220 protein-coding genes, 5 tRNA genes, 2 other RNA genes, 1 pseudogene and 1 other annotated feature (1 of these 229 cut by a window edge) are annotated in these 230,686 nt (G+C 53.4%); of the genes and pseudogenes, 155 read left to right on the top strand and 73 right to left on the bottom strand.

All coding sequences use genetic code 11. The annotated features are described in order from the left end of the window. Positions 1 to 178: 178 nt before the first annotated feature. The 20 genes from ruvC (at position 179) to B5F54_RS03125 (ending at position 16,037) form a co-directional block, all read left to right on the top strand. Positions 179 to 685 (top strand): crossover junction endodeoxyribonuclease RuvC, encoded by a 507-nt coding sequence (gene ruvC / locus B5F54_RS03030; protein ID WP_087230357.1) that lies wholly within the window; start codon positions 179 to 181, stop codon positions 683 to 685. A 17-nt stretch (positions 686 to 702) separates the two neighbouring features. After that, positions 703 to 1,308, top strand: coding sequence for a Holliday junction branch migration protein RuvA (gene ruvA, locus B5F54_RS03035; protein ID WP_087230360.1), 606 nt, complete (start codon positions 703 to 705; stop codon positions 1,306 to 1,308). A 56-nt stretch (positions 1,309 to 1,364) separates the two neighbouring features. Continuing rightward, entirely contained in the window at positions 1,365 to 2,438 is a 1,074-nt protein-coding gene (gene ruvB / locus B5F54_RS03040; protein WP_442856103.1) for a Holliday junction branch migration DNA helicase RuvB, read from the top strand. Between the two features lie 318 nt (positions 2,439 to 2,756). After that, positions 2,757 to 3,080 carry a cytochrome C biogenesis protein gene (locus tag B5F54_RS03045; protein ID WP_087230367.1) on the top strand — a complete coding sequence of 108 codons (324 nt, stop codon included), beginning with the start codon at positions 2,757 to 2,759 and terminating at the stop codon, positions 3,078 to 3,080. A 216-nt stretch (positions 3,081 to 3,296) separates the two neighbouring features. Further along, complete coding sequence (gene glmM / locus B5F54_RS03050) at positions 3,297 to 4,646, top strand: phosphoglucosamine mutase (RefSeq protein WP_087230370.1); 1,350 nt, start codon at positions 3,297 to 3,299, stop codon at positions 4,644 to 4,646. Between the two features lie 79 nt (positions 4,647 to 4,725). Continuing rightward, positions 4,726 to 5,586 (top strand): class I SAM-dependent methyltransferase, encoded by an 861-nt coding sequence (locus tag B5F54_RS03055; protein ID WP_087230373.1) that lies wholly within the window; start codon positions 4,726 to 4,728, stop codon positions 5,584 to 5,586. Positions 5,587 to 5,826: 240 nt separating this feature from the next. Then, a complete protein-coding gene (locus tag B5F54_RS03060; protein WP_087230375.1) occupies positions 5,827 to 6,693 on the top strand; it encodes an energy-coupling factor transporter ATPase in 867 nt (288 codons plus the stop codon). 76 nt (positions 6,694 to 6,769) lie between these two features. After that, entirely contained in the window at positions 6,770 to 7,636 is an 867-nt protein-coding gene (locus B5F54_RS03065; RefSeq protein ID WP_087230378.1) for an energy-coupling factor transporter ATPase, read from the top strand. Beyond that, complete coding sequence (locus tag B5F54_RS03070) at positions 7,629 to 8,444, top strand: energy-coupling factor transporter transmembrane component T family protein (protein ID WP_087230380.1); 816 nt, start codon at positions 7,629 to 7,631, stop codon at positions 8,442 to 8,444. The genes B5F54_RS03065 and B5F54_RS03070 overlap by 8 nt, the downstream gene beginning before the upstream one ends. 31 nt (positions 8,445 to 8,475) lie before the next feature. After that, positions 8,476 to 9,228, top strand: coding sequence for a tRNA pseudouridine(38-40) synthase TruA (gene truA, locus B5F54_RS03075; RefSeq protein WP_087230383.1), 753 nt, complete (start codon positions 8,476 to 8,478; stop codon positions 9,226 to 9,228). Then, on the top strand, positions 9,225 to 10,481 hold the full coding sequence (locus B5F54_RS03080; RefSeq protein ID WP_087230385.1) for a DUF5711 family protein: 1,257 nt from the start codon (positions 9,225 to 9,227) through the stop codon (positions 10,479 to 10,481). Before truA ends, B5F54_RS03080 begins: the two co-directional genes overlap by 4 nt. A 158-nt stretch (positions 10,482 to 10,639) precedes the next feature. Then, positions 10,640 to 11,188, top strand: coding sequence for a CvpA family protein (locus B5F54_RS03085; RefSeq protein ID WP_087230388.1), 549 nt, complete (start codon positions 10,640 to 10,642; stop codon positions 11,186 to 11,188). Between the two features lie 80 nt (positions 11,189 to 11,268). Beyond that, positions 11,269 to 11,889, top strand: coding sequence for a CDP-alcohol phosphatidyltransferase family protein (locus tag B5F54_RS03090; RefSeq protein ID WP_087230391.1), 621 nt, complete (start codon positions 11,269 to 11,271; stop codon positions 11,887 to 11,889). Between the two features lie 180 nt (positions 11,890 to 12,069). Beyond that, positions 12,070 to 14,349 (top strand): ATP-dependent Clp protease ATP-binding subunit, encoded by a 2,280-nt coding sequence (locus B5F54_RS03095; protein ID WP_087230997.1) that lies wholly within the window; start codon positions 12,070 to 12,072, stop codon positions 14,347 to 14,349. Positions 14,350 to 14,559: 210 nt separating this feature from the next. Then, a tRNA-Gly gene (locus B5F54_RS03100) sits at positions 14,560 to 14,633 on the top strand. Between the two features lie 7 nt (positions 14,634 to 14,640). After that, a tRNA-Arg gene (locus B5F54_RS03105) sits at positions 14,641 to 14,717 on the top strand. Positions 14,718 to 14,723: 6 nt separating this feature from the next. Then, positions 14,724 to 14,800 (top strand) — tRNA-His (locus tag B5F54_RS03110). Between the two features lie 73 nt (positions 14,801 to 14,873). Then, a tRNA-Gln gene (locus B5F54_RS03115) sits at positions 14,874 to 14,949 on the top strand. 309 nt (positions 14,950 to 15,258) lie between these two features. Further along, complete coding sequence (locus tag B5F54_RS03120; RefSeq protein WP_087230394.1) at positions 15,259 to 15,783, top strand: nitroreductase family protein; 525 nt, start codon at positions 15,259 to 15,261, stop codon at positions 15,781 to 15,783. Positions 15,784 to 15,961: 178 nt separating this feature from the next. Beyond that, a tRNA-Lys gene (locus B5F54_RS03125) sits at positions 15,962 to 16,037 on the top strand. A gap of 183 nt (positions 16,038 to 16,220) precedes the next feature. On the opposite strand, the gene B5F54_RS03130 is transcribed toward B5F54_RS03125, so the two are convergent. The 4 genes from B5F54_RS03130 to B5F54_RS03145 all read right to left on the bottom strand — a co-directional run bounded on the left by B5F54_RS03130 (position 16,221) and on the right by B5F54_RS03145 (position 20,440). After that, positions 16,221 to 16,661: a PH domain-containing protein gene (locus tag B5F54_RS03130; protein WP_087230397.1), complete on the bottom strand. Its 441-nt coding sequence runs from the start codon at positions 16,659 to 16,661 to the stop codon at positions 16,221 to 16,223. Positions 16,662 to 16,840: 179 nt separating this feature from the next. Continuing rightward, positions 16,841 to 17,824, bottom strand: coding sequence for a Gfo/Idh/MocA family protein (locus tag B5F54_RS03135; RefSeq protein ID WP_087230400.1), 984 nt, complete (start codon positions 17,822 to 17,824; stop codon positions 16,841 to 16,843). 11 nt (positions 17,825 to 17,835) lie between these two features. Continuing rightward, positions 17,836 to 19,071, bottom strand: a complete 1,236-nt coding sequence (locus B5F54_RS03140) for an ROK family protein (protein WP_087230403.1) — start codon at positions 19,069 to 19,071, stop codon at positions 17,836 to 17,838. A gap of 142 nt (positions 19,072 to 19,213) precedes the next feature. Then, a complete protein-coding gene (locus B5F54_RS03145) occupies positions 19,214 to 20,440 on the bottom strand; it encodes an AI-2E family transporter (RefSeq protein WP_172749529.1) in 1,227 nt (408 codons plus the stop codon). Positions 20,441 to 20,666: 226 nt separating this feature from the next. Here B5F54_RS03145 and B5F54_RS03150 point away from each other — a divergent pair, with 226 nt between their 5' ends. The 4 genes from B5F54_RS03150 to B5F54_RS03165 are packed head-to-tail and all read left to right on the top strand — an operon-like array spanning position 20,667 to position 22,157. Beyond that, positions 20,667 to 21,197 carry a nitroreductase family protein gene (locus B5F54_RS03150; protein ID WP_087230409.1) on the top strand — a complete coding sequence of 177 codons (531 nt, stop codon included), beginning with the start codon at positions 20,667 to 20,669 and terminating at the stop codon, positions 21,195 to 21,197. A 24-nt stretch (positions 21,198 to 21,221) separates the two neighbouring features. After that, positions 21,222 to 21,449 (top strand): hypothetical protein, encoded by a 228-nt coding sequence (locus B5F54_RS03155; protein ID WP_087230411.1) that lies wholly within the window; start codon positions 21,222 to 21,224, stop codon positions 21,447 to 21,449. A gap of 37 nt (positions 21,450 to 21,486) precedes the next feature. Further along, a complete protein-coding gene (locus B5F54_RS03160) occupies positions 21,487 to 21,987 on the top strand; it encodes a GNAT family N-acetyltransferase (protein ID WP_087230414.1) in 501 nt (166 codons plus the stop codon). Continuing rightward, the gene (locus tag B5F54_RS03165; RefSeq protein ID WP_087230417.1) at positions 21,969 to 22,157 is read left to right on the top strand and encodes a hypothetical protein; all 189 of its coding nucleotides are present in this window, start codon (positions 21,969 to 21,971) and stop codon (positions 22,155 to 22,157) included. Before B5F54_RS03160 ends, B5F54_RS03165 begins: the two co-directional genes overlap by 19 nt. A gap of 266 nt (positions 22,158 to 22,423) precedes the next feature. Here B5F54_RS03165 and B5F54_RS03170 read toward each other — a convergent pair whose 3' ends face one another. After that, positions 22,424 to 22,783, bottom strand: a complete 360-nt coding sequence (locus B5F54_RS03170; RefSeq protein WP_087230420.1) for a molecular chaperone Hsp90 — start codon at positions 22,781 to 22,783, stop codon at positions 22,424 to 22,426. A gap of 217 nt (positions 22,784 to 23,000) precedes the next feature. Continuing rightward, positions 23,001 to 23,241: a binding site (T-box leader), on the top strand. A gap of 107 nt (positions 23,242 to 23,348) precedes the next feature. Between B5F54_RS03170 and ilvB the strand changes: the two genes are divergently transcribed. From ilvB to B5F54_RS03195, 5 genes are all read left to right on the top strand, one after another. Continuing rightward, positions 23,349 to 25,022, top strand: a complete 1,674-nt coding sequence (ilvB, locus tag B5F54_RS03175; protein WP_087230422.1) for a biosynthetic-type acetolactate synthase large subunit — start codon at positions 23,349 to 23,351, stop codon at positions 25,020 to 25,022. Between the two features lie 16 nt (positions 25,023 to 25,038). After that, positions 25,039 to 25,527 (top strand): acetolactate synthase small subunit, encoded by a 489-nt coding sequence (ilvN, locus tag B5F54_RS03180; RefSeq protein WP_087230424.1) that lies wholly within the window; start codon positions 25,039 to 25,041, stop codon positions 25,525 to 25,527. 124 nt (positions 25,528 to 25,651) lie between these two features. Continuing rightward, positions 25,652 to 26,863, top strand: a complete 1,212-nt coding sequence (ilvA, locus tag B5F54_RS03185; RefSeq protein WP_087230426.1) for a threonine ammonia-lyase — start codon at positions 25,652 to 25,654, stop codon at positions 26,861 to 26,863. Positions 26,864 to 26,947: 84 nt separating this feature from the next. Beyond that, on the top strand, positions 26,948 to 27,325 hold the full coding sequence (locus tag B5F54_RS03190) for a RidA family protein (protein ID WP_419761392.1): 378 nt from the start codon (positions 26,948 to 26,950) through the stop codon (positions 27,323 to 27,325). A gap of 259 nt (positions 27,326 to 27,584) precedes the next feature. Further along, the gene (locus B5F54_RS03195; RefSeq protein WP_140400318.1) at positions 27,585 to 28,187 is read left to right on the top strand and encodes a DUF3426 domain-containing protein; all 603 of its coding nucleotides are present in this window, start codon (positions 27,585 to 27,587) and stop codon (positions 28,185 to 28,187) included. Positions 28,188 to 28,250: 63 nt separating this feature from the next. Here B5F54_RS03195 and B5F54_RS03200 read toward each other — a convergent pair whose 3' ends face one another. Beyond that, positions 28,251 to 28,982, bottom strand: coding sequence for a class I SAM-dependent methyltransferase (locus B5F54_RS03200; protein WP_087230433.1), 732 nt, complete (start codon positions 28,980 to 28,982; stop codon positions 28,251 to 28,253). Positions 28,983 to 29,111: 129 nt separating this feature from the next. Here B5F54_RS03200 and B5F54_RS03205 point away from each other — a divergent pair, with 129 nt between their 5' ends. Both B5F54_RS03205 and B5F54_RS03210 read left to right on the top strand, forming a co-directional pair. Next, a complete protein-coding gene (locus tag B5F54_RS03205; protein WP_087230436.1) occupies positions 29,112 to 29,663 on the top strand; it encodes a dihydrofolate reductase family protein in 552 nt (183 codons plus the stop codon). 1 nt (position 29,664) lies between these two features. Further along, complete coding sequence (locus B5F54_RS03210) at positions 29,665 to 30,189, top strand: adenylate kinase (protein WP_087230439.1); 525 nt, start codon at positions 29,665 to 29,667, stop codon at positions 30,187 to 30,189. A gap of 72 nt (positions 30,190 to 30,261) precedes the next feature. Here B5F54_RS03210 and B5F54_RS03215 read toward each other — a convergent pair whose 3' ends face one another. After that, entirely contained in the window at positions 30,262 to 30,543 is a 282-nt protein-coding gene (locus B5F54_RS03215; protein WP_087230442.1) for a hypothetical protein, read from the bottom strand. 336 nt (positions 30,544 to 30,879) lie between these two features. Between B5F54_RS03215 and B5F54_RS03220 the strand changes: the two genes are divergently transcribed. Continuing rightward, positions 30,880 to 31,743 (top strand): nuclease-related domain-containing protein, encoded by an 864-nt coding sequence (locus B5F54_RS03220; RefSeq protein WP_087230445.1) that lies wholly within the window; start codon positions 30,880 to 30,882, stop codon positions 31,741 to 31,743. 198 nt (positions 31,744 to 31,941) lie between these two features. Here the strand turns inward: B5F54_RS03220 and B5F54_RS03225 are convergent, their stop codons facing one another. Next, positions 31,942 to 32,763 (bottom strand): putative ABC transporter permease, encoded by an 822-nt coding sequence (locus B5F54_RS03225; RefSeq protein WP_087230448.1) that lies wholly within the window; start codon positions 32,761 to 32,763, stop codon positions 31,942 to 31,944. A gap of 56 nt (positions 32,764 to 32,819) precedes the next feature. Further along, positions 32,820 to 34,178, bottom strand: coding sequence for an MATE family efflux transporter (locus B5F54_RS03230; RefSeq protein ID WP_172749531.1), 1,359 nt, complete (start codon positions 34,176 to 34,178; stop codon positions 32,820 to 32,822). Positions 34,179 to 34,271: 93 nt separating this feature from the next. Between B5F54_RS03230 and prmA the strand changes: the two genes are divergently transcribed. The 3 genes from prmA to B5F54_RS03245 all read left to right on the top strand — a co-directional run bounded on the left by prmA (position 34,272) and on the right by B5F54_RS03245 (position 38,409). Then, positions 34,272 to 35,195, top strand: coding sequence for a 50S ribosomal protein L11 methyltransferase (prmA, locus tag B5F54_RS03235; RefSeq protein WP_087230454.1), 924 nt, complete (start codon positions 34,272 to 34,274; stop codon positions 35,193 to 35,195). 131 nt (positions 35,196 to 35,326) lie between these two features. Next, positions 35,327 to 36,193: a hypothetical protein gene (locus B5F54_RS03240; protein ID WP_087230458.1), complete on the top strand. Its 867-nt coding sequence runs from the start codon at positions 35,327 to 35,329 to the stop codon at positions 36,191 to 36,193. A 50-nt stretch (positions 36,194 to 36,243) separates the two neighbouring features. Next, a complete protein-coding gene (locus B5F54_RS03245) occupies positions 36,244 to 38,409 on the top strand; it encodes a glycosyltransferase (protein WP_087230461.1) in 2,166 nt (721 codons plus the stop codon). A gap of 151 nt (positions 38,410 to 38,560) precedes the next feature. On the opposite strand, the gene B5F54_RS03250 is transcribed toward B5F54_RS03245, so the two are convergent. The 8 genes from B5F54_RS03250 to aroE all read right to left on the bottom strand — a co-directional run bounded on the left by B5F54_RS03250 (position 38,561) and on the right by aroE (position 47,001). After that, positions 38,561 to 39,685: a bifunctional chorismate mutase/prephenate dehydratase gene (locus B5F54_RS03250; protein ID WP_087230464.1), complete on the bottom strand. Its 1,125-nt coding sequence runs from the start codon at positions 39,683 to 39,685 to the stop codon at positions 38,561 to 38,563. Beyond that, on the bottom strand, positions 39,682 to 40,797 hold the full coding sequence (gene aroC, locus B5F54_RS03255) for a chorismate synthase (protein WP_087230467.1): 1,116 nt from the start codon (positions 40,795 to 40,797) through the stop codon (positions 39,682 to 39,684). The genes B5F54_RS03250 and aroC overlap by 4 nt, the downstream gene beginning before the upstream one ends. Further along, positions 40,778 to 42,046 carry a 3-phosphoshikimate 1-carboxyvinyltransferase gene (gene aroA / locus B5F54_RS03260; protein ID WP_087230470.1) on the bottom strand — a complete coding sequence of 423 codons (1,269 nt, stop codon included), beginning with the start codon at positions 42,044 to 42,046 and terminating at the stop codon, positions 40,778 to 40,780. The genes aroC and aroA overlap by 20 nt, the downstream gene beginning before the upstream one ends. Further along, a complete protein-coding gene (gene aroB / locus B5F54_RS03265) occupies positions 42,039 to 43,100 on the bottom strand; it encodes a 3-dehydroquinate synthase (RefSeq protein ID WP_087230473.1) in 1,062 nt (353 codons plus the stop codon). The genes aroA and aroB overlap by 8 nt, the downstream gene beginning before the upstream one ends. Then, entirely contained in the window at positions 43,101 to 43,937 is an 837-nt protein-coding gene (locus B5F54_RS03270) for a prephenate dehydrogenase (protein ID WP_087230476.1), read from the bottom strand. Between the two features lie 232 nt (positions 43,938 to 44,169). Continuing rightward, positions 44,170 to 45,195 carry a 3-deoxy-7-phosphoheptulonate synthase gene (gene aroF, locus B5F54_RS03275; RefSeq protein WP_087230479.1) on the bottom strand — a complete coding sequence of 342 codons (1,026 nt, stop codon included), beginning with the start codon at positions 45,193 to 45,195 and terminating at the stop codon, positions 44,170 to 44,172. 385 nt (positions 45,196 to 45,580) lie between these two features. Continuing rightward, entirely contained in the window at positions 45,581 to 46,102 is a 522-nt protein-coding gene (locus B5F54_RS03280) for a shikimate kinase (protein WP_087230482.1), read from the bottom strand. Then, positions 46,099 to 47,001: a shikimate dehydrogenase gene (gene aroE, locus B5F54_RS03285; RefSeq protein ID WP_087230485.1), complete on the bottom strand. Its 903-nt coding sequence runs from the start codon at positions 46,999 to 47,001 to the stop codon at positions 46,099 to 46,101. The genes B5F54_RS03280 and aroE overlap by 4 nt, the downstream gene beginning before the upstream one ends. Before the next feature lie 246 nt (positions 47,002 to 47,247). Here aroE and acpP point away from each other — a divergent pair, with 246 nt between their 5' ends. The 39 genes from acpP (at position 47,248) to nagA (ending at position 69,733) form a co-directional block, all read left to right on the top strand. Beyond that, complete coding sequence (gene acpP, locus B5F54_RS03290) at positions 47,248 to 47,481, top strand: acyl carrier protein (protein WP_087230487.1); 234 nt, start codon at positions 47,248 to 47,250, stop codon at positions 47,479 to 47,481. 139 nt (positions 47,482 to 47,620) lie between these two features. Then, on the top strand, positions 47,621 to 47,839 hold the full coding sequence (locus B5F54_RS03295; protein ID WP_087230490.1) for a hypothetical protein: 219 nt from the start codon (positions 47,621 to 47,623) through the stop codon (positions 47,837 to 47,839). Positions 47,840 to 47,846: 7 nt separating this feature from the next. Continuing rightward, complete coding sequence (gene proS, locus B5F54_RS03300; RefSeq protein WP_087230493.1) at positions 47,847 to 49,283, top strand: proline--tRNA ligase; 1,437 nt, start codon at positions 47,847 to 47,849, stop codon at positions 49,281 to 49,283. Between the two features lie 61 nt (positions 49,284 to 49,344). Continuing rightward, positions 49,345 to 49,887, top strand: a complete 543-nt coding sequence (locus B5F54_RS03305) for a PH domain-containing protein (protein WP_172749533.1) — start codon at positions 49,345 to 49,347, stop codon at positions 49,885 to 49,887. Between the two features lie 132 nt (positions 49,888 to 50,019). After that, positions 50,020 to 50,289: a hypothetical protein gene (locus B5F54_RS03310; RefSeq protein WP_087230500.1), complete on the top strand. Its 270-nt coding sequence runs from the start codon at positions 50,020 to 50,022 to the stop codon at positions 50,287 to 50,289. Between the two features lie 443 nt (positions 50,290 to 50,732). Beyond that, the gene (gene rpsJ / locus B5F54_RS03315; RefSeq protein WP_038325938.1) at positions 50,733 to 51,044 is read left to right on the top strand and encodes a 30S ribosomal protein S10; all 312 of its coding nucleotides are present in this window, start codon (positions 50,733 to 50,735) and stop codon (positions 51,042 to 51,044) included. A gap of 69 nt (positions 51,045 to 51,113) precedes the next feature. Beyond that, complete coding sequence (gene rplC / locus B5F54_RS03320) at positions 51,114 to 51,746, top strand: 50S ribosomal protein L3 (RefSeq protein WP_054324015.1); 633 nt, start codon at positions 51,114 to 51,116, stop codon at positions 51,744 to 51,746. Between the two features lie 17 nt (positions 51,747 to 51,763). Beyond that, complete coding sequence (rplD, locus tag B5F54_RS03325) at positions 51,764 to 52,387, top strand: 50S ribosomal protein L4 (RefSeq protein WP_087230503.1); 624 nt, start codon at positions 51,764 to 51,766, stop codon at positions 52,385 to 52,387. Beyond that, positions 52,387 to 52,677: a 50S ribosomal protein L23 gene (gene rplW / locus B5F54_RS03330; protein WP_087230506.1), complete on the top strand. Its 291-nt coding sequence runs from the start codon at positions 52,387 to 52,389 to the stop codon at positions 52,675 to 52,677. The genes rplD and rplW overlap by 1 nt, the downstream gene beginning before the upstream one ends. Before the next feature lie 99 nt (positions 52,678 to 52,776). Next, positions 52,777 to 53,610: a 50S ribosomal protein L2 gene (gene rplB, locus B5F54_RS03335; RefSeq protein WP_087230509.1), complete on the top strand. Its 834-nt coding sequence runs from the start codon at positions 52,777 to 52,779 to the stop codon at positions 53,608 to 53,610. A 26-nt stretch (positions 53,611 to 53,636) separates the two neighbouring features. After that, the gene (gene rpsS, locus B5F54_RS03340; protein WP_054324019.1) at positions 53,637 to 53,912 is read left to right on the top strand and encodes a 30S ribosomal protein S19; all 276 of its coding nucleotides are present in this window, start codon (positions 53,637 to 53,639) and stop codon (positions 53,910 to 53,912) included. 20 nt (positions 53,913 to 53,932) lie between these two features. After that, positions 53,933 to 54,274, top strand: coding sequence for a 50S ribosomal protein L22 (gene rplV, locus B5F54_RS03345; RefSeq protein ID WP_087230512.1), 342 nt, complete (start codon positions 53,933 to 53,935; stop codon positions 54,272 to 54,274). Between the two features lie 19 nt (positions 54,275 to 54,293). Then, positions 54,294 to 54,959 carry a 30S ribosomal protein S3 gene (gene rpsC / locus B5F54_RS03350; protein WP_087230515.1) on the top strand — a complete coding sequence of 222 codons (666 nt, stop codon included), beginning with the start codon at positions 54,294 to 54,296 and terminating at the stop codon, positions 54,957 to 54,959. Further along, positions 54,959 to 55,384, top strand: a complete 426-nt coding sequence (gene rplP, locus B5F54_RS03355; protein WP_054324022.1) for a 50S ribosomal protein L16 — start codon at positions 54,959 to 54,961, stop codon at positions 55,382 to 55,384. The genes rpsC and rplP overlap by 1 nt, the downstream gene beginning before the upstream one ends. Continuing rightward, complete coding sequence (gene rpmC, locus B5F54_RS03360; protein ID WP_054324023.1) at positions 55,384 to 55,590, top strand: 50S ribosomal protein L29; 207 nt, start codon at positions 55,384 to 55,386, stop codon at positions 55,588 to 55,590. The genes rplP and rpmC overlap by 1 nt, the downstream gene beginning before the upstream one ends. An 18-nt stretch (positions 55,591 to 55,608) precedes the next feature. Next, a complete protein-coding gene (rpsQ, locus tag B5F54_RS03365) occupies positions 55,609 to 55,866 on the top strand; it encodes a 30S ribosomal protein S17 (protein ID WP_054324024.1) in 258 nt (85 codons plus the stop codon). Between the two features lie 33 nt (positions 55,867 to 55,899). Further along, positions 55,900 to 56,268 carry a 50S ribosomal protein L14 gene (rplN, locus tag B5F54_RS03370; protein WP_087230518.1) on the top strand — a complete coding sequence of 123 codons (369 nt, stop codon included), beginning with the start codon at positions 55,900 to 55,902 and terminating at the stop codon, positions 56,266 to 56,268. A gap of 16 nt (positions 56,269 to 56,284) precedes the next feature. Next, the gene (gene rplX / locus B5F54_RS03375; protein WP_087230522.1) at positions 56,285 to 56,605 is read left to right on the top strand and encodes a 50S ribosomal protein L24; all 321 of its coding nucleotides are present in this window, start codon (positions 56,285 to 56,287) and stop codon (positions 56,603 to 56,605) included. A 13-nt stretch (positions 56,606 to 56,618) separates the two neighbouring features. Next, the gene (rplE, locus tag B5F54_RS03380; RefSeq protein WP_087230525.1) at positions 56,619 to 57,158 is read left to right on the top strand and encodes a 50S ribosomal protein L5; all 540 of its coding nucleotides are present in this window, start codon (positions 56,619 to 56,621) and stop codon (positions 57,156 to 57,158) included. Between the two features lie 12 nt (positions 57,159 to 57,170). Then, positions 57,171 to 57,356: a type Z 30S ribosomal protein S14 gene (locus tag B5F54_RS03385; protein ID WP_054324028.1), complete on the top strand. Its 186-nt coding sequence runs from the start codon at positions 57,171 to 57,173 to the stop codon at positions 57,354 to 57,356. Positions 57,357 to 57,379: 23 nt separating this feature from the next. Further along, entirely contained in the window at positions 57,380 to 57,778 is a 399-nt protein-coding gene (rpsH, locus tag B5F54_RS03390; protein ID WP_087230528.1) for a 30S ribosomal protein S8, read from the top strand. 16 nt (positions 57,779 to 57,794) lie between these two features. After that, a complete protein-coding gene (gene rplF, locus B5F54_RS03395) occupies positions 57,795 to 58,343 on the top strand; it encodes a 50S ribosomal protein L6 (RefSeq protein WP_087230531.1) in 549 nt (182 codons plus the stop codon). 14 nt (positions 58,344 to 58,357) lie between these two features. Next, entirely contained in the window at positions 58,358 to 58,717 is a 360-nt protein-coding gene (rplR, locus tag B5F54_RS03400; RefSeq protein WP_087230534.1) for a 50S ribosomal protein L18, read from the top strand. A gap of 57 nt (positions 58,718 to 58,774) precedes the next feature. Continuing rightward, entirely contained in the window at positions 58,775 to 59,242 is a 468-nt protein-coding gene (gene rpsE, locus B5F54_RS03405; protein ID WP_087231000.1) for a 30S ribosomal protein S5, read from the top strand. 15 nt (positions 59,243 to 59,257) lie between these two features. Further along, complete coding sequence (rpmD, locus tag B5F54_RS03410) at positions 59,258 to 59,437, top strand: 50S ribosomal protein L30 (RefSeq protein WP_087230537.1); 180 nt, start codon at positions 59,258 to 59,260, stop codon at positions 59,435 to 59,437. 28 nt (positions 59,438 to 59,465) lie between these two features. Continuing rightward, positions 59,466 to 59,906: a 50S ribosomal protein L15 gene (gene rplO / locus B5F54_RS03415; protein ID WP_087230540.1), complete on the top strand. Its 441-nt coding sequence runs from the start codon at positions 59,466 to 59,468 to the stop codon at positions 59,904 to 59,906. Between the two features lies 1 nt (position 59,907). Then, positions 59,908 to 61,239 carry a preprotein translocase subunit SecY gene (gene secY / locus B5F54_RS03420; protein WP_087230543.1) on the top strand — a complete coding sequence of 444 codons (1,332 nt, stop codon included), beginning with the start codon at positions 59,908 to 59,910 and terminating at the stop codon, positions 61,237 to 61,239. Positions 61,240 to 61,254: 15 nt separating this feature from the next. Continuing rightward, positions 61,255 to 61,887: an adenylate kinase gene (locus tag B5F54_RS03425; RefSeq protein ID WP_087230546.1), complete on the top strand. Its 633-nt coding sequence runs from the start codon at positions 61,255 to 61,257 to the stop codon at positions 61,885 to 61,887. 2 nt (positions 61,888 to 61,889) lie between these two features. After that, positions 61,890 to 62,642 carry a type I methionyl aminopeptidase gene (map, locus tag B5F54_RS03430; RefSeq protein ID WP_087230551.1) on the top strand — a complete coding sequence of 251 codons (753 nt, stop codon included), beginning with the start codon at positions 61,890 to 61,892 and terminating at the stop codon, positions 62,640 to 62,642. 12 nt (positions 62,643 to 62,654) lie between these two features. Then, a complete protein-coding gene (locus tag B5F54_RS03435; RefSeq protein WP_237966303.1) occupies positions 62,655 to 62,942 on the top strand; it encodes a KOW domain-containing RNA-binding protein in 288 nt (95 codons plus the stop codon). Continuing rightward, positions 62,924 to 63,142, top strand: coding sequence for a translation initiation factor IF-1 (gene infA, locus B5F54_RS03440; protein ID WP_054324038.1), 219 nt, complete (start codon positions 62,924 to 62,926; stop codon positions 63,140 to 63,142). The genes B5F54_RS03435 and infA overlap by 19 nt, the downstream gene beginning before the upstream one ends. Before the next feature lie 69 nt (positions 63,143 to 63,211). Further along, positions 63,212 to 63,325, top strand: a complete 114-nt coding sequence (rpmJ, locus tag B5F54_RS03445) for a 50S ribosomal protein L36 (RefSeq protein ID WP_054324039.1) — start codon at positions 63,212 to 63,214, stop codon at positions 63,323 to 63,325. A gap of 129 nt (positions 63,326 to 63,454) precedes the next feature. Next, positions 63,455 to 63,823, top strand: a complete 369-nt coding sequence (gene rpsM / locus B5F54_RS03450; protein ID WP_054324040.1) for a 30S ribosomal protein S13 — start codon at positions 63,455 to 63,457, stop codon at positions 63,821 to 63,823. Between the two features lie 19 nt (positions 63,824 to 63,842). Further along, positions 63,843 to 64,250 (top strand): 30S ribosomal protein S11, encoded by a 408-nt coding sequence (gene rpsK, locus B5F54_RS03455; protein ID WP_054324041.1) that lies wholly within the window; start codon positions 63,843 to 63,845, stop codon positions 64,248 to 64,250. Between the two features lie 24 nt (positions 64,251 to 64,274). Next, a complete protein-coding gene (gene rpsD, locus B5F54_RS03460) occupies positions 64,275 to 64,868 on the top strand; it encodes a 30S ribosomal protein S4 (protein ID WP_087230554.1) in 594 nt (197 codons plus the stop codon). A 72-nt stretch (positions 64,869 to 64,940) separates the two neighbouring features. Next, entirely contained in the window at positions 64,941 to 65,894 is a 954-nt protein-coding gene (locus tag B5F54_RS03465) for a DNA-directed RNA polymerase subunit alpha (RefSeq protein ID WP_087230557.1), read from the top strand. Between the two features lie 35 nt (positions 65,895 to 65,929). Next, on the top strand, positions 65,930 to 66,271 hold the full coding sequence (gene rplQ, locus B5F54_RS03470; protein WP_054324043.1) for a 50S ribosomal protein L17: 342 nt from the start codon (positions 65,930 to 65,932) through the stop codon (positions 66,269 to 66,271). 276 nt (positions 66,272 to 66,547) lie between these two features. Further along, positions 66,548 to 68,125 carry a leucine-rich repeat protein gene (locus tag B5F54_RS03475; protein WP_087230560.1) on the top strand — a complete coding sequence of 526 codons (1,578 nt, stop codon included), beginning with the start codon at positions 66,548 to 66,550 and terminating at the stop codon, positions 68,123 to 68,125. Positions 68,126 to 68,596: 471 nt separating this feature from the next. Continuing rightward, complete coding sequence (gene nagA / locus B5F54_RS03480; protein WP_087230563.1) at positions 68,597 to 69,733, top strand: N-acetylglucosamine-6-phosphate deacetylase; 1,137 nt, start codon at positions 68,597 to 68,599, stop codon at positions 69,731 to 69,733. A 163-nt stretch (positions 69,734 to 69,896) separates the two neighbouring features. Here nagA and B5F54_RS03485 read toward each other — a convergent pair whose 3' ends face one another. From B5F54_RS03485 to serC, 3 genes are all read right to left on the bottom strand, one after another. Further along, on the bottom strand, positions 69,897 to 70,124 hold the full coding sequence (locus B5F54_RS03485) for a helix-turn-helix domain-containing protein (protein WP_087230566.1): 228 nt from the start codon (positions 70,122 to 70,124) through the stop codon (positions 69,897 to 69,899). Between the two features lie 107 nt (positions 70,125 to 70,231). Beyond that, entirely contained in the window at positions 70,232 to 71,395 is a 1,164-nt protein-coding gene (locus tag B5F54_RS03490; protein ID WP_087230569.1) for a 3-phosphoglycerate dehydrogenase family protein, read from the bottom strand. A gap of 67 nt (positions 71,396 to 71,462) precedes the next feature. After that, the gene (gene serC / locus B5F54_RS03495) at positions 71,463 to 72,548 is read right to left on the bottom strand and encodes a 3-phosphoserine/phosphohydroxythreonine transaminase (protein ID WP_087230572.1); all 1,086 of its coding nucleotides are present in this window, start codon (positions 72,546 to 72,548) and stop codon (positions 71,463 to 71,465) included. Between the two features lie 364 nt (positions 72,549 to 72,912). On the opposite strand from serC, the gene B5F54_RS03500 reads away from it, so the two are divergent. The 9 genes from B5F54_RS03500 to B5F54_RS03540 all read left to right on the top strand — a co-directional run bounded on the left by B5F54_RS03500 (position 72,913) and on the right by B5F54_RS03540 (position 81,666). Then, positions 72,913 to 73,224: a hypothetical protein gene (locus tag B5F54_RS03500; protein ID WP_087230575.1), complete on the top strand. Its 312-nt coding sequence runs from the start codon at positions 72,913 to 72,915 to the stop codon at positions 73,222 to 73,224. Between the two features lie 42 nt (positions 73,225 to 73,266). Next, positions 73,267 to 75,279 carry a V-type ATP synthase subunit I gene (locus B5F54_RS03505; protein ID WP_087230580.1) on the top strand — a complete coding sequence of 671 codons (2,013 nt, stop codon included), beginning with the start codon at positions 73,267 to 73,269 and terminating at the stop codon, positions 75,277 to 75,279. Between the two features lie 2 nt (positions 75,280 to 75,281). Next, positions 75,282 to 75,764: a V-type ATP synthase subunit K gene (locus B5F54_RS03510; protein ID WP_087230583.1), complete on the top strand. Its 483-nt coding sequence runs from the start codon at positions 75,282 to 75,284 to the stop codon at positions 75,762 to 75,764. 43 nt (positions 75,765 to 75,807) lie between these two features. Beyond that, positions 75,808 to 76,410: a V-type ATP synthase subunit E gene (locus B5F54_RS03515; RefSeq protein WP_087230586.1), complete on the top strand. Its 603-nt coding sequence runs from the start codon at positions 75,808 to 75,810 to the stop codon at positions 76,408 to 76,410. Further along, positions 76,407 to 77,384 carry a V0D/AC39 family V-type ATPase subunit gene (locus B5F54_RS03520; protein ID WP_442856101.1) on the top strand — a complete coding sequence of 326 codons (978 nt, stop codon included), beginning with the start codon at positions 76,407 to 76,409 and terminating at the stop codon, positions 77,382 to 77,384. Before B5F54_RS03515 ends, B5F54_RS03520 begins: the two co-directional genes overlap by 4 nt. A gap of 11 nt (positions 77,385 to 77,395) precedes the next feature. Then, positions 77,396 to 77,713, top strand: coding sequence for a V-type ATP synthase subunit F (locus B5F54_RS03525; RefSeq protein ID WP_087230589.1), 318 nt, complete (start codon positions 77,396 to 77,398; stop codon positions 77,711 to 77,713). 77 nt (positions 77,714 to 77,790) lie between these two features. Further along, the gene (locus B5F54_RS03530; protein WP_087230592.1) at positions 77,791 to 79,560 is read left to right on the top strand and encodes a V-type ATP synthase subunit A; all 1,770 of its coding nucleotides are present in this window, start codon (positions 77,791 to 77,793) and stop codon (positions 79,558 to 79,560) included. Next, positions 79,561 to 80,958: a V-type ATP synthase subunit B gene (locus B5F54_RS03535; protein ID WP_087230596.1), complete on the top strand. Its 1,398-nt coding sequence runs from the start codon at positions 79,561 to 79,563 to the stop codon at positions 80,956 to 80,958. A gap of 36 nt (positions 80,959 to 80,994) precedes the next feature. After that, complete coding sequence (locus tag B5F54_RS03540; protein ID WP_087230598.1) at positions 80,995 to 81,666, top strand: V-type ATP synthase subunit D; 672 nt, start codon at positions 80,995 to 80,997, stop codon at positions 81,664 to 81,666. A 525-nt stretch (positions 81,667 to 82,191) separates the two neighbouring features. Here B5F54_RS03540 and B5F54_RS03545 read toward each other — a convergent pair. From B5F54_RS03545 to B5F54_RS03555, 3 genes are all read right to left on the bottom strand, one after another. After that, a complete protein-coding gene (locus tag B5F54_RS03545) occupies positions 82,192 to 84,132 on the bottom strand; it encodes a fructose-1,6-bisphosphatase (RefSeq protein WP_087230601.1) in 1,941 nt (646 codons plus the stop codon). Positions 84,133 to 84,216: 84 nt separating this feature from the next. Further along, entirely contained in the window at positions 84,217 to 85,020 is an 804-nt protein-coding gene (locus B5F54_RS03550) for a TIGR03915 family putative DNA repair protein (protein ID WP_087230602.1), read from the bottom strand. Positions 85,021 to 85,022: 2 nt separating this feature from the next. Further along, positions 85,023 to 86,342: a putative DNA modification/repair radical SAM protein gene (locus B5F54_RS03555; RefSeq protein WP_087230605.1), complete on the bottom strand. Its 1,320-nt coding sequence runs from the start codon at positions 86,340 to 86,342 to the stop codon at positions 85,023 to 85,025. Between the two features lie 198 nt (positions 86,343 to 86,540). Here B5F54_RS03555 and B5F54_RS03560 point away from each other — a divergent pair, with 198 nt between their 5' ends. Continuing rightward, positions 86,541 to 86,993: a C-GCAxxG-C-C family protein gene (locus B5F54_RS03560; protein WP_087230608.1), complete on the top strand. Its 453-nt coding sequence runs from the start codon at positions 86,541 to 86,543 to the stop codon at positions 86,991 to 86,993. Beyond that, complete coding sequence (locus tag B5F54_RS03565) at positions 86,981 to 87,445, top strand: helix-turn-helix domain-containing protein (protein WP_172749535.1); 465 nt, start codon at positions 86,981 to 86,983, stop codon at positions 87,443 to 87,445. The genes B5F54_RS03560 and B5F54_RS03565 overlap by 13 nt, the downstream gene beginning before the upstream one ends. A 78-nt stretch (positions 87,446 to 87,523) precedes the next feature. Here B5F54_RS03565 and B5F54_RS03570 read toward each other — a convergent pair whose 3' ends face one another. Beyond that, positions 87,524 to 87,916 (bottom strand): hypothetical protein, encoded by a 393-nt coding sequence (locus B5F54_RS03570; RefSeq protein ID WP_087230614.1) that lies wholly within the window; start codon positions 87,914 to 87,916, stop codon positions 87,524 to 87,526. A gap of 130 nt (positions 87,917 to 88,046) precedes the next feature. Between B5F54_RS03570 and B5F54_RS03575 the strand changes: the two genes are divergently transcribed. The 8 genes from B5F54_RS03575 (at position 88,047) to B5F54_RS03610 (ending at position 108,653) form a co-directional block, all read left to right on the top strand. Continuing rightward, positions 88,047 to 88,832: a hypothetical protein gene (locus tag B5F54_RS03575; RefSeq protein ID WP_275532222.1), complete on the top strand. Its 786-nt coding sequence runs from the start codon at positions 88,047 to 88,049 to the stop codon at positions 88,830 to 88,832. A gap of 440 nt (positions 88,833 to 89,272) precedes the next feature. Next, positions 89,273 to 90,271: a sugar ABC transporter substrate-binding protein gene (locus B5F54_RS03580; RefSeq protein ID WP_087230618.1), complete on the top strand. Its 999-nt coding sequence runs from the start codon at positions 89,273 to 89,275 to the stop codon at positions 90,269 to 90,271. Positions 90,272 to 90,286: 15 nt separating this feature from the next. Continuing rightward, positions 90,287 to 91,789 carry a sensor histidine kinase gene (locus B5F54_RS03585; protein WP_087230621.1) on the top strand — a complete coding sequence of 501 codons (1,503 nt, stop codon included), beginning with the start codon at positions 90,287 to 90,289 and terminating at the stop codon, positions 91,787 to 91,789. 106 nt (positions 91,790 to 91,895) lie between these two features. Next, positions 91,896 to 93,503 (top strand): response regulator, encoded by a 1,608-nt coding sequence (locus B5F54_RS03590; protein WP_087230623.1) that lies wholly within the window; start codon positions 91,896 to 91,898, stop codon positions 93,501 to 93,503. Next, entirely contained in the window at positions 93,503 to 94,549 is a 1,047-nt protein-coding gene (locus tag B5F54_RS03595) for a sugar ABC transporter substrate-binding protein (protein WP_087230626.1), read from the top strand. Before B5F54_RS03590 ends, B5F54_RS03595 begins: the two co-directional genes overlap by 1 nt. Before the next feature lie 271 nt (positions 94,550 to 94,820). Continuing rightward, positions 94,821 to 100,706 (top strand): carbohydrate-binding protein, encoded by a 5,886-nt coding sequence (locus B5F54_RS03600; RefSeq protein WP_087230628.1) that lies wholly within the window; start codon positions 94,821 to 94,823, stop codon positions 100,704 to 100,706. Between the two features lie 675 nt (positions 100,707 to 101,381). Then, positions 101,382 to 101,726 (top strand): helix-turn-helix domain-containing protein, encoded by a 345-nt coding sequence (locus B5F54_RS03605; RefSeq protein WP_087230631.1) that lies wholly within the window; start codon positions 101,382 to 101,384, stop codon positions 101,724 to 101,726. 405 nt (positions 101,727 to 102,131) lie between these two features. After that, on the top strand, positions 102,132 to 108,653 hold the full coding sequence (locus B5F54_RS03610) for an Ig-like domain-containing protein (RefSeq protein WP_172749537.1): 6,522 nt from the start codon (positions 102,132 to 102,134) through the stop codon (positions 108,651 to 108,653). A 604-nt stretch (positions 108,654 to 109,257) separates the two neighbouring features. On the opposite strand, the gene B5F54_RS03615 is transcribed toward B5F54_RS03610, so the two are convergent. The 13 genes from B5F54_RS03615 to sigK form a co-directional block, all read right to left on the bottom strand. Beyond that, positions 109,258 to 110,643 carry a VWA domain-containing protein gene (locus tag B5F54_RS03615; RefSeq protein WP_087230637.1) on the bottom strand — a complete coding sequence of 462 codons (1,386 nt, stop codon included), beginning with the start codon at positions 110,641 to 110,643 and terminating at the stop codon, positions 109,258 to 109,260. Between the two features lie 19 nt (positions 110,644 to 110,662). After that, a complete protein-coding gene (locus tag B5F54_RS03620; protein WP_087230640.1) occupies positions 110,663 to 113,374 on the bottom strand; it encodes a calcium-translocating P-type ATPase, PMCA-type in 2,712 nt (903 codons plus the stop codon). Next, on the bottom strand, positions 113,358 to 114,155 hold the full coding sequence (locus B5F54_RS03625) for a hypothetical protein (RefSeq protein WP_087230644.1): 798 nt from the start codon (positions 114,153 to 114,155) through the stop codon (positions 113,358 to 113,360). Before B5F54_RS03625 ends, B5F54_RS03620 begins: the two co-directional genes overlap by 17 nt. Then, positions 114,152 to 115,273: a cysteine protease StiP family protein gene (locus B5F54_RS03630; RefSeq protein ID WP_087230647.1), complete on the bottom strand. Its 1,122-nt coding sequence runs from the start codon at positions 115,271 to 115,273 to the stop codon at positions 114,152 to 114,154. Before B5F54_RS03630 ends, B5F54_RS03625 begins: the two co-directional genes overlap by 4 nt. Then, positions 115,270 to 116,523 carry a phosphoribosyltransferase domain-containing protein gene (locus tag B5F54_RS03635; protein ID WP_087230649.1) on the bottom strand — a complete coding sequence of 418 codons (1,254 nt, stop codon included), beginning with the start codon at positions 116,521 to 116,523 and terminating at the stop codon, positions 115,270 to 115,272. The genes B5F54_RS03630 and B5F54_RS03635 overlap by 4 nt, the downstream gene beginning before the upstream one ends. Then, the gene (locus tag B5F54_RS03640; RefSeq protein WP_087230652.1) at positions 116,520 to 117,656 is read right to left on the bottom strand and encodes an HpcH/HpaI aldolase/citrate lyase family protein; all 1,137 of its coding nucleotides are present in this window, start codon (positions 117,654 to 117,656) and stop codon (positions 116,520 to 116,522) included. Before B5F54_RS03640 ends, B5F54_RS03635 begins: the two co-directional genes overlap by 4 nt. Before the next feature lie 63 nt (positions 117,657 to 117,719). Next, positions 117,720 to 118,292: a TerD family protein gene (locus B5F54_RS03645; RefSeq protein WP_087230655.1), complete on the bottom strand. Its 573-nt coding sequence runs from the start codon at positions 118,290 to 118,292 to the stop codon at positions 117,720 to 117,722. 33 nt (positions 118,293 to 118,325) lie between these two features. Next, complete coding sequence (locus B5F54_RS03650) at positions 118,326 to 118,934, bottom strand: TerD family protein (protein WP_087230658.1); 609 nt, start codon at positions 118,932 to 118,934, stop codon at positions 118,326 to 118,328. Positions 118,935 to 118,979: 45 nt separating this feature from the next. Beyond that, positions 118,980 to 119,558 carry a TerD family protein gene (locus B5F54_RS03655; RefSeq protein WP_087230661.1) on the bottom strand — a complete coding sequence of 193 codons (579 nt, stop codon included), beginning with the start codon at positions 119,556 to 119,558 and terminating at the stop codon, positions 118,980 to 118,982. Between the two features lie 73 nt (positions 119,559 to 119,631). After that, positions 119,632 to 120,768 (bottom strand): toxic anion resistance protein, encoded by a 1,137-nt coding sequence (locus B5F54_RS03660; protein WP_087230663.1) that lies wholly within the window; start codon positions 120,766 to 120,768, stop codon positions 119,632 to 119,634. A 38-nt stretch (positions 120,769 to 120,806) separates the two neighbouring features. Further along, on the bottom strand, positions 120,807 to 123,125 hold the full coding sequence (locus B5F54_RS03665) for a YceG family protein (RefSeq protein ID WP_087230666.1): 2,319 nt from the start codon (positions 123,123 to 123,125) through the stop codon (positions 120,807 to 120,809). Between the two features lie 71 nt (positions 123,126 to 123,196). Further along, positions 123,197 to 124,039 carry an AIM24 family protein gene (locus B5F54_RS03670; RefSeq protein WP_087230669.1) on the bottom strand — a complete coding sequence of 281 codons (843 nt, stop codon included), beginning with the start codon at positions 124,037 to 124,039 and terminating at the stop codon, positions 123,197 to 123,199. A gap of 359 nt (positions 124,040 to 124,398) precedes the next feature. Then, positions 124,399 to 125,094, bottom strand: coding sequence for an RNA polymerase sporulation sigma factor SigK (gene sigK / locus B5F54_RS03675; protein WP_087230671.1), 696 nt, complete (start codon positions 125,092 to 125,094; stop codon positions 124,399 to 124,401). Positions 125,095 to 125,529: 435 nt separating this feature from the next. Between sigK and B5F54_RS03680 the strand changes: the two genes are divergently transcribed. Next, complete coding sequence (locus B5F54_RS03680) at positions 125,530 to 126,354, top strand: Cof-type HAD-IIB family hydrolase (RefSeq protein ID WP_172749539.1); 825 nt, start codon at positions 125,530 to 125,532, stop codon at positions 126,352 to 126,354. A gap of 122 nt (positions 126,355 to 126,476) precedes the next feature. Here B5F54_RS03680 and B5F54_RS03685 read toward each other — a convergent pair whose 3' ends face one another. After that, complete coding sequence (locus B5F54_RS03685; protein ID WP_087230677.1) at positions 126,477 to 128,069, bottom strand: ABC-F family ATP-binding cassette domain-containing protein; 1,593 nt, start codon at positions 128,067 to 128,069, stop codon at positions 126,477 to 126,479. A gap of 236 nt (positions 128,070 to 128,305) precedes the next feature. On the opposite strand from B5F54_RS03685, the gene B5F54_RS03690 reads away from it, so the two are divergent. From B5F54_RS03690 to B5F54_RS03700, 3 genes are read left to right on the top strand one after another with little or no spacing between them, the layout of a single operon-like run. Further along, positions 128,306 to 128,686 (top strand): metal-dependent transcriptional regulator, encoded by a 381-nt coding sequence (locus tag B5F54_RS03690; RefSeq protein ID WP_087230680.1) that lies wholly within the window; start codon positions 128,306 to 128,308, stop codon positions 128,684 to 128,686. Positions 128,687 to 128,713: 27 nt separating this feature from the next. Beyond that, a complete protein-coding gene (locus B5F54_RS03695; RefSeq protein ID WP_087230683.1) occupies positions 128,714 to 129,619 on the top strand; it encodes a CFI-box-CTERM domain-containing protein in 906 nt (301 codons plus the stop codon). 19 nt (positions 129,620 to 129,638) lie between these two features. Further along, the gene (locus tag B5F54_RS03700) at positions 129,639 to 130,235 is read left to right on the top strand and encodes an HD domain-containing protein (protein ID WP_087230686.1); all 597 of its coding nucleotides are present in this window, start codon (positions 129,639 to 129,641) and stop codon (positions 130,233 to 130,235) included. A gap of 266 nt (positions 130,236 to 130,501) precedes the next feature. Here B5F54_RS03700 and B5F54_RS03705 read toward each other — a convergent pair whose 3' ends face one another. Beyond that, the gene (locus B5F54_RS03705; RefSeq protein ID WP_087230688.1) at positions 130,502 to 130,690 is read right to left on the bottom strand and encodes a hypothetical protein; all 189 of its coding nucleotides are present in this window, start codon (positions 130,688 to 130,690) and stop codon (positions 130,502 to 130,504) included. Positions 130,691 to 130,785: 95 nt separating this feature from the next. Here B5F54_RS03705 and B5F54_RS03710 point away from each other — a divergent pair, with 95 nt between their 5' ends. The 6 genes from B5F54_RS03710 (at position 130,786) to asnB (ending at position 138,037) form a co-directional block, all read left to right on the top strand. Then, entirely contained in the window at positions 130,786 to 131,262 is a 477-nt protein-coding gene (locus tag B5F54_RS03710) for an SLOG family protein (RefSeq protein ID WP_087230692.1), read from the top strand. Positions 131,263 to 131,416: 154 nt separating this feature from the next. Continuing rightward, complete coding sequence (locus B5F54_RS03715) at positions 131,417 to 132,934, top strand: sodium:solute symporter family protein (protein ID WP_087230695.1); 1,518 nt, start codon at positions 131,417 to 131,419, stop codon at positions 132,932 to 132,934. 194 nt (positions 132,935 to 133,128) lie between these two features. Further along, positions 133,129 to 133,887, top strand: coding sequence for a 2,3-diphosphoglycerate-dependent phosphoglycerate mutase (gene gpmA, locus B5F54_RS03720; RefSeq protein WP_087230698.1), 759 nt, complete (start codon positions 133,129 to 133,131; stop codon positions 133,885 to 133,887). 288 nt (positions 133,888 to 134,175) lie between these two features. Next, complete coding sequence (locus tag B5F54_RS03725; protein ID WP_087230701.1) at positions 134,176 to 135,402, top strand: carboxylate--amine ligase; 1,227 nt, start codon at positions 134,176 to 134,178, stop codon at positions 135,400 to 135,402. Then, positions 135,399 to 136,121 carry an aspartate/glutamate racemase family protein gene (locus B5F54_RS03730; RefSeq protein ID WP_087230704.1) on the top strand — a complete coding sequence of 241 codons (723 nt, stop codon included), beginning with the start codon at positions 135,399 to 135,401 and terminating at the stop codon, positions 136,119 to 136,121. The genes B5F54_RS03725 and B5F54_RS03730 overlap by 4 nt, the downstream gene beginning before the upstream one ends. 56 nt (positions 136,122 to 136,177) lie before the next feature. Continuing rightward, positions 136,178 to 138,037, top strand: coding sequence for an asparagine synthase (glutamine-hydrolyzing) (asnB, locus tag B5F54_RS03735; RefSeq protein ID WP_087230707.1), 1,860 nt, complete (start codon positions 136,178 to 136,180; stop codon positions 138,035 to 138,037). Between the two features lie 684 nt (positions 138,038 to 138,721). Here the strand turns inward: asnB and B5F54_RS03740 are convergent. Then, positions 138,722 to 144,544, bottom strand: coding sequence for a discoidin domain-containing protein (locus B5F54_RS03740; RefSeq protein WP_087230710.1), 5,823 nt, complete (start codon positions 144,542 to 144,544; stop codon positions 138,722 to 138,724). 266 nt (positions 144,545 to 144,810) lie between these two features. On the opposite strand from B5F54_RS03740, the gene B5F54_RS03745 reads away from it, so the two are divergent. Continuing rightward, a complete protein-coding gene (locus B5F54_RS03745) occupies positions 144,811 to 145,506 on the top strand; it encodes a Crp/Fnr family transcriptional regulator (protein WP_087230713.1) in 696 nt (231 codons plus the stop codon). A 61-nt stretch (positions 145,507 to 145,567) separates the two neighbouring features. Here B5F54_RS03745 and B5F54_RS03750 read toward each other — a convergent pair whose 3' ends face one another. Continuing rightward, positions 145,568 to 146,944, bottom strand: coding sequence for a citrate/2-methylcitrate synthase (locus B5F54_RS03750; protein WP_087230716.1), 1,377 nt, complete (start codon positions 146,942 to 146,944; stop codon positions 145,568 to 145,570). Positions 146,945 to 147,342: 398 nt separating this feature from the next. On the opposite strand from B5F54_RS03750, the gene B5F54_RS03755 reads away from it, so the two are divergent. The 3 genes from B5F54_RS03755 (at position 147,343) to B5F54_RS03765 (ending at position 149,962) form a co-directional block, all read left to right on the top strand. Next, positions 147,343 to 147,918, top strand: coding sequence for a nitroreductase family protein (locus tag B5F54_RS03755; RefSeq protein WP_087230719.1), 576 nt, complete (start codon positions 147,343 to 147,345; stop codon positions 147,916 to 147,918). Positions 147,919 to 147,932: 14 nt separating this feature from the next. After that, positions 147,933 to 148,574 (top strand): uridine kinase, encoded by a 642-nt coding sequence (udk, locus tag B5F54_RS03760; protein ID WP_087230722.1) that lies wholly within the window; start codon positions 147,933 to 147,935, stop codon positions 148,572 to 148,574. 254 nt (positions 148,575 to 148,828) lie between these two features. Continuing rightward, on the top strand, positions 148,829 to 149,962 hold the full coding sequence (locus B5F54_RS03765) for an aldo/keto reductase (RefSeq protein ID WP_087230725.1): 1,134 nt from the start codon (positions 148,829 to 148,831) through the stop codon (positions 149,960 to 149,962). A 194-nt stretch (positions 149,963 to 150,156) separates the two neighbouring features. On the opposite strand, the gene B5F54_RS03770 is transcribed toward B5F54_RS03765, so the two are convergent. Continuing rightward, on the bottom strand, positions 150,157 to 151,179 hold the full coding sequence (locus tag B5F54_RS03770; RefSeq protein WP_087230728.1) for an alpha-hydroxy-acid oxidizing protein: 1,023 nt from the start codon (positions 151,177 to 151,179) through the stop codon (positions 150,157 to 150,159). Positions 151,180 to 151,306: 127 nt separating this feature from the next. Beyond that, positions 151,307 to 152,254, bottom strand: a complete 948-nt coding sequence (locus B5F54_RS03775; RefSeq protein ID WP_087230732.1) for a S1 RNA-binding domain-containing protein — start codon at positions 152,252 to 152,254, stop codon at positions 151,307 to 151,309. Between the two features lie 241 nt (positions 152,255 to 152,495). On the opposite strand from B5F54_RS03775, the gene B5F54_RS03780 reads away from it, so the two are divergent. The 4 genes from B5F54_RS03780 (at position 152,496) to B5F54_RS03795 (ending at position 157,306) form a co-directional block, all read left to right on the top strand. Beyond that, on the top strand, positions 152,496 to 153,464 hold the full coding sequence (locus B5F54_RS03780) for a peptidylprolyl isomerase (RefSeq protein WP_087230735.1): 969 nt from the start codon (positions 152,496 to 152,498) through the stop codon (positions 153,462 to 153,464). A gap of 37 nt (positions 153,465 to 153,501) precedes the next feature. Then, on the top strand, positions 153,502 to 154,095 hold the full coding sequence (locus B5F54_RS03785; protein ID WP_087230738.1) for a hypothetical protein: 594 nt from the start codon (positions 153,502 to 153,504) through the stop codon (positions 154,093 to 154,095). A gap of 217 nt (positions 154,096 to 154,312) precedes the next feature. Beyond that, the gene (locus B5F54_RS03790) at positions 154,313 to 155,917 is read left to right on the top strand and encodes a CTP synthase (RefSeq protein WP_087230741.1); all 1,605 of its coding nucleotides are present in this window, start codon (positions 154,313 to 154,315) and stop codon (positions 155,915 to 155,917) included. A gap of 285 nt (positions 155,918 to 156,202) precedes the next feature. Beyond that, positions 156,203 to 157,306, top strand: coding sequence for a TasA family protein (locus B5F54_RS03795; RefSeq protein ID WP_172749541.1), 1,104 nt, complete (start codon positions 156,203 to 156,205; stop codon positions 157,304 to 157,306). Positions 157,307 to 157,501: 195 nt separating this feature from the next. On the opposite strand, the gene B5F54_RS03800 is transcribed toward B5F54_RS03795, so the two are convergent. The 5 genes from B5F54_RS03800 to B5F54_RS03820 form a co-directional block, all read right to left on the bottom strand. Then, entirely contained in the window at positions 157,502 to 158,356 is an 855-nt protein-coding gene (locus B5F54_RS03800) for a DegV family protein (RefSeq protein ID WP_087230745.1), read from the bottom strand. Between the two features lie 91 nt (positions 158,357 to 158,447). Continuing rightward, positions 158,448 to 161,162, bottom strand: a complete 2,715-nt coding sequence (gene adhE / locus B5F54_RS03805) for a bifunctional acetaldehyde-CoA/alcohol dehydrogenase (protein WP_087230747.1) — start codon at positions 161,160 to 161,162, stop codon at positions 158,448 to 158,450. Between the two features lie 264 nt (positions 161,163 to 161,426). Next, positions 161,427 to 162,077, bottom strand: coding sequence for a redox-sensing transcriptional repressor Rex (locus tag B5F54_RS03810; protein ID WP_087230750.1), 651 nt, complete (start codon positions 162,075 to 162,077; stop codon positions 161,427 to 161,429). A 67-nt stretch (positions 162,078 to 162,144) separates the two neighbouring features. Next, complete coding sequence (locus B5F54_RS03815; protein WP_087230752.1) at positions 162,145 to 163,359, bottom strand: NADP-dependent isocitrate dehydrogenase; 1,215 nt, start codon at positions 163,357 to 163,359, stop codon at positions 162,145 to 162,147. 34 nt (positions 163,360 to 163,393) lie between these two features. Further along, the gene (locus B5F54_RS03820; protein WP_087230754.1) at positions 163,394 to 165,328 is read right to left on the bottom strand and encodes an aconitate hydratase; all 1,935 of its coding nucleotides are present in this window, start codon (positions 165,326 to 165,328) and stop codon (positions 163,394 to 163,396) included. A gap of 347 nt (positions 165,329 to 165,675) precedes the next feature. Between B5F54_RS03820 and B5F54_RS03825 the strand changes: the two genes are divergently transcribed. The 34 genes from B5F54_RS03825 (at position 165,676) to B5F54_RS03990 (ending at position 199,641) form a co-directional block, all read left to right on the top strand. Beyond that, positions 165,676 to 166,491: a ClpP family protease gene (locus tag B5F54_RS03825; RefSeq protein WP_273700992.1), complete on the top strand. Its 816-nt coding sequence runs from the start codon at positions 165,676 to 165,678 to the stop codon at positions 166,489 to 166,491. A gap of 143 nt (positions 166,492 to 166,634) precedes the next feature. After that, complete coding sequence (locus tag B5F54_RS03830) at positions 166,635 to 169,241, top strand: DNA translocase FtsK 4TM domain-containing protein (RefSeq protein ID WP_242969622.1); 2,607 nt, start codon at positions 166,635 to 166,637, stop codon at positions 169,239 to 169,241. 62 nt (positions 169,242 to 169,303) lie between these two features. Beyond that, positions 169,304 to 171,187, top strand: a complete 1,884-nt coding sequence (locus B5F54_RS03835; protein WP_087230756.1) for a YgiQ family radical SAM protein — start codon at positions 169,304 to 169,306, stop codon at positions 171,185 to 171,187. Between the two features lie 12 nt (positions 171,188 to 171,199). After that, positions 171,200 to 172,117 (top strand): ComEC/Rec2 family competence protein, encoded by a 918-nt coding sequence (locus B5F54_RS03840; protein ID WP_087230759.1) that lies wholly within the window; start codon positions 171,200 to 171,202, stop codon positions 172,115 to 172,117. A 50-nt stretch (positions 172,118 to 172,167) separates the two neighbouring features. Continuing rightward, on the top strand, positions 172,168 to 172,389 hold the full coding sequence (locus tag B5F54_RS03845; protein WP_087230761.1) for a DUF3006 domain-containing protein: 222 nt from the start codon (positions 172,168 to 172,170) through the stop codon (positions 172,387 to 172,389). Between the two features lie 185 nt (positions 172,390 to 172,574). Continuing rightward, a complete protein-coding gene (locus tag B5F54_RS03850; protein ID WP_172749543.1) occupies positions 172,575 to 173,297 on the top strand; it encodes a YveK family protein in 723 nt (240 codons plus the stop codon). Beyond that, a complete protein-coding gene (locus B5F54_RS03855) occupies positions 173,246 to 173,932 on the top strand; it encodes a CpsD/CapB family tyrosine-protein kinase (protein WP_172749545.1) in 687 nt (228 codons plus the stop codon). Before B5F54_RS03850 ends, B5F54_RS03855 begins: the two co-directional genes overlap by 52 nt. An 80-nt stretch (positions 173,933 to 174,012) precedes the next feature. Next, positions 174,013 to 175,476 carry an NADP-dependent glyceraldehyde-3-phosphate dehydrogenase gene (locus B5F54_RS03860; RefSeq protein WP_087230769.1) on the top strand — a complete coding sequence of 488 codons (1,464 nt, stop codon included), beginning with the start codon at positions 174,013 to 174,015 and terminating at the stop codon, positions 175,474 to 175,476. A gap of 104 nt (positions 175,477 to 175,580) precedes the next feature. Beyond that, positions 175,581 to 175,823, top strand: a complete 243-nt coding sequence (locus B5F54_RS03865) for a helix-turn-helix domain-containing protein (protein ID WP_087230772.1) — start codon at positions 175,581 to 175,583, stop codon at positions 175,821 to 175,823. 209 nt (positions 175,824 to 176,032) lie between these two features. Next, positions 176,033 to 176,713 (top strand): response regulator transcription factor, encoded by a 681-nt coding sequence (locus tag B5F54_RS03870; RefSeq protein WP_087230775.1) that lies wholly within the window; start codon positions 176,033 to 176,035, stop codon positions 176,711 to 176,713. After that, a complete protein-coding gene (locus B5F54_RS03875) occupies positions 176,703 to 178,229 on the top strand; it encodes a sensor histidine kinase (protein WP_330396768.1) in 1,527 nt (508 codons plus the stop codon). Before B5F54_RS03870 ends, B5F54_RS03875 begins: the two co-directional genes overlap by 11 nt. 201 nt (positions 178,230 to 178,430) lie before the next feature. Beyond that, a complete protein-coding gene (locus B5F54_RS03880; protein WP_087231017.1) occupies positions 178,431 to 179,390 on the top strand; it encodes an NAD(P)H-dependent glycerol-3-phosphate dehydrogenase in 960 nt (319 codons plus the stop codon). Positions 179,391 to 179,502: 112 nt separating this feature from the next. Continuing rightward, a complete protein-coding gene (locus tag B5F54_RS03885; protein ID WP_087230778.1) occupies positions 179,503 to 180,333 on the top strand; it encodes an Mrp/NBP35 family ATP-binding protein in 831 nt (276 codons plus the stop codon). Positions 180,334 to 180,687: 354 nt separating this feature from the next. Further along, a complete protein-coding gene (locus B5F54_RS03890; RefSeq protein WP_172749547.1) occupies positions 180,688 to 181,224 on the top strand; it encodes an HdeD family acid-resistance protein in 537 nt (178 codons plus the stop codon). 260 nt (positions 181,225 to 181,484) lie between these two features. After that, on the top strand, positions 181,485 to 181,982 hold the full coding sequence (locus B5F54_RS03895; RefSeq protein ID WP_087230784.1) for a MarR family winged helix-turn-helix transcriptional regulator: 498 nt from the start codon (positions 181,485 to 181,487) through the stop codon (positions 181,980 to 181,982). Between the two features lie 267 nt (positions 181,983 to 182,249). Next, the gene (locus B5F54_RS03900) at positions 182,250 to 184,142 is read left to right on the top strand and encodes a TasA family protein (RefSeq protein WP_172749548.1); all 1,893 of its coding nucleotides are present in this window, start codon (positions 182,250 to 182,252) and stop codon (positions 184,140 to 184,142) included. Positions 184,143 to 184,165: 23 nt separating this feature from the next. Beyond that, the gene (locus B5F54_RS03905; RefSeq protein WP_087230789.1) at positions 184,166 to 185,152 is read left to right on the top strand and encodes a hypothetical protein; all 987 of its coding nucleotides are present in this window, start codon (positions 184,166 to 184,168) and stop codon (positions 185,150 to 185,152) included. A 193-nt stretch (positions 185,153 to 185,345) separates the two neighbouring features. After that, positions 185,346 to 185,696, top strand: coding sequence for a DRTGG domain-containing protein (locus tag B5F54_RS03910; protein ID WP_087230791.1), 351 nt, complete (start codon positions 185,346 to 185,348; stop codon positions 185,694 to 185,696). Next, positions 185,693 to 186,136 (top strand): ATP-binding protein, encoded by a 444-nt coding sequence (locus tag B5F54_RS03915; RefSeq protein ID WP_087230793.1) that lies wholly within the window; start codon positions 185,693 to 185,695, stop codon positions 186,134 to 186,136. Before B5F54_RS03910 ends, B5F54_RS03915 begins: the two co-directional genes overlap by 4 nt. Positions 186,137 to 186,139: 3 nt before the next feature. Beyond that, entirely contained in the window at positions 186,140 to 187,456 is a 1,317-nt protein-coding gene (locus B5F54_RS03920) for a [Fe-Fe] hydrogenase large subunit C-terminal domain-containing protein (RefSeq protein ID WP_087230795.1), read from the top strand. Beyond that, positions 187,446 to 187,778: a hypothetical protein gene (locus B5F54_RS03925; RefSeq protein WP_087230797.1), complete on the top strand. Its 333-nt coding sequence runs from the start codon at positions 187,446 to 187,448 to the stop codon at positions 187,776 to 187,778. Before B5F54_RS03920 ends, B5F54_RS03925 begins: the two co-directional genes overlap by 11 nt. Continuing rightward, complete coding sequence (locus tag B5F54_RS03930; RefSeq protein ID WP_087230800.1) at positions 187,775 to 188,494, top strand: PHP domain-containing protein; 720 nt, start codon at positions 187,775 to 187,777, stop codon at positions 188,492 to 188,494. The genes B5F54_RS03925 and B5F54_RS03930 overlap by 4 nt, the downstream gene beginning before the upstream one ends. Positions 188,495 to 188,681: 187 nt before the next feature. Further along, positions 188,682 to 189,179, top strand: a complete 498-nt coding sequence (locus tag B5F54_RS03935) for an NADH-quinone oxidoreductase subunit NuoE family protein (protein ID WP_087230803.1) — start codon at positions 188,682 to 188,684, stop codon at positions 189,177 to 189,179. Between the two features lie 25 nt (positions 189,180 to 189,204). Beyond that, positions 189,205 to 189,735, top strand: coding sequence for an ATP-binding protein (locus B5F54_RS03940; RefSeq protein ID WP_242969629.1), 531 nt, complete (start codon positions 189,205 to 189,207; stop codon positions 189,733 to 189,735). 1 nt (position 189,736) lies between these two features. Next, a complete protein-coding gene (locus B5F54_RS03945) occupies positions 189,737 to 190,108 on the top strand; it encodes a (2Fe-2S) ferredoxin domain-containing protein (RefSeq protein ID WP_087230809.1) in 372 nt (123 codons plus the stop codon). Between the two features lie 12 nt (positions 190,109 to 190,120). Then, positions 190,121 to 191,914, top strand: coding sequence for an NADH-quinone oxidoreductase subunit NuoF (nuoF, locus tag B5F54_RS03950; protein ID WP_087230810.1), 1,794 nt, complete (start codon positions 190,121 to 190,123; stop codon positions 191,912 to 191,914). Between the two features lie 18 nt (positions 191,915 to 191,932). Then, entirely contained in the window at positions 191,933 to 193,678 is a 1,746-nt protein-coding gene (locus tag B5F54_RS03955; protein WP_087230812.1) for an NADH-dependent [FeFe] hydrogenase, group A6, read from the top strand. Between the two features lie 248 nt (positions 193,679 to 193,926). Next, positions 193,927 to 195,204 (top strand): dihydroorotase, encoded by a 1,278-nt coding sequence (locus B5F54_RS03960; RefSeq protein ID WP_087230815.1) that lies wholly within the window; start codon positions 193,927 to 193,929, stop codon positions 195,202 to 195,204. 42 nt (positions 195,205 to 195,246) lie between these two features. Further along, positions 195,247 to 196,176 (top strand): orotidine-5'-phosphate decarboxylase, encoded by a 930-nt coding sequence (pyrF, locus tag B5F54_RS03965; protein WP_087230818.1) that lies wholly within the window; start codon positions 195,247 to 195,249, stop codon positions 196,174 to 196,176. Beyond that, positions 196,173 to 196,937, top strand: a complete 765-nt coding sequence (locus tag B5F54_RS03970; protein ID WP_330396769.1) for a dihydroorotate dehydrogenase electron transfer subunit — start codon at positions 196,173 to 196,175, stop codon at positions 196,935 to 196,937. Before pyrF ends, B5F54_RS03970 begins: the two co-directional genes overlap by 4 nt. Positions 196,938 to 196,949: 12 nt before the next feature. Further along, complete coding sequence (locus B5F54_RS03975) at positions 196,950 to 197,861, top strand: dihydroorotate dehydrogenase (protein WP_087230820.1); 912 nt, start codon at positions 196,950 to 196,952, stop codon at positions 197,859 to 197,861. A 29-nt stretch (positions 197,862 to 197,890) separates the two neighbouring features. Then, positions 197,891 to 198,619: a histidine phosphatase family protein gene (locus tag B5F54_RS03980; RefSeq protein ID WP_087230823.1), complete on the top strand. Its 729-nt coding sequence runs from the start codon at positions 197,891 to 197,893 to the stop codon at positions 198,617 to 198,619. Then, entirely contained in the window at positions 198,616 to 199,050 is a 435-nt protein-coding gene (ruvX, locus tag B5F54_RS03985; protein ID WP_087230826.1) for a Holliday junction resolvase RuvX, read from the top strand. The genes B5F54_RS03980 and ruvX overlap by 4 nt, the downstream gene beginning before the upstream one ends. A 174-nt stretch (positions 199,051 to 199,224) precedes the next feature. Then, positions 199,225 to 199,641: an RrF2 family transcriptional regulator gene (locus tag B5F54_RS03990; protein WP_237966408.1), complete on the top strand. Its 417-nt coding sequence runs from the start codon at positions 199,225 to 199,227 to the stop codon at positions 199,639 to 199,641. A gap of 211 nt (positions 199,642 to 199,852) precedes the next feature. Here the strand turns inward: B5F54_RS03990 and B5F54_RS03995 are convergent, their stop codons facing one another. The 4 genes from B5F54_RS03995 to B5F54_RS04010 form a co-directional block, all read right to left on the bottom strand. Further along, the gene (locus tag B5F54_RS03995; RefSeq protein WP_087230829.1) at positions 199,853 to 200,728 is read right to left on the bottom strand and encodes a DegV family protein; all 876 of its coding nucleotides are present in this window, start codon (positions 200,726 to 200,728) and stop codon (positions 199,853 to 199,855) included. 27 nt (positions 200,729 to 200,755) lie between these two features. Continuing rightward, positions 200,756 to 201,631, bottom strand: coding sequence for a DegV family protein (locus B5F54_RS04000; protein WP_087230831.1), 876 nt, complete (start codon positions 201,629 to 201,631; stop codon positions 200,756 to 200,758). A gap of 125 nt (positions 201,632 to 201,756) precedes the next feature. Next, a non-coding RNA gene (gene ssrS / locus B5F54_RS04005) (6S RNA) lies at positions 201,757 to 201,945 on the bottom strand. Position 201,946: 1 nt separating this feature from the next. Beyond that, entirely contained in the window at positions 201,947 to 202,258 is a 312-nt protein-coding gene (locus B5F54_RS04010) for a DUF1292 domain-containing protein (RefSeq protein ID WP_419761394.1), read from the bottom strand. 667 nt (positions 202,259 to 202,925) lie between these two features. Here B5F54_RS04010 and B5F54_RS18235 point away from each other — a divergent pair. From B5F54_RS18235 to amrS, 4 genes are all read left to right on the top strand, one after another. Continuing rightward, positions 202,926 to 203,060 carry a hypothetical protein gene (locus B5F54_RS18235; protein ID WP_275532221.1) on the top strand — a complete coding sequence of 45 codons (135 nt, stop codon included), beginning with the start codon at positions 202,926 to 202,928 and terminating at the stop codon, positions 203,058 to 203,060. A gap of 965 nt (positions 203,061 to 204,025) precedes the next feature. Beyond that, positions 204,026 to 204,946: a thioredoxin-disulfide reductase gene (gene trxB, locus B5F54_RS04015; protein ID WP_207738185.1), complete on the top strand. Its 921-nt coding sequence runs from the start codon at positions 204,026 to 204,028 to the stop codon at positions 204,944 to 204,946. Between the two features lie 47 nt (positions 204,947 to 204,993). Further along, on the top strand, positions 204,994 to 206,379 hold the full coding sequence (amrA, locus tag B5F54_RS04020) for an AmmeMemoRadiSam system protein A (RefSeq protein WP_087230837.1): 1,386 nt from the start codon (positions 204,994 to 204,996) through the stop codon (positions 206,377 to 206,379). Then, on the top strand, positions 206,376 to 207,203 hold the full coding sequence (amrS, locus tag B5F54_RS04025) for an AmmeMemoRadiSam system radical SAM enzyme (RefSeq protein ID WP_087230840.1): 828 nt from the start codon (positions 206,376 to 206,378) through the stop codon (positions 207,201 to 207,203). Before amrA ends, amrS begins: the two co-directional genes overlap by 4 nt. Positions 207,204 to 207,536: 333 nt before the next feature. Here amrS and B5F54_RS04030 read toward each other — a convergent pair whose 3' ends face one another. Continuing rightward, entirely contained in the window at positions 207,537 to 208,001 is a 465-nt protein-coding gene (locus B5F54_RS04030) for a manganese catalase family protein (RefSeq protein WP_087230843.1), read from the bottom strand. 167 nt (positions 208,002 to 208,168) lie between these two features. Here B5F54_RS04030 and B5F54_RS04035 point away from each other — a divergent pair, with 167 nt between their 5' ends. Both B5F54_RS04035 and B5F54_RS17505 read left to right on the top strand, forming a co-directional pair. Then, positions 208,169 to 208,462: a hypothetical protein gene (locus tag B5F54_RS04035; protein ID WP_087230846.1), complete on the top strand. Its 294-nt coding sequence runs from the start codon at positions 208,169 to 208,171 to the stop codon at positions 208,460 to 208,462. After that, positions 208,459 to 210,051: a recombinase family protein gene (locus tag B5F54_RS17505; protein WP_242969623.1), complete on the top strand. Its 1,593-nt coding sequence runs from the start codon at positions 208,459 to 208,461 to the stop codon at positions 210,049 to 210,051. Before B5F54_RS04035 ends, B5F54_RS17505 begins: the two co-directional genes overlap by 4 nt. Before the next feature lie 245 nt (positions 210,052 to 210,296). Here B5F54_RS17505 and B5F54_RS04045 read toward each other — a convergent pair whose 3' ends face one another. From B5F54_RS04045 to B5F54_RS04100, 12 genes and pseudogenes are all read right to left on the bottom strand, one after another. Further along, the gene (locus B5F54_RS04045; protein ID WP_087230849.1) at positions 210,297 to 211,610 is read right to left on the bottom strand and encodes a UDP-glucose dehydrogenase family protein; all 1,314 of its coding nucleotides are present in this window, start codon (positions 211,608 to 211,610) and stop codon (positions 210,297 to 210,299) included. Between the two features lie 13 nt (positions 211,611 to 211,623). Continuing rightward, the gene (locus tag B5F54_RS04050) at positions 211,624 to 212,808 is read right to left on the bottom strand and encodes a glycosyltransferase (RefSeq protein WP_087230852.1); all 1,185 of its coding nucleotides are present in this window, start codon (positions 212,806 to 212,808) and stop codon (positions 211,624 to 211,626) included. After that, positions 212,777 to 213,610, bottom strand: a complete 834-nt coding sequence (locus B5F54_RS04055; RefSeq protein ID WP_087230856.1) for a glycosyltransferase family A protein — start codon at positions 213,608 to 213,610, stop codon at positions 212,777 to 212,779. Before B5F54_RS04055 ends, B5F54_RS04050 begins: the two co-directional genes overlap by 32 nt. A gap of 11 nt (positions 213,611 to 213,621) precedes the next feature. Then, a complete protein-coding gene (locus B5F54_RS04060; protein ID WP_172749553.1) occupies positions 213,622 to 214,437 on the bottom strand; it encodes a glycosyltransferase family 2 protein in 816 nt (271 codons plus the stop codon). Next, a complete protein-coding gene (locus B5F54_RS04065; RefSeq protein ID WP_087230862.1) occupies positions 214,434 to 215,702 on the bottom strand; it encodes an O-antigen ligase family protein in 1,269 nt (422 codons plus the stop codon). Before B5F54_RS04065 ends, B5F54_RS04060 begins: the two co-directional genes overlap by 4 nt. 2 nt (positions 215,703 to 215,704) lie before the next feature. Then, a complete protein-coding gene (locus B5F54_RS04070) occupies positions 215,705 to 217,264 on the bottom strand; it encodes a lipopolysaccharide biosynthesis protein (protein ID WP_087230865.1) in 1,560 nt (519 codons plus the stop codon). A 15-nt stretch (positions 217,265 to 217,279) separates the two neighbouring features. Further along, positions 217,280 to 218,305 carry a glycosyltransferase family 2 protein gene (locus B5F54_RS04075; protein ID WP_087230868.1) on the bottom strand — a complete coding sequence of 342 codons (1,026 nt, stop codon included), beginning with the start codon at positions 218,303 to 218,305 and terminating at the stop codon, positions 217,280 to 217,282. Continuing rightward, a complete protein-coding gene (locus tag B5F54_RS04080; protein WP_087230870.1) occupies positions 218,278 to 219,408 on the bottom strand; it encodes a glycosyltransferase family 2 protein in 1,131 nt (376 codons plus the stop codon). Before B5F54_RS04080 ends, B5F54_RS04075 begins: the two co-directional genes overlap by 28 nt. A gap of 59 nt (positions 219,409 to 219,467) precedes the next feature. Next, positions 219,468 to 220,637 carry a CDP-glycerol glycerophosphotransferase family protein gene (locus tag B5F54_RS04085; protein ID WP_172749555.1) on the bottom strand — a complete coding sequence of 390 codons (1,170 nt, stop codon included), beginning with the start codon at positions 220,635 to 220,637 and terminating at the stop codon, positions 219,468 to 219,470. Between the two features lie 8 nt (positions 220,638 to 220,645). Beyond that, positions 220,646 to 221,416, bottom strand: a complete 771-nt coding sequence (locus B5F54_RS04090; protein WP_087230875.1) for a sugar transferase — start codon at positions 221,414 to 221,416, stop codon at positions 220,646 to 220,648. 210 nt (positions 221,417 to 221,626) lie between these two features. Next, positions 221,627 to 221,767, bottom strand: a pseudogene (locus B5F54_RS04095) (manganese catalase family protein); the annotation flags it as partial. Next, positions 221,754 to 223,148, bottom strand: coding sequence for a recombinase family protein (locus tag B5F54_RS04100; protein WP_087230878.1), 1,395 nt, complete (start codon positions 223,146 to 223,148; stop codon positions 221,754 to 221,756). The pseudogene B5F54_RS04095 and the gene B5F54_RS04100, both read right to left, overlap by 14 nt. A gap of 96 nt (positions 223,149 to 223,244) precedes the next feature. Between B5F54_RS04100 and B5F54_RS04105 the strand changes: the two genes are divergently transcribed. Next, on the top strand, positions 223,245 to 223,478 hold the full coding sequence (locus B5F54_RS04105) for a hypothetical protein (protein WP_087230880.1): 234 nt from the start codon (positions 223,245 to 223,247) through the stop codon (positions 223,476 to 223,478). 23 nt (positions 223,479 to 223,501) lie between these two features. Here B5F54_RS04105 and B5F54_RS17510 read toward each other — a convergent pair whose 3' ends face one another. The 7 genes from B5F54_RS17510 to B5F54_RS04125 form a co-directional block, all read right to left on the bottom strand. Continuing rightward, positions 223,502 to 223,663: a hypothetical protein gene (locus tag B5F54_RS17510; protein ID WP_172749557.1), complete on the bottom strand. Its 162-nt coding sequence runs from the start codon at positions 223,661 to 223,663 to the stop codon at positions 223,502 to 223,504. 15 nt (positions 223,664 to 223,678) lie between these two features. Continuing rightward, entirely contained in the window at positions 223,679 to 223,849 is a 171-nt protein-coding gene (locus tag B5F54_RS17515) for a hypothetical protein (RefSeq protein WP_172749558.1), read from the bottom strand. 32 nt (positions 223,850 to 223,881) lie between these two features. Continuing rightward, complete coding sequence (locus tag B5F54_RS04110) at positions 223,882 to 224,511, bottom strand: superoxide dismutase (RefSeq protein WP_087230882.1); 630 nt, start codon at positions 224,509 to 224,511, stop codon at positions 223,882 to 223,884. An 82-nt stretch (positions 224,512 to 224,593) separates the two neighbouring features. After that, the gene (locus B5F54_RS17520) at positions 224,594 to 224,770 is read right to left on the bottom strand and encodes a hypothetical protein (RefSeq protein WP_172749560.1); all 177 of its coding nucleotides are present in this window, start codon (positions 224,768 to 224,770) and stop codon (positions 224,594 to 224,596) included. Positions 224,771 to 224,775: 5 nt separating this feature from the next. Further along, a complete protein-coding gene (locus tag B5F54_RS18375) occupies positions 224,776 to 224,928 on the bottom strand; it encodes a manganese catalase family protein (RefSeq protein ID WP_087230885.1) in 153 nt (50 codons plus the stop codon). Then, entirely contained in the window at positions 224,928 to 225,188 is a 261-nt protein-coding gene (locus tag B5F54_RS04120; RefSeq protein ID WP_087230888.1) for a spore coat protein CotJB, read from the bottom strand. Before B5F54_RS04120 ends, B5F54_RS18375 begins: the two co-directional genes overlap by 1 nt. Then, entirely contained in the window at positions 225,185 to 225,382 is a 198-nt protein-coding gene (locus B5F54_RS04125) for a spore coat associated protein CotJA (protein ID WP_237966420.1), read from the bottom strand. Before B5F54_RS04125 ends, B5F54_RS04120 begins: the two co-directional genes overlap by 4 nt. 223 nt (positions 225,383 to 225,605) lie before the next feature. On the opposite strand from B5F54_RS04125, the gene B5F54_RS04130 reads away from it, so the two are divergent. From B5F54_RS04130 to B5F54_RS04140, 3 genes are all read left to right on the top strand, one after another. Further along, a complete protein-coding gene (locus B5F54_RS04130; RefSeq protein ID WP_172749561.1) occupies positions 225,606 to 226,655 on the top strand; it encodes a lysylphosphatidylglycerol synthase transmembrane domain-containing protein in 1,050 nt (349 codons plus the stop codon). A gap of 99 nt (positions 226,656 to 226,754) precedes the next feature. Beyond that, positions 226,755 to 227,861, top strand: coding sequence for an endolytic transglycosylase MltG (gene mltG, locus B5F54_RS04135; RefSeq protein ID WP_087230894.1), 1,107 nt, complete (start codon positions 226,755 to 226,757; stop codon positions 227,859 to 227,861). A 316-nt stretch (positions 227,862 to 228,177) separates the two neighbouring features. Then, positions 228,178 to 230,268 carry a glutamine synthetase III family protein gene (locus tag B5F54_RS04140; RefSeq protein WP_087231028.1) on the top strand — a complete coding sequence of 697 codons (2,091 nt, stop codon included), beginning with the start codon at positions 228,178 to 228,180 and terminating at the stop codon, positions 230,266 to 230,268. A 143-nt stretch (positions 230,269 to 230,411) separates the two neighbouring features. On the opposite strand, the gene rnpB is transcribed toward B5F54_RS04140, so the two are convergent. Beyond that, an RNA gene (gene rnpB / locus B5F54_RS04145) (RNase P RNA component class A) lies at positions 230,412 to 230,686 on the bottom strand; it runs 71 nt beyond the window's last position.

The following is a 230,686-nucleotide window of genomic DNA, read 5'->3' on the forward strand; positions in this document are numbered from 1 at the left end:
CCTATGAAGGCTCTGTCCTTCTACTTTTTTATTTGCTTTTACTTGCTCTTCTGTCCAACATGTATTGTAGCTCTACACATGCGGCTTTGCCGCACGCTTTTCCCCTTTTCTAATTGGAACGGATGTGCTATAATAAAGCGAATATTATGGAAACTCGTTTGGCAAATGGAGACAGGAAATGGTCATTCTTGGAATTGACCCGGGCTATGCCATTGTTGGCTACGGGGTCATTCGCGCACAAAATGGTCGGTTTGTCCCTTTGGAACATGGGGCGATCGTCACCAAGGCGGGGGAGAATTTCAACCGCCGGTTGGAAATCATATATGATGCGATGACGGAAGTGCTGCAAAAGTGGAAGCCGGACGCGGTCAGCATCGAAAAGCTTTATTTTAAAAACAACAAAACAACGGCGATCGGCGTGGCCGAGGCGCGCGGCGTGATTTTGCTGGCGACCCAAAAGGCCGGCGTGCCGGTCTATGAGTACACGCCGCTGCAAGTGAAACAGGCAGTGACGGGTTACGGGCAGGCGCTCAAACCCCAGGTGATGGAGATGACCCGGCGGCTTCTGTGCCTGCAACAAATCCCCAAGCCGGACGATGTGGCGGACGCCTTGGCTATGGCCATCTGCCACGGGCAGGCAGCGGGGTCGTCCCTGCGGCAGGCGCTGCTGGGGCGCAGATCATGAGATAGACGGAGTGGCGTATGTTTTATAGTATCAAGGGAACATTGACGCATATGGAGCCCGGGTTTGTTGTGGTGGAGTGCGCAGGGGTGGGCTTTAAGTGCCTCACCACGCTGAGCACCCAGCGCACCATGCCGCAGATCGGCGAACAGGTCAAGCTGTTTACCCATTTGAATGTCCGGGAGGATGCAATGGATCTGTTCGGCTTTGCCACGATGATGGAGCTAAACTGCTTTAAAATGCTGACGGCGGTTTCCGGCGTGGGGCCGAAGGTGGGGCTTGCCATTTTGAGCGAGCTTTCGCCGGAGCAGGTGGCCATGGCCGCGGCATCGGGGGACAGCAAATCGCTGACCCGCGCCAGCGGCGTGGGCGCAAAGCTGGCGCAGCGCATCGTGTTGGAATTGAAAGACAAGGTGAAAAAGATGGGCGGCGGAGTCCTGGAGGGCTTTGCGCCCGCGGGCGGGGTGCCGTCGGCAGCGGGGAACGCTGCCAACGCCGTCAGTGCGCTGTCCGTGTTGGGCTATACGCCGACGGACGCGGCCTCTGTGGTAGCGAAATTTGACAGCAGCTTGCCAACGGAAGAGCTCATCCGCTTGGCGCTGAAGGAATTCGGGAAAAACCGGTGAAAGGGTGGTGAGGCGTGCCGATGGATTACGAGAATGAGATGGACTTTGAAAACCGGATGGTTGCGCCGGAGTACGCCCCCGAGGATGCGGAGGTGGAAAACCCTCTGCGCCCCCGGACCTTGGAGGAATACATCGGGCAGGAAAAGGTAAAGGAGAACCTGGCGGTCTTTATCGAGGCGGCCAAGCAGCGCAAGGAATCGCTGGACCATGTGCTGCTGTACGGCCCGCCGGGACTCGGCAAGACGACGCTGGCGGGGATCATCGCCAACGAATTGAACGTCAATTTGCGCATCACCTCCGGCCCGGCGATTGAAAAGCCGGGGGATCTCGCTGCGTTGCTGACCAACCTGAACCCCGGCGACGTGCTCTTCATCGACGAAGTGCACCGCCTGTCGCGCAGCGTGGAGGAGATCCTCTATCCGGCGATGGAGGACTATGCGCTGGACATCATCACCGGCAAGGGGCAGATGGCGGCTTCCTACCATTTGCCGCTGCCCAAGTTTACGCTGGTGGGGGCCACAACGCGCGCGGGCCAGCTTTCCGCGCCGCTGCGCGACCGTTTTGGCGTGGTGCTGCGGCTGGAAATGTATTCCCCGGAGGAGCTGGCCAAGATTGTCACCCGGAGCGCGCGCATCCTGGGCATCCCCATTGAGGCGGACGGCGCGCTGGAAATCGCCTCGCGCTCGCGGGGGACGCCGCGTATTGCGAACCGGATGCTCCGGCGCGTGCGGGATTTTGCGCAGGTGATGACGGACGGGGTGATTACGTACCAATCCGCTAAGATCGGCCTGGACCGCCTCGAAGTGGACGAGATCGGGCTGGACGCCAACGACCGGCGGATGCTCAGCGCCATGATCCGCTATTATAACGGCGGCCCGGTGGGATTGGAGACGCTTGCGGCGGCCATCGGGGAAGAAGCGGTCACCATCGAGGACGTCTATGAACCGTATCTGATGCAGATCGGCTTTTTGAACCGCACGCCCCGCGGACGCTGCGTCACGCGCGCGGCGTACCTGCACCTGGGGCTGACGCCGCCGGGGGAGCAGACCCCGCAGCAGAGCTTCTTCGATTTGGCCAGGGCGCAGGAACCGAAGGACAGCGCCTCAAAAGATTCACTGGACGGGAAATAAATCCCTTTTTGCGTTGCCGGCCCTTTGAGGGCCGTGGGTTGAAAAAACGATTGCGGGAAGACCGATCCTCCCGGCTTCTTGATCGCCGCCGAAGGGCGGTGCGGGTAGAAATCACTTGTTCTGTCCGGCTTCGTCCGCCATACCGCGCTTTGCTCGGAGGAAAAAGCGGCAAGGGTGTTCGGATGTAGCGTACCAATAAAAGTTGCCGTCTCCCCGGGAGACGAGGGTTGAAACAGCATTTAGACAAAGTCCGTGTTTTCCAAGATATTCTCCCTTGCCGTCTCGGAGAGGGAGAAACGGTTAGAAAGGAATTTGCATTTGGAATTTTCACGTGTCAAACTGGAAATTTATGTGCCGGAAGCATACCTTGGCTGCCTCCGGGAAGCGTTGAACGAGTTGGGCGCCTGCCACATCGGGAAGTATGACTGCTGTTCCTCCGTGGCCGCCGTCACGGGCACTTGGCGGCCGCTTCCCGGCGCGGAGCCGTACGGCGGGACGGTGGGGGAGCTTTGCCAGGGCGCGGAGTGCAAAATGGAAGCGGTCTGCCCGCGGGAGCTGGCAGCGCAGGCGGTGGAAGCGGTCCGGAAGTTGCATCCCTATGAGGAGCCGGTGATCCATGTGCTGCCGCTTTTAGACCTCTAGCCGCAGGGCGGTTTTCCAAGCGGGCGAAGGATCTCGCCGGTTTGGAAAAGTGTCCGGCGGTCTTGCAAATCACTGGTTTCTGGCCGGTCGTATGAGATTGCGACGCGGTTTTCAGGAAAAAGCCGTTACAATAGGAAAAAAGATTGGTTTCGGAGCGTTTTGGCAAGAAAACTACCCCCGGAAAAAGGGGAACGATTTTAAGGAGTGTGTTAAGCTATGGGCAGACTTTTTGGAACGGACGGCGTCAGAGGCGTCGCAAATTCGGAGCTTACCTGTGAGATGGCCATGAACATCGGCCGGGCGGCGGCGATGGTGTTGACGGACAACAACCACCGCCATCCTAAAATTTTGATCGGAAAAGACACGCGCATTTCTTCCGATATGTTGGAGAGTGCAATTACAGCTGGCCTGTGCAGCGTGGGGGCTAATGTTGTGCAGCTCGGTGTTGTGCCGACCCCGGCGGTGGCGTTCTTGGTCGGCAAATACAAAGCGGACGCGGGCGTGATGCTCACAGCGTCGCACAACCCCTGCGAGTTCAATGGGATCAAAATTTTCAGCGGCGACGGCTATAAGCTGCCAGACGCGCTCGAAGAGCAGATCGAGGCCATCGTCCTCGACCACGCCGACGTTCCGCCGGTCCCCACAGGGGGCGACATCGGCAGCGTAACCACTGCGCCGAACGTGGTGCGCGATTATGTGGACCACATCAAGAGCACGGTCCCGTTTGCTCTGACCGGGATGCGGATTGGCATCGACTGTGCAAACGGCGCGGCCTCCCGCACGGCGGAGCTGCTGTTCACGGAATTGGGCGCGGAGTGCCATATGCTGGCCGACAAGCCCAACGGGGTGAACGTCAACGACAACTGCGGGTCCACCCATATGGAAAACCTGATGAGCTTTGTCAAGGAGAACCACCTGGACGCGGGCATCGCGTTTGACGGCGATGCGGACCGCTGCCTCGCTGTGGACGACAAGGGCCAGCTGGTGGACGGCGACTTTGTGATGGCCATCTGCGCCGCGGATATGAAATCGCGCGGCAAGCTGGCGAAGAACACTGTGGTGGGTACCATCATGACCAACATGGGCTTCACCCGTTTTTGCAGCGAAAACGGCCTGCACTTCGAGGCGACCAAGGTCGGCGACCGCTATGTGCTGGAGGAGATGCAGCTGGAAGGCTATAATTTTGGCGGCGAGCAGAGCGGCCATGTGATCTTCCTGGATTTTGCCACAACCGGCGACGGCCAGATGACGGCGGCACAGCTGCTGAGCATTGTCCACCGCCGCGAGGCGAAGCTTTCCAGCCTAGCAACCCTGATGACCCGCTATCCGCAGGTGATCGTCAATGTGCAGGTGGGCCCGGAGGGGAAGCTACATTTCTACACGGACAGCGAGGTCAAGGAGGCCATCGAAAACGCGAAGGCGAAGCTGGGGACCAGCGGCCGCATCGTGGTCCGCCCGTCCGGTACAGAGCCGCTCCTGCGCGTGATGATCGAGGGCGAGGACTTGGAGTATATCAATGTGCTTGCGAACTCCGTGGCGGATGTCCTGCGGGAGCGTTTGGCGTAAAAAAGTGTAAACATTTTGTAGAATTGATTTATAATCGTACGATTTGTATTGAAAATTGACGGATAAGAGAGGGTTTGCTTTGAGAGCGGCAGCATGGAAGGATTACGAACTGATCGACACGTCCGGCGGCGAACGATTGGAGCGGTGGGGGAATATCGTCCTCATCCGCCCCGACCCACAGATCATCTGGAATACGCCGCGCAAAAATCCCCTTTGGCGTGAAGCGCATGCGCGCTACCAGCGCTCCCATACGGGCGGGGGGAGTTGGCAGGAGTATCGAAAGGTGCCTTCCATGTGGAAGATCCGCTATGGGGAGCTGACCTTCCAGCTCAAGACCATGGGCTTCAAACATACCGGAATCTTTCCGGAGCAGGCGGTAAACTGGGAGTTTGCCATGCAGAAAATCGGCGCAGCGGGCCGCCCTGTAAAGGTTTTAAACTTGTTCGGTTATACCGGGGCGGCCACGCTCGCCTGTGCAAAGGCGGGTGCGCAGGTCTGCCATGTCGATGCCTCCAAGGGGATGGTCGCCTGGGCGAAGGAGAACGCAGCGGCCTCCGGCCTGGCGGACCGGCCGGTGCGCTGGCTGGTGGACGACTGCATGAAATTCGTCCAGCGGGAGCAGCGCCGCGGGAACCACTATGAGGGCATCATCATGGACCCTCCGTCCTATGGGCGCGGCCCCGGCGGGGAGGTCTGGAAGCTGGAGGAACAGCTCTATTCCCTGGTGGAGATGTGCGTGCCGATTTTGTCCGAGAACCCGCTGTTCTTCATCCTGAATTCCTACACCACCGGCCTTTCGCCCGCGGTGATGGAATACCTGCTGGGCGTATTGCTGCAAAAGCGCTTTGGCGGGAAGGTTTCCTCCGGGGAGATCGGGCTTCCGGTGACGGAAACTGGGCTGGTCCTTCCCTGCGGGAGTACCGCGATTTGGGAGTCCTAATTCGACAACATATCGGATATTACAATATGTTTTATACAATTTGGATTTGAAAAGTGTGCTTGAGATGTTTGAGAAAAGCGCATGATTTGAAATAGGTTCGAGCGAATACCTTTTGCGAGGGACATTGCCAACCGGCTAGCGCGGGATTCGATCGAAGTACGGCGCTGTGGGCTGCGCCCAAACAGAAGACCATCCACCGGCGGTTAGCGCCATTGCTGAAATTACAGGGAGTAAAAACAAATGGCTTTTATACAGACAAAGGATTTGAAATTCACCTATGACGATGTGGAAGACGGCGAAGCCGGGAAGGTGCACGAGGTGCTCAAGGGCGTCAACCTCGACATTCAAAAGGGCGAGTTTGTCGCACTGCTCGGCCACAATGGGTCGGGAAAATCCACCATCGCCAAGATGTTCAACGCCATGCTGTTGCCCGCTGGGGGCAAGGTCTACGTGGAGGGGATGGATACCCTCGATGAAAGTCTCGTCTACGAGATTCGCCGCCGCGTGGGGCTGGTCCTGCAAAATCCGGACAACCAACTGGTGGCCAGTATCGTGGAAGAGGACGTGGCATTCGGCCCGGAAAACCTCGGCATCGCGCCGGAGGAGATCCGCAGGCGGGTGGACGACGCGCTGAAGGCGGTGGAGATGTACGATTACCGCCTAAACGCCCCCTACAAGCTCTCCGGCGGCCAAAAGCAGCGCATCGCCATCGCGGGGATCATTGCGATGCAGCCGGAGTGCATCGTGCTGGACGAGCCGACCGCAATGCTCGACCCGCGCGGCAGGGAAGAGGTGCTGCGGACGATCCACAAGCTGAATCGGGAAAAGGGGATCACCATTGTCCTGATTACCCACTATATGGATGAGGCGGTGCAGGCGGGCCGCGTGGTGGTGATGGACGACGGGCAGATCTTGTTGCAGGGGACGCCCAAAGAGGTGTTTTCCCATGTGGAGCTGCTCAAGCAGCACAAACTGGACGTCCCGCAGGCCACGGAACTGATTTACCGCCTGCGCGCGAGCGGCTACCCATTGCCGGAGTGCGTGTTGAACGAAGAGGATTGTGTGGCCGCGCTGGAGCGGATTTTGAAGGCGCCGGTAGGCAGATAATTCTCCCGGCAAGGACGAATAAAAGATCCGCAGGTATCCGCACAGCGGAATCTGACGGAGGTTTGGAGAAAGCACTATGGCGATTATTGAGACGAAAGACCTGACATACACATATGGCACGGGCACGCCGTTTGAGAAGACGGCGGTGGACCATGTGAACCTCTCCATCGAGCAGGGGGAGTTCATCGGCGTGATCGGGCATACCGGTTCCGGCAAGTCCACGCTGATCCAGCAGTTCAATGGGCTTTTGCGGCCCACCTCCGGGACGGTGCTGCTGGACGGGAAGGACATCTGGGCGGAGCCAAAGAAAATCCGGGCGGTACGCTTCCGCGTGGGTATGGTGTTCCAGTACCCGGAGCACCAGCTCTTCGAAGAGACAGTCCTCAAGGACATCTCCTTCGGTCCCTCCAACATGGGGCTGGAACCGGCGGAGATTGAAAAGCGTGCGCGCGATGCGGCGAAATTTGTCGGCCTGCGGGAAGAGCTCCTGGAAAAGAGCCCGTTTGAGCTCTCCGGCGGCGAGAAGCGCCGAGTCGCCATCGCGGGCGTCATCGCGATGGACCCGGACGTCCTGATTTTGGATGAACCCACCGCAGGCCTGGACCCGCGCGGGCGCGACGTTCTGCTCTCGCAGATTGTGAATTACCACGAGGTACGGCACAATACGATATTGTTGGTTTCCCACAGCATGGAGGACATCGCACGCACCGCGGATCGAATTTTGGTGATGAACGGCGGGAAGGCCGCCATGTTCGACGAGACGAAGAAGGTGTTTGCACGCGGGGAGGAATTGGAGCGGATGGGCCTGCGGGTCCCGCAGATCACCAAGATCCTCGCCATGCTGCAAAAAGACGGCTATCCGGTCGAGACCGCCCTCACGTTGGAGCAGGCGATCCGGCAGCTGATGCCGTTGCTGGAGGAAGGAGGGCGTACGCATGGTTAGAGATGTCACCCTGGGGCAATATTTCCCCGCAAAATCGGTGATCCATCGCCTGGACCCGCGCGTCAAGGTGATTTTGACCTTCCTATTTATTGTATTTGTCTTTGTGGCGCAGAATTTCGCTGCGCTGCTCCTGATGATCGCGCTGGAAGTGTGCGTAATGGCGAGCTCCGGCGTGCCGGTCAAACAGTATTTCAAGAGCCTGAAAGCGGTTTTGTTCATTGTAATTTTCACCGGCATTCTGAACCTGTTCTATGGGTCAGGGGAGCCGCTGGTGACGCTCTTTGGATTTATGCAGATCACCTGGAATGGCATCCAAAACGCCATCTTTATCGCGATCCGCATCATGAGCCTGATTTTATTCAGCGCGGTGCTGACTTTTACAACCACGCCGACCGAATTGACGGACGCTCTGGAGCGCATCATGAAACCGCTGAAAGTGCTCCATGTGCGGGTCCATGAAATCGCCATGATGATGACGATCGCCCTGCGCTTTGTCCCCACGCTTTTGGAAGAGACGGACAAGATCATGAGCGCGCAGAAGGCGCGCGGCGCAGACCTGGAAAGCGGCGGGTTGATGCAGCGGATCAAAGCGCTGATCCCGATCCTGATCCCGCTCTTTGTGTCGTCCTTCCGCCGGGCGTACGACCTGGCCATGGCCATGGAGTGCCGCTGCTACCACGGAGGGGAAGGGCGCACCAAGATGAAACAGCTGCATATGGCTGCGCGCGACGGCTGGGCGGTCGCGATTTCCGTGGCGGTCTGTGCGCTGGTGATTGTGCTGAATGTTTTGATGCCGGCGATCCTATAAAAATCCCCGGGACGGAGAGGAGGAAAAGCGTATGCGCAATTTGTTATTGACGCTCTGTTACGACGGCGCGCAGTACCACGGTTGGCAGATTCAGAACAATGCGGTCTCTGTGCAGCAGGTGTTTCAGGAGGCGCTTTTCAAGGTTACCTCCGAGAAGCCCGAGATCAAGGGGTGCAGCCGCACGGATTCCGGGGTGCATGCCAATCAATACTGCATCAGCTTGAAAACCGGGCACACCATCCCCTGCGAACGGCTGCTCAACGCATTGAACCACTTTTTGCCGGAGGACATCGCTGTGCAGGACTGTAGGGAGGTCCCGATGGACTTCCATGCGCGGTACTCCTGCCTCGGCAAGGAATATATTTATAAGATTTGGAACGAACCGGTCCGCAATCCTTTTTTGCGGAACCGGGCGCTTCATTATTGGTATCCTTTGGATTTGTCCCGTATGAACGAGGCGGCGGCGCATTACATAGGGAAACACGATTTTACGTCCTTTTGTACGTCGGATGCGCGGGACCGCGGCGATATGTGCCGCACGGTCACCCGTGCAGGCATACAGAGGGACGGCGGCTTGGTCACCTTTACGGTGGCGGCGGATGGGTTCCTCTATAATATGGTGCGCATCATGGTCGGGACGCTGCTGTATGTGGCCCAAGGGAAGCTGCAGCCGGAGCAGATTCCGGAGATTCTGGCCGCGCGCGACCGCACCGCCGCAGGGCCGACCGCACCGCCCTGCGGGTTGTATCTGAACCGTGTGTTTTATGGAGAGGGACCGGTATGAGCCAGGGAAAACGCTTCGCCACGGGCGAGATCGACGTGGCAAAACACGACCGCCATGCGGAACAGATTGCGAAACGGCGCGCCAAGCGCCGGGAAAAGCAAAAGCGCACGCATAAAATCCCAGGGTGGGTCTATAAGATCATCCTGATTTTGATTTTGAGCGTGGTGGGGATGCTGCTGTGGTTTAACCGGCAGAATCTTGCCCCCGACCGCGTGATGGAGTGGGTGCAGGACCGTGTGGTTGGCATTGGCGTGGGCGATGGCTTCCCGCAGCCGATCGCCGGCACCGTCGTGGAGCCGAAAAACTTCCTTTCGGTCAATAAAGAGCTTGTGGTGGTGAGCGACACGGACCTCTCCATCTATAATTCCACCGCCAAGGTGCTAGCAAGCCGCCAGCACAGCTTCAGCGAACCTGTTATGAAGACAAACGGTTCCCGCACCTTGATTTATAATCTGGGAGGGACCGGTTATCAGGTCGAGAGCCGCACAAAGACTGTTGAAAAAAAGAATACGGAAGGAAACATTTTCGCAGGGGCACTGTCGGAGGATGGGCATTATGCCTTTGCAACCCAAGCGGAAGGGTACTGCGGGGAACTGACCGCCTATAAACCAGATGGGACGGCGAAATTTCAATATTGGTTTGCGGACTATTACCCCACCTCGGTCGCCCTGGACCCCTCCGGGTCCCATGCCGCGGTGACGGCCATTTCCGCCCTGGACGGGGGATTGACCTCTGCGGTGTATCTGTTGGATCTCAGCACGGAAGGGGCGGTCGAGCCGTTTGCCGCCTATACGGAGAACATGATGCTTGATTCCTATTGGAGTGCGGACGGGACGGTATCTGCCATTGGGGATAAGATGACGGCGGTCATCAATACGGCAACGCAGACAAAGGTCAACTACGATTATCAAGGGATGCAGCTGTCGGCATATACTGTGGACAGCGGCCGCACGGTGCTCAGCCTGACGGCGTTTGATAGCGCCACGAGCAGCCGCCTGGTGGTGTTGGGCGGCGATGGAAAGGAGCTGGCCAATATTTCCGTGCCCGGAGAGATCCGTTCGGTTTCGCTGTATGGGGACACCGTGGCAGCGTTGGCCGGCGGCACGATTTACGCCTATTCTGCCGTTGGGGGAAATCCTATTGCAACGGTGGATGCCGGAGGCGATGCCAAGGCGGTGGCCTTGGCCAGCGAGAGCGAAGCGTATGTGTTGGGAATCTCAGAGTTGCGCTATGTCGAACTGGCGGCATTTTAAGGCCAGCGTACGTTACAAACCGTTAGTGAACGGAATATGAACATTTGAACGAAAACTTGTGTTTATCGCCTTTTTGTGCTATATTAATCAGGTACTTTCCGCCCTCCCTTTGGACGGGAAGAAATTCCTGGAAAATTGGATGATTTGGGAGGAAACGAGTGGGACTGGTCTTAGACGCCGTCTTTGCGGCGATTGTACTTTGCTTCGTCGTCGCCGGCTATCGTGCTGGGCTGATGCGTACGTTGGTGGAATTTGTCGGTTACCTGTTCGCCGTAGTTGCCTCAGTGGTGTTGGCGGGCCTGGTGGCAGACGTTTTGGCGGATCTGTTTTTACAGGCGCGCGCCCCTTCCCCCACGGAATATTATTTCTTGCGGGTGATTGCAACCGCCATTGTGTTTGTGCTGTTGCAGATGCTGGTGCGGATGATCGCCTCCGCGGTGAGCGCCGTGTGCCGGCTACCGTTGTTGCATACGGCAGACAGCCTGTTGGGCTGCCTGTTTGGGGCATTTAAAGGCGTTGTTGTGGTCTTGCTTTTGTGCTCGTTTGTGCAGTTGGCGGGTCCGGTCTTTGAATTGGACAGCGGCCCCCTCCATGAGCAGGAGCTCTTCACCACTTCCTATATTTTTCGTTTTATTTCTGCGCACAATCCGGTTTATTCCCTGTTCCATGTGGAAGACTTTTTGGAAGGGGTCGGAGGCGCCTTTTAAGCGCGTGAACAGCGCTCGCATATTTTCACAGCGGACTTTGCCGCATCCGTCGGCGGCGGCCCGGAAAGGCTTGTGAGGAATTGAAGAACTGGAATAAGAATATCAATGTACCAAACGCGCTTTCCCTGTTTCGGATTGTGCTGATCGGGCCGTTTGTTTATTACTTTTTGCACGATCAAATCTTACCGGCGGCAATCTGCCTGGTGCTTTCGGGGCTTTCCGATATGTTTGACGGCATGATCGCACGGAAGTTCAATCAGATTACCGAATTGGGAAAAATGCTGGACCCGGTGGCCGATAAACTGACCCAGGGGACCGTAGCCGTATGCTTGGCGATCGAACAGCCGGTTTTGATTCCACTTTTGGCGATTTTTATCCTGAAAGAGCTTCTAATGCTGGTCGCGGGGACGTTCCTGGTCTTGAAAAAGAAGAAGCGGCCCACCGCTTCCAAATGGTATGGGAAGGTAGCGACCATTCTTTTCTATTTCTCATTTGTTGTGATTGTCGCCATGAAAGGTTTCTTCCAAGTGGAAAACCTTGCCGTCACCATTACCCTTTTATCGGTGACAGCGGCATTTATGATCTATGCCTTTATTCAATACGTCAAGATTTTTTTGCAGCTCTTGCATTCCACGGACCCCAAGGATGAAATCGATCTGAAGGCGGATATCCGTGCAAAGAAACCTGCGAAAAAACAATAATTCGATAAGCAACGCCGTCCGGTGGCCGCGGGCGGCGTTTCCGAATATACAAATGAGGCGGGTTGCCGCGTCTGGGTTCTCTCCAGGGCTTGGGGAAGAGCCATGTACACCGGCCGTGTACGTTTGCAATAGCAATGCCTCAGAGACCTATTTTTTAGAAAAAGAAGTGATTGCAATATGATGATGTGTTCGAGATGCCATAAACGCCCGGCCGTCGTGTTTATCTCGCCAACGGTAAACGCACAGGAGACAAAGGGCCTCTGCCTGGTCTGCGCCAAAGAATTGGGTATCAAACCGGTGAACGATCTGATGGAAAAGATGGGCATTACCGAAGAGCAGATGGAAGCCATGGAGTCCGAGTTCGGAAGCCTGATGAATCCAGAAAACAACGGCGAAAACAACGAGGAAGGATTCACGCCCGGCGGTGCAGCGACCTTCCCATTTTTGCAGAATATTTTTTCGGATATGACGAACCCGCAGAAGGGCGGGGAGACGCCGCCCCCTTCATCCGCGCCTAAACGCGATAAGCGGGAAAAGCACAAGACAAAGCGCAAAGCGCTGGATACGTACTGCACCGACCTGACCGCGAAAGCGCGCCGGGGGGAAATTGATAAAATCATCGGGCGCGATAAAGAGATTTCGCGCGTGGTACAGATCCTGAGCCGGCGTACCAAAAATAACCCCTGCCTGATCGGTGAGCCCGGCGTCGGTAAGACCGCGGTTGCGGAGGGGCTGGCGCTGCGCATTGCAGCCGGCGACGTTCCCGCCCGCTTGAAGTCGAAGGAGATCCATCTGTTGGACCTCACCGCCCTGGTGGCTGGGACCCAGTTCCGCGGCCAGTTTGAGAGCCGCATCAAGAGCTTGGTCGATGAGGTCAAGGCGGAAGGGAATATCATCCTGTTCATCGACGAGGTGCACAACCTGGTCGGGACCGGCGACGCCGAAGGTTCCATGAATGCGGCAAACATCCTCAAGCCTGCATTGTCCCGCGGCGAAATCCAGGTCATCGGCGCCACGACCTTTGTGGAATACCGCAAATACATTGAAAAGGACGCTGCCTTGGAGCGCCGCTTCCAGCCGGTGACCATCGCAGAGCCCTCCATTGACGAGACAGTGGATGTGCTGATGGGCATCAAATCGTATTATGAATCGTATCACCGCGTGCGCGTGCCGGATGCATTGGTGCGCCGCGCTGTGGTGCTCTCGGAACGCTATATCAACGACCGCTTCCTGCCAGATAAGGCGATTGACCTGCTGGATGAGGCCTGCGCCTGCGCAGCGCTCCGCAATCTTCCCATGGCCGAATACGACCGCTTAAATGCAGATTTGGAGAAGATGCACCAGGAAGAGGACGATATGACGAACGATGGGGGAGAGATCGACTATGAAGCGCTGGCAAAACTGCGCTATGAGATCTCGCAGACGGACCAAAAGGTCAAGGAGCTCGCCCCTGCCGCTTTGGGCGCGGAGGTAGAGGAGGCGGACCTCGCCAAGGTCATTGAGCTTTGGACTGGAATCCCCGCCAGCCGTATCCAGGAAAACGAACTGAAAAAGCTTTCGGATTTGGAAAGCGTGCTGAATGCAAAGATCATCGGCCAGGAAGAGGCGGTCTCTGCGATTTCGGCCGCGATCCGCCGCAGCCGGGTGCAGATCAGCCCCCGGCGCAGGCCGGCTTCGTTTATCTTTGTCGGGCCGACAGGCGTGGGAAAGACCGAGCTGGTGAAGGTGCTCTCGCAGGAGCTCTTTGACACTCCGGAGACGTTGATCCGCCTCGACATGTCGGAGTTCATGGAGAAGCATTCGGTGTCCCGTATCATCGGTTCCCCGCCGGGCTATGTGGGCTATGACGAGGCGGGTCAGGTGACGGAAAAGGTCCGCCGCCGCCCGTATTCGGTGCTGCTCTTCGATGAGATCGAAAAGGCGCATCCGGACGTGATGAATATCCTGCTGCAAATCCTGGATGAGGGCCGGATCACTGACGCCCATGGCCGCACGGTGAATTTTGAAAACACGGTCATTGTGATGACCTCCAACGCGGGCAGCGAGAAAAAAGAGGGCGCGCTGGGCTTTGCGCGCAGCGATGCGGATGTGACGAAGGAAAAGGCGATGAAAGCGCTTTCTGAGTTCCTGCGGCCCGAATTCCTCAGCCGCGTGGACGAGGTGATCGTGTTCCGTCAGCTTACGCTGGAGGACTTTGAAAAGATTGCCGCCCTGATGCTGGACGAATATGTCGGTTCCCTGAAGGAACGCCATATCCATTTTGTCTACGATACGAAGGCCACCCACTGGCTGGCGGAACATGCCATCGGCGGGAAAAGCGGCGCGCGCGACCTGCGCAACCTGATCCGCCGCGAGGTGGAAGACCGCATTGCCTCGCTGGTAGTGGATCATTTCGATCAGCCGTTGTCCGGGATTGCCCTGACCGCGGACGATCAGCTCCGTATGGAGACGTTGGAATAAGGACCGGCCGGTTTCCCTTTCCCTGTAAGGGAACGGCGTCTGTTGTAGTTGAATAAAGAGGATGGGCCGCTTGGGGGAAAACACATGCGGCCCATGTTTTCTATGGGGCAAAAGGTGGATGGGATTTTCTTGAAGCTTATCCCTGCAAAATTGCTTGAAATTCTTGACAAATCCGTTTGTGCTGTGGTATACTTATTTTCGTCGCAAAATGCGAGTGTAGTTCAATGGTAGAACCCCAGCCTTCCAAGCTGGTCGTGTGGGTTCGATTCCCATCACTCGCTCCAAATGCGTGCGCCAATAGCTCAGCTGGATAGAGCAACTGCCTTCTAAGCAGTAGGCCAGGGGTTCGAGTCCCTTTTGGCGCGCCAATTATGGTGGATGTAGCTTAGTTGGTTAAAGCGCCAGATTGTGGCTCTGGAGACCGTGGGTTCGAGTCCCATCTTCCACCCCACTTAAAAAAGACGCCTACGGGTGTTTGCTGAGCACGGGACGGACAAGTTGTTCGGTCCCGTGTTGCTATATATTGGGCTGTAGCCAAGGGGTAAGGCAACGGACTTTGACTCCGTCATTCCGCGCGTTCGAATCGCGCCAGCCCAGCCAGCGGTAAGTTGCCGCTTCCAAGACGCGCGCCTCACTTGGTGGGGTGCGCTTTGTTTTGCGCCCACACGTATGTTGGGCATGTTTTGCAGCGCGAACTCCGTCGGGCGCTTCGACGCGCAAGCCAAGCCGCGTTCGGGGCTCGATGCCTGTTTTATGGCGTTGTGCGCGGCCATAGATGGAAAAAGATGGCCATATCCAAACCCATTATTGGCAAAAAATTTTCGTAGGATATGCGGCCAGGATTTTCGGGATGCACCCAATTTCTATAAGAAGCAGGGGAGCAACGGTTGATTGGAAAGGGGCTTTTTGATGGATTTGCTCGATCAGATGAAACATCGCCGCAGCGTGCGGTCCTATACGGGGCAGCTAATTGCGGAAGAAGCGCTCAAGAAAGTGCTACAAGCGGGATTGCTTTCGGCTTCCAGCCGCTCAATCCGTCCTTGGGAATTTGTGGTTGTCCGCGACCGGAAAATGCTGCAAGTGCTATCCGAATGCCGGATAGGGTCGGCAAAGATGCTGCAACACGCGGATTGTGCAATTGTTGTATTTGCCGATGCAGAGAAATCCGATGTATGGGTGGAGGATTGCTCGATTGCCATGGCCAATATGCATTTGATGGCGGACGCTTTGGGGCTTGGCAGCTGCTGGATTCAGGGAAGGCTGCGTGAGGCCCCCGATGGGAGAAGCACGGAGGAATATGTGCAAAGCGCGTTGCATGTCCCTACCCATTACCGTTTGGAAGCAATCCTTTCGCTCGGGATGCCGGAGACGCATCCGGCCCCACACCGCATCGAAGAATTGCCGGTGGATCAAGTTCATTGGGAGGTCTTTTAAGAACTGTGCTATAAGGGAGTCTCTATCGCATAGGGAACGGTGCCCCTTGGAGCTATATGGTGGAAATAGGAACTCTTTTTGTAGAATCACAGCCAATGTTTTTGACAGATGTAGAATAGAAAGAAGAATTTTTGTTGACATTTGCTCGGTGTGCTGTTATAATAAATAAGCTGCATGTGAATCATTAGCTCAGCTGGCAGAGCACCTGACTTTTAATCAGGGTGTCCGGGGTTCGAATCCCCGATGGTTCACCAAATAAACCGCATGGTTAGGCCATTTTTGGCTTCCCCGTGCGGTTTATTTTTTTATCCTATTGAGTTTTGGCTACCTTCTGACTACCTTTTCGCCAGTTCCATAGGTTGCCCATTCGATCCGTTGGAACCGGTTAGATAAACATTTTCAAAAGCCGCTTTCTACGCGAGAAAGCGGCTTTTCGTTTAGCGGTTTAGAGCTTCGTGGTTGTTATAGGCGATCTCCTGAAGATATTTATAAAGGGGCTGGATATTATACTTTTTGGGAAATTCCAGTTTCTTTTCTGCGGTGGATACACCGCCGTTGGCTTTAAAGTAGGGCGAGGTGATATAGTAAATATTGATCTCGCTGTCGTCCACGCCAAAACCAGCCGTTTCCGCAGATACATGGAAAATACAATTTAGGTTGATGGAATCCACCCGCATTTTGGCGCCGGTCGCTCCCTGTTTGTCAAAGTCAATAATGCGCCTATTTGTAACAATCACAACATCACGGATAAGCTTAAAACCTGTGGTGATGGTTTCCCCGTCCATCAGATACATGCCAAACTCCTGCATTAAGGATTCAGGAGAAACCTCGCTGAGATTCCCCGCAAAACCAGAAGCCAATTTTCCCATGATACCCATTTTCATAACTCCTTTCTATCTCAACAGCATTCGCGGTGTTGCCCATTTCCGCTTTTTCCATATAGCTGGCTTTTTGTAAGAGGCAGAATTTTCAACTGGTTAATGGCATCGCTCTATCTCCGAAAAACCCATGCATATAGATGGGATGTCCGTCCGATATGGTTCGTTTTACTCGCAGATCAGATATCTTCCATCGGATACCGGAGATCCCATGCTTCGCGCAGGCGGTCCATCAATCCCATCATATAGAGCGTTTCCGAATGGGGCATTTCTGTACATTCCGTTTTCCCGGCGGCAATCGCTCGCGCGCAGGAGCGCACTTCGTATTCATAGCCGCTGATCTCCACCGGGCACGGATAGATGTGGGGCGTGTCTTCCCCATCGACAAAGAGCTGGATCTCTTCTGCGTGCCAGAAGCTGGGGAGGATCAGGTGCCCTTTTGTCCCGTAGATGGCCGCTTCATTGCGCAAATTGCCGAGCATGGAAGTTGTGAGGGTGGCAAGCTTGCCGTCCGTATACTCCAAAAGGATGCTGTCCTGTGCATCCACTCCGCGGTCTGTTTTGATGCAGCGGGAGGCGATATGGGCGATGTCGTCGCCAAACGCGATGGAAGCCAGGGTCAGCGGGTAGATTCCCATATCGAGGAGGGCCCCGCCTGCAAGGGCCGGGTTGACCAGCCGGTCGTGCCAGGACAATTCAAATCCAAAACAGGCTTCCATAGAGCAGACTTTGCCGATCACTCCCGATGCCAATAGATCATGAAGTGTTTTGACGAATGGCATATAGCGTGTCCAGACCGCCTCTGTAATCAGCAGCCCCTTTTGCTCGGCCAATGCGAGCACCTCTTCCGCCTGTTTGCGGTTGACGGTAAACGCCTTCTCACAGAGGACATGCCTGCCATGGTTGAGGCACAGCAGGGCGTGTTCATAATGGTGAGAGTGGGGCGTAGCAATATAGACGAGGTCCGTGCCGTCGTCCTGGAGCATCTCCTCATAGGAGCCATACGCCTTTTCAAATCCATATTTCTCCGCAAAAGCCTGTGCCCGATCCAGGTCGCGCGCGGCCACGGAGTAGGAAATAACGTCATCCATTTTTGCAAGGGTTTCCGCCATGGTTGCAGCGATCCTTCCCGCGCCAAGAATGGAAACTTTGAGTTTATCCATCGAACTCCTCCTTATGCTTCTTTCTCGTGCTTCATCAGCTTGGTCGGATCGGAAAGCACGTTTTGCGCTGCAATAGCAGCCGCGCCCAATAGGGCGGGGCTCTCCGGCAGGCGGTTTACCTCGATGGTAATATCGTTGTACACCAGCGGATTGATGCAGGCATGCACCTTGTCGCATACGATTTTCAGCAGAAGATCCGGTGCGACCTCGGCCAACTCGTCCCCGATGACGATCATCCCCGGATTGAATTGGTTGATGAGGTTCACAATTCCGATCGATAAAAATTCACAGGCCTTTTCGTATTCTTCGCGCGCCACTTTGTCCCCGGTTTTCACCGCATCGGAGATACTCGCGGCAGTCAGGTTATTTTCACTTAAAATCGAAGGCTCGCCGGCCTGTAGGCGGCGGGTGATATTCTCGCAAAAGACCAGGAACGAACAATATTTTTCCAGGCAGCCGCGGTTGCCACATTCACAGAGAGCCCCGCGGTAATTGATGGTGTTGTGGCCGAATTCGCCAGCGATCCCGCGCTGCCCCAGGACCAGCTTGCCGTCGGTGATGATACCGCATCCGATGCCCTGGCCCGCCAGCACATAGATCATATTGCGGATGCCGTATTCTTTGCTGCGGTACCAGAGCTGTGCGAACGCGCTGGCATTTGCGTCGTTGGCTATGTAGATGGGGATATCAAACCCCTCGGTCAACGCCTTTTTGATCGGGAAGTTCTGCCAACCGGAGAGCTCTGTGACAAAGAGCAACTGGTCGCGGTCCTCCCGGTAGGGGCCGGGCATAGCCATGCAGACGGCGGGAATATGGGTCGAGGAATTTTCCCGGCGGATGTCCTGAATGGCGTTCCGGATACGGGAAATGGTGTTTTGCACGTCGTCGCGCGGTCCAATGGGATATTCCTCCACCGCATAGACCTTTCCCGACAGGCCGGCAATGCTGATATAAAAGGCGCGCCGCGTCATGCGGATACCGATAACCTTATACAGGTCGTCGTTCAATGTCACGCCAATCGACCGGCGCCCCTTGCAGCCGCTCATCAACCCGGTTTCCACAACGAGGCCGCACTCGATGAATTCCCCGATGATATTGGTGATGGTCGCCTGTTTTAGGCCGGACAACTGTGCCAACGTAGCGCGGGAACAGACCCCTTCTTGCCGCAACAGGTCTGCCACCAATGCGCGGTTGATGAGCTGGCTCCTTTCCTGGTTGATGCTTTTATGCGTAATGATTTCATTCATATCCAAGAACTCCTATACTCCCAAGTTTATCTTTTAATTACTATACACTACTATACACTTTTTAAAAACAAAATGCTTCTAGTTGAAAAATATTTATTCATAAAAGAGGAAATGATGCAAAAATTGCCCAGATAAGACGGTTTTAAGCGTCCATTTCCCCCGAAGAGGTGTCAGAAGCAGGCGATAGGCAATTTTTTTCCACTTGATGATCCGTTATCCCCTTCTTTTGGAGAAAATCACGCGTGGCTGTGCGCAAAAGCGTGTAGAGGACGGAGAAGAGCGGGACGCCCACCAAAATGCCTGTAATCCCCCATAGATTGCCACAGACCAGAATAGCCAGCAGTACCCAGATGCCCGGAAGCCCGATGGAAGTCCCCACCACGCGGGGATAGATCAGGTTCCCTTCCACCTGTTGGAGGATGACGAGGAAGATTAAGAACCACAGGCAGTCCCACGGGTTGATAATCAGCAGAATAAACGCGCCGACCGCTCCACCGATGTAGGCACCCAAAATGGGGATTAAGCTGGTGAGGGAGACGATCACACTGATTAATAACGCATAGGGAAGGCGGATGATGCTCATGCCCAAATAGCACAGGCAGCCGAGAATCAGCGCTTCTGTCACCTGCCCTGTGACAAACCCGGAAAAGATATTGCTTGCAAGGCTGCCGATGGAGATCACCTGCTGCGCACGTTTGGCAGGGAGGAAGGCATACAGGACGCGCTTCAAGTTGCGGATGAGCTTCTCCTTGCTGTACAGCATGTACACCGAAAAGATTAGGCTCATGACAAACGTAAAGATGCCGGACGCAACGCCGACGGTGGCGTTGGCAACCGAACCCACCACATCCGTGGTCACCTGGGAAGCCTGTGTGAGCAGGGAAGACCAATCAATCTGCATCACGGCTTCTTTGAGCTGGGTGAGGTCGAATTTGGTGAGGACCCCATTTAGCCACTTGGTAAAGCTATTGACGTATCCCGGTATCGCGGCGGTTAAAATCTGTATGGAGTTGGCAAGCTCCGGGACAACAAAGAAAATGATCCCGCCCACAATCAAAAATACGACAATAAAGGAAAGCAGGACGCAGACCCCGCGCCCACAACGCTGCCAAATTTTGGAGTTTTTCCGCTTTAAAAAGCCAAAAATGCGCTCTTCGAAGAGCTTTAGCAACACATTGAGCACAAAAGCGACGGCAATGCCCATCAAAAAGGGGCTAAACAGAGAGAAGAGTGCGTTTAAAATGGAACCCGCTTGTTCCAGATGGAAGACAACATAGATCAGGAGTACCGCAAAGGTAATCAGCAGCATCGCTGCTTTGATGGCTTTTTGTGTAAATTTTGGGTCGTCGATCCATTCCTTTAATTTCATAAGCATGCCCTTCTATAATGGAATTCTGCGGCGTTTCTGCCGCGGCTTTTCTTCAAACACACTCTACCGTATTCCCCTATGGATGTCAAGTTATTCCAAGAAGGAAAACCAGAGTGATCCTTTTCTCCGTTATAATGCGCGAGGAGCCTTGCAAATTTTTTGTTACAAGGATATGATGAAAGAAACCGGATATGCAAGTATCCGCTGCTTAAAAGGGAGGGGTTTTATGGAACTCATGGAAGCCATCCGTGCGCGAAAAAGCTATCGGAATGAATTTTACAACACGCCCGTGCCCCGCAGCGACCTTCGGGAGATTTTAGAGGCTGGGCTGGCCGCTCCGTCCGGCTGCAATTTGCAGACCACCCAGCTGATTGGGGTGGACGATCCCGTACTGGTCAAGCGTCTGGCGGAAATCTATGGGAGGGAGTGGGCCGCGACCGCACCAGCTGCCATCCTAGTGCTCACAAAGGAGACGATGTCCTCCAGCGGCGTTTCCTATCATGTGCACGATTATTCCGCAGCGGTGGAGAACATGTTGTTGGCGATTGCGGCCAAAGGGTACGCTTCAGTGTGGATCGAGGGACAGATTCGCGGGGAACGCGCCAAAGAGATGGGGGCACTTCTTGGCGTTCCAGAGGAATACACAGTGGCGGTATATCTTCCGGTGGGTGTTCCAGCGAAATCCATGGCAGAGGCGGTCAAAAAGCCCTTTTCGGAGCGGGCGTGGCTGAACGGCTATCAAAAGGAATTGGACTGAGAAGACCGAAAGGAGGCCGTTTCGATGCATAAATGGTTATCCTATGCAAATGAATATGTACGGCAGTCCGATTGGAAGGATCTTGCTCTGATCAAGCTCTGCTTGTGTTCAGCGGGGGTCCTGATCGGAATGTCGCTCGCAAAACGCGTGAAGAAGCTGGCGGCGTTTGGCGCAATGGCCGTATTTATTGCCACCTATCTTCCGCTGATGTGGAAACTTTTGAAGATTGTAACTGGGGACCGGTGCCCATAGAGGGAACGGTCCCGATAGATACAAGGAAAGGAACATTGTGACCATAGAGACGAAACGTTTGCTCCTTTGCCCGCTGAGCGCCCGGCAGATGCGCTTATGGCTTTCCGACCTGCCCGCTTTGGAACGCGAATGGGACTGCCATTATGAAGGCGAGCCGGTCGAAGGGACATTCCGCGAGATTGTCCAGCAGCAGTGGAAGATCACCTCCATGGATGAGCGGAATTATCTGTTTCATAGCTTCTGGCTGCTGTTGCGGAAGGCGGACCGGACGGTGGTCGGCGCAGCTGATTTTAAAGCGCCGCCCAACGCACGCGGCGAGGTGGAGATTGGCTATGGGCTGGGCGGGGCGCACGAGCGCCGCGGCTATATGACGGAGGCAGTGGACGCCCTGTGCGATTGGGCGCTTCAGCGAAAGGATGTGGAGAGCGTTTTGGCAGAAACGGAACGCAAGAACCGCCCTTCACAAAATGTCCTGCGGCGTTGCCGGTTTGTGCTGGAGCACGAAGGTCCCACCCTCTGGTGGAGGCGGAAAAAATAAGATACGCGCGGCGGGCGCCCAAATGGGGCGGACTGCTGCGCATTTTGTTATTTTGTTCGGTTGAAGGGGGAGAAAAACAGAAGGGCCTTTCTGAAAAAATCGATGAAAAAGAGCGCATCACCCGATGGCGGGCGGATGCGCTCTTTATTTTGTCCCCTGGCGGGGTGTGATGGGTCAAAAAGATCCGTTAAATAGAAAACCATACCCTTGGGAGTGACCGTCCCCTGGCGGGGCATGGACAATCCTATGATATTTCTATAACCATGAGAAACATGGCAAAATCGCCGCCCCCTGACGGGGAGTAACAACATCTGTAGGCCGGCACGAACGAACTTGCACGATGCCAGGTTCAATTCCCGGGCGGTTGGAAAGGGTGGCCGTACTTGGTCCCTATAGGCGCCATTCCGTTCCGTTTGGCGCCTTGGAAATCCATTTTTTATTTTAAAAGGAGTGCCTTCTTTTCCAGGATGGCTTCTGCCGCGGCGCAGGCCGGGCAATCGCAATATTTCGCTCCGGCAGCTTTGATTTCAGCGGCGTGCGCTGCAATCTGCTTCGCTGTGTTCGCGCCAAACACTTGGGCGCCAGCATCGGAGTTTGCAAAGGCGATCAGCTGATCGACCGGCATGATGTCCGCTTCCAGCTCCTCCACATATCTTTTGGCTGCTGCCACTTCATTTTCCGTGCCGATTGCATCCAGCCAGGCTTGGGCTGCCGCTTTTGCCTCCTTACAGCAGGAGTGGGCGTTCATCAATTCGTGCGTCTTTTCGACGATGGTTTGCAAAGCTTCTTGATTCATGATCCATCCGACCTTCTTTCTGAATAAAATATTAGGTATATTTTACCAGAATTCCTTGCGGATTACAATAGACGGCAGGGGGTAAGCACAGGCCGGCAAAATGGCCGGTCGAAAGAGAAATAAATTAGCAGGCTGCAAAAAAAGGTTGACAAATCGACGGGTTGTAGGATATAGTATTACTAATACAACTGGATAGGAAGACCGTTGCAGAATGCACGGTTTTGCGTTGATGGGGACGGAATGCATTCCTTTCGCTACAGAGAGCCGCCGGGTGGTGTGAGGCGGTGCGGAATTTGCAGGACATCGCCCCGGAGCAGGCGGCTGAACCCCTTTTGGGCAAGTAGGTGCGTCCGGTTTCTCCCCGTTAGAAGAGAGTGTATTGTTAGATACACATGAGCGGCTGCATGATGCAGCACTTAGAGTGGTACCGCGGAGCTGATTTAGCCTTCGTCTCTAAAAAGAGACGAAGGCTTTTTATTTTGTCCGTTGGCAGAGAAAAGCGGAAATTCCCTATGCATCCGCTGGTTGAAAACGACTGGAAGAAATTTGTCAGGAGGAATGGATTATGGTATTGACAGGGGCACAGGTTATTATGGAATGCCTGCTGGAGCAGGGAGTGGATACCGTATTCGGGTATCCGGGAGGCGCTGTACTCAATATTTACGATGCGCTGTATGAATATCGGGACCGAATCAACCACATCCGCACCGCCCATGAGCAGGGCGCGGCCCATGCCGCGGATGGCTATGCGCGTTCCAGCGGCAAAACGGGCGTTTGCATTGCCACTTCGGGCCCCGGCGCGACGAATCTCGTGACGGGCATTGCAACCGCATATATGGACTCCGTCCCGGTGGTGGCCATCACGGGCAACGTCAATTTGGACCTGTTGGGTTTGGATAGCTTCCAGGAGGTCGACATCACCGGCATTACGATGCCGATCACCAAACACAATTTCCTGGTAAAGGACGTCCGCAAGCTGGCGGATACCATCCGGGCGGCGTTCCGCATCGCCAACAGCGGCCGGAAGGGACCCGTCCTGGTGGACATTCCGAAGGACCTCACCGCGCAGAAGGTGGAGTTCCTTCCGCCAGCGCCGCCGGAGCAGGAGAAGCACCACCTGTTCCCGTTCGAGCAGCGCTTTGAGCAGGCGTTGCAAATGCTGGAAAAGGCGGAGCGGCCGTTTGTCTATGCGGGCGGCGGCGTGATCGCCTCGGGTGCATCCGAGGCGTTGAAGACCTTTGCAGAGCGGTTGGATGCGCCGGTCGCCTGTTCGCTGATGTGCCAGGGCGGTTTTGACCAGACGGACAGCCGCTATATGGGCATGCTGGGCATGCACGGGACCAACACCGCAGCGCTTGCTATCAAAAATTGCGACCTCTTCGTGGCAGTGGGCACGCGCTTTTCGGACCGCGTATTGTGCAACGCAAAATCGTTTGCACAGCACTGCCCGATCATCCAGATCGACATTGATTCCGCCGAGTTTAATAAAAACATCGACGTGGACCTCAAACTCAAGGGCGACGCCCGCGAGATTTTGGAGGAGCTGAACCGCCGCCTGCCGCAGCACACGCATGCGGACTGGATGGCCAATATCGCTGCATGGAAGGCGGATTACCCGCTCAGCCAAACGGCTTCCGACCCCAACGGCGTAACGCCGCAGGAAGTTTTGGAAACCTTGAGCGACCTGACCAACGACGATGCCATCATCTGCACAGACGTGGGCCAGCATCAGATGTGGGCGGCGCAGTTCTACCGCTTCCGCCATCCGCGCCAGTTCATTAGTTCGGGCGGATTGGGCACAATGGGCTTCGGCCTGGGCGCGGCGCTCGGCGCACAGGTGGCCAACCCGGACGCGCGCGTGATCAACATCGCCGGGGACGGCAGTTTCCACATGAATTGCAATGAGCTTGCCACAGCAGTCGCCTACAACATCCCCGTGATGGAGTTGGTATTCAACAACTCCGTGCTGGGAATGGTGCGCCAGTGGCAGAAGCTTTTCTACGACAACCGTTTTTCGCAGACGGATCTGGATAAAAATACGGACTTTGTCAAGTTGGCAGAGGCGTTTGGCGCGAAGGCGTTTGTCATCCAGACGAAGGCGGACATCCGGCCCGTGTTGGAGCAGGCGCTTGCGCTGCGCGAACCGGTTTTGATCGACTGTCGGATCGACAAGGACGTCAACGTTCTGCCGATGGTGCCCGCGGGCGCGTCGGTGGAAAGCCCGATTCTGGAAATGTGAGAGAGGGGGAGCAGCCATGACAACGACAGCAGAGAAAGAATATATCATCTCCATCCTGGCGAAGAACAATCCCGGCGTTCTGCTTCGAATTTCGGGACTGTTCAGCCGCCGCTGCTATAACATCCTGAGCATTGTGGCGGCGCAGACCGAGAATACGGAGTATTCCCGCATTTTGATCGTAGTGCAGGGCGACGACCGCATTGTGCGGCAGGTCGATAAGCAGGTCAGCAAGCTGGTGGACATCGAGCAGGTGGATGTGCTCGACCCGAAAAGCGCCGTTGTCCGCGAGCATTTGCTCATCAAGGTGGAACGCACCATGCAGAACAGCGAAAAGCTGGTCGAGATGGCCAACGTGTTCCATGCAAATATTCTGAGCGTCGAGGCCAACACCATGATTTTGGAGTTGACCGGCGATGCGACGACGATCAATTCATTCATCGAACTTTACAATCCGTACCATGTGCTGAAGATCTTGCGCACTGGCGCAATGGCGATGCCAAAATGATCGAACAACCCCGCCTGTAGGCGTTCCCCCACCGGGTGCATACGCCTGCATCCGGAAAGCCAACCAACGATCGGGCCGGTGGCAAAACCGGGCCGCAATTTTGACGACTGATGGGGGTAAAAAGATGTTAACACTGGATAAGGTCTATCATGCCGCTTATGTGCTCAAACCGGTGATCCGCAAAACCGACCTGATCCCGGCGCGGCAGATCAACCCGGAGAGCGAGATCTATCTCAAGACCGAAAATTTGCAGGTGACCGGTTCCTTTAAGGTGCGCGGCGCCTATTATAAGATTTCGCAGCTGTCCGACGAGGAAAAGGCCCATGGCGTCATCGCCTGTTCCGCAGGAAACCATGCGCAGGGGGTTGCGCTGGCAGCGGCGCACAGCGGCATCCCGTCCCTGATTTGTATCCCGGACGGCGCGCCGATCTCCAAGGTGGAGGCAACAAAGAGCTACGGCGCCCAGGTGGAGCTGGTCAAGGGCGTGTATGACGACGCCTATAACCGCGCGGTGGAACTTCAGAAGGAGCGCAACCTGACCTTCATCCATCCCTTTAACGATCCCGATGTCATTGCCGGCCAGGGGACCATCGGATTGGAGCTGCTCAAGCAGCTGCCGGATATGGATGCCGTGATTGTACCGGTGGGCGGCGGCGGTTTGATCTCCGGCGTGGCGTTCGCCATCAAATCCCTGAACCCGAAATGCAAGGTCTATGGCGTTCAGGCGGCGGGCGCGGCCAGCATGAAGGCGTCGTTGGAACAGAACGGCCCGCATTCCCTGACGGGGGTTTCCACCTTTGCGGACGGCATCGCCGTGAAATGCCCCGGCGACCTGACGTATGAACTGTGCAGCAAATACGTCGACGATGTTGTGACCGTCAGCGACGACGAGACAGCGACGGCGATTCTGGCTTTGATTGAGCAGCAAAAACTGATTACCGAGGGTGCGGGCGCAGTGGCGGTCGCGGCGGCGATGTTCAACAAGGTGGATGTAAAGGGCAAAAAGGTCGCCTGTATCCTCTCCGGCGGCAATATCGACGTGACCATCCTTTCCAAGGTGATCAACCGTGGCCTGATGAAGGCAGGACGCTCCACCGAGCTGATTATTGAGATGATCGACAAGCCGGGCCAGCTCAAAGAGGTTTCCGCGCTGATTGCCGATCTCGGCGCGAACGTTGTCAGCGTACATCATGACCGAGGCGGGGAGGACACCGACATCAACGGCTGTTACTTGCGCATCGCTATGGAGACGCGCAACTGGGCGCACGTCGAGCAGATTGAAAAGGCGATCTCCGATGCGGGCTATCACATCGTCCACCGGCAGAACATCGGCTGAGTGAATTTATAAAGATGGTTTGTTTCTCCGTAGATGGAGAACTCTTATAAGGAATGCGATAAACAGAAAGAAGGTCTTTTTATGATGACAACGATTTCAACCCCCAATGCACCCGCAGCGATCGGTCCCTATTCCCAGGCCAAGGTGGTCAACGGAATGGTGTTTGCCTCCGGCCAGATTCCGATTGTGCCTGCAACCGGCGAGATCGCCGAGGGCGACATCACCGTACAGGCGGAACAGGTGATGAAAAACGTCGGCGAGATCCTCAAAGCAGCCAACTGCGGCTATGAGGACGTCGTCAAGACGACCTGTTTCCTGGCGGAGATGGCAGATTTCGGCGCATTCAATGCGGTGTATGAGAAATACTTCACCGGGAAGCCCGCGCGTTCCTGCGTGGCGGTCAAGACGCTCCCAAAGAACGTCCTGTGCGAAGTAGAGGTTATTGCCGTACAGAAAGCTTGATGCCATAAAATACGGGACATAAATTTTATCCTGCTAGAATGATTTGAGGGACAAGAATCATTCCAGCAGGATTTTTTATGCTTGTAAAATTCGAAAAGATTCTATAAAATGACAATATAGAATGATTTGCGACGATCTACATAGGGTAAAGTGATTTTTAGAAAGCATATATGTCCAATCAAAGGAAAGGGAAATCCGGATATGTGCATATAGTTGGCCGTTCCTTGTGTTTGGAATGCTGCTTATTAAGGATAGGAATATGATGACTATTTTTGGCAAACAATTTTCGCGCGCATGGCGTTCCCGCTGCGTGGTGCTCCTTTGCCTGTTGGCAGTAGCCGGGGACTGGCTTTGGTTTTCACGTCCGGTCACGGCTTCCCAGCAGCTGCGCGGTTACGCTGTTTCCGGCGTCCAGGTGATCGACGTGGTGATGCCGTCCGGAGGGCCCACCCAGTTACATGGAATCGCCACGGAGGACAGCGAAGAGATTCAGGAGCTCCTGGGCCTTCTGGACCAATATCCAACCAACCGCAAATGGGACTGGAGCTGGCTACTCGGGGAAGGCTTTGGCGATTACAATGGGAAAGACCCATACAGTTCCGTATGGGTGGTTCTGTCCTTTCGGGACGCGGACGGCAAAGCCGGTTCCTTGCAATACATCGTTTCCGAAACGGGCCGCGTGCAGGTGTTTGAACCCAACCGCTTTGGCGACGTCCCTGCGGGAGTCGGACGGTTCGGGGCGGAGGGCGCAAAGCAATATTTTGCGGCCCTGCATCGGTTTTATGAGCAGAAAGTGGACAGCCCGCTATGGGCCCCCTCCACTCCAACGGAGGAAGAGAGAAGCACAGGCGTCGATGCGTGACACGATATGTCTCAACGATCAACGGCCTCCCATTCCCTATATCGGAAATGGGAGGCCGTCCGTTTATTTTTTCCTCGCGGATACGATCAGCATCATCGGCCGGCGGAGCTCGTCCTTCATTCCGGCGATCGAAAGCATGTGGGCGGGCGGCTGCGGTTCTACGACGTGCAGAAGCTCAAAACCGTTTTCCAGCAGCCCGTTGAGATAGGTGGTCAGCGTCTTATGGTATTTGGTGACGGGTTCCCCCAGGAAGATTGCCTGCCGTTCCCCCTCATAGAAATAGTTGTCCACAGGGAAGTGCAAAATCTTGCCGCCGGCATCATAGTACCAATCCTGGGAACCATATGCGGTGAAAATGGGATGTTCCACGGAGAAGACAAAGGAGCCGCCCTTTGTGAGACAGGCGTGCACCTTTTGTGCGACGGCTTCAAAGGATGCAACGTAGTGAAGCGCCAGGGAGCTCAAAACGACTTCAAAGCTTTCCGCAGGAAATTCGGCGCCTTCGATGGAATTGTGCAGATAGGTGACCTCCGGATAGTGGGTCTTTTCCCGCGCGACCGCCAGCATTTTTTCGGAGAGGTCGACGCCGGTCACCGATGCGGCGCCGTGCTCCATCGCATAGATGCAGTGCCAGCCGTAGCCGCAGCCGAGGTCCAGGACACGTTTTCCAGTGAAATCTGGCAAGAGACTTTGCAGGGTTTCCCATTCCCCCGCGCCTTCCAATCCTTGCTGGGAACGGCTCATCTGGCTGTATTTTTCGAAAAAGATCGGGTCGTCGTATTTGTTCTGTTTCATAGGTTTCTCCTGTTAAAAGAAATGGAAAAGTGGTAAACTTTATTGTATCATGTTTCCGATGTAAAGTCATCTAAGGGAAAGAGCAGATATAGAAAAGCAATTTAAGACAAATCTGCGAGGAGGGAGTATATGCGGCGTGTGATTTTATATATTGCAGCCAGTTTGGACGGTTATATTGCCGGTGAAAACGGCGGGATCGATTGGCTGGACAGTGAGGCGGTTCCGGATGGCACGGAGAGTGGATACGAGACCTTTCTTCGGGAGATCGACACCATCGTGATGGGGTATCATACCTACCGGCAGGTGACGGAGGAACTCTCTCCGGGGAAATGGGTGTATTCCGGAAAAAGGACCTATGTATTGACGCATCGGGGCATCGCCAACCTTCCGGAGATTCAATTCGTCTGCCAACCGGCGGAGCGGCTGATCGAAACGCTCCAGCAAGAGGATGGGAAAGGGATTTGGATCTGTGGGGGAGCCAAGATCATCCATCCGCTTCTGCAACAGAATTTGATCGACGAATTTCGTATCACAATCATCCCGATCCTTTTGGGCCGGGGAATCCCCCTCTTTGGAGCGCTGGATTGCCGGATTCCTTTGCAGTTGATCTCTACCCAAAAGAACGGCAACTTGTTGGAGCTGACCTATCGCCGGCGCGCCCAGGAGAAAGAGGGAAAATGATATGAAACAGATTGTATTGATTGCGGGGAGCTCCCACACCGGGAAGACGGCTTTGGCGCAGGAGTTATTGGAGCGGTACGGTTATCCGTATCTCTCCATCGATCATTTGAAAATGGGGTTGATCCGAAGCGGCCACTGTCCCCTCACTCCGGAGAGCAACGACGCGGATCTGACCGCCTATCTGTGGCCAATTGTCCGGGAGATCATCAAAACAGCCATTGAAAATCACCAGAGATTGGTTGTGGAAGGCTGTTATATCCCCTTCGATTACCGCTCCTCTTTTGAAAGCCGGTACTTGGAGCAGATTCAATTTGTCTGCCTGTGTTTCAGCCAAGCGTATCTTGCGGAACATTTCGACGTGATTCAGCGCTACGCCAATGTGATCGAACAGCGCTTGGATGACAGCGGTTGTACTAAAGAGCAGTTGCAGCGGGAAAATGAGGAGAATCTCCGGTTGTGTCAACAATATAGCTGCCCATACATCTTATTGGAATACCCGTATCACATCGATCTGGATTCCTTATAAAAAAGGATCTCCGACTGGTGGTTTCAGCAGGAGATCCTTTCCATTGCGAACTTGGATGGGATAAATGAACAATCAAGCATTCCAATAAAAACTTAGAACAATCAGGCAACTGAGTGCAAGAAAAACCACGATTGGTGCGATGCGATAAACGTATTTTTTCGGCGTGGATGCTGTCTTGCTTTTCCTATAGCAGGCGCGGGCCAAAGGCAGGCAAGCCACCAAGCACATAAGGACCCACCAGGAGGCCAAAAGCCCAGTGGATGCACCTGCAATCTGCAAAAGCCTTTCCCCGATATAAAGGACGGCTATGCTGGCGAAGGCGTAGATATCTTTTTGAAAGGATTGTTTATCCATTTCCAAAATCCCATTCGTATAAATTCAAAGAAGCACCTAAAATTTTAACTTCGACTAATAAAATTATATCTTGGAATTGCCTGTAAAGCAAGTGTGATTTGAAATTTTATACAGTTATAATGGAAAAAGCAAAAATGCTCCTCGCCACATCGCTGGCGAGGAGCATTTTTGCTACAGTATCAAAGAAAACTCGGAATCGATTTAAAGAAATTTTTTATCTTGAGGAAATCTTACCTATATGATAAAATATTTTTAAAGCAAATAGGTAATAATCATATTTATCCTATAAACATGAAGGACTCATAGGTAAATGTTACTGAAAAGAGGAAGAAAATCGTGGGGTTGCTATTGTTGATATTCGTGGTAATTGGCATTTTTCTTTTGATATCGAAGATTCTCTATGAAAAATCGGATTATTACAAGCAAACCCATAACAGTTTCCTTGCTGTACAATTTGATAAAGGTATAAAGGGAGAATTTTTGATATGGAAATATCTTCAGAAATTGTCTGGATACAAAAAATATTTGTTTAACTGTTATCTTCCCAAAGATAACGGGGAAACTACAGAACTTGATGTCATTCTCCTTCATGAATCAGGGATTTATGTGTTTGAATCGAAAAATTTTAGCGGATGGATTTTTGGAACAGAAACACAGCAATATTGGACACAGACTTTACCGAGAGGACGGGGCAAGTCACAGAAAGAGCGTTTTTTTAATCCAATTATTCAGAATAAAGTTCATTTAAAATGGTTAAGTAAATATTTGAACAAAGAGTGCAATCAGTTTTACTCCTATATCGTTTTTAGCAATCGATGTACGCTGAAAGATATTACACTAACGAGTGGACAACACCATGTAATCAATAGATATAATGTTTTGCAATCGGTAAGAGAAAATATCCAAGAAGCCGGACAGAAATTGACATCTGAAGAAATTGATCAAATTTATACGAATCTTCAACCTCTTACACAAATAAGTGAAGCTCAAAAATTGGCCCACATTGAAAATGTTCAAAAGAAGAAGGAATCAAAAAATACTTGCAATCGGGAGCCGCAGGGCGAAGAAATCTTTTGCCCACGTTGTGGAGGAAAACTTGTTTTGAGGACTGCAACTAAGGGAGCGAATGCAGGTGGAAAATTCTGGGGGTGTTCAAACTACCCAAAATGTAAATACATAAAAAATATTGAATCTCTTTAAAAGATTCCCAAAAGGAGTATCATTTGAAATTTACGAAATGATACTCCTTTTTGCATTCAAAAAAACAAAACTGTGATAAGTAGAGACTTCTATATCTAAAAACCCTCCCCAACGAAAGGGGAGGGGCATCACGTTACTTGTCTTTTTGATCAATTGGTTATGCTCTTACCGCTATTGTGCGAAAAATCCCGCTTTGTTTTACTGCTTTTTGGCCTTGCGTCCGTTCCGCCTTTTCTCCAAAGCTTCGCGCAAACGCGCCAAGGACTCGTTGGCGCGGAGGGATTTCATGGTGGGGAACGCCTTCATCAGACGGCGGTGCAGAAGCTTGCTGTTCCGTTCTAAAGCGGCTTGTTTCTGGCGCAGCTTTTCCAGATATTCCGCATAGGGCTTTCCATCCGCCTCCAAGCGGCTCTCAATGGCCTGTTCCACGCTGCGTTTCTTTTCTTCGAGAACGGCGTGGCTCTTTTCCCGGATCTCGTCGAGCACCTTCTGAAGTTCTGCCACTTTTTTGTTGAGATCCAAAATGGTGCGTATCGTCACAACGGTGTCCCCAACAAAATAGACCGCCAGGCCCGCTGCGAGGAACGGTGCCAGAAAGGAGGGGATCATCTGGATCAGACGCATGACGAATGGATGCACCAGCCGCATCACGACCACACCCATCACGCCGAAGATCAGTGCGTTGCCCAGACAGACGCGGCCCTGTATGTTAAAACGGCGGTGGGAATAATCCCACCATTTGGCATGGAAAAGTTTTTCCATTGCAAAGCCGGTGAGGTATTCCAAAAGGCTGGTGAGAAGCAGAGAAGCGAAGAAAAGGATCACCAGGTTGTGGGAGAAAGGCGACAGAAGTTTGACAATCAACAGCGCACCCACCCCATAGATCGGGCAGAAAGGCCCGTTTAGGAAACCGCGGTTGATCAATTTTTTTGCTAAGATCGAGCAATACGTGCTTTCACAAACCCACCCCAGCAGACTATAGATGGTGAATAATAGAATCCATTCCGCCCAATATGGCACAAAATTCCCCCTTCATTTTTTATGCTTTCTATCATACGCTTATCCGTCGAATTTTGTCAACATACGGCTTTTAGGAAGGTCAGAAGATAATACAGTAGGGCCGCGCTCACGGCAGGGGTGAGAATCCAACCAATGATATCCACATCCACGCGCGCAACTTTTAACAGCCGGCTAATGCTCAGGGACGCATTGAAAATCTCGCTCAAGAATAAGATAAAAATATACGCCTTCACACCAAAGACCGGCAGCAGTACCGCAATCAGAACGACCCGCATAATGGAGTCCATAAAGTTGTAGCGGAACGAATAGGCCTGCTGGTCCAGTCCCTTGAGCATCCCATCCACGATGCTGTCCACATACATCAGGGGGATGATCGGCGCCATGATGCGAAGGAAAGCTCCCGCCTGCCGGTTTCCATAAAAGAGATTCCCGAGGTCCTCCGCATAGACGATCAGAAGCGAGGTGATGAGAAAGGAGAAGAGCAGGGTGAGTCGGAATGCCCGCGAAGCCGAGCGTTCGATGGTTTGGCGCTTGCCGCGCGCATTGGCCTCTGCCAGCTCGGGAATCAGCAGGGAGGACAGCGAGGTCAAGAACGAAGAGGGGAACAGGAGGATGGGCATGACCATGCCCTGGATAATGCCGTACTGCGAGAGCGCTGCATCCGTCCCCGCACCGTGGCGCTTTAACCCGCGGGGGACCAGCAGGTTTTCCGTACTGCTGAGGAAACTGCGCACAAAGGAGCCGCTGAGGACAGGGACAGCGATGTGGCAGATCTGCCGGTAACTTCCGGATTCGTTAAAGCATTTGGGCGGCTGTTTGCGCGTCATGATGCGATACGCCAGGAAGACCACCGCGCAGGAAGCCACTTCCCCCGCTGTGGAACCGAGCATGAGCGCGCTGAAAGGGGTAAAGATCCAAAAGAAGACGATCGTTGTGCCAATGGTGGTAAACTGTTCCATCAGTTCCGCGATAGCAGGAACGACGCTGTTTCGGATGGCGAAGAAATATCCCTTCAAACAGGCGCAAACCGCCATAAATGGCAGGCCCGGCGCGAGCAGGCGCAGAGGAAGTCCGCTGGAAAGATCCAAAAAGCGCTGCGCGAGGAAGTCCGACCCAATCCACAGGACACCGGCGGCGGCAAAGCTGACGCCCAGGGAAAATAGCAGGCAGCGCCGGATACAGACCGGGGAACCGCGCCCTTCTGCCACCATACGTGTGACGGAAAGGCTGGCGCCGCTGGTGCAGGTGGCGATCGCCAGGGCAAAGATGGAAAAGGTGAGCTGATAGACGCCCATGCCCTGCGTGCCGATTTTTCCGAGTATGTAAGCGCGGAACCAGATGTTGGAGAAGCGCAGCAGCAGAGAGCCGCCCGTTAAAATTGCGGTATTGGCCAAAAATTTGGCCTGCTTTTTCACGCGCACACCTCCCGCCCACAGATTCCGATCTTGTACATACCATGTATATTGGTATATAATAAAATTTATCATCAAATTTTTGGAGGACGTTATATGGACTGGACGGAAGTGACGGTGTCGGTCGATGCCAAGGATGTGGACCGTGCGGGGGATATCGCACAGATGGTTGTGCCATATGGCATCTATGTGGAGGATTATTCCCATTTGGAAGAGGAAGCCTGGGAGATCGCGCATATTGATTTAATCGACGAGGAATTGCTAAAGAAGGACCGGACAAAAGCGCTGGTGCATGTATATATCAGTCCGGAAGAAAATCCGGCGGAGGCGATCGCTTTTCTGAGCGAGCGGTACAACGCCGAAGGGATTCCACACACCATCTCCACAGCGGCCTGCGTGGAGGAGGATTGGATCAACAATTGGAAGAAATATTTTAAGCCCATCCCCGTGGGGGGGAAACTCCTGATCCGCCCCAATTGGGAAAACGAATACGACGCACAGGGACGCACGGTGCTTCATTTGGAGCCAGGCCTGGCCTTTGGAACCGGGACACATGAGACGACGCGCCTGTGCATGGAACTGCTGGAACAATATGTAAAGCCAGGGGCGTCGGTGCTGGACGTTGGCTGCGGCAGCGGGATTCTGTCAGTGGCGGCATTGCTCTTGGGCGCGGAACGGGCCGTTGGGGTGGATATCGACGAGCTGGCTGTGAAAACAGCGGTGCAAAATGCAGAACTCAACCACGTAGAGGACCGCTTTACCGCCCTGTGCGGGAATTTGACCGACCGCGTCGAGGGGATCTATGACATCGTTGTAGCCAATATCGTGGCGGATATTGTCATCACCTTGACAAAGGATGTGCAGCAATTTTTAGCGCCCAGTGCAGTGTACCTGATGAGCGGGATCATCGATACACGCGAACAGGACGTCCTGCAAGCGCTGGAAGGCCGCTTCGAAGTGATCGCACGGCGCGAGGAGAAGGGCTGGGTTGCTTTGGCGGCGAAAGCCATAAGCGTATAGTGATTATTTGTTATCTACTGCCTAGAATTATTGCTATAAAATGAACTTTTAAAGAATTGAAAAATGTATACGAATCTTTGTGCGTCAGGAACATTATTAAAGATTTTGGAATTAAATAATAGAGGTATAATATGTCGTTTATAATAGACAAACTAAGAAAGATCTTCCCTCCCTCAATACATTCGTTTAATTTGGAAATGGATCGAGTATTACGCGCGATTGAAGAAGAACGTCAGAGTATAGTTTCTCTAAGCCAGAAAATCGATGATCAAAATCAGCTTATAAGCAATGAGCTAAAAAATATTTCATTGCAAACATCCCAAATCAAAAAGCAGACATCTGAGGCGGTTTGGGCACATATTTTCCACGATACAATTGTAGAGAGTACGTGGCTAAAAGATAAAACTTTTTCTCCAGGACGTTGGGCGGTGGGGTATCCATATCTTTATGTAATGTACCGCATACTCAATGAAGTGCATCCCAAACGTATACTTGAACTTGGATTAGGTCAATCGACAAAAATGATTGCTCAATATGCTACTTCATTTGACGATGTGAAGCATGTTGTTGTAGAGAATGATAAAAGTTGGATTGATTTTATGTTAAAAAGCTTCCAATTATCAGAGAGGTCCTCCATTGTTCAGTTAGATTTAGAAATGGCCACCTATAAAGAAGACAAAGCAATTCGTGTTTATAAAAATTTTAAAGAACAATTTGTCCATTCAAAATTTGATTTTATACTGATCGATGGTCCAATCGGTAGCGATATGCAGCAGTATTCTAGGATTGATATCTTAAATATATTGCCAGGATGTATTGGAGAAGATTTTGTTATCATGATGGATGATTGTGAAAGAACAGCGGAAAATCAGACAACATTAGAAATAGAAAGGTGCCTAAAGAGATATTCTATTCCCTATAAGAGAGGTAGATATGTTGGACAAAAAGAGTTTGTGTTGATACTTTCCAAAAATTTGGAGTTTATAACCTCTATGTAAATCCATATAGGAATGTTATATATAATCATGAACGTGCAAGGAGAACAGAGATGAAAAATCTTGAGGCAACAGTTATACGGGATAAAAAAATATTGGATATTATTTTTATTACAGATAATAATTTTTCTATGCCGACGGGAGTAGCTATACAATCCCTATTCTATAATAGAGATAAAAATTCAGTGTATAATATACATGTTATTTGTAATAGTGTAGAGGAATATAACCGCGAAAAATTATTAAAATTGCAAGCTTCCAACTTTAATATCGATTTAGTGGATGTATCTGAAACAGAGCTTCATCAAAAATTTGTGAAAGAAAATTTTCCTGTTTCAATATCTGCGACATTTAAATTCTTTTTACCAGAATTATTTCCTAATTTAACGAAAGCCCTATATATAGACGGAGATTTGATTATACAAAGTAACTTATTAAAGTTGTATTTTACAGACATATCAGGAGTTTATGCAGGTGTAGTAAAGGATTATCATGCATTGACTTTTAAAGGCGATGTTTGGAAACGTTTGGGTGTAAGGTTCGAGGCATATTTTAATTCTGGGGTGATGCTCTTAAATTTAGAAAAGATGCGAAATGATCATATAACTGAAAAATTAGTGGAATATCGTTTGAATGGTATCAATTACTATATGGATCAAGATGCATTAAATGTTGTCTTTGGTAATTCTGTTAAGTATTTAAATTTTAATTATAATATGACCATGACAAATTGGAGAAACAAAACAATAGAAGATCTGGCAGAATATTACGCATTACCTATGGTGGATGATAAATATGATTACCTTAGAAATGCAGATATTGTGCATTTTGCATCTTCTGATAAACCTTGGGTGTATTATAATACGCATTATGCAGATGTTTGGTTTTATTATTTTCTTTTATCTCCCTTTAACGAGACTTGTTTAAATCGAACTTCTTTAGATACGATCATTTCTTCAAAAGAGATTAAAGATATCAGGATTCAAAAAGAACATGTTTGCAGAACTAATTATAGGTTAGCTATTTATCCGCGCATATCAAACTCCCCGGCCATTTCAGTGGTTGTTCCTGTGTTCAATGCAGAAGAATATTTAGAAGATTGCCTTAGTAGTATTTTTAATCAGACATTTGGGAATGTTGAAGTTATATGTGTTGATGATGGTTCTACTGACGGCTCTGGAAAAATATTAGACAAGTGGGCTCTCGAAGAAGCAAGATTAAAAGTTATTCATCAAAAAAATAGTTATGCTGGTGTGGCACGAAATAATGCAATCAAAATGGCGAGAGGCGCATATATTGTTTTTATTGATGCAGATGATGTATTTGCACAGAATGCTTTTGAAGCCTATTATAATTCGGCTATAGCAGCGGATGCGGATGTTGTTGTTTCTAGTGTTTATATTTTTCAACAAAAGCTTACAGAGGCAAGAATTGCTAATAATTGGCTCGATCCCGATTATGTACCAAACAGAAGTGTTTTCTCCTCAGATGATAATTTGCCATTTATATTTAATTTTACTCCAGGAGGACCTGGTGGAAAATGTTTTAAAAAAGACTTTATAGAGAATAAAAATTTAACGTTTTTGTCCCTAAATAAATCAGAAGATTTTTATTTTATTCATTTAGGAATTGCCGAAGCAAGCCATATAGCAATTATTAGAGAACCTCTGTATTACATTCGGACAGTTCATACAAGTTTAGAACATCGTAAGGATGATATGCCTCTCCTATTTTGGGAGGCAATTATGCTTATGAAAGAGCGATTAATTGCAGATGGTATTTTTGATAAAGTAAAGCAAAGCTTCATAAATGAAAATGTGAATAGATTTGCGTATAATTTAAAAACTATGGAAACATCTGATAGTTATGAGAAGGTTTTAGACAAGTTGCGTGAAATCTATGCCCAGGAATTGGGACTTGGTGACTATCCAAGAAATTACTATTATAAGCAGGATAATTATGAATACTTATGTAAACTATTAGGTATTGATTTTGTTTCAAAGCAGAACGAAAAAGTTAAATATGTTTTTAATAAGAGTAATCAATCGAAAGATTTGGAGGCGGATTTAATTAGGGCTTCTTGGTCATACCGTATAGGACGTTTTATCACATTTATCCCCAGAAAAATTCGAGGAGGAATTCGTTGCTATAAAGAACATGGAATAAGTTATACGCTTGGCCGAATTCGGGAAAAATTTATTGCTCTTTTTGAGAATTGAGTTCATAGCAGATAGACCAAGAGGCAGACTGAACGTTAGATTCATAAATACAAAAAGTTGGCGTTTTCCACTACATTTTAAGTGGAGAAAACGCCAACTTTTTGTATTGTTAATTATGCGGAATTTCCATAAATCAAATGTGTGCTAATAATTATTCTTGCTCCCGATAGTTCCCCAAAAAGGAGAACCGAGGCAGCTCGTCGCTCAGGGCGGCGATCAAATTTAAGGTATGCGGTTCCTGCGCGTTGCCGGTAAAGTCGAGATAGAAATCGTACTCGAAGGTCTTGCCCGGGATTGGGCGGCTCTCGATTTTGGTGAGGTTCAAGCCGGCGGTGGCGAAGCGCGCCAAAACGCTGTGCAGGGTACCGGTCCGGTGGGGAAGGGAAAAGCACAGGCTGATCTTATTGGCCCCCTCTGGGATAAACATATGCCGGTTGATGGCGATGAACCGGGTGCAGTTGTTTGCGCTGTTCTGGATATCCTTCGCCAGGATGTGCAGGCCGTATTCCTGTGCGGCGGATTCCGAGCAGATCGCCGCAGTACCGGGGGTGCGCTCCTTGGCCACTTTCTGTGCAGCAGCAGCGGTGGCGGAACAGGGGACGGTCTGGAAGCGGTATTGTGCGATGAAATTGGAACATTGCGCCAGCGGCTGCGGATGGGAATACGCCAGATGGATCTCGGAAATCGGGCATTCCTGCGCGGCGGCCAGGCAGTTATGGATGTGGAGCGTTTCCGCTGCCACAATGTAGAAACGGTAACGCAGGATCAGGTCGTACACCTCGCTGACGGAACCGGCGGAGGAATTTTCCACCGGCAGCACACCGAGGTCCGCCCGGCCGTCGGCGACAGCGGCAAAAATCGCAGCAAAGTTATCAAAAAAGAGCGGCTCGGCACCGGGATAGAGGTGTTTGACGGCTTCATGGGAAAAAGAACCGCTGACCCCCAGACAGGCGATGCGCTCCGCGCGCGCAGGCGCATGTTCGGCATTCTGAACAAGCTCCCGGAGTTCGGCGCCGCTTCCCAGCAGGTTGTGTTGCAGGGCGCGGCTCATATCCATTAGATTGGAATAGAGGATGCGCGCTTCGCCCGCGTATTCGCCCGCATGTTGGGCCATATTGTCCAAGATTTCCTGTTCGCGGTTTGAATTGAGGACGGGCAGATGCTGCTCCCGTTTGATCTCCGCCACCTGCTTTGCGCAATCCATGCGCTTCAAAAAGAGCGGCAGCAATTGCTGGTCGATGGCGTCGATTTCCTTGCGGACTTCCTCCAGAGTCATGCGCGCCAACCCCCTTCCGATTTCCCGCCCGTGAGAATCCCATCGAAATTCATCAGGGCGATGGCTGCTGCGGATTCCACGACAGGCACCGCGCGGGGCACAATGCAGGGATCGTGGCGGCCATGCACGGAGAGGATTTGGTTCTCTCCCGTTTGCAGGTTCACGCTCTGCTGATTTTGGCTGATGGAGGCGGTCGGCTTGACCCCCACGCGGAACACCATGGGCATACCGGTGGTGATGCCGCCCAGGATGCCGCCGGCGTGGTTGGTGGATGTTTTGACCTTGCCATCGGCGTCAAAATAGAACGGGTCGTTGTTCTGGCTGCCGCGCAGCGCGCAGGAACCAAACCCATCCCCGAATTCCACGCCTTTGACAGCGGGGATGCCAAATAGGATGGAGGACAGCACCGGTTCGATTCCACCGAACAGTGGACCGCCAATCCCGGCGGGTAGTCCAGTGACCGCGCATTCCACAATGCCGCCCACACTGTCCTGCGACATGCGCGCATCTTCAATCAGGGCGGCCATCGCTTCCTTTTTGCCCGCGTCGATCACCGGGAAATAGGTGGTGGAAAGCGTCTCCAAGAGCTCCGCGGGGATGTCCACCGGATCAAAGAGAGTATCCTGAATCTGCGCCACGGACGCCACATGCCCGCCGATGCGGATGCCGCGCCGCTCCAAAATCTGGCGGCAGATCGCGCCGGCAAACACCAGGGGGGCAGTTAAGCGTCCGGAAAAATGACCGCCGCCGCGGATGTCGTTGAAACCGTGATAATGCAGATAGGCGGGATAATCGGAATGCCCCGGGCGCGGCACATCCAGCAGATTGCCGTAGTCCTGGGACCGGGTGTTGGTGTTTTCAATTACGGCGCAGAGCGGAGCGCCGGTTGTGGTGTGGTTGAGAAGACCGCTCATCACCTTTGGAAAATCGCTCTCCTTGCGCGGGGTCGCGGACTTGTCCTGCCCCGGCGCGCGGCGTTTCATTTGCGCGAGGACCGCATCCATATCGATCGGTTCCCCGGCAGGCAGGCCGTCGATCACAACGCCGATGGCAATGCCATGGCTTTCCCCAAAGATGGAAATGCGGACCATTTCACCCCATGTTGATGACATCTGCTTTACCTCCCAATCGGTTGTAATCTTCAAAAAAGGCGGGGTAGCTCTTGCGGATGCTCTCCGCGTCGGAAATGGTGACCGGGCCGTCCGCCCGGAGCGCGGCGATCGAGAGCGCCATCACCACCCGGTGGTCGTTGTACCCGTCCACCTCGCCGCCGTGCAGCAATTCCACGCCGTCAATCAGCAGGCCGTCCGGCGTCTCCTGTACCTGTGCGCCCAACCGGTTCAGGCCGTCGGCCATGGCTGCAAGCCGGTCGCTTTCTTTGATGCGCAGACGGGCGGCATTGTAGATGCGGGTGCGCCCCTTGGCAAGCGCGGCTGTGGCGGCCAAAATGGGGACCAGGTCGGGAATTTGTGCGGCGTCGATTTCCATTCCGTATAAATTGTTCGACTTAATACAAAGCGTTTCGCCTTTCCAGGCGCATTCCGCGCCAAATGCGGCAAAAAGCGACTCCGCGGCACGGTCGCCCTGCGTGGATTCACGCTTGAGGCCGCCAATGGAAAGCGTCCCTCCCAGGGTGCCCGCCGCGAGAAAGAACGCCGCCTGGGACCAATCGCCCTCCACGGAAAAGGGGCGCGCCCGGTAGCGCTGCCCGCCCGGAATACGCCAGCCGTTGTCCAATGGATCGACGGTCACGCCGAAGGCCCGCATCGCCTCCAGGGTCATGTCCACATAAGCAGCGCTTTCCAGCGGGGAGGAGAGGCGGATCGTGCTTTCCCCCGCCAGGAGCGGGCACGCCAGCAGAAGTCCGGTGATGAATTGGGAACTAATATTTCCAGGAAGTATAAATTCTCCCGGTTTTAACGTTCCGTTGATCGATAGTGGAAGTCCGCCCTCTGTGTGGCAGGATACCCCGTGCGCGGGGAGCACGTCGAGGTACACGCCGATGGGACGCTCCGGCAGGCGGCCGTGCCCAGTGAAGGTTGCCTCCATGCCGAGGGCGGCACAGATGGGGATCAAAAAGCGCAGGGTTGACCCGCTTTCCCCGCAGTCGATTTCCGTTGGACTCTGCGGGGCGTTGCCACCGGTGACCCGCCAGGTCCGCTGTTCCTCCAAAATGTTGGCGCCGAGTGCCTGTGCCGCCTGCGCGGTCACGTGGATGTCGTTGGAAACAGCGATCGGGGAGAGGATGCTCTCCCCCTGCGCGAGTGCGGCGCAGAGAATGGCGCGATGCGCCGCGCTTTTGGAGCAGGGCACGGAAACCGTCCCTTGCAAGGTGGAGGGGTGGACAATCACTTTACTCATTGCAGCCCTCCGCAAGCGCCGCCAGGTCGCTGCGCGCCACCTTATGGACAAAACTTTCGCCGATGTCCTTCAGCAGCACCAGGTTGATGGAGGAACCCGTACTCTTTTTATCCGAAGCGGTCGCCTCAACAATCTGAGAAAGCGGGAGATCGCTGTGTACCGGAAGGTGGTATTTTTCCAGGGCGGCCGCAATTTTATCCGCGGTGCCCGGCGCGGTGAATCCCGCTTTTTCCCCCAGCCGCGCCATCATGACCATGCCGATGCCGACCGCCGCTCCATGGGAGAGCCCCTGGTACTGGTGCAGCTTTTCCAGCGCGTGGCCGAAGGTGTGGCCGAAGTTTAGCAGCGCGCGCTCGCCGGTGTCGAATTCGTCGCGCTCCACCACGTCGCGCTTGATGTCCACACAGCGGTAGATGACGTCCTCCATGATGGAGGTGATGTCCTCTGTTTCTATTAGTAGGTCGAAGAGCGCGCGGCTTTTGATGCAGCCGTATTTGATGACCTCCCCCATGCCGTCCGCGAAAAAGTGCGGCGATAGGGTGTTGAGCGTGTCCGGGTCGATCAGCACAAAGGAGGGCTGCCAGAAGGCGCCCACCAGGTTTTTCCCCTGCGGCAAGTCGACGCCGGTTTTGCCGCCCACAGAGGAATCCACCTGGGAGAGCAGGGTGGTTGGCACCTGCACAAAGGGGATGCCACGCAAATAGCTTGCCGCGGCAAAGCCCGCCATATCCCCGGTGACGCCGCCGCCCAGCGCAACGGCAAAGTCGCTGCGGGTGATATGGGCCTGGGCCATATGGCCATAGATGCCTTCGATGGTGGAAAGGCGCTTCGATGGTTCTCCCGCCGGAAACGCGCAGCTGGTCACGTCAAAACCCGCGTTGCGCAGGGAGGTGGAGACACGCTCCAGATAGAGCGGCGCAACATGGGTGTCCGTGATAACGACCGCTTTTTTGCCAGGGGCAAACAGGGAGGCGCAATAGGCGCCGAGTTGGTCCAATGCGCCGCGTTCGATCCGAATCGTATAGCGCTTGGAGGTATTGACCGTCAGTTCCATTTATTCGCCAAGCCTTTCTTTGATAAGTCTGCCCTGGCGCAGTAAGCCGCGCAGAGCGTCCGCGTCGCGCTGCTTGACAGCCTCGCTGATGCGGGTGATATTGTCGATCAGGATGTCCAATTCCCCGGTCAGCGCGTCGGCATTGTCGAGGAACAGTTCTGTCCAGAGTACTTCGTTGATGCGTGCCACGCGCGATACATCGCGGTAGCTCCCGGCGGAAAACCCATTGTGCTGGGGGCAGCAGGGACTCATTACATAAGCGCAGGCCAACACATGGGGGAGCTGCGAAGTGTATGCGATCATGGTGTCGTGATGCTCCGGTGTGGTCACGACCGTCCCGCCGAAGCCCAATTCGATGGCGAGCGCTTTTAGGGTGTCCACCGCGCGCTGCGGCGCGCCGCAGGGAACCAGGATATAGCTTGCGCCATCGAAAAGGTCTGCGTCGCTGGCGGCAAAGCCGTTCTGCTCCTTGCCCGCCATGGGGTGGCCGCCGACAAATGTGAAGCCGAACTGTTCCGCCAATTGCGGCAGATGGGCGCAGATTTCCCGCTTAATCCCGCAGGTGTCCGTCACGATACAGTGGGGCGAGATTTGGCTGCCGTGCGCCTGGATAAAGTCGATGTCCGCCTGCGGATACAGGCAGAGGTAGAGGATGTCCGCCTCCCGCAGCTCCTTTTCCCCGGCGACGCCGTCGATTGCCCCGCTTTTCAAGGCTGCATCCAAGACGGCCGGGTCGCGGTCCATCCCGCTGACGCTGCATTCGCTGTACTTTTGAAAGGCTTTGGCCAGGGAGCCACCGATCAGGCCAAGCCCAATGATCACCACGTTCTTTTTCATGAATCCATACGCCTCTTTCCGCAAAAACGCCGTTTGCCCGCCCTGGAGAAACTCCAAGAGCAGCTTGCAAACGGCGCTTTTGCCGCTGTAGTACGATGTTGTACAGCGTTAGTATAACAAAAATTTGATGCCCCGTCCAGATTGACAAGGAGGGGATACGAACGCTGTCCCGCGAGGCCGCCGGCCTGCCTTCCGGGAAAATCCTCTTTGGCAGGCCGGACTTCGCTTGGAATTATGCGTTCAATTTGGAGAGGGCGTCCTTTGTGCGGAGCACATGGTGAGCCACACGGTCGAATTGGTCCGGGGTGAGGGACTGCGCGCCGTCGGACAGGGCTTTTGCGGGGTTGTTGTGTACCTCGATGATGAGGCCGTCTGCACCGGCCGCCACAGCCGCCATAGCCAACGGCTCGACCAGCCATGCGATGCCGGAGGCGTGGCTGGGATCTACCACGACGGGCAGATGGGACAGCTTTTTGAGGATCGGAACCGCAGAGATGTCCAGCGTATTGCGGGTGTAGGTTTCATAGGTGCGGATGCCGCGCTCGCAGAGAATGACCTGGTCGTTGCCGCCAGCCATGATATACTCCGCGCTCATCAGGAGTTCTTCGATCGTGTTGGACAGGCCGCGTTTGAGCAGGATGGGCTTATTGATCTTGCCCAGCGCCTTGAGCAGCTCAAAGTTCTGCATGTTGCGCGCGCCGACCTGGATGATGTCCACGCCCTCTTCCTCGAAGAGCGGGATATGCCCGATGCTCATGATCTCCGTCACAATCGGGAGCCCTGTCTTTGCCTTGGCTTTTTTCAGGAGCTCCAGGCCCTCGGCCTGCAAGCCCTGGAAGGAATAGGGCGAGGTTCTGGGCTTGAACGCGCCGCCGCGCAGGAAGGTTGCGCCGGAGGCCTTTACGCGCTCGGCCACTTCGCAGATCTGGGCCTCTGTCTCAACGGAGCACGGGCCGGCGATCAGGGCGAGGTTGCCGTCGCCGATCTTCTGGCCGGTGGGCAGGGTGATGACGGTGTTGTCCGGGTGGAACTTCCGGTTTGCCTTCTTGTAGGGTTCCTGCACGCGCTTGACGCTCTCTACAAAGTCCTGTGCGGCGATATAGTCGATATCGATGGAAGTGGTGTCGCCAAGCAGGCCGAGCACCGTGCTCTGCGTGCCGACCCAGGTGTTGACCTTGACGTTGTATTCCTGTGTGAGGCTGTCCGTAAATTTCTTGACCTGCTCCTCAGGACAATTTGGCTTCAAAACAATAATCATGCTGATACCCTCCAATTTTTTCATGTAAGATTTGTGGAAAATAAAATAGGCGGAGCTGCGCGATGCAGCTCCGCCTATGAGAAAAACAGCCAGGTTATTTTACAATACAGGGGTGTTGGCTATTCCTACTCCGGGAGTTGTCACCGCAAAGATTGCATGCGTAAAAATCCCACGCCCAAAAGAAGCGGGGATAGCCAAAACCTGTAAATCGTGCGGTTTTTGCAATCTTAAGCATGATGGAACTCCTTCGTCGGAAAAATCTTGTAAGTATCATAATACGTCGGAAAGCGTTTGTCAAGAAAGAATTCTTTCCAATTTGCAGGAATTTTTTTGTTTGTTGCAGGAAACAAACTTTCTCCGTGCGGATTTTTGCGTGCAAAAGGGCTTATCCGAGCCGTTTGACCTGCTCCAATACCCGCCCGGCCACGCGGTCCGCGCCGCCGGAGCCGTCGACAATCACGTCCGCCGCCGCGCAATAGGCGGGAAGGCGCTTGCGGTATAGATCCGCCACGACCTTTTTGCGGTTCGGCTTTTGCAGCAGGGGGCGTGCCGTGTCGTTTTTCAAACGCTCCTGAATGAAGCCGATGGGGGTGTCCAGCAGGACCGTTACGCCGCTTTTGCGGAAGATTTTGACGTTTTGTGCGCGCAGGAGCGTGCCGCCGCCCGCGGCGATCACCAACCCCCTGCGGCCGGCCAGCTCCCGCGCCGCATCGGTTTCCATGCGCCGGAAGGTTTCCTCCCCGTCCTGCGCGAAAATGTCCGTGATGGTCCGGCCTTCGCGCTGCTCGATGTAGTCGTCCATATCGATGAATTCCATGTGCGCTTTTTGTGCTAGGCGGCGGCCCACAGTGGTTTTTCCGCTGCCCATAAACCCGCATAGGATGATGTTCTTGGGTTTCTGTTTCATGCGAAGATCCGCTCCATTTCCTCAACTGCCTCGCGGCACAGCGCATCGATGTCCGATTCCCGGAAGGTAGCGCCATACCAGATTTCGTGCGCAGCGGCCGCCTGCCCCACCAGCATGCGCATGCCGCCGACCGTCTTCGCGCCATTTTCTTTGGCCAGGCGCAGCAGCATGGTTTGGTCGGGGTTGTACACCGCGTCGAATACCGCGGCACAGTGCGCCAAAACCCCGGCGGAGACCGGCGAGGCGTCCGCGTGGGGATACATGCCGACCGGCGTGCCGTTGACAAGGAGGTCAAAACCACCGGAAAGCGCGTCCAGCCTTGCGACGGAGAGACGGCCTTTGCGCCCCTGGTTTTGCAGGACTTGCTCCAACTCGTTGCAGAGCGCCTGCGCTGCGGGCAGGCTGTGTTCCCGTGCGGCAATGGTGATATCCGGTTCCTGCGCGGCGTCCAGGGCTTCAAAGGCCATCACACGCGAGGCGCCGCCCGCCCCTAGGATCGCGATGCGGCCGGTAAGCGGTACCCCGGCGCTCTCCAACGCCCTTGTGAAGCCCGCGCCGTCGGTGGTATAGCCGGTCAGCCGGCCGTTTTCATTCTTGACTGTATTGACGGAGTGAAAAAAGGCCGCTTTTGCATCCAAATTGTCCAAATGAGGAATGATCGCCTGTTTATGGGGAATGGTGATGTTAAACCCGGAAAACTCCCGAAGGCGGGGCATGGAAGATTCGAGTTCCTCCGGGGAGATATCGAGTGCGTGGTAGGATACTGCCCCGCATCCATTGCTTAGAGCGAACAATTTATTGTGAATAAAGGGGGACATGGTGTGCCCAATTGGATGCCCAATCACAGCAAAGCTGCGGGCAGGAAGGTTGGTTTCGATACAATTGATTTTCTCATTCATGGCAAACTCCTTAGAAATCCCGGCTTTTCGGGGAAATGGAAAATCCTTAAAAAACTTTAAGAATCATATTGACAAAGCGGAGGATTGCTAATAATATGTTGTTAAGCAATACGGGCCGCCAGTGCTTTTAAGGCGTCCGGGGCAATTGTATCACATCTGGCGCTGCTTTGTCCATATTTTCGCCGGCGGCGTAACAGCGGCGCTTTTTGTATGTTGATTCACACAAATTCAGAAGGAGGAAAAGACATGGTTCTGGAAAAGGTAAAGGCGATTCTGAGCGAGCAGTTCGATGTGGAGGAGGATTCGATTACCGCCGACACGAGCATCGCGGACGATTTGGGCGCTGATTCCTTGGACGTTGTCGATTTGCTGATGTCTATTGAAGACGAGTTTGAAATCGAGATTCCCGACGAGGAAATTGACAACATTAAGACGGTAGGGGAACTCGTCAAGTACATCGAAGACCACGTTAACCCGTAACCCGCTCCTGACTCAAAATCCGCCGTGCACCGCACGGCGGATTTTTTACTTGAAAAGAAGGTTCCCTTCTTATATAATGAAAGTTACGATATGGAATGTTTTTCAGTAGAAAACGCCGGACACGCTTGAGGTGATAACGATGGATCAATTGGATGCGCTGGCGTTGGCAGGGCAATGCCTGTTGGGAGTTCTCGGCTTTATGGCGCTGATCGGGCTGGCGTTGCTGCTGGTCAATTGGATCGGGCGCAGGCGCGGGGAAAAGACGGACGCGCCGGCCTCCCAGAACGCCGGGGACACGGGCGAAACTGCCGGACACAAAACCATAGAACAATCGACCAAGAAGGATAAAGGGGAGTAAACGAACAATGGCGGATCAAAAGAAGATGGTAGAGGCAATCACCCCCATGGAGGAGGACTTTGCCAAGTGGTATACCGATATCGTCAAAAAAGCGGAACTGATGGACTACACCAGTGTGCGCGGCTGCATGGTGATTGAACCGTATGGGTTTGCGCTGTGGGAGAATATCCGTGACAATCTGGATGCGCGCTTTAAGGAGCTGGGGCATGAGAACGTCTCCATGCCGATGTTCATCCCGGAGAGCCTCCTTCAGAAGGAGAAGGACCACGTCGAGGGTTTTGCGCCCGAGGTGGCTTGGGTGACGATGGGCGGCAACGAGCAGCTGGAAGAGCGCCTTTGCGTGCGCCCGACTTCCGAAACGCTGTTCTGCGACCACTATGCGCGCGTGATCCACTCCTGGCGCGACCTGCCGAAGCTGTACAACCAGTGGTGCAGCGTTGTGCGTTGGGAGAAGACCACCCGCCCGTTCCTGCGCAGCGTGGAGTTCCATTGGCAGGAGGGCCACACCATGCACGAGACGGCCGAGGAAGCCATGGCGGAGACGGAGCAGATGCTCAAAGTCTATGCAGACTTCTGTGAGAACGACCTCGCCATCCCGGTCATCAAGGGCCGCAAGACGGACAAGGAGAAGTTCGCGGGCGCGGAGGCGACCTACACCATCGAGGCAATGATGCACGACGGCAAGGCGCTGCAGAGCGGCACGAGCCACTATTTTGGCGACGGCTTTGCCCGCGCGTTTGGCGTGACCTTCACCGGGCGCGACAACTCCATCCAATATCCGCATCAGACCTCCTGGGGCATGAGCACCCGCATCATCGGCGGCATCATTATGACCCACGGCGACAACAACGGCTTGGTACTCCCGCCCGCTGTGGCGCCGATCCAGGTGATGATTATCCCGATCGCCCAGCACAAGGAGGGCGTGTTGGAGAAGGCGGGCGAGCTGCTTGCGCGCTTGAAGAAGTCCTTCCGGGTGCGCATGGACGATTCCGAGCAGTCCCCCGGCTGGAAGTTTGCACAGTATGAGATGAAGGGCGTGCCGCTCCGTTTGGAGATCGGGCCCAAGGATATTGAGAAGAACCAGTGCGTCCTGGTGCGCCGCACGGACCGTGAGAAGGTCTTTGTGCCGCTGGATCAGCTGGAAACCGCCATTGCGGAGCAATTGGAAATTGTGCGCAAGACGATGTATGATACGGCGCTGGCCCGCCGTGAGTCTATGACCTATACGGCTACGACGTTGGACGAACTCAAGGAGATCGCGGAAAACAAGCCGGGCTTCATCAAGGCGATGTGGTGCGGGGACCAGGCGTGCGAGGAGAAGCTCAAGGAAGTTGCGGGCGTATCCTCCCGCTGCATGCCGTTTGAGCAGGAACACCTCGCGGATACCTGCGTGTGCTGTGGGAAGCCCGCAAAGACCATGGTCTACTGGGGCAAGGCGTATTAATCAATAACAAACCGGCCCGCTGTGGAGGCGGACTGGCTGCACGGGGAGGAAGATGAGAGCCATGCGCAAAGCTGCTGCAATGGAAACGGGGACCAAATATAAATCCAAGATTGACCGGGCGTTTTACATCAAAGTGCTGGTGACACTCCTGTTGGGCATCGGCCTTTTGGTATTCTATTTCATTTTCCGCAACGTCATTGTTGGAATTCTCGGGACATGGATGTTTGTAGCGTTGCTGCTGATCTTCCTTCCGGAGTATCGGAGTACATATTACATCATCCGCGACAACGGCCTGCTCGTCAAAAACGGCTTATTTGACAAGGTGACGATCCTGTACCGCCAGATGATGGAGGTTGCGGAAGAACAGGGGGAAGCCCGCCACGGGTCCTCCAAGGTTGCTTTGAGCAAGGACCGCCTTTACATCCGCTACCGTGTGAAAAAGAAAGAGTATTGGATGGCGATTTCCCCGGAGAACAAGGAGCAATTCCTGGAGGAGATCCAGGAGAAGCGCATCGCGATGCCGAACCGCAAACATCTGGCGGAAGCAGCGGAACAGCAGCGGGCGCTGGAGGGGACTGCGGCCCAAGAAGAGAAAACCGAGTGAATCCAAAAGCCCTTCCCGCAGGGGGCAAATAAGGACAATGGGATCAAAGGGCTATTGCGGAGATGGATCTGGCAATAGCCCTTCTTCTATTTTATTATGTGGGGAAATCAAAGGTCGAAAGGGGGAGAGGATTTGAAAAACGGATGGTTTGGTTTGGCGCTCCTCTTCAGCGTGCTTGGCGCAGTGGGAGTTGCTTGCCAGAAGTTAAGTAGGCCTCCGAAGATCCACAATGCGCAGGGACAAGCCGTCACCGTCATCGGCGGGACGGATGGGCCGACGGCAATCGTTGTGGCAGGGCATGGCCGCCCGTCCCTTTGGTGGACGGTTTGGGTACACGCCTGCATCGCCGTTTCGAGATGGGCGCGATTCCGTGCCCGGTGGAACCGCCGGAAAAGGCGATGAAATCGCGGGTTATTGCCCTTGTGGGCCGCTTTTGGAGCGAAGCAACTCCCTTTTTGGGGCGTTCTGGAAGATATAGGCGAAATAGCCAAAAAATTGCAGGAAAATTCTTGCAAAAAAGAGAAGATAAGTCTTGCTATTTGGGGACCTATATGGTATTATAATCTAGCATGACTGCGACAGATATGCGTTGAAGCGGGAGGTTGCGGCTGAAACACGCCGGTTTTTCCGTGGAGTATGTCCGATTTTAAACCGGGCGACAGATATTTTGAGCATGCGAAGGGCTTGGGTTGCAATTGCGCCCTTTTGCGCTCAGACGTTTTTGCCTACACCCGGATACATCTTGCAAAAGATGATCCGGTTTTTCAATGCCGGTTGAAGAAACACCCGGCGCCGTGTTAGGATTTAAAACGCCGCCCGCCAACTACAATAAGGAGGCGATTCAAGTGGCAGTCAAGGAAAAAATCAGGATCAGAATCAAGGGGTACGACCATCAGCTGGTTGACCAGTCCGCAGAGAAGATTGTGCAGACGGCGAAACGCACGGGCGCAAGAGTTTCCGGACCGGTGCCGCTGCCGACCGAGAAGCAGATCATCACGATCCTGCGTGCGGTCCATAAGTATAAGGACAGCCGTGAGCAGTTCGAAATGCGCACCCACAAGAGATTGATCGACATTCTCAGACCTTCCAACAAGACCGTTGAGGCTTTGATGGGTCTGGAACTCCCCGCAGGCGTTGAAATCGAAATCAAACTCTGATTTTAACCTACCAGCGGTCGAGGTCAAGTTGGCGCGAGCCAACCAATAACCTGTACAGGAGGTAAAATAATGCAAAAAGGTATTATCGGCAAGAAGATCGGCATGACGCAGATCTTCGACGAACACGGGAAAGTGGTCCCGGTAACCGTCATCGAGGCGGGTCCCTGCGTGATTTCGCAGAAGAAAACCGTTGAAAACGACGGCTACGCAGCAGTCCAGATGGGCTATGGCGACATGAAGGCGCACAAGGTCAACAAGCCGATGCAGGGTCATTTCGCAAAGGGCGATGTCGCTCCGAAGAAGGTCCTGCGCGAGTTCCGTCTGGAAAACACGGATGCCTACAATGTGGGCGACCTCGTCAAAGTCGACGTCTTCGCGGCTGGCGACAAGGTGGACGTGTGCGGCACCAGCAAAGGTAAGGGCTATGCCGGCGGCATTAAGCGCTGGAATTTGCACCGGCTCAAGGAAACCCATGGTTCCGGTCCTGTTGCCCGCCACGCTGGTTCCAACGGCGCATGTTCCGATCCGTCCAGAGTGTTCAAGGGCAAGCATCTGCCCGGCCACCTCGGTGCGGAGAAGGTCACCGTCCAGAACTTGACCGTCGTCAAGGTGGACGTCGAAAACAACCTCATCGCCGTCAAAGGCGCAGTACCGGGTCCGAACGGCGGCACCGTCGTGATCCGTGACAGCGTGAAGGCGTAAGGGAAGGAGGATTTGGTATGCCTACAGTAGCAGTACTCGATATGGCTGGCAAGGAGATCGAAAAGATCGACCTGTCCGAGTCCGTATTTGGAATTGAGCCCAATGTGAGCGTGATGCACGACGTGGTTAAGAATTACCTCGCCAACCAGCGCCACGGCACACAGTCGGCACTGACCCGCGCTGAGGTTTCCGGCGGCGGCAAGAAGCCGTGGAGACAGAAGGGCACCGGCCATGCCAGACAGGGTTCCACCCGCGCGCCCCAGTGGACGCACGGCGGCATCGTGTTTGCGCCGAAGCCGCGCAGCTATCGTTATACTTTAAATAAAAAGGTACGCCGTCTTGCAATGAAGTCCGCGCTCTCCAGCAAGGTTGCCAGCAGCAACATGATCGTGCTGGATAAGATCGCACTGGACGAATACAAGACCAAGACCATTGCTAACATGCTTAAGGCAATCGGCTCCGAAAAGAAGACGCTGATCGTTCTGCCCGAGCTCAACAGCAAGGTGGTTGCTTCCGCAGCAAACATCCCGGGCGTGAAGACCGCAATGGTGAACACCTTGAACGTCTACGACATCCTCAACGCCGACAAGTTCGTCGTTGTGAAGGACGCCGTCTCTCAGATTGAGGAGGTGTATGCATAATGGTAGCACAGGACATCGTCATCCGCCCCATTATCACGGAAAAAAGCATGGCCGGTATCGGCATGAAGAAGTACACCTTTGAAGTCGCAAAGAGCGCGACAAAGGTTGACATCAAAAGAGCGGTAGAAGAGCTCTTTGGCGTAAAGGTCAGAAAGGTCAACACCCTGCATGTGCGCGGACATCTCCGCCGCCAGGGAAGAACCGAGGGCTACACTCCTTCTTGGAAGAAGGCCGTCGTTACCCTGACCGAGGACAGCAAGTCCATCGAATTCTTTGAAGGTATGATGTAAGAAGACCGGATGCGCCCCTAGAGCGCGCCCAATGTCTTCGGCAAGGTATGGGGCGTTGGCAACGTCCCGCAAAGCCATCATGAGGAGTGTGAAACCGAAATGCCTATTACTAACTATAAACCGACAACCAATGCCAGACGGAATATGTCCGTAACGGATTACACGGGCCTTTCCAAGGTTGCACCGGAAAAGAGCCTTTTGGCTTCCAAGAAGAACCATTCCGGCCGCAACAGCTATGGCAGAATCACCGTCCGTCACCGCGGCGGCGGCAATCGCAAAAAGTACCGCATCATCGATTTCAAGCGCCAGAAGGCGGATATGCCGGCAACCGTGCTCACGCTGGAGTACGATCCGAACCGTTCCGCGTTTATCGCGCTTGTTCAGTATGAAGACGGCGAGAAGCGCTATATCATCGCACCGCACGGCCTGAAGGTCGGCGACGTGGTCGTCTCCGGCGCGTCTGCGGACATCAAGCCGGGCAACGCGCTGCCGCTCGCCAATATCCCGACCGGTACCTTTGTCCACAACGTTGAGCTGTATCCCGGCAAGGGCGCACAGCTGGCACGTGCAGCTGGCAACATGGCGCAGCTGATGGCAAAGGAAAACGGCATGGCTCTTCTGAGACTGCCGTCCGGCGAGCTCCGCAATGTCCCCGCAACCTGCATGGCCACCGTTGGCCAGGTCAGCAATATCGACCACGAGAACGTGAAGATCGGTAAAGCGGGCCGTAAGCGTCACATGGGTTGGAGACCGACCGTCCGCGGTTCCGTCATGAACCCGAACGACCACCCGCACGGCGGCGGCGAAGGCAAATCGCCGATTGGACATCCGGGCCCGATGACCCCGTGGGGCAAGCCGGCGCTCGGCTATAAGACGCGCGCCCACCACAACCGTTCCGATAAGTTCATTGTGAAACGTAGAAACGGCAAATAAGGCGTACGGAAAGGAGCTTGTAACGTATGAGCAGAAGCATTAAAAAGGGTCCTTTTGTACAGCCTGTGCTGCTGAAAAGGATTCAGGAAATGAATGCGGCCGGCGAAAAGAAGATCGTGAAGACCTGGAGCAGAGCGTCCGTGATCTTCCCGGATTTCGTAGGCCACACCATCGCGGTCCATGACGGCCGCAAGCATGTTCCGGTGTATGTCACGGAGGACATGGTTGGCCACAAACTCGGCGAGTTTGCCCCGACCAGAACCTTTAAGGGCCATGCCGGTTCCAAAACAACTGGTAAATAAGGCCGAAAGGAGTATAGACAATGGAAGCAGAAGCAAGGGCTTATCTGAAATACGCCCGTATTTCTCCCCGTAAAGTGTCCATCGTACTGGACCTGATTCGCAACAAGCCGGTGGACGTTGCAATGGCTATCCTCAAGAATACCCCCAAGGCCGCTTGTGAATATCTTCAAAAGCTGTTGAAGTCGGCCATGGCGAATGCTGAGAATAACCATAACATGGATGTATCCAGACTGTACGTAGCAGAGTGCTTCGTATGTCCGGGCCCGATCCTCAAGCGCATCCGTCCCAGAGCGCAGGGCCGCGCGTATAGAATCGAGAAGAGAACTTCGCACGTCACCCTCGTGCTCAAGGAAAAAGAATAAGCAGATGAGGAGGTAAACTATGGGCCAGAAAGTAAATCCACATGGTTTCCGTGTGGGCGTAATTAAAGATTGGGATTCCCGCTGGTTCGCGAAGGACAATGTTTTCGGCGATACGCTCGTTGAAGATTACAACCTGCGCAAGACCTTGAAGAAGCAGCTGGCAGCCGCTGGCGTTCCCAAGATTGAAATCGAGCGCGATGCCTCCAAGGTGCGCGTTCATATCCACTGTGCAAAACCCGGCATGGTCATCGGCAAGGGTGGCGCAGAGATCGAAAAGCTCCGCCTCCAGTGCGAAAAGATGCTCGGCAAGCCGGTTGCCATCAATATTGTTGAAGTGAAGTCCCCGGACCTCAACGCTCAGCTGATCGCAGAGAACATCGCACAGCAGCTGGAAAAGAGAATTTCTTTCCGCCGCGCGATGAAGCAGTGCATCGGCCGCGCGATGAAGCTCGGCGCAAAGGGTATCAAGACCCAGGTCTCCGGACGTCTGGGCGGTGCAGAAATCGCTAGAACGGAGCAGTATCACGACGGAACGATTCCGCTGCAGACCATTCGCGCGGACATCGACTACGGCTTTGCAGAAGCCGCCACCACCTATGGCCGTATCGGCGTTAAGGTGTGGCTCTACAAGGGCGAGGTTCTCAACGATAACCGCAAGCCCCGCAGGGAAGGAGGCAATAAATAATGCTGTTGCCTAAGCGTGTAAAATACCGCAGAGTGCATCGTGGCCGTCTGACCGGCAAGGCATATCGCGGCAATACGGTGACCTACGGCGATTTTGGCCTCCAGGCCATGGAGCCGGCGTGGATCACCTCCAACCAGATTGAAGCAGCTCGTGTTGCTATGACACGTTACTGCAAGAGATTCGGTAAAGTTTGGATCAAAATTTTCCCGGATAAGCCGATCACTGAGAAACCGGCTGAAACCCGAATGGGTTCCGGTAAAGGTTCCCCGGAATACTGGGTGGCCGTTGTTAAGCCAGGCAGAGTGATGTTTGAAATCGGCGGCGTCTCCGAGGAGACCGCCAGAGAAGCATTGCGTCTTGCATCCAACAAGCTGCCGATTAAGTGCAAGTTTGTCAAAAAGGAAGGAACGGGTGGTGAGCAGTAATGAAGGCCTCAGAAGTCAGAGATTTAACAACTGCAGAACTGGAAAGTAAGCTGAAAGACCTCAAGGCCGAGCTTTTCAACCTGCGCTTCCAGCTTGCTATTAATCAGCTCGATAACCCGATGCGCATCTCCGCTGTGAAGAAGGACATCGCGCGCGTGAAGACGGTTCTGCGCGAGAACGAGATCAAGGACAGCGCGAAGGCGTAACGGAAGGGAGGATTAACTGTGAGCGATCGTAATTTGAGAAAAACAGAGGTTGGCAGAGTTGTCAGCAACAAGATGGATAAGACCGTCGTCGTTGCCATTGAGGACAGCGTGAAGCATCCGCTGTATAAGAAAGTTATCAAACGTACCGTTAAGCTGAAGGCACATGATGAGAACAACGAATGCTCCATCGGTGACCGCGTGCGTGTGATGGAGACCCGTCCGCTCAGCAAAGAGAAGAGATGGCGTCTCGTCGAGATTATTGAGAAGGCCAAATAAGTTCGTTTGGCTTAAGCGAAGGAGGAACGCACTGTGATACAACAGCAGACCTACCTGAAAGTGGCCGACAACACCGGCGCGAAGGAGCTTATGTGCATCCGCGTTCTCGGCGGTACCGGCAGAAGGTATGCAAATATTGGCGACGTGGTCGTTGCTTCCGTTAAGAAGGCAGCGCCCGGCGGCCAGGTGAAAAAGGGCGAAGTTGTGAAGGCGGTTGTTGTCCGCACCGCTTCCGGCGTACGCCGCGACGACGGCACCTACATCCGTTTTGACGAGAATGCAGCCGTCATCATCAAAGAAGATAAGAATCCGAGGGGGACGCGTATCTTTGGGCCTGTGGCAAGAGAGCTGCGCGATAAGGATTACATGAAGATCCTGAGCCTTGCCCCCGAAGTGCTGTAATGGGAGGTGCTCACTGATGAATAACAAAGTTCATGTAAAAACGGGTGACACCGTCATCATTATCAGCGGAAGAGACCGCGGCAAGAAGGGCAAGGTTCTCGCCGTGAGCCCGAAGGAAGGCAAAGTGATCATCGAGGGCCGCAACATGGTCAGCAAGCATGTGAAGGCCCGCAAGATGGGCGACCAGGCTGGCATTGTCCAGGCTGAAAGCGCTATCTATGCCTGCAAGGTCCAGATTGTCTGCCCGCGCTGCGGCAAACCGACGCGTGTCGCACATAAGGTTTATGAAGACGGCACCAAGGAACGCATTTGTGCAAAATGCCGTGAGTCGCTGTAAGGGAGGATAAAACATGGCCAGACTTAAGGAAACCTACAAAAAAGATGTCGCTCCGGCGCTGATGAAGAAGTTTTCCTATAAAAGCGTGATGCAGATCCCGAAGCTCGATAAGATCGTCATCAATGTTGGCGCCGGCGAAGCGAAGGATAACGCGAAGGTGATCGACGCCATCATGGCAGACCTCGCAGCCATCACCGGCCAGAAGCCGATGATCTGCAAGGCGAAGAAGTCGGTTGCAAACTTCAAGCTCCGTGAGGGCATGAACATTGGCGTAAAGGTAACGCTCAGAGGAGACCGCATGTATGAGTTTGTGGACCGTCTCTTCAATGTTGCGCTCCCGCGCGTCAGAGACTTCAGAGGCATCAACCCGAACTCTTTTGATGGCCGCGGCAATTACAATTTGGGCATCAAAGAACAGTTGATCTTCCCGGAGATCGACTATGATAAGATCGATAAGGTCCGCGGAATGGACATCTGTTTCGTGACTACCGCAAACACCGACGAGGAATCCAGAGAGCTTTTGTCCCTCATGGGCGCCCCGTTTGCGAAATAAGGAGGGATTATTGTGGCCAAGACTTCTATGAAAATCAAACAGCGTAGACCGGCGAAGTATTCTTCCCGTGCGTATAACAGATGCAAAATCTGTGGCAGGCCGCATGCCTATCTTCGCAAGTTCGGAATTTGCCGCATCTGCTTCCGCGAGCTCGCCTACAAGGGTGAGATTCCGGGCGTGAAAAAGGCCAGCTGGTAAAGCTTAGCAAAGGAGGTAACGGTATGCAAATTACAGATACAATTGCTGATTTGCTCACCCGTATTCGCAATGCGGTTTCCGCAAAGCATGATTCCGTTGACATCCCCGCTTCCAACATGAAGAAGGCCATCGTGCAGATTCTGGTGGACGAGGGCTATGTAAAGAATTATACGGTCGTTGAGGACGGCAAGCAGGGCATCATCAAGGTCAATTTGAAATATGGCGAGGGCAAGACCCCGGTCATCAAGGGTCTGCGCCGGGTATCCAAGCCGGGCCTTCGCATTTATTCCAGCGCTGAGGAGCTGCCGAAGGTCATGAAAGGCCTGGGCGTCGCAATCATCTCCACGTCCAAGGGCGTCATGACGGACCGTCAGGCCCGCAAGGAGAATGTTGGCGGAGAGGTCCTCGCATTTATTTGGTAATTAAGGGGGTGCAGAAATGTCTCGAATTGGAAGAAAACCCATAAATATTCCCGCTGGCGTCAACGTCAAAGTCGACGGCAACGTTATCACGGTCAAGGGCCCGAAGGCAACCCTCACCCAGCAGTTCCACCCGAACATGACGGTGGCTGTGGAGGGCAATGAGATCCTTGTGACCCGTCCGAACGATGAAAAACAGAACCGCTCTCTGCACGGCCTGACCCGTACGCTCATCCACAACATGGTGATCGGCGTAACGGAGGGCTTTAAGAAGGAGCTGGACGTCAACGGCGTCGGCTACCGTGTGCAGAAGCAGGGCAAGAACCTCGTTATGAACCTGGGCTATTCCCATCAGGTGATTGTTCCGGAGGTTGACGGCATCACGATTGAGTGCCCGTCCGCGAACAAGATCGTGATCCTGGGCCCGGACAAACAGAAGGTCGGCCAGTTTGCGGCGGAAGTCCGCGAGAAGCGTCCGCCGGAGCCGTACAAGGGCAAGGGTATCCGCTATACTGGCGAATTTGTCCGTCATAAGGAAGGCAAGGCCGGTAAGGGCGCCAAGAAGTAAGGAGTGAATGACAAATGGTGAATAAGGCTGATACAAACAAAGCCAGATTGAACCGCCACAAGAGAGTGCGCGGCAAGATTTCCGGCACCGCAGAGTGCCCGCGCCTGAATGTATTTCGCTCTACCAAAAACATCTACGCCCAGATCATCGACGATGTAAAAGGAGTTACCCTCGTGGCAGCTTCTTCCCTGGACAAGGAGTTCAATGGTAACGGCGGAAACAAGGAAGCCGCACGCAAAGTTGGCGAGATGATCGCTAAACGCGCCGCTGAAAAGGGCATTTCCCAGGTCGTATTTGACCGCGGCGGTTATATTTTCCACGGCCGCGTCAAAGAGCTGGCCGAAGGCGCCCGCGAGGGCGGCCTCAAGTTCTAAGAAGGAGGGATACTTTTGGCTAGATTTGACGCACCCAGACAGCAGTCTCAGGATGAGATGCAGGAGCATGTAGTCGCAATCAACCGTGTAAGTAAGACCGTCAAGGGCGGCCGTATCTTCAAGTTTGCTGCGCTCGTCGTGGTGGGCGACGGAAAAGGCACCGTTGGTTTCGGCATTGGTAAAGCAGGCGAAGTTCCCGAGGCGATCCGCAAGGGCATTGAGGACGCCAAGAAGAACCTGATCAAGGTCGCTATGCGCGGCGGTACGATCCCGCATGAGATCATCGGCGAGTACGGCGCAGGCCGCGTTTTGATGAAGCCTGCTGCACCCGGTACCGGCGTCATCGCCGGCGGCCCGGTCCGTGCGGTGGTCGAGGCTGTGGGTATCAAGGATATCCGTACCAAGGCGCTGCGTTCCAACAATCCGTGCAATGTTGTCCGCGCGACGCTGGCCGGTATGGCCCAGCTGCGCACGGCGGAGGAAGTTGCCGCAATCCGCGGCAAGTCCGTGCAGGATATTCTTTAAGGAGGGGGAAGCAAGATGGCACAGATCAAAGTAAAGCTGGTAAGAAGCCTTATCGGCAGCAAAAAAGACCAGATTGCAACCGCCCAGGCGCTTGGTCTTCGCAAAATTGGTGACGAGTCCGTTCAGCCGGACAACGACCAGACCAAAGGTAAGGTGGCCAAGATCGTCCACCTCGTCGAGGTAGTCGAAGCGTAAGCTAAGCAAGCAAGGAGGTGCGAGTAAAATGAATTTGCATGATCTAACTGCGACGCCGGGTTCCACCAAGGAATCCAAGCGGATCGGCAGAGGCCACGGCTCCGGACAGGGCAAGACCGCAGGCAAAGGTCACAAGGGTCAAAAGGCCAGAGCAGGCCACGGCATGCGTCCGGGCTTTGAAGGCGGCCAGATGCCTCTGCAGAGACGTGTTCCGAAGAGAGGATTCAACAATATTTTTGCCAAAACCATCGTGGCGATCAATGTAAGCGCGCTGGAGAAGTTTGAGACAGGCGCGGTTGTTGACGCGCAGGCGCTCAAGGATGCGGGGATCGTCAAGAAAACCTGCGACGGCGTTAAGATTCTCGGCAACGGCGCACTCACAAAGAAGTTAACCGTCAAGGTCACTGCCTATTCCGAAGCTGCAAAGCAGAAGATTGAGGCCGCCGGTGGGAAGGCAGAGGTGATCTGAGTTGTTTAAGACAATTAAGAATGCCTGGAGTATCCCGGATCTGCGCAAAAAGATCCTCTTTACTCTGTTGATTATCGTGGTGTTCCGTTTCGGCGCCACGATCCCGGTCCCGTTCCTGGATGTCGATGCCTTGCAGGGCTTGATGGGCACGGTCAACGAGACGGGGAATGCACTCAGCTACCTGGATATGTTGTCCGGCGGCGCCTTCGCAAATGCGACCATGTTTGCAATGGGCATTAGCCCGTACATCAACAGTTCCATCATTATGCAGTTGTTGACAGTTGCCATTCCTCCCCTGGAGCGTATGGCGAAGGAAGGCGAGGAAGGGCGCAAGAGAATTGCGACCATTACACGTTACGTCACAGTTGCTTTGGGCTTGATCCAAGGTACCGCGTATTACTTCTATCTGCGCAACAGCACCTATCAGGGCGCTCCGATTGCCCTGTATACCTCGGGCTGGGAGCAGGTATTCGCAGCGATTGTCATTATCCTGGCGTTTACCGCTGGTACGGCAATCATGATGTGGATGGGCGAGCAGATCAACCAGAAGGGCATTGGAAACGGTATTTCCATCCTCCTGTTTGCTGGTATCGTGGCAAGAATGCCGCACACCATCCGTTTGCTTACCCAGTATATCTCGGCTGCAATTGCAGACCCGTCCAACTATGGACAGTATTATGCATTTGTCCCGCTCTTTGTGATCCTGTTCCTGGCTGTGATCTGGGTAATCGCTTTCATGAACGATTCCGAGCGCCGCATCCCGGTTCAGTATGCAAAGCGTGTGGTTGGCCGGAAGATGTACGGCGGCCAGAGCACGCATATCCCGATCAAGGTTGCGATGTCCGGCGTTATGCCGATCATCTTCGCAAGCTCGATCCTCTCCATTCCGAGCACAATCCAGCTCTTCATGGGCACCAATGTGTCGGGCTTCTGGCAGTCCTTCTTTGAGGCATTTTCTTCCACGGGCTGGCTCTACTCGGTATTGTATTTCATTCTGATTATCCTGTTTGCTTACTTCTATGTAACCATCCAGTATAATCCGATTGAGATGGCCAATAATCTTCGTCAGAATAATGGCACCATCCCGGGCATCCGCCCCGGCAAGCCGACTTCTGATTTTATTTCGAAGATTCTTTCCAAGATTACGTTGATTGGCGCGTTGTTCCTCGCGGTGATTGCGTTGCTGCCGATTCTCTTCGGTGCTGTTACTGGTATGCACAACCTCTCCTTGGGTGGTACTTCTATCATCATCTTGGTTGGCGTTGCGCTGGATACCATGAAACAGATGGAATCCCAGATGATGATGCGCCATTACAAAGGTTTCCTTGACTGATAAGGAGGAAATGGTATGAATCTGATTCTTCTTGGCGCACCGGGCGCCGGTAAAGGAACCCAGGCAGAGGTCATCTGCCAGCATTTATCCATCCCCGCGATTTCCACGGGGAATATGATCCGCGAAGCGCTGAAGAGCGGCACGGAGATGGGCTTGAAGGCAAAGTCCTTCATGGACGCAGGCAAGCTTGTACCCGATGAGGTCGTGATCGGCATCGTCAAGGAGCGTTTGGCGCAGGACGATTGCAAGAACGGTTTCGTGCTGGACGGTTTCCCGCGCACCATCCCCCAGGCCGAGGCTCTGGACAAGATGGGCATTGTCATCGACAAGGTGATCGACATCGAAGTGGCCGATGACAAGATTGTGGAGCGTATGTCCGGACGCCGTGTCTGCGAAACTTGCGGCGCCACCTACCACCTGCTTTACAATAAGCCGGAAGTAGAGGGCAAATGCGGCAAGTGCGGAGGCGCCCTCGTTCAGCGCAAGGATGACCATCCGGATACAGTGAAAGAACGCCTGCATGTCTACCACGAGCAGACCGAGCCTCTCAAGGATTACTATGAGAAGCAGGGCAAGCTCCGCATTGTAGAAGGTCAGGAAGAAGTGGCCGACACCACCAAACTGACGTTGGCAGCATTAGAGGCGTAACCATGATTGTGCTTAAAACCAGCCGCGAGCTCGCAATTATGCGGGAAGCGTGCCGGATCTCTGCGAAAGCACTGAGGCTGGCTGGCGAAGCGGTCGAACCCGGGGTTTCCACCTGGGAGATCGACCGCGTTGTCCGCCGCGCGATCGAGGAAGAGGGCGGAAAGCCCAACTTCCTTGGTTACGGCGGTTTTCCGGGCAGCGCATGTGTCTCTGTAAACGATGTGGTGATCCACGGCATACCCCATAAGGAGATTATCCTCAAGGAGGGCGACATTGTCAGCATTGACACTGGCGCCTTTTACGAGGGATTTAATGGCGACAATGCATATACCTTCCCGTGTGGGGATGTAAGCGAGGAAGCCAAGCGCCTTATGGATGTCACACGCGAAAGCCTCTTTGAGGGCATCAAGGCCGCCCAGGCCGGGGCCCGCATTGGGGATATTGGCAGCGCGGTCCAGCGGTATGTCGAGGCGCGCGGCTACTCGGTGGTACGGGATTTTGTCGGCCACGGAGTAGGTGCGAAGCTGCATGAAGACCCAAGTGTTCCCAATTACGGCACGCCGGGCAGAGGCGTGCGCCTGTTACCAGGCATGACCATCGCAATTGAACCAATGATCAACGCCGGTGTGAAGGAAGTCAAAACGCTGAAGGACGGTTGGACGACCGTCACGGCGGATGGAAAGCTTTCTGCGCACTTTGAGCATACCATCGCGATCACCCCGGACGGACCGGTGATTATGACTCTGCCGGAATAAAAGGGGGAGACCATGGATTTTGTCAGAGGACTCGTCGTCCGCGCCCTTGCCGGGCGGGACAAAGGCGGCTTCTTCGCGGTGCTGGAGGCCGACGGCGACATGGCCGTGATTTGCAACGGCAGGCGGCGCAGCCTTTCACATCCAAAGAGAAAGAAGCAAAAACATCTTCTAGCGACCAAGACGGTCTTGGAAGAGGGTTCATTGCAAACCAACCGTGAAATTCGCCACGCTCTTCGTCCGTTTGAAGAGAAGAGCTGTTTTCCACAAGAGGAGGCTACTGTATGTCAAAACAGGACGTAATTGAAACCGAGGGCATTGTGACGGAAGCACTCCCAAACGCAATGTTTATGGTAGAGCTTCAAAACCACCACCAGGTGCTGGCCCACATTTCCGGAAAGCTCCGGATGAACTTCATCCGCATCCTTCCGGGCGATAAGGTCACGATCGAACTTTCTCCGTACGATCTGACCCGCGGCCGCATCACGTGGCGTTCGAAATAAAGGGATTTCGCAGGGCCAAGACAGCTTGCGGAATTTCAACACGAGACTTCACTAAGGGAGGGCGCACAAATGAAAGTCAGACCTTCTGTCAAAAAGATTTGCGAGAAGTGCAAAATCATTAAGCGCAAGGGAAAAGTCATGGTCATCTGTGACAACCCGAAGCATAAACAGCGCCAGGGTTGAAAGCTGCGCTTTCAGACACGGCCCGCCTGATGGCGGGGACCGCGAGGCTGGGAAAGAATCCCAAGCCCGTGTTCCGCTTAGGGGAAACGATCCCCATCAATTTGAAAGACTAATTGGAGGTGCAACAGTATGGCGCGTATAGCAGGTATTGATCTGCCCAGAGACAAGCGCATCGAAATTGCTCTTACCTATATTTATGGCATTGGCCGCAAGACCGCCACGGATATTTGCAAGGCAACGGGTGTGAACCCCGACATCCGCGTAAGAGATCTGACGGAAGACGACGCATCGAAGCTGAGAGAATATATCGACCACAACTGCCGCGTGGAAGGCGACCTTCGCCGCGACGTTGCGTTCGACATCAAGAGACTGATTGAAATTGGTTGCTATCGCGGTCTCCGTCACCGCAAGGGTCTGCCCGTAAGAGGCCAGCGTTCGAAGACCAACGCACGTACGCGGAAGGGTCCGAGAAAGACCATGGCCAACAAGAAGAAATAAGCAGGGAGGGATTTAAAAGATGGCAGCACAGAAGGGCGCTAAGAGAGGTACTACTGTTCGCAGACGCCGTGAACGCAAAAATATTGACCGTGGAGCTGCTCATATCCAGTCCACCTTTAATAACACGATTGTGACCATCACCGACACCCAGGGCAACGCGATTTCCTGGGCGAGCTCCGGTGAGCTGGGCTTCAGAGGTTCCAGAAAGTCCACCCCCTTTGCCGCACAGACCGCAGCGGAAACCGCAGCAAAAGCAGCGATGGAGCACGGCATGAAGACGGTTGAGGTTTATGTGAAGGGACCGGGCGCAGGCCGTGAGGCTGCAATCCGTGCGCTGCAGGGCGCGGGCCTCGAAGTCAGCATGATCAAAGATGTCACCCCGATTCCGCACAATGGATGCCGTCCTCCGAAGAGAAGACGTGTATAGTTTTGTAAAAGGAGGAAACGAGCTATGGCGAAAAATATGCAGCCGATCCTGAAAAGATGCAAGGCACTGGGAATCAGCCCCACCGTTATGGGCATCAACAAGGAGACCAGACGCAACCCGAAGCCGGGTAGAAGAAAGCAGAGCGAGTATGCCGTCCAGCTGAATGAGAAGCAGAAGGCAAAGTTCATCTATGGCGTGCTCGAGAAGCAGTTTAGACATTACTATGAGCTGGCGAGCAAAACCCAGGGTGTTACGGGTGAAAATTTGCTCCAGCTTTTGGAAAGAAGACTTGACAACGTTGTTTACCGCCTCGGTTTTGCCAACACGAGAAGAGAGGCAAGACAGATGGTCAACCATGGCCATATTACGGTAAATGGCAAGCGCGTGGATATTCCGTCCTATCAGGTTAGCCCGGGCGAGGTGATCTCCATCCGCGAGAAGAGCCGTGGTTCTGAGCATGTGAAGCAGATTCTGGAGAAGAATGCGGCTACCATGATTCCGAAGTGGCTGGAGCTGAACAGAGAGACTCTGCAGGGCAAGGTTGTTGCACTGTCTGAGAGAAGCGACATTGATTTCGACATCAATGAGACTTTGATCGTTGAGTTGTACTCCAAGTAATGCAGTTGCCTAACCGCATAAAAACCAGGATGGCAGGCAGAATCATCCGCTTTATGTCAAGGAGGGTCGCTAATGATCGAGATTGAGAAGCCAAAAATTGAAACAGAAATCCTGAGCAATGACGGAACCTACGGTAAATTTGTAGTGGAACCGCTGGAACGCGGCTTTGGTACCACGCTGGGCAACAGCCTGCGCCGGGTACTGCTTTCCTCCCTGCCGGGCGTTGCGGTCACGTCGATTAAGATCGACGGCGTGCTGCACGAGTTTTCTACCGTCCCGGGCGTCAAGGAGGATGTCACCGAGATTGTTCTGAACATCAAAGGTTTGACCGCGAAACTCCATTGCGACGGCCCCAAAACAGTGGAAATCTGTGCGGAGGGCCCGTGTGAGGTGACGGCCGACTCTATCAAGTGCGACAGCGAGGTTGAGATCCTGAACCCGGAGATGCACATTGCAACGCTGGGCGAAGGCGCGAAGCTGTATATGGAACTGACCCTGGACAAAGGCCGCGGGTATGTCCCCGCAGAACGGAATAAGCAGAACATGCCTGCGGGTGTGATCGGCGAGCTTCCGGTTGATTCTATCTACACTCCTGTTTATAAAGTGAATTATAATGTGGAACCCACCCGTGTGGGCCAGCGCATTGATTACGATAAGCTCACCTTGGAGGTTTGGACCAATGGGGTGATCGGGGCGCAAGAGGCGGTTTCTTTGGCCGCGAAAGTCCTGACTGAGCATTTGAATCTCTTCGTCAACCTGTCTGATAAGGGCAGCAGCACGGAGATTATGGTCGAAAAGGACGACAAGGGCAAGGAGAAAGTGCTGGAAATGACGATTGAAGAGCTGGATCTCTCCGTCCGTTCCTTCAATTGCCTCAAGCGCGCTGGAATCAATACGGTGGAAGACCTCATCAACAAGTCCGAAGAGGACATGATGAAGGTCCGGAACTTGGGACGCAAGTCCCTGGAGGAGGTCGTTTGGAAGCTGGCCTCCCTCGGCTTTAATCTGCGCAAGGACGACGAATAAGACCTTGCAAACCAAAGGTAAAGGAGTGATATTCGATGCCCGGAACCAGAAAGCTCGGAAGAGCGACCAGCCACAGAACGGCAATGCTGCGTGCGATGGTCACATTCCTTCTTGAGAACGGCAAGATCGAAACCACAGTCACACGTGCTAAGGAGGTCCGCTCCCTGGCCGAAAAGATGATTACGATCGCAAAGACGAACGATCTGCACAGCAAGCGCCTTGTGATGGGATTTGTCACAAAGGAAGCTGTTACAAATAAGCTTTTCACGGAGATTGCGCCGAAGTATGCTGACCGCAACGGCGGCTATACGCGCATCACGAAGCTCGGGCCGCGCCGCGGCGACGCAGCGGAGATGGCGATCATCGAGCTGATCTAATCGATCCATAATCATAAGAGAATGGGGCTCTGCACTTGGTGCAGGGTCCTTTTTCTATGCGAAGAAACTCCCTTTTGGTTTCGAAATCGGGGAAGAAATTTCTGGCATTCTTTATCCAAATATTGTCATCTGAAATTACACAAGTGTAACCGCCTGTATGCTTGCCAATCATGTGCGGGTAGAGTATAATAGTACTTACCAAAACCGCCAAATTTGGGTAAAAGTACCGTCATGTTTCGGAGTTAATTTGAATGAACATAAAAAGGAGAGGAACGTATGAGAAAAGCCAAAAAGCTATTGTCGCTGGCTTTAGCGGCAATGATGTTTGTTTCTGCGTTCAGCAGTACAGCGTTTGCATCCGATATGGACGATGCATATGAGGTTGACCGCGTGGATGGGAAATATGCGGTCGTGCGTGTGGAGGATGATGGAGAATACTACGATTCCAAATCTTCCATCACCATCCCCAGTAAGATCAACAGCCGCACGATTACCCGCATCGGCGACGGAGATTCCTCCATCTTTGCGAGTGGTGGTTCTGAGAAAAATATCTACCTTCCGAATACGGTTGACATCATTTCAGATGGCGCTTTTGAGGATTCCACTGTGAAGCGCGTATCGATGGAAGAAGGGCCGGTAGAGATCGGTGAACGTGCTTTTGCAAGTTGCGAAAATTTAACATCGGTCACATTTGCAGATAGCATCACAAAGATGGGGATTGAGGCGTTCAGCGGTTGTACATCCCTGAGAAGCGCGGTATTGCCCGCAAGCTTAACAAAAATCCCGGACAATGCATTCCAGGATTGCATGGACTTACGCTCGGTTACCATCGGAAGCCATGTCACCAGCATCGGCGATAGCGCTTTTTCCGGTTGCGATAGCTTGGAAGAAATAACCATCCCGCCGAACGTAACCCGGATTGGCTATGATGCCTTTGACGATTTTATTTTGATTAAGGGTTATAATGGAACGGCTGCACAGAAATATGCGGAGGAAAACGACATTGATTTTGAGAATTTGGGTTCCTCTTATAGTGCGGCAGTACGTTTGAGCACCTCTTCCTTGACTGTTCCGGTCAATGGGAGCAATACCTTTACGGTTACCAACCCAACCAATGGAAGCTTTAGCGTTACTTCGAATTCCAGCGCGGTCAGCGTGACACAGAGCGGCTCTACAGTAACCGTGCGCGGTGTGTCTTCGGGAACGGCTACCCTGACCGTTTCTGCGACCGGCTATGCATCGGCCAGCCTGACGGTTACGGTATCCACGAGTGCGGTTGTTGGTTCGGGTTCTTCCCTTTCGTTGGATACAAGTTCTTATTCCTTTAATGTAGGCAATGTCTATTATCCGCTGGCAAGAACCAATTCCGCGACGGCGCCGACCTGCACCAGCAGCAATCCAAACGTCGTGACGGTCAAGTATCAGGCAGACCGCTCCAATCGTGCAGATCTGCGCGGCAGCTACACACATGCGTATCTGTATCAGATTCAGGGAAAGTCTGCTGGTACAGCCACCATCACCATTACGAGCGGCAGTTACAGCGCGTCTTTCCCGGTGACGGTAGGGACCTCCCCGAATGGTTCTGCTTTCTGCAATCCGAGCGTCAATTTCGGTGTATATAAGGGAAGAAGCTACGATGTCCAGATGACAGTGACGGGTTCCAATAATATGCCGAGTTTTACGGTAGGAAATGGCAATGTGTTCAAAACACAATACGTAGGGAAGAGCGGCAATGTCTATACGTTCCGTGTATGGGCTATTGGCAATCCTGGTGAAAAGACGGGGCTGTATACACAGATGCCGGGCGATTCCAAGGTTGTCTTACATTGCGAGGGGCAAATTGCATACGGTTGATCGGAAATAGGAAAAGTTTAAAGGAAGGGCTTCCGCAGTTGCGGAAGCCCTTTTATAATCGTACTATTTTAATAGATTTATACAATGAGTAAAATATTAGATGGATACGGAGTTGAGCCTTGACGGGCAACGCTGAGTCATAAGATATACGAATTGTATAATTTATATATTTTAATACAAATCTAAAATAAAGATATTCATAAAAAGAATTTTATGAAGCTAAAACGTGCATAATTGTGTATTCTTTTGACATTTCCAGTGCGTTGAGTTGTAACTCGAAACTATTTGGGCTATAATGAGTGTAACAAAATAGAATGGGCTTCCAGAAACTAGGCTCAACCTATCTTCCATTGGATAATAAAAAATGGATGGAAATGCTTCAAAACATATGGGCCGTTTTCAAAGGAATCGTTCCTTCATAGGAGACAGATTCCAGCTTGTGGAATGCCCACAAAGATGGGGTGAATTCGCATGATTTTGAAAAATGCAAAGATTATGGACGACACATTTACATTGGTGGATGCTTGCCTGTCAACCGAAGGGGAGCGGATTGCCGACATTGCCCCGGATCTCCATGGGGAGGAAGAAATCGACCTCGCGGGCTGTGTGGTAGTCCCTGGGTTTGTCGATATTCATATCCACGCCTGCGTGGGAGCGGATACCTGTGATGCCTCTACTGCGGGCTTGGCGAAAATGGCAGCGCACTTGGTGACAAAAGGGGTAACCAGTTTTTGCCCGACGACTATGACCGTTTCCCATGAAGAGATTGAGGACGCCTTGGCGACCGTCAAAGCCTGCATGGACGACCGCCCGTTTGGCGCGGCAATTATGGGTGTCAATATGGAAGGTCCGTATATCTCGATCAATAAGAAGGGTGCGCAGAAGGGCGAGTACGTCAAAAATCCCAACTGGGAAGAATTTAAAGGGTTCTATGACGGCTGCGGCGGCATCATCAAGCTGGTGGATATTGCGCCGGAATGCGAAGGGGCCGATGAATTTATTAAAAAGGCTAGTAAGCTTTGCACCGTCTCGATTGCCCATACGGACGCGGATTATGACCAGGCAAAACATGCTTTCAATATCGGTATTACCCACGCGACACACTTGTACAATGCGATGAGCGGGATGACGCACCGCTCTCCTGGCGTGGTTGGCGCAGTGTTTGACGACGAGCGCGTGCGTGCGGAGATCATCTGCGACGGCTTCCATATCAATCCGGCGGTGCTGCGGGTCACTTTCCGTCAGCTCGGCGAGGACCGGAGCGTGATTGTCAGCGACTCCATGCGCGCCGCCGGCGAACCGGACGGCATTTCCGAACTCGGCGGACAGACGGTCTACGTGAAGGACGGGCAGGCCCGCTTGAAAGATGGAACAATCGCTGGTTCCACAACCAACATGCACCAGGAGGTTTGCAATCTGGTGCGGTTTGGCGTGCCGTTCAAGCAGGTGATTAAGAGCGCAACGATCAATCCGGCGCGCGAAATCCATGAAGACGCCGACATCGGCAGCATCAAGGTGGGGAAATTTGCCGACCTCGTGGTGCTGGACAATGATTTGAACATCAAAATGGTGATTGCCCGTGGGAAGATTGCAGTGGACAACCGGTAAATGGGAATTTTTCCGTATGTGAGGAAGATTGGCCCAGGGACGGTTATCGAGAATCCTTCTTGCGCTTTACGTATGGAAATGGATGCATAATTTTAAAGGGTGGGACGGAATCCGTCCCACCCTTTTGCCGCTAATAGTATTACGAAAGAGAACCGAACGATCGTTAAAGAATAGAATCTTCCTTTTCCGCTTCCTCCGGTAGATATTCCGCAATTTCATAGAGCTTGCAATCCAATATCCGGCACAATTTATCCAGCGTATCCGTCGTGACAGTTTGATTGGCCCGCAGCCGGCGGATGGTCCGGCTGTCGATGTCGAAACGGTCCCGCAATGCATAGGTGGACACATGTTTTGCCTTCATGGTCTCCCAAAGCTTGTCAAAAACAATCATCTGCTTCCCTCATATCCAATCGCAGTTTCATATACATGGAATTTAGTAAAACAGCCTGCTGTAAGTTTTTACAGCAGGCTGTCGTTATCCAATCACGTTTTTAAAATTTAGATGACACGGACTCTGATGATATCCTCGGATTCTTCCATCTTCTTGGCCGAATCACTGCTGAAATCTCCCGTTACATCCAAAATGGTGTAAGCATAATCCTTGCGGGATTTGCTCTGCATGTTCTCAATGTTGATGCCTGCATCCGCGAGCTTACCGGCCAACAGGCTGATCGTATTGGGGACATTGCGGTGGATGATGCAAACGCGGGTGAACGCCGGATCGCGCGGCATGGAGACGTTCGGCAAGTTTACCGAGTGCAGGATATTGCCGTTTTCTAGATAATCCTTGAGCTCGTCTGCGGCCATCCGTGCGCAGTTGTCCTCGCTCTCCGGGGTGGAAGCACCCAGATGCGGAACGGCAATTACGCCCTCCGCGCCGAGCATTTCGTCGGTCGGGAAGTCGGTCACATAGGAGGCGACTTTCCCATCTGCCAGCGCCTTGAGAATATCTGCGGAATTGACCAGATCACCGCGCGCGAAATTCAGGATGCGCACGTGATCCTGCATCTTTGCAATGCTCTCTGCATTGATCATTTCCTTTGTATCCGGGGTAAGCGGCACATGCAGGGTGATATAATCGCAGTTCGCATAGATTTCATCCAGTGTCTGAGCGTGCTTGGTCGAGCGGGAGAGGCCCCACGCCGCGTCAACGCTCAGATACGGGTCGTATCCATAGACTTCCATGCCCAGGCTCTTGGCGGCATTGGCCACCAGAATGCCGATGGCGCCCAAGCCGATGACGCCAAGGCGTTTGCCGCTGATTTCCGGGCCAACAAACTGGCTCTTGCCCTTTTCGACCAGCTTTCCGACTTCTGCACCCTTGCCCTTCAAGCCCTTTGCCCATTCGATGCCGGGGACGATCTTGCGGGAGGCGAGCAGCAGGCCTGCGATGACAAGCTCCTTCACCGCATTGGCGTTGGCGCCCGGCGTGTTGAAGACACAAATACCCGCTTCGCTGCATTTATCCAACGGGATATTGTTGACGCCTGCACCTGCACGGGCGATGGCCAACAGGCTGCTGGGCAGCTCCATTTCATGCATGGAAGCAGAACGGACCAAGATTGCCTCCGGGTTTTCTACGTCTTCGCCGCAGGTGTAGTTCGCCCCAAAGCGCGCCAGACCAACGGGGGAGATCTTATTCAAGCATTTTACATTGTACATGTCAATCACCTGTATCTTTCAAAAGTAAAATATCTTCTTAAAAGCCATACTATGTTGGGAGGGAACCTTATGCGTTCTCCTCTTCGAACTTCTTCATGAATTCGACAAGCTTTTCTACGCCCTCGATTGGCATTGCGTTGTAGATCGAAGCGCGCATTCCGCCCACCGAACGATGGCCCTTCAGGTTCACAAAGCCCGCAGCTTCCGCTTCCTTAACAAACTTTGCGTTCAGTTCGTCGCTGCCTGTGACAAACGGGACGTTCATCAGGGAGCGGTCCTTCGGGACAACCGTGCCACGGAACATCTTCGAGTTGTCGAGATAGCCGTACAGGATGCCGGCTTTCTTTTCGTTCAGCTTCTTCATTTCCTCCAGGCCGCCGATGGTGTTTTTGATCCAATCGAGCACCAACATGCTGATGTAGATCGAATAGCACGGCGGTGTATTGAACATGGAGCCGTTGTCCACATGCGTTTGATAGTTGAACATGGTGGGCGTGATGTCCATCGCATGGCCAATCAGATCTTCACGGATGATGACGACCGTCAGGCCGGCCGGTCCCATATTCTTCTGTGCGCCCGCATACAACACGCCGAACTTGCTCACGTCGATGGGTTCGCTCAGGATGCAGGAGGAAATGTCCGCCACCAGCGGCACATCGCCGGTTTCCGGCAGCTTGGTGAATCTGGTGCCGTAGATGGTGTTGTTCATGCAGATGTGGAAATAATCCGCATCCTTTGTGAAAGTGGCGGGGTCGAGCTCCGGAATGTAGCAGAAGGTCTGATCCTTGGAAGAGGCCACAACATTGGCTTCGCCATAACGTGCGGCTTCTTTATAGGCCTTGGTAGCCCACTGGCCGGTGAGGACAAAGTCCGCTTTGCCGCTCTTGGTCATCAGGTTCATCGGGACCATTGCAAACTGGGAGGAAGCTCCACCCTGCAAAAACAAAACTTTATAGTTGTCCGGAATATTCATGACTTCGCGGAGCAGACTTTCGGCAGAACCGATAATACCCTCGTAGACCTTAGAACGATGGGACATTTCCATAACGGATTGGCCGCTGCCCTGGTAGTCCAGCATTTCGTCCGCAGCACGGCGGAGAACAGCTTCGGGCAGCATCGAGGGGCCCGCGGAAAAGTTATAAACGCGTTTCATAGTGGTGCAACCTCCTAGTAAATTACTGCTTCAAATGAGCAGACTATAATACTATTAATTATACCGATTTAGTGCGATGAAATCAATGGAGCGAAATTCATAAATTTATTGACGAAACAAAGAAAATTTCGTCTGATTTTGGGAAGTGATAAAACGGGAAATGTGGTAACCTTTTGACAAAAAATCAAAAAAGCGAGAAAAATTGATCGAATCATACAAAAATTAAATAACATGATAAAAACAATCATATATATCGTTGCATTTTCCATCGTTTTCATGTACAATAAATATAATTTTTAAATTCATGAGGCGTCTATCCAAAGGCGATACGGTCAATAAAAAGAACGGGAGGTGATAGGAACCAATGGCACAGCAGACAATCGACGCCGTCCGCGAGGCGGAACGGAAAGCGGATCAGGCCGAACGCGACGCTGCCCAGCAGGCAGAGGAAATCCTCTGGAAAGCCCATGCGGACGCCGAACGGACAACGGCGCAAATTACGTCCGAGGCGGACAAGTTGGCACAGGATTCCTTGGAAGCGGCCCGCGCGCAAGGAGGACGCTATGCGGCAAAGGCCGCCCAGGAAGCGGAACAGGAGATTGCAGCACTGCGTGCGCTTGCACAGAAAAGGGAAAAAGAAGCAATTGCCTGCGTGATTGCGGAGCTTGTCGGTTAACGGGGGAGCCCCAAACCGGCATAGAAAGGAGGAATGGAATTTATGGCGGTATTGCAGATGCAGCGCATCAGCATATACGCTCTCAGAAAAGACCGAAAACCCATCTTGGAATGGATTCAACGGCGCGGTGCGGTGGAAATCAACGACGCATTGGAAGAGGACAATGTATTCCAACGGATGGATGTGTCCACCCAAAAGGCACAGATTGAAAAAAATATCGCGGCATCCAAACAGGCGTTGGAGATTCTCAACCGGTACGCGCCGGAGAAAAAGTCCTTGTTTGCCGTCTTGGAGGGGCGGACCGAAATCCCTGTAGAACAGGCCAACGCCTTTGGCGGCAAAAGCGACGATGTGCTCCGTGTGGCACACCGGCTGAATGAACGTTCGAAGGACATCGCAGATTGTCGGGGGTTGATTCAAAAGCTCCAGACGCAGATGGAGGCGCTGAAGCCCTGGATGAATCTGGATATTTCCATGCGTACAAAGGGGACAAAGAGCACCACGGCGTTTGTCGGATCGTTCCCAGCGGGCTATACGGCCGGAGATTTGGAGGAGCAGATTGCGCTTCTTGCTCCAAAGGTCCCTGTTTATGCGGAGGTCATCAGCACTTCCCAGGAACAAACCTGCACATTTCTATTGTGCGGCCGCGCCGATGCTCAGGTGCTGGAAGAAGCCCTTCGCACTTTGGGGTTTGCACGGCCCTCCTCCCCAACCAAAACACCGCCGGCAGAGCGCATGCGGGTTTTGCAGGAGCGGATGGAGGAGCAGGAGCAGATCATCCAAGAGGCGGAACAGGAGATCACAGGCTACGCGTCACAGCGGGACGACCTCAAATTCCTGGTGGACTACCTGACGATGCGCAGTGAGAAGTACGATGTGATCGGGCGGCTGATGCAATCGCGGCGCACCTTTGTCTTGACCGGCTACATTCCCCAGCAGGACGCCGGAAAACTCACACAGGAGCTGGAAGGGCGGTTTGGCGCGGTGGTAGAGTTGGAAGCGCCTGCCCAAGAGGACGATGTGCCGGTGCTTCTCAAGAACAACAAATTTTCCGAGCCGGTGGAGGGCGTTTTGGAGTCGTTCAGCCTTCCGGGGAAAACGGAGGTGGACCCCACCTCCATTATGGCGATCTTCTACTATATTCTATTCGGCATGATGCTTTCCGACGCCGCATATGGGCTGATTATGGTGATCGGCTGCGGCTTGGCACTGCTCAAGTTTAAAAACATGGAACCCAGCATGAACAAATCACTGCGGATGTTCTTTTTCTGCGGCATTTCGACTACGTTCTGGGGATTCCTGTTCGGCAGTTTCTTTGGGGACGCCGTAGCGGTGATTTCCCGCACCTTTTTCGAGCACGAGGTCGTGCTTGGGCCGCTTTGGTTTGAGCCGATCAAAGAACCCATGCGGATGTTGATCTTTGCCCTTTTGGTGGGCGTCATCCACCTGTTCGCAGGGTTGGCCATGAAGTTTTACCAGCTTTGGCGGCTGAAATGCTATAAGGATATCCTGTATGACGTTATCTTCTGGTATATGCTGGTGGGGGGCGCAATTGTGTTTATGCTTTCCAGCCAGACTTTTGTGGATATTGCGCAGCTCAGCTTTATCCTTCCCGCACAGGCGGGCACTGCCGCGGCGGTTGTCGCGGGGATCGGCGCCATCGGCATTGTCCTGACGTCGGGGCGCGAGTCGCGCAATCCGGCCAAGCGCCTACTCAAGGGGCTCTACGGCCTTTACAACGTCACGGGGTATTTGAGCGACATCCTGTCGTATTCCCGCCTGTTGGCCCTGGGGCTCGCAACGGGCGTGATCGCGACGGTGATCAACCAGATGGGCAGCATGGGAGGCGGCGGAATCGGCGGCGCGATCATGTTTATTCTGGTGTTCATTGTCGGACATACCATCAATTTGGGAATCAATTTGCTAGGGGCTTATGTGCATACGAACCGCCTCCAATTTGTGGAATTTTTCGGAAAGTTTTATGAGGGCGGCGGCCGCAAATTTGCGCCGTTTGGCATTCACACAAAATATTACAAAATTAGGGAGGAAAAATAATCATGGATAACATCGGTGTTGTACTTGCTTTGCTGGGAGCTGTTCTAGCGGCGCTGTTGGCGGGCGCTGGTTCCGCGGTGGGCGTTGGCCGCGCAGGTGAGGCGGCCGCGGGCGTTGTGACGGAGGACCCATCCAAATTCGGTAAAGTCCTGATTTTGCAGCTGCTCCCCGGCACACAGGGCATCTATGGCCTGTTGATCGCATTCATCACCCTTTCGCAGATCGGCATTCTCGGCGGGGATTCCAATATTTCGCTGGCAAAAGGCATCTTGTATTTTCTGGCCTGCATGCCGATGGCCATCATCGGCTATTGGTCCGCATTAAAGCAGAGCCGTGCATCCATCGCCTGCATTGGCTTGATTGCAAAGCGTCCCGACCAGCTCGGAAAGGCCATCATTTTTCCGGCGATGGTGGAGACCTATGCGATTCTGGCGCTGTTGGTTTCCATTCTGGCTGTCACGGGCATTGCTGGATTGCCGGTATGATCCGCTCCAATCCCCACATTGATACGGAAAAGGAGCGCTGCGCATGACTGGATTGGAACAAATCATCAGACAGATTGAAGACGATGCGGCGGCCTCTGTGGTCTCCATTCGCCAAAAGGCGGAGGAGGAAGCGGCGCAAATCGCACAGGAGGCCCGCTCGCGCGGGGAAGCGCGCGCGCAGGAGATTGCCAATCAGGCGAAAGAACAAGCAAAAAGTATCCAAAGCCGTGCGGAATCGGCCGCGGCCCTACAGAAGCGGCAGAGCGTTCTCGCTGCGAAACAGGCGATCATCCGCGAGCTGCTGGAAAAGAGCCGCCAGGACATGGAAACCCTTCCAGAGGCGGAGTATTTCACAAACCTTCTAAAATTGGTCCGCCGGTACGCGTTGCCACAGGAGGGGGAGATCCTCTTTTCCCAGAGGGATCTGGACCGCCTGCCCAGCGGGTTTGAACAGGAACTGGCGCAGGCCCTGCCGGCCGGCGGGAGCCTGAAGGTTTCCCGTGAACCGAGGAAGATCGACGGGGGCTTCGTGTTGGTCTACGGCGGCGTGGAGCAGAATTGTTCCTTTGCCGCGCTGTTTGACGCGGCAAAGGACCGCTTGCAGGACAAACTGCACGCGCTGCTCTTTGCAGGAGGGCAGGCATGATGGCGGAAAAGTATTACGCATATGCGGTAGCCCGTATCCGCACAAAGGAGCTCGGCCTGTTGAAGGGCGCGTTCCTGGAGCAGTTGCTGGCGGCCAAAAGCTATGAAGAATGCATCCAGCTTTTGTCCGAAAAGGGCTGGGGAGACGGGACCACTATGGACGCTGAGCAGATTCTCAGGGGCGAGGAGGAAAAGACCTGGGCGCTGCTGGAGGATCTGGTGGACGACCTTTCGGCCTTTGACGTCTTTCTCTATGCAAACGATTATCACAATTTGAAGGCCGCCATTAAACTGGTATATCTGGATATAGAGCGGCCCGAAGCATTTTTCTCCCACGGGACCGTGGAACCGGAGACGATGCTGCAAGCCATCCGGGAACAGGATGTTTCCTTGCTTCCCGAGGCGATGCGCGCCCCGGCGAAGGAGGCGTTTGACCTGCTCCTACACACGCGGGACGGCCAGCTCTGCGATGTTGTGATCGACCGCGCGGCGCTGGATGCGATCTATGCGGCGGGAAAAGCGGCGGACCACCCGGTGATCCGGGACTATGCCGAAATGACCGTGGCAGCGGCGGATATCAAGATTGCGGTCCGCGCGCAGAAGACGGGGAAGCCCCTGGACTTCCTACAGCGTGCATTGGCTCCATGCGATTCGCTCGATGTGGAGCAGCTAGCGAAAGCGGCTGTTGAGGGCCAGGACGCCATCTACAGCTATCTGCAAAAGACCGCTTATGCGGACGCAGTGCCCGTATTGCAGGAATCGCCCTCTGCGTTTGAGCGTTGGTGCGACAACCGCATCATCCGCGAGATCCGTCCGCAGCAGTACAACCCGTTCACGGTCGGCCCGTTGGCTGCGTTTCTCCTGGCGAGGGAGAACGAGGTGAAGACGGTTCGGATCATCCTCTCCGGCAAATGGAACCATCTGCGGGAAGAAGCGGTCCGCGAGCGGATGCGGGAAATGTACCGCAATGTTTAGGGAGGGACGCCATGTATAAGATTGCAGTGATGGGGGACCGCGACAGCATCTATGGCTTTGCCGCCCTGGGGTTGGACACATATCCTGTAACCGACCCGGTTGAGGCCGCCCGGCGGCTGCGCAGCCTTGCGGAGCAGGAATATGCCGTCATCTATATCACCGAGGCGTTGGCGGATACCCTGGAAGCGGAGATCGACCGTTACCGTGAGCAGATGCTGCCGGCGGTGATTTTAATCCCAGGCGCGTCCGGCAACACCGGAAAGGGCGTCGCCGCGGTCAAGAAGAGCGTAGAACAAGCGGTCGGCTCCGACATTATCTTCAATAACTAATTTTTGGAATCGGATAGGTTTCCGGCATTCTGGGAAAGCGCTGCGGCGCTTTTCCGCAGAAAGGAACGGTCAGAATCATGAGCAAAGGAACCATAAAAAAGGTTGCCGGCCCGCTGGTCATCGCCGAGGGGATGCGCGACGCAAATATGTTTGACGTGGTGCGCGTCAGTAGCCAACGTCTCATCGGGGAAATCATCGAGATGCACGGCGACCAGGCTTCTGTCCAGGTCTACGAGGAGACCTCCGGGCTTGGCCCGGGCGAACCGGTGGAATCCACTGGGGCGCCGCTCTCCGTGGAGTTGGGCCCCGGCCTGATCGGGAGCATCTTCGACGGGATTCAGCGTCCGCTGGAGGAGATCATGAAGGTGTCCGGCAACAACCTTCAACGCGGCGTGGAGATTCCCGCGCTGGATCACAAAAAGAAATGGCATTTTACGCCGCTCAAAAAGGCGGGGGATTCCGTCACAGGCGGCGACATCATCGGCACGGTGCAGGAGACGCCGATTGTCGTCCATAAGATTTTGGTGCCGCATGGATTGATGGGCACCATTCGCTCGATCAAAGAGGGCGATTACAACATTGACGAAACCGTTGCAGTGGTGGATACGCCGAACGGGTCCAGCCAGGACCTGACCCTGCTGCAAAGATGGCCGGTGCGCGTCGGAAGGCCATATAAACAGAAATTGTCCCCGGATATGCCGCTTGTCACGGGCCAGCGCGTCATCGATACGCTGTTCCCGATTGCAAAGGGCGGCGTGGCGGCGGTTCCCGGCCCGTTCGGCAGCGGCAAGACCGTCGTGCAGCATCAGCTGGCGAAGTGGGCGGAGGCGGACATCGTGGTCTATATCGGCTGCGGCGAACGCGGCAACGAGATGACGGATGTTTTGAACGAGTTCCCGGAGTTGAAGGACCCGAAGACAGGGTTCTCCCTGATGGAACGCACCGTCCTGATCGCCAACACCTCTGATATGCCGGTTGCGGCGCGTGAAGCGTCCATCTACACCGGCATTACGATCGCAGAGTATTTCCGCGATATGGGCTATTCCGTCGCGCTGATGGCGGATTCCACCTCACGTTGGGCGGAGGCATTGCGTGAGATGTCCGGCCGCCTCGAGGAGATGCCCGGCGAAGAGGGTTACCCGGCTTATTTGGGCAGCCGCTTGGCGCAGTTTTATGAGCGCGCGGGCCGCGTGGTGACCATCGGCAGCGAGGGGCGCGAGGGCGCGCTCTCCGTTATCGGGGCGGTTTCCCCACCGGGCGGCGATATTTCCGAGCCGGTTTCCCAGGCGACGCTGCGCATTGTCAAGGTGTTCTGGAGCCTGGACTCCGACCTCGCCTATAAGCGCCATTTCCCGGCGGTCAACTGGCTGACCAGTTATTCGCTCTATGTGGATACGATGGAGAAATGGTTTAACGAGCATGTGGACGCCCATTGGATGGACCTGCGCGCGCGGTTGATGCGCCTTCTGCAGGAGGAAGCCGAGTTGAACGAGATCGTCCAGCTGGTCGGCATGGACGCCCTGTCCGCGCCGGACCGCCTGAAGCTGGAGGCTTCCCGCTCCATCCGTGAGGACTTCCTGCATCAGGACGCCTTCCACGAGGTGGACACGTACACGCCGCTGCAAAAGCAGTTTACCATGATGCAGTTGGTGTTGGACTATTATGACAAAGCGGTGGAGGCCCTGGATCAGGGCGCGTCCATCGAGGATTTGGTAAAGCTGCCTGTGCGCGAGCAGATCGGCCGCTTCAAGTATGTGCAGGAGAAGAATATACAGGCCGAATATGAGGCCGTTTTGAAAGCGCTCTCCAAACAGATCGACGAGCTTTTGCAAAAGGAGGACTTCTAAATGCCAAAGGAATACCGGACCATACAGGAAGTTGCGGGTCCTCTGATGCTGGTGCGCGGCGTGGAAGGCGTGACCTATAACGAGCTGGGGGAGATCGAGCTGTTCAGCGGGGAAAAGCGCCGCTGCAAAGTGCTGGAGATCGACGGGGGAAACGCGCTGGTTCAGCTGTTTGAGAGCTCCACCGGCATCAACCTGAGCAACAGCAAGGTGCGCTTTTTGGGGCGCAGCATGGAACTGGGCGTCTCCGAGGACATGCTCAGCCGTGTCTTTGACGGCCTGGGCCGCCCGATCGACGGAGGGCCGGAGATCCTTCCGGAAAAGCGCCTGGATATCAACGGCCTGCCCATGAACCCCGCGGCGCGCAACTATCCCCAGGAGTTTATCCAGACGGGAATTTCCGCCATCGACGGTTTGAATACGCTGGTGCGCGGTCAAAAGCTCCCGATTTTTTCCGCCAGCGGCCTGCCGCACGCGAATTTGGCAGCGCAGATTGCGCGCCAGGCCAAGGTGCGCGGCACCGACGAGCCGTTTGCGGTCGTGTTTGCCGCTATGGGCATCACATTTGAGGAATCCAATTTCTTTATCCAGAGCTTCCAGGAGACCGGCGCCATCGACCGCACTGTGATGTTTGTCAACTTGGCGAACGATCCGGCAGTCGAACGCATCGCCACCCCCCGCATGGCGCTGACGGCTGCGGAGTATCTTGCGTTCGAAAAAAATATGCACGTGCTGGTCATCCTGACCGATATTACGAACTATGCCGACGCTTTGCGCGAGGTTTCCGCTGCGCGCAAAGAGGTGCCCGGCCGCCGTGGATATCCGGGCTATATGTATACGGATCTCGCGTCCCTGTACGAGCGCGCCGGACGGCAAAAGGGCAAGAGCGGCAGCATCACCATGATCCCCATTTTGACCATGCCCGAGGACGACAAAACCCACCCGATCCCCGACCTGACGGGCTATATCACAGAGGGGCAGATCATCCTGAGCCGTGAGCTGTACCGCAAGGGCGTGACGCCGCCGATCGACGTGCTGCCCTCCCTGTCCCGTCTGAAGGACAAGGGCATCGGCGAGGGCAAAACCCGCGCCGACCACGCCAACACGATGAACCAGCTCTTCGCCGCCTATGCGCGCGGCAAGGAGGCCAAGGAGCTGATGACCGTTTTGGGCGAAGCAGCCTTGACAGATATGGATAAGCTGTATGCGCAATTTGCAGAGGAATTCGAGCGGAAGTACGTCTCCCAGGGGTACAATACAAACCGCGACATTGAGGAAACCCTGGAGATCGGCTGGAAATTGCTCTCCATTTTGCCGCGCAGCGAATTGAAGCGTATCAAAGACGCCTTCCTCGATGAATATTACGACAAAGCAAAGGAGCAGCGTGAGCGGGAGGCATAATCCGCCGCGCAGCCGGACAGAAAGGGGGAGACATCTTTGGCGGCAACCCATGTAAACCCGACGCGGATGGAGCTGACGCGCCTGAAAAAGAAGCTGGTCACAGCCACGCGGGGCCACAAGCTCCTAAAGGATAAGCGCGACGAGTTGATGCGCCAGTTCCTGGATCTGGTGCGGGAGAACAAGGCCCTGCGCGAGAAGGTGGAGGCGGGCATCGCCGCCGCCAACCAGAATTTTGTGTTGGCGCGGGCGGGGATGCAGGCCCCGGTGCTCGATGTGGCGCTGATGACGCCGAAGCAGGAGGTCTTTTTGGAGTGCAATGCCCGCAATGTGATGAGCGTGGAAGTCCCGGTGTTTACCTATCAGACCCGGACTTCCGACGCAAACGACATCTATTCCTATGGCTTTGCCTTTACGTCCAGCGACTTGGATGCAGCGGTGAAGTCCTTGGCGGACATTTTGCCCGACATGCTGCGCTTGGCGGAGGTTGAGAAATCGTGCCAGTTGATGGCGGCGGAAATTGAAAAAACCCGCCGGCGTGTCAATGCGCTGGAGCATGTGATGATCCCGCAGATGCAGGCGAATATCAAGTATATCACTATGAAGCTCGATGAAAACGAGCGCAGCACACAGATTCGCCTGATGAAGGTCAAGGATATGATGTTGGAACAGGCGCATCATTACAGCGAGCATGTGCCCGAACCAGCTTGATGGAACTGCGATAATAAGGAAAAAGCGGATGCAATACGAACCCGTATTGCATCCGCTTTTGTGGAATTGACATAGGCTGGAAAAAGGGCTATAATACAAATGTAAGGTGCTACCGCAAGACGGTTGCCCCTAAGTTGGACTAAGAATTAGCCGCTAACTTTGCTAGGGTTGGGCGGCTATTTCTTTTTGCTGTGAGAAGCGACAGTCCAAACAAACGTCGCAACGCCAAGAAGCACCATACAGAACTGAAAGAGCTCTGAATATGTAATCATGGCCTCACCCCCTCGCGTTTGGAGGGGAAAAGAAACAAATTCCCCCTCCGGGAATGGAGGGGCAACCGCCCAGCGTCTTGGTAACACCTTACAAAAAGAAGAATAGCAAAATCCTTCACAAAATGCAACAAAAACCGCACCCCATTGGGGCGCGGTTTTCTCATGACCAAAAGAGGACGCCCAATGCGCAAAAGCCCGGGCGTCCTCTTTATTCACCTGTGCATGCAATCAAAGGCCCTCACAAAGAACCGCCTTATTTCTCCTTGATCTCGCCGTTCCGGTACGCTTTCAGCAGTTCGGTGAGCTCTTCGATCTGTTGGGCGACCTGCTTGCCGTTGTCCGTATCGCCAACGGTTAGGCGGCGGGGCATAATCTCCACAATCTGCATCGTGGGGGCGTTTTTGGAAAAATCCTGTTTGGCAAGCTCATACGGCTTGTGCTGCGCCAGCGCCAGATGGTGGGAATTGTAGATCAACGTATAGCCGCCTATGCCAGTCTGCTTCTGATAGGCTTTGGAAATGCCGCCGTCGATGATAAACAGCAGGCCGCCGGCTTTGATGGGGCTTTCCCCCTGCCGGATCTTCACCGGCACATGGCCGTTCACAATATGGGAATGCGCCGGGTCCAGGCCAAATTCCCGCAGGATTTTCTCGCACGTTTCGCGCTGTTCGATCAGATTGTAATAGGGGTTGCGCGCCTCGGTGTGCGTCTCCGGCTCCAAAATAAAATACCGTTCAAATGCGGCCATTTTGCTTTTGCCAAACAGCGGGGATTTGGGCCCGCACCAAAGATACCAGAGGAAGTCGCTCGCATTGCGCTGCTCTTCCGACCCGGGCGCTGCGAAATATGCGCGGCGCACCTGCGTGTCGATATAGTCCAAGTACTCCTTGCCGGAAAGGGTTTTATCCCCGATGGATACCGTATCAAATTCCCCATCTTCCGTCATCAAAATGCAGCCGTGATACAGCAGATTGGAGTTCACACATTTGTACATGCTGCCATGCGAATAGAGGAACCGGATATGCTTGCGCAATTTCTCGCTGTGTGAGAACGAGAGGGCCAGGGTGTGGATCAGTTCTTCCTCTGCGGGCGTAAGCTCTAAAGGATGCTCTGGCGAAACCGTGGGGAAGAGGCGGTCGGTCAGCGGATAGGTGGTTTCCCCAATGGTGATGGTGCCGTTCTGGAAATCAATTTTATCCAGCAAAACCCGGTCTTCCATCTGGTACTCCGGATGCCGGGCGATCAATTGTCCCTCCAGCTTGAATTGGATGATGGCAATGGCCTTGTGCATCTTTGCCGCCAGCGGGATATCCACCGGGTCGTAGGTGTTTTCGTCCAGAATGTGCGGGGTGAAGATGGTGCATGGGTCGTCCTGATAGACTTCCGCTGCAAACATGGACAGCGCGCGCAGGTTGATGCCATAGCCGTCCTCCAATAGGTCGAAATTGTTGTAGCTGATGCCGAGCCGGACCACATTCGCAACCAGCGCCAGATTGCCTGTGGCCGCGCCCATCCAGGAAACGTCGTGGTTGCCCCATTCGATGTCCACATCGTGAAAGCCCATCAGTTCGTCCATCACCAGATCGGCATGCGGTCCGCGGTCGAAGATATCGCCGATGATATGGAGCATGTCGATGCTGCATTGGCGGATCAGGCGGCTGATGGTGATGATGAATTTTTCCGCCATGCCCGTGCGGGTGATGGAATGGATGATTTCACCGTAATATTGCTCTTTGGTGTCCTCCGTGTCCGCATGGAGCAATTCGTCGATGACATAGGCGAAGGTTTCCGGCATCTTTTTGCGGACCTTGGAGCGGGTGTATTTGGAGGCAACCGTTTTGCATACCTGTACCAGGCGGTAAATGGTGATTTCACACCATTCGCAGTAGGAATCGTCCCCTGTATCCTTTTGGGAGAGCACCTGCTCCGGGGCGTATACCAGATTGGCGAGCTCTTCCCGCTCGCGCAGGCTCACCGATTTTTGGAACAGCCATTCGATTTTATCCCGGGTGATGCCGGAGGCGCTGTTTAACAGATAGCCAAACGCTTCGGATTCGCCATGCAGGTCGCTGAAAAAATACTCTGTCCCCTTGGGCAGGCAGAGGATTGCATTCAAATTGATGATTTCAGAAGCAGCAGCGTCGGCATTGGGGTATTCCCGTGCCAACAGGCGCAGATAATGCGGATCGGTCATAAACATCCACCTTTCCGGTCTTTTTTCTCATGCTACCACAGGCTGGAAGCCGGTGCAAGCCCTTTCCCGATAGATTGGGAAAAATTAACAGAGGCGCTCCCTGTTCGTGGAGGAGAAGAGGGCATCCGCCCGCGGTTTGCCGTTGGGAAGGGCGGGCTCCAGGAATTCGGTCATATTTTCCCAATAGCGTTTGGGCATATGGGTCATGCGGCATTTGGGGTTGTACCGCCCTTCAATCCCAATGGTATGGTAAAACTGTTTCCAAAGGGCGCGGAATTGCCGTTCCGTTTCATCCGGCTCTTCCAACGAAAAATGTTCCATGGGGATGATCGCATCCTGGCCCGGGCGGTGGACCAGCGCCATGTGATGGGTCTTGTCATAGATCAAGAAGGTTTCCGCGTTGAAACGGCTGCTGAAATGCTCCAGGATTAAAGGAAGCACGCGGTTTTTCGGGGTGATGATGGCGGCCAGCGTGCCGTTTTGTTCGGAAAAGCGGAGAAACCCGGTTAATAGATGGGCTTCATGGCCAGCGGAAAAGGCCGCTTTGCGCAGTGTGCTGACCGTATCGTCGGCAAGCCAGCTCGTGACCTGCGCGCCATGCCGGTACCCCATGCGGATAAAGCGGTAGAGCAGGCGTTCCCGTTCCGGAAGGCAGGTGAGGAAACCGGTTTCCACCAACTCGCGGGCTTCCGGGGAGATTTTGCGGGAGAGGGATGTGTAGACGCGCTCCGCACGGTCAGGATCGGTTCCAATCCATTTTTCCGGGTATAAGGACACCTGTGCTTCTTCCTCGGACAGAATTTGCACAGGGACCTCCCGCCGGACATAGCTTTCAAAAACACAGCAAAGAAAGCCGTCGAAGCTTCCGTCGTAGCGATAGGCAACCATGGTCAGGCCTCCTTTTGGGCAAGTTCCGGAAAGGCAACCGGCGCTTGTGGTTCTGTCGTGGGGGATGGGGTGAAAAAGGAGAGCTGTTCCGGGACATCCTGTGCCGCAAGTTTCTGTTTTTCCTCGGAGATCAGGGCGCGCAGGACGCTCTCTGGGGTAAAGCGCAATCCCTCCCGCATCTTTCCGGAACAGGTGATGAAATACTGCGCGCGCTTTAAGACCACGCCGATCTTCTTCAGGCCGTCGAAGTCGAGGGAACGGCAGCGGCGCGCTGCCCGGATACGCTGGGCGCTGCGCACGCCGATCCCTGGAACGCGCAATAGCATCTCATACGGGGCGGTATTGATTTCCACCGGGAACTGTTCCATATGGTTGACCGCCCAACCGCATTTGGGGTCCACCAGGGGGTGGAAGTTTGGATGCTGGCCGTCCAAAAGCTCGCCGGCGGTGAAACCGTAGAAGCGGAGCAGCCAATCCGCCTGGTAGAGCCGGTGTTCCCGCAGGAGCGGCGGTTTTGTCCCCTTGGGGGGCAGTAGGGCATTTTCCGAGACCGGCATATAAGCGGAGTAAAAAACACGCCGCAGGCCATACTTCCTATAAAGCCCCTCGGTCAGGCGGAGGATATTCCAGTCTGTGTCCGGGGTGGCGCCGATAATCATCTGTGTGCTCTGGCCGGCAGGGGCGAATTTCGGCGTACTGCGGTACCGTATCAAGTCGTAGCGTGTCTCCTGGATTTTGCCTGCGATCAAGCCCATCGGCTGTAAGATAGAACGCTTCGATTTGTCCGGCGCAAGCAGCTTGAGGCTTCGCTCGGAGGGCAGTTCAATGTTCACGCTCATGCGGTCCGCGAGCATTCCGAGAAGCGTCAGGAGCCGGTCGTCCGCGCCGGGGATGGCCTTGACGTGGATATACCCCCGGAACCCATATTCCTCCCGCAGAAGGCGCAGGGTTTGAATCAACAGCTCGCAGGTATAGTCGGGGTTTTTGATGACGGCAGAGCTTAAAAATAGCCCTTCAATATAATTGCGCCGGTAAAACCCAATAGTCAGGTCGGCCAGTTCGCGCGGGGTAAATGTGGCCCGCGGCGTGTCATTGGACCGGCGGTTTACACAGTATTGGCAGTCGTATATGCAGGCATTGGTCATCAGAACCTTTAATAGGGAGATACACCGTCCGTCGGATGCGAAGCTGTGGCAGATACCCATTTTCACAGCGCTGCCCAGTTTCCCGGACTTCCCGCCGCGGTCGATTCCGCTGGAGGTGCAGGCCACGTCGTATTTGGCGGCGTCGGTCAGGATGGTCAGTTTTTCAATGGTTGTCATAGAAAACCCTTCTTATAAACATATGTTCGATACAAACAGTATAAGGAACTTTTCTGCCAAAGTCAAGCGGAAATTGCAACCATTGCCGATTTGCGTTATAATTTTAGAAACAAACCGATTGGACAGGTTCTGTTTTGCAAAACTCCATGGATGGTTTTGATCGGATTCCTGTCCAAACATTCGGAAGGAGAAATCAAGATGGGCGATAAGGCAGAGAGGGCAAAGGCCCTCTTTCTGGAAGGATACAATTGCACACAGGCGGTGGTCGGCGCTTTTGCGGAAGAGATCGGCATGGATTTTGACACCGCCGTCCGCTTGGCCTCCGGCTTTGGCGGGGGTATGGGACGCTTGCGGCAGGTATGCGGCACAGTCTCGGGCATGGTGTTTGTCGCAAGTGCGAAACTTGGCTACACGGACCCAAAGGCCAAAGTGGAAAAGAAAGAGCTCTATCAGGAGATTCAACGGCTGGCGGAGTGCTTCCGCAAGGAAAACGGCTCGATTGTGTGTGCGGAATTATTGGCAGGGGTCAAGGACGCAGACAATTCCCCGGTTCCAAGCGAACGGACAGCGGAATACTATAAAAAGCGCCCATGCCCGGAGTTGGCAGCATGTGCGGCGCGGATTTTGGAGGACTGCGAATGGATACGGTGACGCTCTATCGGATCAATTGTTACCATGCCCCGCGCGAGGAGTTGATCGGAGAGAGTTTTTCTCTGGTGCCCTGGGATGAAGACGACGCCACCATGAAGGGCGAGGACGACGGGGGAAAAGATTATGAATTGCCAAAGGGCTATGAATTGAGTGCAGAGGACGGCGTGCCGGTGATCTTGAATCCGGATGGGCGGCCCTGTAGTTTGCAGGGGCATAACGGGTGCCCGCTGCTGATCGACGAGGCCAAAAAGCTTGCGATCCTGGTGGAGCGCGATAAGAAGATCCTGCGCCAGAGGGAACTTGCCCATCTGACCCGCGCACAGCTGGCGGAGCGGTTAGAGGTTTCACAAGCGTTGCTGTATCAATGGGAGCACTGTGAAGTGGAGCCGGATGTCCGCACGCTGAAGCGCATCGCGGATATTTTGCAATGCGAGATCTTGGAATTGATCTAAACCGAGGCTACGTGGAAATTCATAACGACAACGAAACATAAAAGGAAGCTGCGGAGGATGTTCCTTCGCAGCTTCCTTTTATGTTTTTTTAATAAATTCTGTATGGCAAACCGGGCAGGTAATCTGAATTTTCCCTTTTCCACGCGGAACGCGCAGTGTACTTTTGCAATTGGGGCATTTGTAATACCGATGGGTCTTGGAATCCTTGAACCGGGCCTTTTTCTTCTGAAACCAGCTTTTAATGGGATTCCAGAACGCTAAAAATTTGAGGTTTTCCTGGTAGCGTCTTGCTGTGTTGCGAGAAAGCATGCGGAATAGGCACAAAATTAAAACGGCCAGCGCAAGCAGGCGGAAAATCCATAGGCCAGTAAGAGGGGCAAAGAAAATGAGAATCAGATAAACAATCAGTAAAGCAACCCCCAACTGATCCGGGCCGTACCGCCCTATCATAAACCTTCTCAACCAATCCAAATTGTGAACCTTCTCTCTTGTGGAAATTCTGTATCCATTAGTCTAAACGTTTCACAGGGCGATTTCAATACGAATTTGTAAACAATATAATGCGATCGTAAACCTGCAGCCCATCTCCGAGAAAGATCAGCTGAGCATGGTCATCGCAGAGGCGAAGGAAGTCCTGGATAACCTGGATGAATACAGCAATGTTCAGGAAGAAAAGGACGCTTTGCAGGATGCGTATGACACAGCAGTTGCTGTTTACGAGAACGAAGAGGCAACGCAGGACGAGGTAGCAGAAGCAACGTTGAATCTGAACGCAGCTTTGGCAGTGATGCGCCGCGTACCGAGCAGAGATGCCCTGGCAGAGCTCGTGAATGAGATGAGCAACAAGGATCTGAGCAAGTATACCTCCGCTTCTGCTGCAGCGTTTAGAACCGCTTTGCAGGAAGCAAATGCGGGATTGGCAAATCCGAACCTCACGGAAGAAAAAGCAAAAGCTTTGATTGAGGGCCTTGAGACTGCGGAAGAGAACCTGAAGACCGTGTCCAAGGGCAGCGGCTCCGGTTCTTCCTCCACCTCTAATAGACGGCCTACAGCCAGCACGTCCGGAGAAGGCACAGCTGTAGCGGTGTCGAATGGGGCTTCTGCTGTTGCGAAGGCAGCATCTGTTGTTTCGGATACTACCATTAACTTCACGATGAAGAGAGGCAGCGCGTACTGCTTCAAGATGACGGTTGTCAATGGCAGCAACCTGACGCCGAGCTTTACCGTTGGCAACGGCAATGTGCTGAAAACCCAGTTCGTGGCGAAGGTTGGCAATGACTACTACTACAGAGTGTATGCCACCGGTACGCCGGGCCAGAGCACGGGCGTTTATACGACCTTGCCGGGCCAGAACGCTGTGAAGCATTGCACCGTAACGGTCGGCTAATTGCTTCCATAGGCGCGAATGACCGTTATGCGTCTGATTGACGAATCAAAAGCAGGGGAAAAGCTTCCTCCCCTGTGAATATTAAGGACCCAGCCCCAGGAACTTCCTGGGACTGGGTCCTTGTTTTTTGCCGCATATCTCCAGATAGCAGCTTTTTCTCCCTGTATGGCTTTCGCCTGTACTTGTGGGATCTCCCCCGATATAGGGAAGGCAAAGCGTATAATAAGCGGATTATGTAGCTTTTGCCATTGGCGTATGCCAGCCAGAAAGTCCCCTTTTCCTTTAGCAAAAGTTTTCAGCTTACAGTTTTTCTTGTCAAATTGTGTTGATTCGCTTAAAAAAAGTATCTATAATAAGACAAAGATAGCAAAAGGAACAAAAATCATGCCTTTGATTGAGAATCATAGAAACATTTAATTGTTAGAAATTGGAGAAAAAACATGAAATATTTTTTTGCAACTTTGAGTGCCGTCTTTGTTTTGTTGCTGGTGATGGTGGGATATACATACGTATCCGCAGCGCTTCCAGAGGAAAATGTTGCAGTTTTGGACGAACCTAAGGCACATATCCAGCTGATTACACAGAATTCCAACGAACACTTCTGGTCTACCTTCAAGCGAGGGGCCCAGGATGCCGGCGTGGAGCAGAATGTCTATGTAGAATTTGCCGATGTGTCTGCGAAAGATCCAGGATTGATTGCCGAGGCGGCAGAGCAGGCGGTTTATTCGGCGGTGGATGGCCTAGCCCTACAAGCAGCGGATGAAGAACGCACAGCGGAGGTGCTGCAACAGGCAGAACGCGCGCAAATCCCGGTTTTAACGTTTGAGAGCGACCTTTTCCCAACAACGGATATCCCGACTGTTGGGTCGAATAGCTATGATGCGGGATATTCTTTGGGCAGGATGGCCGTGCAAGCCTGCGATGGGAAGGCAACGGCGGTAATTTTGGTAGAGAGCGCTTTGGAAGATACCCCCTCTTCCTCGCGGAATTTAAAAGTGCAGGGGATTATGAATGCCCTTTCCGATACCCCGGGGATTGAGGTTGCACAAGTTTATCCTGTCAATGTTGAACATTTCGAGGTGGAAAAATCGACCAACGAAATTTTGGACGAACGCCCCGATGTGGACCTGATCTTGTGTACTGGTGAAACCAGTACGCCAGGGGTGGCCCAGGTGCTTGTAGATGCGAACCGGGTAGGGGATATCTGTGTAATTGGATATGGGGCTATGCCGCAAACACTCGATTATATTGAACGCGGGGTTATTTACGGCTCTGTGTGCCCGGATGCCTATCAGATTGGCTATCAATCAGTCAAACAGCTCTGCCGGATGCTGGATGGGGAAACTGTGAGCAACTCGCTGAACACGAGCATGTACACGGTTACGGCAGATAATTTGGAAGAATTTCGGGAACAGACGGCACAACAAAATGTGGATTGAAGGAGGTGCATACCGATGAGGCTGCCCAGCAGTATTCGTTATCAAACAAAGCTGGTCGCATTTCTGCTGCTATCCATTGGCATCACGATGCTGGCAGGTTTATATTCCTACCTGTCGATTCAAAATTTAATGGATGATAGTGTCGAAACATTTCAAAAGAATTATCAGCTAGCAAATGCGTATCGGGAAGTTGAGTTGATGCAAAAGGAATTCGAGACATATTTTTCTACCAGCAGTTCTGATAGCCTAGTCGCCTTTTATAACCACTCCGCCGCAGTGGGAAGCAACATTGAAGAGCTGCGCAAGACGGTCACTTACACAGAACGCGGCATCCATGTCAAAAACATCTCCAATATGATGGATCACTATCTCCAGTGCGCGGACGACGCTGTTCGCGCAAAGCGCGGCCGTATGGTGGATAACTATACGCAAGGGTATGCCGACACCGTAAAGGAAAACCGGTATATCACACGATATATGGAAAAAATGATGAGTACCGACTTGATTGGAAGCGCAGAACGCTATGCGGAAATCAGCCGTAATGTCGGACAAATTACGATGTTTAACAATTTGCTAATCGCTGCCGTCGCCATATTTATGACCGTTGCGATTGGTTTCTTCAGTGCAGAGATGACCAGGCCCCTTTCCCAGCTTGCCTCTTACGCGCAGGAAATTTCTGGGGGGAATTTTGACGTCCAGATCCCAGAAAACCATACCAGCCGGGAAGTAAGCGTTTTGTACCGCACCTTTCGTTTGATGGCAGCCAACATCAAGGAACATGTGGAAGAGCTCCGGCAAAAGCAGCGGATAGAAAGTGCCTTGAGCGAGCAGAAAGTCAATAACTTAAAAATGAAGACAGCCCTACGGGAATCCGAACTGCTGGCCCTTCAGTCCCAGGTTAATCCGCATTTTATTTTTAATACGATTAATATCGGCGCGCAATTGGCAATGTTACATGGGGATGATATCACCTGTACCTATTTTCAGAATGCAGCGGACATCTTTCGCTATAATCTGCGGGGCCTGGATACCAACGCAACCCTGCGCCAAGAGCTTGAAAATATCAATGCCTATATGAACCTGCTGCAAACCCGTTTTGGGGATACCGTGCAGTTTAGGCAACAAATTGAGGAAAAAACGGATCTGTTGGACTTTGTCTTACCACGCATGACCCTACAACCGCTGGTAGAAAATGCCTATATCCACGGGATCAGCGAGCGGGAGGACGGCGGTGTTATACGCTTGGCAGCCTGGGAGGAGGGCGATGAAATACGCGTAGCGGTGTGCGATAATGGAAAGGGCATGACGCCGGAGAAAATAGAGGAGTTGCTGCATGTGGACCCTGAAGAACAGGAACAAGCTTTGCGTATTCGAAAGAGCCATGTATCTGGGATCGGCGTGGACAATGTGTTGCATCGGTTGCGCCTTTTCTATGGAAGGACGGATGTCATGGAGATTACCTGTGAAGAGGGGGAAACCTGTTTCCTGCTAAAGCTTCCAAAACAAGTGATGCCCTAGGACCGTTCCGAAGAACGGTTTTTATAGTATAAATCCCAAGCGAAAGTAGGAAGGGATTAAGAAAGCGATAGGTGGGGAAATAGAATGATGAAGGGATGTGGCGACTATGTATCGGGTATTGTTGGTAGATGATGAACCGATCGCACTCGATTCATTGGAATACATGCTTCGGAAAAACCGAAAAGACATAGAAGTAGTGGGAAAGGCGCGCTCCGGGCGGGACGCTGTAGAAAAAGCGTATAATGCACGCCCTGATATTGTTCTGATGGACATCAATATGCCAGGGATTAATGGCTTGGAGGCAATCCGGCGGATTAAGGAGACAAATTCTTCCGCGCAGTTCATTATTACGACTGCTTTTGATTATTTTGATTACGCAGTGGAAGCTATGGAGTTGCAAGCGACAGAATACCTTTTAAAACCGATCCGGGAAGCCAAGTTGTTAGAGGTGATGGAAAAAGTTACCGCCCGGGTAGACGCCCGGCGGGAGCAATTGCGTAAAGAGTTGGAGATCAAAGAGAAATTTGAAATAATTGTCCCCATGATGGAAACCGGTTTTATCAACGCGCTATGTATGTTTGAAGATAGCGAAGAGGAACTACAGCGTTACCATTACCTTCTCGGCATCACAGGCAAGGGCGGCTATGTGATGATCATTGCTTTTGAAGATAAGGATAGCGGAGGCGGCAATAACCGCGTAGGGGCAGGCGTGCGGGGGCAAGCGCTCTATAGCCGCTATCGAGAGGTCCTGAAGGCGACGTGTTCCTGCATTGTTGGCCCGATTATGCTCAACCGGGTGGTAGTCTATATCTGTGAGGATGAACCCACAGATGCGCCGTTTGAACAGAAGGTTGCCGCCATAAAACTCGCAAACATGCTTTATCAACGGGTTGGGAACCTATATCCAGAGATATCCATTGGGATCGGCCGGTTCTATAGCCGCGTGGAAGAGGCGAAAAAGAGTTACCGGGAAGCTCTGCAGGCCCTTGAACTCGCCAGCGGCCATTCCAAAGAGATGAGCATTTTGCATATTGACGACGCGGTGCGCGACATGGAAGACCTCCCAGCGGATGAGGACGAGCGGTTGGAGCGCAGTGTCCTCCAAAAGACCTCGGATGGGGATTCGGCCGGGGCAGTCCTTGCATTCGAGCATCTCTATGCACATTTATGCAAAAGTTTAATGCCTGATTTTGATCGTGTAAAAAATCGCGCCATCGCCTTGGTGGTGGATTTTGGGAAACGTTGGGGAAATGTCATTGGGAACTCTTGCCCGGTATTATCCCAACTTTTAGATGCAAAAGATGCCGATACGCTCTATGATATTGAATGCCGGTTTATCCGGGATACAGCTGTCCGTATTGATTCAGGCAAACAGAAAAAAATCGGCACCATTATTGACCGGGCAAACCAATATATTCAAGAGCATTTCCATGAGGAGATCGCGTTGGAGGATGTGGCGCGCGCCGTCAATTTGAGCCCCTACTATTTTAGCCGTTTTTACAAAGAGGAAACGGGGGTTAATTTTATTGATCGCTTGACTGCGGTGCGCGTAGAGAAGGCAAAGGAGTATTTGACGCGAACAGAATATACGGTGAAAGATGTGGCGCGTGCAGTTGGATATGCTGATCCTAACTACTTTTCAAAGTTATTCAAAAAGGTCACAAATATGACTGCGACCGAATATAAAGAATCGCGCGGAAGGAGGAACCAGTGATGCGTATAGGGAAATTTTTGCAAAGGGCTGCCGTGTTGGCATTGGCCACATCGTTGCTGTTGGCCGGATGCCAAAACGAGGCGCCTGTTCCTGCATCGAGTGAAGAAGAGGGGCTGCTCGTGGGTTTTTCTATGGCAACCCTCAAAGAGGACCGTTGGTTGCGGGACCGCGATATTTTCTCTGCTAAGGCAAAACAGGAGGGGATCAATGTGTTGATCTCCAATGCCAATAACGACGCGGAGCGGCAGTATGAGCAGGTGGTGGACATGGTGGAGCAGGGGGTAGACGTCCTGGTGATTGCGCCACATGACTGCGATAATTCTGCCCGGTGTGTGACATTGGCGAAGCGCGCGGGAATCCCGGTGATTTCCTATGACCGTTTGGTCAAAAATGCGAATGTGGATGTCTATATCTCCTTTGACAATTATAAAGTGGGGGAATTGCAGGGAAAAGCGATTTTGGAAGCAGTCCCAGAAGGTGGATATATCTTACTGAACGGTTCGGAGGACGACAGCAACAGCCAGATGTACTATCAGGGGTGCATGGATCAGCTCCAGCCTGCCATTGATGCTGGGAAAATCCAGGTTGAAGCCGAAACGTGGGTGCAGGATTGGCGGCGGGAAACCGCTTTTTCGTTTACCTCGGACGTACTTCGGGAAAAAGGGGACAAGATCGATGCAGTGGTCGCTGCAAACGATTCACTCGCTTGGGCGGCAATCGATGCACTTTCCGAAGCGCGGCTGATGGACCAGGTGAAAGTAGTTGGGCATGATGCGGACCTTGCCGCTTGCCAGCGGATCGTCAGCGGGACACAGTTGATGACGGTTTATAAGCCGATCCCGGATCTGGTGGATAAAACCATCGAAGCATGCAAAATTCTTGCACAGGGGAACAAGATCGAAAGTGAAAAGACGATTGACGACGGAACCTATCAGGTCCCCTACTGGATGATTGATGTCATTGCCGTAACCAAAGAGAACATGGACGATACAGTGATTAAAGATGGGTTCCATTTGAAAGAGGATGTTTACCGGCAAGAAACGTAAGAAATGAGAGAGACAGGCGCGGGTTTTTGTACCCAGCGTCTGTCTTTTTTTGTTGCAATAAATTACAGAAGGGATATAAAATAGAATATTCACATAAAAGAGAATAAAAATAGCAAGATTTTTTATTGATTTTTTGGGGATAAGAGGTTATGATTAAGACATAGAAGCTGTGAGAAGATGTACCCAATCTTTTCACAATCTAAGTAGGCCGAAAAATCGGAGATGAAGAGAAAGGAGCATGTATGAGAAAGAAGAAAGTGCTTAGCCTGTTTTGGCGATTGTCATGGTTTTCTCCGTGATGATCGTCCCAGGGACTTCTGCCCTTGGAGCGCAGCAGGCGACGACAACAGACATCGGTGACGTAACCGATCAGACGGAAGACGGAAACATTCTGATCTTCCAGGTTGGCGGGCAGGAAGTTCGCGTAGAACTCTGCACGCCGCGCACGGTCCGTGTACAGCTCTCTCTGGATGGACCGGACGGTTATCGGCCGGAGGACCCGCAGTACTATATGGTACAGAAAAATGAGTGGGACCCGGTGGAAAAAACTGTGACCGAAGAGGATGGTGTGGTAAAGATCCGCACATCCGAAATGGAAATCCGCGTACAGAAGAGCCCGCTTCGTATCGGTATGTATGACTTGGAGGGCAATTTGCTCAGCAAGGATGCAGACGATCAGGGCCTCTATTGGAGCGACGACGGAACCCGCGGCGTCAAGAAAGTGGAAGGAACCCAGAATGCCGGCGGTATCTTCGGCTTCGGTTCCGGCGATCATGGACGCAGGAGCAACCTCAACCGCTATGACCAAGACTTCACGGAGTTCTCCATGAGTCACGGACGTGTCATCGCGCCGTTCTTTATGAGTACGGTGGGATATGGTATCTTCCTCAATACCATTGAGAAAGACACCACGTTCTTTAAGCAGGGCGGCGGTTTTGAAACACAGGGCTATCTGGATTATTACTTTATGTATGGCCCGGACTTCAAAACCATCCTGAATGAGTATGCCGAGATCACCGGCCGTATGGAGCTCTATGGCAAGTGGGCGTATGGCTTCATGCTCTCCAAATACGGCAATGACAACGCGACGCAGGCAGAATTCCTGGAGTGGATCCACCGTCTGCGCGACGATGGATATCCGGCAGACTGCTATGTGTTCGACTACGGCTGGCGCGGCGATGTAGCAGACAATAACATCCCGCAGCACGGCGCCGGCCAAAAATGGGGCAAGCAGATGTGGAGCAACGACACGACGAAGTTCCCGGACATTGCCGCTATGTTCGAAGAGGCGGACGAGCTGGGCTTCCATGTCGGCCTGCACAACAACGCTGGCACGCCGGAGGCTTCCGGTGGCAAAGAGCTCTATAAGCCGGAGTACGAAGAGAAGTGGGTCAAGTCCTATATGGACAGCGTGATCACAACCGGCTATGGCGACTGGTTCTGGCCGGATGAGTTCGACGTATTGGGTTCCAACACCGCCCCGACCTTCTCCTCGAAGGGCGCATATGAGGCTTGGCAGGAATACACGGTCGAGTCCCGCCCGATGTTTATCACCCGTGGCAGCTATGCGGGCCAGCATTATGCAACCGCATGGTCGGGCGACATCAACAACACCAGCGCAGAGCTTGAAAACCAGATCGGATTCAGCATTGATGCCGGGTTGATCGGCTATTGGGCGTCTTCTCATGACCTGGGTGGCTTTATGAGCCGGCCGAGCGATGAGCTGTATACCCGTTGGGTTTCTGAATTTGGCGCTTGGAATGGTATCATGCGTACGCATGGACACGATGGCCGTGAGCCTTGGACCTATGACGAGACGGCCCAGGAAACATTGAAACAAAATTTGAAGATCCGTTATGCTCTGTATCCTTATGTCTATTCTCTGGCATGGCAGGGCTACAGCCAGGGCGTGCCGATCATGCGCGCAATGCTCCTGGAGGACGGCAGCCAATACAACCCGGACGCATGGGATCTCAACAAGCAGTATTACTACGGCGATTGGTTCCTCGTAGCGCCGGCATCCGCAACGACGGATACGGTTGTGAGCGTATGGCTCCCGCCGGAGACCACCTGGTACAACTACTACACCGGCGAGCGCTATGAGGGCGGCGAAATCGGCAAGACCATCCATGTAGCAGCAGCTCTGGATGAAATCCCGGTATTTGTCAAGGCTGGCGCAATCGTCCCGATGGGCCCGGATGTGAACTATGCGGATGAGAAACCGCTCGATCCGTTGACTTTGGACATCTATCCGAAGGGGACGACGACCTTTACTCTGTATGAAGACGACGGCGAGAGCCGCAGATACATCACAGAGGATGCTTACAGCACAACTACCTTTGAAAGCGTACAGGATGGCAAGGACATCTCCTTCAAGATCCATGCGCGTGAGGATCACAACCCCGACGTTTATACGCCGGACGAGCGTTCCTACAATTTGAAGTTCAACCATATCGCGGAGATCAACGGCGTGACCATCAACGGCACCTCGATTGAAGCAGCTGAATCCCTGGAAGCTTACAATGCAGCGGAGCAGGCCTATTGGTTGGATGCAGAAAACAATATCGTCTATGTGCGCACGCCGGATACGGGCGAAGAGATCAACGTAGTCCTCGATTCCAACGGCATCGTAGAGCCGGAGCTGGGCGATGAAGACGAAGGCCTCCCGCCGCCGAGCGTCAGCGACGGCGATGTCTATGAGCTGGAAGAGGCTGAGATGCTGCCCACCGCAACGGGCGAAGTGAAGCCGGACAACGAGTGGAAGGGCTACACTGGCAGCGGCTTTGCAAAGGGCTTCAAGGCAGAGGGCGACGCCATTGAGTTTAAAGTGGACGTGGAGACGGCTGGTACATACGACCTAGTGCTCCGTGTCAACAATGGCAAGAAGAATGACCCGCAGTATGACAGTTCGCCGCGAACCGGCGGCCTGTATATCCAAGGAGATAAGGCAGCGGATCTCAGCTTTGAGATCACAGATGTCTGGGGCAATACGATTGACGGCGTCAAGCAGGGCGTCTGGGTGGATTATACGTATCGCGTCGAATTAACGGCGGGCGAGAACACCATCCGGATTGTCTCGGAAGGCAGCAACCCGGGTAACTATAACCTGGATTCCATCACCTTCAACTATGTGGACACCTCTGTAAACGCCTTTAGCCAGATCGAGGCCGAAAGCGCTTCTTATCTGGAAGGTGACATCGTTGTAGCGGAAGACAGCAGCGCTTCGGATGGAACCATCCTGTCGGCGACGGGCAACGGCGCTTGGGCGCAGTTTGACGAAGTGCGCGGTTCCGGAAGGGACGGCATCTCGATCCGTGTGAAGAGCACAACCGGCGGCAGCATTGTTGTCTATGAGAACGGCGTGGGCGACAAGATCCTCGCGACGATTACACTTCCGTCCGATGGCGAATGGCACACGATCGATATTGAATCCAGAGACACAGACGCTGTGACGAGCAATATTTTCCTTTCCTTTGTCGGTGAGGAGGATATGAACTGTGATGTAGACTGGTTCAAGTTTACCACAACGCGTGAGACAATCTATGCTTACGATCAGATCGAGGCAGAGACGGCAACCGAGCGCCATAACATTGATACGTCGAGCAAGACGGTCAATGGCGAAAAGATCAATTTCTTGAATCACATTGAAAACGGCGACTGGGTGAAATTTACAGATATGAACTTTGGCAACGGCGGCGTTACTGGGTTTGAGACCCGCGTGGCGGCCGGACTGCAGGGCGGTACTGTAGAGGTACGTCTCGACTCTGAGAATGGTGCCAGAGTAGCCAAAGTAGAAATTGAAAGTACGGGCGATTGGAATACCTTGAAAGTGTTCTCCGCAGACTGCAAGGACATTAAGGGTATCCACGACGTCTATCTCAAGTTTGTCAACACAACCACAACGAATTCGATCTGCGATATGGACTGGTTCCACTTTATCCGCGACGTAGCGACGGTGAGTGCGCAGGTGGAAGGCGGTTCCGCAACAGCGACCGTGGATGCTCCCGATCCGGTAGAAGAGGGCGACCTTGTAACCGTGAATATCTCGGGCATCGAAGTCGGTAAGGAATTTGCTTCAATTTCCGCAACTACGGCGGAGGGCGATCCTGTCGAGCTGACAGAGGTAGAAGCTGGAAAAGTTTATACCTTTACGATGCCCGCCAGCAAGCATGTGGAAGTCGTTGTAACGCTCCAGGACGGCGAGAACAATGTGGAATCCGGCAGCGTGTTTGAGCTTGAAAACGCACGCGGCGATACCAGCAGTTCCAACGGCGACGGAAGCGGAAGCGTGCGTGTGGATACCGAATGGGCTGGCTATACCGGTACCGGTTATACGGCAGGCTGGAAAGCAGTTGGGCATTATGTCGAATTCGATGTAAACGTACAGGAGTCGGGCATTTACGACCTGGTACTCCACGCAGGAAATGGTAAAAAGAATGGGGCCCAATATGACAATTCGCCGAGAACAGGCGCATTGTATGTGGATGATGTAAAAGTAGCAGACTTCGCACTGGAAGTACACGACAGTTGGGGCGATTGGTTTGAGTATGCGATCGAAGATGTGGAATTGACAGAAGGCGCTCATACCATTAAGATTCGTTCCGAAGGTTCGGATAACTCCGGTAACTTCAATTTGGACTCCATGCGGTTTGATCGTGTAGGCGACCTGGAAGAAGAGCCGTCTGAGCACATGCTGACGGTCACCTTCCCGAACACCGTTGAACTGAGCATCGATGGCGAGAGCCAGACGATTGCTAACCTGATCGGCGCATATAAAGACGTCGTGATGGCGGATACCGAGCTCAATCTGACCTTCACGCCGAGAGTGGACGGCAGAGAAATTGCAGGCGTCACCGTGAACGACGAAGCCATTGCGGAAGACAGCTTTGACGCTGCCGAGTATGTGTACAGCGCGGCCATGCCGAACGCGGACACCACGATCGAGCTTGGCTTCACGCTTGTTGACAAACAGAACCTGCGCGCTGCCATTGAGATTGCAGAAGGCCGGGCGGGCGAGGCCGATGCGGCTGTTCCGTCCGTGAAAGAGAAGTACGAAGCGGCCTTGCAGGCGGCGAAGGACGTCGAAGCAAAGAAGACCGCAACGCAGGACGAGATCGACACCGCGTGGAGCGACTTGATCGACGCACTGCACTACCTGAGCTTTGTCGCAGGCGACAAGAGCCAGCTGGACATCCCGATGGAGATCGCAGATTCCATCAACCGCGACCTGTTTACGCCGGACAGCCTGGATGCGCTGGACGAAGCGTATGCAGCAGCGGAAGACCTGCTGGACGATGAAGAAGTCCTGGAAGCGGACATCACCGCAGCCGTCGATGCGCTGTATGACGCCATCTATGGCTTGGTCTACCGCGCAGACGTCACCGAGCTGGAAGCGCTGGTCACCAAGGGCGACGGCATTGTTGCAAATGCAGATCAGTACATCCAGAACGACGCATGGACGAGCTTTGAGACCTCTCTGGAAGAGGCAAAAACCGTCCTGGCAAATGAAAACGCAACGCAGGATGCGGTGGATACCGCAGCAGAAGATTTGGCAGCGGCGATCTCCGCCCTGCGCATGATCCCGGATAAGGATGCTCTGGAAGCATTGATCGGGGAAGCCGAAGCGATCAACACCAATAAGTACACGGCGAAGAGCGTGGCAACGATGAAGGCCGCCCTGAGCACCGCGAAGGCAGTCCTGAACGACGCAGAAGCGACCGAGGAAGAGGTTGCAGACGCAGTCGAGACGCTGGAGAACAGCATCAACGGTCTGGTCGAGAAGAGCACCTCCACGGGCTCGAAGAACAGCGGCAGCACGTCTGCGAATGTCGGCAACGCATACGGCACAGCGGGCGTTGTATCTGCAAGCCAGAGCGTGGCAGCGAACGCCTATGTGGTTTCCGACACGACGGTCAACTTCACGCTGAAGCATGGCCAGGCATACTGCTTCAAGATGACCGTGGTCAACGGCAACGCCATGACGCCGGGCTTTACCGCCGGCAACGGCGAAGTGCTCAAGACGCAGTTCGTGGCGAAGATTGGCAACGACTACTACTACAGAGTCTATGCCACCGGCACGCCGGGCCAGAGCACGGGCGTTTACACCACCCTGCCGGGCCAGAACGCTACAAAGCACTGCACGGTAACTATTGGCTAATCTAAAAATAAAAGGGAAGGCGTCTTCCCTATAAGCAACGAGGGCCCAGCCCGGGAGTTTTCCCGAGGCTGGGCCCTTTTCTATATTCCGTGCTTTTCTTTTTCAGATCGGATGCAGAATGAAGGCCTCCTGTTAGGAAGTTTTTCCCTTGCCTCCGTAGGGAACGCCGTAGGCGCGAAAGGCACTGTGTGCCCGCCATAGGCGCGTCCTGACCGGAGGTCCGCGAAAGGCACTGTGCGCCCGATTGGCTATCAAAGATAAAAGGGAGAAATTCTTCCATCTAAACAGCAAGCCCCCAGCCCTCTGAATTCCCGAGAAGGGTTGCTTTCAAAACGCCAGATAATAAAGCATAGGGAAGCATCTGTTCTGGTATCCACTGGAATGGGTGCTCTTTGTTCGTTTCAAAATGGCAGGGATTTGCAGTTTCCCAAACGCATCTGTGTATGGATGGATTTTGTAAAAAAGAGAATACTTTTTGTGATTCTTTTTCGTATAATCATAACATGCAAAGGGCTTAAATTTACCATAAATTACCAAAAACGAATGCGGGAATAATGCGGGAGAATCATTGAAATCTAGATATGGATATACTATAATAAGTCAATAGTATTTGCAGAGTCAATGAAAAATCCGCTGTGAATAGCACGGGGATTTTTCGGAAGGATGGGAAACAATATGGAAGTTGGAAAACGTATAAGGGCCTTGCGTACAGCCAGAGGCCTAACACAGGAAGAACTTGGGAAACTTTTGGGCGTGAAAAAGGCTGCCGTTCAGAAATATGAAAATGGTAGTGTTGAAAACTTAAAACGCGCGACAGTTCTCAAATTGTCAGAAATTTTTGACGTATCTCCTTCTTATTTAATGGGCTTTGATGAGATCGATACGGCAAAAGCGGAAAAAATTGACGGCGTCTATTTAAATTTGGCACGGACGGCCCAGAACCTGGACTTAGACCCGGAAGACTTAGAGCTGATTATGCAGACTGTGGTGCAATTAAAACGGCGCAATGAGCAAAAGTAACCTTTAGTTTTGAAAATTTTTTAAGCGGCCACCCAATGGATGTAGATTAATTGGGTGGCCGCTTTTGCATATATTTTTCAATAAATCGATATAATTCTTGTTAAATATATATGGATGTGTGTATAATACTTTTTCTTTTAGAATTAAAAAATGAAAATATTGGTATATAATACTCAAAAAGCGGCGGAATTCAGGAGAATTATAGTGACGCTTTTTGAAAGAGGCCGCTTTGTTTTAGGAATGCGATCCAGAAAGGAGGGGGAAAGAGGTAAGAAAAATTTGGGTAAAGAATTGGAGAATTTGTAAATTTGGCGAAGGAGTGATTTTTTGAAAAGGTTGTTCAAAAAAGTAGCGGCAATAACGTTAGCCGCTGCAATGACCGCGTCTATAGGGACGGTTGGAGCAATGGCACAAACGGCAGATCCCGTTTTAACAACGCTTTCTGTTGATGAGACTACCCACGGCACAGGTGCTTTTGAAGGCGCCTATGGTACGGATGGGTACATCCTGCCTGCCTATTACGGAGACAATTCCTCTGGCATGACCGCTTATGATGCACTCCCGGATTATGTGGACGAGATTACATACAGCTATGAAGCACGCCACGGCACATGGCTGAAATCCGGAGCGCCGGCAGAATCCATGCTTGCAGTTGGAGAAGACGAGCCTCGCTTGGGCTATGTGTTCGACGATGAATGCCTGACGGTGCATGTCGATGTCAATGACGACGTCATGCATACCATCAGTTTGTATGCTGCGGAAGCGCAGGGGCGTGAACAGAGCTATCAATTTTTTGATGCAGAAACCGGGCGCGCACTTTCAGACAAAGTGACGATTTCGGATTTTGCGAGTGGCACTTATGTATCCGGTGCGTTCAGCGGGGACATTGATATTGTGATTCAGAATGAAAACATTGTGACATTGGTCACCAATTCTGTCCTCAGCGGTATCTTCTTTGATACGAAAGTCTATGAGGATGAAGTAGTCCGCTGGATCAATGTCAGCGCACCCGACGGCCGCGATACCTTTGAAAAGAGCGAATTCCCAATCCAGATGACCGCAGAAGTTGCTCCCTCTTATGCGGCAAATAAAGAGGTTTCCTGGAAAGTAGAGCCTCTGGAAGTGCTCGGCGATGGAGCTGCCAGCATTACGGACGACGGCCTGTTGACCATTGAAGATCCGGGCGTGTATGTGATCACCGCAGAAGCCCAAGACGGCACGGGCGTGCAGGGCACCTGCACGGTCAGCATGACCCCCGAAGACGCCGAAGAGTGGACGGTGGACACGGAAACTGGCGGAAACTGGATCGGAACGTATGGTGCGGATGGGTATGTATTGAACGCTTGGGGCGCCAATACTTCGGACGTAGAAAACCTTCCGTATTATGTGGATTCCATCTCGTATGGCACGGAGGACCGCAGCGGCAGTTATCTTGCCAGGACCGGGACCGCGGAAGAATATCCCTATGGTTTGCCGAATCCGGATGACAGCACAGGGACCCGCAAGATTGCCTATCGTTTCGACGATAAGTGCTTGACGGTCAAAATCCGTGTGAACGACAACGATACCCACAAGGTGACGTTCTACGCCTTGTCGGAGAATGAGAATGGGAGAAATAACAGCTATCAGGTCTACAAGGCGGATACCAAAATCCCGCTTTCGAAAAAGGTAGCGATTACGGATCTGACAGAAGGTAAATATGTCACAGTCACCTTCTCGGGGTCCATCGACGTCGTTATAAATAATGAAAATTATTCGCCTTTGAGAACCAATGCGTTGGTAAATGGTATCTTCTTTGACACCGATTGGGGCGAGACGATCCCTGTCCGTCGCCTGAGCATTGCGCCGGCGGATGGCGAAACCGTTCGTCCGGAGACCGGAACAGTTCAAATGAACGCAACAATCTATCCGGTCACTGCAACGGATAAGACCCTTACCTGGTCTGTAGAGCCGGAAGGCACTGATGTGGCAGAGATCGACCAGAACGGCTTGCTTACCATCCACAAGAGCGGTAGCTTCAAGGTTTGCGCTGTGTCCAACAGCGACCCCAGTATCCGTGCAGAGGTCAGCTTTGCCAGCTTGGGCGATGTGGCTATCCCGGATAAGACGGAAATCTCCACATTTGGCGATAACTTCGCGATGATCCAGAACGATATGGTTCGCGTGATCTACAATTTGGAGAGCGGCCGGTATTCTGCCTATGATCAGGAAAGCGGCCTGCCCTATATCCTGAATGCATACACCCAGGTCAACGATGAGACGAGTATCGACGGCTACACCTTCCATATGGAAGAGGTTGCGGAAGAAGATACCATCAAGACCATGCGTTTGATCGGAACCAAAGAAGGCGAGAATGGCATTGTTCTCGACGTTACTTTGGAAGACCATTGCGGGGAAATTATCCTGACAGCCGGTATTGTCAATACAACCGGCGAAGGCGTCAAGCTGATGCAGATGTATCCACTGATTGCAAATTATGCGAACGGTGGCGCTGTGTTTGTTGGCCCGGACCCGGATGAGAACCATGTGGTCCTGACCGGTGAAGGAAACTGGACCGTCCCGACTTTGCAGGACGATGTCAACATTAGCTCGAGAAACAATACCTTGATCACCTACTTGGATAATCCAAATAAGGAGAGCTTTGTCCTCGGCGGATTGACCACGTATGAGTTCCAGAATACCATCAATACGGCGTATCATGCGGGAACAGCCCTGGACAACAACGGCCGCAAGGGCATTGATGCCAGCATCCGTATCTTTGACAACACCGGTAAGCTAGTCGATGATGTAAGCGGTGAGCAGGTCGATGGAGGCTGGCTCTACATGGGCGACCAAGCTATGGTAAACTTCACAGAAGAGAATCCTTACACGGTTATGGAAGCCTATGCGGATAAGCAGGCTGAGGCTATGCATGTTGACTTGATTGATTTTGACCCGTATTATTATGAATGCTTGTGGTATGTCAACTGGTTGACATCGGGCGCAAACAACGCAGACTTTGCCGTACAGGAGGTTAAAGACCTGTATGACCGTGGAATGGCAAACTATGCGATCCCAAACCTGCGTGTGGAACCCGATACCTATGAAAACCCGAACGAGCAGCTTTGGTGGGACGACGAGCATTGGTATGAGTTCGGCCATATGACGGACAATTATCCGACCATCAAAGACTGGAACAAGGCCATGAACGAGGCTGGCGGCGAAGGCGGCCTGTATATGCAGGCGTCCTATCGTTCCGATGACTACTGCGAGCAGTATCCGGGGCACATGCTGTATAACGATCCGGAAGAGGGACCTGACTACACCGATCCGGAGTTCATCGCTCATATGGAAGATGTTTATGCAAATATCAAAGAATCGGGCATCCGTTCCCTGTTCTTCGACTATGCAGGACAGTATCACGGCAAGAGCGGCGGCTATTTCCTGGATCGTACGGGCGGTTTTGAAGACCCGTATGCAACTGCTGTTTCCGCATACCGCAACATCTTCAAGCTTGCGAAAGACAATGTCGGGCCGGATATCCGCGTCACAGAAAACTCTTGGGAACACAGTGGCACCGACCTGGCCATCGGCCTGATTGATATCCAGCGTACCATCGGCGACAACAACTCCTTTACCCCGGAGATCACCCGCATGAGCTCCTACCAGTGGTATCGCCACAGAACTACGAAGCTCTTGTATCCGGATGTAAAAGTGTTTAGCGACACCGATATGGATCTCCGCCATGCAGAGATTACCGGCACAGCCTTCTTCTTTGGAAAGATGACGGTTGGCGAGAGTGTTACCCGTATGGATGACCAGAAGATCAGGGATATCGGCAAGTCCGTCCCGTTCCCGATCAACGGCATCACGGCACGTCCGGTGGGACTGTTCCAGTCGGGCGAAGATCTGCCAGAAGTATACGACTATAAGTTTGATTCCGAGTATGATGACCATATCGTCCTGTTCTGGAACCAGACCGACAAGGCCAAGACCATCAGCGCAGATTTGGATGAAGATACCGCGTTTGGCGGTCTGAACCTGGATCCCGATAAGGAATATGAGGTTTGGGACTTCTGGAACTGGGAGTATATTGGCAAATACAAGGGCAGCGACATCCTCTCGCAGAAGGTCCGTAAGAACGAGATGCGCACCATGGCCCTTCGCGAAGTACGCGAAGATCCATATGTGCTCTCCACGAACCGCCACCTCCTGCAGGGTGATTTCGACGTGAGCAACGTCAACTATGATGCAGCTTCCAAGACTATGACTGGTACGTCTGAGATCGTCGGCAATGATACCTATAAAGCGATTATCCCGCTGAACGATAACAAGCTGCTTGTTAAGGATTTCAGCATTGACAATGACGCAGTGACCACCAGCTATGTGCAGAGCCCGTTCGGCAATTATGTCGAATTGACCCTGGATGCAGCGGAAAACCAAACGGTTAACTGGACCTTGACCTTCGAAGAGGGCGAACTTGAGCCGGATACCGAAGCCCCGACGAATATCGCGGGCCTGCGTGCTTCTGCGGGCGACAATGGTATGGTGACATTGACCTGGACGCCCAGCACGGACAACAGCGGATTTGTGAAGTACAATGTCTATGCTTCCAACGAGGCGGACTTTGACTTGAACGACGATACCCTCTTGTTGACCACGAAGGAGACCTCCTTTACAGATGATGTTGCGCACGATGGCGATTACTATTATGTGGTAGAAGCAATTGATGCATCTGGAAATGCAAGCGAAGCGGAAAAAGTGCGCACCAATTCTGTGGTGGAAGAGATCGATGTGGGAATTTTGACTGCTACAGCAGGCAATGAAAACTCCACTAGCGAAGCTGCCTCCAAGGTCCTCGACGGCGACACAAGTAGCATATGGCATACCGATTGGGACGGCTCGGATAGAAGCGAGCAGTGGCTCAATATCCACTTCTCTACACCGACGGAAGTGAATGCGTATCGGTATCTACCGCGTTCCGGAGCAGGAAACGGCACGATCACCCAGTATGAGTTGCATGCAAGCACAGATAACGGCGCGACCTATGAGAAGATTGCAGAAGGAACGTGGGAAGCAGTCGACGGTTGGAAGGAAGTCACCTTCCCGAACATGACTGTAACCGACCTCAAACTGATGCCGGTTAACGCCCGTGGAAATTACTCTTCTGCGGCAGAAGTACGTGTATACAACCTGGTAGATATCTCTGAGATTGCAATGCGCGACGAATCGGTCGAACTCTCTGTGGGCGATACCTACACGGTTTGCGCAGATGTTTATCCGACTAACTACAACGATGCGGCGCTTATTTGGACGTCTTCGGATCCGGAGGTCGCTTCCGTGGACGAGAATGGCGTTGTGACAGCCTTGACCGAAGGCACAACGACGGTTACCGCACAAGTAAGCGGCACGGAGCTCCAGGCGAGCTGCGAGGTAACCGTTGGAACATCGGTGCCGGAAAATCACACGTTGACCGTCCTTTATACGAAGGATGCCAGCCTCACCGTGAACGGCGAACCGCAGCGTATTGCGGACCTGCTCGGCAAATATGAAGCGGATGTTTTGGGCGGCGAGGAACTCCAGCTTGCCTTTACCCCGGCTACGGATGGAAGAACCTTTGCAGAGGTTCTGGTGAACGGTGAAAAGGTTGACTTTGAGGCGGACAGCTTCACTTATGACCTCACGATGCCCAATGTAGATACAACGGTAGAGATTCAATTTACCACCGTTTACAAGGAAACGCTGGGCCAGATCATCGAGTATGCGAAGAGCGTCGAAGATCAGGTGGAAGAGGCGGTACCCGCTGTACAGGAAGCCTTTGCAAAGGCATTGGAAAATGCAGAGGCGGTCTATGCGGAGAAGACCTCCACGCAAGATGTGATTAATCAAGCTTGGTCCGATTTGCTCGATGTACTGCACCTGTTGGAATTCAAGCCGGGCGACACCTCCAGTTTGGAGAGCTTGGTGGAGCAATTGAAGGGCATTGGCTCGGACCCCTATACGGAGGATTCGTATCAGGCGCTGCAGGATGCGCTTGCAGAGGCAGAGGCCGTTCTGGCGGATGAGAATGCCATGGATGATAGCATCAAAGAGGCGTATGATGCGCTCCTCGAAGCAGCAGAAAACTTACAGTTTGTTGCAGACCTGAGCCAGCTGGAGATGCTGATGGCGAAGGCGGATGAAATCTTCGAGAATGCGGCATTCTATACGGACGACGGTTGGGACGCCCTCGAGGAAGCATATGAAGCGGCCCTTGCCGTCACGGAGGATTCCGAACAGAGCGCTGTTGACGAAGCGGCACAGGGCCTTGTAAAGGCAATTGCGGCGATGCGCTTGAAGGCGGATAAATCCCAGCTGCAGGCGGAAGTTGACCGCGCGAACCAGATCGACCTCTCCCTCTATACGAAGGCGAGCGTACGAGCCCTGGAAAAGGCATTGGATGAAGCCTATGCGATTTTGGAGAATGAGGATCTCAGCGAAGACGACCAGGCGGTTGTTGATGCGGGGACAAAGGCGGTTGTCGCAGCGATCGGCGGCCTTGTTGAAATCGACAAGGACAACGACGATCACGACAGCAGCAACAGCTCCAGCAGCAATAAGGGCAGCACGTCTGCAAACGTTGGCAACGCATACGGCGCGGCAGGTGTTGTGGCAGCAGGCCAGAACGTATCCGCAAGCGCGTATGTGGTTTCCGACACGACGGTAAACTTCACCTTGAAGAGAGGCAGCGCATACTGCTTCAAGATGACGGTCGTGAACGGCAATGCCATGACGCCGAGCTTCACCGTCGGCAACGGCAATGTGCTGAAAACCCAGTTTGTGGCGAAGGTTGGCAATGACTACTACTACAGAGTGTATGCCACCGGCACACCGGGCCAGAGCACGGGCGTTTACACCACCCTGCCGGGCAATGCTCCAGTGAAACACTGTGCAGTTACGATTGGCTAAATGCTTTCGTAGACGGACGCCATGCGTCCATTGCACTGTAACGATTGAATAATCGGAAATGACAAGATAAAAGGGAAGGATTCTTCCCGATAACGGTAAGGCTCCAAGCCTGGGTGTTCCCAGGGTTGGAGCCTTTTCCATATTCCATGCTTTTCTTTTTCAGATGGGATGCAGAACGATGGCTTCCTGTGTCTTTAGGCGTTTCCCCCCTTGCTTCTGTAGGGCTTTCCCTGTGGAGTGGAAAACAAACTCATCGCAGTTTGCTTTCTTAGAGAACGCCGTAGGCGTGTCCCGACCGGAGGTCCGCGAAAAGACGCTGTGCGTCCGTCCTATCAAGCACAGTGCAGTAACGGTTGGCTGATGAGGCCAAATAACAGGGAAAGGTTTTCCCGGTAAACAGAGAAGTCCCCGTCCTGGTTTTTTCCCGGGACGGGGCTTTTTATACGATCTGGGAAAGTTATAACGGGTTCTTGGGGTACGATTCAAGGGGCGCCGGGAGGGTCTGTTTGCCCTGCACTATTCATCATAGAACTAGCTTATAGAAAGGAGTCCCGATATGCCAGCATATCGGGACTCCTTTCTATAAGCTTTTCATCGGTGGAAGTTATGGTTCCAAGATATGTTTATATTGGATTTCCCGCAGCCACCCTTCAAGGTTATGTAACAAATTTTCATAGAGGGTATTGTCGCTGATATCGTCGATGTCGTCCAGCTTTAAAAAGGCTGCATTATCGGACCTGCGCCCATCGATCTCTTGAAGGCGTTCCAGAATCCCATATTCCTCCCCGTGAAGACCCACGAACTGCCAATAAATGGGGAAACGGGAGGTTTTGATCAGGATCTCTTCGATTTCCCAATCGGAGCTGAGCCTTCCATCTGTGAGAAACAGGACCATCACCGGCTTGCGGAGAGCGCCATAGATCATCATGATGTCGCGCATGGCTTCCGGTTCGTTGTTGTATTGGTAGTTGAGCATACTCATCCACCGTTCAAACCCGCCGGCCTCCGCAAAGGTATAATCCCGCACGTTATCCATGGTCACAGCGCCAAATTGGCGGCTCTTGGCCCCAAACGCCCATAGATCCATCGAACAGGGATCGGATAAGGTGGTTGCAAAGGCAAAAAATTTATCTACAACCCGCTGCATACGGCCGTTCCGATAGAGGTCAAACATGGAACCGGAGGCGTCGGCGCATGTGACGACTTGCACGGGCATTTCGGCCGCCTCCGGGTGGCTAGCCAAACATGCGAACATGTTCTTATACAGGCTGGTTAAATATTCGGTGTCCCCGCGGCATTGCCGGGCTAGATTGTCCATGCGGGCGCAGACATGGGTTGGGAGTGAGGAGACGATGTTCTGCACCAAAGACGGGCCTGCGGCCGGCCGGTTGGGGGACGGAACTGAGGCCCGCGGAAGCGGGGAAACGGGCGGACGATTGGAAACCGGCGGCGCGACGGGCGTTGGTTCCGCCACGGTACCGCCAAAATGTTCCACCAGCGCTTTCAGGCCGCCGTTAAAACCGCGTCCAACGGCGTTGAAACGCCAGTCGTCCCCTTTGCGATAGAGCTCACAGATCACAATCGCCCGTTCTGCCCGGAATTGGGAGCCGTCATAGGAATACCGCGCGGTTTCTTCCTGCCCTCGAAACAGACACACATGGCCCTTGGTCAGCTCCTGCATGGTGCGGGTCCCGTCGATGGAGGCGGTAAAAGACAGCTTGGCAATATGGGGCGGCAGTTGATCCAAGCGCAGATGGAAACGGACCGCGCCGGTGGCAGCTCCCCTGTGTAGGAGAATGCCGCCCTCCGGGGATTGCGTTTGGTTGTAAAAGATAAAGTAACGCTCATCCGAGAGCTTCCCGGCGTCATCCAATCCGAAACATCCGACGTCGATCTCTAAGGGAGCTTTGTGGTAGAACTCCAGTTCCAATTCCAGGCCGCCACAGAGCCTGCGGATGGATTCTTTTTGCCCGCGCAAAAAATCCAGCATGTAATTTACACCTCCCAGATCAGGTGTGCTTTTCTGGGAAAATCAGCTTGCGAAGCGTTCCAACCGGCAGAATAATCAAAGACAACAGAATGACAACGCCCCACTCCTGCAAGGTAAGCGGCGCTGTGCGAAGGATCGGCCCTCCGATAAAGGTCATCAGAACCTGTACGCCGGCAATGAGCGCCATAATATAGAGGAACATCTTGTTTTGTGTGATGTTGTCAAAAATATTGATCTTTTCGGTGCGCGCGTTAAAGCCGTTGAGCATTGCGCTGAGCACATAGAAGCAGAAGAACCCGGTCATAAAGTAGATGTCGTGGCCCTCGTAAATCATCTCACCGTCCTGACGGAAGAGGCTTCTAAAGAACGGATGCTGGAGGAAGACCAAGCTGGCGGTTGTCAAGTAGATGCCCATGACCAGCAGGGAAGACCACATGTTTTTGCTGATGATGGATTCGTCCCTGCGCTTTGGTTTTTCGTCCATATAGCGGTCCAGCGCGGGTTCACCGCCCAATGCAAGCGCGGCCAACGTATCCATGACGATGTTGACCCAGAGCATCTGCGTGACAGACAGGGGCGTCCCCATGCCGATGAACGGCCCGATGAAGGCAATCAGCACGGCGCTGATATTGATGGTCAGCTGGAAGACGATAAATTTCCGGATGTTGTTGTAGATGGTTCGGCCGTATAGGACCGTCTTGACGACGGAATTGAAATTGTCGTCGAGAATGGTGATGGCGGCCGCCTCCTTGGAGACCTCCGTGCCGGAACCCATGGCAAAGCCGACGTCCGCTTTTTTGAGCGCCGGGGCGTCGTTGACGCCGTCGCCCGTCATGCCGACCACGAGGTTCAGCTCCTGCGAAACGCGGACCAAACGGCTTTTATCCGTGGGAAGGGCACGCGCGACGACGCGCAGCCGCGGCAACAGCTTTTTCAGCTCGTCATCCGATAGGGCGGCCAAATCCTCGCTGGTGAGCGCCAAATCGTCCTCGGACTCGATGAGCTTGGCGTCCCGCGCGATGGCAGCTGCGGTTTCTTTTTTGTCTCCGGTGACCATGACCACTTGGATTCCAGCGCGTTTGGCGGTCTTGATGGCTTCCACCGCCTCGGGGCGGAGCTCATCGCGGATGCCGACCATTCCCACAAAGGTCATGTCCTGCAACAGGTGTTCGCCAATCCGGTTGTCGGAGGTAGCAAAGGCCAGCACACGCATAGCCTTTTCCGAAAGGGCGGCCATGCGCTGCTCGAGCATATTCCGCACCTCATCCGTGAGAGGATGGACCTGCAGGTCTTCGCCATAATAGGAGGTGCAATAGGCCAGGAGCTTTTCCGGCGCGCCCTTGATGATGGCGCGGTTGAGCCTCCCTTTCATCACGCTGGCGGAGTATTTGTTGGCGCTGTTGAACATCAACGTGTCCTCGCACTCCATCTTATAGCCCTCATAGGTCAATGTCCCTTCGACGCCGACAAACTCATGCAGGGCCCGCTCGGTGGCGTTGCCGCCGGTGACTTGCAGCTTCCCGTTGTTCACCAACGCAATCGCATTGGTATTGCCGCAGATGTTAATCAGCAGCAGTTCGCGCAAAGGATCGGGGATGCTGGCAAAACTCTGATAATCCTTTCCCTCCGGGGAGATAAAGTCCACCACCTGGAGCGCGCCCTTGGTGATGGTACCCGTCTTATCGGAAAAGAGGATGTTAAGGCTGCCAGCTGTCTCCGCACCGTCGATTTTTCGGATCAGGATGTTGTCTTTGAGCAGCTTTTTCATATTTAAGCCGGAAACAAGCGCGATCATCATGGGAAGGCCCTCCGGGACCGCCACCACGATGATGACCACAGCCAATGTGACCGAGGAAACCAGGTCGCGCAGGATCTGCATGATGTTCTCCATGGAGAAGTAGGTTGTGGCGCCGGGCAGCAGGGTGGGATTAAAGAAGATGCAGTTAATCATGAAGGCCACGGCGATCAATGTGCCGCCGATGTAACCAAATTTGGAGATGGTGTCGGCCACTTTCCCGAGTTTGACCTTCAACGGCGATTCGCGTTCGTCGTCCTCCTTGAGCTCTTGCGCCAGGCGGCCAAACTGGGATTTGTCGCCCACGCATTTTACCTGCATGACCGCCTCCCCACTGGTGACGACCGAACCGCGGTAGACTTTGTTCGGATCTAAGAAGTCGATCTTTTCCGGGTCATAGGTATAGCCCGGCTCCGCCGCGGTCTTTTTGGCCTCTTCGCTTTCGCCGTTGAGGCTGGCCTGGTTGACCTTGATATCGCCGTCGATGAGGATGCCGTCTGCGCACACTTTGTCGCCCGCTTGCAGCAGGACATAGTCGCCCGTGACGATGTCGTCGATCTTCAGATCGGTGACCTGGACAACGCCGTCGCGTTTGCGGAACACCTTGCAGAGGATCTTGGAATACTCGTCCTGTAGCTTTTGAAAGAGCTGGTTGTTGGAGTATTCGCTGTAGGTGGAGACCGTTGTGGCGAGGATGACGGCGATAGCGATGCCGACAGCTTCCAGCCAGTCGCCGACCCCGAGGATGGCGAAGACCACCGTGATGATCAACGCCACGGTGAGAATGCGGATCAAGGCGTCCCCGCGAAAGGTCTCCCACAGCTCATGCCAGAAGGAGGTCTGTTCCGGTGGGGTAAGCATGTTGCTTCCATATTTTTTTCGGCTTTCTTCCGCTTCCTGTTCGGTAAGCGCATTGATTTCATGATTTTTCAGCATAGTATCCTTCTCCTAAACCTGTTAAGATACGGGTTAAAACCTCTTCCGTACCGGCTTGTGCCGGGAGGGAAGAGTATTGAATGGGGAACCCCCAATCGGTTCCCTCGAGTTCACAGCCTTTTAAAGACCAAGCGGCGTCGCAGGCGCGAAGCATGGGTACGTCGAACCAGGAATCCCCAAAGCCCACAGCGGTGCCGCAGCCTTCCAATTCCCGGACGCGTTCGAGGACGGCCCCTTTATCGAGGGCCTGCGGATAGAGGTAGAGCTTTTTCCGTTGGCGGTAGAGCGCCCAGCCGGAGGCGGAAAGCTCCGCCGCCAAAGAGCTGCATGCCCGGTCGTCGAACGACTCATCCTCCACGAAAAAGACCGCGAGGTATTCATATTGCTTGGACAGGCACTGAATCCCCGGCAGTTGCTTCAGCACGATCCCTGCCCCGTCTGTCAAGTGCAGGGGAAGGGCGTGGACCGTGCGTTTCACATGGGCGGCCCATACAGAATCTTCCTTGCCGTCGCGATAAAGATATAAGCCATTTTGCAGGGACAGGTACCGACAGCTTCCGTCGGAGACAAAGACCACCCGATTGGCCTGTTCCAGCCCCCGCAGGGTGTTTACAAAGCAGACCGCCTGTTTTTGCAGCGTCCGCAGCGCAGAAAACCCGCCGGGGGTCATAAACCCGAACGGTTCCCCAAAGCGGTACTCCACAGGGATGACAGCGGCGTCACCCTCCAGGCGGCGCTGGGAAAATAAGAGGGTACGATCCAAATCAGCGGCAAAGATCATTCGGCGCCACCTCGTTTGTCGGCGATCAGGCCGCAGCAAAGATACGGCATTTCCGGATAGATGGTGATAGGGACATGGCGTTCCTTGGCTAACAAGGTGATGTGCGCCACATCCGGGTGGTTCGCCTCCCGCAGGAGCACCCGGTCTGGCACACGGCGCAGGAGCACGCGGGTGGTTTCGCCGATGCTGGGCTTGATCCGGTTAATATCATGGACGCCGAAGGCTTCCCCAATCCGCCGGACCGCCTGCATGCCGCTCCAATCGGGGGAACGGTCCGATGCAAGGAGGCGGGCAAACTGGGTTTCGATCTCCTTCCTACGCGGGGCAAACCACCGGCATACCCCATCCAAATAGCGGGCGGTCTGATCCTTTGCGGCAAATTCCCAGTAGACCCGCACGCCGTGGAAGTCATCCGGCCCGATCAGTGTTTTGTTGTGAACGGTACGGCTGATCAGCCCACAGATGGTGCTGTTGAGGCAGCAGGACGGGTTGATGAAATCCTCCCGTGTGGCGTAGAGGGAACACGAGTGGGCAGGGTCGGCCAGTACGGCAAGGGTGGGGCGCAGGGGAGTCCCGCTGTGCGCATGGAACTGCGCGCAGGATTCCTCCAATTGGTGGGTAATCATCCCTTTTCCCGTCCAACCGTCCACAAAAACGATCTCCTGGCCTGGGTGCCGCTGCAGAATGAGCCGGATGGCGTTTTCGTCAAAGCCCTTTCCACGGATGATGCTCACCCCATAATGGGGAAGATCGCGGCCCAATTCGCGGGCAGCGTACCGGCGCATCAAAACGCCGCAGGGGACGCCCGCACGCACCAGGGAGACCAGCACGGGACTGGGGTGCTCAGAGAGCACCAAACGGGTCAAAACACCGGTGTAGAGCGCTACCTCTGGGAGCTGCGTCTCCATCAGATGTTCAAAGACCTGTTCATAGGCTGGGCTGGGGACCTGTTCGATGGGGAGATCTTCGGAATAGTGGCGTCCCGCTTGGATGTCGCGTTCCCGGAGCGCCGTGTCCCGCTCTTCGACCTGCCCAGTTACATCCTTGAGCAAGAGGATCACATCGTCCGGATCGAAGCTGCCCAAGTGGGGAGGAAGGGAGGATGCGGTCCAGTTCATAGGGCGACCACCGTCACTTTCCCAATCCCTTTGCTTTTGAGGTAGGCGGCCAGTTGCCCGATTCCTGCCGGGCGCAGGGTCCCCTCCTCCACAAAGAGGGTAGCCTCCCGGTAGGCATGGTCCGGGACATTGTATAGATAGCCGACCGGACTGTAACAATCCGGCGGATCGAAACAGACGCCGGATACAATTGCGGAACCAGCCATGGGGAACACCGGGCTTTGCGTGGTAGAGTGGAACGCATGTCCCCCGCAAAATCCAGAGATGAGGGCCGGAGCGTAGATAAATTCCCCAGCGCCCAGATAGAGAGTTGACGTCTCTGATGGGGCCGGTCCCAGTTGAGTGGCAATGGAACGGCAGCGGGCGCGCTGGAGCGCCAGAGCGCTGGCGCTTTGCAAGGTCCGGTCTGAAAGGGCGTTGCCGGGCAGCGAGAGAAGCGCAGGGGCTTCCCCAGCGGCACCGCGGTAATCGGATAGGGACAGGGGAGGCAATTCCCCGGTCCGGACCTGGGCAATGTGGCCGCGTAAAAGGGAGAACACCCGGATCTCGATGCCAAGCTCCTGTTCGATGGCCCTGCGGTTGCTGCCTTCGCTGTTGTCCACCAGAACCATCAGCGTGAAACGGCGAATCCCGTAAACGGCATGGAGCTGGCGGATCAGGCGCAGCGCGGTGTTTCCCGTGGTGAGCTCGTCGTCCACCAGGACGACCTGCTGGCAAGCTGCCATAAACGGGTCATGCGGGTCCAAATACAACCGGTGGGTGCGGGCATGCGAGTGGGCTTCGTCAAAGGTGAGCGGGGAGGCGCCTGCACGGTCCACACGGGTTGTGCTGATGTAGGCCATCTCCCCGTCGAAGCAGTCCGCCACTGCCCGTGCGAGCCCGGTGGCGGTTTCCGCAAAACCCAGAAACAGCGCCCGGTCCTCCATTCCCAGCGAATAGCGCGAGTGCTCTAAGCGGTCCCAAACTTCGGGAAAAGGCGAAGCGGTGCTTCCTTTGAGGATACCGGCCCAGCCCTGTTCATCCTTCTGGTCGAGCCACGCCAGCGCCAGCAGCTTCCCTGCGGCGAGAAGCGCAGCCGGTTCAACCGGCAGATGCTTGCCCAGCACCTTGCTGACAAAGAGAAAGGCGCGCTGCGTATTTTGCCGTACAGCCAATCGAAAGAGGTCCTCCGGCAGCAGGCCAAAGCGGGTCTCGCTGATCTCCAATTCCAGTTCGAGTGCGGGTTCGAGAGAAAAAACCGCTTTGCTCATAGATAATCCCCCTCGTTGTAAACCGCTCGAAGCAGGCCCTTTGCGTCGGTGTTTTCCTGATAGACGCCGTATAGCTCCGCTTGCCGCAGCATTTTGTTTGCCCAAAGCGCATGGGGCTTCAGTTCATTCATCTTATTGTGCCGGATGCTGGGCATAACGCCCACACGTCCTGGATCCCCTCCCAAGATAGCGACTGCATCGTGGTACCGTTCATAGGGGACGGCATAGCTGGCCTGGACGGGGAGCAGCTGCGTGGGATGTACACAGGTTTTCCCGCAGATGCCGTTTTGCTGATCCAGGGCCACTTCCTGCATCAGGCCTTCCACTTCGCTCCAATTCTGCAATGCCCGCGCCCGCGCGATGGTGCTGTAATATTCCCACACGGGCCCGCTGATGGTATAGCGGTCCCCCAATCCAAACACACGGACGATATCCGCAATACAGGAGGCGACGGTGGCAACTTGATAGATCGGGGTATCGACATTTCGGCGGATGCCATAGAGGCCGCACAGATCCGTGGCACCGATTCGGATGTTTAAAATGCGGTCAAAAAAGGGTTCCGCAATGGATGCCAGCTCCCGAAGGAGACTAATGCGGTCATCGCAGAGCATCAGTTCCACCGATTCCAAGATCGGCATGATATAAAAGGGTTCTTTCGCTTCTTGGTTGATTGTTTCCACAATGGACAGGGCACGTTGGAGGCTTTCGCGGGTCGTTTTGGGAAGGATGACGCCCGTGAGGACAGGGCTGTTTTCTACAAAGAGCCTGGCCAGCCTTTCCAACATATCCACGTCTTTCACACGTACAAAGAGAAGCGGGAGCCTATCCCGGGATAGACTCCCGCCCAGCAATGCCCGCCTGATATCGGAAAGCTGTTTTTCCACATTGAGAACAGCTTCTTCCCGCTCCTGATCGCCCACAGCGTCCTCCAGGCAGATGGCCATAGAGGCAAGCCCCTGGACTTTCCCTGTCTGGAGAATTTGAGCGATCGTTGGATTCCCCCCAGGAATGTAGAGCAACCCTCCCACTGCGCTGCGTAGCATTTCCCGCTCGGTCGTTTTGTCAAACGGTGCAGGTTCACGGAAAAAAAGGCTTTTCCGGTCGCCGTGGGATAAATAGTTAAAATATCTCATGATTTGGAATCCTTGTCGTTTTGTAATCTGCGCGCACCGGCTGGAATCGATGCAAGGGGCGGTTTAGACGCTCAGACCGTATTGACGGCACAGGGCTTCCAACCCGCCGTTGAAGCCGGAGCCAACCGCAGAGAATTTCCATTCGCCGTTGTGGCGGTAGATCTCCGCAAAGACGATGGCTGTTTCCGTAGAATAATCCTCGCCCAGGTCGTACCGGAGCAACTCAACGCCCGTCTGCTTGTCCACCAGCCGGACAAAAGCGTTTGCTACCTGCCCAAAGTTCTGGCCGCGCGCCTGTGCTTCATAGATGGTCACTGTGACAACGATTTTCTCCACATAGCTGGGAACTTTTTCAAACTCAATGGTGACGGCTTCGTCGTCGCCCTCGCCTTCACCGGTGCGGTTATCGCCGGAATGGGTCACGCCGCCGGAGGAAAGGTTGTTGTAAAAGATGAAATCCGAATCATGGGCGCATTTCCCGGTGTTGTCCAACAGGAAAATCGAGGCGTCCAAGTCAAAATCCGCGCCGCTGTCATACTGTTTGATGTCCCACCCTAGGCCAACAAGCGCAATTTTGAGGTTCGGCGCTTCTTTGCTCAAGCTAATTTTTTGCCCTTTTGTGAGGTTGATCGGCATAAAAATTCCTCCTTTTCCATACGGTTTCGATCATTAGCAGTAACGGTTTACCAGATCGGCAATTCCGGGGTCATATCCGGGCTGGCCGATTGCATTAAACTTCCAGCCATCCCCGCGGCGATAGATTTCGCCTACAACCATGGATGTCTTTCCAGAGTAATCTTCCGTCAAATTGTAGCTGGCGATGGTTTCGCCGGCGCCCTTGTCCACAATGCGGATGTAAGCATTTTCAACCATGCCAAAGTGCTGTTTCCGCTGGACACAGTTGTAGATATTCACAACGAACACGATGCGGTCGATGTTCTGCGGGACACGGGTCAGATCCACCAGAATCTGCTCGGAGTCGTCCATGCCGCCCATTTTGCCGCCTACCAGGTTGTCGCCGCAGTGGTGGACGCAACCAGACGGATGATCCTTGTGGTTGAAGAAGATAACCTCTTCTTTTGTGGGGATCTTCCCATTGGCGTTCAGCATAATGACGGATGCATCAATGTCCACATCGGCTTTCTGCTTAAATAGCCCCATAAGACCGCCCTTTTGTTGGACCTCTTTCCAGCCTAAGCCGACCAAGATATTGGTAAGCTGGGAGCCGTCCTTCTTTTGCAGATCAATTTTTTGTCCTTTTTGTAGGGAAATCGCCATAGGATTTACACCTGCTTTCTTAAAGTATCATTGAACGAAAATCGATTAAACATTCAAACCAAAATTGCGGCACAGAGCCTCCAGGCCGCCCTGGAAACCGGAGCCGACCGCGGCGAACTTCCATTCCCCATTGTGGCGGTAGATCTCAGCGACTACAATTGCCGTTTCAATGGAATAATCCTCGCCAAGGTCATAGCGCAGCAGCTCTTCGTTCTTTGCGGTGTCAACAATGCGGATATAGGCGTTAGATACCTGGCCAAAATTTTGTCCACGTGCGTCGGCCTCGTGGATGGTGACCGTGAAAGAAATCTTCTGCACATTGGCAGGGACCTTGCTCAAAGTGATCTTTACGGATTCATCATCGCCTTCGCCTGCGCCGGTACGGTTGTCACCGGAATAGACCACGCTGCCAGCGGCATCCTGTGGGTTGTTATAGAAAATAAAATTGGATTCGGTTTCCACTTTTCCACTGTCGCCCGTCATGAACACGGATACATCCAGATCAAATTCATGGCCGCCGTCATATTTATTGGTGTCCCAGCCAAGCCCGGCCAGGATGGAATCCAGACCAGCGTTGCCCTTGGTCAGATCCACTTTTTGTCCTTTTGAAAGATTGATTGGCATTGTTTACACTCCTTTTCGATAGCACATATATCCTCAAATGTATGATCTCTCCGCATAACGGAGGGGAATCCATTTACACATGCACCCGGGCCTGGAAATCCTGCTTGAGGGCGTCCAGCTTAGCGGCATCCGCGATTCGCTTTGCGCTGGCATCTTCCTGGATGCGCCGGGTTTCTTCAATACCGTTTACAATGGTCTGCCAGGTCTTTTCCAGGGTTTCCACCTTGATGGAGCTGGAAGAGGCCAGCTGTGCCGTCAGCTTGGTCTGCTCCGCCGTATTCCGGGCATTTTTGAGCAGCATCTCGTTGGTGCGGTCGTCCAACGCCTGCATCGCCTGTGCCTGGATCTTCTGGCGCTTGAGCAGAACCGCCTGCGTCAACGCCTGTTTAAAGACGGGCAGGGTGATGATAAAAGCAGAATTGATCTTACGGATCAAATTCAAATTGCTGAACTGCATGGACTGAATCATGGGGATGGACTGCATCGCCACATTCTCCGCTATGCGGAGGTCCTGGACGCGCTGATCCAAAATAGTCCGCGCCTGTTGCATCGCATTGTAGTCCAATTGCAGCATGGCGTCGTCGGGATGGTTGCTAAGGTCATCCTGCATCTGCGTCAGATACGTATCCATTTCCTGCAACCCCTGTTCGCCGGCCAAAATATATTTGACAAGATCCTGATAAAACCCCACGTTGGCGTCGAAGATGGTTTGCAGCTTTTTGTTAGACTCCCCGATTTCCACCTCATATTTTTTGAGCTGGATATAGATCCGATCGACTTCCTCGCCCATCGTGTGGTATTTGGCCAAGATCTGTTCCAACTGCTTTTGAAGGTTATTAAACAGTTTGGAGAAGAAGCCTTTCTTTTCATCTGCGGCGATCTCTTCGATGTCGAACTTGTCCATAATGTTGCCAAGGGCATTGAGCATCTCGCCGGAGTCGTTGATCTGGCTCATATTGATGCTATTCAAAATGGTATCGGAACATTTTGCAATCTCGTTAGCCACTTCGCTGCCAAACGAGACAATCGTCTGCGGGTCGTCCACAACGATCTGGCTGACCAGGTCGTCTACTTCCTTGGACCCAACCAAGGTCTGGGTCATTTCCTTCCTCTGCAAGGCAACGTCATAGGGTTTCGGTTCCTCCACCGCCGGGGAGGAGGGCGATGCCTGGACGGTCTCCCCACGTCGGGGCGTGTACTGTAAGGCCATTGAACATCCTCCTTATTGTAATCGTTTATCAAGTGGAATTATCCATTGTGGTTGCTTCCGAACAGCCGTCCCAACCAGCCACCGGAGCTGGCGGCCCGTTTGGTCCGCAGATCGGGGATGGTAAGGTCAAATGCAAATTCTCCGACCACCAGCGTATCGAAGCTGTCCGGGTGCAGATATTTTTCAACATTCCGGTACCCTGTAGGGGTAAAGATGGCGATATCAAACCCAACGAGGTTCAAAAATGCCAAGAGAATACATTCTTCAAGGGTAAACACCTTTTCTGTCACATCGACCACCAGGAATTTCGGGATGCTTTTCGTAAAGTCGAAATTTTGCAGCAGCCGGAGAAGCTCCTTATCCAAGTTCATCAGAACCGACAACATAGAGGCCGCCACATCCGGCCCGCCGTTGACAATTAAGTCGTAGTCGATCAGCGCCTGTATCTTTTCGAGAATATAATCCTGGGTATCGTCCGGGAGGTAATCGTAGCGGTAGAACCGGGAGCTTTTCAAGGCATTTGGGTCTAAACGCCCGTCGTGGATAAACGACCGGGCCTGGGGCGTGCTGAAAGAGGGCCCGTTTACATGAAGGAAGGGGACCGTTGTGACAAGGTAGGTGTCCTCCGTCACCATTTCGCGGATGCGGTCCCAATACAGTTTTTGGTCGCCCTTGTCCACCCCGCTGATCTTGGAAAACAGGTTCGGTACATAGACAATTCCGTCCTCGGTCCGGAAGGAAGGGCGGTATTGCGCCTCCTCGCGCCAGAGCTGTCCTACTTCGTCGTAGGTGGTTTTCAAGGTCACCGGCTGGGAACGGGTAAATTGCCGGTCGCGGAACATCCCGGTATCGCTATACAAAAGCTGGTCGAGCTCCCGCGATGCATTATAGGCAGTAGTACTGGCGCGCACCCGCTCTTCGCGCTGGGGGAAGGGTTCCATGGGGAGATCCTGTTCATATACCGTTGTCTGCCAGTCATGCGGCAAAAAGTGCTTTTCAAAGGGTTCTTGTCCTAACAGCGCCGGAGAAAAATAGAGGACGTCCACGCCGGCGTGTGCCAATGCCCAGAGCAGGGAGATCTCCGCCTCTGTAGCCGGGCCATAATAGACCAGCGCAGGTTCATGTTCCGAGCGGTATTGCTCAAAGAAAAGCTCCACATACCGCTTCAGCCAGCAGGCAAGCCGCACGCCATAATTGAGAAACCGGACGGCGTCTTTTTCCGCATACTGTTCCATCACCAGGGAAAACGCACGCTGCGCCAGCAAAACAGGGACTTTTCCACAGGATGGGACGATTTTCTCCGCCAATGTGCGGATTAACAACGGGCGCGGCAAATGTTTATCCAAGGCCCGAAAGGGAGCCGCCTCGTTGTTCGTAGGGGCAGGGATCTTTCCTTCCATTAAAAGCCCTTTTTTGGGGGAGGCGTCCAGCGTCCGTTTCAGATGATAAAGCTGGTTACGGTATTCCGCCCGGTCGTTGCCCCCAAAGCAGGCGGAAAATAGAGAACAAAACTTTCCTGTTTCCCGCTGTGCGCAGGGCAGGAAAACAGCGTCCCAGAAGGAAGCGCCACCCATCCAACGGTTGACCAGCACCACTTCCTCGACACCCTGCCAAGGAGGAGGAACGAGGGAAGAAGCGTCCGGCTGTCGCGCTGGAACCGTAGGGGTGGGAACGACAGCCTTTGGAACCGATGCAGAGGCGCTTTTGCTGGTAGGCGGGACCGCGGGGGGCGTGCGGACCTCCCCGTAAATAGGATGCCCGTATGTGCCGCCTCTGGCAGCTTTTGTATAGGAATCCTCAGAGCAATAGTTTACATATACGACATCGCATCCGGAGCGGTAGAGCAGCTGGAGAAACAGCAGCTCATACCGGCCGATCTCTCCCTCATACAGGACCTTTGGGGGTGTATCTTGCCCAAGCCCCTTGAGAATTCCGCCGAGCGGCCCGCGGAGCCAACACATAAATTTGATATACGCATTCCTACAGATGTTGTCGTTCGCGCCCTGTCCCTTTAAAATATCCAAAATTTCTGTCATAGCGGCATCAAGCGTCGTCCGCTGGACGGGACGAAGCTGGCCCAGCCACACCGTCAAGTGACGGGCAACAAGGGCGGCCGTCAGGGTAAATTGCTCCCCGACCTCCCGAAAAAAACGCTGGATTTCCGGTTCTACGGGGTTTGCAAGGCCGTTTTGAAGGTAAGCGCCTCCGTCTCGCGCCAATGCACCTATTTTGTTTAAATCATTGAGGATTTTTCCCTGCTGGTCGTAGCCGATCACACGGAAGAACCTAGGGGAAGGGGGCGTCCGGCGGCTTAACGGCAGAAGACAATCCTCCAATTGAGAAGTATTGCCGGTCATAGATCCATGCTCCAATCGCTGAGTTTATGCACGAAGGCCAAGCGGCACATAGAGCCGCCTATAGAAATCCGTTAGCGGCTGTTGCTGGTGTTCATATTCATGGATTTCGTGCTGGGGTTCCCGTAGGAGCGGGCGAAGTTAATCGTATTATAAATTTTAATGGTGGGCGCCAGCCAAACGCTTCCCGTCCCCCGGTATACATTTACCAAGCCTTCTCCGCTGACCGCCGAACCGATCAGCGACTTTGCGGAACGTTCTACCGTAAATTGCAGGGACGCTGTGCGGAGAATGGCAAAATTGCCGTCCACCTTTAAAGTATCATTTTGAAGTTCGATGACGTCGATTTCGCAGGACGGAACAGGGGATTCCAATACCACCAGCCCGGTGCCAGCAAGGGAGATCTGGAAAAGCCCCTCTCCACCGCCCAGAGCCGAAGAAATGCTCCTCTGCATAACGGGTTTGACGGCAACACTGCCCTGCGCGCAGTAAAACATGCCCTTATCCACAATGATCTCTTCATTATCCAACTGAAGAAGCAGAAAATGGTTGAAAGAGGGTTCCAGTACCAGCATTCCGCTGCCGCGGTATTCCGGCTGGGCAACGGCTTCTCCGGTGACAGCGCCGGAAAAAAGACGCCCCAAAGCGTTGCCGGCGGTCACCCCCGAAACCATTTCCAAAGGGCCGCGGAAATAGCTCATTGCGCCGGGTTCGACCGTTACCATATCGTTGGAGACATATACTGCAACCTGCCGGGCGCGAATATTCTGCTTTTCCATGAAATAGAGATCCATTGCCGCGCTGGTATTGGTAGAACCCAACAGATGTTGGTATTCCATCACGTCGATTTTTACACCGCCATATTCTGCGGAGTCGATAATTTTTATGTTTTCTCGGGTTCCTATTGCACTATACATGTCAGAAATCCGCCTTTCCTGTTCGATCGGATTCCCTTTGCCTCTTCCTGTGAACAATCCTTCCCCAGATGGTATCCCTTTGAAAGGGGTTCCAGTTTTTTTCTGCTAGCCGTTGGCAATGTACAAGGAAATCCTCTGCAAAAATTTAACAATTTAAACAAGGAATACGCTAAAAATATACAGATTCTATTATACTATGTCGAAGATAGGAATTCAATAAATTCGTTGTTAATTTTCATATTTAAGAAATTTGTAAAATATTGGAAACGGTTTGACCGAGTTCGACATAGAATATTTTATAAAAAAGTCCCCGTCCATTGTAAGGACGGGGAAACGGAGAAAGCGACCGGTTTTCTTTTTTATCGCCTGGGTTTGTCAAACTGCCTTTTCAATAGCTGTAAGGCCTTTTTCTCGATGCGGGATACATAAGAGCGTGAAATTTTTAAGCGCGCAGCGACCTCTCGCTGCGTGAGCGGATGGTCATTGTTCAGCCCATAACGCAGTTCAATGATGAGGCGTTCCCGTGGAGTAAGCACTTGTGCGATATAACGTTTGAGTTGTTCCGATTTAACTTTACAATCGAGATTATCGACAATGTTATCTTCTGTGGACATTACATCCATCAGGGTCAGGGCGTTTCCATCTTTATCCGTGTCGATCGGCTCGTTCATGGAAATGTCCTGCGCGCTCTTTTTTGCGGCGCGAAAATACATCAGGACCTCATTTTCAATACACCGCGCCGCATAACTGGAAAGGCGGATACCCTTCGTATGGTCGAACGTGTTGACTGCTTTAATCAGCCCAATGGTCCCAATGGAGATCAAATCGTCCTGGTCGCTTGTGTTGGAATAGTATTTTTTGACGATATGCGCGACCAACCGGAGATTGTGTTCGATCAATTCGTCGCGCGCGTGCCGGTCCCCATTTTTGAGGCGTTCGAGGCAGTTGCGTTCTTCCTCCGCGGTTAGGGGCCTGGGGAAAGAGCCAGCGCCTGTGACATGCAGAATGAAAAAAATCAGGCCGGAAAGCGCGCAGGAGAGCAGAGCTGTCAGCATAGAATCGCCCCAATCCAGATAAAATTTGGACGGCTTTCCTGCCGTCCGGTTCTTCTAACTATCTTATGGCGGGGGTGCTTGTTTGTTGCAAGTCCCTTGCCTTTCTTTGGGGCGCATTCCTATTTTTCAGTGGGCTGGAAACCACCATGGTAAGACTGCACAGTTTTTTAGAATCCAAAAAGAAAAACTCTGGCGGCTGCATTCTCTAGAATTTTTCCCTTTGCAATTAAGTCCGCAGGAATTTTGTTTATACTTTTTATATTGCAAAGAAGAAATTGTACGCTGCATTTGATTCTGCCCCGGTGAGAATGCTAATTTTGGAAGGGCTTTTCGATCCTCGGGTATGATGAAATGTGCAGTCCAAGATACGATCTGCATGGTATATCGTCTATACCATGCAGATGGATACATTTCCGGTTTAAGGGGGAATCACCAATGGGAATCCAATTGGTTGCGCTCGATATGGATGGGACCGTTTTGTTGGACGACCATCTGACCGTCACGCCTGCCGTGCGGCGCTCCATTGAGCAGGCGCTTGCGAAGGGGGTCACCGTTGTACCCGCCACAGGGCGGGTGGCGGCTATGCTGCCAAAGGTCTTTTATGAGTTGGACGGCATCCGCTATGTGATCAATTCCAATGGGGCGTCCGTATGGGATCGGGTGGAAAATCGCGTGATTTATTCGAATCCAATCCCCGCAGAGACCGTCCGGCAGATTCTTCAGATTTTGGAACCTTACGGCCTATTGACCCAGATCTACTGCGGGGGGAACATCTATGCGGAAAAGCGTTCCCTTGCCAGGGTGGTTGACCTCCCATTTGCGGTGGAATTTATTGAGAATATTCGCAAGACGCAGATCGAGCTGGACAGCTTCCAGACGCTGTTGGAGGAGCATCCGGAGGGTGTGGAAAAGCTGAATCTGGCCCATGTGGAGTCGGGATTGCGTGAAAAGCTGTGGAAGCAGTTTGAGGCGATGCCGGGCGTCACGGTGGTATCTTCGGCTGGAAGCAATATCGAACTAAACCGCGACGGGGCGAGCAAAGGGGATGCGCTGCATCATCTTTGCCAACGGTTGCAGATTCCCCCGGAGAATGTGATGGCTGTAGGGGACAGCGGCAACGACGTTGAAATGTTGCGGTATGCCGGGTGCTCCGTCGCCATGGAGAACGGGACGCCGGAGGCAAAGGCAGCGGCCAAATACCGTACGGCTTCCAACGAACAGGACGGTGTGGCACGCGCAATCGAACAGTTTGTTTTATAAGGCTCTTTATCTATATAAAAGGACGCGCCCTTTCTCATCCAAATGATGGGGAAGGGCGCGTCCTTTTTGAAAGATTCAGGCTGCAAAGGCGCAGCCATTTTTTCCGGCAGGCAGAAACGTTTTTACATCCGGTTCATGGATTCCAAATATTCGTCGTAGGTGCCGAGGCGGTCGATGATGCCGTCGTCCGTGATCTCAATAATCCGGTTGGCGACCGTCTGGATGAATTGGTGGTCGTGCGAAGCAAAGAGGACAATCCCCTTAAAGGCGATCAAGCCATTGTTCACAGCGGTGATGGATTCCAGATCGAGGTGGTTGGTGGGCTGGTCCACAACCAGGACGTTGGAACCGAACATCATCATCCGGGACAACATGCAGCGCACTTTTTCGCCGCCGGAGAGCACGTTGACCGGTTTTTGCACGTCGTCGCCGGAGAAGAGCATCTTGCCGAGGAAACTGCGCAGATACGTTTCCGTGGTGTCCTGCGCGTACTGTTCCAGCCATTTGATGATGCTCAGATCACAGCCGTTGAAGTATGCGGAGTTGTCCTGTGGGAAGTACGATTGGGTGGTGGATACGCCCCATTTGAAGCGTCCCTCGTCGGCTTCCAGTTCTTCCATCAAAATCTTGAACAGCGTCGTGGTGACAATATCATTTTTGGCGAGGAAGGCGATCTTATCGCCCTTGTTGACACGGAAACTGACGTTGTTGAGCACCTTGACGCCGTCAACCGTTTTGGAGAGGTTTTCCACCTCCAAAATTTCCTTGCCCGGTTCGCGGTCCATCGTAAAGCCGACAAACGGGTACCGGCGGCTCGAGGCGGGCATTTCCTCCACGGTGATCTTTTCCAGCAGCTTTTTGCGGGAGGTCGCCTGCTTGGATTTGCTCTTGTTGGCGGAGAAACGCTGGATAAACGATTGGAGTTCCTTGATCTTTTCCTCCGCCTTTTTGTTCTGGTCGCGCATCACGCGCTGCATCAGCTGGCTGGATTCATACCAGAAGTCGTAGTTACCCACATAGAGCTTGATTTTGTTGTAATCGATGTCGACAATATGGGTGCAGACATTGTTCAGGAAATGGCGGTCATGGGACACGACGATCACCGTGCCCTCGTAATCCGCGAGAAAATCCTCCAGCCAGGCGATGGACCGCACGTCGAGGTCGTTTGTCGGTTCGTCCAGAAGGATGATGTCCGGATGGCCAAACAGCGATTGTGCCAGCAATACCTTCACCTTTTCGTTGCCAGGCAGGGAGTCCATCTGGGAATACAGCAACATGTTGTCCAATCCCAAGCCCTGTAAGAGCTTTCCGGCCTCTGTTTCGGCCTCCCAGCCGTTTAGCTCTGCAAATTCCGCCTCCAATTCGGCGGCCAGGTCGCCGTCCGCATCGGAGAAGTCCTCTTTTGCATAGAGCGCGTCCTTCTGTTTTAAAACCTCATATAGGCGCGGATTGCCCATCAAGATGGTTTCAAATACGGTGTATGCGTCATATGCATGGTGGTCCTGCTTCAAAACGGACATGCGCAGCTTGGGGTCGATGATGACCTCGCCCTTGGTGGGCTCCAGCTCGCCGGAGAGAATCTTTAAAAACGTGGATTTTCCGGCTCCGTTCGCGCCGATGACGCCGTAGCAGTTGCCCGCCGTGAACAGAAGATTGACATGGGAAAATAGGTTCTGGCCGCTAAAACTGAGGCCAAGATCGGAAACGGTAATCATTGGCTTTGCTCCTTCATTGAAAATCGTAAAACATATTGTATTTTTTATTTATCAATATACATTTTGGAAAGACGAGGCGAAAAAACCTCTTGTGCAAATGCCACTCTATTCTATCATAAAAGGGAAAAAGCACCTATGGATGAAAACAATAAAGGAATGGGAAATTCCTTGTCATTTTTAAGGAAAACTGCTATAATCATAAGAATACAAACCCACATCAGCACAGGAGGGGTCCCATGAAGATTCAGGAGTCAGGCGAAAACTATTTGGAAACCATTCTGATATTAAAAAATCGAAACGGTTATGTGCGCTCTGTGGATATTGCCAATGAGCTCTCCTTTACAAAGGCGAGCGTCAGCCGCGCGATGAGCATCCTGCGCAAGGCGGGGCTAATTGTGATGGAAAAGAGCGGGAATATTGTCCTGACAGAGAGCGGTTTTGCGCGGGCCAGCGCCGTTTATGAGCGCCACACCGTGTTATCCGATTTCTTTCGCAAGGTTCTGGGAGTCGATCCGGAGACCGCCGTCCAGGATGCTTGCCGGATTGAGCATGTGATCAGCCAGGAAAGCTTTGACAAAATCAAGGAATATATAAAGGATCACGGATCAAATTCGTGATTTCGTTTCACAAAGAGGTGTTACCGAATGCAATTTATTTCTGCCCAATGTCCCCACTGCGGCAAGGAGCTTCAGCTGCCAGACGATGCACAGCAGGTGGTGTGCATGTATTGCGCAAAGCCGATCGATGTGCAGGAGGTGCTGCATGCGCAGGGGGATACAGATTCCTATCGCGCGCTGCTGCATACGGCAAAGGAATTGATGAAGGACGACGTGGTGGCTTACAAAGCCAATATCCAAGCGGTGAACAACCACGGGTATCCGGAGGCGTTCCAGGCGTATGTGGAAAAGCTGGCGCCAGCCTTGCGCGCGTTCTGTGTTGCGGCGGAGGCGAGTACAGCGCAACGCGCGGCAGAAGAATACAGCCTGTTCCTAATGGAGCGCTTTTTGGAGCTGTTCCAGAAGCTGCAAGTAAAAGAGAACGATACAACCTTTTTTGACTACCGGTATACGGTTGTCGCTTTTTTAATCCCCGCGATTTTGGAGCAGGGGCACGCGGCGACGGAGGCCCTGGCCGATCAATTCCTGGAAAAATGGAATAAGCAGTATCCCAAAAAGCCATTAGGAAAGGCGCGCTACGATGAGATCCGCCATGGATTCCGTCAAAGGCTATGTTTTATCACCACGGCCGTCTGTGAATTCCAGGGAAAGGCGGACGATTGCTACGAGCTCACCACCTTCCGCAAATTCCGGGACGATTGGCTTGCAAAGGCGCCGGGCGGAGAGCGGAAGATTCAGGAATATTACTTATACGCGCCAATGCTGGTGCAAAAAATTGACCGCCGGGCGGACCGCGGGGCGGTCTACCAGCGAATCTGGCAGGAGTATTTGCAGTCATGCCTCAAGGATTTGGAGGCCGGAAAACCGGAGGCATGTGCGCGTACCTATGAGGAAATGGTGCTGCGGTTGGAGCAGGAGTTCCTTCCGGCATAAAGAAAGCGAGGAAAGATAGATGGACGTCAATCGGCTGGAACAGCAAATGCGCTTTCTGGTAGAGGTGGACAAGATGAAGAGCGTCTACCGCCGGACCATCTTGATCGACAAGACGCGGCGGGAATCGGATGCCGAGCATTCCTGGCATTTTGCTTTGATGGCCATGCTGCTGGCGGAATATGCGGACCCGGAAAAGGTCGACTGCGCGCGCGTCATCCGCATGGCGTTGGTGCACGATTTGATTGAGATTTACGCGGGCGATACCTTTGCTTACGATGTGCAGGGAAACCAGGACAAACGGCAGAGGGAGACCGAAGCGGCGGATAAGCTCTTTGCACTGTTGCCGGAGGACCAGGCAGCGGAGATTCGGGCGCTATGGGAAGAGTTTGACGCAATGGAGACGCCGGACGCCCAATATGCGGCGGCCATTGACCGCTTGCAGCCCTTTTTGAACAACTACCTGACCCAGGGGCACACCTGGGGATTGGGCGGCGTAAAGAGCGCGCAGGTGTATGAGCGGATGGACCCCATCCGTGTGGCGCTCCCGGAGGTTTGGCCGTTTGTAGACAAGATGATTCAGGAGAGCATCGAAAAAGGCTATTTGGAAAAAGAATGATCATGATAAAAGCGGCGCTATCTGAACGTTCGGATAGCGCCGCTTTTTGCATTTATAGTGATCCTTCTGAGGAAGAAAAGAGGCTGTCCAATGTATATTTGCAACATTGGAGCACCAAAGAATTTTAAGAAATGTGATTTTCCTGAGCAACTTTATTCAGGTCGGCAAATAAGGATTCCGTGAAGCGGATAGTTCGCGGAACATTTGCGCTTTTAAATTGCTTATTGATCTGAAACATACGAAATATCTCACATTGTAATAAACATTTATTCCTTAGAATCCTTTTGGTTTGGTGGTGACATGTGTTCCATTGCATAGTCAATACATTGATTGATAAAAGCGCTGCGGCTTAAGTTGAATTCCGCAGATAGGCGGTCAATTTGTTCGATCTTCTCAGAACTCATTCGAATGGTAATCGGCTCTTTTTTATATGGCTTTGGAATGAATTTGGACATTTCACCTCACCTCTTGAAAAATTGTATTCTATATTCTATAGTATGAATAGAATTGAAAAACGATTACAAAAACGAATACAATTTGGAGGAAGAATATGAAAAGCTGTTGTTTTACCGGACATAGAGATTTACCAAGGGAAGCTGTAAATGCCATTCAAGGGCCATTGGCCAGGCAAATAGAAGCTTTCATTGCGGAGGGAATCGTCCATTTCTACGCAGGGGGAGCGCTAGGATTTGACTTTTTGGCGGAACAGGCGGTTTTAAAAGCGCGTGAACAATATCCACAGATTCGATTGATTTTGGCATTGCCATATAAAGGTCACGACCAAGTATGGAAGGAAGAAATCCGATCCAATTATCAACGCCTTATTGAGAAGAATGCCGACGAAATTCTATACATTTCGGATCACTATTTTCGCGGCTGTATGCAAAAGAGAAATCACTATATGGTCGACCACAGCGATGTTTGCCTTTCCTACCTGGTTTACCCAAAAGGTGGAACAAAATATACGGTAACGTATTGTCAGAAAAAAGGCATTCCGGTTATGAATTTGGCGCAGTTTATTCTTTAAAGTTCCTTCTTTCACCACGTTTCCCGAAGAAACCTTCTATATTTTGTGCAAAAAATCAATTGCCTTTCGTTGGACTTTTTGATAGAATAGCGATAATTTATCAAGTCAAAGCATCGAAGGTTTAAATCGAAAAAGTAGCTTAGGGGGAACAATTATGAGCAAAGAGGCAACCATTTGGATTGTCATCGCCATCTATGCCATCTTTATGGTGGTCATTGGCGTGGTAAACTCCAAAAACAGCGGCGGAATGGCGAGTTTCACCGTCGGCGGGCGCAATGCAGGCGCGTGGATTTCCGCGCTGTCCTACGGAACGGCGTATTTTTCCGCCGTTATGTTTATCGGGTATTCCGGAGGCTCCGGCTGGAGCTACGGGTTATATGCCACACTGGTGGGAATCGGAAATGCGGTGTTTGGTTCCCTCTTGGCGTGGATGGTGTTGGCAGGGCGCACCCGAGAGGTCACGCGGCGTCTCAAAATCAAATCCATGCCCCAGCTCTTTGAAATGCGGTATCAGAGCAACGGCATGAAGATTTTCTCTTGCATTGTGATCTTCATTTTCCTGCTGCCCTATTCGGCGTCCGTCTATAAGGGCCTAACCAGCGTATGCTCCATTTTGCTGAACATCGACGAACGGGTCTGCATGATTATGATCGCGGTGGCATCCGCGGTGGTGTTGGTGCTGGGCGGCTATATGGCCACCTTGAAGGCCGATTTTGTGCAGGGCATTGTGATGATGTTCGGCGTGGCTGCACTGGTGGTGATGGTTGTCATTTGTCCGCAGGTGGGCGGCCTTACAGAAGGCGTCCGGCGTATGAGCGATTATATGAAGGAAAGCGGCATGTCGCCGATGTCGTCGCAGACGGCCTTGTCCCTTGTGGCGACGATTCTCATGACCAGCTTCGGCACCTGGGGATTGCCGCAGATGGTTCATAAGTATTACGGCATCCGGGATGACCGGGAGGTCAAGCGCGGCACGGTGATTTCCACCTTCTTTGCTTTGCTGGTGGCGGGCGGCGGCTATTTTATTGGGTCCTTTTCCCACCTCTTCTTCGGCGATACCCTGCCGGAGGGTGGCAAGGATTACATCATCCCCAATATGCTGAACATGGCGGGGCTGTCCAATATCCTGATCGGCATTGTGCTGGTCCTCTTAATCTCAGCTTCGGTTTCGACGCTCTCCAGCATTACGCTGACGGCCTGCTCCACGGTCGCCATGGATTTGGTGAAAGGGAAGATCAAGCCAAAGATGAGCGATTCGCATGCTGCAATGTTCACGCGCATACTTTGCCTGATATTTGTCATCGGTTCCTATGTGGTTGCGAATTATCCCACGCCGATTTTGGAAATGATGTCCTATTCCTGGGGAATCATCTCCGGCGCATTCCTGGCGCCGTATGCCATCGCCCTGTATTGGAAGGGCATCAACCGCGCGGGCGCATGGGCAGGCATGTTGGGCGGTTTCCTGACGGCCTTTGTCCCGGTGGCGATCTCCGGCTTTACCACGCCGGACGGCCCGATCTATGCGTGTTTGGCCATGATTCTTTCGCCCATCCTCTGCGTCGTGGTGAGTAAAATCGCTTCCAAGATGGGGTGGAAGAGCGGCGAGCGGAATGACTTTTTCTATACCGGTACGGCGGAAGAATGGCGTGCCGCACATGGATATGTAAAATAAAATTTGCATGAGCGGATCTGACCGCGCTCCATTTTCTTGGGGCGCGGTTTTTTCATGCATAGACCTTGGAAATATTGGATATATTGTGGAATAGAATCCCTGGGGAAAGGACGCCTTGCAATATGGATAAAAATGGTATATAATAGAAATCAACATAGTTAGCATATGCTAACGAAAATAAAGGAGTGATCGAATTGAGCGAAAATAGAAAACTGGTTTTGATCCGCCATGGCGAGAGCGAGTGGAACAAATTGAATTTGTTTACCGGCTGGACAGACGTCGGCCTTTCCGAAACCGGCCGGCAGGAGGCGGAACAGGCGGGAAAGACCCTCAAAGAAGCCGGATACGATTTTGATATTTGTTATACCTCCTATTTAAAGCGTGCCATCCATACACTGAATCTCACCCTGGAGCAGATGGACCGCGAGTGGTTGCCGGTGGTCAAGAGCTGGAAGCTCAACGAGCGCCATTATGGGGCGTTGCAAGGATTGAACAAATCTGAGACGGCGCAGAAATACGGGGAGGACCAGGTGAAAATCTGGCGCCGCTCCTTCGACATCCAGCCGCCCGCCTTGAAGGAGAGCGACGAGCGCAACCCGCGCGGCCACGCGCAGTACCGCAAAGTCGACCCGCGTCAGCTCCCCCTGACCGAGAGCCTGAAGGACACCATCGCGCGTGTGATCCCCTATTTTGAGCAGGAGATTCGTCCCCGCATCGAAGCGGGCGAACGCGTGGTGATTGCCGCGCATGGGAATTCCCTGCGCGCGCTGGTCAAATATTTTGAGAACCTCTCCGAGGAAGAGATCGTCGGCGTAAACATCCCGACCGCCGTACCGCTCGTCTATGAATTTGCACCGGATTTTACCGTTGTGCACAAAGAGTACCTCGGCGACCCGGCGGTCATCGCCGCCAAAATGAAGAGCGTGGCAAACCAGGGGAAGGCCGGCAAGTAAATCGACAAGAACATTTGCATTTCGATCCCTTTGGCCCTGCCGTGAACGGAAACCCGCACACGGCAGGGCCGCTTTTGCTTTTCAAACCTGCAACCTGCACAGTTTTTGCCCGCCGGATTCCTGGATTCTTTTATTGTCATTCCTGGGGAAAAATAGTATAATATACAAATATTGGCGGGGCCCGTATGGGAGCGGAGCCCGCGGCCATACTGTAAGAATGGAGACATTCCGGCCCGTGCGGACATGGGCTTTTGATAATAAACGACATCGAAGAAAAGAGGATGTTTGATGGGCCAGTTGGATTTTCTGCCGGTGTTGCTCGGCAGCGACGTAAATGTATACGGCATGGCGCGGTCGTTCCACGAGGCGTACGGCGTCAAAAGCATTGCCGTGGGGAAGGGGCGCTTAAACGCGACCTCCAATAGCGCGATTGTCACCGTGGAGTGCGTGGAACCCAATTTGGAGGACGACGCGGTCTTCTGCAAGACGTTGATCGACTTCGCGGGGCGCTACCCAAACAAGACGCTCTTGTTGGTGCCCTGTGGCGACAATTATATCAAGCTGTTGGTGCGCAACCAGGACAAGCTGCGCCCCTATTACCGCTTTGAGTGCATCGACGAGCCGCTTTTGATGCGGTTGAGCATCAAAGAGAGCTTCTACCAGGTCTGTGAGGAGCATGGATTTGCATTCCCCAAAACGACGACCTGTTCTTACGAGAATTATAAGGGTGTGGAACTCCCCTTTGATTTCCCTGTGATTATCAAGCCGAGCAATTCGGTGGCGTATTGGAACTGCCATTTCCAGTATAAGAAAAAGGTCTTTGTGGCGAATAACCGCCAGGAATTCGAAGCTATTCTGGACGCCATCTATGGTTCCTCCTACAAAGATCACCTGATTTTGCAGGAGTACATCCCCGGTGACGACAGCAACATGCGCGTGATGAATTGCTATTGCGGGCGGGATAAAAAGGTGAAGCTGATTGCCCTGGGCCACGCGCTGTTGGAAGAGCATTCTCCCGAGGGGATCGGCAGCTATGCGGCGATCATCAGCTCGCACGACGATGCGCTTTCCGAGCAGATGCGCAATTTCCTGGAGGGCATCGGCTATGTCGGATTTGCCAATTTTGATATGAAGTTCGACCCGCGCGACGGGCGCTATAAGCTCTTTGAGATGAACCTGCGGCAGGGAAGAAGCAGCTTCTATGTGACTGCCGCCGGATATAATATGGCCAAATGGCTGGTGGAGGACGTTTTGGAGCACAAGGACCTCCCGTTGACCATTGCCACCAATGAGGTGCTTTGGAGCATCATTCCAAAGGACGTTATTTTCAAATATGTGCGCGATGAAGCGCTCAAAGAGAAAGCGCGTGCGCTCATCAAGGCGGGAAAATACTGCCAATCCATGCAGTATAAGCCGGACCGCAACTTCAAACATGAACTGGCCTTCTTCCTCAACCAGATGAACTATCGGAAGAAATATAAGAAATGCTTTGGCAATAAGGGGCTGCACGAATGAAGACGTTGGGTGTCATCGGGGGACTGGGGCCAATGGCCACCGCCTATTTCCTGCGCCGCATCGTGGAGATGACGGATGCGCGGACCGACCAGGAGCATCTGGATGTGATCGTACTGAACCGTCCCTCGATTCCAGACCGGACGGCATATATTTTGGACCGCACAAAGCCGTCGCCCTTGCCGCCGATTGTCGATGCGGCCAAAACGCTGGAACAGCTGGGGGCCTGCTGCATCGCCATTCCCTGCATCACCTCCCATGCGCTGTTTTCTGAGTTTTCCGCAGCTGTGGGAATCCCCTTTATCCATATTTTGCGTGAGACCGCCACCCACCTGAAGGAGAACGGCGTGGCAGCGGCGGGCATCCTAGCCACCACCGGGACGGTACGCGCGTCTTTGTTTCAGGATGCGCTGGCGGAGCAGGGGATCCGCTGCATTTTGCCGGATGAAGCGAATCAGCAACGCGTCATGAGTCTGATCTACGACGATTACAAGGCCGGGCGGCCACTGGAATGGGAAAAGTTCCAGCTTGCGTCCGATTTTGTGCGAAGGCAGGGCGCGGAGTGCATTGTCCTGGGGTGTACGGAGCTTTCGCTTATCAAGCGGGACCGTCCCGTGGGCCCCGGCGTGTTGGATGCCTTGGATGTATTGGCGCGGGCGAGCATCAAGCGATGCGGGAAACCCCTGCGTCCGGCTTACGAACAGTTGATTACGAGAGCATAGGGGCGGCTTGGACGTCTGCCCTTGACAATTGATGCATAGAAAAGGAGGTTATGCCCATGTGCGGCTTCGTTGGATTTTTTACAAACGGTTACGGCGGGGATCGAAATGCGGTCATCAAGGCGATGGCAGACCGCATTATACACCGCGGGCCGGATCAGGACGACTACTATGTGGATGACGATATGGCGTTTGGATTCCGCCGGTTGAGCATCATCGACCTGGAGGGCGGTTCCCAGCCGATTTTGAACGAGGACGGGACGAAGGTCCTGGTGTTCAACGGCGAGATCTACAATTTCCAGGAATTGCGCAAAGACTTGCTGGCCAAGGGGCATGTGTTTAAGACCTCCACGGATTCGGAGGTGCTGCTGCACGGGTATGAGGAATACGGCGCGGAGCTGCTGCAAAAGCTGCGCGGCATGTATGCCTTTGTGATCTGGGACAGCCGGGCAAAGAAGCTCTTCGGCGCGCGGGACATCTTTGGCATTAAGCCGTTTTACTACTACCAAAAGGATGGGGACTTCCTGTTTGGGTCGGAGGTCAAAAGCTTTTTGGAGCACCCAGCCTTCCATCCGGAACTCAACGAGGAGCGGCTTCCCGAATACATGTGTTATTCGTATATTCCGGATGAAGAGACCATGTTCCGCAACGTGTATAAGTTGTTGGGCGGGCATTATTTTGAGTACCAGAACGGCAAGCTCAGCATCCACAAATATTATGACATTCAATATCACATCGACGAATCCAAATCTCTGGAGGACTGGGAGGCGCGTATCACCGAGGAATTCACCAAGAGCGTGGAGGCCCACCAGATCAGCGATGTAGAGGTCGGCTGTTTCTTGTCCAGCGGCGTGGATTCCAGCTATGTCGTGCGCGAGGTTTCCAAGGTTGCGAAGGATGTAAAGACGTTTTCCGTTGGTTACGAGGAGGAAAAGTACAGCGAGCTGCCGTATGCGCAGGATTTTTCCAAGACCATCGGCGTGCAGAACATCAGCAATAAGGTGAGCGCGGACGAGTTTTTTGAGGCGAATCAAGCGATTCAGTATTATATGGACGAACCCTTGCCGAATCCGTCCGAAGTGCCGCTCTTCTTCTTGGCGCAGAACGCCCGGAAGTATGTGAAGGTGGTTCTCTCCGGCGAAGGGGCGGACGAGCTCTTTGGCGGGTACCCGATGTACCTGGCGGGGATGCATTTTGAGAAGTATCGGAAAATCCCGCGCGGATTACGCCGGGCGGCGGCGTCCATTGCGAAAAAGATGCCGAACTTTAAGGGCAAGAACTTCATTGTGCGCGGTAGCATGGAGCCGTACCAGCGGTTTATGCGCAGCAATTTTGTGTTTACGTATGGGGACGTGAACCGCTATCTGAAAAAGGATTACCATCAGAAGGACCCGGTGGACTATGCAAAGCCCTATTTTGACAAGGTCAAGGATTTAGATGAGCCGACGCAATTGCAGTATGTGGACATCCACACATGGATGCTGTTCGACATTTTGCAAAAGGCAGACCGCATGAGTATGGCAAATTCCCTGGAACTGCGCGTACCGTTCCTGGATAAGAAGATGTTGGAGCTGGCGATGCAGATTCCCTCCCGCTACCGTGTGCATGGCGATGTGACAAAGGTGGCCCTACGCGGTGCAGCGCTCAAACAGCTGCCGGAGCGCACAGCCAATAAAAAGAAGCTGGGATTCCCGGTTCCGCTAAACGATTGGCTGCGCCAGGATAAGTATTACAACATGGTTAAAGAAAAGTTTGAAGGGTCTGTTGCGGCGCAATTCTTCAATCAGCAGGCGATCATGAAATTATTGGATGATCACAAGGCGGGAAAAGCGGCCAATATGCAGCGCATTTGGTCCGTCTATTCGTTTATCCTGTGGTATGAGCAGTTTTTTGTGTTGGCGGTGAAGAAATCCGCGTAATAATCGTCAGAAATGATGGTGAGGTCTAAGGGCTTAGGAATTGTTTGATTCTCCTAGGTCCTTTTTGTTTTGTAAAGATTTATGGGGCAGAGAGAAAAGCAATTGGCTGTTACGAAAGAAAATCTCCCATCCTGGGTTTTGCCAGGGTGGGAGATTTGTGATTTGCAGGGAAAAGGTCTTCTCCTGCTTATTTTGCTTTGTGGATATGCTTAAGCCAATCGTCACAGCACAATGCTTGACTGGACGCACAGCGTCTTCCGCGGGCACACAGTGCCTTTCGCGCCTACGGCGGGCACACAGTGCCTCTCGCGCCTACGGCGGGCACACAGTGCCTCTCGCGCCTACGGCGGGCACACAGTGCCTCTCGCGCCTACGGCGGGCACACAGTGCCTCTCGCGCCTACGGCGTCCCCTAAGGAAGCAAACTGCGAAGGGTTTGTTTTCCGCTCCATATGGGAAGGCCCTACAGAAGCAAGAAAAACCACCTAAAGACCGGAAGCCATCCTTCCGCATCAGCTGTGAAAAAGAAAAGCATTGAATGATAGAAAAGGCCCCAACCCTGGGAACTCTCCCGGGGTTGGGGCCTTGTTGCTTAGAGGGAAGCTGCCTTCCCTTTTTATTTTTTATTTCCGATTAGCCAATGGCTACCGTGCAATGGACGCATAGCGTCCGTCTACGAAAGCATTTACGCAATCGTCACGGCACAATGTTTCACAGCGTTCTGGCCCGGCAGGGTGGTATAAACGCCCGTGCTCTGGCCCGGCGTGCCGATGGCATAGACTCTGTAGTAGTAGTCGTTGCCGATCTTCGCCACGAACTGCGTCTTCAGCACATCGCCGTTGCCGACCGTAAAGCTCGGCGTCATGGCGTTGCCATTGACGACTGTCATCTTGAAGCAGTATGCGCTGCCTCTCTTCAGGGTGAAGTTGACCGTCGTGTCGGAAACCACATACGCCTGCTGGCTGGTCACGCCCTGGGCTGCGGATACAACGCCCGCTGCGCCATATGCGTTGCCAATGTTCGCAGACGTGCTGCCCTTGCCGCTGTTGCCCGTGCCCGGCTTCTCCGCCTTGACCAGGCCGTTCGCCGCAGCTTCTAGGTTGGTATATGCCTTTGCGACCGCCTGCTCGTCTGCATTTGCATCCGCGGCAACCGTCTTCGCAACGCTCAATGCCGCCTTAAAGGCTGCCACGCTGCGGTCGGTGTAGCCGTCCAGATCCTTCTGCTCCATCTCCGCGATCAGCTTGTTCAGCTCATCCTTGTTCGGAATCTTGCGCAGGGCTGCCATCGCTCTCGTCAGGGCCTCGGCCTTCGCATCCACGTCGGCCTGGTCTGCATCTGCGTTCAGAAGCAGTTCCTCTGCCTCTGCCAATACCGTGGTAAAGGTATCGAACGCCTCATCCTGGATATAGTCGTCCGGATCGAAGGTGTTCGCTTCGTCCACCAAGCTTTGCAGCTCGCTCATATCCGCACGGAATTCCAACTTTTCAATCGCTGCCTGCAAGTTGTCATATGCCTCGTCCACGTCCGCCTTCAGCGGGTTCTCCTCAGCATAGACGTCCTTCGCCGCGTTGAGCGCTTCCTCGAAGCCCTCGGTCGTGCCCGGCTTGAACTCGTCCAGGCGCTCCGCCAGCTGCTCCGCGAGGTTGATCAGCGGCAGCAGGATCTCCTTATCGCCCGCTTCGAATTCCAAGAGGTGCATCGCATCCAGCAGGTCGCTCCACGCTTTGTTGACCTCTTCCTGGGTGGCATTCGCGTTGTCATAAACGGTCTGCGCATTCTCCAGGGCGTTTTCGAAGAATTCCTTCGCCTGCGGCACCAGGCCGTCGATCACGTCCTGCGGCACCGCGTTGGCCTGCTCCAGGACAGCTCCCAGGATGCTCTTATCCACGCTTGTGAACGTGAAGCGCAGGGTCGTGCCCTCGTTCGGCATCGTGAAGGTGTACGTGCAGCCGTCCGCTGCAAACTCGATGTCCTCGCCGTTGAGCTGCGCTCCGGAGAACGCGCCCTTGGTCGGGGTGAAGGTGAAGACCAGCTCTTCGCCCGGCATCACCTTTGCGCCGTAGACCGCATCTGTGGAGATGATCTCCTCCGCATTGCCCTCGACGCTCATGGATGCGTTGCCGCTCCATTGTACCGTCAACAGCTGTGGCTCTTCAATACTGCTGCCAGCCAAAACGACTTGGATGGTGACAGCACAAGGGGGCATGACAAATGTATATGTGCCATCTTCCTGCGGGGTAACGTCAACCGTAAATCCATCTTCGTCAATGACCGTTACCGATTCGACGTACTTTCCACTTTCGACATCCGCCACGGTAACAGTGACGAGATCGTTTTCTAGGGCTTCGGCTTGGTCAACTGTGACCGTCGCCGTTCCACCTGTTACATCTGCCACGGAGACATCATACGTTGGAGGATTCACCAGGTCGCCCCATGCATCGAAGGTGTACAGGGAATACCCAAAAGAGGTACTGCGCGACACGCCCTGCATGCGGAGATAGCGGCCCGTTCCCTGGACTTCCAAAATCTGTTCCCCGTCCTCAGAAGCCGTGCCGGAATAAATGGTCGTGTAGGTTTGGTTATCGTCTGAAGTCTGGATGAGATATTCCGTTGCATAGGCCGCTTCCCAAACGAGACGAACCTTATTGATGTTGTACATATCGCCGAGATCGATGGTGATCCAAGCATTGTCGAGGTCTTCCGCAGGAGAACCTTCGATATAGGAACTCCAGCGGGTAGAATCGCTGCCATCCGTTACATTGTTGGCAGGATAGTCTTCCTCTTCAAGGCTTGCGAAGGCCTTTTTGCCTTCTGCAATGCTGACCGGACTAGTATCGATGGTCCAGGTGCGCGTACTGGAAACCGTTTCCCCATCGCGGACATAGGAAGCCACAACGGTATATTCACCGGTGGTGGTTCTGGGAATGCGGACGGTAAAGTTCTGTACTTGGCGGTCCCCGCCGTCCGGATCTCCTGCCGCTTTCACATCGTATGCAATGGTTTCACTGGAGACTTGCTGGCCGTCTTTTTCCACAGCCAAAGTGACTTCCAGACCGTTCAGATCTTCGTTTAGTTCATTGACGATAGTAACAGGCAATTCTTTGACCGTGCCCGGGCGGACGGTCTCCGACCAGTCTTTGATGATGATTCCGACCGGTGCGAATGCATTGCGGAACGCTTCCTTGATGCAGGGGCGCACCGTTGGGTCGGTGATGTCTGGCATCAAAATATCACTGGTGGCGCCGCCCGCGTTCGGTTTGGAATACGTCAAGCCAGCGAAGTGCATGATGCCCACATAGTGGCGTCCTTCACGCCAGAATTCCGTCGTCTGTGCAATCGCTTTTGCGTAGAATTCCAGGCGTTCTTCGCGTGTTGCATCAGGCATCCATGTGTTGTAATATCCGCCGGTCAGCGAGGTTGGGTCCCCATAGCGGTCCAACCAGAGCCAGCCATACTCATTTAGGATTTTGGGGTTGTCGTTTCCCCACGAGTCCCGGTTACTGCTCTTCATCTCGGTGTTGGGGAAACTGTTCAAATCAGACAGAGTAAACGAATTATTCAGGAATAGGTACGGATGGCATTCACAGGAGTCCGTATCGCTTTGCGGCTCCGTCCAGCCGTTGTCCCAAGGACGGTTCTGAATATCGTAATCGCGCGCTGCGCGAATGGTCGCCGAGTATTCCGGAAGGTTCGTCGCCTCATTTTGAATATCCCAGATAATCAAAGACGGATTATTGCACCGTTCATCCATCCAGGTGAGGATTTCCGGCGTGAGGGTTTCCTGGGTGCAGCCATCGGAGCAGCCGCCAAAAACGGCGTATTCGTCCATAATCAGCATGCCTTCTTCATCGGCAATGTCATACCAGATGTCCGGCGCAAAGCCAACGTGGAAACGGAAAGAATCCCAGTGCATGTCCTTAAACTCCTGATAGAGCGCGCGCGCCCAGTCGGGATCAAAGGGATGGTCTGCACGGAGCGGATCCTCATAGAAGCGGTTCATGGCGATATTGGTGCCATTCAGATAATGCACTTTGCCATTCAACATGGGAAGTTTTGTATCCGGATCAAAGTAGAAAGTGCGCATACCAAAGCGGTCGGAATACGTGTCGCCGCTGGTGATGACTTCAATCTCATACAGGAAGGGGTTGTCCGGTGTCCAGAACTTGTCCTCTGTGCAATCCGCAATGGAGATCGCATCGACGTCAAATTTCATGCTGCTGTTGGCCGGAACGGTGACACCCGGTTCCGTATATGTGCCAACCAGCTTCTTTTCCTGGGTGGGTTCCCCGTTTTCATAGACGCCCAGCTCGTAGATGTGGAAAGTGACATCCGTCGTCACATCGGTATCCGATGTGTTTTCCAATGTGGTGCGGGCCTGGATGGAGCCATTTCCCAGATCGGGCGCGGTTTGCAATGCAGTGACCGTCGGATCGTCATTGAGAACCAGCGTCACGCTGTCGATGATTCCAGAATAGAAGGAATTGCGTTCGCCGTCGGTACCGACATGCGCCGGGCAGTTGGGATCGTCCCTTTGCTGGATGTAGTTCCCTAGCATAATGACGATTTCGTTTTCACCCGCATGGAGATAAGGGGTGATGTCTGTGTTCGACGAGGTATAGTTGTATTGGTAGTCGCCGGCATATTGTCCATTCACATAGATGTAGCGCCCATAGTATGCTTTTCCAATGCGTAGGGTCGCATTGCCCGTGGGAGCATCCGGCAGGGTGACCGTCGTGCGATACCACAATGCGGAAGTCACATAATTGGGCATTTCGATGCTCGCCTGATCCCAGAATCCGGGAACGGGGATAGAGTTGTCAAAGGTTTGGGGGATCGCCTGCGGGACAGCGTCCCCAGCGGCGAATGATGTACTGGTGCATTCCCAGATGCCATTCATGTTGAGTTCCAGACGTTCGCTTCCTTCCGGCAAACGCTCCACTGTGAAACGGTCGATTGGCTTTGCATAACTGAAGGAGATGCTGTCCAGATACAATTCCCCATCATCAAGGAGTGTGATGGACACGGTATCCCCAGACTGAAGGGGGATCTCTTTCTCGCCGGCACTTGCATAATAGTGGGGACGGGTAGCCGCGAGTGTCATTTCTTTTGAAGAACCGTCAATTGTGAGGGATACAGGTGTATCCAACTCTGTGCGGTATTTCAAATTATAAACATTGATTTCCCCGATATCCTCCGGAATGGTAAAGGAGACGGATTGGCCTGCCTGGTCCAGCTTGGCAACCGTTCCAATTGTGGACATGATATCTTCCGTAACAGTTGCGCCATTCAAAGTGGCGTTTTTCGCCAGCACCGTGCTGGCGGCAATGTTTTCTTCTGTATTGAGCGGTCCATAGGAGAGCGTGAAGTAGTCCAGGTTTACGTCCACCTGCGGGACCAATTTCACTGTAGAACCCTCTGGAATATAGAGTGCATCGGACTGGGCAATCTTCAGGGAGTCCATGTACCAGCCCTGCGTGGTCGAGAAGTTGATGGCGCCGATCTCTTCGTAGTTCCCATCGTCCTGGAGCAGATACACAAGGATCGTAGCGGTGTTCGGGGAGGCGTATGCAACGGAGATGCGGTTTGCCTGTGTGGTGCTTTCCAAGACAAACCCTTTTCCACCGGTGCTTCCCATGTATGCTCCGCCACTAGCGGCTTCATCCTGGACGATTGTCCCGCTGATGACGTTGTTATCCGCATCGACAACGGTGGTGCTTTCCGCCTCAAAGCGAGAAGAGGGAACGCGGTAATAAGTGGGGATAATGGTCAAGTCGCTGTCCGCTTGGCAGACGAGCGTCCCGTCCTCCTGGACTTGGCCGATCATTTCCTCGCCATTTACCAAGACGGATTCCAATTCGCAATTGTCCGATGGCAAAAAGCGGATAAGGGTCTCTCCACCTTTCGGGGCCCAAGTGCCAGTGGAGCAGATCGTCCAACCATTGGAAGAACTTTCAATCGCTACGTTGACCGTATCCGTTGTAACGGGCTGCTCTTCGGAAAGGGTTCCGTATACTTCAAACTCATAGAGCGAGGTGCCGTAATCTTGGCGGTATACGGAATTTGCATACATACGGATGTAACGGCCTGTTCCAGAGAGCTCCAGGTTCTGGACGGATGCTCCGCTGGCGGAACCGTTGTAAATGGTGGTAAACGTTGTGTAATCGTTGGATACCTGGATGTCGTAATCCGGCGAATAAGCGGCTTCCCAATTGAGAACAACGCGGGAAATGTCATAGACAGCGCCGAGATCAATGCAGATCCAGTTTTCATCTGTGGGGCCGTGCTGCTGCGGATAATAAGGACCGGAAGCCCATCGTGTGCTAGTGGTTCCATCCACCGCCATAGATGGGGTGATCTCCGGATTATTATAATCGGCGCGGCTTGTAGTAGCTGGTTTGTTTAATGCGATGTTCTCTTCCGCTGCAAAGGCTGCCGTGGGAGAGAATCCGATGCAGGTTAGCACCATGGACAGCGCTAATAAAAGCGCTGTAAGCCTCTTTTTCATAATCTGTTGTTTCCCCCTTTTTTCAAATGCTGTTTGCTTTGGACTTTTTGTATACGGCCCTCCTTTCTGTAATAGCAGATTCAGATTTGGATTCCCCAAATGATTGATAAAGTTGAAAAAATACTTCAAGGTTATATATAATATAATCACAAATTAAAATGAATTTCAATCTACTTTATAGAATCATTCAACAAAAAAGCGCCGTTAAAATACACAATTTATTGCTTTCAAAATTTACCTTGCTCTTGAGGGAAGCGAATGATACAATGAAGCTGGAAAGAAGGGATACTGTGGAAGGATCGGATTATTTTTTAGACTCCGGAGGGTTGAACTTACAGCAGGATATCTGGCACATCTTTGAAACCATCCAAGCGCCGCGTACCTATGCAAAAGGAGAAATGATCTATTTGCAAGGGGAACGGGCGGATTGTCTCTACTATTTGAAAGCAGGGCGGGTAAAAATTTTTCTGACCTCTGAAAATGGGATGGAAAAGACACTGACCATTTTAGAAAGCGGGAAGCTCTTTGGGGAAGCAGCCTTTTTAGACCGCCTGCCGCGCATGTCTTCCGCACGGGCCCAGATCCAATCCGAAATTATCGCCGTAGACCGGCCGCACTTGATGCAATATTTTAGTGAGAAGCCTGCCTTGGCGATGGACTTGCTGGAATATTTAGCGCGCACGGTGCGGATGCTTTCGGCGCAGGTGGATCATATGACCTTCCTTCAAGCAGACCAGCGGATTGCCCAGCTGCTTTTGAACTTGGCGGCTGCGCAAGAGCGGCATACGGTACATTGTACCCATGAGGAACTTGCCGGGCTCGCGGGAGCTTCCCGTGTAACGGTGAGCAAAACTTTGGGGGACTTTGTCCGCCGTGGCTGGATTGCCACGCATTACCGGGAAATCGGGATTTTAAATGGGGAAGCGTTGCGCAGGTTTGCATTTGCTTCGCGCGATAAATAAAAAAGCTGCATGGCAGAATGCCATGCAGCTTTTTTATACCGGTTTGGTTCAAGCAAACGGTTTAGCGTTCCTCCAACGGGACATACTTCCGATGCTCGGAAATGCTCTTATATGCAGGGCGGATGATCTTGCCGACGTTGATCTGCTCCTCCAGCAAGTGCGCGCTCCAGCCTGCGATACGCGCCATAGCGAATACCGGGGTAAAGAGTTCCGACGGCAGGCCGAGCATGTGATAAACAAATCCACTGTAGAAATCGATGTTGGCGCTGACGCCCTTATAGGTTTTGCGCTCTTCTCCAATTACGATCGGCGCGAGACGTTCCACACGGGAATACAGGCCGTATTCGTCGGAGAGTCCCTTTTCTTCCGAAAGCTTTTTGACAAACTTCTTAAAGACGTTGGCGCGCGGGTCGGAAATGGAGTAGACCGCGTGGCCCATGCCATAGATCAAGCCGGACTTATCGAACGCCTGCTTGTTGAGCAGGGCGTGCAGGTAACTGCGGATCTCATCCTCATCTGTCCAATCCTTGATGTTCTTTTTCATGTCCTCGAACATCCTGACGACCTTGATATTGGCGCCGCCGTGTTTCGGCCCTTTCAGGGAGCCAAGTGCAGCGGCGATGACCGAATAGGTGTCCGTACCGGAAGAAGCGACGACGTGCGTTGTAAAGCTCGAATTGTTGCCGCCGCCATGCTCCGCATGCAGCACCAGGGCAAGATCCAGGATGCGGGCTTCCAGATCGGTATACGTATGATCCAGACGCAGCATATAAAGGATATTCTCTGCGATGGAGAGTTCCGGTTGGGGCGCATGGATGAAAAAGCTGTTAGAAGGATGCAGCTCACGGTAGTATGCCTGGTAGCCATAGACAGCCAACTGCGGGAACAGGGCGATCAGTTCGATGCACTGGCGCAGGACGTTGGGGAGGGAGGTGTCGTTCCCCTTCTCGTCGTAGGCATACAGGGTCAATACACTGCGCGCCAAGGTATTCATCATATCGGAGGTCGGCGCCTTCATGATAATATCCCGCACGAAGTTGGTTGGCAAGGTGCGGTATTTGTTCATAATCTGCTTAAAATCGTCCAGCTGCTGCGCATTGGGTAGTTCACCAAACAACAGAAGATAGACGGTTTCCGCAAAGCCAAAACGGTTTTCGCGGAGGAAGCCTGCGACCAGCTCTTCCACGTCGATGCCGCGGTAGTACAGTTTGCCCTCGCAGGGTACCGTTTTTCCGTCCACCACTTTTGAAGAAATAATATCGGAAATTTCCGTCAAGCCGGTCAATACGCCCTTTCCGTTGATATCGCGGAGGCCGCGTTTCACGTCGTATTTTGCATATAGGCTGGTGTCGATGGTACTATGCGATTTACAAAGTTCAGTCAACTCCAAAATCTCCGGCGTAATTTCAAAGAATTCGTTGTTCTCGTTTTTTGCCATTCTGATTCCCCTTTTCCAAGTATGATAATAGGGGGAGACATCGCACGAAACTCCCCCGGGGCGAGACCGGCAGATCCTTCTTTCCCGTCCCACCGGGTTCCTTTTTGCCCAAAACAATTAACTAATATAATTAAGTATATAACATTTCGAATATTTTAGCAAGAATTCTTGTGTTAACGAACTGTGAACTCTGTGCGAAATTGCATAAAATTCACAAAGGATAGGGGAGGAAACACGCAAAAACAATGCAATATAGGTGGTGTTTCTTAAATAAAATATGTATAAAAATTCAATATATACATATGGGCTTAGAGGGCTGTGCCCTTGCAAGGATGATCCGGCTGGATTAAAATAAGAAAAAAAGAGTCCCCTGCGGGGTGGAGAAACGAGGGATTTTCTTGCTGAAAGAATTGTTAAAACAGAACCGAAGTTACCGCGGATTCGATGAAAGCCGCAAAATTACAAGGGAAGAGCTGGAAGACCTGGTGGATTGCACGCGCTATACGCCTTCCAGCGTCAACATGCAGCCGTTCAAATACTATTTGGCCTGTGAGCCTGAGACGGTGGCTAAGATTCAGCCGCTCACAAAATGGGCCCGCGCCTTGCCGCAGATGACCCTGCCGCACCCGGGCCATTGCCCAACAGCCTTTATTGTCATCTGCCAGGATACCAACCTGAATCCGGCGCTCCAGCGGTTTCAGAAGGATGTCGGAATCGTGGCGCAGACCATGCTTCTGGCCGCTGTAGAAAAAGGGCTGGGCGGCTGCATGATCGGCAATTACAATCCGGATGAGGTGAAGCAGGCGCTCAGCCTGGCAGACCACCTGACGCCGGTGCTTTTGGTTGCCTTGGGTAAGCCGGATGAAACCATCGTCCTAACCGAGGTGGGGGAGGACGGTTCCACCGATTATTACCGCGATGAAAACGACGTGCATTATGTCCCCAAGCGCCGCTTGCAGGATATTTTGCTTTGAGGAGGGATGAGGCTTTGGACCGTTCGCCTCTTGTGGTTGGCATTGCGGGAGGAACGGGCTCCGGCAAAACGACGTTGGCCAATAAACTGAAGGCGGCTATCGCGGAAGATGCGCTGATCCTGTCCCACGATTTTTATTATCGTGCAAATACGGAGATCCCGTTCGAAGAGCGGGCCAAAAGGAATTACGACCACCCGGATGCGTTTGATACCGATCAAATGATTACGGATGTAAAAAAGCTCAAAAACTTTCAGGCGGTCGACCATCCGGAATATTCCTTCGTCACGCATTCCCGCACGGAGCATACTGTCCATGTGGAGCCCGCGCCGGTGATTATCCTGGAAGGGATCTTGATCTTTGCGAATGAACAGCTGCGCGATCTGATGGATATCAAGGTGTTTGTCGATGCGGATGCAGATATCCGTTTGATCCGCCGCCTGCTGCGCGATGTGAAAGAGCGGGGACGCAGCATGGATTCTGTGCTTCAGCAGTACACGAGTACGGTAAAACCGATGCATGAGAAGTTTGTCGAACCGAGCAAACGGTATGCGGACATCATCGTCCCGGAAGGCGGGGAAAACCAAGTGGCACTGCATATGCTGGTAGACCGGATACAAGCGCTCCTGCACCATACGACTCTACATGATCTCTGCTGAGAGGCGTTTGCCGGATAAAGTGGCCGAAAGTCCAGTATGCTTGGATTTCCAGGCCGTCTTTTATGGATAGGCTGCTTTATCCTGATGGATATGAAAATTCCCACAGGATAGAAAAGGGAGACCAAATGCGATGCTGTGAAGGAAAGCCATTTGCCCGCTTTTGGATTCCATTGAAAAAACGGCTGGGTTGCAGTAAAATAAAGTTAGATTTATCTATAAAATGCGGCGACTAGGAAAAAAGGAGTGAAAGCAATATGGTGTATAAGACGTTTCAAGATTTGAAATTATCGGCGTTGGGCATGGGCTGTATGCGATTGCCGGTGTTGAACGGCGACGACGCGAAAGTGGATGAAAAGGCCGCCGCTGAGATGGTCGGCTATGCGATGGCGCACGGCGTCAACTACTACGATACCGCTTGGGGCTATCACAGCGGCCAATCGGAGCTTGTCCTTGGCAAGGCTTTGGCGCAATATCCCCGGGAAACGTTCTATCTGGCGGACAAGTTCCCTGGCTATGACCTTTCCAACATGGGCAAGGTCCAGGAGATCTTTGAAGAACAGCTGAAAAAATGCGGCGTGGATTATTTTGATTTCTATCTGTTCCACAATGTCTGCGAGATGAATATCGACGCCTATCTGGACCCGCAGTATGGCATCTTCGAGTATCTGATGGAACAGAAGAAGAACGGCCGCATCCGGCATCTGGGCTTCTCCTGCCATGGGAATCTCCCCGTGTTGAAGCGGTTCCTGGAGGCTTACGGCAGCCACATGGAGTTCTGCCAGCTACAGATCAACTATATAGACTGGACGTTCCAAAACGGCAAGGAAAAGGTGGATTTGCTCAACGAGTACCATATCCCTGTCTGGGTGATGGAGCCGCTGCGCGGCGGACGGCTGGCCCGCCTCTCCGAGCAGGAGGCCGCGCCACTGAAGGCTATGCGTCCGGAGGAGACCATCCCCGCTTGGGCGTTCCGCTTTTTGCAGAGCATCCCGAGCGTGACGATGATTTTGTCCGGTATGTCCGACATGGAACAGATGAAGGCAAACATCGCTACCTTTGCGGAGGAAAAGCCCCTGAGTGCAGGGGAGATGGAGGGCCTGCTGGAGATGGCCCAGGGAATGGTGAGCAAGAGCGCGCTGCCCTGCACAGCCTGCCACTACTGCGTCAGCCACTGCCCGCAGGGGCTTGACATTCCATCGTTGTTGGCGCTGTATAATGAGCATAGTTTTACCGGAGGCGGCTTTATCGCGCCCATGGTGGTCTCCACGATTCCCAAGGAGAAGCAGCCGAGCGCCTGCATTGGATGCCGGAGCTGCGAAGCGGTCTGCCCGCAGCAGTTGAAAATCTCGGAGGCAATGGCCGATTTTGCAGCAAAACTGGGCGCTTGAGATACGGCCCGATCGGATTTCCTTCCGAAAAGAATACAAAGACGGCCGGCAGCGGGACATCCCGTTGCCGGCCGTTTTCCGGCCACATTTTCTTTGTCCCGTTCAGCCCGTTCCCCGAAAAAACTCTAAGGGTGCCAATCGTTTGCCACGTACTTTGCGGGAAAGCGGATGCAGCGGATTTCGTGCGGTGGATTTCAGCGGTTCCAAGTGATTTTATCCCTGGTAATGTCTGAAAGCGTTGCGCAGCCGGTCATTTTCATCACATCGCGCAGCTCCGCGAGGACTTTCTGGGTGTACACCGTTACGCCCTCTGCGCCGCCTCCACAGGCGGCAACCACATAAGGCCGCCCGATCAGGACAGCGTCGGCCCCCAAAGCGAGCGCTTTAAAGACGTCTACGCCGGTGCGGATGGCGCCATCCACGAGAATTTTGACCCGTGTGCCCACGGCGTCCCGGATGGCGGGAAGCATCTCCGCCGGCGCCGGGGTATGGTCCAAAACGCGCCCGCCGTGATTGGACACCACGATGCCATAGGCGCCGGTTTCAACGGCCTTCCTGGCACCCTCCGGCGTCATAATGCCCTTGAGCAGGAACGGGAGTTTGGTGGACGCGAGGATTGCTTTCAATTCGTCTACATCCTTCGAGCAGACCGGTTTCCCGGCGGCAGCTAGGAGAGGGAGTCCGGCAGAGTCGATGTCCATGCAGAGCGCCATTGCGCCAGCTTGCTCGGCCAGATGGATTTTTTCCAGGACCTTCTCCCGGTCCCAGGGTTTTATGGTCGGGACAGCGGCGCCGCCTGCCGCTGCCACGGCGGTGAGCGGGTCGGTAAAATAGTAATCCGCCGCGCCATCCCCGGTGAACGCGGCGCATCCTGCCGCAATCGTCCCGGGCACTAACGCTTCCGCGTAGGTTTTTTCGTTTAAGTAGCCATTATAGTTGTTGGACAGGCCGCTGATGGGTGCGGCAAACACCGGGCCCGCGAACGTTTTATCAAAGAAGGAACAAGAGGTGTCCTGCCCCCGGTCGGTGTAGAGCAAATCCATGTGGATTTTGATGCTTGCCAAATATTCGTAGCTGTGTGTAAAAGAGCTCCCCGTACCCTTGCCGCCGGTTCCCGGGATTTCTCCGCGGCAGGCAATGCCGTTGCATTCGCGGCATACCCGGCAATTCGGGGCCATTGTTTTTCGAGCATTTTCCAAAATTTCGCGATACTCCATGATACATTCCGCCTTTCTTGAGAGAAAGTATACCATATTTTTCACTGGTTTCCAATGCAGAATGGCCGAATGTATCCATGCTTAAAAGGGCGTGGCAATTTTTGCCACGCCCAATGGGTGCGATCTTCTAGGAAAGCGCTTCGTGGGGCTGCAACGTAAAATCGGTGATAACCTCCTTTTCGCTGCCCTCCGGGGAATAGACAAAGCGGTCGATATGTTCCCCTTCATAAAAGTATTTTGGCGGCGCGGGCCGGTAATGATAATCAAAGGTGTCGATGATGACCAATTTCACCTTCATCCGCGCGGGGAGGATGCTCTTTATGTAGACGCTTGCCTGCTGGCCGGGGATGACGTCCTCGCGGCTTTCCGCCAATCCCGCAAGGTTGGGCGATAGCTCCACAAAGATCCCGTATGGTTCCACGGAGCGCACAATCCCGGCGACGGTCTCCCCTGCGGAAAACAGGGCGACGTTTTCCTCCCAGGTGCCGAGCAGCTCCTTGTGGCTCAGAGTGATGCGGCCGTTTTCAATGGACTTCACCACCGCCCGGATGTTCATGCCAACGGTAAACCGTTCGCGGGGATGATCGATGCGGGAGACCGAAATGGCGTCGATGGGAAGCAGGGAGACAATTCCGCAGCCAATGTCTGCAAATGCCCCGAAGTTTTCCAAATGGGTGATCTGGGCGTTGATGATGTCGCCCGGGACCAGGCGGCGGATGAACGCCTCCCGGCATTTTTCCTGCGCGGCCCTGCGGGAAAGCAGCGCGGTTGTGCGGCCGTCCCCATCCTTCTGAAAGCCGGTCACAACGAAGCAGACGGGCCGGTTTACGCGGGAGATGATGGCGATGTCGCGCACCGTGCCTTCGCGAATCCCAAGGGCCCCCTCATCGCGCGGGATAATCCCTTTGACACACCCCAAATCGACGAGCAGGTTGTGCGAACTGTCGCATACCAGCGCGCGCCCCTCCAAAATTTGACCCGTACGGCAGGCTTCGATCAGTGCAGCGGTGCTTTGCAGTGCGGCGCGGTTTTCTGCCGTATCGATCAGCCAGCCCTCGGGATAGTATTCAACCATTTTGAACCCTCCTTATCTCTTACATGGTTATCTATATGCGTTTTCGAGCGATGGCATTCGTTCGGAAGGGGGCTGCAGGCAGTTTTCTTTGTGCATTTCCGCAGGGTGCCGGCCGCAAAAGTGATTTTTTTGTGAATTTCCGACGGCTTATCTTGCATATTTACCGAGAATATACTATGATTGTCATGTTGTCCCATCCAAAAGGGAAAATCTGATTGTGAAGAAAGAGAGAGTTTTGAACATGAACAATAAGAGACGTAGAGTAATCAGCGCACTGTTGGCGTGCGCATTGATTGTTTCCCTGACAGCCTGTTCCGGGGATACGGATACTTCTTCGGAGGAGACCAGCAGCGCTTCCCAGACCGAGTCTGCCACATCTTCAGAGGCTTCAACGGAAACGGTGGAGATCCCGGCGGACGCGGAGGACCATGTACGCCCCGATGACGGCAAAGAGGTCGGGTATCAGCTGGAGAAGCCCGCGGACGGCGAAGAGATCGCCGTGCTGCACACCTCGATGGGGGATATCCGGATCCGCCTGTTCCCGGACGCAGCGCCCAAAGCGGTGGAGAATTTCAAGGGCCTGATCAACGATGGCTATTACAATGGGATTGTATTCCACCGTGTCATTGATAACTTCATGATCCAAGGCGGCGACCCGACGGCCACCGGAAGCGGCGGCGAGAGCATCTGGGGCGAGCCGTTTGAGGATGAATTCAATACGAACCTCATCAATCTGCGCGGCGCGCTTTCCATGGCAAATTCCGGCGTGGACACCAACGGCAGCCAGTTTTTTATTGTGCAGTGCAAGGATACCGTCACGGATGATACAGCGGAATCCATGATGACCACCATGTATATGAACCGTGAAACCTGCAAGGCGACGCTGATGCTGAACGAGAAGGCGGCTTCCGGCGCAAGCCAGGAGGAGATGAACGCCTACGTTGACGGGCTCAATAACACGCTGAACCAGGAATATATGAATGGAGTTCCGGAGGATCAGAAAGCGGTCCTGCAAAAGGCGATTGACCTTTATAAGGAAGTCGGCGGCACGCCGCACCTCGACTACAAGCACACGGTATTCGGCCAGGTGTTTGAAGAGGATATGGCCGTTGTTGACCAGATTGCTGCGGTGGAAACGGATGAAAACGATAAGCCGACAACGGATGTGACCATTGAAAGCGCGGAGATCACCACTTACCACGCGGAGTAATGCGCTTTTCCCCAACGACTAAGGAGAGAAAATCACCATGAATGAGAACAATCAGCCAAACCAGCCGGGGGGGCAGGAGGGGCAGCAAACCCCTCCAACGCCGCAGCCGCCCTATCAGCCGCCCTACGGTTCTCAGCCGCCTTATAATGGGCAAACGCCCCCGCCGTACCAGTCCCCCTATGAGAAGCCAGGGCAGCCGCCCTATCAGCCGCCTTATGGCGGGTATCCGCCGCCAGAGCCGCCCAAAACGCGGGCGCCCCTCAATCCGGAGACGATCAAATTGTTCAATATCTTGTCCTATTTTAGCTTCCTATGGCTGGTGGGGCTGATCGCCGATGGGCATAATCCAAAGGTGCGCTATCATGTGAATCAGGGGATCCTCCTCACCATCTTTGAGGTGGTACTGGGGCTGGTGGTCAGCTTGCTCAGCAGCCTGTTTACGTCCCTATTTTCTGTGGCGCTGGGCGGGGTTATGGTCTTTGCGCAGCTGGGAAGCACCCTTGTTGGGCTGGTCCAACTGGCGCAGTTTGGAGCGGTTGCCGCTTTGATTATTGTCGGCGTTATGCATGCCGTGCAGGACCGGGAAGAGCCGTTGCCCTTGATCGGTTCCCTGTTTACCATACTAAAATAAGCCCTTGCATTATTTGGACAAAATAGCGGGAGAATTTCCCCAAGATTTCTACTTATAAAATATCGCCTATTGCATTGACAAATCGATGTGGTAGGCGATATAATTTTTTATGTTTTTGCAAGAACGGTTAAAGAAAGTTGCATAAAATGCGCAGAAAGTGAATAAAAAAGAGGAATTCTGAAAGATTTTGTTTGGGATTCCGCATAGGAGGGAGAATATGTCCGTAAAGTATATTTTTGTCACAGGAGGCGTTGTCTCCGGTTTGGGGAAGGGGATCACAGCGGCTTCCCTGGGGAGGCTATTAAAAGCGCGCGGCCTGCGCGTGACCATGCAGAAATTTGACCCGTATTTGAATGTGGACCCTGGAACCATGAACCCGTTCCAGCATGGCGAGGTATTCGTCACGGATGATGGTGCGGAGACGGATCTGGATTTGGGGCACTATGAGCGCTTCATCGACGAAAATCTGTCGCAAAACAGCAACGTGACGTCGGGCCGCGTCTACTGGAATGTAATCCAGAAGGAGCGCAACGGCGACTATGGCGGCGGAACGGTACAGGTGATCCCTCATATCACAAATGAAATTAAGGCGCGCATTTCCGCGGGAAAGGAAAACGTGGATGTTGCGCTGATCGAGGTCGGCGGGACAGTGGGCGACATTGAAAGCCTGCCGTTTTTAGAGGCGATCCGCCAGTTTGCGGTCGAGGTGGGCCGTGCCAACTGCCTGTTTATCCATGTGACGTTGGTCCCGTATATCGCCTGCTCCCATGAGCAAAAGACAAAGCCCACGCAGCACAGCGTGAAAGAGCTTTTGAGCTTGGGCATCCAGCCGGATGTGATCGTCCTGCGCTCGGAGAAGCCGGTAGGGGAGGAGCAGAAGAAAAAGATTGCCCTGTTCTGCAATGTGCGCGAGGATTGCGTCATTGAAAACCTGGACCTGCCGCTTTTGTATGCTGTCCCTCTGGCTTTGCGGGACGAACGGCTGGACGATATTGTCTGCCGCCACTTTGGTTTGGATACGAACGGGCCTGATTTGGGCGAATGGATCTCCATGGTGGATACCGCGATGAACCTGAAATCCGAGGTGACCATCGCGCTGGTAGGAAAGTACATCGAATTGCACGACGCCTATCTCAGCGTGGCGGAAGCGCTCACCCATGGCGGCATTGGAAACGAAGTGAAGGTGAAGATCCAATGGGTGGACTCCGAGAAGATTACGTTTGCAAACGTGGCGGAAGTCCTCGGGGACGCCGACGGCATTTTGGTCCCCGGAGGCTTTGGACAGCGCGGCGTGGAAGGGAAAATTGAGGCGATCCGGTATGCGCGCGAGCAGAAAATCCCATTTTTGGGCATCTGCTTGGGGATGCAGCTGGCTGTGGTGGAATATGCGCGGCATGTGCTTGGCTATGCCGATGCGAATTCCGTGGAATTTGATCCCCAGACCCAGCACCCGGTGATCGATTTGATGCCGGAGCAAAAGGATGTGGTGCAGTTGGGAGGCACCATGCGCTTGGGAAAATATCCCTGCAAGCTGGAAGAGGGTTCGAAAGCGGCTGCTCTGTATGGGGAGCCATTGATTGAGGAACGGCACCGCCATCGCTTTGAGGTGAACAACGATTTCCGGGAAGTTTTGGAAGAGGCTGGCGTATGCTTTTCCGGGAAATCGCCGGACGGCCGGATCGTCGAGATGATGGAATTGCCGGATCATCCCTGGTTTATCGCAGCCCAGTTCCATCCGGAGTTTAAATCCCGCCCGAACCGCCCGCATCCCCTTTTTAAGGGGCTGATTGCCGCGGCAAAACAACGCCGGGAAAAGAAATAAATATAGAATATTTGGGAAGCCTGATTTTTCAAAAAAATCAGGCTTCTATGTATTTTACGACCAGGAACCATTTCCCAAAAAGATTTCCAAATTTCGGGATTTTTGAATTGACAAGGAAAATGGAAGGTGCTATCCTAAAGAAGAGTTTTCCGGGAAACGATACCCTTTTGTTAGCTTCTGCTAACTTGCGTTTAACTGCACGGCAAGTGCTGCTTTCAGCAGTTAGATTCGACTAAGAATACGCAAATAGGAAACAAAAGAGATCGAATGAAGGGAAGACGCAACATGAGAAAGAACGGAAAACGATTGGTACTGTCCGTTGGGGCAGTATTGACAGCCCTGTGTATTACGGCGGGCGTTACGATGGCTTGGTTCAACGACACAGAACCGCTTGCAACAAATTTCAGTGCGGGAAAGCTGGATATTACGGTCACACCGGATCAGGCGGAGCCGGACGAGCAAAAGATCGATTTTGAGAACCTCCGTCCAATGACCGAGGAGGCATTTGCAGAAGAGCTGGCCGAAGCCGATGGGAACATCGTCAACGCAAATACAGAGGGATATTCCCCGGTACCGGTTTATTTCCATCCGGTGACGGTCCGCAATGAGGGAACCCTGCCAGCGCAGGTTTTGTTCCAGATGGTGGACGATGGGCCGGACGGGAAAGTTGATGTGGACGAGATCACAGTGGAAAATGTGACGGTTAACGGCGATGTCTACGGCGAAAAAGTCACCCAGACCGGCGAACAGGTAGCTTGCGATGCGTCAAATTATATTTTGAAGGACAAACTGAAAATTTTTGTCTATCAGAAGAACAGTGAAGGCAATTGGGAGAAGGTCCCAAATGTAAACCTCAACGAAGCGTCACTGGAAGAGGGCGAGACGGCCGCATTCCAGCCGTTTACCTCGGAAGAGCCGCTGCCGGCCGGTTCCGAAAATGAAGAACAGTTCCTGATCGCCGGTTACCTGCCGGAGGATGCGGGAAACGCATACCAAGCAAAGCATTATCACGGCGTGCTGTTGGTCTATGCCGGCCAGGTGGACGAGGATGCGGAATGGGGCCCGGCGGAGCCGGAGAAGCTCGCTGCTCCGACCGTCTATGGAGAGCCGGAAAAGGCGTTCTACAGTGACTATTATACCATCTCCTTCCAGGAGGATTTTGACACAGTCGATGCATGGAAGGCCGCTGTGCAGAGAGTCACAGTCAATGGGGTGGAGTATTCCAAAACAGATTACATCACCTTCGATTCCAATCAAACCTACCAGCTGCCCCTTGCAGACAATGAGATCCGCATCGGAAGCGGGAGCTTCCAGTCCGGCACGACCTATCATGTGGTGGTCGAGGCAGAGGGCTATGAGAACTTCACCTGCGACATTGTTGCAGAATAAAACACCGATCCTATAGCCAATGCGGCTATGCGCCCGGCAACCCTGCCGGGCGCGTACGGTATCAGCGGCAGTTTATCCGGCGCAGGGCTTTTATAAAACATTCCTTTGGTATTTTATAGAGGCTATTCTGGAAAGACGATAAGCAAAAGGACCCGTATTGATACGGGTCCTTTTGCTTATCTGCGGTAGATTGGGTCAGCTCTTTTTAAAGACCCCAATTCCCAATAGGCCGGGGCCTGTATGGACACCCAGGGCGGGGCTGATCTGCCCCATTACGGTGATTTTTCCTTTGGGAATCCGTTTCCGGAGCTCTGCACGGATGAGTTCTGCCTCTTCCGGGGCGCCGCCGTGCATAATCGCCAATTCTACTTCATCATCGCCGGCCGTTTGCTGTGCAAGGGTTTCGATTTTGTGGATGGACTGCATCCGTCCAAGCGCCTTCCCGACCGTATAATAGATCCCATCTGCATTGCAGGAGATCACCGGCTTTAAGTTGAGCGCCGTTCCAAATGCTGCCGCAACCAAGCCGATCCGTCCACCCTTCTGCAAATATTCCAAGGTTTTCACACAGAAAAAGACGCGGCTGTTGGGGAGCTCTGCGGGCATCTTTTGCAGCAATTCTTCCCAGCCCATTCCCTGCTCCAGATACTGTGCCGCCCGCAAAGCGAAAAAACCGCTTCCGATGGAAATGTTTTTGGTATCCAGGACAAAGCATTCCAGCCCCTCGTAGGCGTCGCCGAGGATTTTCATCACATTGCAGGTGCCGCTCAGCCCACTGGAAATGCATACGACCAAAACCTTTTCATACCCGTCCGCTTTGATGCGGTCAAAGACGCTTTGAATCATCGCTCCGTCCGGCAGGGACGTTTTCGGGACCTCCACCGGAAGCATGGCATACACCGTGTTTGCGCTGATGTTTACGCCGTCGAGATATTCCCGGTCCTTATATAAAATGCGCAAAGGGATCTGATAGATCCCGTATCTTTCCAAAAGTGCCTTGGGAATGTCCCCGCCGGAATCTGTTAAAACCGCTACTTTGTCTTTATTCATAGCAATAACCTTTCTGTTCAATGATATGTAATGATAAGCACGCTATTATCTGATTTTAATAACAAGATTATAACGTGCTTGTATAGAAAAGTCAATGAACAGATTGTGAACCTTGATACGGCGCAAAATATGCCTGCGTATAGATCTCCTCAATTTCGCTGATGAGCGGATACCGCGGGTTTGCTGTGGTACACTGGTCCTCGTGCGCACGTTCTGCAAGCGCGGGCAGGCGGTCAAAGAAAAGCTTTTCGTCCACGCCGCATTCCTTGATACTCGTGGGGCAGTCCAGCTCCTGCTCTAAGCGGTAGACCGCTTTGATCAGGTTTTGGACGCTTTCTTCTGTAGTATGGCCGCCACATCCGATGAATGCGGCGATTTTTGCATATTTTTTGTCTGCAATAAAGGTTTCGTATTTGGGGAAAGCCGTAAACTTGGTGGGCTTTTGGGCGTTGTAAGCGATCACATAGGGAAGGATCACCGCGTTGGCGCGGCCGTGCGGGATGTGGAATTCCCCGCCCAGCTTGTGCGCCATGGAGTGATTTAAGCCCAAGAAAGCGTTGGTGAACGCCATGCCCGCAATGCAGGAGGCGTTGTGCATCTTTTCGCGCGCCACCGGGTCGGCAGCGCCGTTCTTGTAAGCGCGCGGCAGATATTCAAACACCATGCCGATCGCCTGCAGCGCTAAGCCGTCCGTGTAGTCGCTCGCCATGACGGAGACATAGGCTTCAATCGCGTGGGTGAGTACATCCAGGCCCGTGTCCCGGGTGGCTGCCTTGGGCAGGTTCCAGACAAACTGCGGGTCGATGATAGCGACATCTGGACGAACGGCGTAATCGGCGAGCGGATATTTGACGTTCCCGTTCTGCCGGTCGGTGATCACTGTAAAGGCCGTCACCTCGCTGCCTGTGCCGGAGGTGGTCGGAATGGCCACCAGCTTGGCCTTTTCGCCCAGGCGTGGGAATTTGTAGGCGCGCTTGCGAATGTCCAGGAATTTCAGCCGCAGGCCGTCAAAGGAGGCCTCCGGATGCTCGTAGAACAGCCACATGCCCTTTGCCGCGTCGATGGCGGAACCGCCTCCGAGCGCGATGATAACATCGGGCTGGAAGGCGCGCATGGCCTCCACACCCCTGCGGATGGTGGATACATCGGGATCGGGTTCGACATCGGAATAAATCTCAGAATGACAATAGACCGGCCGCTTGCGCAGGAAGTACAGGATGCGATCCACGTAGCCCAGCTTTACCATTGTGGCATCGGTCACAATGAAGGCGCGCTCGATATCCGGCATTTTCTCCAGATATTGGATCGAATCCTCTTCAAAGTAAATCTGCGGCGGTATTTTAAACCACTGCATGTTGACCCTCCTCTGTGCGATGCGCTTGCGGTTGATGAGGTTGACGGACGACACATTGGATGTGGTGGAATTGTGCCCATAGGAGCCGCAACCAAGCGTCAGGGAGGGGGTGTTTGTGTTGTAGATGTCGCCGATTGCCCCCTGGGAGGACGGCGAATTGGAGATGACGCGCCCGACCTTCATCTCTTTTCCATAGGCTTTGATGAGATCCGGATTGGTGGAGTGGATGACCGCCGAATGCCCCAAGCCGCCGAGTTCCAGCATCTTCTTGGCCATTGCAAAGCCTTCGCCGTGGCCTTTGACGGTAAAGTAAGCCAGTACAGGCGAGAGCTTTTCACGCGAAAGCGGATATTGGGGCCCTACGTCTTCCAGAGGGGCAATCAGGATCTTGGTCTTATCCGGGACTTGAATTCCGCTCTGCTCCGCAATCCAGCAGGCGGGCTTGCCGACAACGTCCGGATTGACCGCCTGCGTCTGTGGGTTGATGACAAAATGGGAGACCTTTTCGATTTCCTCCCCTTGCAGGAAATAGCAGTTGTTTGCTTTCATAATGCGTTCGAATTCGTCCGCAATCTCTTCGTCCACAATGACGGCCTGCTCGGAGGCGCAGATCATGCCGTTGTCAAAGGTCTTGGAGAGCATCAGATCCGTGCAGGCTCGTTCCAACCGGGCGGTCTTTTCGATATAGCAGGGGACGTTTCCGGGTCCAACGCCCAGCGCCGGCTTTCCCGTGCTGTAGGCCGCGCGGACCATGCCGCTGCCGCCGGTCGCCAAAACCAGGGATACGCCCGGATGGTTCATCAGCGCGTTGGTGGCCGCGATCGACGGCGCAGTGATCCACTGGATGCAGTCCGCCGGGGCCCCGGCCTTGACCGCCGCATCGCGCATCACCCGGGCCGCCTCGACGGAGGACTTCTGCGCGCTGGGATGGAACCCAAAGATGATGGGATTGCGCGTCTTCATACAGATCAGCGATTTGAACAGGGTGGTGGAGGTGGGATTGGTCACCGGGGTGACGCCGGCGACGACCCCCACCGGTTCGGCCACCTCCACATAGTCCTCCAGCTCGTTTTCTTCTATGATGCCGACCGTCTTCTGGCCTTTGATGGAGTGCCAGATGTATTCGGTGGCAAAAATATTTTTGATGATTTTGTCTTCCACAACGCCGCGCCCGGTCTCCTCATAGGCGAGCTTTGCCAGGCGCACGTGTTGATCCAGACCCGCCAGCGCCATGGCGTGGACAATGTTGTCCACCTGCTCCTGATCCATGTCCATAAAGGCAAGCAAGGCTTTTTGGGCCCGCTGCACCAGCTCATCGATCATCCCTTGGGCGTCCATTGCGGCATCTGCCGCGGCTTCGCGTGCATGCGCTTCTACGGCAACATCGGTCTCCGATTCCGGGATTCCCGCCCTTTTTACCACGGGAACCTTCTTTGCTTTCTCGTCAGGCATCCTATTTTCCTCCCACTTTGTATTTGCTGGTAGTATCTCCGGACGGGGGAAAAATATGCCGGATAGAATATGGCGCTTGTGTCTAGCGGCTTTATGCGGTGAAAATAGATTCTGGCGCAGTACATCGACGATTTCCCGAAGAAATGGCACGCGAGAAGCCCGGAAACGGGAATACAAGCCTATCATTCTTATATACAGGAATGATAAAAAAGAGGGTAAGTTCCTTGGCAGGAACCTACCCTCTATTGGATATAATTTTTATGATTATTTTGCAGTGCGCATGGGATCATTTGTGATGCGGTAACAGAGCGTCATCAGGCTGTCGTTCAGATGGACATTTTCCACAATGGCATCCCCATATTTCATGTTGATGTCATAGTGGCTGAAATTCCAGAAACAGCGGATTCCCAGCGCATACAAGCGGTCGCTCAAGGATTCCACCGCGCTACGAGGAACACAGAGAACGGCCATAGTCGGCTTTTCAAGGTTGCAGAACCGCTCCAGGGTGTCAATGTTGCGCACAGTGAGACCATTGATGGTCCGGCCGATTTTGGCGTCGGCATTGTCAAAGATTCCCACCAGTGTGAAGCCCTCTGTCTCAAAGGAGAGATGGGAGGCGATCGCTTGGCCCAGGTTGCCCGCGCCGATCAAAACCGCTTTGTATGCGTGGGAGAGCCCGAGGATGTTTCCGATCTCTGTACAAAGCTGATCCACCATGTAGCCGTATCCCTGCTGCCCGAACCCGCCGAAGCAGTTGAGATCCTGACGAATCTGGGAGGCGGTGAGCCCCAGCTTTGCCGAAAGCTCGGTGGAGGAAATGCGCGTGACGCCCTTTTCCCGCAAAAGCTTGAGAAACCGATAGTAGCGGGGAAGCCGCCGGATAACGGACATGGAGATGTTTTCCCGTTTTGGCATAATTCGTAAGGTCCTTTCTATTTGAGAAAAAGAAAGCCGGTAAAGGTTGCGCCTTATACGAAGGAGATCAGAGCATCGCTGCGAGGCGCTTATCAATCTCCTTCAGGAAGGTCTCCGTGTCCACAGTGGTCTTGTTCGGCAGCTTGGAGAGGCTGGCCAGGTCGCCGGTCATCACGCCTTCTTCAATGGTCTGGATGGAGGCGCGCTCCAATTTATCCGCGAAGTCCATCAGGGCGGAGTTGCCGTCCAGCTCGCCGCGCTTGCGCAGGGCGCCCGTCCAGGCGAACAGGGTTGCCATGGAGTTCGTGGAGGTCTTTTCGCCCTTCAGATGTTTATAGTAATGGCGCTGCACGGTGCCGTGCGCTGCCTCATATTCATATACGCCATCCGGGGAAACCAGGACACTGGTCATCATAGCCAGGCTGCCGTATGCCGTGGCGACCATGTCGCTCATCACGTCGCCGTCGTAGTTTTTGCATGCCCAGATATAGCCGCCCTCGGAGCGGATGACACGGGCCACTGCGTCGTCGATCAGGGTGTAGAAATATTCGATGCCCGCCGCATCAAATTTCTCTTTGTACTCCGCGTCGAAGATCTCCTGGAAGATGTCCTTGAAGCGGTGGTCGTACTGCTTGGAAATGGTATCCTTGGTCGCAAACCAGAGGTCCTTTTTCTCGTCCAAAGCGTAGTTAAAGCAGGAGCGCGCAAAGCTGCCGATGCTCTTGTCCAAGTTATGGACGCCCTGGATGATGCCGCTGGATGTCTGGAAATCGTGGATGGTTGCGCGGGTCTCCTTGCCGTCCGCATCCGTGACGACCAGCTCTGCCTTGGAGCCTGCGGGCACCTGCATCTCCACATTGCGGTATACGTCGCCGTAAGCATGACGCGCAATGGTGATCGGCTTTGTCCAAGTGGGGATGAACGGGGTGATGCCTTTTACCAGGATCGGGGTGCGGAAAACCGTGCCGTCCAGCATGGCGCGGATGGTGCCGTTCGGAGACTTCCACATCTCTTTGAGGTTATACTCCTCCACACGGGCAGCATTCGGCGTGATGGTGGCGCACTTGACGGCCACACCGTATTTCTTGGTAGCGTTGGCGCTGTCCACGGTCACCTGGTCGTTGGTCTCGTCGCGGTGTTTCAAACCGAGGTCGTAATACTCGGTTTTCAGGTCGATATAGGGCGTGAGCAGGATATCCTTAATCATCTTCCAGATGATGCGGGTCATCTCGTCGCCGTCCATCTCCACCAGCGGGGTGGTCATAGGAATTTTATTGGCCATGGGAAATCCCTCCATTTATTTTATATAGTTTAAATTATTTGGATTGCTCTCTTGTATAGTTCAGCAGGCCGCCGGCAAGGACCATTTCGCGCTGGCGTGCGGAGAGAACCGCTTCCGCCTCAAATTCAATGCCTTTGGTCAAATCTTTGACGATGATCTTCGAATTGCCGGCGATGGCGGAACGGATGTCCGGCAGTTCCAGCTCGTCCATCTGGTCGATACGGTCATAATCGGCCTCATCCTTAAAGACCAAGGGGAGGATGCCGGCGTTTGCCAGGTTCGCGCAGTGGATGCGCGCGAAGCTCTTGGCGATGACCGCCTTGACGCCCAGATACAGCGGCACCAGTGCGGCATGTTCGCGGGAAGAACCCTGGCCATAGTTTGCGCCGCCGATCACGATGCCCTTGCCGTACTCCCGGCAGCGAGCCGGGAATTCCTTATCGCAGACGCCGAAGCAGAAATTGCTGAGGTACGGAATGTTGGAGCGGTAGGGGAGGATCTTTGCGCCAGCCGGCATGATGTGGTCGGTGGTGATGTTGTCGCCCACCTTGAGCAGCGCTTTTGCCGCGATGGTTTCCGGCAGCGGGTCCGTCGTGGGGAACTCTTTGATGTTCGGGCCGCGCAGGATCTCGACCTTGTCCATCTCGCTCTCCGGCGCGGGCGCGACGACCATATTGTCGTTGATGAGGAACTTCTCCGGCAGAGCGATCGGCGCTTCTTCGCCCAACGTCTGCGGGTTCGTAAACACGCCGGTCAGAGCGGAAGCCGCTGCAGTCTCCGGGCTGACCAGATAGATCTGGCCGTCGGCCGTTCCGGAACGGCCCTCGAAGTTGCGGTTGAAGGTGCGCAGGGAGATGCCCTTGGAGTTCGGGGACTGGCCCATGCCGATGCAGGGGCCGCACGCGCATTCCAGAATGCGGGCGCCCGCAGCGATCAGGTCGGCCAGAGCGCCGTTTTGTGCGAGCATATTGTAAACCTGCTTGGAACCCGGGGCGATCGCAAGGCTGACATCCGGATGGACGGTTTTGCCCTTCAGGATGGAAGCGACGCGCATCAGGTCCAGGTAGGAGGAGTTTGTGCAGGAACCGATGCAGACCTGATCGACCTTGATTGCGCCGATCTCGTCCACTGTCTTGACGTTGTCCGGGCTGTGCGGGCAAGCGGCCAGCGGGACCAGCTCGGAGAGGTCGATGGAGATTTCTTCGTCATAGACCGCATCCGGGTCGGAGGAGAGCTCCACCCAATCCTCCTCGCGGCCCTGTGCCTTCAGGAAGGAGCGGGTGATCTCGTCGGACGGGAAAATGGATGTGGTAGCGCCCAACTCAGCGCCCATATTGGTGATGGTGGCGCGCTCCGGAACGGTCAGGCTCTTGACGCCCTCGCCGGCATACTCCACAATTTTGCCAACGCCGCCCTTGACCGAAAGGATCTGCAGGACCTTCAGGATGACGTCCTTGGCAGAAACCCACGGGGAGAGCTTACCCGTCAGATTGACGCGCAGCATTTTGGGCATGGTGATGTAGTAGGGGCCGCCGCCCATGGCGACCGCGACGTCCAGGCCGCCCGCGCCCATGGCCAGCATACCGATGCCGCCGCCCGTCGGGGTGTGGCTGTCGGAGCCGATCAAGGTTTTGCCCGGAATGCCGAAGCGCTCCAGATGTACCTGGTGGCAGATGCCATTGCCCGGCCGGGAGAACCAGATGCCGTGCTTCTTGGCGATGCTCTGAATAAAGCGGTGGTCGTCCGCATTTTCAAAGCCGGTCTGTAGGGTATTGTGGTCGATATAGGCAACGCTCCGCTCCGTCTTGACCCGCGGAACGCCCATTGCTTCAAATTCCAGATAGGCCATGGTGCCGGTCGCATCCTGGGTGAGGGTTTGGTCGATCTTCAGGCCGATCTCGCTGCCGACCGTCATTTCGCCGCTCACAATATGGTTTTTAATGATCTTTTGCGCCAAAGTCAGTCCCATATGATTTTCCTCCATTTTACTTTCGCAAGTTTTCGTGAGTGATCCTATCTAATTAATTATTCCTATTATCGTTCAAATTGCTAAGATTGTCAATATATTCACACAGATGCTTCTACAGGATTTCTGCGTCGTTTTTTGGCACAATTCCAAGAAATTGCCCCAAAGGAATGATCTTCGTTTGAAAAGTTCCAGAGCGAAAGGGGGATTCCCGATAGGCGCCTGGGTTGAATGCGCAAAAAAATGATGCTATAATACAGGGGAAACTTGCACCGAACCGCAATTTTTCCACTCCCGCTGCGTATGAACGGCGGCGGGGCCGGAACACTAAGCGGTAGGAGGTGGCAAGTATGGAAAAAACGTATTCGGCCATGCGTGCCGCGCGCTACGCTGTGGCGCAGCCGGCCGGCGCCCGAAACGATAGCGGAGAAAATAAAGACCGCAGCGAAGCGCGCGACGATGAAAAACAGCAGACCGACCAGATTGTGGACACCGGTTCGGTGATCACCGGCGATGGCCGGCATATGATCCATTGCCTGACGGTGATCGGCCAAATCGAGGGACATAATGTTTTGCCGTCGCAGAATAAGACCACAAAATATGAGCATGTGATCCCGCAGCTTGTGGCGATTGAGGAAGAACCGCGGATCGATGGGCTGTTGATGATTTTGAACACCGTGGGCGGGGATGTGGAAGCCGGCCTTGCCATTGCGGAGCTGGTCGCCGGGATGAAAAAGCCGACCGTTTCCCTGGTGCTGGGTGGGGGGCATTCCATTGGGGTGCCGCTGGCTGTGGCGGCCAAGCATTCGTTTATTGCGCCGAGCGCGACGATGACGATCCATCCCGTCCGGATGAATGGCCTGATGTTGGGGGTCCCGCAGACGCTGGAATATTTTCAACGGATGCAGGAACGTATTACCCAGTTTGTGACCGACAACTCCCATATTACGCCCCAGCGCTTCTACGAGCTGGCGATGAACACGGAGGAACTGGTGATGGATGTGGGGACGGTCCTCGATGGGCCGGACGCCGTGAAGGAGGGCCTGATCGACTCGTTGGGAAGCCTTTCCGACGCAATCGACTGTTTGTATCAGATGATCGACAAGGCAAAAAAGGCGGAGAAGAAGGCATCAAAGTCCACAAAAAAGACCGGCAAAAAGGCATAAAGGCCGTATCCTTGCGTAGGAGACGGAATCTGGCCGGCCTTTCAGCCTTGTTTTGGAAGAATGGGCGCGGCATATGCCGCGCTTTACATATTTGCTTTTCAATAGATGGCGGCTCCGATCCGCCGGAGTAATTGGGGGATAAAGTGGCTGGTAAATACGCAAAGAATACAAAAACTGCAAAAAAGAGCGCGCCTGCAAAGCGGAGCAGCAGCCCGCAGGCAAGACGGCAGGCGGAAAAACAGCGCGCGGCCAATCGCCGGGCCAGTGAGAAAAAGACCACGAAGGCTGAGCGCGAAGCGAAGCACGCAGAGGAAGCCAAGCAGCACAATCAGATTCTGGCCATCGTGCTTTTTGCGCTGTCCATCTTCATGGCCTGCTTGGTTTTAATCGAGGGCGACCATGTATGGCTTTGGTTACATAATCTGTTGATGGGCCTGTTCGGGACATGCGCCATCCTCTGGCCCGTGTTGCTGCTGTATATTTCCATTGTCACGGCGTTTGAACGGCGGAACGGACGAATGCGCGTGAAGATCGGCATCATGGTGGGAATCATCATTTTGGTGTGCGCCGCGTTCTACATCTTTGGGGAGTCGGCGCAGGAGAGCGCACCATTCTTCCAGACGCTCGGCAGCCTCTATGGAAAGGGCATCGAGCGCTCCGGCGCGGGCCTTGTGAGCGGCCTCCTTGGAATCCCGCTGGTGCTCCTGTTGGGGACGGTTGGCGCACGCATCGTGATTGTCCTGTTGCTGTTTGTGGCGGTGATGATCCTCACCGGCACCAGCCTGGTACAGCTTTTCCGCACCGTCGCAAAGCCGGCGGAGGTGGTTGCCAACAACATCGGCGAGGCGCGTGAACGCCGCCAGATCGAGCGGCAGCGCGATATGAACATCGACATTGCGTTGGACCCGGACGATCCCAACCAACTGCCTGCGCATCCGGTCAAGTCGGTTAAGCCGCAGAGGAACGAGAAACTCGAAAAATTGGAAAAAGTATTCCATTCGCCGGATCCTGTTTTGGATATGGAGGACGGACCGGGAACCTCGAAGGCGGAGGACGCTGCGGAAGTGTTCCGCAAGCCCATCGGCGTACAGCCCACGGATTCTGTGGTAGAGCCCGTGGAGGGTGCTCCCGCGGAAGAGCCGCCCATGCCCTTCGTGCCCAAGCCGGTGGAACACAGGAAGCCTGCGGCTGAGCCAGCTGCGAAAGAGGTGCAGCTCACCATGATGGACGAGCCGCCACAGGACGGCGAGTACCATTTCCCGCCGGTCTCGATGCTGGAGACCACCAAGGCGACGGATGAAAACGAAATTGCCCACGAATTGCAGACAAACGGCCGGATGCTGGTTGAGACGTTGAAGAGTTTTGGCGTGCAGACAAAGATTCTGGACATCTCCCGCGGCCCGGCGGTAACGCGCTATGAATTGCAGCCTGCGGCCGGCGTCAAAATCAGCAAGATCACCAACCTTGCGGACGACATCGCCATGAACCTGGCGGCCTCCGGCGTGCGCATTGAGGCGCCGATCCCCGGAAAGGCCGCGGTGGGCATTGAAGTGCCGAATAAAAAGGTCAGCGTGGTGCGCATGCGCGAGCTGATCGAATCGAACACCTTCGCCACCAGCAAGAGCCGCCTGACCGTGGTGCTGGGGCGCGATATTGCGGGTGAAATCGCCACAGCCGACCTCGCCAAGATGCCGCATCTGCTGATCGCCGGTTCCACGGGTTCCGGTAAGTCGGTGTGCATCAACTCGTTGATCGTCAGCCTCTTGTACAAGTCCACGCCGGACGAGGTGCGTTTCCTGATGATCGACCCAAAGGTGGTCGAGCTCGGCATCTACAACGGCATTCCGCAATTGTTGGTGCCGGTTGTGACCGACCCGCGCAAGGCCGCCGGAGCGTTGAGCTGGGCGGTCACGGAGATGCTCAAGCGGTATAAGATCTTTGCGGAGAACAACGTGCGCGACCTTGCGGCGTACAACCGCCTGGCAAGCTCCTGCGGCTATCAGGACGAGCAGGGCCAGCCCATGCAGCATATGCCGCAGATTGTCATCATCATCGACGAGTTGGCCGACCTGATGATGGCCGCGCCGAACGAAGTGGAGGACTCCATCTGCCGCCTGGCGCAGATGGCGCGCGCCGCGGGCATGCATCTGGTCATCGCCACGCAGCGCCCCTCGGTCGACGTTATCACGGGCATTATCAAGGCGAATATCCCCAGCCGGATCGCGTTTGCGGTTTCCTCACAGGTGGATTCCCGCACCATTCTCGACATGGGCGGCGCGGAAAAGCTTCTGGGCCGCGGCGATATGCTGTTTTCGCCGGTGGGTTCCCCGAAGCCGATCCGCATCCAGGGCTGCTTTGTCAGCGACAGCGAGATCGAGAGCATCGTCAACTTTATCAAGAAGTCACAGGAGCCCGGCTATGACGCGAGCATCGCAGAGGAGATTGAAAAGAACGCCGTTGCAGAAAAGGGAAGCTCCGGGGCGGACGCTTCGGACTCCGACCAAGATCCCATGATGCCCGAGGCGATCAAGTGCGTGGTGGAGGCTGGCCAGGCTTCGACCTCCCTGCTGCAGCGCCGCCTGCGCTTGGGCTATGCCCGCGCGGGAAGGCTGATCGACGAGATGGAGCAGATGGGCGTTGTCGGCCCGCATGAGGGCAGCAAGCCGCGCCAAGTGCTGATTACCTATCAGCAGTGGCTGGAGATGAACATGCGCGTCAGCGACGAGCAGAGCAACCAAACAGACGAATAAAAACCATCACGGGCCGCTTCCGCTTTTCCGAAGCGGCCCGACGACGCAAAAGGGATAGGAATATGGCTTTTTTACCGATTACAAAGGAAGAGATGTTGGCGCGCGGATGGGATGCGCCCGATTTTGTGCTGGTGACCGGGGACGCCTATGTGGATCACCCGACCTTCGGCACCGCGATCATTTCGCGCCTGTTGGAGCATTACGGCTATCACGTGGCGATCTTGTCCCAGCCGGATTGGAAAACCGACCGCGATTTTCAACGCTTTGGCAAGCCGAAGCTGGCGTTCCTGGTCAACGCGGGGAACATCGACTCCATGGTGGCGCACTATACCGTGGCGCGCAACCGCCGCAAGACGGACGCCTATTCGCCGGGGAACCGCCCCGGCCTGCGCCCGGACCGCGCGGTCACAGTCTATTCGCAAAAATGTAAAACCCTCTATCCGGACGTGCCGGTCATCATCGGCGGCCTGGAGGCTTCGCTGCGCCGGTTTGCCCATTACGATTATTGGGCGGACAAGGTCCACCCCTCGGTTTTGGTGGACTCGGGCGCGGACCTGATCTCCTACGGCATGGGGGAAAAGCAGGCCATCGAGATCGCCAAGCGGCTGCTGGATGGGGAGCCGGTTGCCAGCATTACGGACGTGCGCGGCACCTGCTACCTGGTGCCGACGCGCGATTACCGGCCGGGCCCGGCGGTGGAATGTCCCAGCTATGAGCAGGTCTGCGCGGACAAGCGCGCATATGCCCTGTCCTGCCGGAAGCAGCAGGACGAACAGGATGCGGTGCGCGGCAAGCGGGTGATCCAGCGGCATGGGAATCAAATTCTGGTACAGAACCCGCCGATGCCGCCGCTGACCCAAAAGGAGCTCGACGAAGTCTATGAGCTTCCCTATGAACGGACCTATCATCCCTGCTATGAGAAGGTCGGCGGTGTGCCGGCGATCCAGGAGGTGGAATTCTCCATCACGCACAACCGCGGCTGCTTTGGCGCGTGCAATTTCTGTTCCATTGCCTTCCATCAGGGGCGCGCGGTCACCACGCGGAGCGAGGAATCCGTTCTGCGGGAAGCCAAGCTGTTGACGCAGAATCCCCATTTCAAGGGATATATTCACGACGTGGGCGGGCCGACGGCCAATTTCCGGCACCCGTCCTGCAAAAAGCAGGAGAAAGCGGGGCTGTGCCCAGGGAAAAAGTGCCTTGCGCCGAAGGCGTGCCCTGCGTTGCAGGTGGATCACAGAGAATATCTCGATTTGTTGCGCAAGGTACGCGCCCTGCCCGGCGTGAAGAAGGTCTTCATCCGGTCGGGCATCCGGTTTGACTACCTGATGGAGGACCCGGACGACACTTTTTTCCGCGAGCTGGTGCAGCACCATGTGAGCGGCCAGCTCAAGGTCGCGCCGGAGCACTGTACGGCGCGCGTGCTGGACTGCATGGGAAAGCCGCACATCGAAACATACCTCGCCTTCCAGAAGCGCTTTTTTAAGTTGACCAAAGAGATCGGCAAGGAGCAATATTTGGTTCCCTACCTGATGTCCTCGCATCCGGGGAGCACGCTGAAAGACGCGGTGGAGCTGGCGCTTTTCATCAAGAAGAACCACCTGCACCCCGAACAAGTGCAGGATTTCTACCCCACGCCGGGGACAATCTCCACCTGCATGTTCTATACCGGATTGGACCCATATACAATGAAGGAAGTCTATGTCCCGCGCACCAGCAAGGAAAAGGCGATGCAGCGGGCTTTGATGCAGTATTTTATCCCGAAGAATAAACCGCTGGTGCTGGAGGCGCTCAAGCTGGCGGGGCGCACGGACCTCATCGGCCGTGGGGAGAACTGCCTTGTCTGGGGGCCCGCGCCGGAGGCGCCCCAGAGGAAAAAGACGGATGCGAAGCGTGGGAAGTATCCGTCCAAGAACAAACCGGAGCACCGGCGGGGGAAGCGCCGGTAAGGGGGAACCGTCATGGGGCAAGAACGCATGGGGCGGAAACGGTATGTTGCGATCCTGCTTCTTTTGCTGGTGATCGTGCTCTTCGCCTGTTTGCCGGCATCGTCCGCGGTGTGGCGCGATGTGCGCCGGGCCTGCGGATTGGGGACCTTTTCCGATGCGGCGGACGATGCGCCCTTTGCCCTCCACGTGTTGGATGTCGGGAAGGCGGATAGCCTTCTGTTGGAGTGCGGCGGCGAGGCCATGTTGGTGGACGGAGGGACGCCGGACCGGGGCGAAGAGGTGGTCCAATATCTCACCCGTCGGGGAATTGATTCCCTGCGCTATGTGGTGAACACGCACCCGGATGCCGACCACATCGGCGGCCTGCCGGAGGTGTTGCAGGCGTTTCCCGTGGCGGCATACATCGCGCCGGAGCTTTCGGTGGATACGGTGGAATACCGCCGGACCCAGCAGATTTTACAGGAAAAGGCCATTGCGGTGCAGTATCCGCAGGCGGGGACCACATTTTCCCTCGGCGGGGCGGAGATCGAAGTATGGACGCCGCCGTCCGCCGCGGACGGTCTTAACAACCATTCGCTCGTTTTGCGCGTTGTCTACGGGGACACGGCCTTTCTATTGATGGGCGACGCAGAACGAGAGGAGGAAGAGGCGCTTTTGGCGAGCGGCATGCCGTTGCGCGCGGATGTGCTCAAGGTAGGGCACCACGGAAGCGATACCTCCACGGGGAAAGCACTGTTGGACGCAGTGCAGCCACGGTATGCGGCGATTTCCACGGCATGGGATAGTAGCCGCCTGCCGCGGGAGACCGTGCTTCGCCGGCTGCGAAGCGCCGGGGTTGCGTTGTACCGCACCGACGTCTGCGGGACGCTCCTGTTCCTGAGCGACGGCGAAACCGTGCGGGTGGTCACAGAGAATGAGGCTTGCGCCTGAGCGCACTTTCGTGTATGATGAAAAGGATTCAAACAAGGGAGGAATCCATCATGCGAATTTTGGTGATCGACCGTTTCGAAGGCACCTATGCGATTTGCGAGGATAAAGATCAGAAATTTTTCGCCATTGAAACCAATGAGCTTCCCGCCGGGGCAACGGAGGGAACGGTTTTGGAGATCGACGACGAGGGCGTCCTTCATATCAACGAAGAAAAGACGGCGGCGCGCCGTTCGAAGATCAAAAAGCTCCAGGACAAGCTTTGGAAAGAATGAAGAAGACGGAAAAAGCCGGCCTTCCCGCATGCAGGAAGGCCGGCTTTTTGCATCCGGAATGCAGAGAGCATGTGAATATTTTTGACATTATAGAATATTCCGGGAAACGGATTGTTTTGTATCCATGGCTGTGCTATGCTTTTTCTATGCAAGAAAAGAAAGAAGGCGAAAGGATGCAGAACCGGATGGATTTACGGTCTTTGTTGCGTTTGGTCGGACGCAGCAGCCCAATCTGGCTCCTGTGTATGCTGCTTTGTGCCGCAGGGGTCTATGGGGTTTCCGCGTATTGCATCCCGCCCTCCTATACGGCGTCCGCCACCCTCTACATATACAATTCGCAGGAGGACACCCGTGAACTGAACGCCGGAAATGTGGACACCTCCCGAAAACTGGTTAGCACCTGTTCCGTCGTTTTGCAAAGCGACCGCACATTGGAGCAGGTTTTGCGCCGGACGGGTGGAAAGCGTTCCCTAGAAGAGCTGCGCGGAATGTTGCACATGGAAGCCGTCGATCATACGGAAATTTTGCGCATTTCGGTGTCGTCTGGCGACCCGGAGGAGGCGGCCACCCTCTGCAATACGCTGTTGGACTGTGCGCCGACGGAACTTTTGCGCGTCTTGCAAGGGGGTAGTGTAAAAGTGATCGACACAGCCGCCGTGCCGGAACATCCGGATTCTCCCAATGCCGTTGTAAATGCCATTTTGGGGGCTGTGTTGGGATTGGCCGGTTCGATCACGGCGATTTTGACATGGAATCTCCTGGATGGGCGTGTCCGCACTGCGGAGGAATTGGAGCCGTGCGGCGCACCCGTGTTGGCGGAGATCCCCATCCCGTTTCATTTGGGGGAGGAGGCCACATGGTGCGAAGGAAGCAACCCAAACATTTCAAGCAATCCCCGCCTTTGTTGACGGATTTTAGCCCGCCGGAGTTGTGGGACAGCTATCGGGCGCTGTACACGCGGTTGCTTCTGCCTACGCAGGTGAAGGAGCAGCGTGCCGTGGCGGTCGCCGGGGTGCGGCCCGGCGCTGCCCATGCGGTGGTCTGTGCAAACCTGGCGGCGGTGGCGTCGCGTTCGGAACGGGTGCTTCTGGTGGACGCCTGCCTGCAAACCCCACAGCAGCACGCCCTTTTTCAGGTATCGAACGTCCACGGTTTCTCGGAGGCCCTTTTGGGGCGCTGTGAATGGGCGGCTTGCGTCCAGAAGAACGCCCGCCCCGGGCTGGACCTGTTATCCGCTGGTGCTTGGACACCGGATGTGGCCGCTTGTTTTCACACAGCACGCGTGGAAGCGCTGTTCGAGGAAGCGCGCCGCTCCTATGGCCTTGTGTTGGTGGACACCCCGCCGGTCTGCTGTTCGCCGGACGCGCTCCTGGTTGGACAGTCTGCGGCGGGCGTTTTGTTGGTCGTTTGCAAACACAGGGACCGGCGCACCGAAGTGCAGGAGTCTGTTGCGAAACTCCACGGCGCGCAGGTGCCCTGTTTGGGCAGCGTGCTGGTCCGGGAGATGCGCAGCAGGGCGCCTTTTTGTATTACAAATTGTTAAATTGCATCCCACTTTTGCAGGGTGTATTTTCCTCCTGGGGAGAGAATACTATTTCCCAGAACCAAAAGGAGGAACTTGCGATGTTTCAGAATACCGTGCATGGGGAATGTATCTATGGAAACCTGCTCAACGGCGAATGGGTGGAATCGGAATCGGGAAAACAGTTGGAAATCCGTTCGCCGGTCGATGGGAGCTTGATTGGAAAAATCCAGGCGATGACAAAGAAAGAGGTTGACGAGGCCATCCAGGATACCAAGATGCATGCGCGCACTTGGGCGGAGACCCCCATCTATGAGCGGGCGGAGGTGTTTTACCGTGCAGCCGACCTGCTGGAAGAACGCGCGCAGGAGATCGCGGAGATCCTGACCATGGAGGTTGCGAAGGAAAAGAAATCGGCGCTGTCCGAAGTGACACGCTCCGCGGACCTGCTCCGCTACACCGCAGATATGGGAAAGAGCATGGAAGGGCAGGCGATCAGCGGGGAAAACTTTCCCGGAGGCTCCCGGCGGAAGCTTTCATTTGTCCGGCGGGCTCCCCTGGGGACGGTCTTGGCGGTTTCCCCGTTTAATTATCCGGTGAATCTCTCCGTCTCAAAAATTGCGCCGGCGCTGATCGGCGGCAATACGGTGGTTTTGAAGCCTCCCACCCAGGGGTCCATCAGCGCCCTGCACCTGGCGGACGTCCTGCAAAGTGCAGGGCTGCCCGGCGGCGTGCTCAACACCGTGACCGGGCGTGGAAGTGAAATCGGGGACTATATTGTCACACATGAAGGAATTGATTTCATCAACTTTACCGGCAGCACAGAGATTGGAAGGCATATTTCCAGCTTGGCACGCATGACGCCGCTCCTGCTGGAACTCGGCGGCAAAGACGCAGCCATCGTGTTGGAGGATGCCGACCTCGACTTTGCCGCCGACGCCATCGCGGACGGCGCATATGCCTATTCCGGCCAGCGGTGTACAGCCGTCAAGCGCGTGTTTGCAACGGACAGCGTGGCGGACCAGCTGGTGGAGAAGCTCAAAGCGCGCGTAGAGAAGATGCAGGTAGGCGATCCGCGCGACGGCGCGATGATTACCCCCTTGATCGACGAGAAGGCGGCGGAATCCGCCATGGAGCTGATTGCGGAGGCCTTGGAAAAGGGGGCGGCGCTGGTGACCGGGAACCGCCGGGAAAAGAACCTGGTCTATCCAACCCTGTTGGACCGCGTGACCGAGGAAATGGAGGTGGCTTGGAAGGAGCCTTTCGCGCCAATTTTGCCGGTTATTCGAGTGAAAGACATTGACCAAGCGGTGGAGCTTGCGAACCGTTCCGAATATGGGTTGCAATCCTCCGTATTTACCAACGACATCAACCGGGCGTTTTCCATCGCGGAGCGGTTGGAGGTCGGTACGGTGCAGATCAACAATAAAACGGAGCGCGGGCCGGACCATTTCCCGTTCCTCGGCGTCAAGGCCAGCGGCATGGGGACGCAGGGCGTGCGGTATTCCATCGAAGCGATGACCCGTCCGAAGGCGATCACCGTGAACCTGCGGGAAGATTTCTAAAATGGGTTGTGTAGATATATACAGGTGTTTATCTAATAATAGCATATCTAAATCTCTTGTGCAAGAAGTATTTTCCGTAGAATAGGAAATAAGGAGTGACGGATATGCGAGATGAGGACTTTGGCACGATTCGAATCAAACTGGAAGAAGTCATTCAACAAAGTAGCTTGAGCAAAAATAAAGTCGCGCAGCTTTCGCAAACGCAGAGAGGGCAATTGAACCATTATTGCAAAGGGGACATCCAGCGCATCGACTTGGCGATTTTATCGAGGCTTTGCTATGCGTTGGATTGCCGCGTGGAGGATGTTTTGGAGTATATCCCACCACAAACAAAGAATTCTATATAAAATGGGAGAACCTGTTGTGGAATGCCGGGAAGCATCCACAGCAGGTTTTTGTAGTCATACGCGCAACGGCAGGCTGGACAAGGAACTTCCCGCCGATTCTTGCCCTTTCCCGGGGATTGTAGTACCATGTAAGGAAAGAAATCCGAAAAACATCACAGAACCGTCACAGAGCTGTGCGAAAATACGGAGTATCACAAGGAGGAGTGCACATGTATCGCATATTAGTGGTAGACGATGAGGATAAAATCCGCGCATTAATCCGGAAATATGCAGAGTTCGAGGGCCATACCGTACGCGAGGCGGCGGACGGGATGGAGGCCGTGCGCATCTGCCGCGAACATCCGGATGATTTTGACATCATCATCATGGACGTGATGATGCCGGAGCTGGACGGCTTTTCTGCCGTACGCGAAATTCGGAAATATAGTGCCACGCCCGTGCTGATGCTGTCCGCGCGCGGCGAAGAATACGATAAAATCCATGGCTTTGAACTGGGGATCGACGACTATGTGGTCAAGCCTTTCTCCCCAAAAGAGCTGATGATGCGCATCAATGCCATTATGAAACGAGCAAAGCCCGCGGCCGACCAGCCCAAAAAAGATCAGGTGAGTTTCGAAGGGCTGACCATCGATTTCACCGGCCGTATCGTCACGATCGACGGGGAAAAGGTCGATCTTTCGCCAAAGGAATACGACCTGTTGTTCTACTTTGCAAAGAACCGCAACATTGCATTGACAAGGGAAAATTTGATTACAAATGTCTGGGGCTATGATTTTTATGGGGACGACCGGACCCTGGACACCCACATCAAGCTCCTGCGGAAAAGCCTCAAGCAGTACAGCAAGTTTATTGTTACGTTGAGGGGAGTTGGCTATCGATTTGAAGTTTGAATCGTTGCTGAAACAAATGAAAGACCGTCTCAGGGAGCGTTTTTCCAACCGCATTGGGATAAAATGGGGATTGTTCTCCGGCTTTGCTGCCTTTGCTGCAATCATTTTGGTGATGCTGTGGGTCTTTCAGATTATGTTTCTAGGAAGTTTTTATAAGTTTATCAAGGTGAGCGATATCAAGAATTCTGCCCAGACCATCGAGCGCAATATCAATTCCGATGACTTGAGCACGCTCATACAGAATATCGCGCGGGACAATCAAATTTGTATCATTGTCTCGGATGAATACGGCGATTTGTTCTATTCGGAGGACGCCCTGCCCAATTGTGTGATTCATCGCCTCAACGGTTTGCAGCGCGCGTTTATTTATGAGATTACCCGCCGGAACGGGGGCGTCTATTTTGAGCAGTTCCCGGAGGACAATATGCGCACAGTGCCGAATTGGGATCAACAGATACCAGAAAACCCGGATTCGCCAGAGAGCATGATCTACACTTTCATCACCGAGCGGGAAAATGGCAAACACCTGTTGGTTTTGCTCAATTCCACCATTTCACCCGTTGGCTCCACTGTGCAGACCCTCCGCGTGCAGCTCACGTGGATCACGGTGATTATGTTGATCTTGGCATTTTTCCTGGCGCTATTTTTGTCACGGCGCATTTCAGGGCCGATTATCAAGATCAATTCCTCCGCGAAGGTCTTGGCGCAGGGAAACTACGATGTGCAATTTGCAGAAAATGGGTATCGGGAGATTGCCGAGCTGGGCGCGACGCTCAATTATGCAGCGAAGGAGCTCTCCAAGGTGGAGACCCTCCGGCGCGACCTGATCGCCAATGTCTCGCACGATCTGCGCACGCCGTTGACAATGATTACAGGCTACGCAGAGGTCATGCGCGATCTTCCCGGGGAAAATACGCCGGAGAATGTGCAGGTCATCATCGATGAGGCGAACCGCCTGACAACGCTGGTCAACGATATGCTCGACCTAAGCAAAATGCAGGCCGGGGCGCAGAAGCTTTCCCCCAGCTTCTTTGATCTGACGGAGAGTGTACGGGATATTTTAGGGCGTTATAACAAGCTCACGGATTACCATATCAGCTTTACAGCGGATCGGGACGTCACCGTGTATGCCGATGAACTGAAGATTTCGCAGGTGGTGTACAACTTGGTGAACAACGCGATTACTTATACCGGCGAGGACAAGGTGGTCCGTTTGCGCCAGACCGAACACGACGGAAAAGTTCGAATCGAGGTGCGCGACACGGGCGAGGGAATCGAGCAAGATAAGCTCAAAGATATCTGGGAACGCTATTACAAGGTGGACAAAGCCCACAAGCGCGCGCAAATCGGGACGGGCCTGGGCCTTTCGATTGTCAAGACGATTTTGGATATGCACGGCGGCGCATACGGTGTACAGAGCGAGCAAGGTGTGGGAAGTACCTTCTGGTTTGAACTGGATGTGCAAGGGGATAGCGTTGTTGAGGCTCCGAAGCCCCTCTCAAATGTCTCAAGATAAATTGCGCTGTTTTTTCCTTTGCTATATGCTATAATATGAAACAGCAGGAATCGCCTTTTTGGGGAAACAAAGCATACAATCCGTATAATCTATCCTTATTATACAAATTGGATTTTAGTTTAGCGTGTACGTATGCAAACCCCAGATATATTTTGGAGAGGAGGCGGGTATAAGCGATTTTAGATGGCTTGTACCGCATTTATGAACATATCGGTGATCGGTTGCGGGAGATGGGGCAGTTTTTTGGCATGGTACGCAGATCGTCTGCAGCACCAGGTGGTATTATACGGTCGGGAAAGTTCCCAGAAGATGAAGACGCTTTATGAATGCCGTAGCAATGGGCTGGTGACGTTGGAGGGCTCCGTCGTCTTGACCAGCGATTTGGGCGCAGCAGTGAAACATGCGGAAATCCTGGTGCTTTCCATTGGGGCCCAAAGCTTGCGGGCTTTGATGCAGCAGCTTTCTGTACTCGATTTGAACGACAAGGCGATTGTGCTTTGCATGAAAGGTATTGAAGCTTTAACAGGCAAGCGCCTGACACAGATTGTAGAAGAGTACACCCCAAAGACAACCACTGTCTCCATTTGGGTGGGACCGGGCCATGTGCAGGACTTTACCGCAGGCATCCCCAATTGTATGGTCATCGATAGCCGCAGCCAAGAGGCAAAAGAAATGTTGGTCAAGGCGTTCTCTAGCGAGCTCATCCGGTTTTATTACGGCAGCGACTTAATCGGCAATGAAGTCGGCGCGGCGGCGAAAAATGTGATCGGCATTGCAGCGGGGATGCTGGACGGCAAGAATAAGACGGCGCTCAAAGGGGCGCTGATGGCCCGCGGTACACGCGAGGTGGCGCGTCTGATTAAAGCCATGGGCGGCAATGAGATCACTGCCTATGGCTTGAGCCATCTGGGAGATTATCAGGCGACCGTTTTTTCGCAATATAGCCACAACCGCCGGTTTGGAGAGGCGTTTGTCCGTGGGGAACCCTATGAGGAGCTGGCGGAAGGCGTGGCAACTACAACTGCCTTACTGCGCCTGTGTGACCTGTACGGTGTAGAAATGCCGATTTGTAATGCAGTGGATGCCGTAGTCAACCGCGGCGAAGATCCCGACCAAGTTCTTCTGGATCTCTTTATGCGCAGCTTAAAGAAAGAATTTTAGCTGCCGGCTTTGTTGACAAATTTGGTATATATTATTACAATAGAAGAGCGCCTAGCTATAGAGCGGGCGAATTTTACCGCTGCACGGCGGCGGATAAAAAAGGAGAATCTGTATGAGTGAGAATTGTACGCACGATTGCAGCAGCTGTGGGGAGAATTGTCCCTCCAGGGAGGCAAATCCTGCGGATTTTTTGGAGAAACCCAATGCGATGAGCCATATTAAAAAGGTAATCGGTGTGGTTAGCGGAAAGGGCGGCGTTGGCAAGAGCATGGTCACATCTATGCTGGCTGTGCTGCTGAACCGCCGCGGCGCACATACTGCCGTGTTGGATGCAGACATCACTGGCCCTTCGATCCCGAAGGCATTCGGCATTCATCAGAAGGCAATGGGCAGTGAGTTTGGCATCCTTCCGGCGCGGACCAAAACGGGCATCGACATCATGTCGGTCAACCTTTTGCTGGACGACGAGACAGCGCCCGTTGTATGGCGTGGCCCGATTATTGCCAATACCGTCAAGCAGTTCTGGACGGACGTCATTTGGGAAAACGTTGACTATCTGTTTGTGGACATGCCTCCGGGGACCGGCGATGTGCCGCTGACCGTATTCCAGAGCATCCCGCTGGATGGAATTGTGATTGTCACTTCCCCGCAGGAGCTGGTTTCCATGATTGTGGCAAAGGCTGTGAACATGGCAAAGATGATGAACGTGCCGATCATCGGCATTGTGGAAAACATGAGCTATGTGAAATGCCCGGACTGCGGCAAGGAGATCAAGGTGTTTGGCGAGAGCCATGTGGAGCAGACGGCGGAGCAGTTTGGTTTGAAGGTGCTCGGCAAGGTGCCGATTGATCCCGAGATTGCGAAGAATTATGATGCAGGCCTGGCGGAGTTGGTCAATGTGGACTGCTTGGACGATGCGGCAGATGCGGTGGAACAACTGTAAGGCCCTGCTTTTCTAAATTTCTGATAACAGAAGTGAAAAATGGACATCCTGTTGTGTAGAGCGGACTTTTACACAACAGGATGTATTTTTATATAAAATTATAACGGGTAGTAAAATACAAACTGCAAAAATTGGAAAAAACAGTTTCATTTTCCAGAATACAGAGGTATAATGGGGACATATTTCCAAGGTCCGGCAAGCAGAGGCTGTGGTTACAACATGGGTTTCGGCGGCTGATAGGAATTGCCGTTGGCTGGCTTGTAAAAAGGGCTCGGAAAAAACTGGGCGTTAAGCTCCGCATGGATGGAGAAAACGGTTCTCTTTTCACCGGGCATAAGAGGAGGATTGTATTTTATGAAAACAGGAGTATCGAAAACACTTTGGTTGATTTCCGGTGTCCTATTGGTGTTTGCAGGTGTGCTCGCCATCGTTGCGCCGTCGTCCATTTTGTTATCGCTGACGATTGTGTTTGGGCTGGCAATGCTGATTTCGGGTATCATCAGCGTCGCGGTTTATATTTTTTGCAGTAAGCACCTTTATGGTGCAGGTTGGCTTCTAGCGGAAGGTATTCTAACCGCCCTATTGGGCCTCTTTGTTTTATGCGACCAGGTTGCAATGGTGAGCGTCATCCCCTATGTTTTTGGGTTGTGGACGGTCTTTTCCGGTGTGATCCGGGCCGTGGATTCCTTGGAGATCAAGCGATTTGGGGTTAACGGTTGGTATTGGATGATGCTCGTCGGTGTTGCTGAGATTGTATTGGGGTTTGCCACTTTTATCCGCCCGGTGATCGCCATCCAGATTATTGGGATTACAATGGGGATCGTATTCCTTTTGCAGGGGGCCGCGTCCTTGTTTATGTGGTGGTTTGAGAGCCGTTTACAAATGAAATAGATGTATTTTGGATAGGAGAAAAACGCCGCTTATATGCGGCGTTTTTCTTTAATCATAAGTTTTGCAAGGATACAAGTATAAGTGGGTGTATCCCCACAAAAATAGCTCATGGGGAAGCGATATGGCGTCCTATTAGATGAAAATATTTTGGAAGGCCGTGGAGATTTAGGCTTTCCCTTGACAATCGTTCAGGGTTTTTATAATATTAATATGCTTAATTGTTTATAAAACAAAATATTAGGAAAAGGAACGGTTGCCATATGGAAGAATATGAGGATTGGGAAGCACATTGTGGGAAAAAAATATTGGATCTCTTCTGGCGATATAAATGCGTAAAGCCTCTTTTTGTGCAGAGGGATGGCTTGCCGATGAGCGCTTTTTTTATGTTACATAAGATTGAGGTATGCGGAAAGCTGCAAAAAGAAAATGGCGGCGATGATGGCGTACGCATTTCTGAAGTAAGCCGACGTACACAAATGTCCATGCCAGCGGTGTCACAGATGCTGAACTCTTTAGAAGGGAAAGGGCTCGTTGCCCGCAGTATGACGAAGAACGATCGCCGTGCGGTGTTTGTCTGTTTAACTGAAAAGGGCAAGGCCCTTTTGGAACAGAACCGAAAAGAAATTTTTTCCATACTGGATGAAGCGGAACACCGGTTGGGAACAGAAAACCTCAACCAGCTCATAGAGTTGTCGGCCCGTTTGTTTGATATCTTATTGGAGATCGAAAAAGAAAAGTTGAGTGACAATCGAGGATAGTGATGTGCTGCATATGATGTTTTTATTGGCTTTCCATAAATGAAAGAGTTTGCATATTTGTAAATCGAAATTTTTATTAATGGTTTTTGTATATAGTAGGGTTATAAAAAGGGATAATAATCGGAAAAATACGAATGTAAATCGCACTTCAAATTGTTTATAATAACAATAACAGGAAGATGAGCAACATCTTCCAGATATATGTCCTATATTGAGGGTTTAGGCGGGCAGGCTATGAAAACCTGCCAAAACAATGGAGGTGCAGAGATGAAGGCAAAAAAGAGCAGAGTCATTTTGTCTGGCGTGTCCCTGCTGTTGGTGCTGTGCCTATTGGCGGGCGGCACAATGGCGTGGTTCACAGACACGGAGAAGGTCGCCACGAACTTCTCAGCAGGTATTTTGGATGTCAGCGTGAAGCCGGGGGAGACGGATGCGGAGGATCTCAGCTTTGAGAACCTGCGCCCGATGTTGTACGAGAACTTCTATAAGGAGTTGGAGGACAACGGGAATGCAAAGTGGGACAACGATGTAACGCAGGACGGCACGACCGGGCTGAAAGACAGCGACTATGATCCGGTCCCGGCGTACTTCAAGCCGGTAGAAATCAAGAACGAAGGCACACTGCCGGCAAAGGTGAAACTCTCCCTGGAAGCGGGCGATGGCTGTGCGGCTGGCGAGCCGGTTCTGACGGACGATAACATCACCATTACCCAGGATGGCAGCAAGCAGGACTGCGCAAACCGCCTGGCGCCGGTGCTGAAGGTGTTTGTCTACAAGCTCGTGGGCGATACGTGGACACGTATGGAAGGGGTCAACCTGAATACGGCGTATGACGAGGCCGTGGCGAACCCGGACGGTGTGGCATCTGAGAACACGGCGAAGGAAGCCAACCATACATACATGACAGCGATGATCCCGGCGGGCGGCACAGCACGCTATGTGATCGCGGGCTATCTGCCGGAGACGGTCGGCAATGCGTACCAGGGCCAGCACTACCACGGCAAACTGGTGCTGAATGCGTACCAGATGGACGACACCGAGGCTGGAAATCCGGACGAGGGCGGTTCCGGCACAGAGGACCCGGACCCTGCAGAACATCCGGAAGCATATCAGGTCCGTGTGGATTTCCGCAATACGGAGACAGGGGAACTGTTGGGACAGAGCTATTCGAAGATCTACAGTGATCTGGAAAAGGGCACTCATACGTTCGCACTAATGGATGCAGCACAGGGCTATGCAGCTGCCACCCACTATGTAGCCGCGCCGGAAGGCTATGTGTACGATCCAGCAGATCAGGCGTCGAAAGAAGTTGCTATTCCGGTATCGAATGGCCCGGCTGTCATTGAATTTGAGGTAAAGCCGGAGGACCCAGGTTTTGCAGGCGGCGATGGTTCGGAAGAGAACCCCTTCCTAATTATGAATGCCGAGCAGTTTAATAAGATCCGCAATTACAGCGACAAGCATTTTGTCCTGGGCGCGGATATTGCATTGGGCGAGTATGTGCCGACCCCGTCCTTCAGCGGTAGCTTGAACGGGGAATACCAGGGCGTCAAGTACAGTGTGAGTTATACCATCAATGGCGAGGACCACTTGGGCCTGTTTGAGACAAACACGGGTACGCTGAAAAATCTGACGATTGCAGCCGACAGCGTTATCAATACGACGGGCAATAATTGCGGCACGATTGTAGCGATCAACGGCGGCACAATCGAGGACTGCGTTTCCTACGGCACGATCAACGGGGTATTGGAAGCATCTCCGGAGAACGAAGGAAAAAATATGGATTTCGGCGGAATTGTGTTCCAAAATACAATAGACGCTGTGATCCGCAACACGACTTTCCAGGGAAAGATCAACCCCAATTTGAGCGATTCGGATATTATTTTGGCGCTTTATGAGGACATTGATATGTACTTCAATAACGGCGGTCTGGCCGTTCTCAATGCAGGAACCATTGAAAATTGCAAGGTGATTGCACCGCAAGACGGTTCCAATATTAAAGGTACCACGTATAATGCGGGTTTGGTTACGATGAACACGGGTACGATCCGCAATACGGCCGCTTCTGGAACAGAGGAGAACCCGGTCCTTTCCGTGCCGACGGATCCGGAATACCGGAACACTCTGACGGTCTGCCTCAATACCGGAACGATTGAATAAGCAGGGAGAAAGAGGTGTAATACATGAAAAAGAGATTGGTTTCTCTTCTGTTAGCCGTATGTATGTTGTTTTGTGTTTCGTCGGTGGCTTTTGCATATGATTATTCGATCGACGGAAGTTACCAGGTCGAGTACCGGATCAACGATAATGGCTATAAAACTTTGGGATATTTATGGGTCCCTTGCGGTCAGACGGTTACAGTGGAATACAAGTGGACAACTTCCCCGGCTTATCCATATGAATACGCCTGGGTGCTCCATGTGAATGGAGTGAAAATTCCTTCGCGTGGACTCAATCAATATGGCTGGCAGTATGCCTCCCCAAGCCTGGAAGAGGCGACGGGTATAGAAGGATTGACAGGGTTTGACATTGTGCCCGCACAATATGCGGTCATCCGGAATGGAAAGCCGAACCCGCTGAGCGTGGATTACACGGCGCCGGCTACGGGAAACGGCTCCGCTACCAAGTATTTTTCGCTCAGGCAGCTATCTTCGACGTTCTCTGTGTATTTTGAAGACGAGGATGGGAACCGTATAGAGAGCCTATCCTGTTCGTATCGCCCCATCTCCTATGGGGAGTTTACCCTTGATGCGGATGACGTGCAGGCATACTTGGCAGAAAACGGTTATGAGCTTGTCCCGCCGGAGCAGTCCCATACCGTAAATTATGGGGTGGATGCTTCCGGAAATGACGTATTTGAACCTTCCGAGGTGGTATTCACGGTGCGGCCAATCCAAGAGCAGCCGGACCCGGAGCCAGCAGAATTCAATGTGAAATTTGCTGACCAAGATGGAAATCCTATCGAAGGGCTTTCCTACACGCATACCGTTTACTCCGAAGGGGAATTTACCCTCGATAAGGACGATGTACGTGTATATTTGGCAGAAAACGGCTATATCCTTGAACCGCAGGAGCAGTCTTACACGGTGAATTATTCCAGCCAGGATGGCTTTAATCCCTCCGAAGTGACATTTACGGTAAAACCGGTAACAATCGGCGGTTTCTTCTAATGAAACCTAATTTTGCTAAATAGTGATTAACAAAAATACCCTTCTCTAACAACTTAGAGAAGGGTATTTTTTATGCCACTCTTTCTCGTTCAGCGGTTGTTTCCGCCTTTGTAATATGTTATAATAAAAATGCATAAATTTTATCATCTATAATCCAAAAACATTGTATAGGATGAAACGGGAGGAACGTTCTATGAAGGTACGCGATGTAGTAAAAATTTTAAAGGCGGATATCCTGGTAGAGGGCGACCTCGATTTGGAGGTCCGCACGGCGTGCGGCAGCGATATGATGAGCGACGTGCTGGCCTTTGTCAAGGATCAATCCGTACTGCTCACGGGCCTGACGAACCCACAGGTTGTGCGCACTGCGGAGATGATGGACATGCATTGCATCATCTTTGTCCGCGGGAAGGAGATTGACGCCACTGTCCTAGAGTTGGCAAAAGAGAAGGGGATCACCGTGCTGAAAACCCCTTACCGTATGTTTACCGCATGCGGGCTGCTCTATACCAATGGCCTGTCAGGGGGAAGTGAAGTCGGATGAGTGCCCTAACATTTGATTATGTGGTGCCAGGCGACGATTTCACCCAGGCTGGCGCGGCTTCCAGCGATGTAAAACGGAAGCTAAAACAGATTGGCTGCAATGCGGATGTCATCCGCCGTGTAGCGATCGCGATGTATGAAGGGGAAATCAATATGGTCATCCACGCGGGCGGCGGCACGGCGCATGTGGAAATTGACCCGGATAAAATTTATGTGGTTCTCGAAGATCATGGCCCAGGCATCCAGGACTTGAGCAAAGCGATGAAGGAAGGGTGGTCCACAGCGCCGGACAATGTACGTTCCTTGGGTTTTGGCGCGGGGATGGGCCTTCCAAATATCAAAAAATATTCCGATATCCTAGACATAGATACCAAAGTGGGAGAGGGGACAGCCCTTTACATAACTGTATTTACCGATAGGAACCGGGTGGGCGGTGATTAAACGATGGAGAAATTCTTCCATTCGGTCATTTTGGATAAAGAGAAATGCATGGGATGCACCAATTGCATCAAACGCTGCCCGACGGAGGCGATCCGGGTGCGCGATGGAAAGGCGCAGATTATCTCAGAGCGTTGCATCGATTGCGGCGAGTGTATCCGCGTTTGCCCACATCATGCAAAACGGGCGCGGTTTGACCATCTCTCCGAGTTGGACAACTACTCCTATAAGATCGCTCTTCCGGCGCCGGCTTTGTTCGGGCAGTTTAACAACCTGGACGACATCGACATCGTCCTCACCGGGCTCAAGAAGATGGGGTTCGATGAGGTGTATGAGGTTGCGCGCAGTGCGGAGCTGGTTTCCGATGCCACGCGCAAGTTGATGCAGCAGGGGCATCTGGAGCGGCCCATCATCAGCTCGGCGTGTCCGGCGGTAGTCCGTTTGATCCGCGTGCGGTTCCCGGAACTCTGTTCGCATGTGCTGCCGCTGAATTCCCCCATGGAGACGGCGGCCCGCTTTGTGAAAAAGGAGGCGAGGAAGAAGACCGGCTTGCCCTTGGAAGAGATCGGCGCGTTTTTTATCACGCCCTGTCCAGCTAAGGTGACGGACACAAAATGCCCGATCAGCACCAAGACGTCCTATGTGGACGGTGCAATTGCAATCAGTGAGATTTTCCCCGCCTTGGTGGAGAAAATGGAGAAAGCGGAGACAGTTGAGCCGTTGATGCAGTGCGGTGTGATCGGCGTCGGCTGGGCGTCCAGCGGCGGCGAGGCGGCGGCGCTGCTCAATGACAAATATCTGGCGGCGGACGGTGTGGACAATGTCATCCGCGTGTTGGAAGAGTTGGAGGACGAGCGCATCAAGGAGCTGGACTTCATCGAATTAAACGCCTGCGCGGGCGGGTGCGTTGGAGGGGTGCTCTGCGTGGAAAATGCCTATGTCGCCAAGGCACGGCTACAGCGGCTGCGCCGGTATCTCCCCGTTTCGCAGAACCATTTGGAAGAGGGGATTCCCCCTTGTATGCAATGGCAGGATAATTTGGAATTTGCGCCCGTGCTCAAGCTTTCCGACGATATGGGCGAAGCCCTGCGCATGATGGCCGATATCGACAAAATCTGTGAGAAACTGCCGGGGCTGGATTGCGGCTCCTGCGGCGCGCCAACCTGCCGCGCATTTGCGGAGGATGTGGTCCGCGGATCTGCGAAGGAAAATGAGTGTATCTTTATTCTGCGCGAGGAAATTAAACAGGTCGCCCAAGCGCTCTCCTCTATGGGAGGTTTTGTGCCAGGGCATCATAAGGAGGCCGATTCCGATGAACGTTGAGCAAGTTTGCAAGCAATTGGATCTGCATGTGCTGGTGGGGGAGGACCTCTCCCGCGAGGTGACTGGAGGCTATACGGGCGATCTGCTCAGTTGGGTCATGGCGCGCTTGCCGGCGGATGCAGTATGGTTTACCGTGATGGGCAATGTCAATGCAATCGCCGTGGCGTCCCTGGCAGACGCTGCCTGCATTGTCCTGACGGACAATGCGTCGTTGGACGAGGAGGCGCGCGTCAAGGCGCAGCAGCAGGATATTCTGGTTCTCGGCAGCGAAAAGAATAGCTACGAGCTCGGCGCGCAGCTGGCGGAATTGCTGAAAAAATGAAGTTCTTCTACGACTTTCACCTGCATTCCTGCCTTTCGCCCTGCGGGGACGATGATATGACGCCCTACAATTTGGTCAATATGGCAAAACTGTTGGGATACGATATCATTGCGCTGACGGATCATAACTCCTGCCGGAACGCCGCCTCTGCGGTCAGAGCGGGGGAGCAGGCGGGCCTTGTGGTGATCCCCGGCATGGAGCTATGCACGCAGGAGGAAGCGCATGTCGTGTGCTTGTTCCCGGACGTCCCATCCGCAGAGGCGTTTGAGGAATTTGTGCAGGAAAAAAGCCTGAAAATTCCCAATCGGCCCGAGATCTTTGGACGTCAACTGGTGATGGATGCTCAAGACCGCATCCTTGGGGAAGAGGAGCGTTTGCTCATCAACGCCACGCAAATTGGGGTGGATCACGTCCTGCGCGAGGCGAGGCGGTTTGGCGGGACAGCTTTCCCGGCCCATGTGGATAAGCCGGCATATAGCGTAATCGCTTCCTTAGGGGCGATTCCCCCGGAGGCGGGGTTTCGTACGGCAGAGATCAGCTTTTCCGGGGACCCGGAGAAGCTTCTGCAAACAAATCCGGAACTGTCGGGCCTGTTCATCCTGCGAAATTCCGACGCTCATTACCTGGAACACATGCGGGACCCCGGCCCGGTGCTGGAGCTGCCGGAAGCATCTGCTGAGGCGGTGATCCAGCTTTTAAATGGACAAAATTCATAATTTTACATAATTATATGAATAATTATTGAACATGATTGTTTCGAGTATATTTCATGGAGAAATTACAAAAAAATTGTAGATTTTCTACAAACAGTATGCTATAATAAATCATAATGCATTTGAGGCGAAATGTTCGAAACATTACGAAACATTTTGCTGCATTTGGAAATCACAGGGAGGAACAAGAATGCAAAAAAAAATAAGCAATTTGCCTTTTCAAGGGACTCCGGAGCAGGAAAAGAAGCTGCACGAAGTAATTGAAAAGCACAAAGATGACAAAGGCGCGATCATGCCGGTTTTGCAGGAGGCCCAGGAGATTTATGGCTATCTGCCGGTGGAAGTGCAAACCATGGTGGCGGAAGGCCTCAACAAGCCGTTGGAGGAAGTCTTTGGCGTGGCGACCTTCTATTCGCAGTTCTCGCTCACCCCAAAGGGGAGATATAATATCTCTATCTGCCTGGGGACGGCCTGCTATGTAAAGGGCGCAGCTGCAGTCCTGGATAAGGTGAGTTCTGCCCTTGGCATCCAGCCCGAAGAATGTACCCCGGATGGGAAGTTTTCTTTGACCGCTTGCCGCTGCATCGGCGCTTGCGGTTTGGCGCCGGTTATGACCATCAATGATGATGTGTATGGCCGTTTGGTGCCGGAAGAGGTCGACGGGATCTTGGCAAAGTACAACGACTAAGATGCGGGAACTCTCTTTAAATGTGATGGACATCGCGCAGAATTCCATTTCGGCGGGCGCATCCTGTATCACGGTGGATGTCTGTGAGGACACCGCCCTGGACCGCTTGACGATCCGGATTGTGGACAACGGCCGCGGAATGACCGCGGAACAGGTTGCCCGTGTAATAGACCCCTTTTTCACCACGCGCACCACGCGCAAGGTGGGCTTAGGAATCCCGCTCTTTAAAATGGAGGCGGAGATGACGGGCGGCGGGCTGCGGATCGACTCCGAGCCAGGAAAAGGGACGACGGTAACGGCGGAGTTTGTGCCTTCCCATGTGGATTTTATCCCTTTGGGGGACATCAACGAGACGGTCCTATTATTGATTACATGCAATACAGACCGGGATTTTGTCTTTCATCACAGGATTGATGACCGTGAATTTACTTTGGATACCCGTGAGTTGCGCGGGATTTTGGGCGAGGAAGTGGAGCTGAACGTGCCAGATGTTGTGGCATGGATGCGGGACTTTCTCAAGGAACAAACAGAAAGCATCAAAGGGGAGAAAATATAGTATGAAGTCATTAGCGGAACTTCAGGCAATCCGAGATAAAGCCCGCGGCAAGGTTACGCTGCGGGAAGGACAGGACGACGCGATCCGCGTATTGGTCGGCATGGCCACCTGCGGCATCGCTGCGGGCGCACGCCCGGTCCTCACCACCATCGTGGACGAGGTGGCGAAAAGAGGCCTCCAGAACGTCATGGTTACCCAGACGGGATGCATCGGCATCTGCCAGTTTGAGCCGGTTGTCGAGGTTGTGGAACCCGGCAAGGACAAGATCACCTATGTGAAGATGACGCCGGAAAAGGCGGTCCGCATGGTGAACGACCACCTGGTCAACGGCAACGTCGTCACGGAGTTTACCATCGGCGCGAATTCAAAATAAGGAGGCTGTAAAATGTATCGTTCGAATGTACTGGTTTGCGGCGGTACGGGTTGTACCTCCTCGAACAGTGAGCTGATTATCCAGCGTCTGAAAGAGGAAATTGCCGCGAAAGGCCTCGAGCAGGAGGTCAATGTCATCCGTACGGGCTGCTTCGGCCTCTGTGCCTTGGGCCCGATTATGATTGTATATCCAGAGGGCGCGTTCTATAGCATGGTCAAGCCGGACGATGTGCCGGAGATCGTGGAGGAGCATCTGCTCAAGGGCAGAATTGTCAAGCGCCTTCTTTATCAAGAGACCGTGGTGGAGAATTCCAACTCCGTCAAGTCTTTGAACCATACGCCTTTCTATGAAAAACAGCACCGCGTTGCGCTGCGCAACTGCGGCGTTATCAATCCCGAGGACATCGACGAGTACATAGCGGTCGACGGCTATCAGGCGTTGGGCAAGGTTCTCACGGAAATGACCCCACAGGACGTCATCGATGTAATCACCAAGTCCGGCCTGCGCGGCCGCGGCGGCGCAGGTTTCCCGACCGGCCGGAAGTGGCTCTTTGCCGCACAGAACCAGGCGGATCAGAAATATGTGTGCTGCAACGCGGATGAAGGTGACCCAGGCGCGTTCATGGACCGTTCCATCTTGGAAGGCGACCCGCATGCAGTTCTGGAAGCCATGGCCATCGCCGGCTATGCGATCGGCGCGTCCCAGGGATATATTTATGTCCGTGCCGAATACCCGATCGCGGTAAAGCGCTTGCAGATTGCCATCGACCAGGCCAGAGAGTACGGCCTGCTCGGTAAACATATCTTTGATACCGATTTCAATTTTGATATTGAACTCCGCCTTGGCGCCGGTGCGTTCGTCTGCGGCGAAGAGACGGCTTTGATGACCTCCATCGAGGGCAAGCGTGGCGAGCCGCGTCCGCGTCCTCCGTTCCCAGCACTCAAGGGCCTGTTTGGAAAGCCGACCATCCTGAACAACGTTGAAACGTATGCCAATGTCGCCCAAATCATCCTGAAGGGCGCGGACTGGTTCGCCTCTATGGGTACGGAAAAGAGCAAGGGCACCAAGGTGTTCGCTCTGGGCGGCAAGATCAAGCACACCGGCCTAGTGGAAGTCCCCATGGGCACCACCCTGCGCGAAATCGTCGAGGAGATCGGCGGCGGCGTGCCGGACGGCCATACCTTTAAGGCAGCCCAGACCGGCGGCCCTTCCGGCGGCTGTATCCCGGCCTCCCAGATGGATGTACCGATCGATTACGACAACCTGATCGCCATCGGCTCCATGATGGGTTCCGGCGGCCTGATTGTCATGGACGACACCACCTGTATGGTGGACATCGCGAAGTTCTTCCTGGAATTCACCGTGGATGAATCCTGTGGAAAGTGTACCCCGTGCCGCGTTGGTACGCGCCGCCTGTTGGAAATCCTCAATAAGATCACCAGCGGCAACGGCACCCTGGAGGACATCGACCGTTTGGAAGAGCTCTGCAATTATCTGAAAGAAAATTCGCTCTGCGCTTTGGGCCAGACGGCGCCGAACCCGGTGCTCTCCACCCTGCATTATTTCCGCGATGAGTACATCGCGCACGTCACGGAGAAACGCTGCCCGGCGGGCGCATGTAAGGCGTTGACGAATTACTATATCCTCGAAGACAAGTGCAAAGGCTGTACGCTTTGCGCACGCAACTGCCCGGTCGGGGCGATCAGCGGTACCGTGAAGAAGCCGCATGTGATCGATACGAGCAAATGCATCAAGTGCGGCGCTTGCATGGAGAAGTGCAAGTTCAACGCGATTGTGAAGAGATAAGAAAGGAGTGTGCCATCAATGGATATGGTCAATATAAAAATCAACGGCATGCCCCTCTCGGTGCCGAAGGATTCTACGATTTTGGAGGCTGCACGGTATGCGGGCATCAACATCCCCACACTGTGCTTCCTGAAGGATATCAACGAAATTGGCGCTTGCCGTATGTGCGTTGTAGAAGTGAAGGGCGCCCGTTCTTTGGTTGCGGCCTGCGTTTATCCGGTCAACGAGGGGATGGAAGTTTTCACCAATACACCGAAGGTGCAGGAATCCCGCAAGCTCACGCTGGAGCTGCTGCTCTCCGTGCACGACCGCAAGTGCCTCACCTGCAAGCGCAGCGGAAGCTGCGAGCTGCAGTCCCTCTGCTATGAGCTGGGCGTGGACGACGCCGAGCACTTTGACGGTGCAAAACCGGAAGCCCAGAAGGATGAATCCACGGAGTATTTGGTCCGCGACAATGGAAAGTGCATCCTCTGCCGCCGCTGCGTGGCCGCTTGCGCCAACCAGCATGTGGCTGTGATCGGACCGAACGGCCGCGGGTTCGATACCCACATTGGCTGTATGTTTGAACGTCCGCTGAACGAAGTGGCCTGCGTTTCCTGTGGCCAGTGCATTGTGAGCTGCCCGACGGGTGCCCTCACAGAGCGCGATCAGTGCGACGAGGTCCTTGCAGCGATCAACGATCCGGAGAAATATGTCGTGGTACAGACCGCTCCGGCCATCCGTGCAACTTTGGGCGAATGCTTCGGCATGCCGGTCGGCACCAACGTCAAGGGCAAGATGGTTGCCGCCCTGCGCCGCCTGGGCTTTGATAAGGTGTTTGACACCGACTTCGGCGCCGACCTCACCATCATGGAAGAGGCCACAGAATTCCTCGACCGTGTGAAGAACGGCGGCGTACTGCCGATGATCACCTCCTGCTCGCCCGGCTGGATCAAGTTCTGCGAGCATTATTTCCCGGACCTGCTGCCGAATGTGTCCACCTGTAAGTCCCCGCAGCAGATGACCGGCGCGATGATTAAGACTTGGTTTGCAGAGAAGAACGGCCTTGACCCGAAGAACATCGTCGTGGTCAGCGTCATGCCCTGCATTGCAAAGAAATTTGAGATCAAGCGTGACGACCAGGATGCCGCAGGCGAGGGCATCCCGGATACGGATATCTCCATCACTACGCGCGAGCTGTCCCGCCTGATCAACCGTGCGCATCTGGACTTTGTCAACCTGCCAGATGAGGAGTTCGACGACGCGATGGGTATTTCCACCGGCGCGGCCGCGATCTTTGGCGCGACGGGCGGCGTTATGGAGGCGGCGCTCAGAACCGCAGCGGACGTTCTGGAGGGCAAGAGCCTGGACAACATCGATTACACCGAGGTGCGCGGCACCGAGGGCATCAAGGAAGCCGTCTATCATGTCGGCGGCATGGATGTCAAAGTGGCGGCGGTCAGCGGCCTGAGCAACGCCAACGAGGTGCTTGAGAAGGTCCGCAAGGGTGAAGCCGACTATCACTTTATTGAGATCATGTGCTGCCCGGGCGGTTGTGTCAATGGCGGCGGCCAGCCGATCCAGTCCGCAACGGTCCGCAGCTTCACAGACCTCAAGGGCCTGCGTGCAAAGGCGCTCTACGAAGAGGACAAGAACCTCCCGCTGCGCAAGAGCCACGAGAGCCCGCTGATCAAACTGGTGTACGACGAGTATTTGGGTGAGCCCGGCAGCCACAAGGCGCACGAGCTTCTGCACACCAGCTACGTTGCCAGAAAGAGATTCTAATCGTTTTATAAATTAAGATTGGTCGATAAAAGGCCCGGACAGAGCTTCTGTCCGGGCCTTTTTATGAGGATTCCAGAGAGGACAGAATCCTTCTGTCCTCTCTGGAATCCATCTGGCCGATCCGCCACACAAAAATAGATGAAAAATTGCCGGAGCATCGGTCGTTTTTCGAGCGAAAGGCTTCCTTTACTTTTTTTGGAGGAATCGGTATAATAGAACCAACAAAAATTCCATCCAGGAGGTGCGTTTTGGAAAAGCTTTTACTGCGGCACGCAAGGATTCTCGACCCGTCCTCTGACTTGGACCAGATCGGGGATCTTTTGCTGGTAGACGGTTCTTTACAGCAGGTTGGCGGGACGGTCGAAGCATCGGACGCGCAGGTGATCGACGCAAGCGGGATGGTTGTAGCCCCCGGCCTGGTGGACATGCATGTCCATCTGCGCGACCCGGGCTTTACCGAAAAGGAAGACATCCTCACCGGCTGTCGTGCAGCGGCGGCGGGCGGTGTGACCAGCTTGCTCTGCATGCCCAATACGAAGCCGGCCATCGATACCCCGGAAACGGTGCGCTATATTTTGGACAAGGCTTCCCAAGCGGATGCACATGTCTATGTGGCGGCTGCCATTACAAAGGGATTGCAAAGCGGGGAATTGGACGACCTTGCGGCCCTGCGGGAGGCAGGCGCGGTTGCATTGAGCGACGATGGGCGCCCGGTTGTCCATTCCCGCTTGATGGCCCGCGCGATGCAGGTAGCGCCTGAGCTGGGAATGCGGGTGGTATCCCATTGCGAAGACCTTGACCTCTCCAAGGGCGGCCTGATGAACGAAGGGGCGGTTTCGCGCGAACTGGGCGTGCCAGGTGTGCCCAACGCGGCCGAGGACTGCGGAACGGCGCGGGACATTGCTCTGGCGGAAGCGTATCAGGTCCCGATCCATATCTGTCATGTGAGTTCTCGCACGTCGGTGGCCATGATTCGGGATGCAAAGCGCCGGGGCGTGCAGGTGACTGCGGAGACGGCACCGCATTATTTTAGCCTGACCGACGCCCTGCTGCGGGCGCGGGACGCGGATTTCCGGATGAGCCCGCCCTTGCGCACGGAGGCGGACCGCTTGGCGGTGATCGAAGGGCTTCGGGATGGGACCATCGATGCGATTGCAACCGACCACGCTCCACACACGCCGCAGGAAAAGGCGGATTTTTCCAAGGCGCCGAATGGGAGCATCGGGATGGAGACCTCCCTCGCTGCCGGGATCACCTACCTGGTCAAGCCCGGCCTGCTGACGCTTCGGGAACTGCTCCGGTTGATGAGCACAGCGCCGGCCAAGATCTTGAAGATTCCGGCGGGAACATTGGAGACCAGTAGGCCGGCGGATCTGGTGCTGTTTGACCCGGAAGAGCAGTGGACGGTGGACCCGGAGAAGCTGCACGGGAAGAGCCGCAATGCGGTCTTTAAGGGGCGGCTTTTGACAGGGCGCGTAAAGTTGACCATCTGCGGCGGCAAAATTGTCTATCGCGATGGCGAATGAGGAAGAAAAACGATCAGAGAAAATAGAAGGGTGGAAACGAACATGGCATTTGACCGACTGATAGAGCGGATTGCAACCTTGCAGAACCCGACTGTGGCGGGATTGGACCCAAAACTCGACTATATCCCCTCCTATATCAAGGAGGAAGCCTTTGCGAAATATGGAAAGAATTTGGAAGGCGCAGCGGCAGCGATCCTGGAATTCAATAAGGGATTGATCGATGCGCTGTGTGAGATTGTCCCCGCAGTGAAGCCCCAGTGTGCCTATTATGAGATGTACGGCTGGCAGGGGGTCAAAACGCTGCACGATACCATTGCCTATGCGAGCGAAAAAGGGATGTTCGTGATTACGGACGGCAAGCGCAACGACATCGGCACGACGATGGAAGCTTATGCGGCGGCACACCTCGGCACGGTCCTGGTGGAAGACGAGCTCTGCGTCCCGTTTGGCGGGGATGCGCTGACGGTGAACGGCTATCTGGGTTCGGACGGCATCAAGCCGCTCCTCTCCATCTGCAAGGCGGAGGATAAGGGTATCTTTGTGTTGGTCAAGACCTCAAACCCCTCCTCTGGAGAGCTGCAAAATCGTGTTTTGGACGATCAGAAGACGCTCTATGCCACGATGGGTGCGCTTTGCGAGCAGTGGGGCGAAGAACTCCCCGGTAAGTATGGCTATTCGGGCGTTGGCGCGGTTGTCGGCGCGACGTATCCGGAGCAGCTGCGTGAGCTGCGTTCGGCCTTGCCGCATACCTTCTTCCTGGTGCCCGGCTACGGAGCGCAGGGCGGCGGCGCTAAGGATGTGGCCCCGGCCTTTGACGCCAACGGCCGCGGTGCAATCGTGAACGCCTCCCGCTCCATCCTCTGTGCATGGCAGAAGCAGCATGCGCCGGAACACGACTATGCAAAGGCGGCGGCAGCAGAGGCAGTGCGGATGCGCGACGAAATCGTAGGGGAGATTGGGACGATCAAATGATGAAATACGATGTAAAGGATTGCAAGCTTCTGCAAAAGCGGGAGCTTGCAAAGGATATTTTTGACTTCGTTGTAGAAGCGCCGGACTTTGCAGCGGCTGCGCAGGCGGGCCAGTTTGCGCATATCTATGTGCCGGGCAAGACGCTGCGCCGCCCGATTTCGATCTGCGGCGTAGACCGTGCGGCTGGGACATTGCGCTTCGTGTTCCAGATCCGCGGCGAAGGGACCCGTATGTTGGCAGGTCTGGAAGAGGGGGCAACCCTCGACATCCTGGCGCCGCTCGGGCACGGCTTTGTCTTGGGGGATTGTTCCCGCAAGGCAGTATTTGTGGGCGGCGGCATCGGCGTTCCGCCGCTTTTGGAGGCATCGAAAGCATTTGGAAAGAATGCGACCGCTGTGCTCGGTTTCCGCAACCGGGACGCTGTGATTTTGGAAGAGGATTTCCGCGCCAACGGCTGTGAAGTGCGCATAGCGACCGACGACGGCAGCATGGGGCACCACGGCCTGGTGACGGATTGCCTGAAGGACCTCGATTTTGATGTCCTTTTTGCCTGCGGGCCGACGCCCATGTTGAAGGCGGTCTGTGCGGTTGCAAAAGAGCGCGGCGTGGAATGCCAGATCTCCTTGGAGGAACGCATGGCCTGCGGCATCGGCGCGTGCCTGGGATGCGCCTGCAAGCTGCTCGCAGATGGACGGGAATATTTTGGGCATGTCTGCAAAGACGGCCCGGTGTTCCCCTATCAGAATGTTGTTTTGGATTGAGGAGGCGGGAACATGGCTGATTTACAGGTAAAGATCGCAGGGGTTGCGTTTGAAAACCCACTGATTGCCGCCTCCGGCACCTTCGGCTTTGGCCGGGAATACCAGGAATTTTATCCGCTCTCCACATTGGGGGGGATTTCCTGCAAGGGCATTACCCTTCAGGAGCGTCCAGGTAACCCGCCGCCCCGCATTGCGGAAACGCCCTCCGGAATGTTGAACTCGGTGGGCCTGCAAAATCCGGGTGTCGATCACTTTATTGAAGAGGACCTTCCCCGGCTGAAACAGCAGGGGACGGTCGTCATTGCGAATATCGCGGGGAACACGCAGCAGGATTACTGCCGTATGGCGGAAAAGCTCTCGGAGAGCGACGTCGATATGGTGGAATTGAATATCTCCTGTCCCAATGTCAAGCACGGCGGCGTTGCCTTCGGGACCTCCTGCGCAAGTGTGGAAGAGATCACGGTGGCTGTGCGCAAGTATTGCCGCAAACCGCTGATTGTCAAGCTGTCCCCCAATGTTGCCGATATCGGGGAAATTGCGGCCGCGGCGGAAGCAGGCGGCGCAGACGCGATCTCCCTCATCAATACGTTGACAGGTATGCGGATTGACATCCGCACTCGCCGGCCGATTCTCCGCAATAACACGGGCGGGCTTTCCGGACCGGCGGTATTCCCAGTCGCTGTGCGCATGGTGTGGCAGGCGGCGCAGCGCGTCAAGGTTCCGGTCATCGGGTTGGGCGGCATCAGCACTTGGCAGGACGCCGTGGAGATGTTGCTGGCCGGTGCGTCGGCCCTGCAGATCGGCACCGTTCTGTTTACGGACCCGTATGCGCCCATCAAGATCTTGGACGGCCTGAACCGCTATTTGGATGAGAACCACATTGCTTCTGTGACTGAGCTGACGGGCGCCGTGTGTGCCTATTGAGTTAATCCCATTTGGAAGGTTGTGTTCGCATGGAAACACTTCATTCATCAAGTTATAACGCCATTCCCCAAAAGCCGGAAGGGGCCACCCGCATTTTGTTGGTGCGCCACTGCGAAGCGGAGGGCAATACGAACGGGCGGTTCCAGGGCAGCTCCGACTGCGGGATCTCCGGCAATGGGGAAAAGCAGCTGGAGCTCTTAGCCCTGCGCCTCCGGAATATACGGATTGACGCCATGTATTCCAGCCCGCTCAAGCGCGCTTGGTTGACCGCGGAGGCGGTCAACCGCTATCATCATCTTCCGATTCATGCGGAGAAGCGCTTGCAGGAAATCGATGGCGGCGATTATGAGGGGCTCCTGTGGGCGGATCTGCCCAAGGTCGCGCCGGAGCAGGACGCCAATTGGTATACCGCGCCGCAGAATTTTTGCGCGCCCCATGGGGAGAGCATGCGCCAGGTCTATGACCGCGTATGGGAAGCGGTGCGTGCCATTGTGCGCGAAAATCCGGGAAAGACGGTCTGTGTGGCGTCCCACGGCTGTGCCATCCGGAACATCCTCTGCCATGCGATGAACAAACCGTTGGAGCAGTTGAACGACGTGGATTGGTGCGACAACACAGCCGTCAGCGTGATTGACTTCGATCAACAGGGGAACCCCCACCTCGCCGTATGGAATGATGCCTCCCACTTGACGCCAGAGGTCTCCGTATTTGCCAAACAGACCTGGTGGCGGCGGGAGAATCGGGAGCGTAGACGATGAGAATTTTAGCAGTTGATCTGGGAAAAGCGCGTACAGGTTTGGCTGTATGCGATGAGGGGGAGCTTTTGGCTTCCCCAGTGGGCGTTATACAGGAATACAACCGGGAACGCCTTGCGGCTGCCGTTGCCGCAAAAGCCGGGGAATATCGTGTGGGCGAAATTGTTGTAGGGCTTCCACGCAATATGGACGGCAGCGAGGGCGAAAGCGCCCAAAGCGCGCGCGCATTTGCCGAACAGTTGCGCGCTTTGATCGATGTGCCGGTGCATATGCAGGACGAGCGCGGGACAACCATCACAGCGCACGGATATCTGAACGACACGGATACGCGGGGAAAGAAGCGGAAGGCTGTGGTCGATGCGGTGGCGGCAACGATCATTTTAGAGGATTATCTGATGTACCGCCGGAATCGGAAGCATTTGTTCAACAACTGAATCGCATAACAACCATGGGGACAGATACGGTTTCCATGGTTGTTTCTTTATTACTGAAATTTACGTTTGTTTTTTATACAATCTATAGAATTTTTGCAGAAAGCAAGAGGATAAACTTGACAAGTATTATCAACTTTGCTACGCTAAGTACGAATAGAGTCAAAAGAGGTGAGTGTGCTGCTGATTACACGGGAAGCGGATTATGCGCTGCGCATCATGCGTGCATTGGCAGGTGGAGAGCAGCGGACAGCGGCGGACATTTGCCAGCAGGAACAAATTCCGGATCAATTTGTGTATAAGATCGCAAAAAAACTGGAAAAGGCCGGTTTTATCAAGATTGTCCGTGGTGCAGAGGGCGGTTGCCGTCTGGCGGTGGATCTGCGTACGGTAAGCGTCTATGATCTGATGGAGGCTTTGGACACGGACCGGTTGGTCAATGCATGCATGCAGCCGGGATATCGCTGTAATTGGCAGGAGGCACATATAGAACCCTGCGGGTTTCACCGCCGTTTTGAAGAAATCCAAGAGAGAATGGATGCCCTTTTGCGCAGTTATAGCATCGATTGGCTTTTGTATGGGCGATGTTTATAGCGTGAGCGTTACATCCCATAGAGTGAGGATCACTTGCTAGATTTTGTAGCTACAGTATTCTGCTTTAGCCATCTTTTGCATATACGTTTAAGACCTTCAAGTCTTATTATCCTTTTATACCGGAGAAATCCTGAAGAAAGAAAGCGGATGTATAAACCAAACAGAGAGGGCCGTTGCGAATAGGCAATGGCCCTCTCTGTTTGAAATTCGGCTAATTCCGTCCCTTTCCGATATAAAAGATAGCAATTGCGCCAGGGCCGGTGTGCGAGCCAATGATAGGCCCGATGTTATTTGTCACAATACGTTTGATATGATACCGGCTTTTGATCTCCTTTTTGAGGTAGGCGGCATCGTCCGGGCAGTCACCGTGGACAATGAAGACCACTTGATCCCCTGTATCCCGGAAGGTTTTCTCCATATGCTCTAAGAGGATGTGAAGTGATTGCTTACGTCCGCGGACTTTTTCCATAGGGACCAGCTTTCCGTCTTCCGTAATACGCAAGATAGGCTTGATTCCTAACATAGTCCCTACCAACGCGGCTGTACCGGAGAGCCGGCCGCCCCGCTTGAGGAAGTGGAGGTCGTCCACGGTGAACCATCCAGAGACGAGCAAGCGCTCGTTTTGTACCCACTGGTACAGCTCTTGGATGGTCATCCCTTCCCGTTGCTTTTGCACAGCCGCATACACCAACAGGCCCGTGCCGAGCGTAGCGGTCAAAGAGTCCGCCACAAGGAGGGTTTGCTCCGGATATTTTTTGCACAATTCTTCCGCGACCATCACAGAATTGTGATAGGTGCCGGAGAGCGCAGAGGAAAAACCAATATAGAGGACGTCCACACCGTTTTGTAGATAGGATTCGAAGACGTCGGTGAATTCTGCTTGGTTGATTTGGTTGGTAGTGGACATATCCCCGTTGCGCAGGCGGTCAAAGAAATCTTTGGCGGTGTATTCACGCTCGTCCGGATAGTGGGTATAGCTTTCTTCTCCAAAATTAAAAGACATGGGAATCACATGAACGCCCAATTCCTCCACCAGTTTTACAGGAAGGTCCGCACATGCATCCGTTATAATTTGGTATTGGCTCATTGAATCGCTTCCTTTCCATAGATGTACCTAGTCTTTGCTCTTCCCTAGGAAGAATAGGGCAACCGTCCCCGGCCCTGCATGGGACCCGATCACAGGCCCGATATAGTTGATATAGACCTTTGGTACAGAAAAGCGCGCTTTCACTTGCTTGGCCACATATTCGGCGTCCTCTGGGGCATTTCCATGGCTGATAAAAATCGCCTGGTTTTCCGGATGCTCCACGGCTTTCTCCATATGGTTGACAAGTGCATCCAGCGCATTTTTGCGCCCGCGGACCTTTTCCACAGGGATCAAGTGGCCATCATTGTCAACATGTAAGACCGGTTTGATCCCTAGCATAGTTCCAAACAGGGCTGCTGCGCCGGAAACACGCCCGCCGCGCTTGAGGAAGTTCAGATCGTCCACCGTGAACCAATGCGCCAAACGGTTGCGGTTTGCCTCTACCCAGGAGGCCAGTTCGTCGATCCCCATGCCCTCCCGTTGCTTTTGTACCGCATGGTAGACCAGCAGCCCCTCGCCCATAGAAGCAGCGAGGGAATCTAACACAAGAATACGGCGGCCGGGATATTTTTCAGAGAGTTCCTGCGCAGCAAGGCGCGAATTGTTATAGGTCCCCGATAGACCGGAAGAGAAACCAATATAGAGTACATCGGTTCCGGCCTGAAGGTAGCGTTCGAACGTCTCTGTAAAGGTAGTGGCGTTAATTTGGTTGGTGGTAGCAGTTTCTCCGGAGGCCAAACGCTCGTAGAAGGTCCGATTGGATAATGCACGCTCATCCGGGAATTGAAGATAAGACGCACCGCTGAGTGTAATTTCCATGGGGATGATTTCAATGCCTAATTCTTCTGCAAGCGCAGGGGAGAGATCTGTGGTGGAATCCGTGATAATTTGGTAACCGTTCATCCTTATAACTCCTTTGCTTACAACCTCTTTAAAACATAAACAAAGATATCCGGAAAATTGGCAATAGGGCCTTTGGTCGCTATAAAGAAAGGCCCCTGTTTGGAAAACAGGAGCCGCGTCATTTAAAAAATCCCGCCTGGCCGTAATGTGCGAAATAACCTGCCTACGAAAGACAGGTGGGTGCCCGCCCAACGGGTTTCCACTCCCTTCTTCCAGCAAAAGCCGGGAGGTCTGCGGTCTGCCGCCGGAGCAAAGCTCCCGATTTAAAAGTGTAGGGTTATTTATACACAAGTCCACGCACCAGGCAGGGAAAGCTTATTCTTCCGGATCTTCCTCTTCGTAAAGCTCTTCAAAATGCTTTTCAAAGATTTCCGCAAGGCGGTCGAGAAGCTCTTCGTCTTCTACTTCCGCAAGCTGCTGCTCGCCGTCCTCTTCGATCGCCTCAAAAATGTAATAGGTGCCCTCTGAATCCACCTCATCCTGCGGGTCATCAAAGGTAGGAAGCAGAGCATAGAAACATCCTTCGTCATTATCAATCACATCGAGGATTTCAAACTCATGTTCTTCACCCTCGTCATCAATCAAAGTAATCAAATCCGCGCCAAACTCGTCGTTCAATCGGTTCATCTCCTTCGCAGTGTGTTTTTCTGTTACTCATTTTACCTTTATAAGAGCAGTAAGTCAACAGAAACTTTTGGTTATCGAGAAATCCATTTAAAAACTGGCGGTTGAAAGGTAGAGAGGCATTGTATCTTGGCAGAACAGGAAGATTACATAGCCCTATGGACCTTATGTGCAACGGATTAGAAAAAATATCATATAAATTTTAAAAATGTTAGAAAAAAGTATTGACAAACACGAAAAACGCGTTATAATAGAATCAGAAACAGGGGAGAGAAAAAGAAAAACGCAGATGCCTTCACAAAAGAAAACCCATAAGGTAATATCCCAAAAAGGATATTATGAAGATTGGCTTCAGAAGGCATGGAAAGTCTCCAATGTATGATTTCAAGAAAGGGTGTGAGTCCAATGAACAGTGAGCCAATTCAACTGAATAGCGGCTGGTCAGTCGGGCCCATGCCGCTTATTCAATAAAATTTAAAAAACAGCATGTAGCTGTAACTCCTGAGACAATCAGTTGTCTGTCCTAATTTTCTTTTATTTAGCAACCAATTGAGATGCCAGGGGACAACGCGGAAACAAATCGGTTGGAAAATACAGAGGAGTTGAAACGTTGCAAAAACTGGTAAATCCAAGTAAGTAACCATTGGATGGATACAGAGCGACGAGCAGGATGGAGCAAAAGGATCAGTGGTTTAACGAGCACTGCATTGTGATTCCTACAAAGCCTGTGACGCTGGAAATCTGGATGAAAGAACAGAACGAAAGACAGGATGAGGTCTACAAGCAATTTTTTAACAAACTTTAAATTTGCGGAGTGGATAGCCTGTAATGCCGGATTCTGAAAAGACCGGAGCGAAAGCAGGAGAAAACAAAGCAATTAAAGAATTGAAGAAAAATTGCATTTGAGAAAGCCAACAATGCCTGTAAGCTGGATTCCTTTCAAACAGATACAGACCGAAAGCAGGAATGCGGATAGCAATTTCAGTTTGGTCGAGAAATTGTTGAAACCATGGAGCTGAGATGCCTGCAATGCTAATTCCTGAAAATGAAGTGCTTACAAGGTTGGTCGCAGAACCAAGAAGAGCGGTAATTTTGAAAGCGATAAGATCCCGTTAGATCGTAAGTTGAAGAAAAAATTAGCGTGTTTTTTCTTGGGGAAGCAATCATTCTGGATGTTCAGAAAAGTGAAAAGCCCGGCCGGGTACTTTTTGCAACACTTGATGAACAAGAATGAATGATTCCAAAGCATCTCGTTTTTATAAAATAAAACGAAAAGGAATGAGTCCAAAGGGCAATTTGGTTTGAGCTACCATTCATTTGAGAAAGGAAACGGTTCGTATTACGCTTCAAAGATCAAAGATGGTGTGCGAAAGCACGGAGCAAATCTTATCGGGAATCGCGTGACCTATAATTTGAAGCCTGTTTTACTCTTCGTAAAAGAGTTGGTTCGAGAGAACAGAGAATAGTAGGTGAGTCCAAAGTATAGTTAAAACACGCATGAAATTCTTTTGAAAGATGAATTGCTTCCAAGGTGATTCCCAAGTGCTAAATACAAAAATCCGAGTCTATCGAGATGGTAGGTAAAGATTTTTAGATAGTAAGAGGATCGAAATTGTTCAATAACTCAATATAGAAGCTCCGGTGATTAAGGTTACCGGAGCTTTTGTTTTTATACCTTCCCATTTTTTCAATTCTCCGGTATAATGGGATATACTTATTTTATGGGCTTGAGAATCCCAATCAAGCGATTCAAGAAAAGGAGGAATTCTTTTGGGTCAGTATGATGTGATCGTCATAGGCGGTGGCCCGGCTGGGTATACAGCGGCGCTTTATTGCGCGAGGGCTGCACTTTCCACTTTGGTTCTGGAGGCGATGGCTCCTGGCGGCCAGATGGGCACGACCGACCAGATCGACAACTATCCAGGGTTTGCCGATGGCATCAACGGCTTTGAACTCGCCATGAATATGCAGAAACAAGCGGAACGCTTTGGGGCCGAGAGCGTCTTTGCCCAGGTTTCTTCTATGGATTTGAAAGGGCCGGAGAAAAAAATTTATACCGAAGAGGGGGATACGTATACGTGCCGTGCGGTGATTCTCGCTTTGGGCGCTTCCCCGAGGGAGTTGGGGCTGCCGGAGGAACGTACCCTCCGTGGACGAGGAGTCTCGTACTGCGCCACCTGTGACGGTATGTTTTACAAAGAAAAAACAGTCGTTGTGGTTGGCGGCGGGGATACCGCTGCTGCGGATACGGTTTTTCTATCTAAGATATGTAAGAAAATTTATTTGGTGCATCGCCGGGATACATTGCGCGCATCGAAGGCATATCTAAAGCCGCTCGAGGCCTGCGAGAATGTAGAATTTGTTTGGGATTCTGTAGTGGAAGCAATTTTGGCGGACGGAAACGTGACCGGGGTTCGTGTGAAAAATAAAAAGACCGGCGAAACACGCGAAATTGCTTGCGATGGCATTTTTGTTGCAGTTGGAAATATCCCCAATACAGCGCTTGTAGCAGACGCGGTAAAGCTTACGCCAAATGGATATATTGATGCAGGAGAGACAACAGAAACGAATTTGCCCGGTGTATTTGCGGCGGGTGACGTCCGTCAAAAAGTTTTGCGGCAGGTGGTTACGGCGGTGGCCGACGGAGCAGTAGCTTCCCATATGGCGGAAGAATATTTGAGCGGAATCTAATCGGAAAACGAGGGTTGTTTGCACCATATAAAGAGAGGTGTGTGTAGATGTCCATTGTTGGCGCCTTTATTGTTCCCCATCCGCCGATTATTCTCCCGGAGGTCGGAAAAGGAGAGGAAAAGGAAATTCAAAAAACCATTGATGCCTACCGGAAAGTTGCCCAGTGCATTGCGGCCTTCAAGCCGGAGACCATTGTGCTGACTTCTCCGCATTCGGTCATGTATGCCGATTATTTTCACATTTCTCCCGGAGAAAGCGCGTGGGGAGATATGCGCCAATTCGGTGCGCCGGATGTCGAAATCGGTGTGGAGTACGATACAGAATTTGTGCAGGAGCTCTCCGGCCAAGCGAAGAAACAGAACCTGCCTGCGGGGACAATGGGAGAACGCAAAAGGGCGTTGGATCATGGGACGCTGATTCCCCTCTATTTTTTGAATATGTGTTATACCGATTACCGATTGGTGCGCATCGGGCTTTCCGGTTTATCGCCGCTGGATCATTACCGGCTTGGCAAATGTATCGCGCAGGCAGCGGAATCCCTCGACCGGCGTGTGGTGTTTATCGCCAGCGGGGATCTATCCCACCGGTTGAAAGAAGATGGCCCCTATGGATATACACCGGAAGGACCGGAATTTGATGCACAGGTCACAAATGCGATGATGCGGGGAGACTTTTTGCGTTTCCTGGAATTCGATGAAGCTTTCTGTGAAACGGCGGCGGAGTGTGGTTTGCGTTCGTTTCAGGTGATGGCGGGAGCGCTGGATGGAAAAGCGGTCAAATCGGAACTGCTCTCCTATGAAGGCACCTTTGGCGTTGGATATGGCGTCGCTTCTTTTTGGGTTGCAGGGGAGGACGAAAGCCGCCGCTTTGGGGAGCAATACGAAAAAAGGCAGCGAGCCTTCCTAGACCAGGCAAAGCAGAAGGAAGATGCCTATGTCCGCCTTGCGAGGAAGGCGCTGGAAACATATGTCCGGACGGGAGAACGAATCAAGCGGCCGCTGGAAGCGCCTGCGGAGATGTGTTCACAGGCGGCGGGGGTGTTTGTTTCCCTGAAAAAGGACGGACAACTGCGCGGCTGCATCGGAACCATTGAACCGGAAACGGTGTGTGTTGCGGACGAGATCATCGAAAATGCGATTTCCGCAGGCACACACGATCCACGGTTCCATTCGGTGGCCGAAGAGGAACTGGGCCAACTGCTGTACAGTGTGGATGTGCTTGGAAAGCCAGAACGAGTGGCATCCGTTGCGGAATTGGATGCAAAACGATATGGAGTGATCGTTTCCAAAGGTTGGAAGCGTGGCCTGCTGTTGCCAAATCTGGACGGAGTCAACACGCCGGAACAGCAGATTTCCATTGCCCTCAAGAAAGCGGGAATTCGTCCTTCGGAGGAGTATACGATCGAGCGCTTCGAGGTGACCCGGCACAAATGAAAAAGACATGTGAACTTTGTCCGCACCGCTGTGAGCTCGAAGAAGGGCAAACCGGTTTTTGCAGGGCGCGCCAAAATCGGGATGGGCAGATTATATCCATCAACTATGGAAAGGTCACTGCACTTGCACTGGATCCCATTGAGAAAAAACCGTTGCGGCATTTTTATGCTGGCAAAAATATTCTATCCGTGGGAAGTTTTGGCTGCAACCTGCGGTGTCCGTACTGCCAGAATCATACTATTTCTATGGCGAACGCAGCACAGACTGTATCCTGTTATATATCTCCGGAAGAGCTGGTAGCGCGTGCGTTAGAGCGAATTCCCGATGGCAACATTGGAATCGCTTATACGTACAACGAACCTCTGATTGGCTATGAGTATGTCCGTGATTGTGCAATGCTTGCGAAGGAAAAGCAGCTAAAAAATGTCGTTGTCACCAATGGCTGCATTGCGGAGGAAGCCTTTCAAAAATTGCTCCCTTGGATTGATGCTTGGAACATTGATTTAAAGGGTTTCAAAAATGCTTCTTACGGACAGCTTTGTGGAGACTTGGAAGTTGTAAAGCGGAACATTGTATCAGCGGCGGCCCAGGGGCATGTGGAAATTACGACCTTGATTGTCCCGCAAAGAACCGATACGGAAGAGGAAATCAGAGAGCTTTCCTCGTGGCTTAGCAGTGTGGATTGCAAAATCCCGCTGCATATTACGCGCTTTTTTCCGCAGTATCGTATGCAGGACTGTTTGGCTACACCGGTCTCCACGGTATATCGTCTGGCAGATGTGGCTAGAAAGTATCTGGAGTATGTCTATGAAGGAAACTGTTAAAATGCGCAATTTAAGCATTAAAATGAGAAGCCTCCGGTCTTAGAATCGAAAGATCGGAGGCTTTTTGGATGATCCAAAACCGTTTATACTTACAAATGTAGGAGGAATGTATGGGATTAAGAGTGCTGAAGCCTTGTTTTGAAGATTTTCCCTTTTATCGCATGTAAACGCCGATGGTCTTCCTGTTTAATAGATTGTTTTATGTGGGGGAAGAATGGAGAAGATTCAAAAGAAAACCCCGAAGGGTTTCAGCCCATCGGGGAAATAGACGTCCTGCATCCTTCGACGGTGCTGCCCGTATCGAACACACACCCTTCCACAATATGCCCACATTTATTTCTTATCGAACGAGGGGTTAAAGGCATAGAAGTTTTTCGAATTCAAATTGTCGGTTGCAATGCGCAATCCCTCTCCGAAGCGCTGATAATGGACAATTTCGCGGGCGCGCAGGAACTTAATCGGATCACGGACATCCGGGTCATCCGCATACCGAAGGATGTTATCGTACGTCAAGCGTGCTTTCTGTTCGGCGCTCAAATCTTCGTGGAGATCTGCTAGGACATCCCCTGTCACGGCAAATGTATTGGCGGAGAATGCTTCGCCGCTTGCCGCCTGGGGATAGACGCCCGTCGTGTGGTCGACAAAATACGTATCGAATCCGGCTTTTTTGATCTGTTCGGTGGTCAGGCCGCGCGTTAGCTGATAGACAATGGTGCTGACCATCTCTAAGTGTGCCAGTTCTTCGGTACCTATTGGAGAGTCACAGTGGCACACAAAAAAGAAAACTTGGCCCCACATGAAGGTTACAGGCGAGAGGGGCACGGATATGGGAGATTATAAAATAAGAACCGCTGCCGTGTTTATATCTTCATCTGATACGGAACGGTTCTGTCCCAAAAAGAAACCGGCGGACAGGCAAGGCAATCCATCTTCCCTCATAAACATTTATGAGGGGAGGTCAGATAATGAAGGATAGAGCGATTTTTTTGGAATGTACGGAGAAGATGGAAGACGACAAAAAAACCACACCAGAATTCGATCTGCTGTATCGGAAGGCGGTTTTGCTTTCCCTGAGAGAACGGAACTTTTTGAATGACATGCAAGTGCAACTTTGCCTAGAGAAGCTCGCACATTCCATTGGATCAGATGAAAACACCCTGTTCCTGGTTGGTCCGGAAGCAGAATGGAAATATGTGGATTCCTATGTGGAGCATCGGACGGTGGCAGAAAAGAACGCCAAGAAGGAAAACCAACGATGAAGGTCGCTGTATATTGCCGTGTTTCAACAGACAAGGACGATCAGATAAACTCCTTTGAGAGCCAGCAGAAATTTTTCCGCGAATATATCGACCGGCAACCGAATTGGGAACTGTATGAAGTTTACGCAGACGAGGGGATCACAGGGACGAGTACGAAAAAGCGGACCGCCTTTAACCGGATGATCCACGACGCCCTTTTGGGCCGTTTTGACTTGGTGATTACCAAGGAGATTTCCCGCTTTGCCCGCAATACACTGGACAGCATCTACTATACCCGGCAGTTGAAGCAGCGGGGGGTGGGGGTTTTCTTTTTAAACGACCAGATCAACACCTTGAAAGAGGAATCGGAATTGCTCCTGGCAATTAAATCCACAATGGCACAAGAGGAGAGCCGTTCCACCAGTTCCCGCGTCAAATGGGGACAGACCCGGCGCATGGAACAGGGCGTGGTGTTTGGCCGCTCGCTGTTGGGATATGATGTGAGGGATGGAAAAATGACCGTCAATCCCCAAGGCGCGGAAATCGTCCGGCTGATTTTCCATAAATACGTCCATGAAGGAAAGGGAACCACCGTCATCGCCCGTGAATTGCGAGAATCGGGTTACAAAACCCTCACGGGCAGTCCCAACTGGCGGAACACCGTCATTCTAAAAATTTTACGAAATGAGAAATACTGCGGAGACCTGAAGCAGAAAAAAACCTTTACTCCAGACTATTTAACCCATCAAAAAAAGTACAACCACGGCGAAGAAACATTTGTATTGATCCAGGATCACCATGAGCCGATCATTGGCCGGGAACTGTGGGAAGAGGCCCAGCGGGAGATTGCCCGCCGAAATCTGAATGGAAACACCGGCACCGGCCATGGGAACCGCTATCCGCTATCCGGTAAGATTCAGTGTAGCGTATGCGGAAAAAGCTTTGTTTCGCGCACTCGGAAGCGGAAAGACGGGAGCAGATATAAGGCGTGGCGGTGCGGCACCACTGTTGCGGAGGGAAAGCGGCATCTGGATCCGGTGGGGCATTTGGCAGGGTGCGATGTAGGGTATCAAATTCGGGATGAAGTGGGGATGGAGATGGTGCGCCGATCGGTGAACATGTTGCAGATCGACAACGATATGGTAATCGATGACATCACCCGAATTGTGTTGGAGGCGATCCAGGATTCTCAAAGCAGCGATCACAGAGCCATCGAGAAATTAGAAAAAGAGCGAACACAACTGAAAGAAAAAAAGAAAGGGGTGCTGGACGCTTTCTTTACAAAGAGCATCTCCGAAGATGATATGAAATTGATGAACGCCGAATACGATCGCCGTATGGTGGAGCTGACCGAAAGAATTGTGGATTCCAAAGAAAAAGAGGGCAGTGGCATTGATAGAACCGTATTGGAACGCGACATCCGCCACAGAATAGGGGAGATTGTAAGCGGGAAAACTGCTTCGGACAGTTTCTATGGCTATCTGCTTGACCATCTTATCGCCTACCCGGGCCGGCGCGTGGAGGTGCATTTGAAAGGATTGCCCACAACATGGACGTATGTATTGGAGAACCCTAAAGGCATCGGATGTTGTACAGAAAATGATTCCTAAATGCTCTGTAAAGAAAGACGGCATCTTTTAATAGAATCAGAAGAAAACGTGTCGCGGGAAAGCCTTACGGGCCTCCTTTGTGCAATTGTGAATAGTTTTATGAAAGCGGAACGTAGATGAAGGGGATAGAAAAGCAATTTGAGACTTATTGGAGAGGACAAAAGATCCCTTATTATCACAAGAAAATGGCGCCGGAAAATTCCAGCGCCATTTTTACCTGTATTTGAAAAACGCTATCCGGCGTTTCATCCACGGTTTAGATTGGAAATCGTCCTGCGGCCAATGCTGTGATAAATCACCGGTTCCTGCTCCATGCGTGCAAGCGCATAGCAGTTGCGCCCGTCGATAATAATCGCTTGGCGCATTTCCTTCGAAAAGAGCGAGACATCCAAATTTTTAATCTCCGGCCATTCGGTGAAAATAAAGCATACATCTGCGCCGTCCAGGGTACTTTCAATGGAGTCACAGTATGTGATGTCGCCCAATGCGCGCTTCTTGAAGTTCTCCATGCCGACGGGGTCCCACGCTTTGACATGCGCCCCGTCGTCCAGCATGATGGGGATATTGACCAGGGAGGGCGCTTCCCGCAGATCGTCGGTGCCAGGCTTGAACGTGAGGCCCAAAACAGCGATCGTCAGCCCTTCCAAACTGTCGAAGTACTTGCGGGCGATCTTGATCGGCTTGAGTTTCTGGTTTTCGTTGACCTCGATGGCTGCCTTGATGGTCTTGATCTCATAATCGTGGAAATTGGCGAGCCAGTGCAGCGCTTTGGTGTCCTTTGGAAAACAACTGCCGCCGTACCCGATGCCCGCCTGCAAAAATTTGTTCCCGATGCGGGAATCGTAACCCATCCCGCGCGTGACGTCGTCGATGTCCGCGCCCACCAGCTCGCAGAGCAGGGCGATTTCATTGACATAGGAGATTTTCAAGGCCAGAAAATCGTTGGAGGCGTATTTAATCATCTCCGCGCTTTTTCGGTTTGTTACGAGAATCGGGGCATCAAATTCTTGATACATGGCTTTCAAAAGCTCGCCGGTTTCCGGTTCCTCCACGCCGATGACAATACGGGAGGCGTGCAAGGTGTCCCGTACTGCGGTCCCCTGGGCCAAAAATTCCGGGTTAGAGGCCACATGGATGTGTATGGATGAGTCGCTTTTGGCATTTAACAGCGCTTCCACCTTGTCGTTTGTTCCGATGGGGACAGTCGATTTTACTACGACAACGCAGTCCCGCGTGACGCTGTGGGCGATCTGTTCCGCAACTGCGTAGACATAAGAGAGATTGGCGCTGCCGTCCTTTTTTTCTGGGGTTCCCACGCCGATGATAATGACGTCCTTATCCGCGTAGGCAGCCTTATAGTCCGTTGTATACGTAAGCCGGTCGCGGTTCTTGTTCATTAGCTCCGAGAGCCCTTCCTCATAGATGGGGGAAACGCCCTGCTGCATCAATGCGACCTTCGCTTCGTCCACATCGACGCATGTGACCAAGTGGCCGTGTTCCGCCAGACAAACACCGGTCACTAAGCCGACGTAGCCGGTTCCGGCAACTGCTATTTTCATGGTATCCCGCCTTTCAGATTTCCTGTTCCTTCATTACGGCGTTCCACTGCCGTATGGCCTCCCCGTTGTGGTACGTTTTGAGGGAGAGTCCTTCCCGCTTTTCCTGAAGCGCTTCACGATGGAAGCAAATCTCCTGCAAACTATGGACGATCGCCGCTGTGGTGTTCTCGCAGACCCATCCCGCCCGATCGTCTAGGATCATCTCCTGCACGGAGGCCGTCCTTGTGGCGAGGATGGGCACGCCCAAGCATTTTGCCTCGGTAAAGACGAGGGGCGCGGCTTCATGGTAGGAGGGGAGTAAAAAGAGATCCGCCTGCTTCATAAACCGGTAGGGATTTTGCTGCATGCCGTAAAACGTGACCCGGCCGGCAAGTCCAAGCTGTGCCGCCCGCTTTTGAAGGGCTTGCCGCCCAGCGCCATCGCCAACAATGTGATATTGGATGGGAATGCCTGCATCCACACAGGCACGGACAGCATCCAGCGCCCGTTCAATCCCTTTTTCCTTGCTCAGCCGCGCCACAGTGATGACATGGATTTGATCGCGCGGGTAGGCGATGGGGTTCTGGGAGGCCAAAGCCCGGATCTCGTGAAAGCGATGAAAATTTGATACAACAGAAACCCGGTCCCGCAAGTCTGGAAAGGCCTTGACAAATTGTTCCCGGCACCCCTTGGAACAGGCGATGATTTGATCGAATTGTCCATAGAGTTTCCCCGTGGCCGCGGTGCAGCTTCCGTTGTGCAGGACATCGGCATGCACCATCGCAATCTTTTTGGCTGCCCGGATGCGGTACAATACGATTTCATTTGTCCCTCCGTAGAACACCCGCGGCGGTTCGCTGTGCATGCAGGAGATGGCGACGTCATAGGGCCCCAGCCGTTTTTGGGCATGGGATAAAATTCGCAGAAGAAGCGAATTGCCAGTGATCCTGCATAGAGCGGCAAAAAGGGAACGGATGCAAAAGAGCAGGCGGTTTTCCCGCCACAGCTCTTTTTGACTCATACCAAGTATACGCAATATTGGGGAGCAGTGCAAGACTTGAATTCCCTTTGGGAGCTGCGCTTTGTATTCGCCGGTATCGCTCATGAGCAGCAGTGTGACCGCATATTGGCCTTTGATGTGGGAGAGCAGGCTCAAAAGGCTTTTTTGAATGCCGCCGCTATGTAGGTTATTGTTGACGAAGATCAGCCGTTTTTTCACATGGGACCCCCTCAGAGTACTTTCCAAGATATTCCTGTATGCCGCCCTTCATGGCATGATATGCCTTCCAAAAAGGAAGGCCATCGGTCCGGAAGGAGGGATGCCGGATCAAAAAGACCAGGCAGAACGGTTTTGCCAACCGCGGGAAAAGATGGGCGAACAAGGCGCCTTTGTCGTGAAAGAATTTTTGTGTATATCCGTGAAACCAGGTGGAATCCTGGTGGGAAACTTCGCCTAAAAAGATGGGGCATGCATAAATTTTGAGGCCATGCCGGAGACAGTCGTGCAAAAAGATGCAGTCCTCCCCGGAGCCATAACGGGCGCCACCGCCAAACAGAAGAGAGAAAGCGATGTTGGCGCGGCGGACGCGCTCGGTACGGACCGCGATCCGATAGGTCCCATAGCGGAGCGAGTTGTACCAGCGGACCCGTTTCCATTTCGGGATGATATACTCCTCGCGCGTCTTATTTTTGCAGTGAAAATTAAAAAGGAGGACGTCCGCCTCCGGGTGTTTGGAGAATTCCGTGAGAATTTTTTCCGCATAGTGGTCATCATAGCGGACATCGTCATCCGCAAACAGGCAAATATCCGCATCGGCGCGCATCCAGATGTGGTTCCGGTTTAAGCCCACCCCTCGTTCCCGGTAGGAATAAATCTGGACGTCATACCCGTGGAAAGAGAATGTTTCCACCTCGTATCGGCCGCATTGATTTCCGATGATGGCGTCGCTGCGGATTTGCATTTGGTCCAGCAGGCGATGGCCGCTTTGTCCCTGTGTGGCGATGAGAACTTGTAACCGCATGGAAACCTCCTTTATTCTTGCAACAGCCGCCGAAGCTTATGAATGGTGAGCATCAGCGGGCGAAGATACGTTTTCAACCGGTTTGGAAAGGAATCCATTCCCCAGACGCGCAGCTTTTCCAGGAGATAGCCCGAGAGCTGTAGATTTGCCCGGTATTTGTCGAGCAACCCCAGGCCGCGCCGGGTCAACCCAGTTGGCGTTTGGACATAAAAATAGACGGCGTCCATGCTCAACAATACACTCTGCGCCCGGGTATAGACTTCCAGGGAGAAGGCGGCGTCCTCCGCTGTCTTCATGCCGGTGGGGAAGGTCAAGCCGGCGAGCAGTTCACGCGGATACAGGGTGGCCCAGACCGCGTTAAAGCGGATGGACGAGAGAAAGTACGGATAAATTTGCTCTGTAAACGCAGCCTTTGGCAGGAAAACTTCCTCCGTGAACGAGTCGATCGGTTCCTGGATGCGCCCGTCCGGATAGACCAGCTGGTAAGAAAAGCGGACAAGGTCCGCGCCGCTCTCCCGCTGCTTTTGGACAACGCGTTCCACACAATCGCACCCGAGAAAATCGTCTGCATCCACGAAGAGGAGAAAGTCGCCGGCCGCCCGTTGCAGGCCCATGTTCCGGGCAGCAGCTACGCCGCTGTGCGTTTGGCAAAGAAGGTGAATCCGTCCGCGGTACGGTTCCAATACCGATCTGGTCCTGTCGGAGGAACCGTCGTCAATCACAAGAATTTCCAAACAGGGATAGGTTTGCGTCAATAAGCTGTCTAGGCACCGGGCGATGGTGGTTTCCCCGTTGTAGACCGGGACGATGATGGATACCTTTTTCAATCCCCTTCCTCCTTTCGAAGAGGTTCTCGACTTGGCAGGAAAGGCTGGGACAACAATGTACCGCCTTTCTGGAGATCAGCCATTTCCGGCGGGGCAAAGCTCATGGCGCACATCATAAAGACATTCAAATACTGCTTATGCGTGTAAAGACTCAGGGACAGAGAAAAGCCCCATACGGCGACCAATCCGCAGGAAAATAGTGGATTCCTGCGAAGATTGCGAAAGAAACACGCCCCCATCAAAGCGGCGTACAAGAACAGGCCGATCAACCCTTGATCGAACAAGGTTTGAATCCATTGGTTGTGCGCATAGGTATTTTGGAATCCGGCGGCCGTCATGTGCGGGATGGTTGAGCAGATGCCGAAACCATGTATCAGGGAAGAGGCGTCGGAACACACCTGGGTGAGCAGATAGGACCAGATGGGGAACCGTCCGCTGCCTTGATCCTCCCAGATTTGCGCGGGACTATAGCGCTGCCGTACAGCCTCGGGGAGAAGGGGCAACACGATAAAAAGAATGACCAGCGCGACCAGAAGCAATAGCAACAGTGCGGAGAGTCTTGCCTTTGGACTGCGTATAGCGAGAAAAATAAACGCCAACACTCCGGCCAAGATCGCGGCGAGCCCACCGCGGGAGCCGGTGCGGAGAATGGCATAGAACACCAGAATCAAATAGGGAACGGTTAAAAACCGGAATTTGGTTTTCCGGGTCAACGGTTCCAGAGCGAACAGCACGGGAAAGATAAAGTACATACAGAAAAAATTGGGGTCCTCTTCGGAGCCGAGCACCACGATGACGGTCCGGCCGCCGTCGATGGTTTTCTCGCTGAACAGGCAAAGGAGCATACAAATCAGCCCCACCAACAGCCAGATCCGGGAGAAGAGACGGCGCTCCGCCTGGTTGTAGACGCGGCACGTCGCCAGCAGGGTGACAAGCAGCGCAAGCGCGACGTCTTTGACGACGGTTGTACTTTCCGGACCGCGGTAGAAGAGAAGGGTTCCCGCCATAAACAGGAGCTGCAATGTGTAGAACAGGTGCACACTGTTCAGGCATATTTTGCGGCTTTGGGGCAGAAGCCGGTACAGCGCCAGAAAACCGGCGATGGGAAATGTAACGGCCTTCAAAGCGGACATGCCGGGAAGCAGCGTGATAAAGGTGAGTGGAAGGCAGAGATAATAAAGGCCGACCAGCCAAGCGTCTGCATGAATGGTCTCAGCCTCCTTTTGAACGTCTTTTCCCGTTTGGTAGAGAGGTTCCATTTGCATGTTCAGGCCATTCCTCCTTTTTCGCCGGTTGCTCGGGATTTGTTGGATTTGTAGCGGTTCCTTGAATCGTAGAAGACCTGCCGCAGGGCGCGAAAGGAATCGGTCCGGCAGAATAGGAGAAAATTGCTTCCCAGGGAAAAGCCAGCGGCAAGGAATCCCTTGAGCACAAAGTCAGCGATTGCAACGCCGGTGGCGATCCAGCTACAAAGCCCATAGGCACAGCCGGTCAATGCCAGGGTGAGCGCCAGATAGAGTCCCAATTGCAGAAAGAGTTTTCTGCATGGCCTGTGAAGGAAACGGCGATAGAACAAAAGAATTTTTAGGACAAACTGGATGGCATATGTACAGGTTGTCCCGATCAAAATGCCCAACATACCGATTTCCTTTCCCAGAACGAAGGAGACCACCAAATTGACAGTGGAACCGGCGATCGAGATGTATTTGTCCCGTTTGAACAGACCGGAGGCGCTGAGCATGTTCCAGACAGGGATGCGCATGGTCGCCAAGAAGAAGTTGAGTACACAGACGCATACCACAGGGAAATCCAGCACCATCTCATTGCCGAATACAAGCGTGATGAATGGGTCCAGAAGGCAAAGGAGGCAGGTGCAGCAAAACGACGCAATCCCATACATCAGAAACAGCAACCGCCGCAGCACAGCATCCACATGTGCTTTTGACCCGGTGGCCAGTAAATTCCCGATGCTGCCGCTCATCGCCGCAGAGAGCTGGTTGACCACATTGGTCAGCGTGTTGAGGACAATGGTGTAGTTGGAATAAAGGCCCACCTGGATGGTGCCTACCAGTGCGGAGATCAGGAGGTTATCCGTTGAGCTGGTGATGGTCCACGAGAGCTTCCCAATAAACAGGTCGCGCACATTGCGGAAAATCTTTTTCCGGCGTTCTCTAGGAAGCTGGGCGCGGGAGCGGAGAAGTTCGGGATACAGCCGGTCCACCCGCCGCGAAAGGGCGAGGTTATTCAAAATACCGGTGATCAAAAGGAAGAACAGGTAACAAAGCAGTTCACGGGTCAGAAGCAGCACAGCAATGCCGCCAATCACGGAAACGATCCGAAAGACCAGATCTACAATGGTAATGACATATTGCTTTTGATCGGCGGAAAGAAGGGACCGCTTGTACGAGAAGAGATAGGACGACACGGTCTGCGCCAAAAAGAGCAGAAACACCGCCGTCACATAGGAGTGGCTGTAGTGCACGCCGTTCACCAGATACGGAAGAAAAGGAACCAGTAACAAGCCCGCACCCGTCATTGCCAAGGCGATCCTCCGGTAGACGTTCCGATAAAACTGCATCAAGCGGCAGATTTTTTCCCAATCCCCGTTGGCCAGCGGTGCGTACATGTGGTAGATGATCACAGAACCGACGCCCATCTCTGTAAGAGAGAGCAGGGAAAGGACGTTGGTCAACAGGCCGTTGAGCCCAACGCCGCTGACGCCGATGGTCTGAAGCATCACCCTGCGGGACAAAAGCCCCAACACGCAGAGGACGGCCTGCTGCAAAATTCCCCAGAGCGCGTTCCGAATGGTCGCTTGTGTCCGCATGCTGTCCCTCCGTGTTCAGTCGTTTCGGTGTTTCCAGGTGAAATACCACATCCGCAAATAGAGCCTTCCATACTGCTTTTTACACATATACCGGTAAACAGCGGAGGTTTCGCCGAAATCCCGGGTGGGAAGATCGTCCAGAAAGGCCTGCACGATTTCTTTCATCCGGGCGTACCGCTGCCGGTGCGAGCGCTTTCCATGGGGGTTAAAGAGAAACCAAATGCTCTGGAAGGTTTTATAGTAGTAATCTTGTAAGAGTTTTTCGCGTACACGCTGGTTTTCTGGGTTCCAACCGAGTACCAACTCGATGATCCGGCGGGAAGAGCGCTGGATGATTGGAAAGTAATCATACGTCACCTTTTGAAAAAGCCGCGCGTGGTCGTTGGCAAAATAGCGGTATAAAATATCGGGGATGAAATAGACGTCCTTCATGACGGCGGCATATTCCGCAAGGAAGACTTCATCCTGATTGCGGCGAAGGTCGGGAAACCGCACGCCGTGCTTCCGTACCGTTTCCGCGCGGAACAGTTTAAAGCATGCGGATTGAAAGATCCCCTGTTCCCCGAACATGAACATGTGCGGGTAAAAATCGTTGCGCACCTGTTCTCCGGTTCGGTAGAGATGGTCCGCCTTTGGGATCACGCGTTGGTTTTTGTTGTGGTCGTCCACGGCGAATCCGCCGGACACCAGATCGGCGCCGGTTTCCTCCGCTGCTTTTACAAGCAGGGAAATCGCGTTTGGAACAAGATAATCGTCTATATCGAAAAAGTGGAAATAATCACCCCGGGCCAGATCCATTCCCAAATTGCGGGCGGGGCCTGCTCCCCGGTTGGCGGTGTGGTAAACGCGGATGCGGTTGTCCCGGCCTGCTTCACGTTCACAGGCCGCGCCGCTGCCGTCGGTCGAACCATCGTCGATCAAAATCAGCTCGATGTTTGGATAGGTCTGCTCCTTTAGGCATTGGACACCGGAAGCGACAAACGCCTCCATGTTGTAGATAGGGACAATGATGCTCACCTGTTTCGTTGAAACCGCCTCCATAAAAACCGGTCCTTCAAAAGGTCCTTCCGATGCATAGTGCCGCCGTATACCCGAAGGACCCAGGGGTGCCGGTAGGCAAAGTTTAGAAGGGCAAACCGCCTTTTCCGCGCGCAGTTTAAGAGGAATTGCCGTTCGAGCCAGTAGTCGTCCAAGTTCAGATGTGCAAGGCTATAGGCGAAGAGTGGCTTTTTTAAAAGTGCTTGAAAGGCTGCCCGGCGTTGGCGCAGGGACAGGGGGTTGTCCGGATGGAAGACATGGAGCCGCATGGCGTCCAACAGAATCCCGATCACGCGGTAGCGGTAAAAGGCATCCAAGACATCCGCCCTTCCCGGGAAGAGGGCATCGATATGCGCAAGATTGCGCTGCATCAGGAGTTCCATTCCGGGAAGGAAATCGGGGTGGTACCGGTTGCAGATGGAGCGCGGATGCGTCCGGTAGTAATACATCACTGTGGGAATATATGCGGCGGACCGGCAGGCGTGGTAAACCAGGGTGTTGAATAGGACGTCCTGGGATTTCTGCTGGCGCTCCGGAAACCACAACTGCTGTTCCAACAAAAAATCCCGCCGGTAGGCCTTTGCCCAAACAGAGGTATGGCGCACCTGCTGGAGGCGTGTGTCTGGCAACTGGCAAGGGACGCCGGACACGCAGGAGATGCAATAGGTTTCCAATACCTTTGGGGAAAGGTCCACGATGCGATTTTCCCCGCGGGGAACGGGTTGGGGCTTCCCGTGTTCGTACCCAGCGTAGCGGAAGAAGATAACGTCATAAAGGTGCTCTGGCAAAGACCGTGCGACCTCCGAAAACCAATCCGGCAGTTCGTCGTCTCCATCGACAAAGAACACCCACCGGCCCGCAGCTTCCCGGAGAATGGTATTGCGCACTTCGCAAATGCCCCGGTTTTCCGGAAAATGGATGGCGCGGACAAATGGGCTTTGCCCCGCGTATGCATCGCAGACCTCTCCGGACCCGTCACTGGAACCGTCGTCCACCAGGAGGATTTCGATTTCCTCCGACGCCTGCTTGCACACGCTGCCGAGGCAGGCGCACAGATATTCCCGGACGTTGTAGACGGCAACGCCTATGCTGACCAGCGGCCCCATGGATTTCCCTCCTTTGGCCGGACTTAAAAACCAATACCCTGCAATTGTTGGAAAGATCTCTACAGAAGCGCACGGATGGCAGAAACGGTGCGGGAACAGTGGTCGGTGCGGCGGGGTGGAAAGAACCCTTTGGCGCGCGCTCGATAGAGGGCGGGAACCCGCATGTTGTCCGCCAAGCGCTCCTTGATAAATTGCAGGACTTCATCGGGATGGCGGCAGACCGGGCCGAAACCGTCCTCCTCGAGATCGAAATAACCGCGCTGGTAATGGGTGGCGAAAAAATACGCCTCATCGAAGGCGTAATAGGCGAGCGGCTTTCCCAGGTAGGCAAAGTCGAAGAAGATGCTGGAATAATCCGTGATAAGGAGTTTGGATTCCAGCAGGAGCTGTTGGACATTCTGTGTGTTTGTAGCTTGGATTTTTATGCGGGGATGGACGCTGGAAAAGCAAGCGGCAAAGCGCTGCATTTCCGGATGAAGCTGGACGAGCAGCGTATAGTGATACTGCTCCAGCAATTCAGCCATCTGTGGATGCCGCAGGAGGGAATCGAAAAAATGGAAGTACGCGCTGGCTTGAAAGGCCTCCCGGCTGCAATCCCGCAGGGCAGCGCGCCAGGTGGGGAGGATGAGAATCTGCCGCTTCTCCGTGTGTTCCTGAAATAGATGGTCGTAGCGGCACAGGCCGATCGGCTGCACAACGCCCTGGGGATGCCCGTAGTGGTCTAAAATCGCTTGATATTCCCGCCCCGCGCTGCAAACAAACAGGTCCACGCGGATACGGGGATAGTACAGCGTTGGAATGTGGTTGAAAAGGATTCCGTGTTGAAGGAACACTTTGCGGCCGGGCACCAGCCTGTGGGAATCCAGCATTGTAAACAGATACATATGGGGAGAATAGCCCATGATGTGGGTACTGATTTTTACCTTTGCGCAGGCAAATGCCAGATAATGCGAAAAGCTGCCCGGCTCGATTGCCTTTCCCAACCGAATAATGTTTCCATAGTCCGGGCATTCACGGCCGATCAGATAGGCGGCATGAATGTCCGGATGCTTCTGCCGGACAAATTGAAAGAGAAAGAACGCGTTGTCCTGGGCGTCATATCCGCGCTCTGCGAAGAGCCAGAGATCCCTGTATGCGGGTGTATGACGGGCAAATATTCCAATGAGCAGCGCTAAGGCGTATCGGAGAAGCATCCCGGCATAGCGGATGTAGCGGCAGAATCGTTTCATAGGGTCCCTCATTTCGCGATGGGAGGGTTGGGGAGTTTCGGCGAAGAATGCGCCGGTTTCTCCAATGCCCTTTGGAGCGGCTTCCCTTCAAAAAGGACTTTGACCGTCAAAACCATCAATTTGATGTCCTGCCACAGGGAAAAATGCTTGATATACCAAAGATCGTAAGCTGTTTTTTCGGAAATCTCGGTGTAGTAGTGGCCGTACACCTGTGCTGTACCGGTGAGCCCAGCCCGCACGAGAAAGCGCTGTTCATACTGATCGACCTCCGCCTTGTATTTTTCCACAAACATGGGGCGTTCGGGCCGCGGGCCAACCAGGGACATGTCCCCTTTTAAAACATTGAGCAGTTGTGGGAGCTCGTCCAAATGTGTGTTTCGCAGAACTCTTCCAACCCTGGTAATGCGGGGGTCGTCCTCGCTTGCGAGGACGCCGCCTGTAAAGGCTTCCGCATGATGGACCATTGTGCGGAATTTGTAGATATGGAATACCTTCTCATTCCGTGTGACCCGTTCCTGGCTATAAAAAGCCGGTCCCGGAGAATCGAGACGGACAATGATACTGCACAGGAATAGAAGTGGAGCGCAAAGAATCAGCCCCACGGTTGAACATAGGATATCCGCCAGGCGCTTCAGAACAGCGGATACAAGGGATGGACAAAAAGAACCGGATTGGATCGGTTTCGGATGTCCGGCAGTCCTATGCAAGGTGCTGTGTTTGCAGGATGTATGTTGTATCTGTGGCTGTAAAATGCCAGCCTTCTTTGCAGAGAGATGCACCTAACCACCTTCCAATCCGAATTTTGTAAAATTGCGATAAAATTTTTAATAGGGAGGAAGACAACCTCCCTTTCTAAATTTTACCAATGTAGCAACAAGAAGGGAGAAAAAAGTCGGAATCTTTCACATAACCTTTTGGATAAGTTATTTTATCGATGGAAGAAGAGATATCCGCAATATTTTTGGATGCGCAAAGCGCCATTGTGACCCTTCTGTACCTATATCGGTCAATATGGCTTTCAGCTCCGGATAGGGCATGCTGTATCTCTGGCTCAAATAGCGCAGAGAGGCGCCCAGCTCGCCATGCGGCCCACCGCATCGCGGTTGGAGATGGTTTTTACTCTGTTCGATAGTGGACCGTCAAGTGGTTTTGTTCTGCATCGTATACAATGCGGTCGAATATGGCGTGTAGCACACGGTTTTTGGCTTCGTTCGGGAGTTGGCCATCCCGCAGCAATGCACCCATGTTCACGGCGGATGGGGCTTCCTGTAAGGGATGGCAGCGATGCACTTCCGCAGAAAGGGCGGTGAGGTGCGCCTGTAACCGCGCCTTTTCGCGTTGGTATTCCTCTAGGGACTCGGCTCCAGCTTCATAGGCGTCCCGGAGACGCTCCAACTTTTTCCGTTCCTGTTCAAGTTGCAATTGAAATGGATTTGAAGAATCCGCGCGGGGGCAGGGGTTCCTTTCGAAAGCATGTGGGGGGATGTCGGCTTCCAGGATGCATAAGATCCATTCTTCCATTTTCCGCATGGAAATGTAGTGGGAGACAGAACAATGCCTGTGGGCATAGGCGCTGCATTGCAGGGCGTCGCGGGAGGTTTTGACCAACGGTGCGCCGCAGGTGGAGCAAAATACAAGGCCACGCAGGGGATAAGCTGTTTGAGGAGCACGCTCGTTCCGCCTGCATCCTTTTTGGTTCAATTGCCGCTGGGATTCCTCCCATAGAGAGGGATCCACTAGGGCTTGGTGCATCCCATCCGAGAGGACTGGCCCGGCGGGGGGCGATTGCTTCGTCCCCGGATGGAGGTTCCAGCGGATTTTCCCCAGATAGACGGGGTTGTGCAAGAGATAGGCGACTGCGCGCGTTTCCCAGCGTTGCCCGCGTGCGGTGGGAATCCCCATGGCGTTGAGCCGGCGGGCGATTTCGTTGCACGGAACCCCCTGCGCGCATAGGCGGAACATCCACTGAACAATGGGGGCGGTAGTGGGATCGGGTATGTATTGTTTTTCCTGCATCCGATAGCCGAAGGGGGGCGGAGTCACGGGTTCCCCGCGGCTCACCTTTTCCAGCATGCCGCGCTTGACCTCTTCCGCCAGATTGATGCTGTAATATTCGTCCATCGCTTCGATCACCGCTTCCAGCAGCAGGGAGAGCTTGTCGTCGCCCAGCTGTTCGGTCACGGAAACGACGTCGATGCCCAACTGCTTGCGCAGCATGGTTTTGTAGACAATGCTGTCCCGGCGGCTGCGCGCAAAACGGCTGAATTTCCAAAGGATGATGCAATCGAAGGGCTTGGGTTTCTGCTTGGCAATTCCGATCATCCGCATAAAAGCGGGGCGCTTTTTGGCTTCCTTTCCGCTGATACCCTCCTCTTCCCGGAAAATATACGCTTCCGGCAAGAGAAAATCGTGCTTTTGGGCATAATCCCGGATAACTTTGAGTTGGCTGTCCGGGCTGTATTCCAGTTGGCCGTCCGTGGATACGCGGATGTAAGCTGCTGCGGTTCTCATGGCGATTCCTCCTACCACATGTGTAGAGAGCGGACAGGCTCATTATGCGGAATAGGACGAACCACCGCGTGAATATAAAAAACAGGGGGATTGCTCATGAATGTTCGCGATGAATTTACCGTGGATGTTTATTTTGGAGAAGAGCGGCGCAACTCTTACCGGTTCCGCAGGGAGAAAGCGCCGAAGGGGAGGGAACAGTTTGTAGAGACCGGGCGGAAAGCCTGGATGGAGATGGAGCGTCAGCCGGCTGAGAACGAGATCCTGTTCCGGGCGCTGGAAAGGGTTCTATCCGGCCTATCCATCAAAGAAGGGGAAGCGCCGCAGGATTGAATGCGGCAGCTCCCCCTTTTTGTTTATCCGTTCTGTAGGAGTTCTACATACTGTTGCAAGTCGTCCACCGAGCGGATCTCTTCGGAACGCAGGCTGATGGCATCCTGCATATCGGGCGGCAACGACAGAAAATATTGTAAAACGTCCGGCGCCTCCTCGAAGAGATCGTCTAAGCTGTTTGCCATATTTCGCCTCCTTTGTCATTCCTCTTCTTGGCAGTGCATGGCGAATTCATGCAGGTCGTCAAAACTCAAGATATGATCCGCCTTGTACCCCAAAGCCTGCTTCACATCGTAGGGCAGAAGCGAGTAATACTGATTGGCTTCGTAGTCCTTGGAAAGAAGCTGATACAAATCGGTATATTCCTCCAACGAACCAGCGCCTCCTTTCCGCGTTTGCGCGCTCAACATCGGCTGCATTGCGCGAACTGCTCTTCCACCTGTTTCCAATTGATCAGGGAAAACCAACGGTCCACGTATTCCGGACGGCGGTTCTGATATTGCAAATAATAGGCGTGCTCCCAGACGTCGACGGGCAGAAGGGGGCACATGTGCAGGGTCAGCGGCGTATCCTGGTTGGCGGTTTTCAGGACGTGCAGCCGCCCTTGCCCATCCATTGCAAGCCATGCCCAACCGGACCCAAACTGGGTGACAGCGGCGTTTTTCATCTTTTCTTTCCAGGCGTCATAGGAGCCAAAATAGCAGTCGATCGCTTCTGCCAATTTCCCGGAAGGGTGGGTGTTTTTTTCCGGCCCCATACTGCGGAAATACAGTTGATGATTGTACACGCCGCCTGCGTTGTTTCGCACCGCAACCCGGATTGCTTCCGGCAGGGCGTCGCCCTGCTTTAGTAGCTTTTCGAGGCTCCAGCTGTGGTAGGCCGGGTAGTCGGCCAGCGCCTTGTTCAGGTTATCGACATAAGCTTGCAGGTGCTTATCATGGTGGAAATGCAGGGTTTCCGCGTCGATTTCCGGCTCCAACGCGCGGTAGTCGTATGGCAAAGGCTCTGTTGAAAAGGGATACTGTTGACTCATAGAGCGGTCATCCTCTCGTTATAGCTATTTTTGCAATCATATGTTGCAAAAGACCGTCTCATGCGAAATCGCCTTTTCGAGCTCAGTCGTCGCCGCGCGTATACTTGTCCACTGCATCGCAGAGGCTTTCAAACGAATTTACGCCTCCTGCGCGGTCTCGCAGGCACTCCTGCACATACTCCGGCAGGGTGTCGAAATACTGGCGGGCTTCCCCGTCGCTTTCCAGTAAGCTATATAGATCCGGGTATTTGTTTTGCATTTCATTCACCTCCGGGGATAGTTTTCCCCAAAAGCGGCAATCATGCATCGCAAAAAGCGATTTGGTCCACCGTATTGTGTGATGATGATTTTTGCAAGTGCAGGATTGGGATTTTTGATTTTAACGGGATATTGCAGTCGCTTCTCATAGACCCACATTATTCATCATCCTCCATTCCTGTTTCCCATGGCCAGGGTCCGGTGATCCAAGCCCAGCGGCTGGTATTGGAGCTGGTTTCGTGCAGAGGACCATAGGTAGCTTCGTATTGTTTTGTGAGTTCATCCGCTTTTTTGCGGGCCTCCTCCAATTTCCGGGCGGCGTCGCAGTTGTTTGGATGGGAGTCCAGGAACAGGTGCAGTTCCCACGTGGAGAATCGCAGCGAAGAAATTTTGCGCATCAACATTTCTTGTTCGTTCATCTGGGTTCCCCCCTCCTTCCATAGAACGGCTTATTCAGTTCGGGAAAAATGGTGCCGTTGTCAAAACCCTGTTCGGGGGTATAGATGTTGCTGAACTGTTGATATGGGACGTAAGCCATGGCTGGCACGGTTACCGCAGGCAGTGGCGTTGGCTGTGCGAGATCACACATCTGTTCATTCATATCATTCGCCATAGTAACTCTCCTTTCGCATCAAGATATCGCATCCCGCGTAAGAAGGCGTGGGAGTGTGGAGCTTATCCATGTGCATACTATGCAGGGAGACGGGAGCGGGTGCTCTTCCACTGGACACTTTTCACTTGTATATTTTTGAAAACTGTTATAGAATAAGAAGGACTTGCCCTAGGGGGCATAAACGGCGCCCGGTTGTAGGCGTTTCAAAATGGAGGACGATCCCATGGGGGACAAAATTGTAAGAGTCTTGAAAAAAAATCTGGTGGCGATCATCACCATCGTGATTTCGATGGGGGTTCTGCTCTATTTCCTATTTACAACGGACGGTATTACCGCACTGGGACATCTTGTTTCCAGCATGCGCTGGGAATGGCTCCTGATTACGCTGGGAGCGATGGTTGGCGGCTGGCTGTTGGAAACCTATGTGTTGGGGGTCTTTTGTAAACATTTATACCCTAAGTGGAAATTTTCACAGTCGTTCCACATTGCGATGATCGGCCTGCTCTATAGTGCCTTGACGCCTTTTGCTACAGGCGGGCAGCCGATGCAGATGTACTCCATGAGTAAGATGGGGATGGATACAGGAAAAGCCGGCTCCATTGTCGCAATGAAAACGTTGGTATATCAAGCGCTTATGGTGGTCTATGCCATGGTGATGGTGATTTTCCGTCTGGGATATTTTCAAAGGAAAATCAGCAATTTTTCTTTTGTCACGGTGATCGGCCTGGTGACAAACGGCGTCTTTATTCTTGGCGTCACGCTGTTTATGTTGAGCGAAAAATCGACCGACCGCTTCCTGCGGTTTTTATTGCGGAATCTGTACCGGTTCCGTTTGTGCCGCCATCCCGTCGCCGTATATAAGAAGATCCACGGGCAGATGAAGATGTTCCATGACAGTGCAAAAATCATGGGGACATCTGTCAAAGTCTATGTGAAAACGATCTTTTTTACAATCGTCCAAATCACATTGGCGGGTTTGATCCCTTATTTTATCTATCGATGCTTTAATTTGCCTCTGAACCCAGATGCAACGGTATTCACAATGTTAGCAGCGCAGACCTTTGTAACCATGGTGTCTGCTTTTGTCCCATTGCCGGGTTCCTCTGGCGGAGCGGAAGGAAGCTTTTACCTGTTTTTCGGGTCCTTTTTCGGTGCAACGATCATTCCAGCCATCCTTCTGTGGCGCTTAGTGACCTATTATGCAAATATTCTGTTCGGCTGCCTAACAAATGTGGTAGGACGGGCATTGGGTATTGAGGGCAAAAAAACGTAAAATTCACAATTTGTTTCCAGGCGAAGGCTTGCAGGAACTTGTACGGGTGATTATACTGAAAAGAGGAAGCAATTGGACGATGGTAAAGGGAGTGTTTGAATGAATGTTCTAAAAAGGTTTGCCAAGCGCTGCGTGGCGCTGGCCTTATGTGCATGTTGCTTGGGCGGGGCTGTCGTAGCAAACGTGCCAGTGACGGCACAGGCGGCGGTGTCCGTTTCCGCGTCCACCCCTGTGATCCGTTTGGATACAGCCAGCTGCGAACTGAATACAACCGCACAGAAGTATTATCTGGCGGTGACGGTCACGCCGGACCGTGGCACGCCTCCGGACGCGGTATCCTCCAATCCGGACGTCGCGGTTGGAAAGTATGTGAAGAAAGCCGGCGGCCGGTATCTGTATGAAATCAGCGGTTTGAAGGATGGTTTGGCGACCATCTATCTGCGCTATGCCAATGTGGAAAATATGATGTCCGTGAAAGTAGGGGATGAGACCGGCACCATCGACGTGCGGATCCCAGAGGGTTCTACCCTGCGGGAAACCGCACAGGCGTTGGAACGCGCGGGCGTGTGTAGCATGAAGGACGTCTTTGATGCGGCAAACAGCAATGCGTTTGACAGCTATTCGTTTATTGCATCCATCCCGAACGCGGACAGCCGGTATTATAAGTTGGAAGGATATCTCTATCCGGATACATACAACTTCTGGAAGGGACAGAATGTCCAGAGTGTCCTGAAGACGATGTTGAACAATTATCAGACAAAGACGGCCAATATCAATTGGCAGAATACGGCCGGCCTCACAAAGGAGCAGGTGATGACCCTGGCTTCTATTGTGCAGCGCGAAAGCACCGCAACGGACCGCGCCAACGTTGCCTCTGTGTTTGTCAACCGTTTGAAATCCGGCAATACGGTCAATGTCTATCGCTTGCAGGCGGATTCTACAATGTATTATCCATACCGGGCGCAGGGCAATGTACCCAGTCAGTTGCCGGGGTTCCAGAGCACCTATAATACCTATAACATCACGGGCTTGCCGGCTGGACCAATTTGCAGCCCAAGCGTTGAATCCATCCAGGCAGCTTTGAACCCAGCTAGCACCAATTATTATTACTTCTGCCATTCTGCGGCGGGAAATTCCTATTTTGCAGAAACACTGGAGCAGCACAATGCCAATCTGGTGGCGGCAGGGCTCCGCAGCGCTACATAAATCGAAGAAATCCAATGTTTATCAACTGCCCTGAAGATTGCGTTTCTTCAGGGCAGTTTTCGCTGGGGGAATACTGGCACAAATCAAAAAGTACTGTTGGAACGGAAGCCAAAAGCTCCCGCAAATTTTGCCAGTAGCAGTTGACATTTGGCGAAGGTTAGGCTATAATGAAAAAGCTATAGCGAAGGCGCTGTGGGGATCGCCCTGCGGCGCTTTTTGTTGTTATACAGAGGGCGCGCCTGTGATTCCTTGCATGTCCATTTGCAGGCGCTGGTAGAATCGCTTGAAATAAAATAGGGAGTGACTTTTGATGAGCATTCGGAAGATCCCGGAAATTTTTGGCAGCATGGTGTTCAATGAGAGCGTTATGAAGGAGAGGCTGCCGAAGGATACGTATAAGGCCCTGAAACGGACCCGGGAACAGGGGGAACCCCTTGACCCGCAGGTAGCAAACATTGTCGCCAACGCGATGAAAGAATGGGCTGTTGAAAAGGGCGTGACCCATTTTACGCACTGGTTCCAGCCGATGACCGGAATCACTGCGGAAAAGCACGACAGTTTCATCTATCCGGTGGAAAACGGCAAAGTCATCATGGAATTTTCGGGCAAAGAGCTCATCAAGGGAGAGCCGGATGCTTCCAGTTTTCCCTCCGGCGGCCTGCGTGCAACCTTTGAGGCACGCGGCTATACGGCGTGGGACCCAACCTCTGATGCATTTATCAAGGACGGCACGCTCTGCATCCCGACCGCTTTCTGCTCGTATGGGGGCGAGGCGCTGGATAAAAAGACACCACTTTTGCGCTCCATGGATGCACTGAATAAGCAGGTGATGCGCATTCTACATCTGTTTGGGACACCGGCCAATCGCGTCAATACCACGGTCGGGCCGGAACAGGAGTATTTCCTGATCGATGAGGCGATGTATAAAAAGCGCAAGGACCTGGTTTATACCGGGCGTACCCTGTTTGGCGCAAAGCCGCCGAAGGGCCAGGAACTGGAGGATCACTACTTCGGTGTGATCAAGCCCCGCGTGTCCGCCTATATGAAGGATCTGGATGAAGAATTGTGGAAGCTGGGCATTTTGGCGAAGACTAAACATAATGAGGCGGCGCCGGCCCAGCACGAATTGGCGCCGATCTTTACCACGGGAAACGTCGCCACGGACGGCAACCAGCTGACCATGGAAATTATGAAGAAGGTCGCCTCCAAGCACGGGCTGTACTGCCTGCTGCACGAAAAGCCGTTTGCAGGCGTCAATGGAAGCGGCAAACACAACAACTGGAGCATCTGCACGGATACGGGCATCAACTTATTGGAGCCGGGAGAATCCCCGGAAGAAAACGCCCAGTTCTTGTTGTTCCTGACGGCGATCTTGGAAGCGGTTGACAAACACCAGGACCTGCTGCGTTTGTCCGTTGCGAGCGCGGGCAATGACCACCGCCTTGGCTCCAGCGAAGCGCCTCCGGCGATTATCTCTGTATTCCTAGGGGATGAACTGACTGGGATTTTGGAGTCCATTGAAAACAAGAGCGAATACGACCAAAAAGATGCGGCGGAAATGAACATTGGCGTCGACGTACTGCCGAAGTTTCCGAAGGATGCGACGGACCGCAACCGGACGTCCCCGTTCGCTTTTACGGGCAATAAATTTGAATTCCGTATGTTGGGCTCCACGGTTTCGATTGCGTGCCCCAATATGATTTTAAACACGATTGTGGCGGACACCTTGTGCCGTTATGCCGACCGGTTGGAAAAGGCGGAGGATTTTAACAAGGAACTAAATCACATTATCCGCCATTCCTACCGTGATCACAAGCGCATCGTGTTTAATGGGAACAACTATGCGCCGGAGTGGGTGGAAGAGGCCAAACGGCGCGGCCTCTTGAATTTGGAATCCACGGCGGATGCGCTGCCCTATTATAAGCGCCCGGAAAATATTGAACTGTTTGAGAAGTATGGGGTGCTCTCTGGGGCGGAGATTGTTTCGCGCTGTGAGATCCAATTGGAGAACTACTGCAAACAGATCCATATCGAGGCGCTCACCATGGTGGATATGATTAAAAAGGATATTCTCCCGGCCGCCTGCGCGTATATGAAAGATATCAGCAAAGAAGCGATCAATAAGAAGCAGCTTTGTGCGGACATTTCCTGTGAGTTGGAGGAAACCCTGCTCAAGAAACTCTCCCAATTGACCGCAGACCTCTATAAAGAGATGGAGGCGCTGGAAGCAGCGGTTGCCGGGGCAGAGGATATGCAGGATGTCGAACAGTGCGCAAAATATTACCGTAACCCGGTGCTGATGCAGATGGAAAAGACGCGTGCCATTGCGGATGAGATCGAATGCAACGTTGGAGAGAAATATTGGCCGTATCCCACCTATGGAGATCTGTTGTTCAGCGTCCGGTAAGCCAGAAAAATTAAAAATCGAACTGCGTTCGCATACGAATCTGTAAAATGGTTTTCATAAGTTGCAAACAAAAATCCCCGCTGTCAAAAAGACAGCGGGGATTTTTTATGCTAGGAGACATTTTTTGCCTCCACAAATTTTAAAGTGCGACCAGGCCTGTAAGCCGAGTTCTGTCGTGAACAGCCATCTATCTTGGCTGGGCGTTGCCGCGCCAGCTCGATGCCACCTCCACAGGACGCGCCGGGCCGGCGCATATGTCCCTCCACGGTGTTGCTCCGAATAGGGTTTGCAGAGCCGCGCAGTCTCCTGCGCGCTGGTGAGCTCTTACCTCGCCTTTCCACCCTTGCCGCAAAAGCGGCGGTATATCTCTGTTGCACTTTCCCTAGGGTCGCCCCCGGCGGCCGTTAGCCGTTATTCT

Origin of the sequence: Anaeromassilibacillus sp. An250, assembly GCF_002159845.1 — a bacterium.
GTDB classification, from domain to species: Bacteria; Bacillota; Clostridia; order Oscillospirales; family Acutalibacteraceae; genus Anaeromassilibacillus; species Anaeromassilibacillus stercoravium.

Bases quoted from the DNA above. Each gene is read 5' to 3' on its own strand.
- asnB (WP_087230707.1), top strand. From the start codon at position 136,178: ATGTGCGGCTTCGTTGGATTTTTTACAAACGGTTACGGCGGGGATCGA.
- B5F54_RS04085 (WP_172749555.1), bottom strand. From the start codon at position 220,637: ATGAAACGATTCTGCCGCTACATCCGCTATGCCGGGATGCTTCTCCGA.
- nagA (WP_087230563.1), top strand. From the start codon at position 68,597: ATGATTTTGAAAAATGCAAAGATTATGGACGACACATTTACATTGGTG.
- B5F54_RS03655 (WP_087230661.1), bottom strand. From the start codon at position 119,558: ATGCCAATCAATCTTTCAAAAGGACAAAAAGTGGATCTGACCAAGGGC.
- amrS (WP_087230840.1), top strand. From the start codon at position 206,376: ATGAAAAAGACATGTGAACTTTGTCCGCACCGCTGTGAGCTCGAAGAA.
- B5F54_RS03615 (WP_087230637.1), bottom strand. From the start codon at position 110,643: ATGCTGGATTTTTTGCGCGGGCAAAAAGAATCCATCCGCAGGCTCTGT.
- prmA (WP_087230454.1), top strand. From the start codon at position 34,272: ATGGACTGGACGGAAGTGACGGTGTCGGTCGATGCCAAGGATGTGGAC.
- B5F54_RS03080 (WP_087230385.1), top strand. From the start codon at position 9,225: ATGAGCCAGGGAAAACGCTTCGCCACGGGCGAGATCGACGTGGCAAAA.
- B5F54_RS03500 (WP_087230575.1), top strand. From the start codon at position 72,913: ATGGCACAGCAGACAATCGACGCCGTCCGCGAGGCGGAACGGAAAGCG.
- B5F54_RS03510 (WP_087230583.1), top strand. From the start codon at position 75,282: ATGGATAACATCGGTGTTGTACTTGCTTTGCTGGGAGCTGTTCTAGCG.
- B5F54_RS03680 (WP_172749539.1), top strand. From the start codon at position 125,530: ATGGGAATCCAATTGGTTGCGCTCGATATGGATGGGACCGTTTTGTTG.
- B5F54_RS04075 (WP_087230868.1), bottom strand. From the start codon at position 218,305: ATGGAGGCGGTTTCAACGAAACAGGTGAGCATCATTGTCCCTATCTAC.
- B5F54_RS03820 (WP_087230754.1), bottom strand. From the start codon at position 165,328: ATGGGACTGACTTTGGCGCAAAAGATCATTAAAAACCATATTGTGAGC.
- B5F54_RS03145 (WP_172749529.1), bottom strand. From the start codon at position 20,440: ATGAAATTAAAGGAATGGATCGACGACCCAAAATTTACACAAAAAGCC.
- B5F54_RS03995 (WP_087230829.1), bottom strand. From the start codon at position 200,728: ATGAGCCAATACCAAATTATAACGGATGCATGTGCGGACCTTCCTGTA.
- B5F54_RS04130 (WP_172749561.1), top strand. From the start codon at position 225,606: ATGGGGGACAAAATTGTAAGAGTCTTGAAAAAAAATCTGGTGGCGATC.
- B5F54_RS03585 (WP_087230621.1), top strand. From the start codon at position 90,287: ATGAGGCTGCCCAGCAGTATTCGTTATCAAACAAAGCTGGTCGCATTT.
- B5F54_RS04100 (WP_087230878.1), bottom strand. From the start codon at position 223,148: ATGAGAACCGCAGCAGCTTACATCCGCGTATCCACGGACGGCCAACTG.
- B5F54_RS03190 (WP_419761392.1), top strand. From the start codon at position 26,948: ATGACAACGATTTCAACCCCCAATGCACCCGCAGCGATCGGTCCCTAT.
- B5F54_RS03475 (WP_087230560.1), top strand. From the start codon at position 66,548: ATGAGAAAAGCCAAAAAGCTATTGTCGCTGGCTTTAGCGGCAATGATG.
- B5F54_RS03745 (WP_087230713.1), top strand. From the start codon at position 144,811: ATGAAGCTGGAAAGAAGGGATACTGTGGAAGGATCGGATTATTTTTTA.
- rplR (WP_087230534.1), top strand. From the start codon at position 58,358: ATGGTGAATAAGGCTGATACAAACAAAGCCAGATTGAACCGCCACAAG.
- B5F54_RS03605 (WP_087230631.1), top strand. From the start codon at position 101,382: ATGGAAGTTGGAAAACGTATAAGGGCCTTGCGTACAGCCAGAGGCCTA.
- rpsS (WP_054324019.1), top strand. From the start codon at position 53,637: ATGAGCAGAAGCATTAAAAAGGGTCCTTTTGTACAGCCTGTGCTGCTG.
- B5F54_RS03715 (WP_087230695.1), top strand. From the start codon at position 131,417: ATGAGCAAAGAGGCAACCATTTGGATTGTCATCGCCATCTATGCCATC.
- glmM (WP_087230370.1), top strand. From the start codon at position 3,297: ATGGGCAGACTTTTTGGAACGGACGGCGTCAGAGGCGTCGCAAATTCG.
- B5F54_RS04030 (WP_087230843.1), bottom strand. From the start codon at position 208,001: ATGTGGGGCCAAGTTTTCTTTTTTGTGTGCCACTGTGACTCTCCAATA.
- ruvX (WP_087230826.1), top strand. From the start codon at position 198,616: ATGAGAATTTTAGCAGTTGATCTGGGAAAAGCGCGTACAGGTTTGGCT.
- B5F54_RS04125 (WP_237966420.1), bottom strand. From the start codon at position 225,382: ATGGCGAATGATATGAATGAACAGATGTGTGATCTCGCACAGCCAACG.
- B5F54_RS03920 (WP_087230795.1), top strand. From the start codon at position 186,140: ATGGAGAAATTCTTCCATTCGGTCATTTTGGATAAAGAGAAATGCATG.
- B5F54_RS18375 (WP_087230885.1), bottom strand. From the start codon at position 224,928: ATGTGGGTCTATGAGAAGCGACTGCAATATCCCGTTAAAATCAAAAAT.
- rplD (WP_087230503.1), top strand. From the start codon at position 51,764: ATGCCTACAGTAGCAGTACTCGATATGGCTGGCAAGGAGATCGAAAAG.
- rplX (WP_087230522.1), top strand. From the start codon at position 56,285: ATGAATAACAAAGTTCATGTAAAAACGGGTGACACCGTCATCATTATC.
- B5F54_RS03435 (WP_237966303.1), top strand. From the start codon at position 62,655: ATGGATTTTGTCAGAGGACTCGTCGTCCGCGCCCTTGCCGGGCGGGAC.
- B5F54_RS03980 (WP_087230823.1), top strand. From the start codon at position 197,891: ATGGAAACACTTCATTCATCAAGTTATAACGCCATTCCCCAAAAGCCG.
- B5F54_RS03895 (WP_087230784.1), top strand. From the start codon at position 181,485: ATGGAAGAATATGAGGATTGGGAAGCACATTGTGGGAAAAAAATATTG.
- B5F54_RS04080 (WP_087230870.1), bottom strand. From the start codon at position 219,408: ATGGGGCCGCTGGTCAGCATAGGCGTTGCCGTCTACAACGTCCGGGAA.
- rpmC (WP_054324023.1), top strand. From the start codon at position 55,384: ATGAAGGCCTCAGAAGTCAGAGATTTAACAACTGCAGAACTGGAAAGT.
- rplQ (WP_054324043.1), top strand. From the start codon at position 65,930: ATGCCCGGAACCAGAAAGCTCGGAAGAGCGACCAGCCACAGAACGGCA.
- B5F54_RS03750 (WP_087230716.1), bottom strand. From the start codon at position 146,944: ATGGCAAAAAACGAGAACAACGAATTCTTTGAAATTACGCCGGAGATT.
- B5F54_RS03620 (WP_087230640.1), bottom strand. From the start codon at position 113,374: ATGCTGAAAAATCATGAAATCAATGCGCTTACCGAACAGGAAGCGGAA.
- B5F54_RS03705 (WP_087230688.1), bottom strand. From the start codon at position 130,690: ATGTCCAAATTCATTCCAAAGCCATATAAAAAAGAGCCGATTACCATT.
- B5F54_RS03295 (WP_087230490.1), top strand. From the start codon at position 47,621: ATGGATCAATTGGATGCGCTGGCGTTGGCAGGGCAATGCCTGTTGGGA.
- B5F54_RS03695 (WP_087230683.1), top strand. From the start codon at position 128,714: ATGCAATTTATTTCTGCCCAATGTCCCCACTGCGGCAAGGAGCTTCAG.
- B5F54_RS03155 (WP_087230411.1), top strand. From the start codon at position 21,222: ATGCATAAATGGTTATCCTATGCAAATGAATATGTACGGCAGTCCGAT.
- B5F54_RS04070 (WP_087230865.1), bottom strand. From the start codon at position 217,264: ATGCGGACACAAGCGACCATTCGGAACGCGCTCTGGGGAATTTTGCAG.
- B5F54_RS03195 (WP_140400318.1), top strand. From the start codon at position 27,585: ATGATGACTATTTTTGGCAAACAATTTTCGCGCGCATGGCGTTCCCGC.
- rplV (WP_087230512.1), top strand. From the start codon at position 53,933: ATGGAAGCAGAAGCAAGGGCTTATCTGAAATACGCCCGTATTTCTCCC.
- B5F54_RS03865 (WP_087230772.1), top strand. From the start codon at position 175,581: ATGCGAGATGAGGACTTTGGCACGATTCGAATCAAACTGGAAGAAGTC.
- B5F54_RS03925 (WP_087230797.1), top strand. From the start codon at position 187,446: ATGAACGTTGAGCAAGTTTGCAAGCAATTGGATCTGCATGTGCTGGTG.
- B5F54_RS03060 (WP_087230375.1), top strand. From the start codon at position 5,827: ATGGCTTTTATACAGACAAAGGATTTGAAATTCACCTATGACGATGTG.
- rplF (WP_087230531.1), top strand. From the start codon at position 57,795: ATGTCTCGAATTGGAAGAAAACCCATAAATATTCCCGCTGGCGTCAAC.
- B5F54_RS03610 (WP_172749537.1), top strand. From the start codon at position 102,132: ATGGCACAAACGGCAGATCCCGTTTTAACAACGCTTTCTGTTGATGAG.
- B5F54_RS03515 (WP_087230586.1), top strand. From the start codon at position 75,808: ATGACTGGATTGGAACAAATCATCAGACAGATTGAAGACGATGCGGCG.
- B5F54_RS03505 (WP_087230580.1), top strand. From the start codon at position 73,267: ATGGCGGTATTGCAGATGCAGCGCATCAGCATATACGCTCTCAGAAAA.
- B5F54_RS03465 (WP_087230557.1), top strand. From the start codon at position 64,941: ATGATCGAGATTGAGAAGCCAAAAATTGAAACAGAAATCCTGAGCAAT.
- B5F54_RS03835 (WP_087230756.1), top strand. From the start codon at position 169,304: ATGGCTTTTTTACCGATTACAAAGGAAGAGATGTTGGCGCGCGGATGG.
- rplW (WP_087230506.1), top strand. From the start codon at position 52,387: ATGGTAGCACAGGACATCGTCATCCGCCCCATTATCACGGAAAAAAGC.
- B5F54_RS03305 (WP_172749533.1), top strand. From the start codon at position 49,345: ATGCGCAAAGCTGCTGCAATGGAAACGGGGACCAAATATAAATCCAAG.
- B5F54_RS03775 (WP_087230732.1), bottom strand. From the start codon at position 152,254: ATGGTTGAATACTATCCCGAGGGCTGGCTGATCGATACGGCAGAAAAC.
- rpsD (WP_087230554.1), top strand. From the start codon at position 64,275: ATGGCGAAAAATATGCAGCCGATCCTGAAAAGATGCAAGGCACTGGGA.
- B5F54_RS03670 (WP_087230669.1), bottom strand. From the start codon at position 124,039: ATGTATAGTGCAATAGGAACCCGAGAAAACATAAAAATTATCGACTCC.
- B5F54_RS03700 (WP_087230686.1), top strand. From the start codon at position 129,639: ATGGACGTCAATCGGCTGGAACAGCAAATGCGCTTTCTGGTAGAGGTG.
- B5F54_RS18235 (WP_275532221.1), top strand. From the start codon at position 202,926: ATGGAGCAAAAGGATCAGTGGTTTAACGAGCACTGCATTGTGATTCCT.
- B5F54_RS03800 (WP_087230745.1), bottom strand. From the start codon at position 158,356: ATGAATAAAGACAAAGTAGCGGTTTTAACAGATTCCGGCGGGGACATT.
- B5F54_RS03565 (WP_172749535.1), top strand. From the start codon at position 86,981: ATGGATACGGTGACGCTCTATCGGATCAATTGTTACCATGCCCCGCGC.
- aroA (WP_087230470.1), bottom strand. From the start codon at position 42,046: ATGAGTAAAGTGATTGTCCACCCCTCCACCTTGCAAGGGACGGTTTCC.
- B5F54_RS03270 (WP_087230476.1), bottom strand. From the start codon at position 43,937: ATGAAAAAGAACGTGGTGATCATTGGGCTTGGCCTGATCGGTGGCTCC.
- B5F54_RS03825 (WP_273700992.1), top strand. From the start codon at position 165,676: ATGGAAAAAACGTATTCGGCCATGCGTGCCGCGCGCTACGCTGTGGCG.
- B5F54_RS03905 (WP_087230789.1), top strand. From the start codon at position 184,166: ATGAAAAAGAGATTGGTTTCTCTTCTGTTAGCCGTATGTATGTTGTTT.
- B5F54_RS03520 (WP_442856101.1), top strand. From the start codon at position 76,407: ATGATGGCGGAAAAGTATTACGCATATGCGGTAGCCCGTATCCGCACA.
- B5F54_RS03915 (WP_087230793.1), top strand. From the start codon at position 185,693: ATGAGTGCCCTAACATTTGATTATGTGGTGCCAGGCGACGATTTCACC.
- B5F54_RS04110 (WP_087230882.1), bottom strand. From the start codon at position 224,511: ATGAGTCAACAGTATCCCTTTTCAACAGAGCCTTTGCCATACGACTAC.
- B5F54_RS03710 (WP_087230692.1), top strand. From the start codon at position 130,786: ATGAAAAGCTGTTGTTTTACCGGACATAGAGATTTACCAAGGGAAGCT.
- B5F54_RS03945 (WP_087230809.1), top strand. From the start codon at position 189,737: ATGAAGTCATTAGCGGAACTTCAGGCAATCCGAGATAAAGCCCGCGGC.
- aroC (WP_087230467.1), bottom strand. From the start codon at position 40,797: ATGTCATCAACATGGGGTGAAATGGTCCGCATTTCCATCTTTGGGGAA.
- B5F54_RS03150 (WP_087230409.1), top strand. From the start codon at position 20,667: ATGGAACTCATGGAAGCCATCCGTGCGCGAAAAAGCTATCGGAATGAA.
- ruvC (WP_087230357.1), top strand. From the start codon at position 179: ATGGTCATTCTTGGAATTGACCCGGGCTATGCCATTGTTGGCTACGGG.
- B5F54_RS03280 (WP_087230482.1), bottom strand. From the start codon at position 46,102: ATGAAACAGAAACCCAAGAACATCATCCTATGCGGGTTTATGGGCAGC.
- B5F54_RS03900 (WP_172749548.1), top strand. From the start codon at position 182,250: ATGAAGGCAAAAAAGAGCAGAGTCATTTTGTCTGGCGTGTCCCTGCTG.
- B5F54_RS03210 (WP_087230439.1), top strand. From the start codon at position 29,665: ATGAAACAGATTGTATTGATTGCGGGGAGCTCCCACACCGGGAAGACG.
- B5F54_RS03790 (WP_087230741.1), top strand. From the start codon at position 154,313: ATGTCCGTAAAGTATATTTTTGTCACAGGAGGCGTTGTCTCCGGTTTG.
- truA (WP_087230383.1), top strand. From the start codon at position 8,476: ATGCGCAATTTGTTATTGACGCTCTGTTACGACGGCGCGCAGTACCAC.
- rplO (WP_087230540.1), top strand. From the start codon at position 59,466: ATGAATTTGCATGATCTAACTGCGACGCCGGGTTCCACCAAGGAATCC.
- B5F54_RS03200 (WP_087230433.1), bottom strand. From the start codon at position 28,982: ATGAAACAGAACAAATACGACGACCCGATCTTTTTCGAAAAATACAGC.
- serC (WP_087230572.1), bottom strand. From the start codon at position 72,548: ATGAAACGCGTTTATAACTTTTCCGCGGGCCCCTCGATGCTGCCCGAA.
- B5F54_RS03630 (WP_087230647.1), bottom strand. From the start codon at position 115,273: ATGAACTGGACCGCATCCTCCCTTCCTCCCCACTTGGGCAGCTTCGAT.
- B5F54_RS03730 (WP_087230704.1), top strand. From the start codon at position 135,399: ATGAAGACGTTGGGTGTCATCGGGGGACTGGGGCCAATGGCCACCGCC.
- B5F54_RS03935 (WP_087230803.1), top strand. From the start codon at position 188,682: ATGCAAAAAAAAATAAGCAATTTGCCTTTTCAAGGGACTCCGGAGCAG.
- B5F54_RS03660 (WP_087230663.1), bottom strand. From the start codon at position 120,768: ATGGCCTTACAGTACACGCCCCGACGTGGGGAGACCGTCCAGGCATCG.
- B5F54_RS03555 (WP_087230605.1), bottom strand. From the start codon at position 86,342: ATGACAACCATTGAAAAACTGACCATCCTGACCGACGCCGCCAAATAC.
- B5F54_RS03855 (WP_172749545.1), top strand. From the start codon at position 173,246: ATGGTGCGAAGGAAGCAACCCAAACATTTCAAGCAATCCCCGCCTTTG.
- B5F54_RS03590 (WP_087230623.1), top strand. From the start codon at position 91,896: ATGTATCGGGTATTGTTGGTAGATGATGAACCGATCGCACTCGATTCA.
- B5F54_RS03545 (WP_087230601.1), bottom strand. From the start codon at position 84,132: ATGACCGATCCGCATTATCTGCGCCTGTTGGCACGGGAATACCCCAAT.
- B5F54_RS03780 (WP_087230735.1), top strand. From the start codon at position 152,496: ATGAACAATAAGAGACGTAGAGTAATCAGCGCACTGTTGGCGTGCGCA.
- aroE (WP_087230485.1), bottom strand. From the start codon at position 47,001: ATGAATGAGAAAATCAATTGTATCGAAACCAACCTTCCTGCCCGCAGC.
- ilvN (WP_087230424.1), top strand. From the start codon at position 25,039: ATGACAACGACAGCAGAGAAAGAATATATCATCTCCATCCTGGCGAAG.
- B5F54_RS03065 (WP_087230378.1), top strand. From the start codon at position 6,770: ATGGCGATTATTGAGACGAAAGACCTGACATACACATATGGCACGGGC.
- B5F54_RS03580 (WP_087230618.1), top strand. From the start codon at position 89,273: ATGAAATATTTTTTTGCAACTTTGAGTGCCGTCTTTGTTTTGTTGCTG.
- aroB (WP_087230473.1), bottom strand. From the start codon at position 43,100: ATGGAACTGACGGTCAATACCTCCAAGCGCTATACGATTCGGATCGAA.
- rpsK (WP_054324041.1), top strand. From the start codon at position 63,843: ATGGCAGCACAGAAGGGCGCTAAGAGAGGTACTACTGTTCGCAGACGC.
- nuoF (WP_087230810.1), top strand. From the start codon at position 190,121: ATGTATCGTTCGAATGTACTGGTTTGCGGCGGTACGGGTTGTACCTCC.
- rplE (WP_087230525.1), top strand. From the start codon at position 56,619: ATGGCCAGACTTAAGGAAACCTACAAAAAAGATGTCGCTCCGGCGCTG.
- B5F54_RS03910 (WP_087230791.1), top strand. From the start codon at position 185,346: ATGAAGGTACGCGATGTAGTAAAAATTTTAAAGGCGGATATCCTGGTA.
- B5F54_RS17520 (WP_172749560.1), bottom strand. From the start codon at position 224,770: ATGCAAAACAAATACCCGGATCTATATAGCTTACTGGAAAGCGACGGG.
- ilvB (WP_087230422.1), top strand. From the start codon at position 23,349: ATGGTATTGACAGGGGCACAGGTTATTATGGAATGCCTGCTGGAGCAG.
- B5F54_RS03870 (WP_087230775.1), top strand. From the start codon at position 176,033: ATGTATCGCATATTAGTGGTAGACGATGAGGATAAAATCCGCGCATTA.
- B5F54_RS03625 (WP_087230644.1), bottom strand. From the start codon at position 114,155: ATGATCTTTGCCGCTGATTTGGATCGTACCCTCTTATTTTCCCAGCGC.
- B5F54_RS03885 (WP_087230778.1), top strand. From the start codon at position 179,503: ATGAGTGAGAATTGTACGCACGATTGCAGCAGCTGTGGGGAGAATTGT.
- B5F54_RS03765 (WP_087230725.1), top strand. From the start codon at position 148,829: ATGGTGTATAAGACGTTTCAAGATTTGAAATTATCGGCGTTGGGCATG.
- B5F54_RS04120 (WP_087230888.1), bottom strand. From the start codon at position 225,188: ATGAACGAACAAGAAATGTTGATGCGCAAAATTTCTTCGCTGCGATTC.
- infA (WP_054324038.1), top strand. From the start codon at position 62,924: ATGTCAAAACAGGACGTAATTGAAACCGAGGGCATTGTGACGGAAGCA.
- B5F54_RS03890 (WP_172749547.1), top strand. From the start codon at position 180,688: ATGAAAACAGGAGTATCGAAAACACTTTGGTTGATTTCCGGTGTCCTA.
- B5F54_RS03530 (WP_087230592.1), top strand. From the start codon at position 77,791: ATGAGCAAAGGAACCATAAAAAAGGTTGCCGGCCCGCTGGTCATCGCC.
- ilvA (WP_087230426.1), top strand. From the start codon at position 25,652: ATGTTAACACTGGATAAGGTCTATCATGCCGCTTATGTGCTCAAACCG.
- B5F54_RS03785 (WP_087230738.1), top strand. From the start codon at position 153,502: ATGAATGAGAACAATCAGCCAAACCAGCCGGGGGGGCAGGAGGGGCAG.
- B5F54_RS03250 (WP_087230464.1), bottom strand. From the start codon at position 39,685: ATGACTCTGGAGGAAGTCCGCAAGGAAATCGACGCCATCGACCAGCAA.
- B5F54_RS04055 (WP_087230856.1), bottom strand. From the start codon at position 213,610: ATGCGGTTACAAGTTCTCATCGCCACACAGGGACAAAGCGGCCATCGC.
- B5F54_RS03815 (WP_087230752.1), bottom strand. From the start codon at position 163,359: ATGGCCAATAAAATTCCTATGACCACCCCGCTGGTGGAGATGGACGGC.
- B5F54_RS03795 (WP_172749541.1), top strand. From the start codon at position 156,203: ATGAGAAAGAACGGAAAACGATTGGTACTGTCCGTTGGGGCAGTATTG.
- B5F54_RS03850 (WP_172749543.1), top strand. From the start codon at position 172,575: ATGGATTTACGGTCTTTGTTGCGTTTGGTCGGACGCAGCAGCCCAATC.
- ruvA (WP_087230360.1), top strand. From the start codon at position 703: ATGTTTTATAGTATCAAGGGAACATTGACGCATATGGAGCCCGGGTTT.
- B5F54_RS03770 (WP_087230728.1), bottom strand. From the start codon at position 151,179: ATGGAGTATCGCGAAATTTTGGAAAATGCTCGAAAAACAATGGCCCCG.
- B5F54_RS03595 (WP_087230626.1), top strand. From the start codon at position 93,503: ATGCGTATAGGGAAATTTTTGCAAAGGGCTGCCGTGTTGGCATTGGCC.
- rplB (WP_087230509.1), top strand. From the start codon at position 52,777: ATGCCTATTACTAACTATAAACCGACAACCAATGCCAGACGGAATATG.
- rpsC (WP_087230515.1), top strand. From the start codon at position 54,294: ATGGGCCAGAAAGTAAATCCACATGGTTTCCGTGTGGGCGTAATTAAA.
- proS (WP_087230493.1), top strand. From the start codon at position 47,847: ATGGCGGATCAAAAGAAGATGGTAGAGGCAATCACCCCCATGGAGGAG.
- rpsM (WP_054324040.1), top strand. From the start codon at position 63,455: ATGGCGCGTATAGCAGGTATTGATCTGCCCAGAGACAAGCGCATCGAA.
- B5F54_RS03130 (WP_087230397.1), bottom strand. From the start codon at position 16,661: ATGGGTATCATGGGAAAATTGGCTTCTGGTTTTGCGGGGAATCTCAGC.
- sigK (WP_087230671.1), bottom strand. From the start codon at position 125,094: ATGCTGACAGCTCTGCTCTCCTGCGCGCTTTCCGGCCTGATTTTTTTC.
- B5F54_RS03485 (WP_087230566.1), bottom strand. From the start codon at position 70,124: ATGATTGTTTTTGACAAGCTTTGGGAGACCATGAAGGCAAAACATGTG.
- B5F54_RS17505 (WP_242969623.1), top strand. From the start codon at position 208,459: ATGAAGGTCGCTGTATATTGCCGTGTTTCAACAGACAAGGACGATCAG.
- B5F54_RS03955 (WP_087230812.1), top strand. From the start codon at position 191,933: ATGGATATGGTCAATATAAAAATCAACGGCATGCCCCTCTCGGTGCCG.
- B5F54_RS03135 (WP_087230400.1), bottom strand. From the start codon at position 17,824: ATGGATAAACTCAAAGTTTCCATTCTTGGCGCGGGAAGGATCGCTGCA.
- B5F54_RS03840 (WP_087230759.1), top strand. From the start codon at position 171,200: ATGGGGCAAGAACGCATGGGGCGGAAACGGTATGTTGCGATCCTGCTT.
- B5F54_RS03810 (WP_087230750.1), bottom strand. From the start codon at position 162,077: ATGCCAAAACGGGAAAACATCTCCATGTCCGTTATCCGGCGGCTTCCC.
- B5F54_RS03095 (WP_087230997.1), top strand. From the start codon at position 12,070: ATGATGTGTTCGAGATGCCATAAACGCCCGGCCGTCGTGTTTATCTCG.
- map (WP_087230551.1), top strand. From the start codon at position 61,890: ATGATTGTGCTTAAAACCAGCCGCGAGCTCGCAATTATGCGGGAAGCG.
- B5F54_RS03640 (WP_087230652.1), bottom strand. From the start codon at position 117,656: ATGAGATATTTTAACTATTTATCCCACGGCGACCGGAAAAGCCTTTTT.
- acpP (WP_087230487.1), top strand. From the start codon at position 47,248: ATGGTTCTGGAAAAGGTAAAGGCGATTCTGAGCGAGCAGTTCGATGTG.
- B5F54_RS03560 (WP_087230608.1), top strand. From the start codon at position 86,541: ATGGGCGATAAGGCAGAGAGGGCAAAGGCCCTCTTTCTGGAAGGATAC.
- B5F54_RS17510 (WP_172749557.1), bottom strand. From the start codon at position 223,663: ATGGCAAACAGCTTAGACGATCTCTTCGAGGAGGCGCCGGACGTTTTA.
- B5F54_RS03550 (WP_087230602.1), bottom strand. From the start codon at position 85,020: ATGGTTGCCTATCGCTACGACGGAAGCTTCGACGGCTTTCTTTGCTGT.
- rpmD (WP_087230537.1), top strand. From the start codon at position 59,258: ATGGCACAGATCAAAGTAAAGCTGGTAAGAAGCCTTATCGGCAGCAAA.
- B5F54_RS03740 (WP_087230710.1), bottom strand. From the start codon at position 144,544: ATGAAAAAGAGGCTTACAGCGCTTTTATTAGCGCTGTCCATGGTGCTA.
- B5F54_RS03975 (WP_087230820.1), top strand. From the start codon at position 196,950: ATGGCTGATTTACAGGTAAAGATCGCAGGGGTTGCGTTTGAAAACCCA.
- B5F54_RS03645 (WP_087230655.1), bottom strand. From the start codon at position 118,292: ATGCCGATCAACCTCACAAAAGGGCAAAAAATTAGCTTGAGCAAAGAA.
- B5F54_RS03070 (WP_087230380.1), top strand. From the start codon at position 7,629: ATGGTTAGAGATGTCACCCTGGGGCAATATTTCCCCGCAAAATCGGTG.
- rplP (WP_054324022.1), top strand. From the start codon at position 54,959: ATGCTGTTGCCTAAGCGTGTAAAATACCGCAGAGTGCATCGTGGCCGT.
- B5F54_RS04000 (WP_087230831.1), bottom strand. From the start codon at position 201,631: ATGAACGGTTACCAAATTATCACGGATTCCACCACAGATCTCTCCCCT.
- B5F54_RS03245 (WP_087230461.1), top strand. From the start codon at position 36,244: ATGAAAAATCTTGAGGCAACAGTTATACGGGATAAAAAAATATTGGAT.
- B5F54_RS03650 (WP_087230658.1), bottom strand. From the start codon at position 118,934: ATGGCGATTTCCCTACAAAAAGGACAAAAAATTGATCTGCAAAAGAAG.
- B5F54_RS03665 (WP_087230666.1), bottom strand. From the start codon at position 123,125: ATGACCGGCAATACTTCTCAATTGGAGGATTGTCTTCTGCCGTTAAGC.
- B5F54_RS03940 (WP_242969629.1), top strand. From the start codon at position 189,205: ATGGACATCGCGCAGAATTCCATTTCGGCGGGCGCATCCTGTATCACG.
- B5F54_RS04045 (WP_087230849.1), bottom strand. From the start codon at position 211,610: ATGAAAATAGCAGTTGCCGGAACCGGCTACGTCGGCTTAGTGACCGGT.
- rpmJ (WP_054324039.1), top strand. From the start codon at position 63,212: ATGAAAGTCAGACCTTCTGTCAAAAAGATTTGCGAGAAGTGCAAAATC.
- B5F54_RS03535 (WP_087230596.1), top strand. From the start codon at position 79,561: ATGCCAAAGGAATACCGGACCATACAGGAAGTTGCGGGTCCTCTGATG.
- pyrF (WP_087230818.1), top strand. From the start codon at position 195,247: ATGGCATTTGACCGACTGATAGAGCGGATTGCAACCTTGCAGAACCCG.
- B5F54_RS03845 (WP_087230761.1), top strand. From the start codon at position 172,168: ATGCGAATTTTGGTGATCGACCGTTTCGAAGGCACCTATGCGATTTGC.
- B5F54_RS03240 (WP_087230458.1), top strand. From the start codon at position 35,327: ATGTCGTTTATAATAGACAAACTAAGAAAGATCTTCCCTCCCTCAATA.
- B5F54_RS03170 (WP_087230420.1), bottom strand. From the start codon at position 22,783: ATGAATCAAGAAGCTTTGCAAACCATCGTCGAAAAGACGCACGAATTG.
- aroF (WP_087230479.1), bottom strand. From the start codon at position 45,195: ATGATTATTGTTTTGAAGCCAAATTGTCCTGAGGAGCAGGTCAAGAAA.
- B5F54_RS04065 (WP_087230862.1), bottom strand. From the start codon at position 215,702: ATGCAAATGGAACCTCTCTACCAAACGGGAAAAGACGTTCAAAAGGAG.
- amrA (WP_087230837.1), top strand. From the start codon at position 204,994: ATGTCCATTGTTGGCGCCTTTATTGTTCCCCATCCGCCGATTATTCTC.
- rpsE (WP_087231000.1), top strand. From the start codon at position 58,775: ATGCAGGAGCATGTAGTCGCAATCAACCGTGTAAGTAAGACCGTCAAG.
- B5F54_RS03490 (WP_087230569.1), bottom strand. From the start codon at position 71,395: ATGTACAATGTAAAATGCTTGAATAAGATCTCCCCCGTTGGTCTGGCG.
- ruvB (WP_442856103.1), top strand. From the start codon at position 1,365: ATGGTTGCGCCGGAGTACGCCCCCGAGGATGCGGAGGTGGAAAACCCT.
- B5F54_RS03685 (WP_087230677.1), bottom strand. From the start codon at position 128,069: ATGATTACCGTTTCCGATCTTGGCCTCAGTTTTAGCGGCCAGAACCTA.
- B5F54_RS03215 (WP_087230442.1), bottom strand. From the start codon at position 30,543: ATGGATAAACAATCCTTTCAAAAAGATATCTACGCCTTCGCCAGCATA.
- B5F54_RS03970 (WP_330396769.1), top strand. From the start codon at position 196,173: ATGATGAAATACGATGTAAAGGATTGCAAGCTTCTGCAAAAGCGGGAG.
- B5F54_RS03690 (WP_087230680.1), top strand. From the start codon at position 128,306: ATGAAGATTCAGGAGTCAGGCGAAAACTATTTGGAAACCATTCTGATA.
- B5F54_RS03120 (WP_087230394.1), top strand. From the start codon at position 15,259: ATGGATTTGCTCGATCAGATGAAACATCGCCGCAGCGTGCGGTCCTAT.
- rpsH (WP_087230528.1), top strand. From the start codon at position 57,380: ATGCAAATTACAGATACAATTGCTGATTTGCTCACCCGTATTCGCAAT.
- B5F54_RS03205 (WP_087230436.1), top strand. From the start codon at position 29,112: ATGCGGCGTGTGATTTTATATATTGCAGCCAGTTTGGACGGTTATATT.
- B5F54_RS03725 (WP_087230701.1), top strand. From the start codon at position 134,176: ATGGGCCAGTTGGATTTTCTGCCGGTGTTGCTCGGCAGCGACGTAAAT.
- B5F54_RS03140 (WP_087230403.1), bottom strand. From the start codon at position 19,071: ATGAATGAAATCATTACGCATAAAAGCATCAACCAGGAAAGGAGCCAG.
- rplC (WP_054324015.1), top strand. From the start codon at position 51,114: ATGCAAAAAGGTATTATCGGCAAGAAGATCGGCATGACGCAGATCTTC.
- B5F54_RS03425 (WP_087230546.1), top strand. From the start codon at position 61,255: ATGAATCTGATTCTTCTTGGCGCACCGGGCGCCGGTAAAGGAACCCAG.
- B5F54_RS03860 (WP_087230769.1), top strand. From the start codon at position 174,013: ATGTTTCAGAATACCGTGCATGGGGAATGTATCTATGGAAACCTGCTC.
- B5F54_RS04105 (WP_087230880.1), top strand. From the start codon at position 223,245: ATGAATGTTCGCGATGAATTTACCGTGGATGTTTATTTTGGAGAAGAG.
- B5F54_RS04035 (WP_087230846.1), top strand. From the start codon at position 208,169: ATGAAGGATAGAGCGATTTTTTTGGAATGTACGGAGAAGATGGAAGAC.
- B5F54_RS03525 (WP_087230589.1), top strand. From the start codon at position 77,396: ATGTATAAGATTGCAGTGATGGGGGACCGCGACAGCATCTATGGCTTT.
- mltG (WP_087230894.1), top strand. From the start codon at position 226,755: ATGAATGTTCTAAAAAGGTTTGCCAAGCGCTGCGTGGCGCTGGCCTTA.
- adhE (WP_087230747.1), bottom strand. From the start codon at position 161,162: ATGCCTGACGAGAAAGCAAAGAAGGTTCCCGTGGTAAAAAGGGCGGGA.
- B5F54_RS04010 (WP_419761394.1), bottom strand. From the start codon at position 202,258: ATGAACCGATTGAACGACGAGTTTGGCGCGGATTTGATTACTTTGATT.
- B5F54_RS03635 (WP_087230649.1), bottom strand. From the start codon at position 116,523: ATGAGCAAAGCGGTTTTTTCTCTCGAACCCGCACTCGAACTGGAATTG.
- B5F54_RS03880 (WP_087231017.1), top strand. From the start codon at position 178,431: ATGAACATATCGGTGATCGGTTGCGGGAGATGGGGCAGTTTTTTGGCA.
- B5F54_RS03930 (WP_087230800.1), top strand. From the start codon at position 187,775: ATGAAGTTCTTCTACGACTTTCACCTGCATTCCTGCCTTTCGCCCTGC.